A 230686-nucleotide genomic window follows, 5' to 3' on the forward strand; every position below is an offset into this window, starting at 1 on the left:
AGTCCGTTGGCGATGCTGTAAAGTTCATCGAATCCAAACAGGGCTAATCCTGTTTCAAAAAGCTAGGCACGCGGTGGGTCATTTGCGCTCGCCGCGCCTGTTTCCTTTTCAGCTGCATGCCTGTCGCAGAGAATGACACTTATGTCTTCCGGTACGACACAAAGGGCTGGCAGCGCCAATCTAATTAAAGTGCAGGAAATATGCGTCGAGTCGTTATCACAGGCATTGGCATGGTTAGCCCACTGGGCAGCAGTGCAGAAATCTCTTGGCAGCGAATTCTTGAAGGTAAGAGCGGTGCACGGCGCATCGAGGGCTTCGAAATTGAAGACCTTCAAACCAAAATCGCCTGTCAGGTACCACTTGGCGATGGAACCGATGGAACCTTCAATCCAGACGATTTCATGCTCCCAAAAGAACAGCGTAAAGTAGATGACTTCATCATTTATGCTGTCGCAGCTGCCGACCAGGCAATTGCAGATTCGGGATGGAATCCAGAAACCGAAGAAGAGCAGAACCGTTCCGGTACCCTGATTGGGTCTGGAATTGGCGGTCTTCAGGGTATCGCTGAAACAGCTATTATGATGGAAGAGAAGGGCCCGCGTCGTGTTAGCCCGTTCTTTATTCCTGGCCGCTTGATCAACCTTGCAAGCGGTTATGTGTCCATCAAGCACAAACTCAAAGGCCCGAACCACTCAGTGGTTACAGCTTGTTCCACTGGTGCGCACGCTATTGGCGATGCTGCCCGTCTGATCGCATTGGATGATGCAGACGTTATGGTTGCTGGCGGCACTGAGAGCACAATCTGTCGTTTGGGAATTGCCGGGTTTAACGCCTGTAAAGCACTGTCTACTGGCTACAACGATGAGCCTGAAAAAGGTTCTCGTCCCTACGATAAAGACCGTGATGGCTTTGTCATGGGCGACGGTTCTGGCGTTGTTGTTCTCGAAGAATACGAGCACGCTGTTGCGCGCGGTGCAAAAATCTACGCTGAAGTTGTTGGTTACGGTCTGTCCGGTGATGCATACCACATCACGGCACCGGCATCCGATGGCGACGGTGGGTACCGTTGTATGAAAGCCGCGCTGAAACGCGCTGGCATTTCTCTCGGTGATGTTGATTACGTCAACGCGCACGGCACCTCAACACCTCTGGGTGACGAGATTGAGCTGGGTGCAGTTGAGCGTTTGGCTGGTGATGATGCCGGGTCTTTGACCATGTCATCCACCAAATCTGCAACCGGCCACCTGTTGGGTGCCGCTGGCGCAGTAGAGGCAATCTTCACCGCTTTGGCGATCCGTGATCAGATTGCTCCACCAACGATCAACCTTGAAAATCCATCAGTTGAAACTGAGATTGACTTGGTCCCTAATAAAGCCAAGAAGATGGAGATTAATTATGCTCTGTCTAACTCATTTGGCTTTGGTGGCACAAACGCGTCTCTGGTTCTCAAAAAAGTCGAGTCATAACTCGCTTTCTTGATCAAGAAATAAAAGGGCCAGACTCCGCATGGCGGAATCTGGCCTTTTATATTGCGGCTCCCGAATGGGTTAGGCTCTGTAATGAGTATTTAAAGCGTATCTGCGAAAAGTGGGCATCGGTTTTCGCTAAGGATACGCTAGTAATGGAGTGCTGTAAGTGCTCCCGTATAGAGGGTTACAATGGCTCAATCGCCTGAAGACAACTCAAATGGGCCTCAAGATCAGTCCGATCTTCATATTCAGCCGGGTGGGCAATCTGCACCGCGGAGTCCAAGCCGTGCTATTCAGCCAGAAGCTGCACCACCACCTCCGCCGCGTTCCCGTCATGCACGCAATCCAGTCGTCATAACCATTAACTTTCTGCTTTCCATGGCTGTACTCGGTATTATCGTTGCCGGCGCTGCGCTTTATTGGGGGAAGGGCGAGTTTGACGCCACCGGTCCGCTGACAGAAGACAAAATCTTCATTGTCGCGAGTGGCATGAGTTTGCCGCAGATTGCTGCGAAGCTGGAAGACGAAGGCGTCATTACCAATTCACTCGTATTTGAAGCTGGCACCCGCCTGTTCAAAAATGAGAACAAGATCAAAGCAGGTGAGTACGAGTTCCCACTAGGCATCTCCATGAAGACCGTCATGGAAGATCTTGTCGGTGGCCGTGCTGTGTACCACTCCGTAACCTTCCCGGAAGGCTGGAGCAGTGCCCAGATCATCAACCGCCTGAATGCAAACAAGATCCTGACCGGTGAAATCTCTGCAATCCCAGCAGAAGGCTCATTGCTGCCAGAAACCTATACATTCACTCGCGGAACCACGAAGGCGCGCATTATCGAACAGATGGAAAAGGCGATGAATGATCACATCGCCCGTATCTGGGAAAAGCGCTCCCAGGGCTTGCCGATCGACACACCAGAACAACTCGTGATCCTTGCCTCTATCGTAGAGAAGGAAACGTCCAAAGTGGATGAGCATCCGCGCGTTGCCTCTGTCTTCGTTAATCGCCTGCGCAAGGGCATGCCGTTGCAGTCTGATCCAACGATACTTTACGGCTTGTTTGGTGGCGATGCCTGGACAAAAGATCGCTCTGCGATCACGCGCTCCATGCTGAAAGAAAAGAACCCTTACAACACCTACCAGATCAAAGCATTGCCTCCGGGACCAATCGGCAACCCGAGTGCTGCAGCTCTGGAAGCGGTCGCAAACCCTGCTCGCACAAAAGATCTCTACTTTGTAGCCGACGGAACTGGTGGCCATGCTTTCGCTGAAAGCTATAAGCAGCATCAGCGCAATGTAGCCAACTGGCGTAAGGTTGAAAAAGAGATCCGTGCCAGACAGGCTGCGGAAAAGAAAAAGAACTGATCTGCAAATCTTGCAGGACAAAATGAGAAAAACCTGCCCAGTTGAAACACCGGGCAGGTTTTTTGCTGAAAGCAAACATCTGCCTGAAAGATGCATACCGGTTTTCAGATTAGGTTAGGCGCAAAGGCCGGGGCAACGACATACCTCATGGGCATGGACCGATTTCACGGGTAAGCTCAGGGCCAGCAAATATTGAATGAGAACGCCAACGAACAGACGGTGTTCAGATGAGGAGTTTCAAGGGATGGCACTGGCGAGCATGACCGGCTTTGCGCGCGTGGAAAGCAGCTATGAAGAGACACGCTGGGTGTGGGAACTCCGTTCCGTCAATGGCAAAGGCATGGATGCACGCTTGCGCCTGCCTCAGGGGCTGGACGGAGTTGAAGCGGAAGTGCGCAAGCGCCTCGCTGCGAAGCTGAAACGCGGCAACGTCTCTGTAGGCCTGCAGATGCAACGTTCGCAGTCTGACACGGCGCTGGTTGTAAATGAAGACGCTCTTGAGCAAGTACTCAAAGCCATCTCCATTCTGCGGGACCGCCTGCCAGATGCGCCTGAGCCAACACTCGACGGTATTTTGGGCTATAAGGGCGTTTTGGAGTTTGAAGAAGCTGAAGAGAGCGAAGATGAAAAGAACGCTCAGATTGCGGCTCTTCTGTCATCCTTTGATGAAGCACTGAACGAGCTTGTCGAAATGCGCAGAAGCGAAGGCAACGCCATTGCCACTCTGCTGAAGGGCCAGGTCGATACCATTGAGGCATTGGCCCGGCAAGCTGAGGACCTGCCCTCCCGCAGCCCGGAGGCCATTCGCGCCCGCCTTGAAACTCAGGTCAACGAGCTGCTTCAGGCGAGCAGCCAGCTTGATCCTCAGCGCTTGCATCAGGAAGCAGCTGTTCTTGCCACCAAAGCAGACATCCGTGAAGAACTAGACCGACTTTACGCGCACGTGGAAGCTGTCGGTGACTTGCTCGTCAAAGGTGGGGCCATCGGACGTCGCCTCGATTTCCTGGCACAGGAATTTAACCGCGAAGCAAACACACTTTGTTCTAAATCCAACAGCGTAGAGCTGACAGCAATCGGGCTTGAACTGAAAACAGTGATCGACCAGCTTCGCGAACAAACTCAAAACATCGAGTGAAGCGGTGCTGCGAAAATCAGGGATCGGTTTTCGCAGCAGAACATGAAGACAAGAGTTTGAAGTGCAGATAAGCAAAAGAAGACAGAACCAATATGACCTCTAAAAAATCAGATGGGACAACCGTATCAGCTCAGGACATCGAAGAGGCGCGCCGCGGCTTTATGCTGGTGTTAGCTGCGCCCTCCGGAGCTGGGAAGGGAACGATCGCAAACAAACTGCTGGCTGATGACGACAAACTGGCGCTCTCTGTGTCAGCAACGACCCGTCAACGCCGCGCAGCCGAAGAGCACGGCGTTCATTACTACTTTCTCGAAACGGATGAGTTCGAACGCAAGATCAAAGCCAACGAACTTCTGGAATGGGCCAAGGTCCACGACAACTATTACGGCACTCCGCGTGAACCGGTTGATGCCAGCCTGAACGCAGGTAAGGACATCCTGTTTGATATTGATATCGCAGGCGTGCGCCAGCTGCAGGAACAAGCCGGAGAAGACGTTGTTGCCATCTTCGTTTTGCCGCCATCAATCGCAGAAATGCACGCCCGCCTGACAGGCCGTGGAGATGACGATGACGCAGCCATCAAACGCCGCATGAAGACAGCGATTGACGAGGTCTCCGGTTGGCAGGAGTTTGACTATATCATCGTAAATGATGACCTGGATAAAGCCGTTGCAACAGTGCAATCAATCATCGCAAGTGAACGTCTGAAACGGGTTCGCCTGCCAAAACTCTCCGGGAAGATGGAAGGTATGATTGCCGACCTGAAGTCCACCATTGCTGAATAATCAGACAAGAACAATGTAAAATCTTGTAAATTCAGAATGTTGACGTGGTTTTGTGATTCAAACTATTAGCTACTTGAATCAAATTATGAGCCAGATACAAGCAGGGCGTTATTTGCAAGAGCAGGTGCCCTGCAAAACAGCAGCCGTCGTGAGTGAATAGCCATTGACCAGCCAAGTACAGAGACGGGCTGAACTCGAGGACAAAGAGCGATGATCACACGACGTCAGGCGCTGAAAGGCGCTTTGTTTGGCGGGGCTGCTGTTGCTGGCGGCTTGGCTGGCGCCTCCAGCCTTTGGGCAGTTCCAAAACGGCATGACATGATTGCACGCAACATCGATCATCAATTGATGAGCGGTGCACCTGCAACAAAAAACATGTTCACCTTTGGGGATGCAATGCCACCAACCCTGCGCGTGAAGCAGGGGCAGCCGTTCCATAGCCGTCTCATTAACAAGCTGGAAGAGCCGACAACCATCCACTGGCACGGCATGCGCCTGCCCAATGATATGGACGGCGTAGCATTCCTGACCCAGCACTACGTGTACACCGACGATCATTTCGACTATCGCTTCACACCACACGATGCAGGTACATTCTGGTATCACCCGCACTGTAACTCGCTGGAACAACTGTCTTACGGCATGACTGGTTTGATGATCGTGGAAGAGGATGAAGATCCGGGGTTCGATCACGACATCCCAGTGAACCTACGCGACTTCCGCCTTGGCAGTGATGGTCAGTTCGTCAAACTGTTCCAGCCACGCAAATCCGCGCGAGCAGGGACATTTGGAACACTCCGCACGTCCAACTGGCAATCCGCGCCAGTTATGGATGTAAAAGCGGGCTCACTCGTCCGCCTGCGCCTGTGCGTTACTGATGTAACTCGCATTTACAAACTGTCCTTCCCACAAGGCACGGATGCAAAGGTCATCGCCATAGATGGCAATCCGGTTGAACCATTTGCAGTCAACAAGCTGGCATTGGGGCCGGGGCAGCGTGCGGACATCGCAATACGTATTCCAGATGGAGAAGGGGAGCAAATTGAGCTGACCAACTTCTCTTCATCCTCTCCATGGCCGGTGCTGTCACTGAGAGCGATCGGGCAATCCTTGAACCGCGACCTGCGTGAGATCAAACCGTTGCCAGCCAATCCGATCCCGCAGCCTGATCTGAAAAACGCGGAGTACATCCCGCTGGAGTTCTCGGCCACAGCAGAAAAACGACCAGCCAATCCAATCTGCGGAAGTCTGGGATTCTCATTCTGGGCGGTCAATAAAGAGGCATGGCAAGGCGCAGAGCGCGGCCCATTAGATCCGGTGCAAATTCTCAAGCGCGACAAGTCTTATGTGTTCGAGTTCATCAACCGAACCCCGCACACGCATCCGATCCATATCCACGGCATGACCTTTCAGCTCCTAAAGAGCAACAAACGCCAGCTCGCCCCATGGTGGACCGACACCGCGCTCGTGCTGCCAGACGAACGCGTACAAGTCGCCGTGCGCCCGGACTACGAAGGTGACTGGCTCATGCACTGCCACATCATAGAACACCAGGAAAGCGGCATGACCGCCTTCATGCGCGTGGAGTAAAATCACTTCTGCGAAGACACCGAAAAGCCTTGTGCTCGGATAAAATCTCAAGGCTTTATCAGGTTAGAAACTGAACGAGCTTGCTCTATTTCTTGTCAAAAGCATGTGCCAGGGCAATGAAGCCAGCCACATCGATCTCTTCTGCGCGGGCAGTTGGCTTGAGGCCGGCAGCTTCGATACGATCCTCCGCATCTGGCTTAAGGCCTTTTAAGCTTGCTCTGAGCATTTTACGGCGCTGACCAAAGGCATGAGCGGTTACTCGCTCTAACGCTTTCAAAGGGCACTCCAGAGGCTTCTCGCGCGGGTGTAGTTGCACAACAGCGGACGTCACCTTTGGTGGAGGGGTGAAAGCCTTTGGGTTCAGATCAAAAAGTATATCCGTATGACACCGCCAGTTTGCCAAAACGCCGAGGCGGCCATAGGCTTTATTGCCTGTTTCAGCAACAATGCGCTGTCCGACTTCTTTCTGGAACATCAATGTCAGAGAATCCCAGAACGGAGGCCACTCATCAGTTGTCAGCCACCCAAGCAGCAGTTGCGTACCCACATTGTAAGGCAGGTTAGCGATAATCTTGATCGAGCCGTCAGCAAGGTCAGCAGGATTGTACTTGAGGGCATCACCCTCAATCACTTCCAGCTTGCCATTGTAGTGCTCTGAAATCTGAGAAAGCACAGGCAAGCATCGCGTGTCTTTCTCAATCGCAACCACCTTCTTGGCACCAGCAGCAAGCAAGGCGCGTGTCAAACCACCGGGGCCTGGGCCAACTTCAACAACGGTGCAGTTGCTCAGATCCCCGGCACTGCGGGCGATGCGCGAGGTAAGGTTGAGGTCCAGAAGAAAATTCTGACCAAGGGATTTGCGGGCATCGAGCCCATGCTCTGCAATCACCTCACGCAGAGGTGGCAGATCATCAATTTGTGCCATTAAACGAGCTCAGGTTGTGCGAGGGCTGCTGCAAGGCGCAGGGAAGCCATCAAGCTGTTTGGAGAGGCCTTATTCGTTCCCGCAATGGAAAATGCGGTTCCGTGATCAGGTGATGTGCGCACATAGGGGAGGCCGAGTGTCACATTCACAGCTTCATCAAAGGCCAGAGTTTTGACAGGAATGAGCGCCTGATCATGATACATGGCTACAGCCACATCATAGGTATCCAGCGCTTCACTGTGGAACATGGTGTCAGCGGGCAAAGGACCACGAGCATCTATGCCTTCACTGCGCAGTTGGGCAATAGCTGGAGAAATTGTTTCGATCTCTTCCGTCCCCATAGCGCCACCTTCACCTGCATGAGGGTTGAGACCTGCAATCGCGATACGTGGTGAGGCAATGCCAAACCGTTCGATCATGTCTTTGTTGATGGCCCGGCAACGGTCGACGATGAGATCCTTCGTCACCAGCTTTGGTACGTCCACTATTGGAACATGGACCGTAAGCGGAACAGCCATCAGCTCAGGACCAGCCAACAACATGATTGGTTCCACGTCCTTGTCCCAGTAGGTTTTCGCCAGATCGCCAAGAAATTCGGTGTGACCCGGATGATGAAAACCAGCGTCATAAAGGATTTTCTTGGAGATAGGGTTGGTGACAACCGCTGAAGCCCTGCCATCCTTCACATGCCGTACCGCAGTCTCGATGGATTCGATGACAAGAGCAGCATTTGTGCCAGAAGGAGCGCCGGGACTAACCTGGACCGGGCCAGAGAGAGGAACCACCGGAAGAGCCTCATCAAAACAGTCACATGCGGCTTCTGGTTCCACCACTTTAATTGGGATTTTCAATCCGAGATGCTTTGCGCGGGCTTTGAGGAGCTCTGGATCGCATAGGACGTAGAACGGCTGAACAGCTTGTTCAAAGCGAACTTTCCACGTTTTAAGCGTAATATCAGGTCCAATACCTGCAGGCTCGCCCATTGTCAGGGCGAGCGCCAATTTCACTCTGCGCATAATAAAAAAACATCTCCTGCTGCTGATCAGGCGATCAACGCTGCTCGATTACAGCATTGGAGCGCAGGTCACGAAGGTAACGGCGAGAAAGCTGTTGCCCTTTTTTATTCCGCAACTCGCCCTCGATAGTGCTTCGCGCAGTCGCATCACTGTTGATTGTCTCTTTACCACAAAGAGCAATCATCTCAAATCCGGAGTCTACAGGGGTAGGCGCTGTGACGCGGCCGATAGAGATTTTATTCAGCTTTTGCACGAAGGCTGCTGGCAGATCAGTTTCAAGGCGTTTGCCGATTGGACGCACGATAACTTCATTCAAACCGGATGCAATGCGCGTTCCTTCTTCACAAGATGTGAAGCGGGCTCGAAGCTTCTTCATTTCAGTGACGCGTTTGTTTTTGAAGGACTTGCTGGACTTCTTAGGGACGACAAAAATGATGCGCTGCAGATCGTACTCAACGCTGGTTGCACCATTGTCATCTTTGTTTTCTTTGCCCTGAAGAGCAGCAATCACGTCTGACTCATTAATCCGAACGGTCGCGCGAAATCGCTGCATGACAACTTCAGACCAGGAAATTTCAGCACGAAGGCGATTTTTCAGTGTGCGAGGATTAACACCGCTTTGAGAAAGCGCTTGCTTGAATTGAGAAGGCGAGAGTTTAACGCGCTGTGCGATCGTTGCAAAAGCATCATCAACTTTCTTGTCAGCGATTGAAACTCCGACCCGCTTTGCCTCTTCAAGCTTCAGCGCTTCATCAATCAGCTCATCCTTAGCTTTCCTTTTGGCAACGCTGGACGGTGCCCGTGTGGTGAGCGTGATAAGCTTAGACCGCTGTTGCAGTTCATAACTGGTAATCGGACGGCCATTGACGACAGCAACGATTTTACTTGCGGCTTCCGCAGAAGTAAGCATCGGACCAAGTGGCGCCAGCATGCTGGCAGCGACAACAAGCGAAGCACAGAAGCGAGTAAGTTTCATTTTGTTAAGCTCTCCGTCCCAAAGGCGATTGCCCTCAATGGACGCTCCCTAGATAGCACTGGTGCATATTTGGCACAGCTTGACTCAAATTAGAAGGGTGCAGCCCGGAAAAATTTATTCAAACTAATAATAACAAATGTAGGCGACATTCTGTCATGCCTCTGGCTATTTCCTGTGCACAGCCAGAGGTTTAAGCTTATCTACTTACTCAATCATTTGGGGATGAGTCAGAAGTTGAGGTCGAAAGGCTGGTATCTCCAATGGTTCTGAGACCGAATCGGAAGAAGAAGATCCGCTCTACGGGCTCACCATTGTTCCGGCTTCTGTCCTCGCCGTACGAGAGTGAAGCGGAGAAACCTTCGTCGTCATAACCAAGACCAACAGTGTCCTGAACAATGTTCTCGTTGATCATGTCATAACGCAGTGAACCAAAGACACGCCAGTTTTCCTGCAAGTTCAGATTTAAGGCACCAACAAGCTCAGAGCGCTGTTCATCAATCCCAGCGTCTGGACGCTCCGCCAAATAGGCGTAGGATAGAACTGTCGAAGCTGGACCATAACGACCACTTGCGCTGACTTCTGCCCGTTCTACGCCAAAGTCATGTTCGCTAAAGCGTGCGTTCCCGCCAACTCGGAAACCAGTGTTGGTGTCGAAATAAAGGCTCGTCACATAGTCAGACCCTGCAGTCTGCAAGCCAGAGTCGCCTGTTGAATCGAGAATGCCTGGAACTGAATAGGAGTTCTGGCCGGCAAGCTGGAAGGAGCGACCAAATAAGCCGCTGATAAACGACCCTTTGTCAAACTGCAGCTTGTACTGCAAACCTAAGTTTGCACGAGTGCCACCCTCATTACGATCGAAGCCTGAGAATTTATCCCACTCAAACAGCGTGGAAGCGTCAAACACGATAGACTGTGCGTCTTCGTTTGGCAGTTCTCCAATTGCCGCCTCGTTCGGACGAACAATGATCTGTGCGATGGGCTCGATAACCTGATTGCCACCGTTAAATGTTGCAAGGAATGGATAACGGTATTCCAAACCAATCGCAGGCATACCTCGGAAGACAACAGACTCATCTGAAAGAGCTGTCACATTATTATCTGCACTTGCGAGAAAATACAGGTTGGTCTTTGCATAGGCAAACGGTGTGAACACCTGACCAATCGGATCGATAAGTGTGCGCTGCCAGGTCAGATTCGCGCTTAGACGAGTAAACGTTCCTTCCACACCACGAAAACGATTCTGGCCATTCACTGAGAACGCATCAGTCGTCTCACGTGTTAGACTTGTGAGGTTGCCATCGTAATTCAGTTGCCCACCAACAACAGATTTTTCGAAATAAATCGCGTTGTCTATAACAGGATGAACAAAAGGCTGCTTCTCTTGAAGGTCTGCATTGACTTGAGAAAACGGCCCAATCGGATTCATTGGCTGGGTTGGGCTTGGGTTGTCTTCCTGTGAAATCTGGAAGGCATATGCATTTGCATCAAAGAGATTGCGCTTTGTTTCGCCTTGCAAGTAAATGCGAGATACTTCTTGAGCGCTACCAAAACGAGCAAAGCCGTAATCTTGGCGGAATGCCCGGTCGGTTGCATAAGTAATGTCCCAGCCGGTTTGCCAACGTTGACTCAGATCGAAGCTTCCGTCTGTATTGACAATGAAGCGACCACGTACATCGCCGCTGGAGCCATTAAAGGCACTTGGGTCTGCCTGAGAGATCCCGCCAAGTGAAATATTGTAGGAACCAGTGTCAAACTGTTGCCGCCAATCCAGCTGGCCCAGTACACCCTGCTGCGTGAGCGGCGTGAGTGTCACGGTTAGATCGTATGTTGGCGAAAGGGACCAGTAATATGGAATCGCGGCACCAAAACCGAGGCGGTTCTTAGTGACGAAACGAGGCAGAAGGAACCCGGATTTGCGACCGACTGATGGGTCAGCAATTGAGAAGTAAGGGATCTTAGCGATCGTATTCCCGAACAGCTCAATGGAAGCACCCTCAAAATAGATGCGCTGCTTTTGCTGATTGTGGATGATCGTTGTTGACTTGATCCGCCACAACGGAGGCTTGGGAGCCTTCTTATAGACAGAATAAGTACCATTCCTCAGTGTAGTGATGTTGTCATTAGAGCGTTCAGCGCTCTCAGCAACGAAATGCGTAAACTGAGGAGTGTCAATCTGCAAAGCATTGACGAAGCCCTCAGAGAAATCATCACTCAAAGTCAGATTGTCTGCAAGAATGAGATTGCCATCAGGCTCTGTCATTTCCACATTGCCGTGCGCAGAAAACTTGCCGTCCTTACGATTGTAAGTCACACGATCTGCGAGCAATGTGTAGTTGTCAAAGTAGATCTCAACACTACCCGTCGCGATAATGACGTCATTGTCAAAATCATAGCGAAGCTCTTTAGCTTCAAGCAACATTGGTTGAGATGTGTCGACAGCCTGCTGAGCAGACTGTGAAAGGTCGATCTGCGCAACAGCAGGCGCGCTGAGGACCGCAAGGCCAGCGCCGCACAGCAGAGCAACTGCAGAGACAGTGCGAAGGTATTCTGGCGATACGCAGCCAGCACCAACTCGCTTGATTTTCTGTTTCAGGATCAAGGCCGAACCCATCAACCATCCTCCTGATTCAACAGAATTGTAAAACCCATAAGAACCCCAAATACGCCAGGTGCCCATGCTGCAACCGTTGTGGGAACGATTCCAGCACCGCCCAGATCCTTTGAGACTTCGGAAACGGCATAAAGCACGAAACCAGCAATAATGCCCCAAACGATCAAGCGGCCAATCCCCCCAAAACGCGATACACGCAGCGAAACAGCAGCAGCAATGACAATCATTGCCACAAGTAACAGGGGTTTGGCTAGAAGAGTCTGATATTGTAAAGAATACCTATACGCGGGTAGTCCAGCCCTTTGGGATAACTCAATAAAGCGTGGAAGACTCCAAAAACTAATAGATTCCGGCGAACCTATGCTCTCCTTGACCTCCGTCGGGGTCAAAAAAGTACTGACAGAGTAGTTCCCATAATGCTGTGGATCAGTGTCCACAGCATAGACAACAGCATCAGTTAGCCGCCACATGCCCTCAGCTAGAACAGCGCGCCGTGCTTCGATTCTCTCTGAGAACTGGCCTTGGCGATCAAAAGAGAAGATCGTGACACCATTGAGTGACGCGCCTTGCCCGCTAGTATGGCGTGCGTGAAGAACGGATTCACCATCAGTGCCATTCTGCCTGAGCCAAACCTCGCCAGATCCTTCCAGCAAATAAGTTTGCTCCACACTGAACAAGCCTTCGGCCACTTCATCGGACTTCTGCTGCAGATAAACCGCGCCAGGATTATAGCCAATCACAGCAGCAATGCCGATGAACAGGCCAGTCAGAAGAGCAGGGGCAGTAAACTGCCAGACCGAAATACCAGCTGCTCGTGCAACTACGAGTTCAAGGCTTCTGGAGAGCGTGACAAACGCCCAGATTGAGCCAAAAAGGACGGCAAACGGTATGACCTGTTCAAGCAGAAGTGGGACACGCAAGGCAGAGATTGCAGCAATGCGCAGAAGGGAGAAGCCCTCACGATCGCCACCACGACGAACAAGCTCAAGCACGTCAAACAATAAGATCAACACTGCGGCAAACAGAAAGAGGGCCAGAATCGACTTCAAAAACCGTTTGGATATGTAAAGATTAAGCGTTCTTCCGGTCATTACAGTCCTGCTGTCCCTTGGTTCTTGCGGCCTACCAATTTGGAGAACACACGACCAATGCCATTAAAGAGGCTTTGTGTTCCATCGACCAGACGCTGAACAAACCAAGGTCTTCTGTTCAGGCTAATGGACCACGCAGCAAGCGCAATTGCGATTATTGGGATTGCGTAGAGCAATGGGAACATATCTGGAGCTGAACTCACGATGAGCGTTGCGCCAAAACCTGCTGTTCTGAGCAGGGTCGCAACTGCGATTGTTGTTGTTATTGCAAGGCCTTGGTCCTGACGAGTGGTCTTGGGTGAACCCAGGAAAGCATAGATGATCAGGCCAAAGGCAATAGGGTAAAGCGGGACACTTAAACGGTCGTGGAATTCCACAACTAGCTTGTCCCAATGCTTTGCGGCGTAAGAATCATCAGGGCTTGCACTCAGCAATTCGAAGGTTGGACGCTCACTTGCCTTGAATGTTGGCTCCCGAGCTTCGGGAATCATAGAGGACAGATCGAAGCCATAACTCTCAAAGCTGACGATGGACATATCCTGCCCACCTTTCGGGCGGCGTTGGATCGTCCCATCAATCATGACAAGCAGTGTTTTGTCCGCAGCCTCGATAATTCGCCCAGTTTCAGCCGTGTAGGTAAATGAGGTCTCCGGATCGCGGGCATCATCCAGCAAAAGGCCTTCAAGGACCCCATCGCCGCTTCTGTTTCGGATGTGGAAGGTCAGATTCTCTTCAATCGGAATGAAACGCCCGGGCTTGATGATGTTGGCGACCAGATCAACACGCACACGTGTCAGCTCACTACGCAGTTCCGCCAAGCCTGTCGGGGACAGATACATGGACAGGAAGTACATCAGGGCCGTGATCGTAAGCGAAAATACCATGATCGGCCGAAGAACAAGCGACTTGGAAGCGCCCGAAGCGTTGATGACGATAAGCTCACTGTCGCGGGACATGCTGTTAAGCACGATTATAAACGCCAGCATCATTGCGAAGGGGGCAACGATCAGGATGAGGAAAGGCAGAGCCAGTGCTGTAATGTAACCAAACTGCAGAAGGGTCTGGCCTTTTGAAGTAACCAGATCCAGTTGGCGCAGCGCTTGGGTGGACCAGACGACGCCAGTCATGGCGGCCAGTGTCACAATAAAGGCGGTAAAGCTGCGTTTGACGATGTAGCGTTCAATAGTTTTCATTGTGCCGTGCAACAGAACCTTTTCTTGTTCGTTATGGGAGAGGCCAAGCCGCAAAATGATTCAAGTCCACTCAATAACACGGAATACGGCAGAAAGCCGGATCACCGGATCTTTTAATGAATAAACTCGCAAGTTTCTTCACATAGCCTTGAAACGGGACCATTATCGCGCCATGTTCTGCCATGAATTTTAAGAGTAGCTGGACCACGCGTCCGCCTGTGGTCGCTAGCATATTCTGCTAGAAATTGCCTATCGCAGGTCATCCCGAGGAAAGAAACGACATAATGACGCAATTCACATCCATTAAGATCGCGCAGTATTCTGATGCAACAGCACCCGTTCAGGTCGTCTTTGCAGGTGAAGAACTCAGCTTTGCAGCAGAAGCTGAGGGTGTGATGGGCTCTGCTGGAAAAACTGTTGAGCGCGCTGCAAAAACTGCTGATTTCACAGGTAAGAAGTCCGGCATCATGCACTTGCTCGCTCCAGAAGGTATGGATGCAGACCGTTTGATCGTTGCAGGCCTTGGCAAAGTTGACGATTTGAAAGAGCAGGACTGGGTTAATCTGGGCGGTGAAGTTGCGGGCAAATTGCTAGCGCTCAAAGCAGAAGGTGCAGAAGTGACCTTCCCAGCAGCAGCAACTGCTCAGCAGGCAGCAGATTTTGCGCAGGGCGCTTTGCTGCGTGGCTACAAGTTCGACACCTACCGCACTGTTAAGAAAGAAGCAGACGGCGACAAAGCCTGCGAAATCACGTTGAAGGTGCAGGATGCAGCAGCAGTGGCGCCACTCTGGGCAGAAGCTGAGGCTGTAGCAGAAGGCACACTTCTCGCACGTACTCTTGTTGATGAGCCTGCCAACACGCTTGGCCCGGTTGAGTTCGCTGCAAAAGCACAACAGCTCTCTGAATTCGGCGTGGAAGTTGAGATCCTTGACGAAGCCGAGATGCAGGAACTGGGCATGAATGCGCTACTGGCCGTTGGTCAGGGGTCTGTTCGTCCTTCCCGTTTGGCTATCATGAAATGGAATGGTGGCAAGGAAGGCGAAGCTCCAATCGCATTCGTTGGCAAAGGCGTTGTTTTTGATACAGGTGGTATCTCCCTGAAGCCGGGCGCTGGCATGGAAGACATGAAGGGCGACATGGGCGGCGCCGCAGCTGTCATCGGCCTCATGAAAGCTCTTGCTGGCCGTAAAGCTGCAGTCAACGCAATCTGCGTGCTGGGTCTGGTGGAAAATATGCCAGATGGCAACGCGATCCGTCCAGGCGACATCGTCAAAACCATGTCTGGGCAGACCGTTGAGATCCTCAACACCGATGCAGAAGGCCGCTTGGTGCTGGGTGATGCGCTTTGGTACACGCAAAGCCGTTTTGAACCGAAGTTCATGGTAGACTTGGCAACCCTGACGGGCGCTTGTCTGGTTGCTCTGGGTGGCCACCGCGCAGGTGTCTTCTCTGCTGATGATGAGCTGGCAGCGCAGATCTGCGAAGCTGGTGAAACCACTGCAGAAAAAATGTGGCGTCTTCCATTGGGTGATGAGTACGACAAGATGGTCGACACTCCAAATGCAGACATGCGCAACACCGGCGGCAGCCGTTGGGGTGGTGCAAGCACTGCAGCTGTTTATCTGCAGCGTCACACGAATGAGGCCAAGTGGGCACACATCGATGTGGCCGGCACTGCAATGGGCTCCAAGAAAAACGCAATCTCTCAGGGCTGGGCATCTGGCTTCGGCGTGCGCGCACTGAACCGCATGATCAAAGATCATTACGAAGGTTAAGCCCTGCATCAGGCAACAAAATGCCTGCGCTAAATTAAATGAAAAAAGGCCGGTCACAGAAGCTGTGGCTGGCCTTTTTTTGCTGCTCATCACTGAGACTACAGAGACTTCTCTATGACGGCAAAAAAAGAACCCCACTTCAAACTGAAGAGGGGCATTCTTGATTTTAAAAGAGTTCAATGCGCTAAGCGCTATATTCAAAGAAAATTTTATATTTGAAAGAATTAGTTGGCTTTCCAGTCAATCAGCAGGTCTGATAATGAGTACAGGAGCTGGAGGCTTCTGGAAGCATTGCACCCACTGCAGCAGTTACGCCAACAAGACCGGATACAAGAGCAAAAAACAATACAATACGCGCTGCCATTTGGTCGTTTCCTAAATATACAATGCCTGCGGTCCCACAACACCACAGAGATGAGAGCATTTCACCCTCCATAATTTGGCGTCGGTTTCGCTAAGCTTAACACCACACCGAAATTCCCCAGGAATGAGGTTAAGTCTAGCCCTATAAAGCGTCTGGGTTGGGTTTATCAACGATTCCTATGAATATCCCGATGTAATTGGGATCATTCACGACAATTTTTAGGATAAAATGTGGTCAATTGAGAAACACTGTGATTTGGGCTTTACATATTCCATGCGCAGCCTGATGCAGCATGCGACGCACGACGTATCGGGCTGCAGGACGCAAAAAGCCTGCCGGATAAACGGGAAACCAGAATATGAGTGAAGTGCTGTTCTACCAGCTCTCTAAATTTCCGCTGGAACGGGCCTTGCCCACTCTCCTTGAAAAGTGCTTGGAGAGAGAATGGGTTGTCACCATCCAGTTTGGAACGGAAGCACGGTGTGATGCCATTGATTCTTATCTCTGGACCTATTCTGACGATGGTTTCCTGCCTCATGGCACCAAAAAGGAAGGCCATCCGGAATTTCAGCCCATCTACCTGACAACGGAAAACGACAATCCCAATGAGGCAATTGTCCGCTTTCTTGTAGACCGCGCGCCTCTGCCAGATCCGGCGCAGTACAAGCGCGTCGTTTATATGTTTGACGGCAACGATCAGGATGCCTTGCAAGAAGCCCGGCAGCGTTGGCTGGAGGTCAAAAACGGCGACCATGAACTCACATACTGGGCGCAGACCGACAATGGCGGATGGGATCGCAAAGCATGACCACTGACGACATAGACCATCGAAAACAACTACGCGCGCGTCTGGATACATTGGAAGGCGCAAATGGTGGGGGCTGGGAAAACCGCAAAAGCTGGTTTGAGCAAGTCTACACCACTGCCGATGGCGACACCAACGAGATCCCGTGGGCCGAGCTGAAGCCAAAAGCGCCATTAGTGGAATGGCTGGAACACAACAAGGGTGAGGGGCGCACCGCGCTGGATGTGGGCTGCGGGCTGGGCGATAACGCCAATGCGCTTCTTGAGGCTGGTTGGAAAACCTCCGCCTTTGATGTAGCGCCCACAGCTATCGAATGGGCGCAAAAGCGCTTCCCATCTGGTGAAATCGAGTTCCGTTGTGCAGATCTGTTCAACCCGCCAGCAGATTGGGTTGGCAAGTTCGATCTGGTCTACGAATGCTTTACCCTGCAGGCCATCGGCATCGAAATGCGTGGTGATGTGGTCAAACCTCTCAAAAGCCTCGTCGCCCCCGGCGGCTCGCTGATCATCCTTGGGCGGTACTATGATGGCACCGGCGACCGCTCTGGCCCGCCATGGCCACTGACGGATGAAGAGATCGCAGAGTATTACGGTGATGGCTTCGAAGAGGCTTCAAGAACAACCTTCGTTCAACACAAAGACGATGGCCGCAACATCCCCCACATCTGGCTGGAGCTGAAACGCAAGGGTTAGAGCCGAGTGTCAGTAGAGAACAATCAAGCGCCTCACTTCGAGCACGGAGAGAGACGTTTTATCTTCAGGGGGCAGCATGAGGATTGCAATCACTGGAACCCACGGCAGCGGCAAAACAACACTCATAGAGGACTTCGCCGATCAACACCTGAACTATGAAGCCACTCAGGAGCCTTATTGGGACCTGGCAGAGCAGGGCGTTGCACTCTCAGATGAGCCCTCCATCGAAAGCTTCACAGAGCAGCTGAGCCACAACCTGAAAACGATCCTCACTTCCGGTGCAGAGCAAAACATAATCTTCGATCGCTGCCCGCTGGATTTCATGGCTTATTTGGAAGTGCTGAGTGAACAAGACGACGATGAATGGGAGCCGTCAGGTCAGCTCCTGAGGCAGATCGAACAAGCCCTCACCACACTGGACCTGATCATCTTCCTTCCGCTTATCTCACCTGATGAGATCACCACCACCATCGAATACCCCAAACTGCGGAAACAAACCGACACCCGTCTGAAGCAAATTCTTCGCGATGACACGCTCGGATTGCTGGATGTCCTGCCCGAAACGGTGGAGCTGACAGGTTCGAAAAGCGACCGAATGAAAGCCCTGTCAAAACTGGTTTCTAAGGCCTAACATGGTGTGAGCCGTTCACTTGAATCAGTTTGTGAAGCCGGTGAATCTGTATATTAGAAAATTAAGTTAACCGATTGTTATAACTAACTTATTGAATTGGAAGAGGCCTGATGACGCAACCGCTGGTGAAGCTTGGGCTGTTGGTGTGTTTGCCAATTCTCTTGCACACTTTCGTCCCTATGCAGGCTTGGTGGCCTGCGCTCAGATATTCAAGTTCCTACAAGCAAGATGCTCAAAAGCGCGCTGTTGAATTTGCAAAGCTCAGTCTCGAGGTTGCGGGCAAAGCGATCGTGGTTATGAACGAGCGCGACAAAAGCCATATCCTCAGCGAGCGCACACATTTAAAACTGCTTAAGTTGCAGGGCGACAGGCGCGAGCCATCTCTGGTCGCAATGCATTGCAAGGGAAGTGTCTGCACCAACCAGCCAAGTGACGCTTACTTCGCAACACTCATGTTAGTCTTGACTGCTTTGATCCTGGCCTTTGCCATGAAATTTGGGCTACGCCGGTCCTTCCCGTTGGGGGAAGCTACCGACATAGGTATGTCCGACAGGGATGCATAAGGCGCTCTACACGTAGCAATAAAAAACCCGGCACTGCTTCCAGTCCCGGGCATAACAATCTCTCGAAAGCGATAAGCCTAGCCGCCTGTCAGCTCTTCCAGTTCAGCGGACATCTTCAGCCAGTTCTCTTCGGTCTCTTCCAGCACCTTCACATAGGCGGCACGGCGGATGGCGTGTTGTTTTGCTTTGTCCGGTGCCTCGGTGTAGATGCGCGGATCAGCCAGCAGGGCATCTAGCTTTTTGATGTACTTCTGGTACTTGGAGATCTCTTTTTCCGCAGCTTCAATGTTCTTTTTCAGCGGTGCAGTTTTGGCACGGCGCTCAGCAGCTTCCTTACGGCGCGCCTGCGCATTCGCTTTCTCGCTGTCCTCCTCAACCGCGACTTTGGACTTGGAGCCACTGTCGCCCTTCAGGATCAGCTTGCGGTACTCCGCCATGTCGCCGTCGAAGTTTCTTACACCACCATCGGCAACCAGCCACAACCGGTCTGCACAGGCCTCTACCAGATGCCTGTCATGGCTGATGAGAATGACCGCACCGTCATAATCGTTGATCGCATGCACAAGGGCTTCGCGGCTGTCGATATCAAGGTGGTTGGTCGGCTCATCGAGGATAACAAGGTTCGGTCCGTGGAACGTGGCAAGGCCCAGCAGCAACCGGGCTTTCTCACCACCGGAAAGATCCTTGGCAGGGGTCAGCATCCGGTCTGTCGGCAAACCAAACCGGTCCACACGCGCGCGGATTTTGGATTCCAACGCACCCGGCATTAGCGGACGCACATGCTCAATCGGATTGCTCTCCGGCATCAGGTCATCCAGCTGATGCTGCGCAAAAAACGCAGTGCTCAGCTTGGTGGCCTTAGTCATATCACCAGACATCAATCCAAGGCGCCCGGCAATCAGCTTGGCGAAGGTCGATTTACCGTTACCATTGGCACCAAGAAGAGCAATGCGGTCGTCATGGTCAATGTTCAGCGTCAGGTTCTTCAGGATCACCGTGTCATCATAGCCAACAGAAGCCTGTTCCAGCTTGATGATCGGCGGAGAAAGCTTGGCCTCAGGCTGCGGAATGTGCAGCTCCAGTCCTGAACCTTCATCCAGCACGGAAATTGGCTGCATCTTCTCAAGCATCTTGATACGAGACTGCGCCTGTTTCGCTTTGGTAGCCTTCGCGCGGAAACGGTCAACGAAGCTTTGAATGTGCTTGCGTGCCTTTTCCTGCTTATCAGCCGCCTTCTTCTGCAGCAAAATGGTTTCACGGCGCTGACGGTCAAAACTGTCATAACCACCGCGATAGAAGGTGAGCTTACCACCATCCATATGCACAATGCTGTCGACCGCATTGTTCAAAAGGTCGCGATCATGGCTGATCAGAACAACCTGATACGGATAACGCGCAATGAAGTTCTCCAGCCACATCGTACCTTCAAGGTCGAGGTAGTTGGTCGGCTCATCAAGCAGCATCAGGTCTGGCTTGGAAAACAACAAGGCTGCAAGCGCAACACGCATACGCCAACCACCGGAGAAGTTGGCACACGGCTGCTGCTGTTCGTCATAAGAAAAGCCCAGTCCGCTCAGGATCGCAGAGGCCCGCGCTTCAGCGCTGTGGCTCTCAATATCGACAAGTCGCGTATGGATCTCCGCAATACGGTGCGCATCTTCAGCCGTTTCGGCCTCAGCCAAAAGAGCGGTGCGTTCCGTATCAGCCGCCAGAACCACTTCCAAAAGCGTTTCCTGCGTGCCCGGCGCTTCCTGAGCCACCTGACCCACACGCGCCTTTTGCGGCATGTGCACACTGCCGCTCTCAACGGACAGCTCACCGCACAGCAGCTTGAACAGCGTAGACTTGCCAACGCCGTTGCGCCCGACAAGACCGGTTTTCGCACCACTTGGAATAGTAACGGAGGCATTGTCGATCAAAAGACGCCCGGCAATGCGATATGTAAGATTAGAAACCTGAAGCATGCCACGCTGTTTGCCCCCTTAAGATACGCTTGGCAAGTCTTGATAGGAGGCGTGATCGAATAAATTTCTACAGATGCAGGCAAATCACAGGTTTCTGCGCATTTTTAGTAGCCGCTAGGCCTACCTCTTCCCATACCTGAATGCCTCCGCCAAAAAGTGCTCGACGGGATCACGTGGGTAAGTGCCATTTACAGGCACCCAGAGGCAGCGGTTGCTTTCAAAATTCAGCACATCGCCATAAAGGGTGCGCATGTCTGCAATGAGCGCTGTCTGGCAATGAACGAACAGCCCGACCCGATTGCCAAACTTGGGTTTCCAGTGAAGGCGCACCGTGGTGCCGCCATGCTTTGGCAAAGGGCGATAGGAAGGCTCACCCCACTTCAGCGTCTCTGTCAAAGAGGAGGGGCCATATAAGCGCTGGGCACAGTCCAGGATAAGCGAGCGCAGGTCCAGCAGACGGACGCGTTTGTCCTCAGGGTAAGCGGCAAATACCGCCGCGACGTCATCAGGCAAGGGCGCCTGAGCGGACTGTTTGCCGGGCTTTGTAACACGCTCCATAAATGCATCCCTGAAAAGATCATGATCAATACCAGATCATAATTGACCTCTTCAGGGAGAAACAAGAGCACACGCCTGATTATCAGGCGAAATCAGCTGCCTTTCGTCAGGCGGTAATCATGTCCTCTTCTTTTGCCATCCATTGCCCGGTCTCACGCTGGAAGTAGATCATGTCCAGCGCCGCAGGCGTCCGGCCCAGCTGGGTCAGCATGGCATGCACCTGTCCGCGGTGGTGGGTCTGGTGGTTGAAGAAGTGGAACAGCGCAGCGCCAAGGGGCTGCTGCATCACCAGTGGCTTGCGCACAGTGCGATAGATCATGGTGCGCAGGAAGTCTTTCTCCTGCATCTGATCAATCACCGAGCAGATACGATCGTCCAGCAGACGGCGCTTTTCCTGCAAGGTTGCAAGGTCGCCGGTCAACTGTTCGTCAAGGCTGTCAATCGGGTCGCCCTGGCCGGTAAAGCGGTAGAGCCAGACCTTATCTGCCACATACTGGTGATCCATGGTGCCATGAATGGAATTGAAATAAACGCCAAGATCACGGTGGTACTCTTCCGCAGTGATCTGGTCGCATTCCTGAAGCAATAGATCGTTAGCCCACTTGTTATAGGAGGCATACATTACAAATGCTGCTTTCATAGGGGTGTCCTCTTGCTATGTCTGTTGCAAGAACAATGCACGCCTTTGAACCTCTATAAATTGACCCATCTCAAACAAAACCAGCCGTAGGGGGAGACGTGTAGTCGCAACCCGAAAGACGTAGTTATCTATGCTGCGCCAGAACCTGTTGGAACCTCAACCCTTTTCGCCAAAAGCCTGCATTCGCGTCATCGTGTCCCTGGGAAAACCTCCCCTTAAAATCAAAGGGCCCATACGGAAGAGGCGGGAGGGGTGCCTCGGAGCAGGGCTGATAACAGCATTGCAACCGTCATCAATGAGTCATAATCGCCTGTTTTCTGCAGTTTTCACGCAGGACAACGTGGGAATACGGATATACCCTCTTGCTTTTTAAGGGAGAGTTTAAGTATATCTCGCGCGAACCTTTGTGGCGCTTTGTTAAGGCGCTACAGGAAAAAGATTTTTAATGAGAGCTGCCCTTCGGAAGCTCGTGACAAACTGCAGGTAATAACGATGGCGATTGAACGCACGTTTTCCATGATCAAGCCGGACGCAACCAAACGCAACCTGACCGGTGCTATCACCGCTAAGCTCGAAGAAGCTGGCCTCCGCGTTGTTGCATCCAAGCGCGTTTGGATGTCCCTGCGTGAAGCAGAAGGTTTCTATGCAGTACACAAAGAGCGTCCATTCTTTGGTGAACTGACAGAATTCATGTCTTCCGCTCCAACTATCGTTCAGGTTCTGGAAGGCGAAAACGCAATCGCGAAAAACCGTGAAGTCATGGGCGCTACCAACCCTGCAGATGCTGCTGAAGGCACCATCCGTAAGGAATTCGCTCTGTCCATCGGCGAAAACTCCGTACACGGTTCTGACGCTCCTGAAACAGCTGCTGAAGAAATCGCTTACTGGTTCTCCGGCACCGAAGTCGTAGGCTAATCTAGCTCATCGATTTCAGCTGTCTGCTGAATTCAAAAAAGGCCCGCTTGATGCTTGATTGCGTCAGGCGGGTCTTTTCTTGTCAAAAATTCCATCGTATCGTCAGGCAGTTCATAAAAGTTACTGGATAAACTCAGGTTTGCGCTGGGCACCCTTGCTTCGGACACAATTTTAAAATTAAGTCCGCGCGCACGTGGGAAAACGGAACGCGAGATAAATTCATGAATATTAATGCAAAATCGCTTCTTTTAGGGGCATCTCTGGCACTGGTAGCAAGCGCGGCAACCGCTCAGGACCATACCCGTCCTTATTTGAGCCTTGATGCTGCAGGCAAAGGCGTAAGCGCCTGTGTGGCTCTGGCAAAGGAAAACGGTTGGAACATGTCCATCGTTATTCTGGATCGGGGAGAGGATGTTGTGGCGTCTGCACGCATGGATGAGGCTCTGCCTGCCAGCTACAAAGGCGCAACGCTCAAAGCAAACACATCTTTGTCCTGGGGCATGCCAACAGAGCAGGTGAACGAGGTTCTGGAGAAGGCACCGGTCTTCAAACAGTTCCCGGGTATTCTTGGCATTGCAGGCGGCCTGCCAATCATTGTGGGTGAAAGTGCTCTGGTGGGCGGTATCGGTGTTGCGGGCAGCTCCATGGAAAATGACGCAGCCTGCGCAAAGGCAGCTGTAGAAGCCATGCGCTGATCTCAGCAAACCGAGTGAATTTAGCAAAGCCAGTTCCGTTTGTGCGGAGCTGGCTTTGTTTTTGCGCTATCTCTGTCTCAAAGGCACGAGGCCAGTCTCAGGAGTTACATCCACATTTGTGGGTGGTCCTGGCCCGACAGCTCAGGGGCCGCACCGGCTTTCACTTCTGCATACCATTCTGAGACCTGAAGGAAGACCGGGAAGACCTGCTTCAGATGCGTAACGTCAATGTCGCTGTCTGGAATGCGGATTTCGCCATAGGCTGAGGAATGGGCAACCTCAAGGCCAAAGGTCAGGTTGTAACCCGCCACATCCAGCGTATTGCTGTTTTGCAGCAGTTCCGTGAGAACACGGGTATCAGTTGGCAAGTCATTGAAGAGAATGCGGAGCACGCATGTTTCTGTGGTCTGATCAAAGCCGAATACCAGAGAGAAATTCTGATTAATTTCAAGCACGAGTTCGCCGTCGAGGTCATCCTCCAGCATCGGGCTTAAATCAATGCTTTCAAGGAATTCATTAGCGGCTGTTTGAAAGTTCGACACGGGTGCTCCTTTAAACGGGATGTTTGATTTGAACTCTGTCTAACAGAGACAATCAACCCACAGGCGTGCCAAAGGGCACATCACGCCTCTCAGCTTTCCATATGCTTTGTCTCAAGAACGCGCTCAAAGCGCCGCTAAAAGACAAAACTAAGGGAACTAGGCATGGGAATTCCGACGGTCGCGGCATCGACAACTGTCCAACCTATTGAAACTACATCTGTAAATCAGGCAAACACCAATACCGCTGAAAACACAGCCGTAAAATCAACTGAAGTGCGGAGCCAGGATGGTGGCCTGTTTAAAATTGTTGCATATGTCAGAGAAAAAATCTCAGGCTCTTCCCATCACAGCTTGGCAGCACGTGTAAACACGCCAGCAGAGGGCAGAGAGACCCAGAGCGTCCTCACCCGCATCAAGGCGTTCTTCACGGGCAGTTCACGTGCATCCCAAGCGGAAACCGCTCCGGCTGCAGCGGGTGCCACTAAACAGTTGGTGAACACAAAAACAGCTCAGTTTACCGAAAACAACAAGAGCCTTGCGACATCTGTCGAAAACATCAAGGAACGGGCCGAAACCCATGTAAGACCAGCCGCACACCACGCTGTTAAAGAATTGCTGAGTGCTGGTGTTTGTGGAAACGGTGATGTCTTCGAGATCAAAGCAGAAGTGGGCATCAACGAAGCGTTTGATCGGTTGGATGCAAAGATTGCAGAAAATCCTGATGATATCAAAGGTGTCGCCAAGGCTTCCAAAGCACTGAACAAAGACATCCAGAAGGAAGTCATCTCAGCTTACAAACTGGCAGCTTCTGCTGAGGGAACAACACTCTCCAAGAGTGATATCAAAACGCTGAAGAAAGAGTTTCAGCAGCACATGTCCGCTCACATAACCCAGTCATTGAACAAGACTGAGGCCAACTGGCAGACCACGACTGAGACCGTCAAGCTGGATGTGGCAACGCAAAGAGAACTGGGTGCCTCTGGCGATGCTGCACTGACAGAGCGCTCCTTCACAGCCACCACTACACCAGCAGCAAAACTGGAAGTTTTGGCAGGGGGCTATCAGGCCGATGAAAAACACGGCATCAGCTCAACGGCAACCTCTGAAACAGATCACGCGGTAAACCTGTGGGTCAGCGAGCTGAAAGGCGAAACCACCTCCTACGCAGCAGTCCGTCATGGCGTGAACTTCCCGTTCGGTGTCAAACATGATGCTGAGCTGGCCACAAAGGGCGCAGACACCCGAACCCAGGAAGTGGTAACAGCAGCAGCATCCACCAAAGCAGCTGACATTGTAGCATGGCGCACAGATCACCCGGGAGAGCCTTTCCCGCTGAAGATTGTTTCAACCTCACTGCTGACCGCAGCATCCAAGGCAAAGACCTATGAAACCGGCCAACAGGAAGCATGGGGCCGCGCACAGGGCGAGCAGACCATCACGGTCGACTTGCCGGGAGAAGGCATAACTGAAGTCAATGTAGAGGTCGAAGTGCTGCCGTTCAGCATGGGCGTCAACGGCTTTGCGAAACTGGGATTGTTCTCTGGCTCCATCGGCAAACATCTGGGGGATCGTCTCACTGGCTGGAAGTGGGCTGACAACCACAACGAACCGCTCATTGGTAAACTGGACGAAATGGTGGAGCAGGCTAAAGCCGATGCAATAGGGGCCAACGATCCAAGTAAAGTTGCCCGTCTTGAGAGTTATAGTACCCAGCTGCATGAGGCGGTCAATGATGGCAAGCAGCGCCGTTCCGCAGGCAATGCGTATGGTGTTGCCGTTCTGGTCAACCTGATTGCCAATGAAACCGGAGCTGTTCCTGCAATCAACTGCATGTCCGGCAAGGATCGTACAGGCTATCTGGATGCAGCTGTCAAAGCGCGTCTCATGGAAGTGGAAAGCCTGAATGCAGGTCGTCCGGAAAATGATAAGTCGATTGTGCCACAGATCTACGGCCAGCGCACAGAAGCGCAAAACGCTCTGATGAGCCTGTCCTCTGAGGTGATGGGCGGTAAGACCGTGCAAAAAGCATGCACCGGTGTGGCTGGTTATAAGGTTGGTGAAGGCGGAATGTTTAAAGTTCAGGCCAACCTGGATAACGTGCTCGACTCCAAAAGCCTGCTGGGCTTGTCTGCTGCCGTTAAGGCGTAGCCAACACCACACTTCAAAGCAAAAGCAACATCAAGAGCGGCCTCAGTGCCGCTCTTTTTTGTGGAGCAAAGAAAGAGATTTCCTGATCCATACAAGAAAGTGGAAGCTGAACACTGGACCTCATTATCTCTGGGGTATTGGGGAACGGACCGGCTGATCGCAAGGGGCTGCGACAATCTGTCATTATACCTTAGCCGGAGAGACAGGCACCAAAACGCGGCGAAATTGGCTACGGGTTTTTGCATAACAGTTTGATATGCATCAGTAATGTGTGGGTGAAGGAAGTGATATAATGCCAGAAACCAAAGGAAGACCCTTGGTAAAACTATGATTGATTAAAATTTCAATCAATATATATAGTGATCGCTATGGAAATGGAAAAAGCCCCCCGCGGTCGACCCCGTCGGTTGGATAAAGAAAAAATACTGGAGATCGCAAGTGTCCTGTTCTGGCAACAGGGCTATGAGGCGACTTCGATAAATGAGCTAGTCACTGCCATGGGTATTACACCACCAAGTCTGTATGCAGCGTATTCCTCCAAGGAGGAACTGTACCTGGCTGCAATCGACAGGTATTCGGCAAGCTATGGCCGGCAAATGCTGTCTGGCCTTGCTCTGCATTCCTGTGTTTATGAAGCAATCCGGACCGTTCTTTATGAATGTGTGGAGGTTTTCGTCGGTGGAGACCATCCTTCTGGTTGTATGATCGCTACCGGATTGGTCGAAAGTTCTAATGCTCAAGGCGCATTGGCACGTAAATTGGCTGATTTACGCCAGCAAACCATCAAGATCATCGCAGATAAGTTTAAAGCCTGTGAAACCCAGTTTGTCGAAGGAACTGACCTTCCGGCCCTTGCCAGCTTCTTTGGCGCCACAATTCAAGGCATGGCTGTTCAGGCAAGAGACGTTAACTGCCCGACAGAACTGCATAAAATCGCAGAACACAGTTTGAGCGTACTGCAGGCATCTCGTCGTTTCTGATAAAGGAAATGGCGCAAAAAATGCGTTATTAGGCGTGAATTGCTAATAAAATTACGCAATCACGCCTTTTTTATTTTGCAATATTACGCAAACTAAAGAATGTCATTTACATAATATATCAGAGTATCGTGAATGATACTGTTAAGGGTATTTCCCATGCACTCTTGAGTTTGTTGTTCCAAGCCTCCTGTCACCTATGCTTTTGGTATGAATTGCCCAACACCAAGGGAGGCTGACGATGGATAGTGATACCATTAACTTCACCGAGACGTTCCCACAGTCAATGCAGGAAGCACTCAAAGCATCCCTCAAAGTATTCTGGCGCCTCGGTGTGCACCGCACGTCCATTGATGATGTGTGCCGCCAGTCAGGTGTTTCCTATCATTTCCTCAATGAGAACTTTGAGAGTAAAGAACATCTCTATCGCACTGCAGTGATGTGGTACCTGGATCAGTATGGAAGACAGCTCCTGTCAGAGTTTGCGCTTCACTCCAATCCCACAGAAGCTCTGCGCGGTGCGCTCTATGAATGCATCGGACTGTTCTGCAACAAGCAGTGTGAGCACGCCAAGCTGTTGTCCTACGCTCTGGCTGCCGTCAACAACAGTGACCGGATCCTGATCTCGGAGCTGCTGTCTCTGCGCCGTAAGGTCTACGCCACCATCTTGATGAAGCTGAACAGCAACAAGACCCACTTGAAGGACACAGCAGACATACCCGTGCTGGCGCGCTTTTACATCACAACGCTCAGAGGTCTCGCCAGTCAGGCAGCAGACGGCATCCCAAGCGATGAGCTCTACCGCGTGGCAGATTTAAGTCTGGAGCTGCTGGAAGCCTACCGAAAATGAGTACGCCCAGCACATTTCGACCGAAGAGCCTGACAGAAATGAATATCTGTCAGGCTCTTTTTTTAGGTGAGGGTGCCTGTCAACTTTTGCCCCCCTTGAGTTGTATTTTTTCAAAAGGCTTTTTGAACTGAGGCTTTGGAGCAGGCAATCATGGCTCGTCTCAGCCTGCCGCTTTAATCTGGACACTCAATTGCCCTGATTGACTTTGTAACAGGCTTCTATTTCGCTGCGACAAACCATCGAAATCTTGCCACAATCGAAGACAGCAGACGTTAGGTCATACTCCTTTAGCAGAACAAAGAATCGATAAAATAAATCGTAATAATATAACGCCACAACAGTTGGTTACATCATTTTTCACTAAAGCTGAGGCAAACCGCTCCTCTTTGTTAAGGATAGATTTCGTTCGCCTGAGGGTAAGTTGCTGCATACGTAAATGGGCCTAAGATTGAATGCTCGTTCAATAAAGATACGGGAGATTTTCGATGCAAATCGAGACCGTTAAGACGAACCGACCGACCCCGATCAGTTTGACAAAAACCTTCGAAGCCTCCATCCACGAGTTCTCAGATTTTGGGGTGGAAGCAACGTCGCTTGGGCAAATCAGCACAGCGACGGGCGTTCCAACAGAGCGTTTATCCAAGACTTTTCATGACACGGCCAATCTGTTCTCGAATGTGGTCAAATGGTACCTGACCAGATACGAGCACCAGATCCTTTCCGGCTTTGCCATGCATTCCAACCCTGTCGAAGCCATCCGTATTGCCCTTTACGAATGCATTGAACTGTTTTGCGAAGATGACTGCCCACATGGCAGTTTGCTCTCTGTTGAGCTTATGGAGATTTCTGATACCGACGGCGTCATCGCCAAAGAAATGGCGCACCTCAAAGAGCAGGTCCACGGACGCATCTATCAAAAACTGGAGAACTGCAAACAGTGCTTCACCTCGGGTTTTAGACCCAATGAGCTTGCAGAGTTCTATACCGAAGTCATGGCGATCCTCATTAAGCAGGCTTGTGATGGGGTAGATCGCACCGACCTGTATAATCTCGCTGATGCCAGCCTTGAAAGATTGGAGAACCAGCCTGTCATACATTAGTGCATGTGAGCAAAAACGATCAGAACAAGCGGACTGGCAGCCCTCAGTGTCAGTCCGTTTTTTTGTGAAATAGAACGCTCAAATCCGGCACGAAATGAGGCTGCGAAAAGGCGAAATACTCAATTTGTCCGGATCTTGTCTATCAGGCCTTAATCGTAATTTTCCTAGCATTAATAATCAGTTGTTCTTTATCCATGGCCGCGTAATATGTACTTATGCCTATAAAGGATGAAATGCACGTGGAAACAATATCTCCGGACATAGAGGCCATGTTGGAAGCCTCGGTCAAAATGTTTTGGAAGCGCGGCTATGATGCCACTTCCCTAGATGATGTCGTGGACGCTATGGGCGTTCCTCATGAATTTGTAGAAGGGGCCTTTTCCAATAAGGAAGAACTCTATGCAGCAGCCACAAGGTGGTACCTGCAAAATTATGGCCGCAGGTTGCTTTCTGGCTTTGCCATGCATTCCAACTGCTGTGATGCCATTCGTGTCGCCCTTTACGAATGCGTCGATGTGCTCTGCGATAAAACAGAGTCAGACGGATGCCTTCTGTCATCTGGCTTACTGGAGATCTCCACCCAGGACAGTATTCTGACCAGAGAGATCACCGATCTGCGCAACACCATGGTAGGCGCGATTACGCGCAAACTCACCGATTGCAAAGAAAGCCTCAAGACCGGCACTGATATCGAAACACTCGCCCGCTTTTATGCCGCAACCCTGCAGGGACTGGCCAGTCAATGTAAGGATGGCGCCAAAAAAGAACAGCTCTATCGCGTGGTTGATATGAGCATGAAAGTTCTGGATTCCTACCGCATCAATTAAAAGGTTATCTTTATGTTCTCTGTCGATATGAGATTTGGAACATAGGGTGAACATAATGAATTTTGAGGCGTGCCAGGGCACTTCAAAAGATAACCCAATCGCGATCGTTTCTAATCCTTTACAGATGGTGAAAGTTATAGGCGCAGTAAGCCCTATGTCTTTGCAATGTTGTTTCCCATGTGACCAAAACAGCGTTGAGGAGACCCGCCGACACCATATACTCGCGGCTATGAGACCGTGCGATAAGATAGAAGGCGGAAACGTATCTCCTGAAGCGGAAAGGCTCTTCGACCAGTGCGTCAAAGTCTTTCTCCTCAAGGGCTACGAAACCTGCACTCTGGATGATATCGGTGAAGCAGCTGGATGCTCGGGAGACTGCGTGAAGGAACACTTCACGTCCAAGCAGGAACTCGCAGCTGCAGCCATGCGCTGGTACTACATCAAGTACAGCCGCCACATGCGCGCAGAAATGGCCATGCACCAGGACATCTATTCGGCCATGGAAGCGGTGTTGTTTGCCTTCATCGAAATCAGCTGCGATCAGGTCCATGCCAACAAAGGCCTGTTTGTCCGCACGTTCATTGACATTTCCAACGTTGATGAGTTCGTCAAAAACTCCTTCGAGGAACTGCAGGATGATTGGGAACATCAGGTTCTCGACAAGTTCAAGCAGTGCAAGCTGGAGCTCAAGGACGACGCCGACATCGAGGTGTTGGCACACTACTTCCTGACAGTGATTGAAGGCCTTTATGAGCTGATCAAATACGGAACCCCGTGTGATCTGATGTACAAGGTTGCGGTTGCGAGCCTCGGCGTTCTGGAAGCGCATATGAAGACCGGCCAGCCCAAGAAAAAGAAGGGCTCCAAGAAGAAATCAAAGTGAGTGCCACTGCCTTCTCACTGCCCATTGCCTTAGCTCTTTACAGAAGATGAAAGAAATCCACCAAGACGGGAGAGACCTCTTCTGTACTCATTTCCCATAGCTGGAAAACGAGATTGCTGCCCCCCACCCAAAACGTATACTGACGCCATGTCCTCATTAGATCCCATACGCGATGGTGAATTGTCACCTGAACTCGAAACCGCCTTAGATTCCTGCGTGAAGGTTTTTATGCTGCAAGGGTTCCAGCATTCCACATTGGAAGACCTTGCTGTTGCAAGCGGAAGCTCAAGAGACTTTATCGAGAAGCATTTTGCCACCAAAGAACAGTTTTGTGCAGCTGCCATGCACTGGTACTTCTCCAAATTCTATCGCCAGCTCCGCTCTGTGCTCGCGCTCCACTCAGAACTATACCCGGCAGTTGAAGCTGTGCTTTACGAGTTTATTGAACTCTCCCGAGAGCAATATGATGCTGGCACTGCCATGCGGTTCCATACCCTCATGGACATTGCTGAGCTGGATCCGGAATTGTCGGAGGAGCTGCGCAAGATGAAGCTCGAGGGCATGGAGCATTTCATCTACAAATTCACCCAGTGTAAAGGCGAGCTTCAAACCGATGATGAAGCCACATCACTGGCCAAGTTCTACGCAACGATCTTTGAGGGTCTCTCCATCATGGTACAGCACGGCATGTCCCATGAAGATCTTTACAAAATGGCAAATCTAAGCCTGGAAGTGCTGGCCAACCATTTGAAAAAAGGCATCAATTTCTGAGGCGTTTCTCCGCAGAATGATGACTGCTTCTCAGGTGAAGACACGCAAGACCTGAAAACTCAAAAACACAACGCATCAGGTTCAAATCCTTCCATTGCTTTTAAAGGTCTCTTTGCACTGCCACGGTTCTTCTTTGCAGACCTGACACTGCGCTCATATATTAGAATAGCGTTCTAACTTGAGATAGAGCGGTACTCTCGTCAGGGTTGGAATGGTGTTCTAGTGGCCAATGAAAACAACAGATATCAATCCATACTGGATGCGGCGCTGGAGCTGTTTTTAAAACAGGGCTACACAAGCACCTCGATTGCACAAATCCGCAATAAAAGCGGCGCGACGACCGGCAGCATCTATCACTTCTTCAAGGGAAAACCGGATATCGCCGTCGCGCTATGGGATCAGGCCGTCGCCGGTTGGACCAGAGAGACACGCAACACGCCTCAAACCGCTAGCGCTGAAGACACCATCAAAGCCTCCGTCAATGGCTTGCTGCGGTGGGGCAGTGCCAATCCTGATCTGTTTCGCCTCTTTGAGGAGCTGAAGGTCAAAGCCCAGACGGAAGATGAGTTCGAAACCATCAAGCAACAGATGGAGAACGTTCATTTGCAGGGAGAGGCGCTCTATGCCACCTGGCAAGTGCTGGGAGCTGTGAAACCCATCCCGTGGTCCGTTGCCTCTGCGCTCATCGTAGGCCCGGCCTACACGCTCTTAAGCACTGAGCGGGTTGTCTGTGATAAAGACAGGCAGTTTCTGGTGAAGATGGCATGGGAAGCGGTGAGGAAGTAAGAGACCCACTAAGATGCACTAAAACGACCCAAGCACCTTGATGATCTGCTCGCGGGTGTTGGGAGTAAAGTGCAGTGCCCGCCACCCCATATCCAACGCGGACATAATGTTCTCTTCCCGGTCATCAATCAAAAGCATCCGGTTGGCGGGAACCTTAAGGGCCTTGGTAACATGTATGAAAAACTCGGCGCTGGGCTTGGCCACCCCCATACGCCCGGAGGCAAACACCGTCTCCACGCGATCCTTGTAGCCCATCTGCTCTTCGATGTAGCGCGTACGCCGCGCCCCATTGTTGGTCGCAATCACCTGGCGGACATGGGTCTTGGTAAGCTTGCGCATCAAGGCCAGCAGATCAAAGTCCGGGTGGGCGTCCTTTTCAAACCAGTACAGCAGGAAATGATCAAGGTCGCCGGGATAGCCGGTCTTATCCGCCCAACGGGAGAGAAGGTCTCTGAGATCCTCATGCCCAACCAGAACCTCGTTAAAGTCATCCGTAAACATCTCCTGAGCAAAGGTGTGCCATGAGATGCCGAGATCCTCTTCAAACTGCTGCACCCAGATAAAGCGGTCATTGATAATGTTACGATTGAGAACCCCGTCAAAATCCCACGCAATTACGTCGATATCCTGCAACATGGACTGCCTCAAGCTTCAAACCATTCCCTATGAAAGACCAGAACAGGCACCTCTTGCAAGTATTAGGAAATATAGGAACACCGCAAAGACCGCGCAGGACCTCAAGAAATCGTCAATTCAAGAATTTTTTGCCTGTGCTTTCTTGACAATTTGAGTGTTACCCGCGATCTGTCTGTGCAACGAGAACAAGTCTAGAACACCAGTTTTATTGAGTACGCCACGCATGTCTAAGCCCGAAAAACCACAAAGGTTTGCCTCCGCATGTCCACACGATTGCCCGTCCACCTGCGCAATCGAGGTCGAAGTACATGCAGATGGGCGTGTAGGCCGTATTCATGGCACCCGTGACAACGATTATACCGCTGGCGTCATCTGCGCCAAGGTCGCTCGCTACTCCGAGCGCTTGCATCATCCGGACCGTTTGACCAAACCTTTGCGCCGCACAGGCCCGAAAGGCTCCGGCCTGTTCGAAGAGATCAGCTGGGAAGAGGCACTACAGGAAGTCTCAGAGAAATTCTTGGAGGCTGAGAAGAAACACGGCCCGCAAACCGTCTGGCCATACTTCTTCGCCGGCACCATGGGGCTTGTTCAGCGTGACAGCATCAACCGCCTGCGCAACGCCAAAAGTTATTCCGGCATGTACCAGACCTTCTGCACCAACATGGCGTGGACTGGCTACATCGCTGGCACCGGCAAGCTCGCTGGGCCGGACCCGCGCGAAATGGCGCTTGCCGACGCTGTGGTGATCTGGGGAACAAACCCGGTGGCGACGCAGGTCAACGTCATGACCCACGCCATCAAAGCCCGCAAGACCCGTAAAGCCAAGATTGTTGTCATCGACGTCTATAAGACCGAGACCATGAAACAGGCAGACATCGGCCTTGTCCTGAAACCGGGTTCCGACGCCGCACTCGCTTGCGCTGTCATGCACGTCCTGTTCCGCGATGGCTATGCCGACCGCGCTTACATGGAAAAGTACGCTGACGCACCTGCCGAACTGGAAGAGCACCTGAAGACCCGCAGCCCTGAGTGGGCCAGCGAGATCACAGGTCTTTCCGCAGAGCAGATCGAAGAACTCGCAAAGCTGGTTAGCGAAACAAAGAAAACTTACTTCCGCCTTGGCTACGGCTTCACCCGCCAGCGTAACGGCGTGGTCTCCATGCATGCCGCCAGCTGTATCGCGGTTGTTGGCGGTCACTACCAATATGAGGGCGGCGGCGCGTTTCATAACAACGGCGCCATCTACGGTCTCAACATGGCCATGGTCGAAGCCCACTCGCTCCACGACAGCTCCATCCGCAAACTCGACATGTCTCAGGTAGGCCGGGTTCTTACAGGCGACAGCGAAGCGCTCATGGACGGCCCGCCAGTCACCGCCATGCTGATCCAGAACACCAATCCGGTGTCAGTGGCTCCTGAGCAGACCCTCGTGAAAGAAGGCTTTGCCCGCGAAGACCTGTTCACCGTGGTCCACGAGCAGTTCATGACTGAAACGGCGCTTATGGCCGATATCGTTCTGCCTGCAACCCAGTTTCTGGAACATGACGACATCTACAAAGGCGGCGGACATCAGAACCTCCTGTTCGGTCCAAAACTGGTCAACGCCCCGGGCGAAGCCAAACCGAACCTTTATGTGCTGAACGAGCTGATTGAACGCCTCGGCGGTGAAGACCACGAAGCGCACAAGATGACCTCCCGCGAGCACATCGACTGGATGCTCAAAAACTCCAAATATCCGGGTGGCTTGAGCGAGCTGGAAGAAAACCGTTGGCTCGACTGTCAGCCAGACTTCGATGAGGCCCATTACATAAACGGCTTTGGCTATGAGGACGGCAAGTTCCGCTTCAAGCCAGACTGGGCGAAGGTGCCTGCACCAAACAACGGTCCAATGGGCCCATGGCAGCAAATGCCAGCCCTGCCGGATCATTGGGACATCAATGAGTTGCCGACCAGGGACTATCCGTTCCGCCTCGCCACATCACCGTCTCGCTCGTTCCTGAACTCTACGTTCAACGAGACCCCAAGCTCCGTGAAGAAGGAAGGCCGCCCAACAGTCATGCTGCACGCGGAAGACGCAGCCGCGCTGGGCATGGAGGAGGGCGACAAGGTCATCCTCTCCAATCATCGCGGCGAAGTCATCCTGCACGCCTCCGTGGGGGATCGTCCTCAAAAGGGCACGCTGATCGCAGAAGGCATCTGGCCCAATGCTGCACACGAAGGTGGCAACGGCATCAACACCCTCACTAGTGCCGACCAGACAGCTCCGTTCGGCGGCGCTGCCTTCCACGATATCCATGTGGCGGTGCGCAAAGCGTAAGGCAGATATCCTTGGTCTATTGAAGGGGACGATACCGCTCCTTCAATAGGCATGGACGACAAAAGTGATGATTTTCCTCAGTTCACAAAAATTGAACGCATATGTGAACAAAAAAGAGCCCTCATAGTACTAAGCGACACTCTTAACTTCGCCAGGAATCGTAAAGTAGTTCCACTTAGCGAGTTCTGATTGAATTTGATAACTCTGCGTCAAATTCATAATAATAAAGGGTGTGCAATGAGCGGATTAACTATTGGTAACTCTAGTAATTTTCACGGTGCTGTTGAAAATCTGGTAAATCAGGCTCGTGTCGAGCATGCGACCTCGTTAAATCTAAATACTGACGACTTGATCGTTTCTATTGGCAGTAAACAAGGCAATCCGCAGACAGGGGAACGGATTTACTCCGTTGTGGTTGACACGCCGCAGCACAAGCGTGGTTTGGGGGATAATCTTAAATCTGCAGCAAGTGCGTTGTCGCATGGCCGCCTTGCCAATGTGAAGCAATCTCTCTCCGACGCGACAAAAAACATCGGGAACCTCCTGGGACGGACTCAAAGTGCTCCGGAACAAGCGAAAGAAAACTGGGGCCCGTTTCTGGAACTTGCAGAGCAGACGATTGCAGACACAATAAAGCACGCCTCATCCGGGACCGAGCGTCTCGTTGATCTGAAAGCGATGATGGCCGGTATTCAAGCGAGCGTTTTTGACAGGACTGAGTTCAACGAGCACGACGGATCTCATCGCACACTGGGGGATGCCGCCAAAGTCGATATCCGCAGCTTGAAAGCCTTGGACGCTGCAGTCTCCAGTGCCCAGAGCCGAATATTGGGGTATGCAAGCAGCACCCGAAGCGCTGAGGGCTCTGGAGTGCAGCAATCGCCTCTTTACGATGTTCCACGCCAGCCACCACAACCTCTATACGATACTCCGCGCCCACAACCGCATCAGTACGATACCCCGCGGCCACAACACCCATACGATCATCTGGAGCCAAAGACGACAGTGGCGCCAACATATGCGCAGTTGAACACAGGGACTGTCTACCAGAACGTGGAAGCTCAGAACTTGGGTGAGAACACCGAAAGCTACTCCGCACGGCGTACTCTGGAAATCACGAATGGTAATTTGGGAACCAACTTCCAAAGCCTGGACGAACTAAATGATTTCCTGGAAGGGAAGGAAGCCTACATCGATGGCTATATGGCTCAAATGCAGACATCAGGCGAGTTCAAAACGTTTGAGTCATATTTCGCTCAGTTCAACAGGCCGGTCGCTCACGCATCCCAGCAGGTGACACCGCCAGTGGAACCAACGGTCACCTATGCAGATATGCAGATCGCACCTGATGAAGACGGTATCGAACAACCTGAAGTTCAGACCGAGCGGAGCACTGCGAGGCAATCTCAGTTTGTGAAACTGGATGACTTGGTGCTGCAAAAGGGTGAACTTCGGATCTGATAAGTCTCACAGGTGGTAGCGTAGGACCAACTCCGCTTTCAACGCAGAAAAAACGCAAATCGCGCAAACGAACGCACATAGTAACGCAAACGAAAAAAGGCCGGAGGCGGGAGCGCCTACGGCCTTTTTTGTGTCTCTTTATGAGAACCTTATCTCATTAACAAATAAGGCTTTTATCGTCCTGCTCAGCACCTTCAATCTTCACGCGAAAGCCATCAACGGAAGCTCTGCCACTGGCCACAGCCTCCAAGGCCTTCGGATAGATCTCATGCTCAACCGCCAGCACACGCGCTGCCAGGTCATCCGGGTTATCCCCGTCCAGAACGGGGACAGCTCCCTGCGCGATGATCGGACCCACATCCATTTCCGCTGTTACAAAATGCACAGTCGCCCCATGAATGCGAACGCCTTCCTTCAACGCTCGCTCATGCGTATGCAGACCCGGAAAGCTTGGTAAGAGAGCAGGGTGGATGTTGATCATCCGGCCTTGCCACTGGCTTACGAACCACGGTGTTAGCAAACGTAAAAAGCCAGCCAGAACAAGCAGGTCTATGTTGTGCTGTTCAAGCATCGCATTCAGATCACGCTCAAATGCCTCACGGTCCTTGCCATAAAGCTTGTGATCCAACGCAAAGGTGGCAAAACCTTCGTCAGCAGCGCGCTCCAGCCCCTTTGCGTCAGGTCGGTTGGACCCCACCACAACGATTTCCGCTGGATAATCAGGGGCTTTTGCTGCCTCAATAAGAGACAGCATGTTGGAGCCACGCCCTGAAATCAAAACACCTACGCGTTTTTTAGGCTGCGTGCTCATTTGGCAAAATCCAGCGAGCCGTCAAACACAACCTGCTCAGCTCCATCCTGCACAGCTTCCAGTTTGCCAAGTGTCACAACAGTTTCGCCTTCACGCTCAAGCACGTCGCGAACAGCATCTGCTTTGTCTGCCGCAACCGCGATCACCATGCCAACACCACAGTTGAAGGTACGCAGCATTTCAAACTGTTCAATGCCGCCAGCTTTTGAGAGCCAGCCAAACACAGCAGGAGAGGAAATAGCAGAAAGATCGATCCGTGCAGCAAGCCCGTCAGGCAGTACACGCGGCAGGTTTTCAGGAAGACCACCACCAGTGATATGCGCCAAGGCTTTGATGCCATTGGTTTCTTTAATCGCGGCCAGCAACGGCTTCACATAAATGCGGGTTGGCTCCATCAGCGCTTCGCCAAGCGTCTTGTCAGCATCAAACGGCGCTTTATCAGCCCATGTCAGGCCAGAAACCTCAACGATCTTGCGAACCAGAGAGAAGCCGTTGGAATGCACACCGGAGGAAGCCAGACCGAGAAGAACGTCGCCTTCGCCAATATCTTTGGACGGCAGCAGCGTTCCGCGCTCAGCCGCGCCAACGGAAAATCCAGCCAGATCATAATCACCAGCCGCGTACATGCCTGGCATTTCAGCCGTTTCACCACCGATCAGCGCGGCACCAGAGATTTTACAGCCCTCTGCAATCCCCGCCACAACATCGGTCGCCATATCCACGTCCAGCGCACCAGTGGCAAAATAATCAAGGAAGAACAGCGGCTCAGCACCTTGCACCACAAGGTCGTTCACACACATGGCAACCAGATCTATCCCCACACCGCTATGCACGTTGGTGTCGATCGCAATCTTTAGCTTGGTGCCCACGCCATCATTGGCCGCCACAAGAACAGGGTCTTTAAATCCAGCGCCTTTCAAATCAAAAAGACCGCCAAAGCCGCCAATGTCACTGTCAGCACCCGGGCGACGCGTTGCTTTAACCAGTGGGCTGATCCGTTTGACCAGTGCGTTCCCGGCGTCGATATCGACCCCCGCTTGTGAATAGGTAAGGCCGTTATTACCGTTCTGGTCCTGGCTCATGGATACTGCTCCGCATCATCAAGAGTATAGCGGCATGACCGCCTATCTAATTTGGCGGCATAAAAACAAAACTGTAGGGAATTGCAAGGCCGAAAGGGGAAGGAAACCACGCTGGTATCTCAGAAAAACGCACATCTGTGCAGAACCAGCTAAGCTTTTGCGAATTAATGGAGCTTTGAAAAACTCTTCATTCAGGAGAAACTTTTTCACCCCTCTCAAAGATGCTCCGAAATTAAGCGGGCGAAAAGGTGGAGTAGCTACTCTGGCAAACCTGATGCTGCGACTTGACGTAATCAACCTATGGAAACTACAACCATCTTAAATTTTAAAGATGCCTCTGTGAGCGACCGTGCTGCCGGATAACAGGCAAGCTGATGGGCTCCATGCCTCCACTTGGAGATAGTTTATGAGTACAAACAAACGGTTATTCTTCTGGTTGCTGGCTTTTACAGCCTTCATCCTGTTCTTATCGGTGTTTCAAAGCATCCTTCTACCGTTTGTCGCAGGTATGGCCTTGGCCTATCTTCTCGATCCAATTGCGGATTATCTGGAAACCCACGGGTTCGGGCGCATCTGGGCGACTGTCACGATCCTGCTGATATTCCTGATTGTTTTCACCGCAGCGCTGCTGATCCTCCTGCCAATTCTCGGCAAACAGCTGATCGCATTTCTGGAGTATCTGCCTGAACTGGCCGGAAATCTTGAAAATTTGCTGCGCGAAAGTCTTGGGCCACAAATGGACAGACTTGCAAACCTGTCAGGCCAAACCAACAAAATCGACTGGGGTGCCTTCGTCGGGCAGGCTGCAAACTTCGTTGGCGGGCTGCTGTCGTCCATCTGGAGCGGCGGGCAAGCTCTCATTTCTATCATCGGTCTGGCAGTTGTCACACCGGTTGTCGCTTTCTATCTGCTGCTCGACTGGGACAATATGATTGGACGCATCGACAGCTGGTTACCACGAGACTACCAGCAAACCATTCGCACACTGGCGAGTGATATGGATTCAGTCGTGGCCGGGTTCGTTCGCGGGCAGGTGATGATGTGCCTGATACTGGGCACGTTCTACGCTGTCGCACTGTTACTTGTTGGTCTCAAATTTGGCCTTCTGATCGGTCTTACCGCAGGCTTGATCAGCTTCATTCCTTATGTTGGCGCGATTGTCGGTTTTGGTCTGTCAATTGGTGTTGCTTTGGTCCAGTTCTGGCCTGATTATTTTATGATTGGAGCCGTGCTGGGCGTGTTTGTTGTTGGTCAGTTCCTGGAAGGAAACGTCCTTCAACCCAAACTTTTAGGTGGAAGTGTCGGTCTTCACCCTGTCTGGCTCATGTTTGCACTGTTCGCTTTTGGTTCTTTAATGGGATTTGTGGGGATGTTGATAGCAATTCCAGCTGCAGCAGTGGTTGGGGTACTAGCAAGATTTGCTCTCAGGCAATATCTTGCTAGTTCGCTATATGCAGGTCACTACAAAAATACCAATAAGACGGAAGGACTGGAATGACAGGATCGACAGGGCCACAACAATTGCCTTTGGTCTTGCCCCATGAGGAGGCTTTGGGGGTTGATGATTATCTGGTTTCAACGTCAAATCAGGCTGCATTCAATCTGATTACCAATTGGCCGGAGTGGCCATCTCCGATCGTGACCCTGCAAGGGCCGATCGGATCGGGTAAAACACATCTGGTCAACGCATGGCAGGAGCTCAGCGGAGCTCAGATCGTGGGCGGAGATGAACTGGAATTTCTCGACCTGACGGCATTGGCAGAAGCCGGGCCAGTCGCGGTGGAAGACCTGCATGCAGGTTTTGATGAAGCATCTTTGTTCCATCTGTTCAACGCAGTACGCCTGACCGGTGGCAACATGTTGATGACCACCCGTGAGTGGCCAAACACGTTTGACCTTAAAACCAAGGATCTGGCGTCCCGTTTTCGGGCGGCAACCCCGGTGCAGGTGGAAGAGCCGGACGACATGCTGCTCGCAATGGTCATGACCAAACATTTTTCAGATCGTCAGGTAACTGTTGACTCCAGTGTGATAGATTACCTCGTGATAAGAATTGAACGGTCACTGGATGCAGCACGCAACGTTGTAGACATGCTGGACAGACACGCATTGGCGAAGGGTCGAAAGATCTCCCGCGTCATGGCATCCAAAATTCTGGAGAGCATGGGCGAGTAGGAACCGAGGCGTATCTCCGAAAAGTGGTTGCCGGTTTTCGGCTCCAGATACGCTTGTAAATAATGCTGAGAGCTTGCTGCTGCACTGCAACATGCTCTAAGCTTTATTTTCCCGTCAAAAATGTATGGTCTAAATGACCAGAATCATACAACGGACAGCGCAATCGTCTGATATTCTAAGGGCGAGGTGCGCCCATACAGGTGACCCGGTCCACGGGCTGCGGAGGTACATGGAATGAATGAGTTTACGGAAATGAACGCTTTGGAAGACGAGACCACTGACACCGCAGATTTTGAGGTGAGTGCAGGGCTGGCTCTGATGCAAAAACCAGAGCGCTTTGTAAACCGTGAACTCTCGTGGTTGCAGTTCAACCGCCGTGTTCTGGAAGAATCCATGAACCCGAGCCATCCGCTTTTGGAGCGGCTCCGGTTCCTGTCCATCTCTGCCAACAACCTTGATGAGTTCTTCATGGTGCGTGTTGCTGGCCTGCGCGGTCAGCAGCGAGCGGATGTGACGACCATTTCTGATGATGGTCTGACCTCGACCGAACAGCTGGAGCAAATCTCTGTTGAGGTAAGCAAGCTTCAAAGTGAGCAGCAAGCCCGCTTCCGTCAACTGCGCTCTGAGCTGGCTGATGAAGGTATCTTCATCGTTGAAGCGCAGAACATGAGCCAGTCTGAAACGGATTGGCTGGAAGACTACTTCCTTCAGCATATTTTCCCGGTTCTGACCCCGTTGGCTATTGATCCGGCGCATCCTTTCCCGTTCATCCCAAATCTGGGCTTTTCGCTGATCCTGGATCTGCGTCCGGTGGATGGAGGCGCAGGTATGACTGCGCTGCTGCGTATGCCAAGCCAGATTGGCCGCTTTGTTGTCCTGCCAACACCGCGTGATGCCGGGCCAAAAGCAACTCGTTTCATTCCAATTGAGACGATCATCTCGTTGTTCATCGGCAATCTCTTCCCCGGATATGAAGTTTGCGGCAAAGGCGCGTTCCGCGTATTGCGCGACTCCGATCTGGAAATCGAGGAAGAAGCGGAAGACTTGGTGCGCGTTTTTGAAACCGCCCTAAAGCGCCGCCGCCGCGGGTCTGTGATCCGCATGGAAATCGAAGAAAGCACACCAGAAAGTCTGCGTGCCTTCGTTGCAAATGAGCTTGAAGTCACCGAAGAGGAAACCTTCCTCGCCAACGGCCTGCTGGCGCTGAATGATCTGTCTCAGGCTGTGAACGTCAAACGCGATGATCTCAAGTTCCCGCCATACACTCCGCGCTATCCGGAACGCATCCGCGAACACGGCGGGGATTGTTTTGCGGCTATCCAACAAAAAGATATCCTCATCCACCACCCCTACGAGAGCTTCGATGTTGTCGTTCAGTTCCTCCGCCAAGCCGCTCAGGACCCGGATGTCGTCGCAATCAAGCAAACGCTGTACCGCACATCCAACAATTCCCCGATCGTCAAAGCCCTTGCAGAAGCTGCTGAAGCTGGCAAATCTGTCACCGCGCTTGTCGAGCTCAAAGCTCGTTTTGACGAAGAAGCCAACATCCGTTGGGCGCGAGATCTGGAGCGCGCTGGAGTACAGGTCGTCTTCGGCTTCCTTGAGCTGAAAACTCATGCGAAAGTCTCCATGGTTGTCCGCCGAGAGCAGGGCGGTTTGAGAACCTACTGCCACTTCGGCACCGGCAATTATCACCCAATCACAGCACGCATCTATACCGATCTGTCCTACTTTACCGCAGAGCCTGCAATGGCGCGTGATGCTGCTAAGGTGTTCAATTACATCACAGGTTACGCAGAGCCGGGCGAGCTGGAGCGACTGGCCGTTTCTCCAATGAGCCTGCGCAAGCGCATCATTCAGCACACAGAAGAAGAGATTGCCCACACCAAGGCAGGCCGTCCGGGTCAGATCTGGATGAAGATGAACTCTCTTGTCGATCCAGGTGTCATTGATGCATTGTACCGGGCCAGTCAGGCAGGGGTACAAATTGATTTGGTCGTGCGTGGTATCTGTTGCCTGCGAGCAGGCGTGCCGGGGCTCTCTGACAACATCCGCGCGAAATCAATTGTGGGAAGATTTCTTGAGCACAGCCGTATCTTCTGCTTTGGCAATGGTCACGGGTTGCCCTCTGATGAAGCCCATGTCTATATCTCATCAGCGGATATGATGCCGCGCAATCTGGATCGTCGGGTCGAGACCCTTGTTCCTGTTAAAACGCCAACAGTACACAAGCAGATTCTTGATCAGATCATGGTTGCAAATCTAGAAGATAATCAACAAAGCTGGCGTCTGCTTCCAGACGGTAGTCATGAGCGCATTGTTGCAGAACCAGACGAAGATCCGTTCAACGCACACAAGTTCTTTATGACGAACCCATCTCTGTCTGGTCGTGGTAGCTCGCTACAGGGCGATAGCCCAAAACTTTTTGTAGAACGGCCAAATAGTGACAGATATCTCGACGAGTGATGAGCCTCGAGGACGATTTACAGACCCGGGACCAATAGCAATCATTGATATTGGTTCCAACTCTGTCCGTCTTGTAATTTATGAAAGACTGGCGCGTAACCCGACAGCGTTGTTCAATGAAAAAATCCTGGCAGGACTGGGGCGCGGCGTAGGCGCAACTGGTCGTCTGGGCGAAGAAAATGTTGCCACTGCACTACGTGCTTTGGTGCGGTTTCGCCGTGTTTGCGATCATGTGGGTGTCATCAAACTGCACATTCTGGCAACAGCAGCAGCTCGCGAAGCTGAAAATGGCGCCGAGTTCATTGCAAAAGTAGAAAACATCTGCCGGGCCAGCGTTCAGATCCTGTCTGGTCGTGATGAGGCATTCTATTCAGCAATGGGCGTTTTCTCTGGTTTCTGGCGGGCAGACGGCCTTGTCGGAGACTTGGGCGGCGGATCATTAGAGCTGGTCGACATCAGTGCGCACGGCATCGGTGACGGACGCACATTCCCGCTTGGCGGCATTCGGCTGCAGGAATCCTCAGAAAAAGATCTGGCACTGGCCAATGAGATCGCCCGTGAAGAGCTGGAAAAAGCCGACTGGCTGGGTAAGGCAAAAGACCGCAATTTTTATGCGATTGGCGGAACGTGGCGTTCACTTGGCCGTTTGCACTTGTATCAACAGGGCTATCCGCTGCATGTGATGCATGACTACACAGTGCCTGCTGAAGTCATGATTGATTTCTGCGAGCAGCTCATGCGGGATGACCTAAGCAACGAGCCAAGCATTCAGGTGATCTCAAAAGCGCGTCGTGGATTGCTGCCGTATGGTGCAACCGTGATGCGGCAGACCTTGTTGCATTGTCAGGCAGATCAGGTCGTCTTTTCTGCACTCGGCGTGCGGGAAGGGTACTTGTATGATCAGCTGGATGAAGACGGCAAAAAGCAAGATCCTTTGCTCACAGCAGCCCACGAGTTGGGTGTGCTGCGTGCCCGTGATCCCTCATATTCAGCCGAAGTGGTTGAGTGGAGCGAGCAGGCCATGCGTGTGGCTGGTGTGGACGAAAGCGAAGGCGAACGCCGCCTGCGCATCGCGGCCTGTCAGCTAACGGATATCGGCTGGCGTGCGCATCCGGACTACCGTGGTCAGCAATCACTGAACATTATTTCTAATGGCGGCTTTGTAGGTATTGATCATGCGGGTAGGGCATATCTGGCACTGACAGTGTTCTATCGCTACGAAGGCCTGATGGATGATGCGCTTTCGCCTGCCATTCGCAGTCTGAGTAATCCACGCCTCATGAAGCTGGCACGTATGCTTGGCGCGACGCTGCGTGTTGCAGCATTGATCAGCGCCTCCATGAATGGCGTGTTGCTCAAGAGCAAGCTGTCGCTGGTGAACGACAAACTCGTGCTGGCTCTCCCAGCAGAACTTGCGGACATGCAAGGGGATCGTTTGACCAAACGCCTGAACCAACTCGGACGCGTTATGGATCTGGAAGCCGAAGTCAGAGTGCTCTAGGAAATCTGAGATAGATGCAAGAAAGCCCCGACAAGTTTTGCCGGGGCTTTTCTTATTTATCAGTAAGTTATGATGAGTAGTGGATTCAAAATCTTAATCAGATTTTGGCTTGCTGTTCTTGTTGCCACCACGACGGCGAGAGCTGTTTTCAACACGCTCAACCGGTTCACCTTGTTCGCAAATGACGACCTGACGGCCATTAAAAGCAAGGCCGATTTCACCTTTTTTCAAGCGCAGAGCATCTTCACCAAAAAGCTCTCGGCGCCAGCCGGAAAGAGCCTGAACCTGCGCATCACCACTTGATGCAATCTTGTCCAGATCATCGACCGTCGCGATAACTTTTGGTGCCACACCAAAGCTTTCGCTCTTCATCTTCAAAAGCACCTTCAGCAAATCGACAGCCGCAGACGCTCCGTCCGGAGAAGGCCGTCCTTTTGGAACTTCTGGCAGATCGTCCTCAGAAATCTCCATAGCGCGTTTAACTGCGTTGAGAATGTCCTCGGCATGTCTGGAGCGCTCAAAGCCACGTGGGATTGTGCGCAAGTGCCCCAAAGCTTCAGATGTCTGAGGCTTCTGCGTTGCAACCTCAAAAATCGCATCATCTTTGATAACGCGGCTACGAGGAATGTCACGCTTTTGCGCTTCCTGTTCACGCCAGAAGGCCAGTTCCTTTAAAACAGCCAGATCGCGTGGTTTGCGGACGCGCAACTTCATGCGCTGCCAGGCCTTCGCAGGATCACTGCGGTAGGTGTCGATGGAAGACAGCGTTGCCATCTCATCTTCAACCCAGTGGTTGCGGCCCTTCTGTTCCAGTTGCTCTTTCAGGAACTGGTAGACGTCGCGCAAGTGGGTCACATCAGCCAGTGCATAAGCAAGCTGTTTGTTCGTCAATGGACGCCGGGACCAATCTGTAAACCGGGATGATTTGTCGATCCGCTCACCCGTCACTTTCGAAACCAGTTGGTCGTAGGAAACTGAATCCCCAAAGCCACAAACCATGGCTGCAACCTGACTGTCGAAGAGAGGTGAGGGCACAAAGCCACCCAGATGGTAGATTATTTCAATATCTTGCCGTGCAGCATGGAACACCTTCACGATGTCCGTATTGCGCATCAATGCAAAAAAAGGTTCAAGATCCAGATCTTCAGCCAGAGCATCAACCAACACAGCATTATCTGGATTGGCAATCTGAATGACGCAGAGTTTTGGCCAGAAGGTCGTTTCCCGCAAAAACTCGGTATCAACTGTTACGAAATCTGAATTAGCAAGCTTGGCACACGCTTGCGCAAGCTCTTCTGTAGTTGTGATCATCTTCATGGTGTCAAAGTCTATAGCGTAAGCGAACGGGCTTGTCCCTATCTAAGTTTCTCGTTTTCTCATCAAGTGGTTGTAAATGTCGATTTTTGCTCTCTACGAACCAAAGGGTCGCAGCCAGAGCCTCGCGAAAACCACGTAGGTAGAGGAAACTCGGGAAATGTCCGCAAGAAACAGCGCCAAAGTTACAGACTTACTTGACTTTAGGATGCTGACATGTCTTTTCCAGCCGGATGACCTTTTGACGAGGTCAACCAGTTTCTGAATTTTATGATTCACTAGATTACCACTGAGGACGCTATGCATCGTTATCGAAGCCATACCTGCGGAGAGCTGCGGGCGAATAATGTAGGTGAAACCACTCGCCTTTCTGGCTGGGTGCACCGTGTACGCGATCACGGCGGCCTGCTGTTCATCGACTTGCGTGACCATTACGGCCTTACGCAGTGTGTTGTTGATCCGGACTCCCCAGCATTTAAACTGGCTGAAACCGTACGTTCCGAATGGTGCATCCGCATCGATGGTGACATTAAGAAGCGCTCTGACGATACCGTCAACAAGGGCCTTGGTACCGGCGAGATCGAAATTTTCATCCGCGATATGGAAGTTTTGGGCGACTCTCAAGAGTTGCCGCTGCCAGTATTCGGTGAGTTGGAATACCCTGAAGATATTCGTTTGAAGTACCGTTTCCTCGACTTGCGTCGCGACACTCTGCACGCAAATCTGATGACACGGACCAAGATCATCAACTCCATGCGTCGTCGCATGAATGATGCTGAGTTCAACGAATTCCAGACACCAATTCTGACGGCTTCTTCTCCTGAAGGCGCACGCGATTTCTTGGTACCTTCCCGTATTCACCCTGGTAAGTTTTACGCGTTGCCACAGGCTCCTCAGCAGTTCAAACAGCTGCTTATGATGTCTGGCTTTGATAAATACTTCCAGATCGCACCTTGCTTCCGTGATGAAGATCCACGCGCTGACCGTCTGCCAGGCGAGTTCTACCAGCTCGACGTGGAAATGAGCTTTGTTACTCAGGAAGACGTGCTGACCACCATGGAACCAGTTATCCGTGGTGTGTTTGATGAATTCTCTGAAGGTAAGCCAGTTACCAAAGAATTCCCACGCATTCCTTACGCAGAGGCGATCCGCAAATACGGCTCCGATAAGCCGGATCTGCGTAACCCGATCGAAATGCAGGACGTGACTGAACACTTCGCAGGCTCCGGCTTTAAAGTGTTTGCACGTATGATCGAGAGCGATCCAAAGGTTCAGGTCTGGGCAATCCCAGCTCCAAAGGGCGGTTCCCGCGCATTCTGTGACCGCATGAACTCATGGGCACAGAGCGAAGGTCAGCCAGGTCTCGGTTACATCTTCTTCCGTAAAGAAGAAGATGCAATCGCCGGTGCTGGCCCAATTGCGAAAAACATTGGCGCAGAACGCACCGAAGCAGTCCGCACCCAGCTTGGACTGGATGAAGGCGATGCGGTGTTCTTCGCAGCTGGCGATCCTAAAAAGTTCGCAGACTTTGCTGGCAAAGCACGTACTCGTGCAGCTGAAGAGCTGAACCTGATCGACGAGGACCAGTTCGCACTGTGTTGGATTGTTGACTTCCCAATGTACGAATGGGACGAAGAAAACAAGAAAGTTGACTTCTGTCACAACCCATTCTCCATGCCGGAAGGTGGAATGGACGGCCTCAACAACGTTGAGCCTCTTGAACTGAACGCCTACCAGTACGACGTTGTCTGTAACGGTTATGAAATCGGCTCAGGCGCGATCCGTAACCATCAGGTCGAAGTCATGAAGAAAGCCTTCGAAATTGCTGGTTACGACGAAAGCCTGCTCGAAGAAAAATTCGGTGGCATGTTCCGCGCATTCCAGTACGGCGCGCCTCCACACGGCGGTATGGCTGCTGGCGTTGATCGTATCGTTATGCTGCTCGTTGGTGCAAAGAACCTACGTGAGGTGACCTTGTTCCCAATGAACCAGCAGGCACAGGATTTGATGATGGGTGCTCCGGGCGATGTGTTCCCGGCACAGCTGCGCGATCTTCATATCCGCCTGAACTTGCCAGAAGCATAAGAGCCGCTGGCAGAAAAGCAGGTATGGCGGTTCACGTCATAATGTTATAAATCTCATGGAAGGGCGGTCGTAGATCTACGGTCGCCTTTTCATCTTCTACCGGTAGCAAATTAAGTTGTCATACTTAATTTCGCTGGAAAAGCTGAGGGTTTTAGGTGTTCGACGCCATAAGCAAAAAGCTGTTTGCGGATGAAGAGGGCGCTCCCAGCCTTATTCGCCGCCTTCTCCGAGAAAATTTCGGGCAATACAAGTTCCAATACATGATTGCGTTTGGCTTCATGATTGTAGCTGCCGGTGCAGGTGCTGGCAGTGCAGCCATCATGAAAAACGTGATCAATCAGGTCTTTATCGACCGTGACATCACAATGGTCTACATCATCTCCGGCGCGGTGATGACCATCTTTCTGACCAAAGGTATAGCGACCTATGGTCAGACTGTTGTGCTGAGCAGGATCGGTAACTCGATTGTCGCCAAGCTCCAGCGTAACATGTTTGAAAAAGTGACCCGATTGGGCGTCAGATATTTCGACCACACGACATTTGGTGATCTGGCCACACGATTTGGCCACAACACAAGCGCTGCCAGAGGCGTTATGGACCTAATTATCCTGTCCGCTGGACGGGATGTTATGTCTGTGATCGGTCTGGTCACTGTCATGGTCTGGCAGAACCCGCTGCTCTCACTCATCTCTCTGGGCATCATGCCTCCAGCTGTCTATGCTGTTTCCAAGCTTGTTCGCCGTGTGAAGAAGATTGCCAAGAGCCAGTTTGTTTCTCAGACAATCATCCTTTCTCTGGTAAAAGAAATGGCTCTGGGCATTCGCGTCGTGAAGTCCTTCAACTATGAGGGAAACATGCATGCGGCGATGGACAGCGCGGTCTCTAGCGTCGAGCAACAGTCCAACAAGATTGCGAAGTTGACTGCCAGAACATCGCCATTGATGGAAACTCTGGGCGGTATCGCGATTGGGATTATTATCCTCTACGGCGGTTATAGCGTAATTGCCTTGGATCAGGATCCGGGAGCATTCTTTGCCTTCATCACGGCACTTTTGCTCGCATATGAGCCAATTAAACGCCTCGCTCGCTTTCAGGTTAATCTGAATACAAAGCTTGTTGGTGTGCGCCTGATGTATGAGCTTCTGGATATGCCAGAAGAAAATCAGAGAACCTTAGACAAGCCTGACATGAAGGTCACCAAAGGACGGATCGAGTTCAAACAAGTCGAGTTCGATTATGGTGAGACGAAAGCTCTGAATGGCCTGAGTATGGTCGCAAACTCAGGTGAAGTGACTGCCCTTGTTGGTGCATCTGGAGCGGGTAAATCAACAGTCTTCTCATTGATTGAGCGTTTCTATGAAATTGATGAGGGCGAAATTCTGATCGATGATCAGGACATTCGTGACTTCAACATGGAAAGTCTGCGTAGCAATATCGCAATCGTGACGCAGGATACGTTCCTGTTTGATCGTACGATCAGAGAGAACATCCTTATTGGCCGTCCTGGCGCCACGGATGAGGAAGTGATTGAGGCTGCAAAGAATGCGAACGCCCACGAGTTCATCGAGAAGATGGAAAAGGGCTATGACAGCAATGCAGGTGAGGGTGGTACACGCCTTTCCGGCGGTCAGCGTCAGCGCTTGGCGATTGCACGGGCAATGCTTTCTGACGCACCCATTCTATTGCTGGATGAAGCGACGTCTGCTTTGGATGCTGAGTCCGAAAACAAAGTACAAACCGCGCTTGCTCGGCTGATGAAGGGGCGTACCACACTCGTGATTGCGCACCGCCTTTCAACCGTTCGTGATGCGGATACCATCCATGTGTTGTCGCATGGCAAACTCTTAGAGAGCGGCACGCACGATCAGTTGTATGAGATGGATGGTTATTACAGACACCTGTGTGAACTCCAGTTCACCAATAGCAATCAAGTAACTCAAAAAGCGTCTCCGGATGCCTGATAAGGTCGACTAGAAGCGTCATCGAGTTTTTAGAAGGGCCCTTCCAGATTACAAAAAAGGCCGCTGTGATATCACCTATCACAGCGGCCTTTTTTATTTCATCCTGTTTGAGCTTACTCGGTGTAGCTCACAGTTGCGCCCAGCATCTCAGGGAGCTGTTGAGGTGCAAGAGCCGCAATCCCTCCAAGCTGCATGATTGGAACTGCTGTTTGCGGAGCAAGTGTCACGCGGATGTTGGTTGGCTTGGCAGCAAAGCTCTTAGCTGCTTTTGCCAGTTCCAGAGCAAATTCGGTTTCAGCCAGAGGTCCAGCCTGCTGGAGCGTGCCATCAATCATCATTGAAGCCAGCAATTCAGCAGGAAGACCTGCTTGCTCTGCCTGAGTTGCAAGAAGCTCACTGATAAGCGGAGAATCCATCACTTCGATCTGTGCGCCCTTGAAGGTTGCTAGAGCTACAACAGCTTCTGCCTCCTGTGGGTTCTCAAAGAGAGAGCGTGGAATTCCGCCAAGCTGAATGTCAGCGCGCAGTTTGATGCCGTTTTCAAGCTCAAACTCGAATTTTTCCAGCGTCAGATCCTGAGTATTCTCATCCCACGCAATCTTGAAGTCCTGTGTGAGGTTAACACGCTCAATGCCAAGACGATCAAGTACACCCAGAACCATCGGCTCTTGAAGGAGTGCAGCATCAAAGCTCAGACCACCAATGACTTCAGACAGGCTTGTCGGGATCGGCCCAATGTGATTACCCATCTCAATAGTAAGCTCACCAAGGGAGACTGGTGTTGGCAGATCTTTTGCCTGCATGTTTAGGCCAGCAAGAGAAATGCGTCCGATCGTTGGAATGGCCTTCATCGCAGCAGCAGGATCAGCTTCTGCCGCAAGAGTGCTCTCAACCATGGTACGCAGGCTAGGCCATGCAAGGTTCGCTAGCTCAAACGTTTCCAGATCGAACACCGCATCGTCGCCTTCGACCGCACCGTGCAGGCCTTCAAATTTTATCTGACCAAGACTGTTTGTTGTAAAGTCTGTGGTTGAGAAATGCTTCAGTGTTGCTTCAAAACTTGGTGCTTCGCTGTCTTTCATACGTGCGCGGATTGGATCCCACGCTTTGATGACCATGTCGTTTACGTCTGAATATGCGACGTAGTATGAGCCGAGCGCATCAAGCATGCCGAAAATCTGATCAACAGCCTCTTCTTCCTCTGGCTTGTCTTTGAGGCTCTCAAACGCAGCCAAAAGCTTGGCAGCATCACCACCTGACATGCGCACATCTTTGGTGGTAGATTCACCAGCACTCACTTCTAGAAAACCGAATGGTTCAGAGGCGCTGGCACCTTCAGTTTTTATTGTACTTGAGAAGCTTCCAACCCGGTACTCGCTCAGCAGCCTATCAGAAGGTGCCTTGGCCGCACCAAGAAGCGCCAGAAGCGGGCGTACGTCTTGATCTTTGACTGAAAAGTCGTTGTATACCGTTTCAGAAACCGTTGAGACCTCTCGGCCATCTGTCGTCATTGAAGTTGTTGTTTTATATTTAATTTCTTCAATTGAGGTCAAAGCCACAACACCATTTTCCGCGCCGGAGTAAACGCCGTTCTTAATGGTGTATGTCCCTGTAAGTGCATCCGCCATTGCCATATCAGCGACAACTTCAGCAAAGCTGCTGCGGTCATAAGAAACACTTGTTGCGGCGGCAAGCAACTGCTGAAACTCTTCTGCGGTAACACCATCTGACAGAACAGGCAGGTCAACCCAGTTCACAGAATAACCGGAAATGACATAATCTTTGGCGTCAGCAATAACTTTGATGACATCGTCGGAGGCTTGAGCCTCTGCAACATTTTTGAATTTCTCTGCTTTCTCAAAAAAGCCGAGCTCAAGCTGCATCTCATCGGTGGTTACGTTTTGGAAGCTGAAGGTGTCACCGTCACGTGAAGAGCCATCATAAATCGCCTTTGGCGTCTTGATGATGTAGTAGACGCCAAGGTTAGGCTTGTCTTCATCGAGGGAAAGAGTGAACATTCCTTCGATTTTATGATCAAGAATTTCGGTCTTTGATCCGTCTTCTACCGCCTTCGCATATGTTGCAGTTTCTGCGCCATTTGCAAGGAACCAGTCATTGTACTTATCAATGAGGTCTGATGCAGGACTGGAAAGAGCAGGCTGGGCGGATAAACCTAATACAGTGATTGAAACAGCAAAAAATCCCTGCCGTTTGAAATTTTGGAAAGGCATTAAATAAACCTTTTATGGCTAGTAGGAGGGTTCCCCGCTAGTTTACATTTGCTTGAAGGGCGATGCCAAGCAAAGAAATGATGGAAGCGGGGGAAATCGCAGATACCCCAAGAATTTGTGTTACGCTTATCGGTGCCTTAGGGGTAGCACTCAGCGTGATACTCTGCGGATTTTGCAAGAAACTATAAATCGCTTCCGTAAACTCCAGCTGCTTTGCGCGATCAGGAATTCGCGCAAACTGCTTTTCTGCTTTCTCCGTTAATTGCTGTGTATAGGCAGAGCGTGATTGTCCATGTCGGTGAGCTTGACGTTCAAGCATGTCATCCAGACTGCCTTCATCGACGAGTGAGAGATTGAAACTGGAGATGGCTGCGCTCTGTAATAAATCCAGCGCAATGACGTTATCCTTGGTGGCAAGCTCGGTGATCTGCTCAACAACTGTATCTGTGAGACCTTCCAGTTTTAGGGAGACCTGCACAGAGAAAAGATCTTTCAGCACAACAGCTGCACTCGGAATATTGACTTCGCCCGTGTCGCCATTCCACTCACCTTCAAAGTCGATATCTGCATCCACTTGAGTCAGGCCCAACTCATCAAGCATTTGCTGTTGTGGTGGTGCAAACATAGATCGGCTCAAAACGATATGAGCAACCTGAACACTGGCAATGATAGGGAAGCCGCCATTGTTGACGTCAAAGTCGATACTGACCCGCTCAATAGGCATAGATTGGCCCGTTGAACGATCCTGAAACAGCAGTCCCATAATCTCTGCAGTGGAATAGAGTGACATGGGAAGATTTGATGCTGGATTGCTTAGATCATTGGCATTGGGAAGATAAAGGTCCGTAATCGCGATCTTGTCTGCCGTGAAGTTGAAGTCTGGTTCGTCAACCTCGAACTTCGAAGCTGCAAATGCCCCGACAAAGATCCGCCCGTCACTTTCCACGGATGCCTGAGCCAGCGCCAGATCGCCAATCTTGAAACGCTTTGTCTGATCTACATTCGGATAACCCTCAATACCGCCAATAGAAAGCACGTCATTATCGACAGTAACCGGTCCTACATGCGTCAAGGTCAACCCGCGATCCTGAAGGTTCTGAAGAAAGGCCTTTGCGACAGCATTATCAGTATTGATCTGTGCTGATGCTGCAAGAGCAAGGCAGCTGCTGAAGAGGAGGGCAAAGAAGAATACCAGGAAGGCACGATGGCGACGTAACTCAGAACTGCGCATAGCTCGGCTCCAGATTGACCGCTAAGAGGTATTTGGGTGCTAAGCTGGCATATTGAGAGTTAGGGGCGCGTGTATATCACTGCAAAAAGTCAAACCACTCTGAGAGAAAACATGGTGGAAGCCTGCATTTCACAGCCATTTTGGAAAGCATCTGGGGATCGTTTAGGGTGTTTGGATGATTTTTACAGTTTTAAGTAAGCCTTAATCATAGAAATAGGTAGCCGTATTTTGCATTTTTAAGGTCGTGGTTGTGTCTCGCCATTATTTCGTATTTGTCCGCGCAATTTTGGTTGCTTTGGGATTGGCGCTCTTGCCATTGCTCATTGGCAATATGATCCTTGAGAACTTCGCGATGCACCAGGCGCGGAACGAAATGAACGCGATCGCAGATCGTTACATCTCAAGAAGCGAGGCCGCGATATCCGGTGCTGTAGAAATACTGCGCCAGATGCAGGTGAAAGGCCTGACATCCTGCACACGCCAAAATCAGGGTGAGTTTGAAAAGACTCTCTCAGAAAACGTCATCATAAACGCAATAGGGATCGTGGATCACCGCGGTGTGCCCATGTGTTACGTGCCGGCTCAGGTTCGCCGCGGTAACAGTATTCTCCCTGCACTCAAGCCAGATGCCCCGCGTGTTGGAATTGGTATGTCCTGGATGGAGTATCAGGGTATCCGCACGGCGCTGGTCTCCTGGAAACTTAGAAATGGCTGGCGTCTGGTTGCCAATATTTCTCCAACCGTACTCGCGATCGAACCGGGCCCAGATTATCTGCGCCATGCTTCTGAAATCGAAGTCCGGTTAGGGCGCGATCATGTCTGGGTCAATCCGACAAACAACAGCAACCTTCCTGTCATCATGGGCAGCAACTTCATCGAAGAGTTTGCAGCCTCAACGATCTACCCGATTAATGTGCGGATCCGAAGTGATCGCAATGCGGTCATGAGTCTGGTAGGCGAACTCAAGATCGTGGCTGTGATCGCCTGTTCAGGTATTGCTATTTTCTTGATCGCCTTGGGCGTCTGGCTTTCCTGGAAGCCTGAAAAAGATGCAGAAGACGACTTTGTCGCCTCCATCCGTAACAACGAGTTCATACCGTACTATCAGCCTGTCGTGGACATCGTAACTGGTGAGCTACAGGGCTGTGAAATGCTGATGAGATGGCAACTCCCCAACGGTAAAATGGTCTCTCCAGGTCAGTTCATGACCTACGCTGAAACATCGGGCCATATTTTCGAGATGACCCGAAGCATTATGCGCCAGTCCATTGATGATTTGGGAGAGCTCTATTCTCAGCATCCGGAACTGAAGCTCTCGGTCAACCTCTTCGCAGGCCATTTTAATGATCGATCCATTGTAGACGATCTGCTGGATATCTACGAAGACTCTCCAATTGCGCTCAATCAGGTGGTTATGGAGGTGACAGAGCGTCAGCCTCTTGAAGACATTGAACTGGCGAGAAAGATCATCGCAGAGCTACAAGCCCATGGCATTCGTGTCGCTCTTGATGATGTGGGAACAGGTCATGGCGGTCTGGCTTACTTGCAAAAACTGGGCATGGACATCGTCAAGATCGATAAGATGTTCATCGACCCACTAGGCAGCGAAGAGAATGCCTTCCGTCTGGTCGATGCCATAGCCGAACTCGCAGACACGATGAACATGGGTATCATCGCAGAGGGTGTAGAGAAGTATGAGCAAATTGTACTTCTGCGCGAGCTCGGAGTGTCTTCTGCGCAGGGGTACATCTTCTCCAAACCATTGCCAGCACGCAAATACCTTGAGTTTGCGGAGGATATCTTCACAGATAGACGTAATCCGGTGAAGGTGCTTGAAGAAAAGAAGCAAGCTTCTGATGAAGCGCTGGATCAGATCGTTTCTCAAAACGACGTCGACTAACCCAACCTACCTCTATTTCAACACAAGTCAGATCAATGCCCTCTGAAGGGCATAAATCATGCCGCCATGCGCATAACTTATCGCGCTTTGTTGAATAATATGAATATATTCCATAATTATATGTAACTCATGTCTGATAACCCGCTTCACCGCACTTTCTGACAGTCTTGGCTATCTCCCAAAAGCTCAGGAAAGGGAGGCGAAAGACAGTATTCTACGGAAAGAAGCAACTGGAAAAGAAATATTCACTCGCACGCAGTTTATTAGCTGCATGTGCCTCAGCACAGCCTTCAGCTTGGGTTAGCCTTTGCCAACCTCATTAATCGGAGCAAGGCGAACGATGAACCAGATCATAAAGGGTGCGGAATTGGAGAGCGCAGTTCCTGCAAATGTCTTTGTAGAAACAGTAACGGAAGTGACCCATTTCACGGACCGCCTTTTCCGGTTCAAAATCACGCGTCCTTCAAGCTTCAGATTCCGCTCTGGTGAATTTGTCATGATCGGTTTGATGATCGACGGAAAACCGCTCTTCCGTGCATACTCAATCGCCAGCCCTTCCTGGGATGAAGAGCTGGAGTTTTTCTCCATCAAAGTTCCAGATGGCCCATTGACCCAGCACCTGCAGAAAATCAAGGAAGGCGACCAAATCCTTCTGAAGAAGAAGTCCACCGGAACACTTGTGCTTGACGCTCTGTCTCCGGCAAAACGTCTTTATATGTTCTCCTCTGGAACCGGCATTGCTCCATTCGCCAGCCTGATCCGTGACCCAGAGACCTATGAGAAATTCGATGAGGTGATCCTGACCCACACCACTCGCGAAATCTCTGAGCTTCGCTACGGGGAAGAGCTTGTGGCCGACATCAGCAATGATCCGCTGATTGGTGAGGTCGCAACCGGTAAATTACATCTTTACAATTCTGTCACCCGCGAACGCTTTAAGCGGGAAGGGCGCATCACGCATCTAATTGAAAGTGGTAAGCTCTTTGACGATCTGTCAGTTCCAGTCTTAGACGTCGCAGAAGACCGGGCCATGATCTGCGGCTCCATGCACATGATTGCAGATACCAAGGCATTGCTGGAACAACGCGGTTTCACCGAGGGTGCCAACAACAATCCAGGTGATTTTGTTGTTGAACGTGCGTTCGTGGGCTAAACCACAGCGGAATATGTGATAGCTCATCTCTATTGCATTGGAGATGAGGTCACGTGGGCAAGAAAGTTTCATCTGAATATCTGCGCCGGGCAGCGCTGCATTATCTAAACAGATACAGTGCATCGGAAGACAGTCTGCGACGGGTTTTGAAGCGTAAAGTAGACAAACGGGCCAGAGAAGCAGATGAAGATCCCCATGAGTTCTATGAGCTGATTGAACCTGTGGTCACGTTTTGCCGTGATCACAAGTTTGTCGATGATCTTCAGTTTGCACAAAGCAAAATCAGATCGGCGACACTCAAAGGCAAGTCCAGCTCCCGAATAAAGCTGGAACTGAATGCCAAAGGTGTGTCTGGAGACGATATTCAGACAGCTTTTGACGACGAAAACCATGATGACCAACGCGCAGCAATTGCCTATGCCAAACGCAGGCGCCTTGGGCCGTGGCGGACAAAACCTAAAGAAGAGCGACGAGACAAAGAGCTCGGCAGTTTGATCCGCGCAGGCTTCCCCTTTTCGCTCGCTCAAAAGATCATTGATATGACCTTGGAAGAGGCTGAAGACATCATCTACGGGCCTGTTTCCTGAAGTTTTTCGTCAAATCCTCTGAAAAATCCTGAAAGCCTCTTGGGAGCGCAGCAATAATTCTTCTCTAGATTAGCACGATCTGCAATCAATCCAGCACTGTGCCTTTGGGAGAAAAGATGCCGGATTCAGATCTACGCGACACTTTCAGAAAATACGGTCTGCTCATCCCGGTGCTTGCGGGTCTATGCCTGTTGGTGAGCCCTCAGTTCTCAGTTGCCGACGACCTAACTCCAAAAGAAGAACCCTCTGACAAAACTGATGTCATAGTGACGCAGCAACAAGACGGAGGTGTTCACATCGATGAAATGCGTCAGTCAAAGTGTGCCGTCATGATTGATGACTTTGATGAATACCCAAGTGCAAGCGACTGGGATATTCACCGCATGAACAAGCCAGAAAACTTCCAGATTGAAAGCGATGTTGTGCGCGATGGTGGACACTCGCTGGCAATCACAGTGTTCGGCGATGATGAGTTGGACGCAGAGGGAAACCTGAAGAATGAACTTTGGGAGGCGCGTCAAAAGCGTTGTAATTTTGGCGATGAGGTTTGGTACTCATTCAGCTTTAAAATTGATGGAACCGTCTGGCCTGCCGGATCGACCCGCTGGGTGATTGGTCAATGGAAGGAAGACTCTGGCGGCAGCCCATTTCTGGCGCAACGGTTTGACAACGGCGTTTTTCACATCACTGTCCAGCACAATGACATTCGCAAACTAGTTGCGCAGGCAGAAGGCAGCTATCAGCAAGACTTTAAGGGGTTCTCGCAGGAGCTCCAGCAAATGCTGAGTTTGGATCGGCAAGGTTTTCGCAACAGAAATGATGCAAGCCGCACCTCAGACGAGTTCCTTGGCAGTGGCCTTTCAATTCCTGAGCTGAAAAAAGCGATTGAAGCACAGGACACCTCCAAGTTCCCATTTCTGGCGGACCCACAAACCTACTCAGATTATCCCGGCATTCAGATCGAACTCTCAGATGACCCGGTACTGCCGGATCCAACAACCGGATGGGTTGATATGCGATATCGCGTCAAAGGAAGTCGTGTCGGGCAGGGGATCATCGAGATTTGGGCCAACAACAGGTTCATCGCACGCGTTACTGGTTACATTGGTAATGATGAGTTTGCCGGTAAAACCCAATACTTCAAGTTCGGGCATTACCGGGATTATGATCGCGACGACTTACAGTCGACAGTGTATCTGGACCGCTTTCGCCGCGGCCCACACAGGTCTGATGTAGACTAGAACACGCCTTCAATCTGGCTGTTTTCATCAAGCCCGATGGTCTCTGCTGCCGGATGGCGCGGCAGGCCCGGCATCACCATAATATCGCCAGTCAGTGCCACAATAAATCCAGCCCCCGCGGAAAGTCGAACCGCACGCACATGGATGCTGTAGTCTGATGGCGCGCCAAGCAAGGCTGGATCGGTCGAGAAGGAATATGGTGTCTTGGCCATACATACTGAAAGGTGGCCGTAGCCTTGTTCCTCATAGGACTTGAGCTGATCTTTGACAGCCTGCTCACAGGTGACCTTTGAGGCGCCATAAATCTTTTTGCAAATCCGGCGTATCTTCTTCCAAAGAGCCAGATCATCTTCATAAAGATGTTTGAACTCTGACTGTGTCGTCTGGAGGATCTCAGAGACAGAGGTCGCCAGCTCCTCAGTGCCTGCTGAGCCATTGGCCCAATGTGTGCAGGGCACGGCTTTAACACCGAGCTTCTCCATACGCGACATGATCACGTCAATTTCCTGGTCTGTATCAGGGCCGTACCGATTGATCGCCACAATTACAGGAACGCCATAGCGCTTACAGTTTTTGACGTGTCGTTCCAGATTGCTCATGCCTTTTTCAAGTGCGGGGATGTTCTCTACTGTCAGATCATTCTTGGCAACTCCGCCATGCATTTTGAGTGCGCGAACCGTTGCCACAACAACAACGGCATTTGGTGTCAAACCAGCTTGACGGCATTTGATGTTGAAGAACTTTTCAGCGCCAAGATCAGCACCAAAACCAGCTTCCGTCACCACATAATCAGAAAGACGCAGCGCGGTCTTTGTCGCAATCACTGAGTTGCAGCCATGGGCGATATTGGCAAACGGACCGCCATGGATAAAGGCAGGGTTGTTCTCAAGTGTCTGAACCAGATTAGGTCGGAAGGCGTCTTTAAGCAGCGCAGTCATCGCGCCATCGGCTTTCAGATCCCGGCAGTAAATCGGTGTCTTATCTTTGCGATACCCAATCAACAGGCGGCCTAAACGCTCCTGAAGATCCTGCAGGCTTTCAGCAAGGCAAAGCACGGCCATCACTTCAGAAGCCACGGTGATGTCATAGCCAGACTCGCTCGGGAACCCGTTGCTGACGCCGCCAAGCCCAGTGGTAATGGAGCGCAATGAGCGGTCATTGATATCGACCACCCGGCGCCAGACAATCCGGCGCTGGTCAATATTCTCTGCATTGCCCCAATAGATTTGGTTGTCGATCATCGCAGAAAGCAGGTTATGCGCAGCAGTGATTGCATGCAGATCACCTGTAAAATGGAGATTGATATCCTCCATAGGCACCACCTGCGCGTAACCGCCACCCGCAGCTCCACCCTTCATGCCAAAGCATGGGCCTAACGAGGGTTCACGCAAGCAGATGGTTGTTTTCAGCCCGATGCGATTGAGCGCGTCGCCCAGGCCCACAGTTGTCGTAGTCTTGCCTTCTCCCGCTGGGGTTGGGGAAACAGCTGTCACAAGTATGAGTTTGCCATACGGATTGCTGCTCAGCTCTGGCATCTCATCCAGATTAACCTTGGCTTTAAACCGGCCATAAGGTTCAAGAGCGTCCTCCGGGATCTTCAGATTTTGAGCGATGCGCGCAATGGGTTTCATGTCTGCTGCGCGGGCAATTTCAATATCTTTCATGGAAAATCTCCAGATTAGAACGTGTAATCAAATGAGCCGGAGAGAGCGTCAAAAACGCAAATCAGGCAGGAACAGCAATGTAATCTCTACGTAGAATCTCTACCGAATGCACCTGCAAAGTTCAAGATTGAGGTAGGGCACTTGAAACTAACTTAGTTAACGGTGCTCATCTGTGTTTTGCTGAGATGTGAAATATTATTGCCTGAATAGCTGTTGGTCTGTTCTAAAATTCACCAGACTGCGCTTGCGCGGCAAATCCAAGAGCAGTAGAGCTGGTTGGCTTTTATAAACAAACTGCGCCGTGCCGTAGTTTCGTCGGTTAGGTCACCCCATGTTTTTATTTGAAGTTGCCGCGCTCGGTGCCGCTGCCACCTGGGCTATTGGTGGTCTCATTTCAGCAAAACCTGCAGCTCACCTTGGAGCCATTGGCTTCAACTGTGTGCGTATGTGGTTTGTTGTGGTGTTTCTGGGTATCTATGTCATTGCAACAGGCACATGGAACACGGTTGATTCAAGCCACGCCTCTCATATCTTTCTCTCGGGCTTTGTAGGCATCTTCATGGGGGACACTTTGTTGTTCCTCACGCTCAACCGTATGGGGCCGCGCCGCACAGCCATCCTGTTTTCCATGAACGCACCCATGTCAGCGCTTCTTGGTTGGCTGTTTCTGTCAGAGGAACTGTCATTTCAGGCACTTGTTGGTATCTCATTCGTTCTGGTCGGCGTTATCCTCGCCATTGCGTTTGGAAAGCGCAAAGACCAGCTTCATAAATGGGAGGCGATTAGAGGTCCTGTTGCCATTGGTGTCCTCTTTGGCACGTTGGCCGCACTTTCCCAATCAGTCGGGTCAATCATCATTCGTCCCGTTATGGAAAGTGGAGCAGATCCCGTCGCCATCTCGCTTATGCGCTGCACCATTGCAGCCTTTGGTTTGCTGGTGCTCTTTTACCTGCCGGGCCGTCCTTTCAGATTGGCGAACCCAATCAACAAAGAGATTGTCGCACTGGCCTCCTTGTCCGGCATGCTTGGCATGGGTATCGGCATGACGTTGATCCTCTATGCGCTGAGTGGCGGAGAGGTGGGCATCGTTTCTACCCTGTCTGCAACCACCCCAGCGATGATGCTGCCTGTCCTGTGGTGGCAAACCAAAGAGTTTCCTGCCATTGGGGCATGGATTGGTGCACTCCTCGTCATTCTCGGCTGTGCTTTGATTTTCATGAGTTAAACAGACGATATGCAACCATGCTGCCTAAGTACCACAAGCAGGTGCGACCTCAAGTGGCCGCACCGCAAGATCTGGTAGTGTGGCCGCATCAGCAATTTCTGTGAGTTTTGCAGGCAATTGGTCGAATTTTATCAAGTTCGCTATTCAGCCAGTTGACGAAAGCCCCTGAAATCTGATCAATAGCCGGGCATTTGGTATTTTTGTCGATTAGATAAAAATGAAAAGGGAACACGGTCCGATTGGAAAAGCCGTGGCTGCCCCCGCAACTGTAAGCGTAGAGTTGTTGCTCACACATGCCACTGACGCAGCTGTTTAAAGCAGTGTTGGGAAGGCGGAGCAACAGTAAGGACGCGCAAGCCAGGAGACCTGCCAGATGCAGTCACTCACCCACGGCACGGGGCGTGCTAAGGGGCGGTATTCCGTTCAGGTGACATTCACAGTGCGTCTGAGCGGTAATGAATCTGACTTTATTTCAAAAGGTTAGAACCAAGTTTCTTCAAAGACGCACAATGCAATCAACAGCATGGCATCCGTCATGGATGCTGTGAATGATGGACCAAACTCGTGCGTAACACATCTTGGATCGCAGCTAACCTCAAATCTGGTGTAGCTCTCTTAACTCTCTTAACTCTCTTAACTCTCTTCAGCTCAACACTTATCTCATCCGCAAACGAGACCGAGCTCGACGAAATCATCGTCATCGCCAACAGAACGGAAACCGAAGCCGGCAAAGTCGGCTCCACAACACATGTTGTGACCGAAGAAGACCTGAAAAACGACGGCGCTACATTTGTCTCTGAATACCTGACAAAACTCCCGGGAATTTCATTTTCGCAAAATGGTGGTGCGGGTAAGCAAAGCTCGCTGCGTATGCGCGGAATGAGCAATTATTACACCAAAGTTCTGGTAGATGGAATTGATATTTCCGATCCCAGCTCGCCACAGGTTGAAGCACGTTTGGAGCATATGTTGCTCAATGATGTGGAGCGTATTGAAATCCTCAAAGGATCTCAAAGCGCTCTCTACGGGGGGCAAGCCGTTGCTGGTGTAATTAACATCATCACGAAACGTGCTGAAGCTGGTACCGTAAACCATACTGCAACAATTGAAGGCGGTAGCTACGGCACCGTAAACGCTTCTTATGGGTTGAAAGCTGCCTCTGATCGGGCAGATATCGCTATTAATACGCAGCGTTTCCATACTGACGGATTTAGTGCTGTTTCCCCCAAGGGCCGCCCATCAGATGAAGATGGATATGAGAATAAGACATTTTCTGCAAAAGGCTCTGTTGATGTTACCGAAGAGCTAAACCTCTATTTTGCTGCGCGTGGCCTGCACGGCACAACCGAGTATGATGGGAGCACCTCACCAGCTGCAAACAACAAGGTTAAAGCCGAGCAATACTTTGGAAAAATTGGCGCGAATTACATCTGGCTTGATGAACGTATGACGACTGACGCGTCTATCCAGTTCTCTGATCTTACAAGAGAATATAGCAGCGGCTATACGGCAAAAGGTAACCGCGTTAAGTTCGAGCTGTTGAATGATCTTGATGTTAGCGACAGTTTCCGACTCAACTTTGGAGGAGATTGGAGCCGCGAAAAGGTGAAAGGTCAGACCAAGGACATCGAAGTCATTGGTGGCTTTCTACAAGCCCAATGGAATCCAACGGATCCACTGAATGTTAGTGGTGCTATCAGATTGGATCATCACAACGCCTATGGGTACTACCTGACCGGGCGAGGAACGATTTCTTATCAGGTTCTTGACGGTACTCGACTCCGTTCCAGTCTTGGAAACGGCTTCCGTGCTCCTTCATCCTACGAACTCTATGATAGCTATTCCGGCAATCCAAATTTTGAGCCAGAAACCAGTGTGAGTTATGATATCGGGGTGGATCAAAACCTGTTCAATGACAAACTCAAACTATCTGCTAGTTACTTTCATATCCTCACAGAGGATTTGATCATTAATGATCCTGTGACTTACAAGTATGAGCAAATCGACGGTCTGTCACGCAGCCAAGGGGCCGAACTTTCTGCAAACTGGGCTGCTCTGGATAATCTAAGCTTTAATGGCGCTTACACATACACTTGGGCGGTAGGGCCGGACAAAAAACGTTTACGCCGTGTGCCTCTGCACGACATAAACCTTGGTTTTACTTACAAACCATGGGAGCCTCTCGCGCTCAGTGTAAACGCTAATTATGTTTATGGTCTCAATGATCTGAACGATAGTAAAGAGCCAATTAAGCTCGACGACTTCGTTCTAGTCAACGCAAAAGCTGCCTACCAGTACACCGATAATCTGACGTTCCATGTCCGCGGTGAAAACTTGCTGGATCAGGATTATGAGCGGATCAAAGACTATCAGACACCGGGTCTTTCCGTTTACGCTGGTCTTACTGCCAGTTTCTGATTAAGTATGCCGCTCGGTGAAAGCTGAGCGGCAATCTTGCAGGGGATGGCTCTGCTCGGGCTGCCTTTCCATGTCTGTACGCCTCTCAAAAGGTCGAAATGCGAAATAAGATCAAAAAGATCATGCAAATGGCGTTTCTGATGGCTCTGGCATTCAGTCCTGTTGTTGCACGAGCGGACCAGAACGAGGCAGAGGCACCCAAGCGAGTTGTCTCTATGAACCTGTGCACCGACCAGTTTTCCATGCTGCTTGCAGGCAAAGAGCAACTTGTATCAGTCTCCAAACTAGCGTCTGACCCAACGCTCTCCGTCATGAGTGAAGAGGCAAAGGCCTATCCGGTCAATTTCGGTGGTGCAGAAGAAATCTACCTGATGAACCCTGATCTGGTGATCGCGGGGACATACACAAACCAAACCACAGTCCAGATGCTGCGTGGTCTCGGGATAACTGTGGTTCAGGTGCCGCCCGTTCGCACCATCTCAGACATCGCCAAAGAGCTACGACGTCTCGGTAAGGTATTGGGACGTGAGCAACAAGCTGAGACGCTTGCACGGCAGTTCACCTCTGAAATTCAGCAGTTTGTCGATGCTCAGCCAGCTGAACGAGCGCGGGCTGGGGTCTACTACGCCAATGGATACACGGCGGGAGATGGTAGTCTCGTCAATGAGTTGATCACCACCGCAGGCCTGCAGAACATTGCCAATAATCTGGGCCTGAAGGGCACGAGTAAACTGCCCTTGGAACTGCTGATACTTGAAGCCCCGCAGCTGCTTGTTGAGGGAACCCAGTTTTCAGATAAACCAGCACTGGCCTTTGAACTCCTTGCTCACCCGGCATTGAAGCGCACGCTCGGCAACAGTGGTCGTGTCATGGTCGAAGACAAGTACACCATTTGTGGCCTGCCGTTTGTGACGCAAGCTATTGGTAAACTAGCCAAACAAGCCACCAAACTAGGAGCGCAAGCCGAATGACCAAGCATCCGGATGCTCCGTTGATCACGGTTCTGTGCCTGATCGCAGCTATTCTGTTTGTGACCTCGCTCATGATCGGCGCTGCTGATTTGACATTCATGCAGCTGATTAAAGCAGCATTCGCCGCAGAAAAAACGCCCGTTTCTATCGTCTTTTGGGAGATCCGCGTGCCGCGCGCCCTTCTGGGCTTAATCACGGGCGCAACGCTAGGCCTGTCCGGTGCAGTATTGCAGGGCCTCCTGCGCAATCCCTTGGCGGAACCTGGTTTGATCGGCGTCAGCTCCTCCGCAAGTCTGGGCGCAGTCATTGCTATTTACACTGGGCTGACAATCACTATGCCTTTCGCACTGCCAGCGTTTGCATTGCTCGGTGCAGCGATTGCAGCAGTTTTGCTACCCATGCTGGCAGGTGGTAGAGGTCAGACATTGACTCTGATCCTTGCAGGCGTAGCGATCTCAAGCATCGCGACCGCACTCACCTCATTGGCGCTCAATCTGTCGCCAAACCCGTTCGCAGCCATGGAGATCGTCTTTTGGATGCTCGGCTCGCTGAACGACCGATCCATGCAGCATCTTTACATCATTGCGCCGTTCATCGTGATCGGCTGGGGCCTCTTGCTCATCACAGGCAAAGGCCTCAATGCGTTGTCTCTGGGTGAGGAAACCGCTCATACCATGGGCGTGTCTCTACCTCATCTGCGGTTTTGTGCAATTGCGGGAACAGCGGCCAGTGTTGGTGCTGTGACAGCTGTGACTGGAACAATCGGTTTCATCGGTCTGATTGTCCCTCATCTGCTACGTAAAATAGTGGGCGGAGAGCCGCAACGCCTTCTGCTGCCAAGTGCCATTGCAGGGGCTTGCTTGCTCACGCTTGCAGACATCACAGTGAAACTGTTCGGCCCACAATCCAACCTCAAGCTCGGAGTGCTGACGGCAATTGTCGGCGCGCCGTTTTTCCTTTGGCTGATCATTAAACAACGCAGGGCTTTGATCTGATGCTGCTTCAACTCAAAGACCTTTCTGTCAACTACGGTCCCAAGAACATCCTGTCCTCAATCAATCTGGAGATTGGTAAAGGTGAGATCGTCGGGTTGATCGGCCCCAATGGCTCAGGCAAATCCACGCTGATGAAAGCCATGGTCGGGCTAATCCCGTCTTATGGGGAGATCAGTTACGACAACCAGCTTCTCAAAAGCATCTCGGCCAAGCAGCTGTCCAAGCATGTTGCTTACATGGCGCAGGAGCGTGACGTGGCATGGGACTTGTCTGTAGAACGCATTCTGGCTTTGGGGTGTGAAGCAATCGGAGGCTCTGTAAGGACGCCCAAACACAAGGCGGAACTGGAAGAGACGATTGCAAGTTTGGGGCTGAAAGCAATCAGAAAAGCTTCAATCCTACAGGTGTCTGGTGGAGAGAAAGCACGTGCTCTGCTTGGCAGGGCCTTGATGCAAAAAACACCATTGATCATTGCGGATGAGCCAACGGCAGGGCTTGATCCGGAACACCAGCTGGAGCTGCAAGAGATTTTTCAAAAGCTGCAACAACAAGGCACGTCCATGCTTGTCAGCCTGCATGACTGGACATACGCAGCGCGCCTTTGCACGCGGCTCGCGATGTTAAAAGAAGGAAAGCTCGTCGCGTATGGCACGCCAAAAGAGGTGTTGACCGAAGAACGCGTGCAGGATGTTTATCGTGTCAAAGCCCATATTCTGCAAACAGAGCAGGGGCCTGTGATCACCCCCACAACACGTTTGTAAAAAGACCTTCGATTATTCGGGTGCAAGGCTCTTACGGAACATGCGATCAAGGTATGCCGCAGCCTCTTTAAAGCGGTCCTTGGACTTATTTGCCGGAAGCAACGTCTCCACCTGACTGTCAAAGTCAGCGTAATGCTGTGTCGTGGACCAGATTGAAAACAGCAGGTGGTACGGATCGGTCTCTGCGATCTTGCCTTCATTCATCCAGCCTTGAACAACGACTGTCTTCTCATCCACCAATGACTTCAAGGGGCCGGCAATCAGAGATTTGATGCGCGGAGCACCCTGCAAGATCTCGTTGGCGAACAAGCGGCTTTCCCGAGGGTAATCCCGCGCCATCTCCAGTTTGCGGCGTACATACGCGCAAATCTCTTCAATGGGTTCACCTTCAGGATTGAGCTGATGTAGCGGATCAAGCCAGATGTACAGCAACCGTTCAATCAGCTCTGCATGAATGGCGTCTTTGCTGTCGTAATAATAAAAAAGGTTTGGTTTGGACAAGCCAGCTTGCTGAGCGACCTGATCGATCGTAGATCCACGAAATCCATAGGTTGAGAACACATCCAACGCAGCTGCGAGGATCTTCTCAGTCTTTTCCATCTGAATTCGTGTTTTGCCTTTTGCTTCAGAAGCCTTAGCCATACTCTTTTCCAAATTGCTTAAGCACCGAACCTAAAAATACCCGCTCGGTATATGAGTAGGTTAGCACCTACGAAAACACAGTGCTCATATCAAGCTAAACACTAGTAGAAAAGTCGTGATGAGGCAGCTCACCCAATAATTGTTGTTTTTCTGCAATAAAGCGCATTCCCGAAAATTGGTTACGGTTTTCGGACAAGAATACGCGTAAAAATAAAGAGTTAAAGCTTGATGCGTGCATCCACATGAACACAGCCAGCTCTGGAAAGAGAAAGGCCGGGTTCATATGGAACCCGGCCTGTGTTTGCTTAGCTGACAGCTTCCGGTGTTTTTGCGTTGTCCGCGTTAAAGGCCGGAATGATCTTTTCGCCGTAATCTGCGATGATCTTCTCTTCATCACCACTGTCCAGATAGATGTTGAACTGAGTGATGCCCGCATCTTTCAGCTTGTTCAGCTTTTCAATGTGGTTTTCAGGTGGGCCGAGAACCGCAAAGCTTTCAACGATATCATCGGTAATAAAGTCGAGGAACGGATTGTCGCTCTGACCGTGCTTGGAGTAGTCATAACCACGACGGTTCTCAATGTAAGACGTCAGAGATGCAGGCACCTGATCGGTGTTTGATCCATACTTCTCAACAATGTCCGCCACGTGGTTGCCAACCATAGCAGGGAACCACTTGGTCTTCTCAATGCCTTCTTCCAGTGTGCCTGTATGAGCAGGAGCAGCTGCCATAATGCCGAAGTTACTCATGTCACGGCCAGCTTCCTCACCAGCAGCAACAGCCTGATCGCCAAGCCATTTGCAAATTCCTGGCTCCGCAATCTGAAGAATAAGACCATCGCCTACACGGCCTGCAGAACTCAGCGCCTTTGGTCCATAAGCCGCAACCCAGACAGGGAGCTCATAACCATCCGCCCATGGGAACTTCACTGGCTCAGGGCATTCACCGTACTGTGCTTCTTCACCACGGATCAGAGCTTTAACAGTGTGAGTGAACTCTTCCAGGCGCTTCAGCGGGGCAGGTTTTTTACCCATCACGCGCACAGCACTGTCGCCGCGGCCCAAACCAATATCAAAACGGCCGCCGGACTGTTTGGCAAGCGAACCAAACAAGCTGGCTGCATGAGACCAGTCACGGGTGTTCGGGTTGGTCACGCACGGTCCAAAACGCATGTTTTTGGTGTGTTCCATGCACATTGCCATAGCAACGAAGCTTTCACGCCACAGAATGTGACTGTCGTAGAACCAGCAATACTTGAAACCAGCATTTTCCGCCTGACGAACCAGTGCCTTAGCGCGCTCTGGTTCTACAAACCCCTTAAAGCAAATACCAAAATCCATGTGTGTCTCCTCCACAAATAGTAAGGTGTTGTTCAAAGCGTATCCTCGAAAAACGGCAGTTGGCTTTCGAAGAAGGATACGCCCGAAAAAGTCTTAGTGATCCGGTGCCCAGATGCGGATTCCTGCATGTGTAAACGGCACAGCTTTTGAAATGTTCTGACGAATGAGGATTGGAGTGATCGCCTCAATACAGCGTGCTGCTTTTGCATTGCCGCTATTGTAGGTTTTCACATCAAGCTTGTTCACCAGCTCCATCACCACCTTGCGGGCAGCAAGGCTGTCACCGCACACGAGGATGTCGCAGTTGATCGGCCAATCCAGATTGTTCAAAGTCGTGGCCGAAACATTGTGCAATGCGCCCACAACAGGAATGTCTGGCCCAAGCAAAGCTTGTGCAGCCTCAGTAGCAGAGCCTTCTGGCGGCATTTCGACGGTCTTCGGATCACCTGGCGCAAGCGGAACAACAATGTCGATCAGGATCTTGCCAGCAAGGTGCGGTTTCAGGGCATTTAACGTTGCGTCGTGCGCCGCATAAGGCACGGCAAGCATAACGCACTCACCAGCCGCGGCCACTGCATCCTCGTTCCCCATACCGTTGATCTGCGCAGAACCTTCTGGGAGCTTGGTCATCAACTCATCGGCAATTTCCTTGCCGCGAACTGCATCACGAGAGCCAAGCGCAACGGGAACGCCCGCACGTGCAAACCTGAGTGCAAGCCCCTGACCCTGTGGCCCGGTTCCTCCGATAATTGCTAATGTCATCGGAACATGTCCTCCTTCTTAGATCTTATTAAATCCTGTGCCGAACTCGCTTCCAGTGTCCAGTTCAGTCCGCGAAACAGCACAACAGGCGTCTGGCCTGCTTTGCTGATCACCAGACCGGAAGCCGCGGCCAACTCATCTGCAAAGGCAGGTTCGGTCACACTGAGCAAACGCCCATGTGCATCCGAATTGCCTTGTTCTTTGATTGTTGCGGGTACACCGGCAAGGCCCACCGCTACGTTCACTTGGCCAAGCCGCCAGGGCCGTCCAAAAGTATCCGTAATGGCAAAGCCGATCTCGGCGTTAAAGCGTTTGGAAAGCGCCGTCTGCATATGGGCAGCGCTGGCATCCGGGTCTTCAGGCAGCAAAATGAGCGTTTCATCTGTGCCGCTGTTGGATTCATCGACGGCCGCATTGGCGGAGATGAAGCCCAGACGGTGCTCACAGATCATCGTCCCTTCATTTTGCGTCGGACGCTTAAAATGGCGAACCACGCGGGTGCTTTCCCGCAAGATGATCTCAACCTTGCGTGGGTCTTTGTTCAACTCTTCCGCATAGGTCTGCGCCTCTTCACAAGGAGTGACATCTGACAGTCTTACAATGCGGCCTTCCGCCTTGGAAAAGATCTTATGCGCAGATGTTAGGACGTCTCCGTCTTGCAAAGAAAGCCCAGCTGCCTCAATGGCATCGCCCAAAATAGCAGCAAGATCATCACCGGGATTGATCTCTGGAATGTTCGGGATCGCGTGTAGAGAAAGTGTATGCATCAAACAGCTCTCCGGTCAGAACGGTTCTCAAGGAGCCGAGGCTGATGTGCGCTCAAATCTTCCATGTAATCGATATCTCTGGAAAAGGAGGAGGAGGGGGCGATCACGCAGTTCAAACCACGCTCTGCCGCCTGGGCCTGATGCTTCAGGAAGGATGAACTGCCATAGGTGAACGAAATGGCATCCGGCGGCGTTACAATCAGCACATTGGTGCCGTAGTCATGTGCCGGGCACAAAACCAGTGAATTCGGGGAACCAGCAAGCCCCAGAAGCCGCCCAAACTCACCAAAGTCAGGAGCTGCGATATCGGCAGGTAAAACGCAGAGTGTCTCGTAATCATGCGCTTTTGCCCAAAGAGCAGCAGTGGTCAGTGCGCAGTTCAGTCCATCTTCCTGTCCCTCTAAGATCAGGAGAAGGCGATGATCAGTCACGGTTCTTGCGATAGTCGTAGAACTGGTGACCACCGCGATGTCAAAGGGCGTGCTGCTGCGTGTCTGTGCGTCCTGCAGAAAGGCAATGGTCTGTGCAAACAAGTTCGCAGCCACGATGGCCCGTTCATTGGCATCAAGATCCGGTCCCAGACGCGACTTGGCTCTCGCAAAATCCTTTACCGGAACCACAACAAGCGTTTTAAGGGCGGTTTCCGTCATACGCTCAGCTCCCGAGCCTCTGATGCCTTTCCGCTGCCAACATCGGAAAGGGCAAGCAGCGACGCCGCCAGCCGTACTTTGTCATCGCGGGTCTTCATGAGGATCGTGTCCAATGAGGTACGCAGACCAAGGCCATTGATGGCAGTCACATGTTGCTCATCTGCATTATCAATCACAAAGCAATCCAGAAAATCCGCATAGATCTGAGCAACACCAAAGGCTGACGCTTCATAGCCAAGGGAAGATAGCATCCGGTCCGCAGGGCCTTTCACCACCCCCCCATTGATGATCGGTGAAACACCAATCTTGGGAGCCTTGGAGGCCTTTACTGCTTCCAGAATACCGGGAACTTTCAGGATTGGCAGAATACTCACGAGAGGGTTGCTTGGCGCGACCACAATTAAGTCTGCCTCCGCAAGTGCGTTCAGGGCTTCCTCGGTCGCATGTGCATCCTCGATATGATCGTAGTGCAGTTCCCGAACCTCAGGCGCACAGCGCTCTTTGACGAAGTATTCCTGAAAACTCAGCCAACCAGCCTCCGTTCTCACACGCGTTTGAACCATGTCGTCCGTTGGCAAAATCATCTCGCACTCAAGACCAAAGCTCTTGGCGATATCACGTGCAATATGCGTTGGGCGATCTCCCTGCCGACGCCTGTGTGTGCGGTAGATGTGCAGACCAAAATCACGGTCTCCCAGTGACATCCATGTATCGTCACCCAGTTTTGAGAGCGTGTCTAACGCGCGGTGGTTTTCATCCGCCACACCCCAACCTTGCTGGCGATCAATCACATCGGCCAGTGTGTAGGTGAGGGTATCAATGTCCGGCGAAACCCAGAGACCGTGGAAAGCCTCATCATCTGCAATGTTGCCGATGATGGAAAGTTCCACATTCTCCAGATGATACAGGCCCTCCGCCATTTTGGCGCCGCCGACCCCTCCGGCAATCAGAGTAACTTTGATAGGTGTGTTTGAGCTCATCCAGCACCTCCGATCGCTTGTACAGGCGCACCATCAGCCTCAGTCAGGAAGTTCAGCAGTCCGGAGTGTGCGCGGGCAACCAGAGGCGCCTGTTGTTCTGGCAATCCATCGGCAAAATCATTGATCACGCCATAAATGGTGTTGCGCTGAACAGGCTCTCTGTCTGCTTCCTGAATGACTTGGCACATTTCATAGGCTGTGATTTCCTGCCCATGAGCAGCGCCAGCAGAACGGGAGATGCTCTCATTCATCAAAGTGCCGCCCAGATCATTCACACCGCATTGCAAAAGATCAGAGGCAAACTCTGCACCAAGCTTGGTCCAGGAAACCTGAATGTTGTCGATCCAGCCATGCAGCATAATCCGCGAAACTGCATGCATCTTGCGTACTTCCAGATCAGTCGGGCCGGGGCGCACGTTTTTCGGATCCGCCGTATAAAGCGGGCTCTCGGAGTGCACGAAGCTCAGGGGCACCAGTTCGGTGAAGCCTCCGGTTTCCTTTTGAATATCGCGCAGCAAGGCAATGTGAGCTGCCCAATGCTCCGGTCCATCAATATGGCCGTACATGATCGTTGCGGTGGTTGGTATTCCAACCTCGTGGGCCGCTTTGATGATCTCCACCCACTTCTCAGTGCTCAGCTTGTTGCGGGTCAGCTGCTGGCGAATATCCGTATCCAGAATTTCAGCCGCTGTGCCGGGCAGGGAACCCAGTCCGCAATCCTTCAGGTCCTGAAGAAAGTCCGTGTAAGACTGCTTGGTCTTGGCTGCACCATACCAAACCTCAAACGGTGAAAACGCATGGATGTGCATGTCCGGCAGCGCTTTTTTGATCGCCAACACGAGCTCACGATAATAAGTGCCTTCCATTTTCGGGTGCAGTCCACCCTGAATGCAGACCTCAGTCGCTCCGCGGTCCCAGGCCTCTTGTGCCCGTGCAACAACTTGCTCAGGCACCAGCCATTCAGCACCCGGATCTTCGGTTCGCTTGGCAAACCCGCAGAACTTGCAGCCCATGTAACAGACATTGGTGAAGTTGATATTCCGGTTGACTACAAAACCAACTTTATCGCCATTGCTCCGCTGCCGAAGCGTATCCGCCACATAGGCAATAGCTGGAAAGTCCTCTGCAGAGGCACGAAACAGGCACTCACCTTCAGCTTGAGAAACCTCATTACCAGCCAGTGCCTTGCTCAGGATGTCACGAACTGAGGCGCTGACAGCGTGAAACCCTAGCGTATCATTCGTACGCTGCGGGAAACTATGAAGGGTCATAGGGAGCCTCCTGACTGAAGCGAGGCAGAGGAACCCATCTGTTCCCAAAGCCCTTGAGATTTTGAAAGCACAGCAGGGTCAACAAACTCGGTTTTATCGTGCAAGTAACTCGGATAGACGGTCAGGCGCTCTTCCAGTTTCTGCCCTGCCAACTGGGTCGAATGAGCAAGCTCATCAATCACCGGCCAGCGGTGCTGTGGGTTGATGAAATCAATGGTAACCGGCGAAATGCCACCCCAGTCGTTGATACCCGCACTCAGGTATTCCATATGTCGCTCACTCAGATTTGGCGGTGCCTGAAGACTGATTTCTGGTGAAAGGATCAGGCGTGCCACGGCCAGCGTGCGCAGCATGTCATCCAGCGAAGGTTCCGGATGGTTTTCCATTCCGATACCCGGCTTGCGCTGGAAATTCTGAATGATCACTTCCTGAATATGGCCGTGCCGAGCATGGCTTTCGTTGATGGCTTCCAGCGCTTCAATGCGCTCTTCCCACGTCTCACCAATGCCGATCAGCAATCCGGTGGTAAACGGGATCTTCTTTTGTCCAGCACGTTCCAGTGTACGCAGGCGCTGAACAGGCGCTTTGTCCGGACAGCCATAGTGCGGCTGGCCTTCTTTCATCAATCGGCGACTGGTTGTCTCCAGCATCATGCCCATGGAGGCGGCAAAGGGGCGCAGCTGGTCAATCTCTTCATCGCTCAGCGTACCCGCATTCACATGGGGCAGGAGAGTTGTTTCCCGCAGCGCCATCTCACAAGCATCCGCCAGATAGCTGACCATGGAACTGTAGCCAAGCGTTGCCAAAGCCGCTTTCGCCTGCTCGTAGCGCAGTTCGGGTTTCTCACCCAGACTGAACAGCAGTTCCTTACATCCGGTCTCTTCACCCTGACGCGCCGTACGCATCACTTGCTCCGGTGTCATGATGTTGGCTTCGGGCGAACTGGGGTGTTTGACAAATGTGCAATACGTACATGTATCTCGGCACATGTTTGTCAGTGGTACAAAAACTTTACGGGAGTAGGTGACAGTGTTGCCCCAATACTGAAGCTTTACTGTAGCAGCCTGTTGCATCAGATCCCGAAGATCTGAGCCTTGCACTTCCCCCAGGTATCGCGCTTGGTCAGCAGTCAGCATAATTTTTTACCTCTCGGTCAAAAAATATCTGCAACTAACAGTTAGTCAAGGGAGAATTATCTCTCGGCTAGAATAAATATGCTGCAATGCAAATAAAACAAGCAGTGTTAAGAGTCTGTTTCAGCAACGGAAAGCTTTATTTTGCAATGATTTTTGTAAAGGTGCTTTGCAATATTGAACTATCAAAATCTTATTTGTGCAAAATTTTAGCAGTACATGCATAAATATCCGCCTTTCCAGTGTGTTGTTTCCCTTGATAAGTAGATGGGGAAACTTTGATTCCGATGATTTAGAAAAAAACATCAAAAAAACTTAGTAAGCTGTGGAGTTTTCTTACCTGCAACGCGCTTATCTCGCAGTTTTGGGAGGGCCTCTAAGTGTTTTACCTATTGGAATATCAGGAGAAATTTTGAAGTCGGCTGGTGAAATTGATCCATTTTTGAAGGTGGGTTGACAGATAATTGACTGTTTGGTCCAATTTACCCAAAGTTTTGGGAGGGGAATATCCAAGATTTAAGCTGAACTAAGCTATTGTATGAGGGGGCCACCTCTGCATACGATACCTACTCTGTTCCAAATGGGAAAAATAACCCTGCGGGAAATCTAGTAGATTGAATTTTTGACATATTTTGCCTGCAGCCTGTTTATGTGCGGTTGCAATCCGTCCGTCCTGTCAAAAAAAGAGATACAGCTTGAATCCTGCGAAAGTCCTCATCGGTTTTATCAGTTTTATACTCCTTCGGGAGACCAGATAACTATGGCGAGCCCGTTGCGTTTTTAAAGAATAGAGCGCGGGTAAGTTGAATAAAACGACGTTGTAAAAGCGTTATCGGAGAGACTTATGAGTAAACTTGGCTCAAATCATCGTATTAATGGTGACAGACTGTGGCGTAGCCTTATGGATTTGGCCCAAATCGGACCCGGTGTTCGTGGCGGCAACAACAGGCAAACGCTTACAGACGAAGATGCCGAGGGCCGCAAGCTTTTCACCAGCTGGTGTAAGGCTGAAGGCATGTCAATGCACATCGATACCATGGGCAACATGTTTGCCCGGCTGGAAGGGGAAGATCCGAGCCTTGACCCGATCATGATCGGCTCTCATCTGGATACGCAGCCAACTGGTGGCAAGTATGATGGTGTGCTTGGTGTACTTGCAGGTCTGGAAGTAATCCGTTCCATTCGTGAGCGTGGCATCAAAACCAAACGCCCAATTGAAGTCGTCAACTGGACCAACGAAGAAGGCACCCGCTTTGCTCCAGCAATGCTGGCTTCTGGCGTGTTTGCTGGCATGCACACGCAGGATTGGGCCTATGACCGCGAAGACGCAGAAGGCAAGAAGTTTGGCGATGAACTGAAGCGCATCGGCTATGTAGGTGAGGAACCGGTAGGCGCCCGCAAACTCCACGCCATGTTTGAACTCCACATTGAGCAGGGACCAATCCTTGAAATTGAGGAAAAGGACATCGGTGTTGTCACCCACGGGCAGGGCCTCTGGTGGCTGCAGGTCACCCTCACAGGGAAAGATAGCCACACCGGCTCAACCCCAATGCCTATGCGCAAAAACGCAGGTCTCGGCATGGCGCGCATCACAGAGCTGGTGCACCAGATTGCAATGGAGAACCAGCCGGAAGCCGTTGGCGCCATTGGACATTGCGACGTCTATCCAAATAGCCGCAACGTGATTCCGGGTAAAACCGTCTTCACCATCGATTTCCGCTCCCCGCATCAGGACGTTCTGGATGGCATGAAAGCTAAACTGGAAGCTGAAGCACCGAAAATCGCAGAAGAACTTGGTCTGGGCATTGAAATCGAAGCCGTCGGTCACTTTGATCCGGTCACCTTCGATGAAGGCTGCGTTTCTGCCGTGCGCAATGCAGCAGAACGCCTGAGCTATTCCCATCGCGACATCATTTCCGGCGCAGGCCACGATGCTTGCTGGATCAACCGTGTAGCGCCAACAGCCATGATCATGTGCCCATGCGTGGATGGTTTGAGCCACAACGAAGACGAAGAGATTTCAAGAGAGTGGGCAACCGCAGGTGCTGACGTGCTGTTCCATGCAGTGCTTGAGTACGCGGAAATTGAGCAAGATACCACCGAGCCAGCCGAATAACCCATAGATTTGAAAGAGTTGAGGACTGCAATATGTCTAAAGTTATCAAAGGCGGCACGATTGTAACTGCCGATAGAACCTACAAGTCTGATGTGCTGGTTGACGGTGGCAAGATCATAGAAATCGGTGAGAACCTTTCCGGTGATGAAACGCTGGATGCCACTGGCTGTTATGTCATGCCGGGCGGGATTGACCCGCACGTGCATTTGGAAATGCCGTTCATGGGAACGCATTCTGCAGACAACTTCGAGATCGGAACAAGAGCTGGCCTTGCTGGCGGCACAACTATGGTGGTGGACTTCTGTCTGCCATCCCCCGGCCAGTCCATGATGGAAGCGCTTGCCATCTGGCAGCAGAAGTCCGGCGCAGCATGCTCGGATTACTCCTACCACATGGCTGTTACATGGTGGGGCGAGCAAGTCTTCAATGAGATGCAGGAAGTGGTGGATCGTGGCATCAACACCTTCAAGCACTTCATGGCCTACAAAGGCGCCTTGATGGTGGATGATGACGAAATGTTCGCATCCTTCCAGCGGTGTGCTGCCCTCGGCGCAATGCCACTTGTCCATGCTGAAAACGGTGATGTAGTCGCCACCATGCAGCAAAAACTGTTGGCAGAAGGTAACAACGGCCCGGAAGCGCATGCCTACTCCCGTCCGCCGGAAGTGGAGGGTGAGGCAGCCAACCGTGCAATCATGATTGCGGATATGGCTGGTGTGCCACTCTACATCGTGCATACAAGCTGTGAGCAGGCCCATGAAGCCATTCGCCGCGCCCGTCAAAAAGGCATGCGTGTGTATGGGGAGCCACTCATTCAGCACCTGACACTGGATGACAGTGAGTACGCCAACCCGAATTGGGACCACGCCGCACAGCGCGTCATGTCGCCTCCGTTCCGCAATAAACAGCATCAGGATAGCCTTTGGGCAGGCTTGCAGTCCGGCTCATTGCAGGTGGTCGCAACTGACCACTGCGCCTTCACATTGGAGCAGAAACGCTTTGGTGTTGGCGACTTTACCAAGATCCCGAACGGTACAGGCGGTTTGGAAGATCGCATGCCAATGCTCTGGTCAACCGGTGTGCGCACAGGCCGCCTGACCATGAACGAGTTCGTAGCTGTCACTTCCACCAATATCGCCAAGATCCTGAATATGTATCCTAAAAAAGGTGCAATTCTTGAAGGGGCGGATGCCGACATTGTTGTCTGGGATCCTAACCGCTCAAAAACAATCACTGCTGCAAATCAGCAGTCCTGCGTCGAATACAACGTGTTTGAAGGCAGGGAAGTGGTCGGTCTGCCACGCTTCACACTCACCCGCGGCAAAGTCGCGATTGAGGAAAGCACGGTTAAAACCGAACCAGGTCACGGTGAATTCGTTGGTCGCGAGCCAAATGCTCCGGTCGGCGCCGCTCTGTCCAAGTGGAAGGAAATCACAGCGCCGCGCAAAGTTGAGCGCCGGCCAGAATTGATGCCAGCAGGCGTATAAGCCGACATACAGAGCAAAAGGCGCATCTCCGAAAAGAGGGCACTGGCTTTCGTAACAAGATGCGCTCGAAAGCAACAATTTAGAGCATGTCGCGGAGCTGAAAAGCACTGCGATATGCCATCAGGTCCGCGTGGGGTACGCGGGCTGGTCATTAAACGCAGTAGTATTTTTAGAGGGGATCTGCTGCTTTTAATCTGAGGGGGAATTACTCGATGTCGGATTCAACTCTAGGCTCAACCGGGAATGTCGTCCCGGACGAGTTTGGTATTATCCATCAGGAACTCGTCGGAATCGACGGTGATCTTTACAACGAAGATCAGCTGCCAACCGCTGCAGTAGCTCGTACATGGAACTGGGTTTCCATCTCCGCGCTCTGGGTCGGTATGGTGGTCTGTATCCCAACGTATCTGCTCGCGTCCTATCTGATTGGCGCAGGCATGAGTTGGGATCAGGCGGTCATGACGATCCTGCTTGCCAACGCAATCGTTCTCATTCCAATGGTTCTGATCGGCCATGCAGGCACCAAGTACGGTATTCCGTTCCCGGTTCTGCTGCGCTCGTCCTTCGGTCCAGCTGGTGCAAAATTTCCAGCAGTCGCCCGTGGTATCGTGGCTTGTGGCTGGTTCGGTATTCAGACATGGGTTGGCGGTTCCGCGATCTACGTGATCCTGAACACGCTCATGAGTGGAGCGCTGACAGGTGACCCGCTCCCAATTCTGGGCATCAATGCAGGCCAGTTTGCCTGCTTCATGGCGTTTTGGGCGCTGCACCTGTACTTTATCAAAAACGGTACAGAATCCATCCGTTGGCTGGAAACTTATGCAGCACCATTCCTGCTCGCAATGGGTCTGGCACTGCTGGCATGGGCTTATGTCAATGCGGGTGGTTTCGGCGCGATGCTCTCCACTCCAAGCCAGTTTGCTGAAGGTCAGCCCAAAGAAGGCCAGTTCTGGTCCGTCTTCTGGCCAAGCCTTACAGGTATGGTCGGCTTCTGGGCAACCCTTGCACTGAACATTCCGGACTTTACGCGCTATGCAAAGAGCCAGAAAGACCAGTTCATGGGGCAGGCTGTTGGCCTTCCAATCCCAATGGCGTTGTTTGCGTTCATCGCCTCTGCGGTAACCTCCGCAACTGTGGTGATCTTCGGTGAGCCAATCTGGGATCCAATTGTACTTGCTGAGAAAATGGGCGGCATGAGCATTATCATCGCTCTGTTCGCACTCATCGTTGCAACGCTCACCACCAACCTGGCAGCAAACGTTGTGGCTCCGGCACATGGGTTCTCCAACCTGGCACCTAAGTCCATCAACCTGCGTACAGGTGGCTACATCACAGCAGCTATCGGTCTGGTGATGTTCCCATGGATCCTCGTGAACCACATCATTGGCTGGTTGATTGCATACTCTGCACTGCTGGGTCCAATCGCGGGAATTATGCTGGCAGACTACTACCTGCTGCGCAAAACCAAACTCAACGTGGAAGACCTGTTCAAGCACAACGGCATCTATTCCGGCTCAAACGGCTGGAACTGGGCAGGCGTGCTTGCGCTGATCATCGGTATCCTGCCAAACCTTCCAGGGTTCCTGGCAGGTGTAGGTCTTTCCGGTCCAGCCTCACCACTGTTCGCAACCATCTACACCTATGCATGGTTCGTTGGTCTGTTCGTGGCAGGTATCGCCTACCTAATTCTGGCGAAAATCCTGAACAAGTAACAGGCAAACACACACTAAATAACGAGAAGAAGGGGCGGCGTATCATGCGCCGCTTCTTCCTGTTTCAAAGGAAGAGAAAATGCCAAAAGCCTATTGGGTCGCTCACGTCACAGTCACAGATCCTGAGCCCTACAAGCTCTACGCAGACGGAGCTTCTGCTGCATTCAAAAAGTACAGTGCCAACGTTCTGGCCCGCGGCGGCAAGTTTGAGGATCTGGAAGGCACAAACCATCCCCGCAACGTGGTGATCGAGTTTGCCGACATGGAAACCGCAATGGCGTGTTACAACAGCGAAGAGTATCAGGCGGCCAAAAAGCATCGTGAAAACGCTGGCATTGCCAACATCATCATCGTGGAAGGCGCCTAACGCGCATCTGGATCGGATGAAACGAAAAAAGCCGCAGCGATCAAACTGCGGCTCTTTTTATGTCTTCTGGTGAAAACTTATTTCTCTCGCAATTCCCGGCGCAAAATCTTACCCACGGTCGATTTCGGAAGCTCTTCCAGAAACTCCACGTATTTCGGCACCTTATAAGCCGCCATCGCATTATGGCAGTAATCCTGCACGGCTTCTGGCGTAACGTCCTCGTTGTTGCGCACAACAAACGCTTTCACCGCTTCGCCAGTCCGCTCGTCAGAGGTACCTGCAACAGCCACTTCAACCACACCCTTGATCTCAGCTATCACAGCCTCGACCTCTGCAGGATAGACGTTGAAGCCAGACACAAGCACCATGTCTTTCTTGCGGTCAACGATCTTGAAGTTGTTGCGCTTGTCCATGATCGCAATGTCACCGGTACGGAAGAACCCGTCCGGCGTCATCACCGCAGCGGTTGCCTCCGGTTTGCGCCAGTATCCCTGCATGATTTGCGGCCCGCGTGCACAAAGCTCACCCGGCTGGCCAAGCGGAACTTCATTGTCCTCCGCATCCAGCAGTTTGATCTCAGTCTTTGGCATGGACTGGCCAACTGTCTCGGTAAACTCGGTGCTGTCAAACGGGTTCACAGAAAGGATGGGCGAGGTTTCACTCAGGCCATACCCTTCAATGATGTGGTGACCGGTAACCTGTTTCCACTTATCCGAAATTGCCCGCTGAATGGCTGATCCACCACCCATGGCAAATTTGTAGTTGCTGAAGTCCAGCTCATCAAAGCCCGGGGTATGCAGCAGGCCATTGAAAAGCGTGTTCACCCCGGTGATCACGCTGAACTTCCACTTCTTGAGTTCTTCAACAAACCCCGGCATATCGCGTGGATTGGTGATCAGCACATTGCGGGATCCCAACCAGTAAAATGACACGCAATTCACCATCAACGCGAAGATATGATAGAGCGGCAGCGCCGTAATCACGATCTCCTCACCAGCCCGCATAAACCCGTCTGTCGCCGCATCAAACTGTGCGATATTGGCAACCAGATTGCCATGGCTCAGCGCAGCGCCTTTAGAAAGGCCCGTGGTGCCGCCCGTATACTGCAGGTAAATCAGATCACTCGGATTAATCTGCGGCGGTGTAAAGTCCAGCTGCTCACCTTTTTCAAGAACATCTGAGACTGTCAGGCGGTCTGCAAACATCTCGTGTGGAGGCGGTGAGGGCATGTCCACCCCAGACGCATCACCTACATTCGCAATCACCACATTTTTGATTGGTGTATCCGCAACAACCTCTGCAAGCGTCGGGCTGGAGCCCGAGAAAATAAAGATCGTATCGGTGTCCGCATCGTTGAGCTGGTGCTTCAGCTCGCGCGGTGTGTACATAGGGTTGACGTTCACCTGCACCAGTCCGGCGCGCAATATGCCGAACATGATAACCGGAAACGCCAGAATATTTGGCAGCATAATGGCGACGCGGTCGCCTTTCTTCAGGCCCAGCTCATTCTGCAAATAGGCAGCAACTGCGCGAGACTTCTCATCAACGTCTTTAAATGTAAGTGACTGGCCAAAATTGGTGAAGGCGACATTGTCTGCAAATCGGCCATTGGCCTCTTCAAATATCTCGATCACAGACCTGTAACCGTTCACATCAATTGGCTTGGTGAATACAGTAGGTGTCCAGGTTGGAGCACTAAGTGTATCAGTCATAATTCCTCCCAAAATTAAAACCTATACGCGTATATTAGAATATTCTTTCAGCTTACGCTTTAGGAATATCGTTCATCATTCAATATCTTATGGATTTTTTCTTTTTCCTCTTCAAAATCCCTAGGAGGAGCAAGGCCAAGTGAGCCTATTGCTGCCATGAAAAGCATATCAACCATGGCCTGCGACCCAAAACGGGCAGGGCCGGCATTGCGAATGGCTTGATTGGCGGTGAACCCGGTAATGAGCTGAACCGTCTGACGCACCTGCATCTCCCAGTCCTCAAATGGAATCTGGTCCTTATAAGGGGCGCTGAGTTCAAGAATACGCTCTGCTGTCATGATGGTCAGCTGCTGGAAGCGCTTCCAGGTCTCAGGCTCCTTTGCTGAGATCTCATGAGCGGCGCGATACAGGCCAACATTCTCCTGCAGCAGTTTGTGATTCAGAGCTGTCACAAAGTAGATAGTACTCTCAAGCGAGCCGAGGGGATCCTGCAGATCCTGAATAAGGCGTTGAGCATGCTCCTCGTAAATCTCAAAAAGGCGCTCGAACAACATTTCCTTGTTCTTGAAGCGAAAGTAGAAATTACCCGTAGACGAACCCGCAAGTTGAACAATGTCTGAAACCCTCGCCCGCGCTACACCCTCTTTGGCAAAAATCGTTTTTGCAGCTTGCAGGAAATTCTGCTCCGCCTCATAGCCTCGTTTTTGTTTTGGCTTATAAGATTTCATTTTACACTCAAACTAGACGATAAGTTCTGTTTTTGATAATGATAATTGTGTTGCCAAACTATAACATCTCTTGGCTTGGGGCCACTGATAATAGCAGAATGCATGTGTGATTTGGGAACATATTGGGGGGACTATGAAATTACGCGAATTATTGCTGGGGGTGGCCTTTTCATTCACTGCATTTGTGGGCGTGGCACAGGCTGCCAAAGAGCTTAAAATTGCAACCAGTGCGCCTTTAGGTACTCCATGGGTCAACCATGTGGAGGCCATTGCGAGCAAAATATCGGCCAACTCAGACGGGGCAATAAGCGCGAAATTATTTCATGCAGGTCAACTCGGTACAGAACCGGTTATGGTCCAAAAAGCCATTCGCGGGCGGATCGATATTCTCGGCAGCTCCATGACGGCGTTTTCCACGGTTGTCCCGGAAATGGCTCTCATGGGTGTTCCGTTCCTGTGGGACAGCTATGCGCAAATTGATTGCGCAATGGACAAACACCTGACGCCTGTTTTTGAACCTCTCTTTGAGAAAAAGGGTTTCAAGTTCCTGCAATGGAATGAGCTGGGCTGGATTCATACCTTCGGCAAAAAACCATTTCTGGCTCCTGGTGATGTGAAAGGCGTGAAAGTGCGTGCAGCACCTGCCAAATACTCGGTCAACTTCTGGCAGGGTATGGGCGCAAACGGTGTCGTTCTGCCACTTGCCGAAACGCCGTCTGCACTGCAAACCGGCATGGTGGAAGGCGGAACACTGCCAGCCATGACCTACGTGGCCATGGGCATGGGCAAGATGGCTCCCCATCTCACACTCTCCGCGCACCTTCACCAGTCCGGAGCACTGGTCATGAGCATGCGCACTTGGAAAAAGTTGAGTAAGAACGAACAGGACAGCATCACAAACGCTCTGGTGCCTGTCCAGGGTCTTCGAGATGAAGTCCGCTCCATGGCAAAGGACATGCTCGCAGGTTTTCAGGAAAAGGGCGGGCACGTCCATAAGCTTTCAACCGAGCAACGCGAAGAATGGAAAACAGCTGTCCTGCCATTGCGTGAGCAACTGGTGAGCTCAATCGGCGGGCAGGCACAAGAAGTCTGGCCTAAGATTCTAGAGGCAAAGAAAGCCTGTGTGCTTTGATCCCATGACACCTGAAAGGAAGAGCCCACTACATTTTGAGGGCTCTTTTCAATTTGCATGAAGCGATTTTTCCAGCTGCTGTACCGATTTGAAGCGACACTTGCTGCTCTGGCCTACATCATCGTGGTGTTAGCCATGCTAGCGGATGTCGTTGCACGAGAGTTTTTTGATCTCTCATTGATGCACAGCAGCAAGATCGCGCTGTTTGCAGCCATTTTTGCTGGCATGCTGGGCCTTGGCCTTGCAACATCCACCGGCAACCACATCCGCCCCAAGATCACTGACCAGCTATTACCGGCAGTTTGGCAAAACCTTCTGCAGCGGCTGGGAGACGTCTTGAGCGGCGCTCTCTTCCTGCTCGCGGGTTATGTCTCGTTTGGGCTCGTGCAGTCCTCCTATGAAATCGGGTTCCTGGTGCCCGTGGTGGATTGGCCGCTCTGGTGGTTTCAGTCCATCATGCCCTACGCCTTCTGCTCCAACGCCCTCAGATATTTCGGCTTTGCGCTGTCGCCCTCTTTAAAACCAGAAGAGGCAGATGCGGCATGACCTATGCGCTCCTTCTCACACTCGCTGTTCTGGTGATGCTGATCTTGCGGCAGAACCTCATCGTAATCTTGATGGTGCTCGGCGGGGCAGTACAGCTTCTTTATAGCGATGGCGAGCTGATGTTCATGGCGGAGGACTTTTGGGCCGCGCTGGATCGCGAAGCGCTTCTGTCCATTCCCGTATTCTTGCTCTGCGGCTCCATCATGAGCCGCGGTGCCATTGCGGAGCGGCTCGTCACAGTCCTGAAAGCAATGACTGGATCTTTGTCAGGAGGTCTCGGCGTAGCAACAATCCTTTCCTGCGCTTTTTTTGCTGCAATCTCGGGCTCCTCCATGGTTACGCTGCTGGCGGTTGGGTCTGTACTTTACCCGGCACTGCGAGAGCAGGGGTACTCCACCAGTTATTCTCTGGGTGCGCTATCGAGTGCAGGCACACTCGGTGTCGTCATCCCGCCAAGCATTCCGATGATCATCTACGGTCTGGTCACAGAAACCTCGATCACTGACATGTTTCTGGCGGGCGTCATTCCAGGACTTTTACTCACCATCGCTTTGGCGATCTATTCAGCCTGGGCCAACAGAACGATCCCGCGCACAGGCTTTGACGTGAGCGCAGCAGGCAGTGCAATCACCAACGGAATTTGGTCCCTGCTTATGCCAGTCATTCTGCTTGGGGGCATTTACTCCGGATACTTCACAGCCACAGAAAGTGCTGCCATCGCCTTGGCCTATGCGCTCGTTGTCGAGCTGTTCATTTATAAAGAGCTCACACTGGCCCAGCTCTGGGATGCTGTCATTCACACAACCCAGATGCTCGGCGGCTTGCTCCCAATTCTTGCGATCGCCGCAACTTTGAACATGGTGCTGACCACTGAGCAAGTTCCAAGCCAACTGGCAGAATGGCTGTCCGCGCACGTGGACGAAAAATGGATGTTCCTGATCGGCCTCAACATCCTTCTGCTGATGGTTGGGTTCTTTATGGAAATCATCTCTGCACTGCTGATCATGGCGCCAATTCTGCTCCCCGTGGCAACAATCTACGGCATCAATCCAGTGCATCTGGGTGTGATCATGATCATCAATCTGGAGATTGGTCTGCTGACACCACCTGTCGGCATCAATCTCGTGGTTGCTTCCCAGGCGTTCAGGGAAAGCTTCTGGACTGTCACAAGGTCAGTCATTCCATTTGTCCTGATCATGCTCTGCGTGCTGCTGCTCGTTACCTTCCTGCCTGATCTCTCACTCTTTCTTGTAAGCTGAGGAACCCGTAAATGATTGAAAATATCTTCAAAATGACGGCAATCGAAGTTTCTCAAGCAATCCGTGACAAGCAGATCACATGCAGTGAGGTGATAGAGCAGCATCTGACGCGCATTGATGAAACCGCGCATCTGAATGCCATCACCACCCGCTTTGATGATCAGGCCCGTCAGGCAGCAGAGCAGGCAGACCAGGCGGTGCAGCGCGGTGAGCCGTTAGGTCCACTCCACGGCATTCCCGTCACCATCAAAGAAAACATCGATCAGGCTGGCGCCTCCACAAACAACGGTGTGAAAGCATTTGCGGGCCTGATTGCTAAGCAGGATGCTCCTCTTGTCCAGAGATTGAAACAGGCAGGAGCAATTCCGATTGGGCGCACAAACACACCAGAAATGTCATGGCGCTTTCATACGGACAACACTTTGTTCGGCCAGACCCTCAATCCGTGGAATGCGTCCCGAACACCGGGCGGTTCAAGCGGTGGAGCAGGGAGCTCACTGGCAGCTGGCGTTGGATACATCGCCCATGGGTCCGACCTCAGTGGTTCCATACGCCTGCCAGCCTTTTGCTGCGGTGTGCTCGGCTTGCGCCCCTCTCATGGGCGCATACCGTTTTATAATGCCACCGGAGCTGCAGAACGCCCAATCACCATCCAGTTGTCTTCGGCACAAGGACCACTCGCACGCTCGCTTGATGATCTCAAACTCGCTTACGATGTGATGAAAGGCCATTCCGATCTGGATACATGGTCACTGCCGGATATGGTTGAGGATAAGATCTTCCCAAACAGGGTCGCACTCATCACACCACCGGATGCAGACCCGAAAATCAATGAAGCTCTGAAGCAAGCAGGCGAGGTACTGGCGCAGCAGGGGTACAAGGTGGATAATACCAGCATTGATTTTATCGAAGAAGCCTACACACACTACACATCGCTTTTGATCACCGAAGTCGCACTCCAGAAGGAGAACGTGATCGACCGTTTTGGCTCAGAGCAACTACAGGCAATATTTGAGTACTACACGCAATTGGTACCGCCCATGGACTATCACAGCTATGCGCAGGCTTTGGCAGCAAGATCGCACTACCATCGCCTGATTGACCAATTTCAACGCAAATATCCCGTAATCCTTTCACCCGTTTGCACAAAAAACGCATTTGAGGCAGGTGCGGATATCAAATCCGTTGAGAGCCTTAATGAGATAGCAAAAACAAACACCTACCTCGGCTCTGTAAACTTTTTTGACCTTCCGGCCATGAGTATCCCCACTCATGATCACCATGATGGTATTCCAATCGGTATCCAGCTCATCGGCCCGCGTTGCGGCGAAGAATACCTCTTCAAAACGGCTAAAATTTTGGAGAATAACGGGTTTATCTCTTCTCGGCTTGCATCGGCCAAAGAGGCAATAGCGTAGCCAATACGTGCGATTTTGGAGTCAATAATACAAAACAGAGCCAGAATTGCCGTGGTTTCCGGAAATTTAGAATAGAAAACAGGAAGAAAAGAGAGGCGCTGATCCATAGTTTTTCATCAAAGGACAGCTCAGAGACGCCCGTCTCAAGGCTTTCCGGTTATCCCCTCAAGAACTATGCAATCTGAAGTGCTGGCGAGCTCTTCAGAAAATGGGAGAAAAGCATGGCCCGAAACCCCAAAATCACCTTTATTGGTGCCGGTTCCACCACGTTTATGAAGAACATCATCGGTGATATTCTGCAGCGTTCAGCGCTCTCCGGAGCACATGTCGCTCTGATGGATATCAACGAGGAACGCCTTGGTGAATCTGAGATTGTAGCGCGTAAACTGATTTCGACGCTGGGAGTGAGCGCAACAGTTTCAACGCACACCAATCAGATGGAAGCGCTTGATTCTACTGACTTTGTAGTCGTTGCTTTCCAGATTGGTGGCTTCGAGCCGTGCACGGTCACAGACTTCGAAATTCCCAAGAAATACGGCCTCCGCCAGACCATCGCCGACACTCTCGGTATCGGCGGCATCATGCGCGGCCTGCGCACCGTTCCACACCTCTGGAGCATCTGCGAAGATATACTCAAAGTATGCCCGGATGCGGTCATGCTTCAATACGTGAATCCAATGGCGATCAACACCTGGGCCATCGCGCAAAAGTACCCACAAATCAAACAGGTAGGCCTCTGCCATTCTGTTCAGGGCACTGTCAAAGAGCTGGCGCACGACCTTGATATCGATCCTGCAAAAATCCGCTTTAGATGTGCAGGCATCAATCACATGGCGTTCTATCAGTATCTGGAAGAGATCAAGGAAGACGGCACATTCGAGGATCTCACTCCAAGGCTGATCAAAGGCTACCGCGAAGGTCGCTATCCGAAACCATCCACATGGAACCCACGCTGTCAAAACGTAGTGCGCTACGAGATGTTAACCCGTCTTGGCCATTTCGTAACGGAGAGCTCAGAACATTTTGCTGAGTATGTTCCGTGGTTTATCAAACGTGATCGCCCGGACCTGCTGGAGAAGTTCTCCATCCCGCTCGACGAATACCCGGTCCGTTGTGTAGAGCAAATTGAACGCTGGAAGTCTCAGGTGGAAGACTACAAAAATGCAGAGAGCATTGAAGTAGAGCGCAGCCATGAATACGCCTCAACCATCATGAACTCCATCTGGACCGGTGAGCCAGCAGTTATTTACGGCAACGTACAAAACAAAGGCTACATCACCTCACTGCCACAGGATTGCGCGGTAGAAGTGCCGTGTCTTGTGGATCGCAACGGCATCCAGCCAACGTACATTGGAAAATTGCCAGCACAATTGGCTGCTCTGATGCGTACAAACATTGGCCCGCAGGAGCTGACCGTTGAGGCGCTCATGACGGAAAAGCGCGAGCATATCTATCACGCCGCAATGCTTGATCCGCACACCGCTGCGGAGTTGGATCTGGACCAAATCTGGGCCATGGTGGATGAGCTTTTAGGAACGCACAAAGACTGGTTGCCAGCCTGGACGCAGAAGCAAGTGCTTGAAACTGCATAGCAAGAGCGCTGCCAATTAGAAGAATGCGATGACATAAGCGGTTGCCTGAAACGAGGCTGCCGCTTATGTATATTCTGATATATCAAAGATGAGTGCCAAGCACTCCCTGGGGGAATAAATGTCTGGGAACGTTATTTTTCATGATCTGAAGGACGCAAGTGTATTCATCACTGGCGGCGGAGCAGGGATCGGCGCAAGCCTCACTGATGGCTTCATGCAACAGGGCGCTAAAGTCGCCTTTGTACAGCGCTCTGATGCTTCAGAATTTGCCGAGCAGATGAAGGAAAAGCACGGTGTCGCACCTTTGTTCATCAAGTGTGATGTCACCGATGTTGATGCTCTTCAGACCTCCATCAAACAGGCGGAAAAGGCCCATGGTCCGATTACCGTGCTGGTGAACAATGCTGCAAACGATACTCGCCACACCCTTGAAGAATTCACGGTAGATCAATGGGATGCATCTATGCACGTGAATTTGCGCCCTCATTTCTTTACCGCTCAGGCTGCCGCCGCAGGCATGAAAGCGGCTGGTGGTGGTTCCATCATCAACTTCTCATCCATCTCCTACATGATGGGCAACGCAGGCTATCCGGCTTATGAAACGTCCAAAGCAGCCATCACTGGTCTGACCAGAGCTTTGGCGCGTGAGTTGGGACCAGACAACATCCGCGTCAACGCTCTGATGCCGGGCTGGGTCCTCACACAGCGACAGAAAGACCTCTGGGCAACGCCGGAAGATCTGAAAGCCCATCTGGGTCGTCAGTGTCTGAAGGAGCATCTGGAACCGGACGATATTATTGATGCAACACTGTTTTTGGCATCCAAAGCCAGCCGTATGATGACCAGCCAAGCCCTTGTCATTGATGGTGGCGTTGTCGTGACAGGCTAAAGAAAAAGTAGCGGGTAGGCAGCTGCCCGCTATATCTTGCCAATGTTTCTGGCTTGTTTGCGAAACGCAGCTGGAGATGTGCTGAAGTGGTTTTGGAACGCCTCATAAAAGCTCGAAAGAGACCTGAACCCGGCATCCATAGCGATGGACAAGATCTTCATTTCAGACTCAGCAAGCAACATGCGTGCATGGGATAGCCGGACGCGCGTCAAATGTTCCTTGATCGGTAGCCCTACAATGCGCTTGAACAAAGTCATTGCATGGCTCGGCGATAAGCCAACACATTCAGCAACATCAGAGACAGAAATGTCCGAGGTGTGGTTCTCTGAAATGAACCGCAACATCTCTTCCACATGCAACATGGACTTTCCGCGACCAACCACCGTGCTGGACTGACGATAGTCATGATGCAGTGTGTTCCAACCGTCCAGCGCCAGACGCGTAAACCGCGACGAGATCTCACTCAGAACCAGTTTGCGCCAGTTGATGTCATCTCGTTTGAACTCGCTTGCCCAATGGCCAAAGCGCACCGCATCAATCGGGCAGGGCGCCTTGTTGCAAATCACATCTCCTGAAATGAGTGCATCAGTGATGCGTGTGGGCAAACCCCACTGCAATATTTGTGCAAAGGAGATGTAGAGATTGACCATATCGCCATCCCCGCGCACCCCAACAACACCGTGCGGCGCGGCGCCCCAGAAGCAAATCATGTAACCGGGGTGAACAGTCACATGACTTCCTGAGAAGGAATAGTCCATTTCACAGTTAATTAGGAAGTTCACTTCAATAGAGGCATGGTGATGATAAGGCCTTTTGGAGAATACGTGAGGCTTATGGCGCATAATCAGGAAATTATCTGTCGAGGGTATGACACTCTGATCCAGATATTGGCGATATATGTCATCGCTAATACTCAATTACACATCCTCCTCTTGCGTCAATATTTGAAAAGCCGAATGAATCGATATTAATACGAGAGTTCGGCTCTCAATATTCTCCCATGTGTATAGTATAGAGAAATACGCAGTTTAAAAGCATCTACGAAGAAAATCGGAATTTATGAATAGAAAGCCGGAGGAAAAGAGACGGCGCGGGTGGCCATGATGGTGTTGGGAGTAATGAAATGGGGGAGGAATTGATGTCTTCAACAAACCTTGTGTCTAAACTTTGCTTAGCAGCAGGTGTAAGTGCCTGTGCAATCGCGGCAAGTTCAGCACTGGCCGACAAAATGCCGGTTGAGCAGTCCATGTCCACATTGGAATATGATCTGCTGTCTCGCAGTGATTTGTGGACCTATCAGAAACTGGAGGGCTATAGCGAAGCCCCGTTCCTGAGTGAACTGGTCAAAGCTGGCAAGTTGCCACCTGTTGGCGAGCGACTACCAGCAGAGCCGCTGGTTATGTCAACCAAAGCCATGTCTGAGGGGATCGGCGTTTACGGCGGAGTATTCCGTCATGTCATCGGCGGTCGTCCGGAAGGCTGGAACTGGCTCGCTGGTCAGCATCAGGGCTGGGGCGGCATCAATATGGCCATTCAGGAATGTCTGGTACGCAACGGCCCGCTCTGGCAAGTAAAGGCAGAGGAGCAGTCCGGTCCGCTACCAAACCTAGCTAAAAGCTGGGAGTGGAGCGACGACAAAACCGAACTGACCATGCATCTGGTTGAAGGTATCAAATGGTCCGATGGTGATCCCTTTGATACAGAAGACATCAGCTTCTGGTGGGACGACAACGTTCAGGATGAGAACATTGCATCCCGTCTGCCAAAAGGTGGCCTTGGTGAGGGCACAACGCTTGAAGTGATTGATGCTTACACATTCAAGTTCACTTTCACCAAACCACAAGGCCCGGAAATTCTGAAATCTCTGGCCTATATTCAAGGCTGCCCCGGTCCCTCGCACACACTCAAAACGAAACATCCCAAATACAACAAGGATGCGAGTTACGAAGACTATCGCAATGCAATGCCTGCGGACGCAGTTCCACCAGTTGTTCTCGGAGGCTGGGTGCCAGTGCGCCACAAGGCAGATGAACTGGTGATCTTGCGCCGTAATCCGTTCTATTGGAAAACAGATGAAGCTGGCAATCAGCTGCCATACCTGAACGAGATGCACTTCAAATTGTCCACTTGGTCAGACCGTACAACGCAAGCTGTCGCCGGGACTGCTGATTTTTCCAATATGGAAAACCCAGGCAACTTCGTGGAAGCGCTCAAGCAGACACTGTCCGCAGACGCTCCGGTTAAAGCCAACTTTGGCCCACGTGTTCTCTCGTGGCGTCTGGAACTGAACTTCTCTGAAACAAACGGTGTTCAGGATGAAGTGGACGCTGAACTCCGCAAGTTCTTCCGGAAAAAAGACTTCCGCGTTGCTCTCAGTCATGCGCTTGATCGTCAGGCGATCGGCCAGTCAGTAGCGCGTGGTCCGTTCATGTATCCATATTCTGGTGGCTTCTCCAGCGGATCTCCCTATTACGATTACGACAGCACCGTCTACTACCCGTATGATCTGGCAAAAGCCAACGCCATGCTGGATGCTTTGGGCCTCAAAGACACCGATGGCAACGGCATTCGCAACATGCCAGGCTCAGGGTCTGATCTGGAAATCGACATGATGACAGATCGCAGACAGGTCACTGAGAAAAAACAAGCAGATGCCATCATTCTGATGCTGGCAGAAGCAGGCATTCGTGTGTTGATCCGCAACGTGGATACAATTGATACAGCGTCGAAGAACGGCGACTTCAACATGTTGATACGCCGGAAAGAATGGGCGCTTCCAACTCGTGAAACCTGTTTCCATCTGCCAATCGCAAACAGCTGTCCTGACCGGCATCTTCCTGGTTCAGATGGTACGCGAAACCTGATGGATTTTGAAATCGAGATGGTCGATGCCTATCAAACCATTCTGTCCACCTGGGATGCGGTTGAAGCAGCTGATGCAGCCAAAACCATCCAGCGTCTGTGGACTGAGAATGCCTACACCATTGGCACCGTTCAGGCTCCTGCTGCGCTTCTCGTCAACAAACGCATCAGGAACGCGCATCCGGGCACACCCGTCAACATGTTTGAATGGGCAGAAGATGGTGTTGTGCGCGAGCGCCTCTGGACACCAAAGGATCAGCAGTTGAAAGAACTCCTCCCAGGAACGATCGCTGAATATTAAGGCAGGAAAGGCGGGTCAATTCTGGCCCGCCTTCCAACGCAATAAGCAATAAATGCTCAATAGCTGGGAGGGCTAGATAAATGGGCTTGTTACGCTTTTTAGCGCAACGTGCAGCTGCAACACTGGTCTTGTTGGTCGGGATCTCCATTGTTTCCTTCGCGATCATACAAGCTGTTCCAGGTGACTATGTTGACATGTGGATGGCGACAACTGCCGCCCAAACCGGACAGTCACGTGCAGTTTTGGAACCTCAGGCGGAAATTTTACGCACACAGTTAGGGCTGGATCAGCCCGTTGTCGTGCAATACTGGCGATGGATTGTCGGCATCGTCACCGCTGGCAACTTCGGAGACTCGTTTTTCTTCTCCAAGCCGGTCACAGAAGTAATCGGTCTGCGTCTGCCGCGCACACTCGCTCTGGCCTTCACTGCCATGGTGCTGGCTCAGTTCATTGGCGGTGCGCTTGGTGTTTACGCAGCCATGAACCAGTACAAGCTCGGCGATACCATTTCGACAATTGTTGCCTTCCTTGGCATTGTTATTCCAAAATTCGTTATCTCGCTGATAATTCTGTATTATCTCGCCTTCGTCTGGCACTCTCCTTACATCGGAGCACTGCAATCACCTGAGTATCTTCTGCAGGACCACTGGTCACTCGATAAGCTCTGGGATTTCTTCAAACACGTCTGGCCAATCTTGCTCATCTCCATCTGGGCCGGGCAGGCTTATACCTTGCGCATGATGCGCGGCAACCTGCTGGATGTGATGAAATCTCAATACATCGAAACAGCTCGCGCCAAAGGCCTATCTCGCAGTCGCATCATCTTGGTGCATGCCATCCCCAATGCGTTGCACCCTGTCATCATGAACATCGGCAGCCGCTTTGAGTATATGGTCAAAGGTGAGATTGAGATCGCAATCGTTCTGGGCGTTCCAACCATTGGCCCGCTGATCCTCTCCTCAGTTGCCGAGCGCGACATGTATGTGGTCGCTGCAATTTTCATGCTTGTTGCCACCATCATGGTTGTCGGAAACCTGGTTGCAGATCTGCTGCTCGCTCTCATTGATCCGCGTGTCCGTCAAGCTGCTATGGAAGGAAATGCGTGATGACCCAGATCGACACCGACGCAATCGAACACGGCAGTGTAGACGCACAGCAACTGGCAGAAGATCGGCCTTCTATCTCTTATTGGGGCCTCGTCGTTCGCCGCTTCATCCGTAACAAGTACGGCATGGTAGGTTTCATCGCCTGTATGCTGATCTTCCTGACAGCGATCTTCGCGGGCTTCATCGCGCCGTATGGACCGCAAACTGCCAACCGGGCAGCGCTGTACTCACCACCGCAAACGCTCCATTTCTTCGCGCCTGATGGCAGCCTGACAACGCCGTATGTCACAGGCTTCAAAGAAGAAATGAACATGCAAACCTTTGAGATCACGTTTATTTCTGATTTTGATAAAATCTCGCATGTCGCTTTGTTCGTGGAAAGAGAACCCTGGAAGTTTCTGGGTCTCACCTTCACAACACATCTATTTGGCACAACAGATGGCAGCAAGTTCCATATCCTCGGCACTGACAATCTGGGCCGTGACGTCTACTCACGCATGATCTTTGGCACACGCATCACACTGCTCATGGCGCTCATGGTGATGGGATCTGCCTGCGTGATCGGGATCATTCTTGGAGTGAGTTCAGGATACTTCGGTGGCCTGTATGATCTTGTGGTCCAGCGAATGGTCGAGTTCATCAAGGCCTTCCCCGATCTCCCGCTTTATCTGGCTTTGGTCGCCTTGTTGCCGCGCCGTGCGGAGCCGGTCACGATCTTCATCATGTTCGCTTGCATCCTCGTCTTGCTCAGATGGGCAGATCTGTGCCGCGAGCTGCGCGGGAAGGTCTTTTCCATGCGCAATCTGGAATATGTTCGCGCAGCAGAAGCCGTTGGCGCCTCAAGTAGCCGTATCATTGGCGCACATATCGTTCCCAACACATCTTCGCACATCATTGTCTGGGCAACCTACCAGTTGCCCGAGATCATTCTTCTGGAGAGTTTCCTGTCGTTTTTGGGCGTGGGCATTCAGCAGCCGATGGTGTCCTGGGGCAGCATGCTCAACCAGATTCTCGACTTCCAGTCGTTTAGCGCTGCGCCGTGGATGATGGCTCCAGTCGGTATGATCATCATTTCCGTACTCGCCTTCAACGCCGCTGGCGATGGCCTTCGTGATGCAATGGATCCCTACAGCAATGCCTAGTATCGACCAAACCCAACACAAAGACCTGCTCACCATCCGCGATGTGGCCGTCACCTTCAAAACGGTGACCGGAACCGTGGAAGCGGTGAAAGGGGTGAGCTACGCGGTGGCAAAAGGCGAGACACTGGCTATTGTCGGGGAGTCCGGTTCCGGTAAATCTGTGACCGCCCGCGCAATCATGGGTATGCTCGCCGAGAATGCGACACTGGCTCAAGGCTCGATGATCCGTTTCGAGGATCGAGACCTGACGGCTATGAGTGAGTTGGAGCTGCAAAAGATCCGCGGCAATCGCATCTCAATGATCTTTCAGGAACCTCTGACAAGCCTCAATCCAGTGTACCGGATTGGGGATCAGATCATTGAGATGATCCGTTCACACCGCAAAATCTCCAAGGCTGACGCTAAAAAAGAAACGCTTCGGCTGTTGGGTGAGGTGAAGATCCCAGACCCTGAGGCCAGATTCAGCCAGTATCCGCATCAACTTTCCGGTGGTCAGCGCCAGCGTGTCATGATCGCGATGGCACTGGCAAACGAGCCGGACCTGCTCATTGCAGATGAACCCACCACCGCGCTGGACGTGACTGTCCAAGCTGAAATCCTCAAACTCATGCGAGAGCTGCAAGAGCGCCACCGCATGGCGATCATCCTCATCACACATGATCTGAATGTGGTGCGTCAGGTGAGTGACCGTGTCTGTGTGATGCGCGCAGGAAAGATTGTTGAAACCGGAAACACCAAAGAGGTCTTTGAGACACCATCCCATCCATACACCCGGCACTTGATTGAAAGTGAGCCATCCGGTGTGCCAGATAAACTGGAGGAGGGTCTCTACGAGCTGTTGGATGCAGATAAGGTCCGTGTCACGTTCACCTCAAAACATGGTGGCTTGTTCAGGCGGAAAACCAAAGAGCTGGTGGCCGTCAACGATATCTCGCTCAACATCAGGTCAGGCGAAACGCTTGGCATTGTTGGCGAGTCTGGTTCCGGAAAGTCCACATTGGGCATGTCCATCCTTCAGCTCTTAAAATCAGATTCTGGCACTATCACCTTTGATGGAAACAGGATCGACAACCTCACCAGAAAAGAGCTGAAGCCTCTTAGAACTGATCTGCAGGTTGTCTTTCAAGACCCGTTTTCCTCGCTTAATCCCCGCATGGTTGTGGGGGAGATTGTGGGTGAGGGCCTCAAGGTCAACGGCATCGGTGCAAGCCATAAGGAACGGCAGGTCATGGTGGCCGAAGCGCTGGATGCTGTGCAGATGCCACGCAGCACCATGGACCGCTTTCCCCATGAGTTCTCAGGTGGTCAGCGCCAGAGGATCGCTATCGCACGCTCCATCGTTTTAAAGCCGAAATTCATTCTGCTGGATGAGCCGACCTCTGCGTTGGACCTGTCCATTCAGGCGCAGATTATCGAGCTGCTGAAAGACCTGCGAGAGAAGCTGAAGCTGAGTTATCTCTTCATCAGTCATGATTTGAAGGTGGTGAAAGCACTCTGTCACAACGTTATGGTGATGCAGCATGGAAACGTTGTTGAAGCTGGCAATACGCTCGATGTTCTGCATCGGCCGCAGACAGAATACACACAGCGACTGGTCTCAGCGGCTTATCTGTAAATGTTCAAGATGGCGGCGATAACCGTCGCCATCAAGCTCTAGTGTGCAGCTTTCAGCCTTCTCAAGGCGTACCAAAGCACACCAACCACCAGCGGCACAGATGCGGCCATACCAACAGCCGGATCAAGCGGGGAGCCAACCGCCTTGGCACCTTTCAAAGCGTATCCGATCAGGCTGATGACGTAGTAAGAGATCGCAGCAATCGAAAGCCCTTCCACCGTCTGCTGCAATCGAAGTTGAAATTTTGCACGCTGATCCATCGACTTCAGTAAGTCTCGGTTTTGTCGTTCAAGCTCCACATCCACCCGGGCGCGCAACAGGCCGACAGCTCGTGTCAGCTTTCGCGAAAGGTTGGCTTGTCGCTCTTCAATAGCACGGCACGTCTGCATAGCTGGTGCGAGCCGGCGGTTGAGAAAACGCCCGATCATGTCGTAACCAGAAACGTTGCTCTCCCCAAGAGTGTCCAGGCGCCGCCCGACAATATCGGAATAGGCCCGTGTTGCTCCAAACCGGAAAAGGCTTTCCATCGCAGAAGCTTCCAGATCTGCCGCAAGAGAAGAAAGGTCTGCCAGCAGCTCCTCGTTATGCGCCAGAGAATGTGCTTCTGCATCTCCTGAATTGCGCAGTTGAGCGGTTATGCCCACGAGTTCCTGCTCAATGCGGCTTACAACGATCTGCTGCTTCCGCGCTTCATAAAGCCCCAACAAAGAGAGTGTTCTGTAGGTCTCCAGTTCCAGAACACGCCGCACGGTTGCTCCCAGTTCCAACGGAGACAGCCCATGATCCAGCAGCAGAAACGAAACAATACCATCATCACCGGCTTTGAAGTCAGTAACCAGCGTCGCACGTCCTTCAATGATTTGGGAAACACTCAGGCTTGCCAGATCAAACCCTTCAGACAGATCTCCAGCCTCGGGATGTTCCGCAGCTTTTATCGTAAGCTGAACGGCTGCAATCAGTTGCCCCGGAGGGGTGAGCTGGCCCTTGGCAAAGAGAGAAACATCTTGTGCGCGAAAGCTTGAGGGAAGAGGCTGTTCTACAGCATAGGTAGAAAACTCGCTGTGTTGCTCCCAGCGTAAAGAAGAGCCTTCAAACGCCTTATGGAGATAGTGCTCTGAGGCTTTTGAAGTGGTGCTCGTTTCCTCTGAGATAAAGCGAAGCACAGCTTGCTGCTCTGCTTGCTTGTTATCTTGTTCGACCATGAAGGCATATTGCAGAATTTGCCACTCCCCATGCATGGGGACGAAGGGCCGGGCATGAACTTCTGCAAGAATGGCCTGGCGCAGTGGATGTTCGGGAAGGTGCCATGCAGTGCACGGCTCTTCCAACATGTCATCAATCTTACCCAAAGCGTGCCCCTCATGGTCTTCAAGCCAGAAAGTCCAAGTGTGAAGCAGGCAACTCTGGTGATCTACATAAAAATACGTATTGCGCCGGATTGTCGCAGAAGGAGCCGGAGACGTTGCAATCAAGATGAAAACTAACTCGAATTCTTCCTGTTCAGCACAGCTAACCATAAGAATTGTAAAGTACACACTGCGCCCGAAACATCATCTTTTGAGGATTTGAAATGAAAACGCCACTTGTTGCGCTCCTGCTGGCCTGTTCCGCATCCTATGCTTCGGCAGAGACTGATTTCCCTCAAAAAAACAACAGATGGTTTGAGGCCGCAGAGACGGAGATTGAGAGCAAACTTGCTCAGCAGCCGATCACCAAACCGGCCAAAAACATCATTTTGATGATCGCGGATGGCAACGGCATCTCAACAAACTATGCAACGCGGGTCTTTCAGGGGCAGCAAAATGGATTGCTGGGCGAAGAAAATGTTCTGCCACAAGAGGCCTTTCCGCACAGCGCACTGGTCAAAACCTACAACGTGAACGCCCAAACGCCAGATTCTGCGGGAACCGGAACAGCATTCCATTCAGGCGTGAAGACCAAAGCCGGTGTCCTCGGGGTTGATGAAACACTGAATGTTGGTGACTGCTCGGCTGTCGAAAGCGCCAGTGTCGCAAGCATTGCAGAAGTGATGGCTGCAGAAGGCAAGGCGGTCGGCATCATCTCAACAGCAAGCCTCACGGACGCAACACCAGCCTCAGCCTATGCCCACGTCGCCAGCCGCAGGTTTGAAGACGATTCTGACGTGTCGGAGGGATGCGATGTGCCGGATATTGCTGCGCAGCTGCTTGAGCAGATCAAGAACGGCACCATTGATATCGCTTTCGGAGGAGGACAGCGCCATATGCTGCCTGAAACCAGAAAGACCATCGAGGGCACTGCTGGAAATCGCAAGGATAGACGCAACCTGATTGAGGAAGCCAAGGCGTTTGGCGTCTCTTATGCCTGGAATGAGGCCTCCTTCAATGATCTCGATCCGTCTGGAGATAAACCTGTCCTTGGCGTCTTCGCAGCAAATCATATGCAGTATGAGTATGACCGGAAAGATCAGCCCTCCCTGGCTGAAATGGTGAAATGGACCATCGAAGCGTTGCAGGATAATGAAAACGGCTTCTATCTCACGGTAGAAGGTGGTCGTGTCGATCACGCCAATCATGCCGGAAATCTCTATCGTGCCCTCACAGACGGTGTCGCATTTGCGGACGCTGTCGCCATGGCCAAAGAAATGACCAGCGATCAGGACACTCTGATCATCGTCACTGCGGACCATGCCCACACCTTGTCGTTCAACGGCTATTGCGGACGCGGTACGCCGATCAACGGGCTGTGCATGGGCATCGACAACAACGGCGTCAAACACACCAATGAAATGCACCTGATGCTGGACGGAAAACCATACTCTGTCGCCAGCTATCTCAATGGTCCCGGCTCAATTCTCACAGAAGAAAACAACTGGTTCGGCACGCGTTCAGTGTTGTCACAGGAAGAGGCAACAGACCCAGATTTCAAACAGCAATCCTTGCTTCCAACGCCCTCAGAAACCCATTCAGGAGAAGATGTTGCGGTTTATGCAAGAGGTCCATGGGCGCACTTGTTTGATGGCACAATCGAGCAGAATTACATCTTCAATGTCATGAACTACGCTGCAAACGCCAAAGACCGCTAGTATGATAAAATAGTGTTGTCGTGATGCTTGGTTATATCATGTAAGCGGCGATCGATAACCTCAGCCTGAGCCCGCGGAATTTTATCGGGGGTTCAGACCAGTTTTGCCTCGAAATGCACACTGACCTGACGTAGGTTTCGGGCTCATTTGATAACTGTGAGTTCCGATGATTGAGTTCGAAAAGAATTTGGAAGCGGCGCTGAAAGCGCACGATCAGAGTGATGATGCCAGCCATGATCTGTACCATGCACGCCGCGTAAAACTGGCAGCGCTGGACATCGCTCAGCGTCGCGGTGAGGGCGATGAAGAGGTGCTGATCGCAGCTGCCTACCTGCATGATCTGGTCAATGTTCCCAAGAACTCACCGGATCGCGCAAAGGCTTCCAAGCTGTCAGCAGACGCAGCTGAGCCAATCCTGATCGAGTTGGGTGTTTGTGCCGAGAACATCGAGAAAATCAAACACGCCATTGAAGCGCATAGCTTTTCTGCTGAAATCGAGCCGCAAACCATTGAGGCTAAAATCCTTCAGGACGCGGATCGCCTGGAATCCCTCGGGGCAATCGGTATTGCCCGCACCTTCTATATCGCCAAAACCATGAACTCCAACCTGTTCCATGGCGGCGACCTGTTCGCCAGCGACCGCGACCTCGACGACAAGACATTCGGCGTCGATCATTTCGCACTCAAACTGCTTAAACTGCACAAAACCATGCAGACCAAGGAAGGCCGTGAAGTCGCACGCGAACGCACCGACTACATGATCGGCTTCCTGAAGCAGCTGGCCGCAGAAACAGGTTTTACCTATCCGGAAGGCGATGACCTCTGGATCGAAGAGGAAGCACCGAAAGTCGCGTCCTGAGAACTCAGTCCTGATAGGATTTGAGAGCTGGGAATGTGATGTCCGGGTCCTGGATGGTCTGTTCAAACGGACCGTCCGGGTGCAACATCGTCTTCAGCAGATTTGCTCCCAGCAAAGCACCGGCCTGCCGAATATCCTCGCTGATATTGTCGATCTGTGAATCAATCTGATGCAGCGTTTGTGAACTTGATTTCACAACCGCATCAAAATCACGCCCGCGCTCTTTACCTGCCTGCCGGTACCCGTTCGCAATCGCAAGGAAAGAAGTCTCACCTGGGCAGATAAATCCATCCGGTGCATCACTTGTCCCGGCAATCGTCTGTGCCCATTCAAAAATCTCAGGCATATCTGAATCAAGGTTGATGCCCTCAGGAATGTAGCACTGCAAACCTTCTTGCCGAATAGCCCGCATATACCCGTAATTCAGATGCTGATGGAACGTAAAATGGTTGGGCGGTAGAATAACGCAAATCCTACGCCGCCCTTTTTGCATCAATCGCAAGACAGATTCGTAAGCGAACTTCTCGTTGTCATAATCCACATATGAGTGTTGATAGCCGAATTCAGTGCGTCCATGTGTGGTGAACGGAAAGCTGCGCTCCCTCAAAAAACGCACCCGCTCATCAAAAGGCCTCGTCCGCGAAAAGATGATTCCGTCAGCCAGCTTGTTGCGAACAATGTATTCAACAGGCTCAATCGGATCACCGCCAAGGAACTGTGGTGTCACATTAAGATGGTAGTCCGTACCAGCCAATGCATGAGCCACACCTGTGATCAGCGAGTTCCCAAACCCCAGAATCTCGTTATGGGGGTCAAGAATCAGTGAGATTACTTTAGTCTTTCCGGTGCGTAATCTTTGTGCCGCGCGGTCCGGAACATAGCCGATTTCTTCAGCAACTTTACTTACGCGCAGCCGGGTTGCCTGTGCAATCTTTTCATCACCCTGAAGTGCCCGCGAGACAGTTGTCACCGCAAGGCCGGTGATCTCCGCAATTGTCTTCTGCGTAGGTTTCGAGGTGGTATGAGTGGAGGAATTCGGCGGTTTTTGTGTCGACATGTGAAGCCAGTTACCTCCCGTAAATCAGTTAGATCTTCGTTATAACGATACAACAAAATAGGTGAGTATCATTTGATACAAAAAAGATCATTCAAGTCAATGGGTTCACTTTTTGCATTGACAGATCCGATATTTGTAACGTTATAAGTACTATGTTAGTCGTATTTTTGTGTAGAAATTTTAAGTTGTGATCGGGAGGCAACACATGCACAAACTACTAGTAAAAACCACATCGGCTCTGGCTCTGTTGGCAGCAACAGCTGCTCCATCTTTGGCAGCAGACGTGGAAGTCCTGCATTGGTGGACAGCAGGTGGCGAGGCAGCTGCGCTTAACGTTCTTAAGCAGGATCTGGAAACTCAGGGCATTGGCTGGGCGGATATGCCTGTAGCTGGCGGCGGCGGCGAAAGCGCAATGACTGTTTTGCGTGCACGCGTAACCGCTGGTAACGCGCCAACCGCAGTTCAGATGCTTGGTTTCGACATTCAGGACTGGGCAAAAGAAGGCGCTCTGGCAGACCTTAACGCTGTTGCAGCCAAAGAAGGCTGGGACGAAGTTGTACCTGCAGCACTTCAGCGCTTTGCAAAGTACGATGGCAAGTGGATTGCTGCGCCGGTAAACGTACACTCCACCAACTGGGTATGGGCAAACAAAGCAGTGCTGGATGCAAACGGCATTGCAACTCCAACCACTTGGGAAGAGTTCACCGCAGCGCTTGAGAAGCTGAAAGCAGCTGGCGTAACGCCGCTCGCACACGGCGGTCAGGCTTGGCAGGATGCAACTCTGTTTGATGCAATCGTCATGGCCACCGGTGGTGCAGACTTCTACAAAGCTGCCTTCATTGATCTGGACGAAGCTGCTCTTGGTTCCGACACCATGAAGGAAGCGTTTGATCGCATGTCTGTTCTGCGTGCAAACGTAGACGACAACTTCTCTGGTCGTGACTGGAACCTTGCAACTGCAATGGTCATCAACGGTGAAGCTGGCTTCCAGATGATGGGTGACTGGGCAAAAGGTGAGTTCCTCGGTGCTGGCAAAAAGCCAGGCGAAGACTTCCTCTGCTTCCGCTTCCCTGGCACTCAGGACAAGGTAACCTTCAACGCTGACCAGTTCGCTATGTTCGATCAGGGCGGTGAAGTGTCTAAAGAGCAGGCAGCTCTTGCAAGCGCAATCCTGTCTCCTGCCTTCCAGTCTGCATTCAACGTGGTGAAGGGCTCCGTTCCTGCACGCACAGACGTTTCCGACGAAGCGTTTGATGCATGTGCAAAACAGGGCATGAAAGATCTGGCTGCAGCTGCTGCAAGCGGCAACCTTTACGGTTCCATGGCACACGGTCACTCTGCACCAGCATCAGTTAAAAACGCCATTTATGACGTTGTAACAGCACACTTTAACGGTGAGTTCGATTCCGCTACCGCTGTTGATGAGCTGGTAGACGCTGTCTCCATCGCTAAGTAATTTTAAGTGGGGCCGACGATGTGTTGGCCCCATTTTTCCCAAAACAACATAGAATCTGGGGGCAGGGATCATGGTCGATCAGACCAACTCATCCGTTGCCATGGCCGCTGACTATGCGACGCCAACGGCAGTAAAACCGGACCTGCGGACAAGACTCCAAAATCTCATTCCCAAACTGGTGTTATCACCCTCGTTGGCTTTGATCTTGGTCTTTGTCTATGGATTTATCATTTTCTCCGTATACCTTTCCTTCACAGGAAGCCGTATTCTGCCAGTTTATGACTGGGTCGGACTGGAGAACTATGAAAAGCTGTTCCGGCTACGGCATTGGTCCATTGCCATCAAAAACCTTGGCATTTTTGCAGGTTTGTATATCGCAATCTGTACAGCCATCGGCTTGGGCCTTGCGATTTTTCTGGACCAGAAGATCCGCGGAGAAGGCTTCTTGCGTCCAATCTTCCTGTATCCGATGGCACTCAGCTTCATCGTAACGGGAACAGCATGGAAGTGGTTTCTCGATCCGGGCATCGGCCTTGAGCACACAATGCACTTGTGGGGCTGGGAGAGCTTCGAATTTAACTGGATCAAGGACCGTAACTTCGCCATCTATACGGTTGTGATTGCAGCTGTCTGGCAAACAAGTGGCTTCGTTATGGCCATGTTCCTGGCCGGACTGCGTGGCATCGACAACGAAATCCTGAAGGCCGCACAAATTGACGGGGCATCCAACTGGAACATGTATCGCCGGATCATTATCCCGCAACTGCGTCCAGCCTTCCTGTCTGCTTTCGTGATCCTGTCTCACCTTGCCATTAAGTCCTACGACCTTGTCGTGGCATTGACGGGCGGTGGACCGGGCAGAGCGACGGAAGTACCGGCAACCTTCATGTATTCCTACACCTTTACCCGCAACCAGATGGGCATTGGCGCCAGCTCCGCTGTTATCATGCTCATGACCATCGCTGCGATTATGGTTCCTTACCTTTATGCCGAACTGCGGGAGAAGAAATAATGTCCGTAGCCTCGACAGATAATGCCATCAGCACAGGTCGCATCACCCGTGCATTCATTTACCTGATGCTGATCCTGTTCGCGACATTCTACCTGCTGCCGTTTGGCATTATGGTACTCAACTCCGTTAAGCCTCTTTCAGAGATCACTGGCGGAAATATGATGTCACTGCCGCAGGTCTTCACGCTGGAACCCTGGTTTAAAGCCTGGAACAGCGCACAGATCGGCGTAGAACCTACAGGTCTGAAGCCGTACTTCTGGAACTCCCTCAAAATGGTGTTTCCGGCAGTTACGATTTCAACCGTATTGGGGGCTTTGAACGGCTACGTGCTGACCAAATGGCGCTTCAAGGGCGATACCATCCTGTTCGGTCTGATGCTGTTTGCCTGCTTCATTCCATTCCAGATCGTTTTGATCCCAATGGCGCGTGTGCTTGGCTTCCTCGGCATTGCAGGGTCAACGCCGGGTCTGGTGCTGGTACATGTGGTTTACGGCCTCGGCTTCACCACGCTGTACTTCAGGAACTATTATCAGGTGTTCCCGACAGAGCTGATCCGTGCAGCTCAGATTGATGGGGCAGGGTTCTTCCGCATCTTCTGGCGCATTATGCTGCCAAGTTCCGGTCCAATCATTGTTGTTTCTGTCATCTGGCAGTTCACCAACATCTGGAACGACTTCCTGTTCGGTGCCTCGTTTGCTGATCTGGATAGCCAGCCAATGACGGTTGCGCTGAACAACCTCGTCAGTTCGTCAACGGGCGTCAAAGAATATAACGTTCATTTTGCCGGAGCGATCCTCGCCGCATTGCCGACACTGCTCGTGTACATCGTGGCTGGCCGCTACTTCGTAAGAGGCCTGATGGCCGGATCGGTGAAGGGATAAGACCTATGAGCTTTCTGAAAATCAACAATGCGACCAAGTCTTACGGCTCAACCAAGGTGCTTCACAACATCGATATCGACGTGCAGGAAGGGGAATTCCTCGTGCTCGTCGGGCCGTCCGGTTGCGGAAAATCCACTCTGCTCAACATGATTGCCGGTCTGGAGGATATCACCTCCGGCACCATCGCCATCAAAGGGCAGACCATGAACGGGGTACACCCGTCCAAGCGCAACATCGCAATGGTGTTCCAGTCCTATGCTCTGTACCCGAACATGACGGTCGGTCAGAACATCACGTTCGGTCTGGAAATGCATGGCGTTGCCAAGCCAGCGCGTGAAAAGGCAATGAGCGACGTTGCCGAGATGCTGCAGATCAAACCGCTGTTGGATCGCAAGCCGGGCCAGCTCTCCGGCGGTCAGCGCCAGCGTGTGGCCATGGGCCGTGCATTGGTGCGTGATCCGGATGTGTTCCTGTTTGATGAGCCACTCTCCAACCTTGATGCGAAACTGCGCGTTGATATGCGCACGGAGATCAAGAAGCTGCACCAGAAGCTTGGAACAACCATTGTTTACGTGACCCACGATCAGATTGAGGCAATGACGCTGTCCACGCGCATTGCTGTCATGAACGGCGGGTACGTGCAGCAGTTGGGCACGCCAAAAGAGATCTATGACAACCCGGCAAACCTGTTTGTCGCCAGCTTCATGGGCTCTCCAAGCATGAACCTTGTTCCAGCTAAGGTTGTTGCCAACGGTGATGGCATCTTCGCCCAGCTTCCAACGGGCCTCAGTGATCAGGTGAACCTCAAGTTCTCCAATCCGACCGAAGCTTTGAAAGGCTTTGATCAGAAGGAAATCGTGCTGGGCATCCGTCCAGAAGCGATTACCGACCCTGAAGGGGCTGACCGCAAGGCAAACCACATCGAGCAGATCACAAACCGCGTCATCGTAACGGAGCCAGCTGGTTCTGATACCTACGTAATGTCATCTCTCGGCGGCAAAGACTGCAATGCACGCATGCGTGCGGATGCGCAGGTCGTTGCCGGGCAGGAAGTGCCATTCGCGATCAATATGGACAAAGCCATCCCGTTTGATCCTTCCTCAGAAATGCGCATCGCGTAAGTCTCAGGAATGCAGAATTCTGAAAGCCGGGGTGGAAACACTCCGGCTTTTTGCATCAGCGTTCCAGCTCTGCAATCTTCTCATCCATCAGAGCGTGCCATTCAGGCTGGGTGACCTCAACAATCTCATAGTTCCCCATGGCGACACTGCAAAAGATCACATCTACCGGCAGGTCCCGCAGGTTTTTCAGTGAGGTGACGAGCTCTTGCTTGTTGCCGCCATCACTGGACATGATCAGTGTTTTGAAACGACCATTGTCCAGATAGATCGTGTCACCGGTAAACAGATAATTCTTGCCAGTGGGTGAGGGGTAATAGAAGCAAAGGTTGTTGTCCGTATGCCCCGGAGTGTAAATCGCCTGAAATCCGTCAGAGCCCACAAATGGCCCTGAACCCCTTAAAAGCAAATCTGGCTGGACATCACCACTAAAGAACTTCTGAATGTTTTCATGTCCGATCAGCGTTGCACCAAGAACGAACTTCAGCTCGCTTAAACCCTCACTGATCTCGTGATTGTGCGTGAGATAATGCTCATTGACCCCACCTAACTCGCGCAACTGCGCCGCCTCATCCAAATTCTCAAAGGCTGAGACAAGGATGTTTCTGGATGGCGTTTTTAAAAAATATGCATGCGAGAGGAGCGTTCCGAACCGCTTTTCGAGCGGGACTTGCCACAGGTCCGCGTAAATAGTGTTCATCTGCCATTCCTTATTGGGTCTTGATTACTGTCATGATCTCTTCTAATTCCTCAAGTATTGTTGAGGTCAAGGCGAAAAATAGAGGAATGACAATGGTCTCCTTGCAAGGATTAACCGTCGGGCAGGTCGCAGAGCGCAGTGGCATTGCAGTCTCTGCTGTTCACTTCTATGAGGAAAAGGGGCTCATCAGCTCCTGGCGCAACAACGCAAACCATAGAAGATACTCCGCAGCTGTCCTGCGTAAGATCGCTGTGATCAAGGCCGCGCAAAAGCTGGGCGTGTCTCTTAAGGAAATCAAAGCGGCCATGGATCAACTGCCCAACGAGAAGAAGATCTCGGCAGCGGATTGGGCCAAACTTTCCACGTGGTGGCAGCAGGATCTCGACAACCGCATTGCAGAGCTTCAGGACCTGAGAGCAGGCCTTGATGAGTGCATCGGCTGCGGTTGCCTCTCCCTGACCAACTGCCATCTCCTTAATCCTGAAGACAAACTCGGCAGTGATGGAGCAGGCGCCCACTTACTCGGGTGGGGTCGGAAAATGCCGGTAGAAGAACACTGACTCAGCGGCATCAGACATGTGCAGTCTTGAGCTGAATCTGATTCAGAACTTTAACTGCATGAAACTACAGCAGGGCAGTCCCCACACTCATCCCGCCACAGACAAACAGTGTCTGCCCTGTGATGAAGCTGGACTTGGGATCAGCAAAGAACATAAAGGCATTGGTGATGTCCTCCACCGTGCCGATGCGGCCAACAGGAATGCCATCCGCCAGCTTTTGCTCCTGTTCACTGCCCTTAGGAATGATGCCCCAGAAGTTGTCTGTCTTCACCGGACCCGGCGCCACCACATTCACCGTAATCTGATGTTGCGCCAACTCCAGCGCCCACGTCCGCGCCATGCCAATCATACCAGCCTTTGAAGCGCTATAGGCCGTCCGTGTCTTTGCTCCCAAAGCAGCACGAGAACCGTTAAACAACACCCGTCCGAACTGCTTCGCCTTCATACTCGGCAAAAAGGCTTTGAGCAGTGTCAACGCTGATCCCAGATGAAGCTGGGCAAGTCCGGCAATATCCTCAGCCTCGGCATCCTCAATCAGGTTCGGGAAGATGAGCCCCGCATTGTGAATGAGATGCGTGACTTTATGTTCATCTGCAATCGCCTCAGCCGCAGCGCTCACTTGCGCCTGATCCAGCAAGTCAGTTTGATGAAAATGCAGCTTCGGGTGCTCAAACTCAGGCTCGCGGCGAGATAGGCAGATGACCGTATAACCAGCCTCCAGCATTTCATGAGCCAAAGCAGCCCCAATGCCCTTGTTGCCGCCTGTGATGACCGCTGTGAACTCCTCTGACATCAACGGCCTCCCTTCGGCACCAGCGCCAGAACGCGCAGCGGACTACCTGTCCCGTTTTTGATCTTCAACGGGGCACATAAGATCATGGCACCCGTGGCAGGCAACTGGTCCAGATTACACATGCATTGCAGGCCATACTTGCCAGCTCCGTGCAGATAAAAATGCGCCGGATAAGGCGGCGTATAATGCACACCTTGACCCGCATCCGTTCCTACAGTCTCAGTCCCAAACCCGCGAATACCGCGCTCCTCAATCAAAAACCGAATTGCGTCCGGTGTTGGTCCGGGTGAATGTGGCCCGTCATCGCGCATATTCAGATAAGCCGCACCACGGCGCTTGCTCCAGTCTGTGCGCATAAACACCCAGCTGTCCGCCGGAATGCACCCGTGTTCGGCTTCCCACGTAGCAATAATCTCCGGCGTCAGCTCAAAGTCATCATCCTGTGCAGACCCTTCAGAACAATCAATCACCACCACTGGCCCGACAAAGTGTTCAGGGGGAATGGAGTCCACCGTGTTGTTGGGTAAATCCCTGCCGGAAATCCAATGGATCGGCGCATCAAAGTGCGTGCCTGTGTGTTCAGAACAGGTGAAGGTGTTCCACTTCCACGCCGGACCGCGATGATCATAGGCGGAGATCTCTTCCATGCGAAAGCGCGCGCACTGCCCAAACTCGGGCGGCAGAACGATCACGGGAAAATCCGGATCAAGCGTATGCGTCAGGTCCACCACTTCCACATCACCGGAAAGCAAAGCAGAGCTCAGCAGCTCAACCGGGTTCGCCAGTTTCTCTTTCAAGGCTTCCATTGTCACAGTGCCTCCAGACTTGTCATTTCTTTTTCAAGCACCTTCGGGCTCTCCATGAACTTACGCCGGATGTCCTTGGCAATGTCACCCACATACACATCTTCCAGCCCTGCTTGCAGCGCCTTTACCAGTTCCCGCGCCAACGCACCCGCAGGCACCTTGGGCGGTGGCAAAGGCTGATGCCATTCATCCTCAGTCGGCCCGCAATGAACATTCACCACCCGCACACCAGAAGCCGCCATCTCCGCCCGCAAACATTGTGAGAGTGAATGCGCGGCTGCATTGGAGGCTGAAAAGCTGCCAAAGCCGGGGTTGCTCACCAGCGAGTAGACGGAGAGCACGTTCACCCACGCCACAGCACTGTTCACCCCATCCGCACTGCGTCCGGCCATGGCAGGGGCAAAGGCCTGTGCCAGCCGCATCATGCCGAAATAGTTGACCTGCATCTCATCCATAGCAAAGCCTACGTCCCCACGACCCTGAATGCCACCGGGCCGCACAAAACGGGCGTTATTGATCAGGATATCGACCTTGCCACCAAACTCGCCTGCAAGCTCCTGAACGGAGGAAGTGTCAGTCACATCTAAAGAAACCAACTCAACACCTTGAAGAGACTCAAGTTTGGCGCGGTCAGGGTAGGGGCGCCAACTCTCAGCCTCTCCAACAAACACCGCAGAAGCTCCAGCCTCCAGCAGGCTCTTTGCCAGCGCATACGCATTCGGATTGCGTGCATCCGTAATCAGAATGCGTCGGAACTTCGGATCACACGTCAATTCACGAAGCTGCATATCATCCTCCTGCAATTGAGCTTTTTCCATGGGCAACGCCAGCAAAACGCTTTGCCCGGATTTATCGAGCCGGTTGATCAGCTGCACCTCATCCCCCACTGCTACCTCACTGTGAAGGTGACACATAACAGAGGGGCCAATCTCAAGATGCACCGTCCCAAGCCGCCACGGTGCCCGCTCACGGAAATAAGTGTTGGTGCTCGTACGCACGGTAGATGTCGCAATCAGCTTTCCGCGTGAAGAAACATCCTGCCAAACGAGCCGATCAGACAGACAACAACTGCAAGCATCCCGCGCAGGGTATTGAACAGACCTACAATCCGGCTCTGCGCAGACCTGCAGCATAAATCGCCCCTCAGCGGCAGCTGCGGCCATAAATAGTGCAGAACGGCTACGATAATGAGAAGGCAATGTGGGTACGCGGGTGCGTACCTGCGGGTTCTTTTTGGGTGGTTTTTGAAGCGGTGTGACCATCAACGCGCCCCTTCCAAAATCGCCGCACTGGTGCACACGCCGCGGTCGTAGTTGATCACCCCAAAGCCGGAAACCAAAGCCCGCCTGGCATTCGCCACCTGCGTCGCCCCAGCCGTACCCGTTACCTGTCTGATCGCTTCTACCAAACCGATAAACCCGCCAGCAGCTCCGGCCTGACCAGCTGAAAGCTGTCCGCCGGAGGTGTTGTGCGGAAAGTCACCGGAAACCGTTAGGTCCTTATCCGCAATAAACCGAGCCGCTTCACCTTTTGCGCAAAAGCCCAGGTCCTCCAGTTGCATCATTACGATGACCGGATAATCATCATAGGTCTGCAACAGATCAACGTTTTCCGGCCCATAGCCCGCCATCCCGTAAAGCTCATCAATATCCATCTCCCATCCGCCGCGCATCTGGATTGGATCTTCAGCAAAAGCATTGTGCCGCTCAATGGTCGCGCTGATATGCGCATGCGGAATCCCAGAGGCGACCGCATCTTCTTCGCGCATCACCAAAAAAGCTTCAGCACCAGCAACAGGCATCACGCAGTCAAACAGGGTAATCGGATCACTGATCTCACGCCCTGCCAGATAAGCCTCCATGGTCAGTGGCTTCTTCATCACCGCATTCTCATTACGCAACGCATTGTCCCGCTGAGAAACGCAGATCCGGCCAAAATCTTCGCGGCCCACGCCAAACTCACGCATGTAATAGTCAGTCAGCAGCGCAAAACAGGCATTCGGCCCGCCAGCGCCATAAGGGTAAGAGGCATCCTGCGCAAACCGTGAAAAGCTGGAGAGCATACGCCGGAAACTGTCCACGTGGTTGGTATCCCCCGCAACGCAAGCCACCACAGAGGCATCCCCGCATTGCACCGCCCGCGCAGCCCGGCGTAGCGCGCTTGGGCCACTGGCGCCGCCCTGCGGAATATGATCCAGCCAACGCGGAACCAATCCCAGATGCTGAGTCAGGCCAACAGCCGTATCAGGAAACAGCGAGAAACTGGCGACAGAAAACCCGTCAATATCGCGCGGTGCAAGACCGGCAGATTTGATCGATTGCCGCAGCGCCTTGGCAATCCACCAATGCGCAGTCTTGGTAGAGTAACGCTCATAGGGTGTGCTGGCAGGGGCTGCCACAACAACCCCGTCATACCCCATGCGTTTGCGTGGCTTGATCATGAAACCAGCTGCCTCCGCTTCAAATGGATGGTGTCGAACGCCTCTGATGTTTCAAGCAGTTCAAGTGCCATCTGCTTTTGGGCTGCCCGCTGGATCTTCTGCGTGCCGGTCAGTTTTAGCGAGCTGCAAAACGCGATGTAGCCGGGCACCTTGTAATAAGCCATGCGCTCCAGTCCCCAGCGCACAATCGCTTCTGCGGCGTCCTTCGTTTGTTCGCCGCGCCAGACGATAGAGGCAAACACCTCATCCCCGCGAATGGCATCTGGCACTGGACAAACAGCAACCGCCTCAATGTCCGGATGTTGCATGAGAACAGACTCCACATCCACCGCAGCAATGTTCTCGCCGCTGCGCCGGATCACGTTCTTCTTGCGATCCACGAAGAAGAAATCACCATCCTCATCCCGCTTTACGATATCACCCGTATGAAACCAGTGGTCCTCCCAGGCCTCATTGGTGGCCGCTTCATCCTTGAAGTAATGCGAAAAGAACCCGACACGCGGATCATCGCCCTTGCGCCGCACCAGCAATTCACCGGGCTCGGTTCCTGTAACAGGCACACCGTCATCACCCATAATGCACACATCCATCTCAGGGCCAGGCTTACCAAGGCAGTTCATACCGCGCTTACGAGGCTCCTGGTTGGCCGCAATCACAGATCCAGCGCCTGTTTCCGTCATGGCCCATGCTTCCACCAGAGGAATACCAAAGCGCTCCTCAAACGGAACATGCAACTTGGCATCAATACCCGCCCCAAAGCCAAAGCGAACAGAATGGGCTTTGTCTTCCGGCGCTTCTGGTAGGCTCATCAGGATCGATGGCATAACGCCCAGATAATGCAGGCAGGTTGCACCACTATCCCGCACATTCTGCCACCAGGAACGCGGGTGGAAGCGGTCCAGAACAGTCAGACACCCACCCACAGCAATCATCGCCATGGCAGAATATGCCATCGCATTCATATGGAAGATGGGCAGCGGCGTAATCATCCGCTCGCCATCCTCATTCAGCGCACACGTGCCGCCTGCATTGGCGTACCAATGCCCCGCTTCCAGAAAGTAGCGATGAGCCAGCACACAGCCTTTCGGGCTCCCGGTGGTGCCAGAGGTATAGAGCATCGCCGCAGGGTCTTCTTGCGCAGGCGAATAAGTCTCATCCGAAGGCGTGCGCACAACGAGCAGGGCATCATCCAGTGTGGCACAGGCAAAACCTTGCCCGCTGTCACGCGCTGCCTGTTCCATATCCGCTTTGCGCTCACACGTTGAAATAGCCAGAACAGGCTCTGCATGTCTGCTGATGTATTCAAGCTCTGAGCTTTGCAGGTCAGGATTGATTGGCACGATTACCACGCCAAGAGCGTTGAGGGCCAGCCAGTGCAGAAAGAAGGCAGGGCGGTTTTCAAGCAGAACCAGAACACGGTCTCCAGCTTGAAGGCCAACTTGCCGATAGCGCGCCACCGCGCCTTGTGCCTGAGCCAATGCTTCTGCGTAGGAGGTCTCTCCAGCCTCGATGCCGTAAAGCTCGGCAGTCTCAGGCAACACATTCACAAACGGACGATCTGGCCACTTTTCAGCTGCATCACAAAACGCATCGAAAACAGATTTATGCTCAATCATTCAAACAACCTGTTTTCTCAAATGAACAGCTGGATGTTGCCAAAGGCAGCATCACAGTTGAGCAGATCAACCCGCTTCAGTTTAATTTTCAGCTCGTCCTCGACCATCTCAAAATGATGGTGCACGGTGGCTGCCAGCAAGAACTGGTCGTCGAGCCGCGTCTCCACATAATGAACGGCGGTACGGGTGATAAACTGGCCCGCTTTCGGATCAAAAGCCTCGATGCTTGGACGGTTCAAAACATGAGAGCAGCGGCTCTTGGGTTTTTGCGAAAAAGTGCGCAGGCCATTGAGGCGCTCAACACGAAGCTTTCGCAAGAATGCGTCCTCATACATAAGCGAGGTCATGTTTTTTGGATTGTCCTGCTGATAATCCAGCGGCATCCAGTAGTAGCTGTCAGAGCCCCAAAGCTCCAGCCACTCATCAAAGCGGCCTTCATCAATCACCCGGGCTTCATGGTAGACAAAGTCGATCAGGTCATCACGCGTCGGTAAGGTCACGAGCTTCGGCCTCCATGCTTGCAACAACAAACTTCTTCCAGGCATGGAACTGATTGCGCATCTGGCGTTCCGTCGTCCCGTTCTCAACGGCTTCTTCATCCAGGTCTTCGTCAGCATCATAAAGGCGCTGCACATTCACCCACTCAAGTTCTTGAGAATGCAGGCCTTCCTGCGCTCGCTCATACATCTCCAGATCATCGTGCCCAACAATGGAGGTTGGTGCGTTGATCAGGCGGTTGTACATGGCCGTGCGCTCAAGCAGCATGTCCGGTGCATCAACAAGGCGGAAGATATAGCTTTCAACCAGTGTCTTATTGGCGGCCAGTGGAATGAACACACGCAACTGCTGGATAGGGCCTTTGATCATGATGTTCGGAAAATAGACCGTGTTATGCCGGCTTTCACCCAAAATAGCCTTGGCACGTTCTTCGCCATAGGCCTCCACCATCATCTCCAGGTAACCCGGAATAGCAGAGTAATCCGAGTGAATGGAATGGTGCACACCTGTATGACCATGACCATTCGGCCAGGTGCGAATACCCATATCCTCAAAGAACTCATAGGGCGACATGAACGGCGCAATCACCTCCATCGCCATAGGCGTTTTGGTGTTCTCGTCCTTCTCTATGCTCTCCCAAATCTCAACCGCGGTGCCTGCAGAGCTTTCATGAGCAACCATCGGGTGACAGGTATCCGTCTGGTTATCAACCAGCATCTTCCAGTTACAATTGTGCATGTAGCGCAGCGGTGGGCCAGCCACCTCTAGCTTACCAACCGGAGAGCGGTCCACCATGTTGTCGAGAGAGGAGAGGGAGCCGCCGAAGTACTCCTCAAAGCTGATGCCCTCTTGCTTCATGCGCACAAAGATAAAGCCGCGATAGTTCTTCACCGCGCCCACAGGTGGCAGACCGCTTTGCCCAGCCTCGCTCTGTTCAAAACCGGTGTCTTTGTACCCCTTCTTCAGCGGAATCGCGAGCAGCTTGCCATTGGTGCGGAACGACCAGGCATGGTAAGGGCAGCGGAAAAACTTGCCCGTGTTGCCTGTACGATCAATGACGATCTTGGTGCCTTTATGCGGGCAGCGATTGTGCAGCACATACACCTCGCCATCCGTATGCCGTGCCAGCAAAATAGGCTGAGCAGCAACATCGGTCGCGAAATAATCGCCAGCATTGGGCACCTGACTTTCATGCCCCACATAAACCCATGTGGAGGCAAACAGATGCTTCATTTCTAAGGCAAACACTTCATCGTCGATATACAGATCACGATGAACCTCAGCGGGGCGCACAAGGTCTGCCACCGCCTGCGGATTATCTTTGTATTTCATGGTCATAAGCTCCCCTCCCAAAAAGCTTAGAGCGCATACTGACCGGAGCTAAAAATGCGTCCCTCCGGCAAATACGCGAAATTATCTTTTACAAATCCAGCACCAGTCGTTTGGACTTGGCACGCGATACGCAAATATGCATCACGTCACCAGCCGCTTTCTCATCATCACTCAGCACCACGTCCCGGTGGTCTGGTTCACCCTCAAGCACATCCACCTGACAAATCCCGCAGTCCCCGCGCTGGCAATCGTAAACAAGGTCCACGCCGCCGTCTTCCAGCACATCCACGATGGATTTATCCTGTGGCACCCAAAATACCTCGCCAGAGGATTTCACTTCCACCTCAAACCCGCCGCTGACATCATTGCCTGAAGACGCAGCGCTTGCAAACAGTTCAAAGTGGATTTGCTCCTTACCAAAGCCAGCAGACAGCGCCGTCTCGCGCACGGCTTCAATCATTCCCTTCGGGCCACATACATAGATATGGCTGCGAGTATCGAGCGTCGGAATGAGCGAGCTAAGATCCAAACAGCGCTCAGGATTGTCATCACTATGGATGTTCAATGCATCACCGCAGAGTTCTGCAAGCTCATCCCTGAATGCCATCCCCTCCAGCGTGCGGCCAGAGTAGTGCAGGGCATAGGCTTTGCCCGCGCGTTTCAACGCAGCAGCCATGCTGATGATCGGTGTCACACCAATGCCGCCTGCAATCAGAACAATCGGTCTGTCGTCTTCAATCAGCGGAAAATCGTTCTTTGGTAGGTCAACCTGAACAGCGTCGCCCACCCGCAAAGAATGCATGTAAGCCGAACCGCCACTTCCGTCTTGCTCCAAAAGTATACCGAGCATGTATCGCTGATTCTCGTAGGGTAAGTTTTCACCAAAATCGATCAGAGAATATTGACGAGAAGAACCATCCTTAAGTTGAACTGCGATATGTGCACCAGCTTCAAATTGCGGAAGCTGCGCATTATCTTCGGCTTTGAGAACAAACTGTTTGATTTTTGGGGCGGTCGTCCGAACCCCCTCAATAATAAGTGTTTTCATGCTTTTTGGCGTCCTCCCTCAGAGCCAAAACAAGGAGAGTCTCCTCTCGCATAAATGAGAAATATAATATGCGATATCATATAAAACAATGTCAATGCATGAACTGGAAATAGTTTCCATTTCATATTTGTGCTTGATTAACCCACGGTATGTGTGCACATTTTTCTCATTCATCCTGTATTCTCTGGGGAGGGAGAACATGAATAAGAAACTCAAGATATTTGCAGCTGCAACTATTACCGCGCTCTCTGTCAGCGCATCTGCCATGGCGCAGGAAACCGTATTGCGCATGTCCAGCTGGCTGCCGCCGGCACACCCGATCGTAAAAGGCATGATGGTGCCTTGGGCGGCCAAAGTGAAGGAAGTCACAGAGGGACGCGTCTCTGTGCAAATCCTCGACGCACCGCTCGGCCCGCCACCAGCCCACTTTGACCTCGCCGCAAACGGCATTGCTGATCTCACATACGGCGTGCACGGTTACACACCGGGCCGCTTTAAACTCACACAGATTGCGGAGCTGCCGTTCCTTGCAACGGACGCCACCAGCCTGTCCGTTGCCTACTGGCGTCTCTATGAAAGCACGCTGGCAAAAGCCAATGAGCACCGCGGTGCAAAGGTTCTGGGCGTCTTCACCCACGGTCCCGGCCTGCTTTACACAACCGACCGTGCCGTCTCACCTCTGAGCGAGCTGAAAGGCGCAAAGATCCGCGTCGCTGGCAGCATCACCAACCAGCTGGTTCAGGCTATGGACATGGTCGCCATTCAGGCACCAGCACCGCAATCCTATGAGATTCTGTCCGGCGGCATTGCTGACGGCATCGTGTTCCCGACTGAATCCATCCCGTTCTTCAAGCTGGATGGATTGCTCAGCAATGGTCTGCGCGTAGAAGGTGGTCTGTACAACGTCTCCTTCTTCTTCATCGCCAACAACGCCAAGTTCTCCAGCTTGTCAGAAGCGGATCAGAAAGCCATTGAGGCTATCTCTGGTGAAGCCTTCTCCCGTCTTGCGGGCGCCGCATGGAATGCTGCGGATGCATGGGGTCTGGAGCAGATGGAAGGTAAAGTGACCATTCACGATGCTACCGCAGAAGAGCGTGCTCAACTGGAAGAGGCCACCCGTCCAATGTTTGACGGTGTTGCCAAATCCTACGGCGAAAAAGGCATCGACTTTGAAGTTGCCATGGACATGCTCCAAAAAGAAGTTGCAGCGGTTGCCTCTGAAAAATGAGTGGGAATCTGGTTGATCTAGCAGCGCGCGCCCGACGAAAGCTTCGTTCGGGCGCCTCTGTGCTCTGCGGAATACTGCTTCTGGCGCTGGTCGCAGTAACGGTCATTGATGTGATTGGCCGTTACCTGTTTTCAAGCCCATTGCCCGGAGCGCCGGAATATACGGAACTGCTGCTCATGGCGGTGATTTTTACAGGCCTTCCTGCAGTGTGCCTGGATGATGGGCACATCACGGTAGACCTGTTCACCTCCAAGTTCAAAGGCGGAGTAGCCGCCCTGCAAATGTTCTTTTCACGCATGTTTGTGGCTGTGGTCCTGTCCGTTGTGGCCTGGGAACTTTGGCAACACGGAACGCAGCTTGCGAGCTATCAGGAAGTGACTGTGTATTTACGCATCCCTCTTGCTCCATTTGCAAAAGCAGCCGGTGTCATTTGTGCGTTTTGCGCATTCATCACATTCGTGCTTGCCGTTTTGAGAATTCCTAGAGGTGTTGGGGGCGGTTCCTGATGGAATGGTATCTGGGTCTTGCCATCCTGATGGCATTGATTTTTGTAGGCGTGCCAATTGCTTTTGCAATGGCTGCCGTTGGTTTTTTTGGAGTTGCGTCCATCATTGGATTGCCTCCTGCATTTCACCTTGTCGGACAGGTCTATTTTGACAGCGGTCGAAGTTACACCCTGTCGGTCGTGCCCTTGTTCCTGCTCATGGGCAATCTCATCGTCCAGTCTGGCATTGCCAGTGACATGTATACGGCGGCAAACGCCTGGCTGAGACACCGTAAGGGGGGGCTGGCCATGGCAACCATCGTTGCCTGTGGCGGCTTTTCCTCGGTTTGCGGGTCATCTCTGGCAACCACCGCAACCATGGCACGTGTGTCTCTGCCAGCCATGCGCCGGTTTGGGTATTCGGACCGCTTGGCAACATCTTCCATCGCAGCAGGCGGAACGCTGGGTATTTTGATCCCGCCCTCCGTCATTCTTGTCATCTACGGCATTCTCACACAGCAAAACATCGGCGCGCTGTTCCTGGCAGGCATCTTGCCGGGCCTCGTCGGCGTCATCGGCTATATGCTTGCCGTGCGCTTGTCGCTCTTCATGTTTAAGGAGGAGCTGGAAGTTCAGAGCAAACTGCCCCTGATCGAGCGGATCATCGCTCTGCGCGGTGTGTCGTGGGCATTGCTTTTGTTTGTCTGCGTGCTGGGAGGCATCTATCTCGGCGTCTTCACAGCCACGGAAGCGGCTGGCATCGGAGCAGGCGGAGCGCTGGTTCTGACCGCAATGCGGGGCAAACTAACCTATCGGGAGACACTCAACACTCTGTTCGAGACAGCCAAAACCACAGCTGTGATGTTCTTCATTCTGTTCGGGGCGCTCTATTTCCTGAACTACGTGAACATTTCCGGTCTGACGACGGACCTGCGCACATGGGTAAATGCCCTTGGCGTCGGACCCTATGCCATCATCACCATGATCGTGCTGATCTATCTGGTGCTGGGGTGCCTGCTGGAAAGCCTGTCCATGGTCACGCTCACAGTGCCGATTCTCTTTCCAATCGTCACAGGTCTTGGGTTTGACCCGATCTGGTTCGGTATCTTCGTCATTATCGTCACGGAAATGAGCTTCATCACGCCTCCAATCGGCATGAACGTGTTTGTTATGCGCTCAGTTGCGCCTGAGGTGCCGGTCGAAAAGATATTTGTCGGTGTAGTTCCATTTGTTGCTATGGATGTTGTGCGCTTGATCCTGCTAATTGCAGTTCCGGGACTCGCACTTATCATTCCGTACTCAATGTAGCGCGGCAAAAACAAAAGAAGAGGCTGGCCGGTGGACGCAGACCTGAATGAAATCGACACGCATGAGAAGGAAACCGGCTTTGTAGACGGGTACCTTTTGTATCTGCTGGCATCGGCAAGCCATCTGGCAAGCGGGCAGTTTCACGAAGAAATCCGGGGCGCAGGCGTACGCGTCCCGGAATGGCGCGTACTGGCGTGTCTTCGAGACAATGACGGCCAGATGGTCACTCAGTTGGCCCGCTTTGCTTTGATGGAGCAATCTCACCTCACCAAAACCATCGATCAGATGACAGAAAGAGGGCTGGTGACACGCCGCTCTGATGAAGCAGACCGCCGCCGCGTCCGCATCTTTTTAAGCGAGAAGGGCAGGGAACTCGCCGGCCAGCTCGTCACGCAAGCCAGTGCTCATGAAGAGCGGTTGATCCGTCAGCTTGGCATGAATGATATTACGCAGGTGAAAGGTTTTCTCTCTCGCATGATCGAGACTCTCGAAAACAATGAATGATCACATATTTACGCTATAATCTACAGGATTGCAGTTGATATAAATATGTAAATGCATATAATCATTTTCAAGCTCTACGAGAGAGGTGGGGCTTGTTCAAAAAAGAAAGAGTGCACCACATGAACGAGATTCTCGGTGATCAAGCTCCCGAAACTGAACAGGACGGACAACACTCAAAACCTGTATCCACGCCGAGAACTCTGGGTGAAGTCGGGCTGGGCCATTTTGCGCCCTATCTGATGAACCGGATCATGGGCAGATACAACGAGAGTCTGCGCGAAAAACTGAGCAGATCAGGGTTGTCGGTCGCCAAAATGAGAGCACTCGCTGTGTTGTCAGTCGTGGACGGGCTGATGATCAACGAACTCTCGGTTTATTCGGTGATCGAGCAATCGACTTTGAGCCGCACGCTGGACGCGATGGAAAAGGAAGGCCTGATCCACCGTAAAGCCAGCGAGCAGGACAACCGCGTGCGCCATATTTTTCTGACTGAGGCGGGACGGTCTGCCTTTGCTGAAATGTGGCCGCATATGCGCGATGAATACAGCACAATGTTCACTGGCGTCTCGCAAGCCGAGCATGACGCCTTTTTGGTGACGCTGCGCAAGGTGCTGGCAAACATACGAAAGCACGACTTCTAGGGCGCGTTTCTCTTCATTGAGTTCGCACCAACTGGATCTGTCATGCTTTCTGGGGAGAGAGTATGGCAGAAAGATCTTTTGTCAAAGAGGTCGAAAAACTTCGCGCAGGTGAGGGCGAAGTGTTCCGCGGTGAAGGCATTCTGGCCATCACCAAAGCGCTGCTGGAAAATGGCGTAGGCTATGTTGGCGGCTATCAGGGCTCGCCAATCAGTCACCTCATGGATGTTCTGGCTGATGCGCAGGATATTCTTGGCGAGCTTGGTGTGCACTTTGAAGCCAGCGCCAGCGAGGCTGCCGCCGCCGCCATGCTGGCCGCGTCTGTTCACTATCCCATTCGCGGCGCAGTCACCTTCAAGTCAACAGTCGGCACCAATGTTGCCTCTGACGCATTGGCAAACCTGTCGTCCGGTGGTGTCACCGGTGGTTCCCTTGTTATTGTCGGAGAAGACTACGGCGAAGGCTCTTCCATCATGCAGGAGCGCAGCCACGCCTTTGCAATGAAAAGCCAGATCTGGCTGCTCGATCCGCGTCCCAATCTGCCATCCATCGTCAAAGCTGTTGGTGATGGTTTTGAACTGTCAGAAGCCTCAAACACCCCCGTTATGCTTCAGGTGCGCATCCGCAGCTGTCATGTCCATGGTGAGTTCACCACCAAAGACAACCAGCGCCCATCCATGAGTGTGGCAGACGCGCTGGAGAACCCAAAGCGTGACCTGAACCGCATTGTCTTGCCACCAGCCTCCTTCCTCCATGAACAGGAGAAGGTAACAAAGCGCTTGCCTGCCGCGCTGGATTATATTCAAACGCATAAATTGAACGAGCTGTTCGGACCAGAAGGCCGCAATGTCGGGATTATCCTGCAAGGCGGTATGTATAACGGCGTCATCCGCGCATTACAGCGTTTGGGCCTTGCTGACATCAATGGCGAAACGCAAATCCCGCTTTACGTCATGAATGTAACCTATCCGCTTGTTCCAGCTGAAATCAACGAGTTCTGCCGCACCAAAGAGGCCGTACTGGTGGTGGAAGAAGGCTATCCTGATTATCTGGAGCAAGCCGTCGGCGCCATGTTGCAAAAGGAAGGCCTCACTACCAAACTGGAAGGGAAAGGACCATTCCCGGTAGCTGGTGAATATACTGGACAGGTGATGCTGGACAGCATCCAAACCTTCCTTGCAACCCACTGCGATGCGTTGCCCGGCAAAGGGCGCGCACCAAACACACCTGGAGCTCTGCCAGATATCAAAGAGCTGCAAGAGGTCGTTCCCATGCGCCCGCCCGGGTTCTGCGTGGGGTGTCCCGAACGCCCAATCTTCGCTGCCACCAAACTGGTGGAAGATGAACTTGGCCCGCATCACATAGCTTCCGATATCGGCTGCCACCTGTTCTCCATCATGCCACCCTTTGGCATTGGCTCCACCACCATGGGGTATGGATTAGGCCCGGCCTCAGCCTCTGCATTCAACACAACAGAAACGGATCGCAGGTCCATCTCGTTCATGGGAGATGGCGGCTTCTGGCACAATGGCCTGACCACCTCTATCGGCAACGCGGTCTTCAATCAAAATGACGGCGTGATCGTCATTGTCGACAATTACTATTCAGCGGCCACAGGCGGGCAGGACATCCTGTCCTCAAGGGCAAACAACAAAAGCAAGTCCACCAAACACCCGATCACCGAAGCGGTGAAAGGCGTCGGTGTCAAATGGGTCCGTCAGCTTGACCGCACCTATGACGTCACCCAGATGCAATCGGTCCTGAAAGAAGCGCTGACCACTGATGTCAAAGGACCGAAGGTCATCATCGCGTCCTCAGAATGCATGCTCAACAAACAGCGCCGCGAAAAGCCGATCATCAATCAGGCCGTGAAAGAGCAAAAGCGCGTCGTCAAAACCCGCTTTGGTGTTGATGAAGATGTCTGTACAGGGGACCACGCCTGTATGCGCTTATCTGGCTGCCCGTCGCTGACAGTCAAAGATCTGGATGACCCGCTGCGTGATGATCCCGTCGCCCACATCGACCAGAACTGCGTCGGTTGCGGCAATTGCGGGGAGGTTGCGGACGCCGCCATCCTCTGCCCATCCTTCTATCAGGCTGACACCATTCACAACCCAAGCAAAACCGAACGCTTCTTCAGTAAGATACGCGGTCGCATCATTTCTGCGCTGCAAAACTGGCGAGAGCGCCGATCTCTGATCATTGAGGAGGCATAAGTATGGATATCGACACTCAATGGCAGGCTTTGGGATCAGGCGAGGATGAAACCCGCACCATCATGAAAATTGCCATTTTCGCCGTTGGCGGGCAGGGTGGTGGTGTCCTCACAGACTGGATCGTCAACTTAGCTGAAGCCAACGGCTATAAAGCCCAGTCCACCTCTGTTGCAGGTGTCGCCCAGCGCACGGGCGCAACGATCTATTACGTTGAAATGGCACCAGACACTGGCAAAGCCCCCGTCTTCTCTCTCAGCCCAGCGCAAGGCGATGTCGACATCGTCATTTGCGCGGAGCTCATGGAAGCAGGACGCGCTGTTATCCGTGGTTTCGTGACTGCTGATAAAACCACGCTCATCGCCTCATCTCACCGCATTCTGGCGGTCTCGGAAAAGATCGTGCCGGGCAAAGGGGAGCAGGACAGTGATGTCGTCCTCTCTCGTCTCGGAAATGCCTCCCAAAAACTGGTCGCCTTCAATATGGAAGAGGTCGCTGCAGACAATGGCAGCGTGATCTCCTCCAGCCTGTTCGGCGCACTTGCCGGTTCCGGAGCACTTCCGTTTCTCAAAAGCACCTATGAAGACACCATCCGCAAAGGCGGTAAAGGCGTCAAAGCAAGTCTGGCCTCTTTCAATGCGAGCTTTGATCATGCCCAGTCATCAGCTGCTGCTGGAAGCGCTGGTACCAAACGACCAGAACAACCAAAGTCTGAGAAGGCACTCACAGTCCGCGGACCTGAGAAGAAACGCGCAGCCTGGCAACTGCTTTTGTCCCGCATTGAAGCGCTCCCCAGACAGGTTCACGAGATGGCGCTGGCAGGGCTGCGCAAGACCGTTGAGTTTCAGGATCTGGAATACGGTGAGGAGTATCTCAATCACCTCGAAATCGTGCTCGCAAGTGATACCGAAAATGGAAACTGGGAATTCACCAGAGTTGCGGCCAAGTATATCGCAAATGCTATGTGTTATGACGACACAATCCGTGTTGCCGACATAAAAACGCAAAAAACACGCTTGCAACGCGTTGAAAGGGAAATCGGGTTAGGAGCCGAAAATCAGCTGGAACTGACCGAATATCTCCACCCACGTATGGAGGAAATCTGCGGAACTCTGCCAGTTCGACTTGGTAAATGGGTCGAAGCCCGCCCTAAGGTGTTTAGCTGGCTGGATAGAAGGGTGAACAAAGGGCGACGCATAAGAACGCACTCCGTTCGAGGCTTCCTCAGCCTCTGGCTCATCAGCAGCCTGAAACCCTGGCGTCGCAGTTTTCTGCGCCATGAAATTGAGACAGAACATCTCCAAAACTGGCGGGATCTTGCGATAAAGACCGTGCATTCGGACTATGATCTTGCTGTTGAGATCCTCACTTGTCGCCGGCTCATCAAAGGATATTCGGACACACATAAACGCGGGCACTCCAAATTTGACCGGGTTCTTTCCTCTCTCACACTCCTGAAAGACAGAAAAGACGCCGCAGATTGGCTCAGACGTCTCAGAGAAGCCGCGCTTTTGGATGAAAAAGGCGAAGCTTTGGAAGGTGCAATGAAGACAATTCAAACCCTCTGATTGAAAACAGGGGGAAAGAATGTCGCATTTGAAATTTTTCCTCCGATTATAATTAATGTATGCATTTGTGTGCCTTAGCGAAAATACGGTGTTTTTCCGAGCGCACAAAATGCGCGTGCAAGGGGCATATTGTCATCATTTGAGGACAGGTGAACGCATTAGATTCAGGCATACACCTGAATGCAATTTTACTTATGCGAATTACTCAAATGACGCCAAAGTACCTCTAGGTCAGTGATATACGCTTGGGAAACAGTGTGTTGACTGCATATATTAGAATACGCGTATATTGCGTGAATTGCAGGTCTGACGAAGAGCCGAAGCTGATTAATAGGAGTTCGGTGAAAAATCCTATTTAATATAATTATTTACAGCGCCGCGGCAGATTGTTGCACGCGCACTGGGGTCTCACGCTATTAAACTGAAGTCGTATTCAGTATCGCTGCGTTATTATGGCGCGCAGGATGTGTATTAAAACGTATGGTCTTAAAATTTTAACATAAGTATATCAGGTCCCCGTCCTAGAGAGATTGGGAAATTCTCCTAGGCACATGAGTGGCACATGGGGAAATAAAAGAAATGTCAAGCATCAATGCGACCGAAGTCGAAGTCGCCCCGAAAGAAACGGTTAAATATACAAAAGAAGATCTTACCTGGTCTTTGTCCATGTTCGGTACCGCCGTCGGTGCCGGTGTTCTGTTTCTTCCAATCCGTGCAGGTCTTGAAGGCTTCTGGCCGCTGATCCTGATCGCAGCTCTCGTAGGTCCAATGACCTACTTCTCTCACCGCGCATTGGCTCGCTTTGTTCTTTCCTCCAAGAACAAAGACGCAGACATCACCGACGTGGTTGAAGAACACTTTGGTAAAGCAGCAGGCTTGCTGATTACCTTCTTCTATTTCTTCGCGATTTACCCAATCGTGTTGATCTACGGTAACGCGATTACCAACACCATCGACAGCTTCATCGTCAACCAGCTGGCAATGCCTGCGGTTCCTCGCTGGCTCCTCTCTGGTATTCTCGTTGCAATGATGATGGGCGTAATGATCCTTGGTCGCCGCCTGATGCTCGTCGCAACTGAGCTTCTGGTGTACCCACTGGTGATCATCCTGTTTGGTATGTCTGTATACCTGATCCCATCCTGGTCTTTTGAAGCCATGAGCTTCGACATGATCCCGGAAACCGGCACTTTGCTGACAGTGGTGTACCTCACCATTCCAATGCTTATCTTCTCCTTCAACCACAGCCCAGCCGTCTCCTCCATGGCTCTGGCTCAGCGTGAAGCACATGGCGATAATGCAGTTGCAAAGTCCGACATCATCTTGAAGCGCGCGTCTGTGATGCTCCTCGGCTTCGTTATGTTCTTCGTATTCAGCTGCGTTCTTGCACTGACACCTGAACAGCTGATGGAAGCAAAACAGCAGAACCTGCCAGTCCTGTCTTACCTTGCAAACGTGTTTGACAGTCCACTGATCTCCTTCATGGGTCCACTGGTTGCGTTCCTTGCAATTTTCTCTTCCTTCTTCGGTCACTACCTTGGCGCAAAAGAAGGTCTTGCAGGCATTGCTAAGAAAGCTGCTCCAAAAGCTGTCGAAGGCCTGGGTGAAAAGAAATTCAACACACTGCTCGTTGCATTCTTCTTCTTCTCCGTCTGGGGTGTTGCAATCATCAACCCATCCGTTCTTGGCATGATTGAAGGCCTAGGTGCTCCGTTCATCGCAGCAATCCTGTTCCTGATGCCGATGTACGCAATCAAAAAAGTCCCAAGCATGAAGAAGTACGACGGTGCGCTGTCCAACATCTTCATCACCATCATGGGAATTGTCGCAATCTCTGCGATCGTAAAAGGCCTCTTCTAAGAAGGCCAACTAGCAAAAATAAACCGGTGTCTTCGGACACCGGTTTTTCTCTCCCACTGAGGTTCACGTTATGTTCAGCGTTTTTGACATCTTCAAAATCGGTGTAGGTCCATCCAGCTCCCACACAGTCGGGCCTATGAAAGCGGCAAAGCAGTTCATTGATAGCCTGCGTGCTCAGGATAAACTGCGTGATGTGACGCGTATTGCAGTTGACATATACGGCTCTCTGTCTCTGACAGGCAAAGGCCACCACACAGACACAGCAATTATTATGGGGCTTGGTGGCAACTCTCCGGAAACCGTTGATATTGACAGCATTCCAGAGTTCATTCAGCGCGTAGAACAAACCGGACGCCTCCCGGTTGGCATGCATTGCCACGTGGTTGACTTTCCGAGTGATGCAATCACATTCAATCGTCCAGCACTTGAGTTGCACGAAAACGGCATGTCCATCCATGCCTTTGCAGGTGGAGAAAAGATCTTCTCCAAAACCTACTATTCCATCGGTGGTGGTTTCATCGTGGATGAAGAGAATTTCGGTAAGGCTTCAGAAAACGAAGTTTCGGTGCCTTATCCATACAAATACGCTTCAGAGTTGCTGGAGCATTGCCGCCAAAACGGTATGAGCATTTCCGCGCTTGTTCTGGAAAACGAAAAAGCATTCCGCAGTGAAACAGAACTGCGTGAGAGCTTTGGTCGTGTCTGGAATGTGATGCGCGATGGCATAGAGCGTGGCAGCAACACGGAAGGTCTGCTGGCAGGCCCGCTCAAAGTCCCACGCCGTGCAGCAGCGTTACGCCGTCAGCTGACGGCGACAGAGCGCAGCAGCAACGACCCGATGGCAACGGTTGATTGGGTCAACATGTTTGCACTGGCTATATCTGAAGAAAATGCAGCGGGTGGCCGCGTTGTAACAGCACCAACCAACGGTGCTGCAGGCATCATTCCTGCGGTTCTCGCGTACTATGACAAGTTTATCGAACGTCTTGAGCCTGAGCACTACACAAAGTTCTTCCTCGCCTCAGGCGCCATTGGAGCGCTGTATAAGACCAATGCATCCATCTCCGGTGCAGAAGTTGGCTGTCAGGGTGAGGTTGGTGTTGCGTGCTCCATGGCAGCTGCAGGTCTTGCAGAGCTGTTGGGCGCGAGCCCGGCTCAGGTCTGCATTGCAGCTGAAATTGGTATGGAGCACAATCTTGGTCTCACATGTGACCCTGTTCTCGGACAGGTTCAGGTGCCTTGCATCGAGCGCAACGCAATAGCCTCTGTCAAAGCAATCAACGCAACACGTATGGCTATGCGCCGAAACTCAGATCCATGTGTTTCTCTCGATAAAGTCATCGCGACCATGTACGAAACCGGCAAGGATATGCTGGCAAAATACAGAGAAACCTCACAGGGTGGTCTTGCGCTTAAAGTGGTGCCGGTCGCAGCAGAGTAAGCAGCAACCAATGTGTTTAAGATAAGAAAGCTGGCCTTTAGGTCAGCTTTTTTTGTTTTGCTCAGCCATTTTGCGGAAACACTTAAAACTGCAAGAACACTCGGAACGGGCCACTAACCCATGTTTGGTACTCCCAAAAGAAAAAGGGAGAAACCCATGAAATCCTTGCTACTGGGTGCAACGATCATCGGATTGGCCATGCCGACAGCCCTCGCTCAAGACAAGCCCGTCACGATCGTCAGTTACAACGTGCAAAATCTCTTTGACACCATTGATGATGAGAACAATCCACGAGATGACACCTACCTTTCCAAAGAAGCAAAAGAAGCCCGTGGTAAGGATCATGAAGACGCTTGTGAGAGCTATAATGATAAAGGGTCCCACTATTACAAACAATGCATTGAGCTGAACTGGGGCGAGGAAAGCTACAAGCAAAAATTGATGACACTGGGTGCTGTCATTCGTTCCTTCCCGGAAACGCCGGACATTCTGGTTTTACCTGAAACAGAAAACAAAAAGGTGCTTGATGATCTGGTCAACAAAGCACTGGCCGGTCTGGACTACACCTCAGTCATTCAGCTGGACACCTCCAACAATGAGCACAATCGCGGTATCGATGTTGGCGTCATCTCGCGTTTGCCGCTTAAGGGAGAGCCAGAGACAATTAAAGTGTTTGGCGAAGATGGCGACAATCCCCACGATTGCCAGCCAACGCGGGATATTGTGAAAGCTCAGTTTGAGATGCCAGACGGCGAAACAATGCACGTCTTCGGTGTTCATTTTCCATCTGGCGCGGCCTATCAATGCCGGAAAGATGCGATGGAAGTGCTGAACAAGGAACGCGCAAAGCTTCCTGATGACGCAAATGTGGTTGCTGCTGGTGATTTCAATTTCAATTGCACAGACATTCAAAATGGTGAGTTTCAGGCCCTGGCGAGAGAAGGGAACTGGAGTTATCCGCCTGAGATAGTCGGGTGTGCAGCCCCGGGCAGCGCATTTTACTACAAGGATCAGAGCTGGTCCTTCCTGGATATGATCTTGGTTTCCGGTGCATTGCGTCCGGATCAAGACAGCAACAGCACATGGTTTGCTGATCTGGGCAGCTTCCACACAGTTGTCACCCACCCGAGCCAGTACGCACAGGATGCAAGAAACAGAGTACGTCCCAAGCGATTTAATCCCGACAATAACCAGGGCGCCAGCGATCACTGGCCAGTCCTGATGCGGTTCCTGAAACGTTTCTGATAGCCGCTTACAACACTGCAAAAAAGAACCGGCCTGAATGTTCAGGCCGGTTCTTGCTGTTTAAGTTACGGGGTGGATCAGGTCTTATAGAGCTTCAAATCTGCCGTGATTTCACGGTGTACGAGCTCAATTTGCGCTGACATCGCATCAACAACGGCTTCCATCTCTGAATGACGTTGCCCTGCAGACCACTTCTCGATCTTGGGGTTTTCCGGCTTGTCTGTCACTGGAGAGTAGGCATCCAAAGCCTTCTTCAGGTTATCCAGCTCGGTATCAACCTGTGTGGCATAATCTAACACCGCTTTCATACCATCCGGTTTGCTCAGTTGCTCATCCCGCACTTCTGGGTACTTGAATGGGTCGCCATTACAAAGGTTATGCAGCTCCTTGATGGAACGATCAATGTTTGGTGTCAGACAACTGTCTCTGGCCATTCGTGGATAGGCCCGCGTGGTAGCTGCCTTCTTGAACAAGAACCAGGACTTCAGGGTCAGATCAGGCGTACAAGGATGCCAGTTCTCCACCTTTGGCACTCGGCGCAGCACAACAGGATCATCGCTGTAAAGCGTCTCAAAGTACCGCACAACTGCAGAACATACATCTGTGCTGGAAACCAGCACCTCCGGCGTCAAACCACTGTTCCGGCCAACCTGGCGGGCAATTGGGTCTTTTTCCTCCACAATTCCGTAGGCGAGCACACACTTGGCAAGCGTGGAATTGCCTGCGATTGCAGCACGTGCCGCTTTACGGTTTGCAGGGTCCATCCGCGCTTCCTGATACTTCTTCCAACCATAAATAATCTTCGCGCGGCCATAGGTCTTATAACCGAAATCAGATAGTGCACGGCCCATGTTCATACCTGCTGAGATGCCGGCTGAAGCCTGTGTTGCATCAGCCAAGCGCGCAATTTCAGCGGCAACACCAACAACGGAGAAGAAGGTGTTCAGCGTCTTCTGGCTCACCTGAATAGCAGCCTGTGTATGTCGCTCTTTGATTGCATGGTAATAGACCGAGTTACTTGCTTCAGCCATGTTGACGTTCTTGCGCCATTTCTCGACCTCAGCAGATTTTTTCGCCAACGCGATTGCATCCATGGTCAATTTTCTGATCGCTTCTGCAAGGCCTGTTGCTGGGAAGATCGTCGTGACAGCCTTCACACCACCACTTGCAATGGTCTCGATCATCTTGATCTTCATTTGAGAGGCTTTGATATCAGCAAGCAGAGTGTCGATGGCCTTCAAAGATTTCTCAACGGCCTTTTCATCATTCGGGTCATCAGGTGAGGAAGCTTCTGCAATAAGATCTTGCAGAGCCTTGTGCTCTTCATCTGCGCGCTTCTCGATTTCGTCCATGTAAGCTTTGCGCTCTTTAGGATCAGCAAGCTTTTCCTTCAGACTAGCAAGCGCATTGCCTGTTTTTTCTTCTTCGATCTTTTTCAGCGCAGCTGCTGTATTCTTCTTGACGATTTCGGCGTCTTTTTCATCGCGGTCTGGCTTCTTGAACTTATCGAGACCACCGGTCAGTAAAGCGTTGACATTTGCCATAATGTCTTCGTCAGAAAGAAGCTCCATGCTCTTCTCAACGCTCTGGACACCCGCACTTGGACCAGCAAGTTTCAGTTTATTCTCAAGAATTTGCTGCGGTGTCAGACCTTCAGTCTCAGCCTCGCCTTCTTTAGTCAACTCACCTTGATCTGGCTGGATCTTACCCGTAATGGCATCACCAATGGCATCAGAACCAGTAGCACTGGCGAGGTTTGCCAAGCCCCCAGTGAGGGCTTCTGCAAAGGCTTGATAGTCGCCATCAATCAACGCTTTTGTCGCTGTACCGGCATCAGTCGTTGCAATCATGGCAGCTTTAAGCGCTTCACCAACAATCTCGGGAGTGGTGGATTCCGTACCGCTCAACTGCGAGCCTGACGAAATTGCCGTAGAGAGGGAATCTGCAAGAGTCCCGATGATGGACATCACCGCTTCTTGCTTGGCGTCTTTGTCAGGAGCTTGTGTAGCCTGCAAAATTTTCTCTGAAACGCGTCCACCAGCCATTGCAACATCAATCAGGCCAGAAACACCTTCAAAGATATTGCCGTGGTCATCCTCGCCTTTGCGGTCAGACGCGGATTTGTCAAAAGCAGCGCCAGCAGAGAGAACTTTTTTGATCTCTTCACCAATCATCTCGCCAGCTTCGTTCGCAAAGCTCAGCTTATCTGCCGCTGTTTTGCCTTTCTGCTCTGAAAAGACAATACCTTTTTCCGCAGCTGCAAGACCGGTGTCGAGCAATGTAGTGGTTGCAGTAAACAATGCACGCTGTTCAGCCACCCAATTAGCGTCCTTTGAGAGATTTTCTCCCAGCGAGTTCAAGGCTGAATCAATATTGGTTACTTTCTGAAGCTGATCTCCATACTTCCCGGCATCTTTCGCTGCTTTGATGACATCCTCTGAGCTTGCATTCGCATCCATGCCAAGAGACTTGCGCAAATCGCCTGTTACCTGGCCTTTCTGGTTGTTCAGGACATCCTGTTTGGCAGAAATCTGGTCTTTGTCAGGCGCATCACCCGCAACTGTATTCAAATTGGCCAGAGTGATTGCATTGGATCCGATAGATGAGGCAAGCGTCACGACATCTCGTGCAAAACCGATGGCTTCTAATGTATTTTCGTGTTTGGAAGCGGTTTCGCTATGTTCATCGAGCTTTTGCTCATAGATTTTTGCACCGCCCTTGAACATCTTCTCAAACTGGCTGTAGCGGGAAGGGACCAGGTTTGATGGAATGATCCCTTCACGAACCAGCGGAGTCCAGAGTTCACGTGTGATGTCCTCTTCAGAAAACATCTCGTTGCCATCTTTATCTTTGGCCGCAATCATCTCGGCTTGTCGTGCCAGAATACGTTCAAAGGAAGCATTGAGCTTCTTCAAGGTCTCAGCATTAATTGCCCCGCTATCGGCGCGAATATCAGCGCGGGTGTCAATCTCTGTCTGCATATCCCCGGTCATCCAGGGCATCTTTGTACCCGAGCCAGGGAGCTTGAACCATTTTTCATTCCGCGCCAGCGTTACTTCAAAGTTCTGTGCCTCGCGGATGGTTTCTTTGTCTCCATCCAGCTTGGTCATAATGTCATTCAATCGTCCAGCTTTGGCTGCAACACGTTCGGCATTTTGTTCAAAATTGCCGGCGCCTTGTTGCGCTGTTTTGAGCCAATCGAGCTGTTTTCCGGTAAGGGGCATGACAAACTCCAACGTGTTCAGGAGAACGGGTTAAGAACTATAAGTCTTCACATCTGCTCTGGCATCGCGGAGGATCAACGTTGCTTGTGCTCGCAAAGAATCCGCGACTTCCATCATTTCGGTATGTAATCGGCCACCCGTCCAAGCCTGTGTCTTCTTGTCTTTTGGTTCAGCAGTGACTGGGCGATATCCCTTGAACTCCAGTTCAAGAGTCTCAAGATGCTTTTGAACATCCTGAGCGTAGGTCAGGATCTTTTCCTGCCAGTTATCTTCGGAAATCATGTCATCCCGAACAGAAGGGTAGTTGAACGGATCTCCACCACACAAGGTGTGCAGTGCCTTCAAAGCTTGCTCGATAGCTGGTGTCTTACAGCATTCTTTAGCCATCAAAGGATAGGCTTTCTTGGTCGCTGCACGTTTAAAGCTGAACCAGCTCTTGAGTGTCAGATCCGGTGTTCCAGGGTGCCAGTTTGCGACCTTCGGAACACGTCGTAAGACGACAGGATCTTCACTGTAAAGCGTCTCAAAGTACCGCACCACCGCAGCACAAACATCACTGTTTGATACCAAGACCTCGGGTGTCAAACCGCAGTTGCGGCCAACTTGCTGTGCGATAGGATCTCGTTCTTCAACAATGCCGTAGGCAAGCACACACTTGGCAAGTGTCGAGTTCCAAGCAATTGCCTCGCGGGCCTTCTTGCGGTTCTCTGGATTTTTGCGGGCATCAAGATACTTCCGCCATCCAAAAACGACCTTAGTGCGTCCGTAAGTTTTATAGCCAAAATCAGAGAGCGCCTGACCCATGCTCTTTGCAAGAGAAAGCCCCGTAGAGGCTTGCGTTGAATCTGCCAGGCGCGTGGCCTCTGTAGCCACGCCAATGATAGATAGGAAGGTATTGATTGTCTTCTGACTGACTTGAACCGCTGCCTGTGTATGACGCTCCTTACAAGCGTGGTAATAGGGCGAATTGGCGGTTTGTGCCATTTTCACGTTCCTGCGCCACTTTTCAACTTCAGCTGCTTTCTTACCAAGAGCAACTGCGTCAAACGCAAGTTTTCTGCAAGCCTCAACCATGCCCGTTGCCGGAACAACACGCACCAGAACCTGAACACCACCCTTAGCAATCTTTTCAATCAGCTTGTACTTCATTTCAGAGGCTTTGATGTCAGCAATCAGTCTTTCGACCGCTTCCATTGATTTCTGAAGAGCCTTCGTGTCTTCAGGATCAGGAGGAGGGGAAGCCTCCTCAATCAGGTTTTTCAGCGCTTTTGTTTCTGCTTCCACATCCGCTTCGAGTTTTTCCATAAACTCTTCGCGTTCTTTCTTGTTGGATTGCTTCTTCTTAAAGTCGGCAAGTGCGTCCCAGGATTTCTTCGCTTCCATCTTCTGAATGGCAGCATTCGTTCGCTTTACCGTTTCAGCATCCATCTTCTTCTTGTCATTTGCCTCACGGAAGGCATCTTGCATTTCACGCATATTATTCGTGATTTTGTGCAAGTATTGTGGATCTTGAAAACCATCAAGAAACGCCTCGCGCTCCGTTCGTTTAAACGTACAACCAGATCGTTCCAGCTTCCGATCCATAAGTTCACGGGCTGAGAGCTCACTAAGTTCTTCTTTTTCCTCATCAGTGTTGAGAGGAAGATCAGGCTTGGCCATTGCGGCGAGGGGGCCTGTGGTAGCAGAAGAAGCTAGCTGCATTAAACCTAGAACAAGGGATTCAGAAAAGGCTTTGTAATCCTTATCTTTGAGCGCTTTAACAGCAGTGCCGGTGTTGACACCTAAGACAAAAAAAGCCTTGATTGAAACACCAATCAGTTCGGTCTGGTCATTTTCATTTCCAGGACCAGGCGCAGGGTCACCGTAGGCATATGCTTTGCTTTCATCCTTGAGAGTCAGTGCAGAATCTTGTTTACCCGTATCGACATGGCCTTGAACGTCACCTGCTGCAAAAAAAGCCTCAGCAAGGGAGTCTGCGATAGACCCAGCAATTTGCAAAACTGCATTCTCTCGCTCTTTGTTCGTTTTTGCTTGCGTTGCTAAGGCAATCTTCCGCGCAATTTGGTTGGCTTCAATAGCGACACTCACAGCGCCTGCAGCATAAGAAATATTCTGGAGCGTATCCTTATCTGCAGCGCCTTCAAACTCTATCTGGTCTGTGGTTTGGTGCTCTTCTTGCTCGTAGGTTTTGCCTGTTGCTTCCAATGCAAGCTTAAGTTGGCCAGCAACGATATCAGCAGCGTCTTGGGCAAAGGCGAGTGTGTTTCTTGCGTTCTTTTGTCTCTCCGAAAACTGGATACCTTTTTCTGCCATGGCAAGACCGCCATCCAGCAACGACGTGGACATCGTCAGTAAAGCTTTTTCCTCTTCGAAAAGCTTGTTTTGCCCCATTAGCTGCTCAACGAGCTGTGATTGGGCTGCTTCTACATTCTGGTAGCTTTTGATCTCGCAACTATATTCACCACGTCGGGCAGCTTCTTCCAGCACCTCTGCATCCGAAGTGTTTGCACCCATTTTGAACTCAGTCCGAAGGTCTCCGGCAATCTGACCCTGCTTCCCCTTCAGAACCTGACGTTTGGCTGCAATTTCGCGTTTTTCTGCTAGTGAACGAGATTGGTCTTCAAAGTTGGCAATGGTCAGTGCGCTACTGCCAAGACTTCCGGCCAGTGAGACGACATCACGGGCAAACCCAATGGCTTCAAGCGTGTTCTCATACTTTGAAGCCGTTTCACTATGTTGCTCCAGCTTTCCCTCATAGATCTCAGAGGCACCCTGGAACATCTGCACAAATTGACTGTATTTATCCGGCACAATGTTGGAGGGAATGATCCCTTCGCGAACCAGCGGAGTCCAAAGTTCCCGGGTGATATCTGCATCACTGAAAAGCCGTGTCTTCTCATCCTTCTTCTTCGCCGCAATCATTTCTGCCTGCCGCTCGAGGATTTTGCCGAAAGCGGCATTGAGCGCATCAACATTTTCAGATTGAATGAGAGGCGTTTCAGAAGTCACGTCCGCGTAGGAATCTACCTCGGTTTTCATATCACCGGTCATAAAGTCCATTTTGCTTTTTTGCAGCTTGCGCTTAAAAACATTTGGACTTCGGGCGAGCTCAATTTGAAAATCCTGAGCTTGGTGAATAACCGACTTATCTGCATCCAATTTAGCTAAAATATTGGTCAGTTCTGCAGATTTCTTCTCTTCGTTTTCACTATCAGATTCGAAGTTCTCCACGCCGCCTTGGGCCTGTGAGAGCCAGTCAATTTGAGACGGAGTTAACGTCATGATAAACTCCAGTGTGGGATCGTTTTCGATCCTTCTTGTTGTATCTTAGCCACCAAGAGAGAGCAGCTTCACTTCCAGCTGAATCAACTCAGGACGCAGTATGTTCAGATCATTCGGCAGATCGCTGAAGGGGTGTCGCATATAGAGCTGAATAGCCTGACTGTTGTCCAGTTGCGCAATCAGTGGCCGCACTTGCCTTAGGGCATTTTCGCGGGCTTTCTTGCGCTCTTTCAGGTCTTTTGATTTGTCAGCAATAGCTGCAACTTGCTTTGGCAACTCTGCAAGGGCCAACGGTTGAGAAATGCACGACGAGAACTTTCGCAAAGCAGCGACATCCACCGCTTCTTCACCGGCATCCTGCTTGTCTTTCACTGCATTGACAAAAGAGCTGTCGATATACTGCTTGGCTTTGATCAGGCGTGCGATGCATTTATCAGAAAACGTTGAGATGTCTCTCGCAATGTCCTCTCTGAAGCCCGTAATTTCACCACGCATTGCATCCAGAGCACCTTCCAGCTCTTTCAGTTTAGCAAGGTTTTCTTTGTGCGTATGAGAAGCGTCAGACTGATCTTCCAGCTCCGCGATTTCCATGCGAAGTTCTTTCAAACGAGATGTATCAAACTTGCTGGGGTCAACGCGATCAACACCCTTGTAGTAAGCAAGGATACGCTTGATGGAGATATCTTTCGACGTCATCATATCCAGCTCATCTTTAAGCGGGCCGGATTTGGTGAGGAAGGCGTTCTTAGCTTCCTTCTGATCTTTCTGTCGGGCAACACCCTTCTTGTAATCGACTTCCAGTTTTTTGAAGTACTTCAGCTCTGCCTTACTGAAGCGATCTGCATCTGTGATTTTCTCGCCTCTCTTCTCCATCTCAGCAAGCTTGTGAAGATGGCTCAACTGGCCTTCCAGTTCGTGGACAAAACGGTCAACGCGGAAGATCAGGCGGTTCGCCAGATCAAGTGAATGGGCCAGTTCGTCATTTGTGGTTGCGTTGTAGGCAAGGTCTTTCGCTTGATCGAAAAAGACATCCAGATCACCATGATATTGCTTGATCTCATCTGGCGCGAATAGAGAACCAACCATCTTGGCAAGGCTGGGATCTGCTTTCCCCATTTGTGCGAGCAGTTTTGGGATCTCTGTAAACTGGTTCTCGATGATCTTAACTTTGGTGTCGAACAACTCTCGGTTTTTGACGGCCTTACGAACACCTTCTTCGAGTGGGTGTAATTGCTTGGCCTCCATTTCAGTGCATGAAGCCAGCGCTTTTTCGATGTTCATGGAGAGGGCTTCTTCTTCCAGTTCATCGATGTCATCCGTGAGGCGCAACCGTTCTTCGATGTAATAAGCACCTTCCTTGCCTTTCGAGATCTTGTCGATTTTCTCGCGTAGCTTATCTAGGTTTTTAGTCAGCTTTTTATAGGCACCGGGATCCTTTTGAATGCCGGAAAGGATGGCTTCAGCTTTCAGGAACTCCTCAACAGCTATATCTTCCACACCTGTCACACCGGATGCTTTCAACTCATCAAGAAAGTCAAATGTTTGAAGAAGACTGTCGATGGTTTTGCGCGGAATTTCCTTCGCATCTTTGGGGCGACGTGGAATTTGGATCATCACGTCCTGATTCAAGCCAGGGACATCTCCCGCACGCTTGATCGCACGACGTTCATCAGGTTTGGTGACCAGATTTCCCTGCTTGTCGTAAAGGACCAGTTTCTTCAAATCATCGCGGAAGCGCTCTGTACGCTCACCAAGTTGCGCCGCATCCCATCGCGCTTCTTTTCTCATGCTGTTCTTGTGTGCTGCGGAGGCCTTGAGAGAACTAAGCAAACTGCGAATGGTCGGGACCGTTCTTGAGGCGTCCGACATGTAATTATCAAGTGTGGTTTCAATGTCGCCAGCAGCGTCCGCAACACCGGAGTTGCGCAAACTTGTCGCCAGCTTTTGAATATGGTTCTTGAGCTGATCAAACTCCCCAACCGCAGCCATGGCCATCTCATTCTCATAAAGCAGGATTTCCCAGGCAGGATCGTCTTTGGGCACCTTCGCTGCTCTGACGTCCTTCAAGGTTTTTCCAAGGCGTGTTGCTGGTCCGGAAAATCCAATACCGGTCATCGATTTGATACCCTGACCAACTTCCATGACATATGGCTTCAACTCAGCCGGAACAGGAGGTTCTGCTGGTTTGCTCTTGGCCGCGGCTACAACGCCTTGCCAAAGCGTCTGCATATCATCAACGGTGGATTCGGCATCTATTAGGCTGTTATGTGCACCATCCGTATCTTTGGTTTTGATCTCCAAAGCAGCGGTTTGAATGAGCGCTTTCGCATTTTCATAGCTTTTGTCAAAAGCAATTGCTTCGCTTGGATAATTTTCAAAATCTTTTTTATGTCCATAAATAGAGTTGAGACGTTCCAGAAGCTGCTTACTCTGGCTTGCAAGCGCTGCCAGAGCATCTGCATCGGTGTCTTCATTCTCATGAACAAAATGGTCTTTAACGTCGGCTTTTAACTCAGAGAGTTGCGCGGTGACATCTTTGAGCTTTTCATCACTCTCTGCTTTTATGCGCTCAGCAGTTGCTTCTGTAACAGCCGCTTCAACTTTTTTGTCGTCTTCAGCTTTTGTCTTAGCTGTCGCCTGTGCAATCTCTTTCTCTTCTTTTTCTTTGATTGCTGCGGCTGTCTCACGCTCAGCCTCATCCTGTTCCTTAAAGGCCCAGCCGAGTGCTCTATAAACTGATTTCACCCACTCAAGTTGTTGGGGCGTTAGTTGATCGTCAGACATTCGAGGCTCCAATTGGTTTTATTATTATCGAGAACCACTAAACCTGTATTTTAGGTATTGAGCTCCTTAGGACAGGTGAAATTCTGAAGCAGCCTGGCTGAGAATGGATTGTTCACGCTGTTGGCCATGAGGTTGAAGGTGGCAAATCGATTTCCAAGCGTAAATCTCACCTTGTATTGATCGGGTAGCTCAGTTTTTGTCACGCTTGCCTTTTCCAATAAACGAAAGAGGGACCATGGTCCGCTGAGATTGATGGAGTTCGATTCTCCGGCAATCGCAGGGAAAAATGCGAGACTTGCAGCTGGTACACCTTCGCCAGGCCAATTCAACTCAATCGGGCGTGTTGGACCATGCGCATAGCTCACTGTTGTCCCATCCACGGTGAGGGCAACTCTGGTTGATCCGACGTCCAGATCCAAGGGTGTCATCGTGAATGCAACAGATGGTTTATCCCCCCCATTTGCGAAATATGCGTTGCGAATATTGTTAGCTTTTTCGAAGACTTCAAGGTTGTCTTTTGAGACATCAATCTTGGCGTTGTCGCTCTCTCTCCATTTCCACGGTGTGGAGGAGGTATCGACGAATGATTTGATGTTGGTATTGAAAAACGCTTCAATCTTGCCACCCGGTTTGAACAGGGTCGAAAAGTCGTCCAGCATCACCGAAGCTTGCTGACCATTTGCCACCGGATAGCGGCCAGAAAGAGCATTGCTGCACAAAGGTAAAACCTCTGAATCCCAGGCTGCATTGATGGCTTTTTGAGCATCGTTTACGGTAACTTGTGAGGAGAACTGAAGCATTTCCAGTATCCAGCTTTGCAGCGGCATAGGAACGTTAGGTGCTTCATCTTTCAGTGTTTTAACCGCATCACTCCCGCCGCCAAGAATATAGCTTAGGGCGTCTTGCTGAGTGTTGTTAGCCAATAAAATCCGGTTAAGTTCACGATAAAGATCAGTGACCTTCATCAACAAAGCGTCGAGTGGAGTGGTGCCACTCCCTGACCCTAACGTGAAACTATCAAGAGGCTCAAAGCGCGCCTGCACAGAAGTGCCCGGTGGAACCGGTTTCGGGCCACCTTCACTCGTCGGAACAGCTTCACCAAGCACTTCAACAAGCTGCTGCTGTCTCAGGTTGGTGGTCGCGCGGGCTTCTTCCTGCGCAATACGAGCTGCTCCGCCTGCAACGTTCTGAGCAACGCCGGTAGCACTGGATGGAGCTTCAGTCCGAGTAAGCTGTGTTTGCTCAGCCACTGAGACGAGAAGATTGCGGATAGGTGAATTGGGCCCGGAAGCGGTGTTAATGACATCTGTCGCCTGCGACAGGCTTGTGAACTTCACAATGCGCAGGTCAGCCAGCATCGCATCCCACATGCGCGCGTAGTCATCCAGATAAAGCCCTAAAACGCCACGTTCGATACGGGTGACAGTCTCTTCCTTGTTTTCCAACTGACCGTTTGGACCCAGCACCCAGCTTTCTCGAACGAAACTCTGAATGCTATCAACCAACTGAGGAAGGAACACACCACGGAAACCTTCATAAGTGTAAAGGCCAGGAATACCTTCGCTCAAAGGTTTGCCTGAAGATCGTGTGAAGACGCGAGTTACAGCAGATCCTGCAGCTTCGTCAGGACGCCACTCCGGAAGACTTTGAGCGGCTTGTCCTGCTTTGATAAAGGAATAAGCCAGCTCCGCGATTGGAGTTGCATTCAGAATCTCTCGAACCTGACTAACCAACTCTGTATTCACATCAATTCGCACCTTAAAGGGCTGGTCCAGCAACGCTGCAAGATGATTTGAAAGTTGGTCGCGCTCTGTTACTTGTCGAGGGTCACTGTAAAGGGACTGCCAATCAGTTTCTTCCCAACGCTGAATAACCTCCGGTTCCAGGGGACCTTTATCCGCCAGTTCCAGATAAATCCGCAAGGCTTCAAACAGGAATTCTGGATTGTCGATATTTGCAACCATTTGCTGCTCAAGGCGGAGCATCATGCGTGGTCGCAAATAGCGCTCCAGTCCGTTGTGATAAAGCGCATCCGCATCCTCTGAAACATTCGGAATCTGGTTAAGACCCCAACGCTCATTTTGAGGTGGTTTCTCCTGCTGATCCGCAAAGCCGCCTGGCAGGTCTCGAAGGTAGTTCAACAACGGCAACACAGATAGATAGTTGGCATCATTGACGCGTACAGCATCAATTCGGTCAGCAAATTTGGGGTATTCTTTCAAGTCAGCTTGGGCACGGTTGATGATGTTTTCCTGGTTCATCTCATAGCTGATGACCCAAACCGTTGTCAAAAATGCAAGAACGATCACACAAGCAGCAAAAGAGAGGCGCTTGCGGATCTTCTGTTTGCGCATCACTTGCTTGCTCTCGCCCGCAAGGTTGCCTTCGCCAAAAATCAGGTCAAAGAACAAGCGCTCCAGAAAATACGCGTGTTTCTCGTAGGGAGCAGAGGGAAGTGCCTGTCGGCCAATCCCATATGCATGCGCAATCGAGCCTGCAAGCAAGTCAACAGGTTGACCTTCCTGGGTTGCAGAGGTGAAATAAACCCCACGCAGAAAGCTGCGGTCCTCATAGCGATTGGGACGGAACATCTCGGTCAGGAAATCATTCAGCACGGTTCGCAGCGAGGCCATTTGTTGCGGGAAGCTGAAGATCAGACTTCTGTGCTGTATGTCCGTTTCTTTATTCAAATAGTCGTAGACGCGCGAATTGAGCTGCTCCATGAGTAACTCATATTCCTCATCAAAATGACTGATCGCATTCTCGGAGGATTTGCCGTCATCAACGGGGAAGGTCATACCCCAGGCTTGGTGTCGCTCATCTCGGCCAAGGACTTGGAAGTAGTCGGCAAAACCGGCGATCAAATCCAGCTTAGTGAACATGACATAGATGGGAAAGCGAAGGCCCAGTTGCTTCTCAGCTTCCTTGAAGCGTTGTTTGACCGTCCGCGCCATATCCAGACGCTGATCCGAGCGCATTGTTGCGAGCTTTGCAAGATTGATCGCAATGATCATGCCGTTCAGCGGCTGACGGCGGCGGTTCTTCTTAATCAATGAAAGCAGCGTGTTCCAGCCAGAAGCATCGATGACCTCATCTTGGTCCTGCATGGTATAACGGCCAGCGCTGTCAACGATGATCGCGTTGTTGCTGAACCAGTATTCGCATTCTGCAGTGGGCTCAATCGTCGCTGCATCCACTTTCTGGCCCAGTTTGTGAGCCAGTGGAAACTTCATTCCAGAACGTAAAAGAGCAGTGGTCTTGCCGGATTCCTCTGGCCCAATCATCAGATACCAGGGCAGCTGATAGATCACCTTGCGGCCCAGTTTACCATCGACACTTGCTGTTTTGAGAATGTTCAGACTCTTCTCAACCTTGCCAGAGACCAGCGCTGCTTCATTCTTCGCCAGCTCTTCAGGATCGACTTCAGGCTCTTCTTCTTCCTCTTCTTCTTCGTTCTTGGCTTCTGCTTCTCTTGCTCGCCGGGAAAGGCGTCCAATATTGATCGCGGCCCAGATCATCAAAAGGCCCATGACGATCAGCATACGAACGACAGCCATCGCAAAAGGTTTTGCGCCGAAGATCGATAGACTTGGGCCATAAATCCAGATGACCGCACACAAGATTAGTGTGATAAGGAGCGTAACAAACCAAAAAGGGAAAAAGCGTTTGAGTTTCTTCATTGCTGGCCTCCCTGGCCAGAAGGCGGAATAAGCGTAATATCAATGCGCCTGTTCTGAGCACGCCCTTCAGCTGTTGCATTGGTTGCAATTGGATCAGCTGATCCTCTGCCGATGGCTTTGACACGTGTCTTGTCTGTCAGTCTGACCTTGATGAGATCTGCAACTGTTTGAGCACGCGCCTTGGAAAGTGCAACATTGTTCGGATAACGGGCATTTCGAATTGGAATATTGTCTGAAAAGCCAACTACATTGATGGTACCAGGCTGCGTGTTCACTGCTTCAGCGACACGATTGACGACTGGAATAAAGCGGGCAGTGAGCGTATCTCTAGCAGTTGCAAACATGCCAGAACCTGTCAGGCGTATCACCACGTTGCCTTGCACATCCATCACGACGACAAGACCCTGCCGGATCTCAGGAGCAAGGAACCTGCTAACTTGCAGATAAGCAGGCAACGTGCTGTTACGAACGACTTGAGGTGAGGAAGGTGTTCCAGGTGCTGCCTGTTGTTGTGGCAAGTTCGGTAGAGCTGCTCGTGGCGGTGCAGGTTGGTGCGTCAGATCAATTGGGCTTGTGTTGATTAAAGACTCATACTGGAACGCAATGCGCTCACTTTTCTCTCCAAGCCAAAGCGCAAGCACAGCATAAATCAGCAAGGCGAGGAGTGCTGCTCCAAAGAAGATACCCCACACCGGAATAGACCACTTTAAAGGTCGATACGCATCTTCAACGCCTCTCCAGTGAGGTGAAAGGTCGGTTTCCTGATCTCCTCGCAGCGAGCGAATGAGGCGTGATATGCCATAACGCAGGCGCGACATCGTATTGCTGCCTTGCGGCATGATCCGCAAGCGACCTTCAAACCCCAAAGAAATACAAAGATACAATAATTCCAGAAGATCTTTATCACGACTTGGGTTGGCTTGCGTCTTTCTCAATAGATCATAAAATCGATCGCCACCGGACACGTCCTTGTGGAAGTTACTGACAAGGCTTTGCGTTGCCCAAATGCTGCGACTGCCCCAGGGAGTATTGAGAATTATGTCATCAAGGGTTGCACAAACCACATATCTGGCGATGCGAATGGTCTTAGAAGAAAGACCGTTTAACATAGCGTTGTGTTCGAAAGAGCGGATCTCGGAAATAACATGAGAGCGCAGGGCATTCACATCACGATGCTGAGCGTGATTTCGCAAGCGGGCAGCTAAGGCCAACAAACTGGAGGCTGCTTTGATAAGAGGATTATTCCCAAGTGGGACAAATTGAATATCGTCAGCGCCAAGGAACCAATAGCCTGCAGGCGTTTGTGCCGGAAGGTTGGTGCTACCGGCGTCAGGATGAACAGGATTGGGAGCATCAGTCGAGATGACAGTGTCGACTGAGTCCACCGAAAGGGCAGTGAAATCCTTCTTTGCCATAATCTCAACTCCTCAGTCCGTTAGCCGCTTATTGCTCTCTGATCGCCCAGAGTTCCATCACAAGTTTCGGGAAATCACCCGCGACATGCATCGCCAGACCGCCAGAAACACGGATTTCGTCCCAATGTGATGAGGCCGGATCCAGTTCGAAATATGCTGTGCCCGTGTGGTATGGGATCTGTCTTGGCGCGACTGGCAGTTGCTTCACTGCGATGCCGGCCAAAGCGGAATTCACAAAGTCTCGGATCTGTTCGACAGATCCAATCGTAATCTGCCCCGGGAAGTGTCGGTTGATCACTTCCGACGGCAGGTCAGCACTAACCGCAAGCACAAACCGAGCGGACTTGATCAGGCTGCGATCGAGCAGCATACCAACACGAACGCCGTACTTGCGCTCTTCCAGTGGTATAGGTACGGCAGTCTGTTCCAGAACAGCAGAAAGGTGCTGTCGCAAATGAGCAATCACAGGAGCGAATGTCTCTGTCAGGGCTTCGTGCCGATAAGGCTGAAGTGTTGAGGGGCGCCGTGCTGCCGCTGTAAATGTGGCAAGTTCACCAACCAGCTGGATCGAAATCCGATACAGCGCTTCAGGATGGAGCGAGGGTGTTTGCGCAAAGTGGGCGTAGAGTGGTTCATAGCGATTGACGGTCTGCAAAAGCAGAAAGTCTGAAATCTCTGCAACACCCTTACTGCCGGAGTTCGAAACACGCCCTGCAAGTGCATCTGCCCGGTGGCTCAGCATGCCCCAGATCTCGCGAATGTACCCATAAAGCACTGAAGAGGAATGAGAGGCGAGGCACGTGGAGATGTACTCGTCATCTAAAATAACTTGTTTATCTGCTCGCACTTCAATCACACGAGCGATAGGCAAGCAGATCCAGCCTTCCAGATCCTCAAAGTCGAACTTAAAAGAGAACCGTAGCCGACCAGTTTCCATCTGGACGCTGGCGTCACTGCCAGTTATTGCATCGCGCGCCTCGGATTCATGCACCACATAGCGTGCAGCTGTTTCCTGCACACCTGGATATTCATATTCATAGGCACCAGGTTGTCGAATGGGCAATGCAAGATAGACGACCGAGTTTTTTACGCTTTCAGGGACTGGAATAGACGCAGGAGCGTCACACTCCTGTGGCATCTTGAAAGGCGTGCCATCCGGCATCAGACCGCTGGCAAAATTGAGTGCAAACTGGCCCAGTTTGAGGGCTTCCTGATTGATTTTTAGCTCTGTGTGGCCCCAGGGGTGAGGGCGAATGCTCGAGATAGTGTCACTGACCAGCTGTTCCAGATAGCGATCATGCTGCTGAAAGTGCTGCGGCTGTAGAAACAGACCTTCTGACCAGACAACTTTGTTATGAGTGGTCATTAATAGAACCATCCTTCTTTTACTGTCTTGTCGGGCTGCAAAGTAATTTCAAGCTTACTCAAATACGCAATGAGGCTCGATGGCTGATTGTTTGGAACCATAATCACCGAACTCCATGTTCCTGTATCCACTTTCCGAAAGGCACCGAGCACAGCGACAAATGCCACACTGGGGTCAACCTTGACTGCTACCTTCATGATCTTGTCGGGAGCTATGAAAACTTCCTTCATAGCAAGCAGGTTTTTGCCCAGAACCTGGTCTCCTTTTTCAAACAAAGTGAAAAAGTCATGAGTTTTAAACTCGGCATCAGACGTAAGGTAAAAGATCTTCACCTGAACAGGCGTCGACATCCCATCTGCGTTTTGGTTCAACTCCTTGTCCGCGATGACTGTCGTCGTGATCATGACAGGCATCGGCATCTCGGCGGAGCAGGAGGCCAGACCGATACTCAAAAGCAAAATGTACGCAATGCGTTTGATGTGGCTAATCGTCATTTGGTTTACGAGCTTTGTTCTGAATGTCTTTTTTCGGAGCTACATCCCAGTCCTCAGGAATGGTCTGGTGATGCGTTCTGGGCAATTTAAATGAATCGGATTCCATGCGGTTGTGATCCCACGCACTTGCACCTTCTTCGCTTGAGATGCCGCTTTCACTTTCAAACGGTACTGAGCTGGAATATTTGTATCCTTCAAATCCATAACTAACTGGCGAAATAGGCTCTTTCCCAGCGCTGGCAGGGTAGGAGTCCAGTGTTTCAGTCGCTTTTCTGAGAATAGATTCTGGAGACTCCAGTGGGTCATTGAGAACCTCGGAAAGTTCGTCTTCAGGGGTAACGATCTGGTCATCGACCCAGTCGTCATCCTCCATGTCGAGTTCTTTAGGAAGAAGATTTGCAAGTGGATCAGGGTTCTCAGGTTCTGCAAGAAAGTCATCCACTTTCAGACGGGCATCAGCATCTTCTGGCAACATTTGTGCGCTGATGTAATAGTTTCCGACCCTGATAACATCACCATCCTGAAGGCCACAGGCCTCACCGTTGGGAACTGGTTCGTCCCAATCATTAACAAAGGTTCCATTGGAGCTGGTATCGACGACGCGGTAGGCCCCGTCGTTCCACTCAACGACACAATGACGGCGCGAAAGCTGGTTTGCAGGATCGGGAAGAATCCAATCCGCACTGCTTCCACGTCCAATGACGCAGCGTTCCTGTCGCAGTATGCGCGTGCATTTTCCTGTGTCGACCAACTCATGCCCCTTGGTCAAAATGAGTACTAAAACCATGCTCGTGTTATCAGTCATATCCTCAGCCCCCGATTAAAACTGTGGGCCAGCCAAGGATGATGGTGCCGCCGTGAGCAGTGACATCCAGCATACGCGCCGCCGGCAATCCGGCGATCAAAGTGGTGACACTGCCTTTCATAATTGTATCTGGAGGCCCAACACACACGCACATGTCAGTCATGCGCGCCGCTGGTAAGTTTCCGATCAAAACCGTCGGTGCTCCAAGAGATATCGGGCCTCCAACGTGAGGAACGATACCGGTCACCATTGGACAGACGTGCATGTCTGTCATGCGTGCTGCTGGGAAACTCATAGGGCCTCTATTTCATTATCTGCGAGTGCTCGTCCCAACTTGTAAGCTTTGACTAAGAACTCTTCAGGGTCCTCCACGTTACTGTCGTATACAGACAAAACTATAGATGACCCTACAGCAATACTAGTTAGGTTTTCTGGGGGAGGTGCAGGGTCAAATTCGGGAGATCCCATACTACCGCCACTCCAACCAGCCGCTGCCGCGGCAAGAGTAGCGGCGCTTTTATATCCTCCGTCATCAGCAATTTTCATTGCTGCACGGCGCAGGTCTTCTTCAGGTTTACGGACCCAGTCTTCGGCGGCTTTCAGCGCTATTTCGTCTTCATCGGGCGGTTGACTGCCTTCCGGAAAGGTAGCTCTACTGACTTGACTGGCCCACCACACTGCGCGTGGTTTACTCAGGGCGTGAGCGAGAACCTTAATGGCGTCAGACATGAGCTCCGCTTCTGCCAAGGTATCCACAACTTCGATAGAAGGTTTCTGCCCCTCTATCAGTGGCACTGCCTTATCTCCAAGTTCTAAAGGTCTCTTTTCCAGTAGATCCTTGTAGGAGTTGAGGAGCAGTGTAGTATTTGTCACGCTATTTTCCATAATGCGCCTCAGTTAATCTTGACGAGAGCACCTTGTACCGTCGTGATGCCAGCGCCTTTTAAGGTGGTCAATGTCCCGTCAACGGTCGCCTGAACATCACCCTTTACGGTCACCATCAAGCCTTTCAACTCTGCCTGAGCGGCTTCAAGTTTGAGTGAGCTGGGGCCAGCGGTAAGGGTGATGGACATGGGATCCATTTTAATCGAGCTGCCACCACAGGTGAGCTCAATGGCTTGAGTTCCGGAGACCTTCACAGATCCTGCAGATGCGTCTACTTTCACATCGCCGGTTTGCGAGGTCACACCGATGTCTTTCATGGCTTCAACAGTCTGCGCACCTTGCTTCATAGAGATGCTCTGGTCGCCGCTCTCAACTGTAATGGTATGGTTGCCGGATTTGACTGAGAGGGCATCGTCTTTTTCGACGGTTGTGGTTCGGCCACCGGTCTTGATGGTGTAGGTCTCGTCACCCTGATCAACCGTCAGACTGCGATTGTTATAGACCTCGATTGTCTGGTCACCATCTTCTTGCTTGTCGAAACCAATCTTGACGGTTTCATTGTTTTTTACGGTGCGCTCATAGTCCTTCTCAGCCGTGAGCTGAACGAGTTCCTCGTCTTTCTTGTCTTCAAACAAGAACTCGTTGTTCCCGCCGCCTTCCTTGGATGTCTCACTCTTAAGCGTAGACTTTGTGGCTTCACCGGGCAGGTCATAAGGAACAGTCTGCTCTCCATTGTAAACACTGCCCACAACAATAGGTCGGTCGGGATCACCATCTAAGAAATCAACGAGGACTTCCTGCCCAACACGGGGAATGTGGAGACCACCCCAACCTTTACCAGCCCACATTTGCGCTACACGCACCCAGCAAGAAGATTTGTCATCGTTCTGTCCGTCACGATCCCAATGGAACTGCACCTTGATCCGGCCATACTCATCGGTCCAGATCTCTTCACCATCCGCGCCAGTAACAACTGCGGACTGCAACCCGTTCATATTAGGCCAGGGTGTAGTAGAGGCTTTACGATATTGAACGCTGGAATCGACCGCCTCAATCTCATAGGTGATTGCGTCATAAAATTCCTGCTCTTCATCGCGCGCAAACTCGATTGAGACCTCACAGATCGCCTTCGTGATCAGGTATTCTTTTTCCTGACTTGGGTCGTCTGAAAACTGATCCAATTTGAAAAGGTATCCGGGTCGCAATCCACGGACGTTGCCGCGCGCATATACCTTGGCGTAAGCCGCACTGGCTTCTTCAACACGCACCTTGGCTCGCTTTTCACCTACACTGACTTCCTCGTAATGGCCGGGATACATGTAACGTGTGCGGCCAGAAAGTTGGTGGGACTTCTTTTCGCTAGCATTAGCTTTCAGATCACTCGTGGGCTTAGTGAAATCATAGTCATTGATTTCAACTTCATCCGTCTGGATCTCTTCATTGTGTCGCCAATCCCAAAAGTGATCAGCTCCGCGACGGAAATGGTCTTCCTCAGAATAGAAGGGAAGGCTGGACTCGCCTTTGATGTCTTCATGAGCGCTATAGGAATCTGCCAATACCATCGTGTGTTGGCCATCCTCATGCTCAAAGTAATAATAGATCCCTTCCTGCTCCATCAGGCGGCAGATAAAGTTAAAATCGGTTTCTTGAAACTGCGCGCAATAGGGCCGAGGATCATAACTGTCACTCAGCTTGTTTTTGAAGTCGGTAAAACCTGCTTCCTGAAAGACTTCCTTCAAGATATCTGGCGTCGACTTTTCCTGAAAAATCCGGCAGTTGCTGGTAAGGGTCAAAAACCAAAGCCACGGGCGTACAATAAGCCGGTAAGTTGAATAGCCATGATCTTGTCCCGTATAGATGGCTTTGGTTACAAACCCATTCAGATACTGGTCAGAAGACAGGCTTGTGCCGGACACTTTTTTCATTTCAAGCGTAAGCGTCTGCCCAAGCATCTTATCAAGGCTCAGGTCATGCTCGAATGATCGGCAATCTACGACCATTTCGTAGAGCTCACTCATTTCGCTGGTCATCTTCATCTTCCAAAGGTGGAAGCTGTCATCTCCACCATCGAAGCTGATCGTGAACAGCCGATTTTCAGTTACTTTGCTCGCACACATTCCAGGACCTGCCTATTTCTAAAACGTTTCTCGTTCGGTCTCAGGCGTTGAAGCTGTCTGAGGTCAGTTTGCGATTGTCTCGTTCCATCCGTTCAACGATGCTGGGATTGAGGATCCAGGGCATGGAGCCCCCGGTATTCTCCCAATTCACGAGAACCTCATCCCAGGTTTTGACGGATTTGATGAGCACGGGGAAGCTGAGTGGCTCTTTGCCAAACAGAATCTGGTCAAGATAAGCGGCGCCGCGAACAAGATAATAGTTGCCGCCGTACTCCATGACGTAAATCTCAGGTACTTCTTCTATCTCAATGAGTTCGGCCATTTGAAACTCCATTATCAATTGTTACAGATCAGCAAGCAGTGCTTCGAGTTCCGGATCCATACCCTCTTCATCCGCTTCTTCCTCATCGTCTGCTGAAAGATCGGCTAGGAGGTTGTCCAACTCTGTTGTGTCATGGACAGGCGCAGGCGGGGCAGCTGCTGCGGCTGGCGCAGGTGCTGGTGCCTCTTCAACTTCGTCTTCTTCATCCTCTGCTGCTTCAGGTTCACTCACCTGAGGTTCTGGCGGATCAGCCTCAATTCTGAAGATGGTTTCGGGTGTTTTCTTAGGATCAATGATGGTCTCGACAACAACAGCACCCTTTGTTGCCTGAATGCCTGGGGTTAAGCCGTCGCCACCACTGATGCTGACACGCGCACCAGCACTTGGGCTTGGTGTCTCGGCAGCTTTGGTCACTGCAATCTGATCGCACCAGCGTCCAGAAATCGTGTCACCGGCCAGACCATTAAGAGAGGCAATGCGAACTTCGGGCTGCCCCTTCATAGAGACAATGGGCATCCAGCTCTGTCTCATTAGTGGCTCGACGCTGCGATGACTGATCATGCGATCAGTACAGGGTAAGGCAACCTGATCACCATACTGGTCGTGAACGTAGTGGAAGGGCATTTCGTTGAGTGTCAGGATCGATCCTGGCTTCATGCCGCCGCCATTGGTTTCATAGTCTTTTGCAAGCACAAGACCAATCAGGGCTGCAGGGTTGCCCCACAACATGGCTTTCAGGCCAACTTGCTCGTCAAACTCTTCAAAGCTGAATGCATCAATAGGGTCGGTCTTTGCGCCATAAGGCATTCGAAGCATGAAGCGTGGCAAGCTCAGGCCAATGTAATTGCTTTCTGGCATGGCACGCAGACTCTGCCACGTCTTTTCGGTAATCTTAGGAAGCTCAGCAAATTTTCTGGTGGCATTGTTGCGGTCCAGGGATGTCAGGAAAGGTGCATGCGCATGCGCACAGATCTTTGACATACGCCCCAGAAGCTCTGCGTGAGGTGGCGTCATGTCGAATGTGTAAAGGCCAACAATAGCACTCGGCGTGCCAACACCTTCATCCTGCAACGCATTTTCTACGAACAGACGATACAAACCTGTTTCTTCAAGCTTGTTGGTGGCGCTGAGGTCTCTTGCAAAATCTTCCGCAGAAATGTCATAGAGCGTTATCTTGAGTGCCGTTGAGGTCTCAATTCGACGTGACAACATATCAATTACGCGCCAAACGCTCTCCAGAGACTGGAAGTCAGCGTTTTGAAGGATTTTACGCAGTGTTGTGGTCATCACAGTCTCGACGATCTCAAGGTAATCATCGAGCTGTGGGTTGTCGGCTGGAGTAATGTGGGGCGAGACAATCTTACCAATCAGATCTGTAAAGTCGTCGGCCTCTTCATGTTCTTCAACGGGGCGATCAATGAGAGCTGAAAAGTCACTCAGCTTCTTGTCAACTGGAATGACTGATCCACGCGAGTTGCGCTGTGAGACAGGCTTTTCGCCTTTGTTTTCCAGCCACTCATCAATGGTTGCTGCCGCATTGCTGAATGTCCCGGGGTTTTTGAGGGAGGAACGCAGAGCCTTCAGCTCATCAAATATCTCGAATTCATCGATTATTTCGTCAGGATGGAAGTCTTCAATGCAGCTCGGTTCAAACCGAATGACTTTTTCATCACCAGCAAGGTCAAGTTCAATGTTGATCTTGAAACGGGCAGGGAGATCTTCTGCAGTATCGACATCAACATTATGCCCCTTGAGCACAGCAAGCTCATCAGCATTGTAAAGAGCCATACGGTTGGCACGACCAGAAAAATCACCGATCACAGCAAGATGGAATGGACTATCCAGCGTGATGTTGAGCTTTGGGGCTTCACATGTGACCTCGCCAAAATCTGGCTCAAAAACACTTGCAGATGCACCTTCAGCGGTTTCACCTTCTGTGGGAGCATCACTTTCCTCTATGATGTCATTGAGCAGTGCGTCAAGATCATCGTCCTTGTCAGAGTCACTCATCAGAATCTCTCTTATTGGTTTCTATCTGGTCCTCAAGACGTTCGAGGGTTTTGATTACCTGTAACTGCGCAGCTTCCAATTGAGCGGCGATTGCACGGTTTTCTGCGGATACGAGGAGGCGAAGGCGTTCGACGTCTTCACTGTGTTCTTCCTGATAGATGCCCTGCATGGAGCTGACGATCAGACCGATAAACAGGTTGAGCACCGCAAATGCAGTCAGGAAGATAAAGGGTATGAAAAGAGCCCAGGCATAGGGATAGATCTTCATTACGGGACGCACGATCCCCATGGACCAGCTCTCCAGTGTCATGATCTGGAACAGCGAGTACAAGGATCGGCCAATGTCCCCGAACCAGTCCGGGAAACTTGCGCCGAACAAGCCAGTCGCCATCACCGCAAACACATAATAAATCAGCGCCAGAACGATCATCACGGAGAACATGCCGGGAAGCGCGTCCAACAGTGCCTGCATCACTTGCCGGTATTGTGGCAGGAAGGACAGGACACGCATGGCCCGCATAACCCGAAGGGCACGCAAAACGCTGAGATAACCCGACTGTGGGAGCAGTGAGAAGCTAACCACTGAAATGTCGAAGATGTTCCACCAGCTTTTGAAAAAACGCGTGCCAAAAGCCATGATTTTCAGAACAAATTCCAAGATAAAAAGTCCGATAATCACATCATCAAAAATGATCTGACCATCTCCGGTCAAGCGTCGCACGGAGGGAGACGTTGCCAGACCCAGGCTGATGGCGTTGACAACAATCAAGATGAGAAAGGTGTACTGAAAGGCATCAGAACGAACAATACGGCGCAAAGTAAGACGCCACGCAGGAATGCGTGTCGACCGTCTCCTCGCCGATTGTTTAACTTTCTGCATCGTTGGACTCCTCGTCACTTGGAAAAGTAGTTCCGACGTGTTTTGTTTCAGTTAGTTTCTGTGGTAAAAAAAGTAATAAGCCTATGTTTTGATTTTGCTTTCAGATTTATCTGAATGGTCTGTGAAGGGCCTATTTCTTCTTGTGCTTATCTTTTTTAGCCACAGGTGACTTCTTGAACTTGTAGTCAAATGCATCACCATCAGTCAGAACCTTGAGTTCTGTGATCTTCTTGTCTTCACTCATGTTCTTAAGGAACTCTGTACTGATATCCGGGAGAAGGGTGTTGGTCAGGATGGCATCGATCATACGACCACCACTCTCAATTTCCGCACACCTGCTCTCAATCAAAGCAACAACTGAGTCATCCCAAGTAAACGTCACATTGTGGTTTTCAAGGATACGATCACCAATTCGGCCAAGTTGCAGATTGATAATCTTATGAATGACAGGAGAGCTTAGCGGGTAGTAAGGCACGGTTACAAGCCGGCCCAAAAGGGCTGCCGGAAAGGCCTTCAGGAGTGGGGGTCTTAAAGCCTTGGCAATTCCCTCTGGATCCGGTGTCAGATCTTCGTCTGCGCACATATCTAAAATGAGGTCACTGCCTACATTGGCGGTCAGCAGGATCAAAGTGTTCTTGAAGTTGATCTTCCGGCCTTCGCCGTCCTCCATCATGCCCTTGTCGAAGACCTGAAAGAAGAGTTCGTGCACATCAGGGTGGGCTTTCTCAACCTCATCCAGCAACACAATGCTGTAAGGTCTGCGGCGCACAGCTTCCGTCAAAACGCCGCCTTCACCGTAGCCTACATAACCTGGAGGAGAGCCCTTGAGCGTGGAGACTGTATGGGACTCCTGAAACTCACTCATATTGATGGTGATAAGGTTCTGCTCACCGCCATAAAGGGTCTCTGCAAGCGCTAAGGCTGTCTCGGTTTTACCAACACCACTTGGTCCAACCAGAAGGAACACACCAATTGGGCGACTTGGATTATCAAGATTGGCACGGGAGGTTTTTACACGGCGAGCGATCACCTCCATGGCGTGATCCTGACCGATGATCCGTTTCCTCAGGATATCGCTCAGATGCAACACAGTCTTAATCTCATTAGAGACCATGCGCCCGGTTGGGATACCCGTCCAGTCAGAAACAATCGTTGCGACAGCTTGGCTATCTACTTCAGGAAGAATGAGGGGATGCTCACCTTGAAGTTCGGTCAGTTCCTCAAGTTTCTGATCCAGCTCTTTCTTGATTGGAGCCGTATCTGCATTCTCATCTCCATTGGTCTGGCGGAACACCTCACGCAGCTTGAGAATTTCTGTGACAAGTGATTGCTCTTTCAGCCATTCTGCTTCAAGAGCCTCGCGTTCTTTCTCAAGCTCTGCAAGCTTCTTGTGCACGTCAGTTAGCTTGTCTCCAACATCAAACCCGGACTGCGCTTCTCGTTCAAGGATATCTCGCTCCGTCTCAATCATAACGAGACGCTTACGGCAGTCGTCTACCGCGGCTGGGGTCGCATGCTGTGAAAGAGCAACCCGGGCACACGCTGTATCAATCAGGCTGATTGCCTTATCTGGTAGCTGCCGTGCCGGAATAAAACGCATCGACAAATGTACGGCAGCCTCAAGCGCTTCATCTAGAATCTGGACCTGATGATGCTCTTCAAGCATCGCAGCCACACCGCGCATGATAGCAACGGCTTTATCCGGATCAGGTTCTTCAACCAAAATGTTCTGGAAGCGGCGAGCAAGGGCAGGATCCTTCTCAATGTGCTTCTTGTATTCAGACCATGTTGTTGCGGCGATCGTCCGAAGCTCACCACGGGCAAGGGCTGGCTTCAAGAGGTTGGCTGCATCACCGGTTCCCGCAGCACCGCCTGCACCGATGAGCGTGTGAGCTTCATCAATGAACAAGATGATCGGTTGCACAGAGGAGCGCACCGCATCCAGTATCTTGCGAAGGCGATCTTCAAATTCGCCCTTTACGCCAGCACCAGCCTGCAATAACCCGACATCAAGCAACAGAACGCGCACATCTTTGATGGATGGGGGAACGTCGCCCTCTGCTATGCGGATTGCTAAACCTTCGACCACTGCCGTTTTACCAACACCCGCTTCACCAGTCAGGATCGGATTGTTTTGACGTCGGCGCATCAGCGTATCGATGATCTGACGAATTTCTTCTTCACGGCCAATAACCGGATCCAGCTGTCCAGCTTTTGCCTTTGCCGTGATGTCTGTGCAGTAGGCGTCTAACGCTTCATCAGCGGATTTCAGACCCGGAGTGGTGGCTTTCTGCTCGCCAGCATCAAGTTGCGTTCCATCTTTGGCTTTTCCCTCTTCAGGAGAGCCTTCTGTGATCTTTTTGTATCGTGTCGCAACATCATCAGCTGATATGTTCTCAAACAGACGCGAAATGCCAAAGAGCGTATTGCGAAGGCCCGGTGTTTTTAGGATGCCAATCAGAAGGTAACCGCTGCGGATGGCATTATCACCAAACATCAAAGTGGCATAAACCCAACCGCGTTCAACGGCCTCTTCCACGTGCTGAGACAGATCGCTGACTGAACTGGCTCCTCGGGGCAACTTGTCCAAGGCCTTAGTGAGATCACTTGCGAGCCGGGCTTCATCGATCTCTGCATCCCGCAAGATGCGGTGCAGATCTGAATCTTGACCGCTCAACAACTGCTGGAACCAGTGCTCCAACTCCACATAGGGATTGCCGCGCATCTTACAAAAGGTCGTAGCGCTGTCGATTGCCTGATAGCAGGTCGGATTCAATTTACCGAAGAGGGACGCTCGTTTGATATCACTCATGGGAACTCCTAGGCAGCCTTCGCACGATTGTTGTTGTGAACAGATGCTTTTGATTTTTCAGTGACTTGACGTGGGCGCAAATTGAGATCTCGAACCGGGTCGCCTTGTTTTTTAGGAGACAACCAGGTGGTCCATCCCAGCTTTCCATATTGACCAAGCCGGGTAGTCGGCACCTGATTGCGCTTAAGGACAAGAGCTACGTCCCACTCCAGCTCATCGCCGCAATAGGCTCTGACGGCTGAAAGCAAACGCGGCATGGAAACACCATCAGGAAGCAGACCTTCATAGTCACGTAAGCTCAGAGGACCGAACGCCACACGGAACTTTGTGTCGCTGGACCAAACACGCCCTCCCAGTGCAGCTCCAACACCGAGAAGCCCGGCATTGCGAAAGCCGTTGAGGGCAGTCACTTGATTTTTGGGAAGATACAGCCACTCGCCGATGAACTCTTCCAGAGCGACGGGAAGGTTGAAGTAACAGCTCAAAATAGCCAGCAACCCATCAGCTCCGCGGGTTTGCAAGGCGAGACGGCCAGCGAAGTGGTACTTCACCACATCCGGCAAATCATCACGATGCCGAAATTCAGTCGGTCCAAACCCCGCGAGTGCTCCGGTATAGATCGAATACCGGTCTTGTTCGGGGCGATCAAAGCTGAACGCGGGCTCCCCCGTAATCGCCGCGCGGTAAAATAAGCTCAGGATACGGTGGTGAAAGACATCCGCGAATGCACGCATAGTGGTGTCGCGGTGTTGATGTTCCCGCTTAAAGGCATACTCAGTCAGATGAAGCGGCATTGGACCGTTGGGTCCAAATAACCCTAAAAACCGGCTGGTTAACCGGCTGGGTTTTGTTCCAACACCTTGCTTGAATGCTGTGATCGTTGAGGCTTCAAACTGCAAATGAGGTTCATGAGAAAATCGAACAGGGTCATCCTGACAGCGCCGTGATGTTCCGATCCGAGGCATATCCGGGTTAGAACACTCAATAAGCCGCACCAAAGGCAAAAATTCGTAACTGAGGTAATCTTTCTCAGCCGAGCGCAAACGCTGCTTCCACCGAGCTTCAGGCGTTACGTCTGCCTTAACCGGTACGGGCAGAGTGCCTTGCCCATCGCGAGGCTTGGGTGGACCAGAAGATCCAGGAGGAGGTGGTGTTTGCGAGCCGGTCATAGTCTGTGACGCCTCCCGATCTGGCAGGGCCAGCGCATAACTTCACCGCGTACGTTGGATCTGATCACCGTCTCGGTGAAGCTGTTGATCGAAACGTAACGGGCAAAGAACTCATTGAGCACAGCACCAAGCAAGAACACACCCGTGCCTTCAAAGGCGGCTTCATCAAGCGTAATATTGAGCTCAAGTCCGCGCGCCACGGATGAAAGGCCTTGTCCAGGGAGGCGGCGAACAGCTCGTGTGGAGTTGATTGAGCGTACGCCGTCGATCTGTTGTGTTGTGGAACTGTCACCCAGTGGTGCATACAAATGTAGGATGGAACGCAGTGCTTGCGCACCATCAGTATCGTTGTTGTCTGCAATGCTGAGGTAATTCAGTGAGAGATGATTGATGAAACGCCATGCGGTCTCACCAAAGATGTTCGAAGGACGTGGCCGACTAGGACCATCAATGCATTTGACCGCTTCAACAGGCCCACCTTCTGGAAGGGAGAAATCCGACTTTCCCGCACCAATCGGCATCATCAATGGCAGATCCCGGTTTGTACAAAGCGCGCGGATGCCCAGCTGGTTGAGTGCCAGATTATAGGGGGCATCTTTCGCATCTACGAGACTGACAAAAATTTCGGTGCCAAGATAATTACTCCGCCCACCTGTCATCTGGCGTTTGGCCGTCGCAAGCCGCTGTTTGCGATTTACCGTGTAATAGGCGCCTTCACTTTGTAAGTCTTGTGTACTTGATAGGCTGTAGAATGGCTTGAAGATCTGCGGGGCATCGCCTTGCGAGCTGAACCCTTCAACCTCTTGTAACTGATAAATCTCGTAGTCGAGCGGTTTCGATCTGTCTGGCACCACATGATGATCGCTGCGCTTATCGTTGATATGCAAACGGTCAAGGCGCGTTGAGAACAGGTTGATTGCGGGCGTGCAGAACAATGAGATGTTGGCGCGATCAACAGCACGTTCCAGATCTTTGTCAATTCGATCAAAGAGCAGGAAGATATCCATTTCATCCGTCTCGCATTGACGAACGGCAGGTTGCAGATTGGTCAGTTCAACAAACAGGAAACGATGCGGAAATGCGAAGTACTCCTGCAACAGACGGTACCCGCTGAAGGATTGTGGACCATAAGGAAGAAGCGCATCTTCGTCTCCATACCCACGCGTATTCACGATCTCGGAGGAAAGGCTGATTTCCCAGGGAGTAGGCAAACTTGTTGGACGGATCGAAACGCCAGTGCAATTGCCAATGATTTGCTCATAAAGCTTCACCGGTTGCGAGCCTCCACCGCGCAGATACAGCGGCAGTTCGTCCAGTGCGAGCTCATTAAACGGGATGTTGCCAACCGTTTTCAGTCGAATACGAAGTCCAGCTTTTGCTCCATTTTTCACTTCAACTTTCTGAGCGGCCAGTTCACTTGGGCTCGCCAGATAATCGATGGCCTCTATCGTAATTGGCCAAAGGGTTGTTTCATGGGCAGTGTTATAGATGCAAGGCGTCGCTCCGCGGGCACTCTTGCGGCTGCGTAACTGCGTTCCGCGAGGGATCACATACCCGTCCTTCAGGGAGCCTTGCGTCATATCCGGCTCTAAACTTGCGATAAGCATGGATGGAACTGGCGCCAGAAAGTGAGGATACACCATTTCAAGAAGGTGCTGCGTAAACTGAGGGAATTGAGCGTCCAGCTTGTATTGAACACGCGCAGTCAGGAATGCAAAGCCTTCCAGAAGACGTTCAACGTACGGGTCTGCACAGTCAAAACCGCTCAACCCAAGGCGTCCGGCGACTTTGGGGTAAGCCTCTGCAAATTCAGAGGCACTTTCGCGAATATGCTGTAATTCTCTGTTGTAATACGGAAGCAGCCAAGGCTTCATGTCAAGAACCTCGCTGGCGCGGTTTAGCTATTTGCACCGCATGCACATCAAGGTCGAACTCAGTGCGCAGGTACAAGGCTTGTGGCAAAGGTTGGGACCACAACTGCCCTTCAATCTGGAAGTCCAGACGATTGGAGCGGCGTGGCTTATTAGGTTCAACGATAGAAACCAAAAGACTATCTGCGATAAGGCGAGGCTCGAAATGTACGATTGCCTCATGCAAGATGTCTTCAATCTCTTCAGCACTTTTGCTTGTCATCGCGCCTAGGTCTGGAATTCCAAAATTTAAGACGGAGGACTGGACTTCGGGATAGGGTGTCAAATCAATGTCTGATGCCAGGCGGGTTGTGTTAAAAAGCCACTCCAAATCACGTTGAATGGAATACCGAAGATTAACCGAACTGGTGACACGGGCTTCACGAGGCTCCACCTGCTGAAACGGGTTGTCATCTGTAAGACGATCCAACAAAGACGGGACCAACCGATCAGCAAGAGGGCGTTCAGCCATGGCCTCCCTCCGTTGAAGATGCGGCATCATCTGCGCCCGTTACGGGGCCGATGTCCTTATGAATATCCAGTTCAGTGTCGAAGTTGATCGCTCGCACCTCAAGCAGAGGGATCTCTGCGCTTTCATGCGCAAACATACGTTGCCCGATCGGTCTGTCTTCGTTCCACGTAGTTAAACGGGAAAGCTTGAGGTTTGGGTCGTCTGAATGAACAGTCTCAACGTAACGTGTTGGAATGAAACCATTTGCAGGACCACCATTGACCCAAAGAAGGTTCACAGGTGTCCAGCACATGTCACGCAGATCACGAGGCTCTGGAATTCTGATGGATTTGATTGCGGAGTACGGAACCCAGTAATAGGCGTTGCTCATCATAAGCTCAAGAACGGGGCCAAGCCGCGGGTCGGCATCTGCCAGCCACTCGAACTTTTCACCATTGATGGTTCCGGAAATAGCGTCTGCTTCTTCAAAGGCTTTATCCCGAAGCTCAATTGCCGCTTGTTCGTTCTTCTCACTATCGAACTTGAGGGCTTGAACCAGGAAAGAAAGCCATTCTTTGGGTTCGCCAAAGAGCAGGGGCGTCTTGTCACCTGAAAAGACTTCTTCGCGCAATTGCTCCATATCCAGCAAGCGGGAATAAGTCTCCACCATAGGCACGGCACTTTCATCAAACTGCCGGATGATTGGAAGTTGTTTTTTGGCTTTGAGCCAGTCTCCATTGACGCAATAGAGCTGGAAAAGGAGGATGCGTTCTTTGACGTCCTCAGGTTTTTTTCGCACTTGCTCCTGAGTGATCTTGAGCGCTTCTTGTAAATTACCTGTGGCTAGATGTTCCTTCGCAGGCATACGGGATCACTCCAGACTATTGCGATGAGGAAGGTTTGCCGGGGAAGCCCCGGCAAACAGATAAGGTAGGAAAAATACTCGATTATTTGACGACGAGGTCGCGAGTATTCTTGATGCGGCTCCACTTTTCGGTAAGTGTCTTGCCCATCGCACCAGTGGTATCCATCATGGTGTAATCAATCTGAACAGCACCGTATTCCATCTGGATGGATTCTTTACACTCTTCGTCGTTACCTTCCCAACTGATTTCCTTGATGGCAACCAGCTTCATTGTGAAGGTAAGGAAGATCACACCAGCCTTACCGGATGCACCACCTGAACGGCGAAGCAAAAGTGTCACGGTCTCGTAAATACCACCGTTACAACAAGCAAGGAAAAGGCCTGGCGAACCGCGGTCACTTTTCTTTTCAATCTGGAATTCTTTAAACTTCACGCGACCAGCGCCAGAACCGCCACGCATGGAACCGATGTCCATAGTGTTTTCAGCACCCATGCTGAAAGTGGCGATTTCGAAGGCCTTTTTTTTGGCCATTTCGTCATCTTGTGTTTCGCCTTCAATGGCGATAGCACCGGCACCGGGCCCCTCGAAGATTACATATGCATCAATTGACATGACGCTTGCTCCACTTTTTGTTGCTTACGTTGTTGAGGCACTAAACGGCTTGCCGCATGAGGCGTAGTGCCGATTAACAGCGTTTTGGATGGGTTGATAAAAAACGCTGCCGTCTTCCGCGTCAGCCTGAGGTTTATCCTCCCTTGGCTGACGGAAGCTTTGAAACCAGTCGCAAGGAAACCGTCAGACCTTCTAACTGGTAATGAGGACGCAGGAAGAACTTCGCGCTGTAGTAGCCTGGGTTTGAATCGTCGGCTTCGACGACCACTTCGGCTGACGCCAAAGGCTTTTCCGCCTTTGTCTGCTCACTGGAGCCAGCAGGATCGCCATCTACGTAACGCATGATCCAATCTTGCAGCCAGTTCTGAAGATCCTGACGTTCCTTGAACGAGCCAATCTTGTCTCGAACAATACATTTTAGATAGTGAGCGAACCGACAACTTGCAAATAAGTAAGGTAACCTAGCTGCAAGGTTCGCATTTGCTGTCGCATCAGGGTCCGTATACTCTGCTGGTTTCTGCAAAGACTGTGCGCCAATGAACGCGGCTAAGTCTGAATTCTTGCGGTGTAACAATGGCATCATGCCATTTTTTGCAAGTTCAGCTTCACGGCGGTCAGTGATAGCAATCTCAGTTGGACACTTCATGTCCACGCCGCCGTCATCCGTTGGGAACGTATGTGAGGGTAGACCTTCAACAGCGCCACCAGATTCAACACCTCTGATGCGGGAGCACCAGCCGTACATCTTGAATGAGCGGGTGATATTGGTTGCCATTGCAAAAGCAGAGTTGGACCAGACGTACTTTGAGGAGGAGGCACCTGATGTGTCCTCTTCAAAATCAAACTCATCCACTGGCTCAGTAAGCGGGCCATAAGGCAACCGGGCCAGAAAACGCGGCATTGCAAGACCGATATAACGGGAATCTTCAGATTCTCGTAGTGATCGCCATGCGGCATATTCTGGTGTCTGGAAGATTTTGGTGAGATCGCGGGGGTTTGAGAGTTCTTGCCAGGATTCCATTTGGAAGAGGCTAGGGCTTGCACCTGCAATGAACGGAGCATGAGCCGCCGCGGCGATCTCTGCCATTTCGTTCAAAAGTGCCACGTCTGGTGGCGTATGGTCGAAGTAGTAATCACCAATCAGCACACCATAAGGCTCACCACCGAACTGGCCGTATTCTTCTTCGTAGATTTTCTTGAAGACCGGGCTCTGATCCCAAGCCGTACCCTTGTATTTTTTCAGGGTCTTACTCAGTTCCTTCTTGGAGATATTCATCACCCGGATCTTCAGCATTTCGTCAGTCTCAGTATTATTGACGAGATAATGAAGTCCGCGCCAGGTACCTTCCAGGCTCTGGAAATCTTCGTGGTGAAGGATCGTTTGAATTTGCTCGGAAAGCTTGCGGTCAAGTTCGGCAACGATTGACTCGATTGACTTCAGCGTATCGTCTGAAATCAGCGTCGTGTTTGCCAAAGCCTGCTCAGCCAGTGTTGCCACTGCACCTTCTACGGCTTCTTTTGCGCTGTCTGACTTGGGTTTAAATTCTTGAGTGAGGAGAGATTCAAAGTTATTGGGATCAATAGCTTCAACCTGTGCCTCTTCGGCTTCGACTTCCGGTTGTTTTTCAGCTTCAGCCATTATTTTCGTCCTTCTCTTCAGCAGCAGCATCACCTTCCTTCGGTGTGGCAGCTAGTGTTTGCAAAAGGGCAGGATCATTCAAAACCTTACCTATCAACTCCTCGGCACCGGACTTGCCGTCCATATAGGTCATCAGGTTTGCAAGTTGAGTACGGGCTTCCAGCAAGGTACGCAAAGCGTCTACTTTGCGGGCAACGGCTGCTGGAGAAAAGTCGTCCATACTCTCGAAGGTCAAATCAACACTGAGATTGCCTTCGCCTGTGAGGGTGTTGGGAACCCGGAATGCCACACGTGGCTTCATCGACTTCATGCGTTCATCGAAGTTGTCGACGTCGATCTCAAGGGCTTTACGATCCCCTACAGGAGGAAGTGGATCTTCGGGCTTGCCAGAAAGATCAGCCATCACGCCAGCCACGAAAGGCAGCTGGATGGTCTTCTCTGCACCGTACAATTCAACATCGTACTCAATTTGCACTCGAGGGGCTCTGTTCCTCGCTATAAATTTCTGACTACTTTGTTTTGCCATGTGATCGGGTTCCCGGTACTTTTGTTCTTATTCAGACCTGGGTTATTCGATTGAACCAGAATGCTCGTCATCGTCGTCGGGGCGTACCCCTCTGATATTCAAAACTTGTGCTTCCCCATCTGGAGCGAGGTCCTTGATGATGGAATAAAAGTCGAGATCAACAAGACGTCGGGCCCGACCCAGTAGAAGTGGAACCGGACTTGAAGGTTCGCTACGCTTGTAATACGCACAAACTTCATCAAGAGCCCTTAACACGTCAGTTCGGTTTATAACTGTTCCGGTAAAACTTGCGCTTTTCTTGCCTGTTCGGGCTTTAACTGGTCCATCTTCCTCAGAGTCAGGTTCTCCATCTTCCTCCTCCTCTTCCTCTTCGATTTCCAGTGCTGGAGCCAATAAAAACTGCGCTTGACGCAACTCTCGCAGCAGGTCGTCAAGGATCAGGCCACCGTGCTGCGCGAAAAAATCCCGGATATGCTCGGATGTTTTGATCGCGGTTTCGATTGCATTAACGACCTCTGCAATGTTTTCGCGATCAGTCTCTCTGAGAGCTGCGTCATAAGAGGCAATGTCCGGCCTATCACGACCATCAGGCAGTTCAGTCTCCCCGCGGGCAATAGCGATCTCGTTGAGAGACCATGCCCCGAAGATACGAGACTGAACCAAAGCGGCATTTCTGATCAAAGCAAGCGTTGTGCGTCTGTCGTTGAGAGCGGAAAGGACATTCGCACGCATGATCGGGTCATGCCCCTCTGCGGGATCAAGTTCTGGATGTAGCGTATCCCAGAAGGAATCCAGCATTTGTGCAATGAAATCCATGCCTTTGGCGAAGCCTGGATACCCTTCAATTGCAATTAGAGATTGTGCGTGAATGATGGCAACGCGAAGATCGTAGGTCCGTGTAAGCAGTTGGGTGGAGAGGCGCAGCGCCTCCTTCCAGTCAGGCTCTTCCCCTTTGATAATGGCTTCCCCGATCTGGTGATCTTGGGTGCCACTGGCAGCAGTCTCCATCGTCAGGAAGTCAGGATCGTATTCAAGATCCGGCCCACAAGGTGCATTCTCCTCAATAGGTTGAAGGGAAGCCGTTGGATCCATTCGAAATCTATCCCGCTCTGCTACTGCTTATTGGGACTGGAAGTCCGATCACTACCAAGTATTTGCGCATAGGATTGGTAGAGGTTGCCAAATGAGTGGGGCGACCACTCGAGATGGGCCTATAATATTCCGCAAGATCATTTCATTGTGTGTACAGTATAAGAGGAACTGGTAATATCGTTATTAACTCGTTGACTTGATAGGGAAAAGTATATCTGCAACCAGAACACTCTGACAGATATAAGGATATTGTGTTGGAACCTGCAAAGAACACATCAACAAGCACTGTCAGGTTTTACAAGTGCCTGTCGACAAAACGCATGTTGGCAGAGAAGACGCTCATCTCATCATCTGCTCCGCAGCAACTTTTTTTTAGAGAAGCAAAAGCCCTGCAGCGCCTGTCAGGCACCATTGCGCCCAAGTTTGTAGAGCTGAAAGCCGAAGACGGAAACATCAAGTTAGTGATGGAGTTGGTGGAAGGCCAAACACTTGCCGACAGGATGAGTAAGGCGTTGCTGTCCTCAAAAGAATGTGTCCAACTCTGTAAACAATTGGTTCTGACGATCAATCATCTCCATAACGCAGGGATTGCTCACCTGGATCTCGCCCCCAACAACATCATGCTAAGCAACCAGAGAGAGCATGACTTAGTCATTCTGGATTTTGCTTATTGTGCCTTTGCTGACGAACTGCCGTTTATAAGACCCCGTAGCAGTTTTACTGGTCATTTGAACTATGCCGCACCAGAACAACTCGGGTTAGGCACGGATCAAATCACAGAGAAAGCAGACCTGTTTGCGCTCGGCTTGATTATACGCGAGATGTTTGGATATCGGGATCATATCAAGGACACATATGAAGCTGCCATTGCGTTTCGGCAGAGCAATTCCGACCTCAAAAAATTACCGCCAGACTGGCGGCAAATGGTTACTCAACTGCTGAAATTTGTGCCTGAAGAACGCGTTAGAATATTAACGCACAGCGACTACAGCACCTAGTCGTGGGCTTGATGTTAAGAGCTGCGGAGAGGGCGTAGGCAAGCCCAATGGCAGCCTCCGTTCGGGCAAATAAACCCGCATTGAGGCGTGCGGATGCTCGAAGTGATGCGCGTGCAGATGCCCTCATGGAAATGCGGTTCGCATTGCGAAGCCAGTCAGCCTGACCAATGTTCAGGTCAAGATCACTTAGATCCACTTTAGCTGTCGGCAGTTTCAGGTTCAGCTGTGGTAGTAATCTGGAAAAGAGGCTTAGCTTTGCAGTAATGCGGGCCCAGGCTTTGACGTTTCCTGAAAACAGGCTTTCGCCAAAGGCCAGCTGTAAAAGACCAATAATGTTCAGAGCGGCCAAAATTTTGAATGCTGCTTTCAGGTCGAACTTAAAGCCAAGGTTCCAGTTGCCAAAGTCAGCCAACATCTTAGCAAGAGCCTTCAGATCAGCCTGAGCGTTCATATTCAAATTCTGCTTCAGACCCAGATCAACGAGCCCAAGCAAAGGCAGATTGATTTTTGCCTTCGGGAGAATGAGATTTAGCTTGCCAAGATTGAGATTAAACGGGTTCAGTCCGAGCCCCTTAATCTGAAGGATGAGTTGCGCGGCAAGCCCCAATTTCGCAAGGATATGGCCGGGAAGGGAACCAAGCTTCAGCGCAAGAGGGAGTGCGAACTTCGCTGAGGTTTGCGCAAGCTTTTTCAGTTTTAGCTTGGCAGCGGGAAGTGTCGCAGACTCTGTCACCCGAAGAGCCAGGTCGGCAGCTGCAGTCAGGCGATGATTGATGCTGGCGTTCAACGCTAAAAGTTGCGCAAGGCTCAGGAAGTTGAACGGACGAAACCGCATGAACAGATGGGGGGATGTGACACGAAGGGAAGGCCCTTTGATGCGCGGCAAAGCCGTCGCTTCTCCTGCCTTCAACACAAGAGGAACAAGCAGGTTGAGGTTGATGTCGGGAATGATATCTGGACAAAAACAGAAGCAAGGCAATACGGGGTGCTCCTTCGGCTTGTTCCCGAAAACAAAGGTCGCCCCATGCTACAAAGACCGCAGCATGGGGCGTTTAGATCAGATAGAAATCTTCTGTTCGATATCTTTCAGCGCAGCTTCAATCGGCTTCTTGATTGAAACTGTTACACCGAGTGGATTTTTCTCGAGCAAGTTGATCAGTGTATCTGAGGCCATATGCTTGTTGAGCGTTGTGATACTTGCAGAGAGCTTTTTCGCAACAGCAACTTTCTGCTTTGGATCAGCTGCGCCCCAGTCTTTCAGATCACCGAGCACCGCATCCAGATTCCCTTGCAGGACACTGGCTGCACCAGTCAATGCTTGAGAGGGACCCTTGGCCTGAATGAGCCGCATCCGTGGGTCTGAATGTGCTTTCAACTTGGCAAGGAGACTACCAATTTCTGTTTCAACATTTGCACGCTGAACCTGAAACTCTTTGATCGCGGCAAAGACCTCTTTCTGGTCGACCTTCTCTGGTGTTGGAGCCTGCGCCAACAGAGCAAGCATCGCTTTCACACCTGATTGCGTACCGGGATCGTCCAGCGCATTGACGGAGGCTTCAACCGCTGCAAGTTGCTGCCTCAGCTTGCCATCATATTCCTCATCCTTGCCGAGAGCTTTCTCAACTTTATGGGTGAGTGCAGCCAGGATCGACGTCAGCTTGTCACGCAGTATTTCTTCTTGTGCTGCGTCTTCCGCGGCAGCTGCTGCGGCATCTTCAGCAGATGTGTCCTCGTCGTCTTCAGTGTCTTCCAGACTTTCGCCACTGGCAGCCAGTTCTTCATCAGTAAAGGCTTCATCACTGCCGGTGTCTGAAACTTCATCAGTCTCATGAGAGAACGTATCCAACATATGATCTGGAGTCTCTGCACCTTCTTCCTCTGCGTGATCAGAGTGAACGGTGTTGCCCTCTTCATCTTTTACATGGATCTTGAAGTTCAGCTTTTGGCTGATTAGGAACTTACGCATCATCTTGATAAGCCCTTGGGTAGGTGGCTTACCAACGCATTCGATGGTCATTTCCTTACTTTTAATGGTCACAACCCCACACATGCTCTTGGGGTTCTGGGTCTCTTTCTTCACCGCGACCAAAAGCATCTTTGGCTTTTTCCGCGGGTGAATCATCAAAGCGTCGTCTTCCTTTGGATTCTTGTTTGGCGAATACGCAAAGTTGACTTCTTGCTTACGTGCCTTCTGAATGCCTGCTTTTAGCTGTTGTAGTTCTTTGGGGTCCATTGGGTAACCTCGACGTTTGATCTTCCGACTACTTACTAAACTTCCTTTTATGTACTTTACATAAAACAGGTCTCGACGGTTTTAAATAAAGAGTACTGTCTGGGCGCACGTCATCAGTGTTGAGCGTTTCAAAATCAAACATGGTACACAATCGCGCGATCACTTTAATTCCAAGGAAGGTGACGTAGCTGGCGCCCGTACACATTCTCGGGCCCAAACCAAAGGGGAAATAGCTCCCAAGTGTTGCTTTCGCTTCTCCGCGCGAAAATCGATCAGGATCGAACATATCTGGATTTTCCCAGAATGAACGGTGGCGATGAACAACCCATGGACTGATGATTACCATGGATTCCTTAGGGATTAGAGTGTCCCCAAGTGTCGTGTCTTCACGGGCAACGCGGGAAAGATAAAGCACGGGTGGATAAAGACGCAGGACCTCTTTAAAGACGTCACGCGTAAAACGCAGGCGGGGCAGGTGCTCATAAGAGATACGGCCACAAGCTGTCACCAGCTGCACTTCTGTTCGGATGCGCTCAACAATTTCGGGGCATTGCGCAAGAATATAGACAGACCAACACAGCGCTGCAGATGTTGTTTCGTGGCTGGAGAGGAAAATGCTCGCGACCTGGTCAACAAGTTGTGATTTCGTAAAACGCTTGCCGGTCGATGGAACACGAGCATCCTGAAACACTTGAAAGAAGTTTTGAGAGTTCGGAGGCTTGTTATGCATGTGCTCGTCAATGATTTGCGAAATGACAGCACGCACGTCTTCTGCGGTCTTCAAGGCAGCTTCCGTAAACACCGGCTGTGATCGACCGGTAAAGCGCTTCAGATCCAACGCTGTCCCAGCAACTTCCTCCTCATATTTCATTATGGAGTCGAAACATTGGTGCTCCAGCTGGATCTCAATGGGCTTTGAGAACACACAGCGGAAATTAACATCGGCAACCAGAAAGTTGATCTCTTCAGCCAGTTTGACGGTTTGACCAGTCTCAGCGTGTTGCTGAAAACGCTCAACAAAGGAGCTGAGTGCTTCTTGCAGATAGCCAAACGAGATACGGACACTGGTGTTGGAGAAAATAGGCGCAACCATTTCATGCTGGTCTTGCCAGTCAACACCTTCTGCAGAAACCAGACCATTATGCAGGATCGGCTTCAACAGCTCTGCAATTCCGCCACCTTTTGGGAAAATCGCTTGTTGCTCTTCCAGGACTCTAGACAGCAACTTGGGCTCATTTACGAGGAATTTACGCGGGTCATCATCGTCAAACTGAAAAATCGCGCACTCGTACAGCTCCTTTGGGATGACACCAAGAGGGTCAGAGCTCAAATAATTACTGAAGTTTCTCCAGCCTTCTGCGGCTTCTCCCGGATAGGGTGCTGGCGGACGATATAATGAAATCTTGTTTTCCATTATCTACATTCATGTTGCGGCGGAAATTGGAATACTTCCGCACATTTCCCAACATCATCAGCGCAAGCCGATAGGAGAAGTAGGTGAGAACCCATGCGCAATAGTGCTTTGCGGGAATATAGAACAGCCCTCTTAGAGATTTGCTTTCGGGACGCCGCAAATTTTGTTTGATTGCTAATCAAGAGAAAACACTCTGAGTAACCAATGGTTTTGGTCTCATCAGACACAGCGGTAAAAGTAAGCGCCATAGGGCTTTAGGCCTGATGTGATGACAATAGAAAGCAAGGCAAAGCCACTAAAAGATGGCTGCAGAAAACGTCTTCTAACCTTACTTGAATCTAAAAGAGATCCCCTAAGGGAAGGTGTTGGCGTGTTATGACTTGGAAAAAGACGAGTTTGGAATGCCCGTACTGTTGCGCAGGATCAAGCGGCACCCAAGCTCCACGCGGCGCGCGCTGCGCTCGCCATCAGGCAGGGTTAAAGCTTCTTCCAGCAGATTCAGCGCGACGTGACCGATCTCTTCCATGGGAACGTGGATGGTAGAGAGGGAAGGGCTGGACAGTTCGCCAAACAATGCATTGTCAAAGCCCATTATTGAAACATCGTTGGGGACGGAGTAGCCGTGGGTCTGTAGGGCTTTCATCGCACCAAGCGCAACGTTGTCTGCTGAGCAAAAGAACGCGGAGTACGGAGAGGGACCATTGTGTTCGCTCAGCCATTTGCTGAAGTTGGTCTCCACCACATCCTGTTGATAGTCGCCAACATCGATAATGTCGGAGACAGGAACGTCGAGCCCTGCTTGTCGGAAGGCATCCAGAAACCCTTCAGTCCGTTGTTTCGCAACCCGCCGATTGCCCCAGGTGAGCAGCGCAATCTTTTTATGGCCCAGCTCCAGCAGGTGATCAGTCGCCAGCTTTGCCCCAAAACGGTTGCTGGGGGCAACAGTATCCACTCTCATCGACTGATCCTGCCCACTCAGAATAACGGAGGCAGACGGTAGTTTGTAGAGCATATCGATGAGACATTGCCTGTCATCCTGCATGACTGCGATGCCTTGGGGGCGATGTTTTGCAACGGCCTCTACAATATTGTCCGGATTGATTTCATTTTCTTCCTCGATCTGAGGAATGAGGCGAATACCACGGCTTTGGCATTCTTTCCTGAAGGCGTTCAGCATAGTCCAGGCCACAAAGTTGCGATCAGACTTAGGGAAGGCTTTCTTGGTGCCAACCAGCAGCACTGTAGAGAGCAGGGAGATAGAGGCTTTGCGTCTCCGCTTGGCGAGGTAACCGGTTTCACGCGCGATGCCTAACACACGTTCCTGCACTTCACTGCCGATGGGAGCGGAAGCGTTTAAAACGTGGGAAACAGTGCTGATTGAGACGTTTGCAAGCTTTGCGATCTGCTTGATACCCGTTGCCACGCGACTTCCACCATTCATCAATAGGACAGGCAATTATTGAATGAAAAACTTTTCATGTGCAACGCCTACGTGCGTGCTGCTGTGTATCACTGAGAGGAACTGATCGTTGAATATTACTTATCCAATACGCATTTGATACTCAAATAATTTTGCAGTCGTATTCGTGATTATGATCTAAGGTGATGAATAAATTTAAGAAAATCTGCATTGCTCAACTTGTGGTGGCAAATGAGCCAGATTGAGTGATGACCTTCAAGTAAGTTGAAGAACTAATCATGAAAAAGTTTTCATAAAGGCGCCTTGTTGTCAAGCGGGGCTCCTGTCATCTTTGCCGGGTAACTGATTGTCAACAAGGTCATATTCGGGCTGCCAGGTGCAGTGGGGTGGGCTTGTTGCATTAATAGAAGTAATGCGTTTTGGCGGGGAGGATCTGGCAAAACGTGTTGGGGGAGAATTTGATGAAGAGCGTTACACTCACGTCGATTGCTGCTTTGACGCTGCCGTTTCTGGCCGCTAATGGCTGGGCCTATAACGAGGCGCCCATGCTCAAGCAGTTGGTTGAAGCCGGTCAATTGCCACCGGTTGAAGAGCGTTTGCCGAAAAATCCACGCGTCATTCCTGTCTACGACAGTATCGGCACCTATGGTGGTGTCCTGAAGCGCGCGTTCAAAGGCCCGAGCGACCGTTGGGGACCAACCAAGCTCATGGAAGAGCGTGTGGTTGAAACCTACATGGATGGAGACAAGAACCTGTCTCTGGTTCCAGGCTGGATCGGCGAATACTTTGCAAGTGAGGACGCTCGTGAGTTCACCTTCACAATCCGCGAAGGTCTGCGCTGGTCTGACGGCGCTCCCGTCACCATCCGCGATGTGCGGTTCTGGTATGAAGACGTCTTCCTCAACGAAGATCTGATGCCCTCCATCAAGGCGCTGTACACCTCCAACGGCGTGCCAATGAAGCTGTCTTTTTCTGATGATCACACCTTCACTGTTTCCTTTGAAAAGCCATACCCGCTATTCCTGACCGTTCTGGCCAAGGAAAGCACGGGCCGTCCGGGTCTGGATCGCCCTGGCTTCATCGAGCCCTTCCACTACCTCAAAGACTATCACCCAGCCTACGCTGATCCTGCCAAGCTGGAGGCAACCATTGCCAAGTATGGCGCCAAGAAATGGACAGATCTTTGGGATTCCAAAGGCCAAATTCAGGCGTGGTGGTTCAACCCGAATATGCCGGTTCTCACCGCATGGCGCGTGAAAACACCGCCGCCATCCGACACCGTGGTCATGGAACGCAACCCTTATTACTACGGCGTGGATGCAGAAGGAAACCAGCTTCCTTACATCGACCAGATTGAACACCGCCTGTTCCAGGACCCGCAAGCCATCAACTTCATGGCGATTCAGGGCGAGATTGACCTCCAAAACCGCCACATCAACGTGGCTGACTTCACATTGCTGAAGGAAAACGAGGCCAAGGGCGACTACACCATTGAAAAATGGACCAAGGCGCTGACATGGTCGATCATTCCGAACCTCAACTCCAAAGATGAGGTCAAGCAGGCTCTGTTCGAAGACATCCGCTTCCGCGAAGCACTAAACATCTCAGTTGACCGCGAAACGATCAACGAACTGGCGTTCTCCGGTTTGGGTGAGGCGCGTCAGGCTTCGCCGATCTCCGGTTCTCCATTCTACGACGAGGAAGCTGAAGCGCGTTGGACAGAGTATGACCCGGACAAAGCCGCAGAGCTTCTGGATGCAATCGGCCTGACCGAGCAAGATGGGGATGGCTATCGTCTGATGTCTGATGGTCGTCGTCTCAGCCTCGTGCTGGAAACCCGCTGGGACATTCAGGGCGAACTGCTCGAAGTGGTCCGTACCTACTGGCAGGATGTTGGCATTGAAGTTCTGGTGCGTATTATCGATCGCACGCTCTACCAGCAGCACGTTGATACGGCGGACTTCGATATGGTCCTCGACACGTTTGATCGTTCCTCCGTCATTACAGCTGACCCGCTTCGGTTCCTTGGTCGCTATGGCTTTGCACAGAGCTACTTCAACTGGTGGAGCACCAACGGTAAGGCCGGTGAAGAGCCGCCGAAAGATCATCCGATCAGAGAAGTCTGGAAAGCATGGGAAAGCGCCCAGACTGCACATAGCCTTGAAGAAGCAAATGTCTATGCGCAGCAGATGGTGACCTTGCACAAACAATACGGCTGGCATGTGGGGCTCGTTGGTGAAACGCCTGCAATCTACGTGCGCAAAAACAGCCTGAAAAACTTCCCTGCGGGGTTCGTCCACGACGACGCTTTACGCGGCGTTGGCCTCGCATATCCGCAGCAGCTCTATTTCTCCCAAGATTAACCTGCCTTGCGGTTGAACTGGTGGCGGCGATCCCGATGCCGCCGCCAGTTCACAACTTCAATGCGTCCTTACAAGTACAATAAAACGGAAAAGGGATATGGCAGGTTATATTGCGCATCGCCTACTGTGGTCGATCCCGACATTGATCGTTATCACGATTGCCACATTCGTTATCATTCAGCTTCCACCGGGTGATTATGTAACAGCATACATTGCAGAACTGGTAGAAACTGGGGAAGTTATTGATGCGGAAACAGCTGCTCACATTCGTCATGAGTTTGGTTTAGACCGTCCAATGTACGAGCAGTTCCTCACATGGATCGGCGGAATCCTGCTTCATGGTGACTTCGGGCTGTCTCTCGACTGGAAACTCCCGGTATCTGAGCTGATCTGGGATCGTATCGGTCTCACGCTGCTGATCTCCATGCTCTCATTGTTGATGACATGGGCGATCGCTATTCCAATCGGCGTATATTCCGCCACGCGTCAGTATTCATTCCTCGACCATCTGTTCACCGTTCTTGGCTTCCTCGGACGTGGTATTCCAGATTTCCTACTCGCCTTGGTGCTGATGTGGATGGGCTTCCTCTACTTCAACTTCCACGTTGGCGGTCTGTTCTCGCCAGCCTACGAAAATGCACCGTGGTCCTTTGCCAAATTCGGTGACCTTCTCTCTCACCTCTGGGTGCCTGTTCTCGTACTCTCCACGGGGGGTGCAGCTGGTCTGTTGCGCATCATGCGCGCCAATATGCTGGAAGAGTTGGGCAAGCCGTATGTTGAGACCGCCTATGCACAAGGCTTAAGCGAACGACAGGTCGTCTGGCGCTACCCGGTGCGTGTTGCACTCAACCCGTTCATTTCCACCGTAGGCTGGGCATTACCTGCACTCATTTCTGGCGATGTCATCACAGCAGTGGTGCTGAACCTCCCGACAACCGGCCCACTGCTTCTGCGCTCTTTGCAGAACCAGGACATGTATCTGGCTGGTGGCTTCATTCTCATACTGAGCGTCTTCACCATCATCGGCACGTTGCTTTCAGACATCCTGCTGGTGCTGACCGATCCACGCATTCGTCATTCGTGAGGGCACTATGTCAGAGCAAACTTTAAATGATACTGCTGTTGAACCTGCAGTCGAGGTGAAGGAGAACTCCTCCTACACCGCCAAGCCACTGACCCTGATGTGGTGGCGTTTCAAAAAACATAAACTAGCCCTCTGGTCTCTGGGCGTGATCATCCTGCTTTATCTGGTTGCTGCTTTCGCTGGCTTTCTGGCGCCGTATGATCCGTTCAAACACAATAGACTTCATCCGTTCGTTCCACCGCAGTCCATCCACCTGTTTAGTGAAGATGGGACATTTCAGGGCCCATTCGTTTATGGCCTGAAACGTCAGCGTGACCCAGAAACCGCGCGTCTGTCTTTTGAGGAAGATACCAGCAAGATCAATCGCATTCGGTTCTTCGTCGAAGGTGACAAATACAAGTTCTGGGGTCTCGTCCCAACCAAACTGCGCTTGTTCGGCGTCGAAGGTCGTCGCAACCGGATCTACATCCTTGGAACAGACAAACTTGGTCGTGACCTGTTCTCTCGTCTGGTCTACGGCGCTCGTGTCACGCTCTCCGTTGGTTTGATCGGTGTGTTCTTCTCCTTCGTGATCGGCATTACACTCGGCAGTCTGGCCGGTCTCATCGGCGGAACAATTGATACCGTCATCCAGCGTATGGCCGAACTCGTCCGCTCCATTCCAACCATCCCGCTCTGGCTCGGTTTGGCAGCTGCTCTTCCGGTGAACTGGGATCCGATCCTCGTTTACTTGCTCATCACGGTCATTCTGGCACTAATCGGCTGGACCAATCTGGCACGTGTCGTGCGTGGCCACTTCATGACCATCCGCAATCAGGATTTCGTGCTGGCAGCTCGTCTGTCTGGTGCCTCCAAAACCCGCATCGTGACCCGTCACATGCTGCCATCCATGACGTCCTATGTGATCGCAGCAATCTCATTGGCAATCCCGGAGATGATCCTCGGTGAGACAGCACTCAGCTTCCTTGGTCTGGGTTTGCGTCCTCCGGTCATCAGTTGGGGCGTGCTGCTACAGGATGCTCAGAACCTGCGCTCAATCGCTCTGGCTCCGTGGCTCCTCATTCCTGGCGTGGCGATTGTTGTGACAATCCTTGCTTTCAACTTCCTCGGCGATGGCTTGCGTGACGCTGCCGATCCCTATCAGAAATAAGGAGAACGGATCATGCAGGATGAAACCATTCTCGAAATCAAAGATCTCAACATTTGCTTTGAAATGCGTGAGGGGACCGTCAATGCCGTTAATGGCGTCAACTTTTCGGTTAAACCAGGTGAAGTACTCGGCATCGTAGGTGAAAGTGGCAGCGGTAAGTCCCTGAGCGCACGCTCCATCATGAACCTGTTGCCCCGCAACGCAACAGTCACCAATGGTTCCGTAAAGTTCCGCAAGAGCGACGGCGAAGTTGTCGATATCCTTGCTGAAAAGCGAGAAAGCCGGAAGATGCGTGAACTGCGCGGTGGTCACGTGGGTATGATTTTTCAGGAGCCTATGACAGCTCTCAGCCCGGTGCATTCCATCGGCAAACAGATCATGACCACGCTAAGCCTGCATACGGGCCTTTCTAAAAAGGCGCAGGTGGAACGGGCAGCAGATCTGCTGGCTATGGTGCAAATGCCAAAGCCTATGGAAATGCTGAAAAATTACCCACATCAGCTCTCTGGCGGCATGCGTCAGCGTGCCATGATCGCCATGGCACTTTCCTGTAACCCAAGCCTGTTGCTGGCTGATGAGCCCACAACCGCGCTGGATGTGACCACAGAAGCGCAGATCCTCGACCTCATCATGTCCTTGCAGGACGAGTTGAACATGGCGGTGATCTTCATCACCCATAACTTCGGTGTGGTGGCAGAAATCGCAGATCGTGTCTCGGTTATGTATCTGGGCAACGCGGTGGAAACGGCAGCTGTAGATGACATTTTCTACAATCCAAAGCACCCGTACACCCGTGCATTGCTGCAATCCATCCCGCGTCTGGATGGGCAAAAACATCGCCGTCTGCAAACAATCGAAGGCATCGTGCCTGATCCGTTCAACCTGCCAACAGGCTGCGTGTTCCACACGCGCTGCGCTGAAAAGATGGCAGGCAAATGCACCAGCCAGATCCCTGAGCTGACGTATTTTGAAAACGATCAGATGGCGCGCTGCCATCTCCATCAGGCATAAGGGCGAACTCCCATGACAAACATTCATGTACCTGATGATGCGCTGATCAGTGTTGAAAAACTGCAGATGCACTTCCCGATTAAAAAGGGATTTCTGGGCAGAGAGCAGGGCGCAGTCAAAGCCGTAGATGACGTGTCTTTTTACATCAGAAAAGGCGAAACTCTGGGTATCGTGGGTGAAAGTGGCTCTGGCAAATCCACCACCGCACGTGCTTTGCTGCGAGCTTATGAACCGACCGGCGGGAAAATTCGCTTCAAAGACCCAGATGGTGTCTGGCATGACCTGACGCACAAGTCCGAAGCTGAAATGCGCAAGTTGCGCCAGCACATGCAGATGATCTTTCAGGATCCTTATGCATCACTCAACCCACGTATGACGCTGCTGCAACTGGTCAGCGAACCGCTCGTCAACATCGGCGTCACCAACAAGAGCGAACTGGAAGACCGCGTTGCGGATCTGTTGAGCAAAGTGGGCCTGCGCCCTGAGAACATGAGCCGCTATCCGCACGCATTCAGTGGTGGTCAGCGCCAACGCATCGGCATTGCTCGCGCATTGGCATTGAACCCGACCTTCATCGCAGCTGATGAATCCGTATCAGCACTGGATGTGTCCATCGCCGCGCAGACCATCAACCTGCTTCAGGACCTGCAAGAGCAGATGGGGCTGACCTATCTCTTCATCACCCATGACCTGAGCATGGTGGAACACATCAGTGATCGTATCGGCGTGATGTATGCTGGGCGTTTGGTTGAGGTGGCAGACACAGCCAGCTTCTTTGAACAGCCGCTGCATCCATACTCAGAAGCACTGCTGGCCGCTATCCCAATCCCGGATCCTAATCGAGCCCGTGCCAAGAAGCGCGGTCTTGTCAAAGGGGAGGTAGCCGATCCGGCGAACCTGCCAGTGGGCTGTGCGTTTGCCAGCCGGTGTCCGCATGCATCTGAGCTTTGCCACATGTCCAATCCGGAATTGACTGAAACAGCAGGTGGTCGGTTCGTCCGCTGCCATCACTCTGCTGACCTGAAGCTACAAGGGGCCAACTATGACCAATAAAAACGGAAGCCTCATTGCCTTGAGGCAGGGTCTTCAGGAAACCGATGAACTCAACCTTGCGCGTAAATTTGCACCAGTGCTGCGACTGGACAGATCAGAACCATGGCGCCCGACCGCTATTGGGTTCACGGTTTTTTTGGAGGCAGGCAAGTCTCCAAGTAGCAAGTTTGAGATTGCGCCTAAAGCTGACCGCGTCATCGAATACGCGATCTTCTGGGACTATGACATTCAGCATCTTTACGATCTGGAGCACATCTGGGTTCATCTCGATGTAGACGATCAGGTTGTCGCCGTTGAAGCATCTCAGCACGGCAAGCGCGTTGAAATGAAGAACGGTGATGCGCTGCCAATTGAAAATGGCCGCGTCACGCTTTGGGCAGAACCAGGCAAACACGCCCACTTTGCATCCCGTGATGCCATGAAGGAACGCGAAGCTCACACCCGTTACGAGTGCTCGTTGGGGGCGGGGTTACATGGTGTTCATATGGGGAATCCATTCTCGCAAGAGTTTGGTGAGGTCACTCCATATGAACACCGCCTCGCACGCCTGCAAATGCAGCGTTTGATGATGGAACCATCCTACGGCGAAACTCTGCGCTGGGATTGTGCTGAAGGCGATCTGGTGCCATGGGCTCGTGCGGAAAGCTGGATCCCTGAGCGGGTGAAGCACCTCATCAACGATCTGCGCAAAACCCTTCCGCATTTCAAAGCCATCTTTCTGGATTGTGGTGACACGCTCATCGATGAAGGCACTGAGATTAAAAAGGAAGGCAGTGATGTTGCCTACGGTGCTGAGCTCCTGCCACATGCCCGTGAAGCGCTGAACACGCTGGTTGCCCGCGGCTACCGCCTTGCTCTCGTGGCTGACGGCCCACGCGCAACCTTTGAGAACATTCTGGGGCAGCACGACCTGTGGGGTCATTTCGAAAGCCACACCATTTCAGGTGATGTGGGTGTTCTGAAGCCAGATTACAGAATGTTTGAGTGCGCCATATCTTCACTCGGGCTGAGCGAAACAGATGCAGGCAGTATCGTCATGGTTGGCAACAACCTCGAACGTGACATCAAAGGTGCGAACGGAGCAGGTCACAAGAGCATCTTCCATAAATGGACGCAGCGCCGCAATGTGATGCCGACAGATGCCAGTGAAGAGCCAACCCGTACCATTGCATCGCTTCACGAGCTGGTCAGTTGTATCGAGCAAATCGAGCTTTCGCTTACCTGAAGTCCTTTAAAAGATACCCCATTTACAAGGAGTGGTTTTGTGCCAAAAACACAATTCCCCTGGCAGATCAAAAAGGGTGAGCCTTTAAGCTATTGGGAGGTCTCTGGGCTGACGGAGACACCCTTTGCTGGCGAGGCAGATACTCTGCCCGACAAGGTGAACTACACCTACATCAACGGTTTTACCGATGTCGGCGACCTCCCATGCCGCATTGCCTTCTGGAATGACATGAAGGGCAGGGATGTTCCGTGTCCGCATGATGCCCAACTGGCTGAAACTCGCATCCAGCCGTCACAGTCTGTGTTGGAATTCAGTGGCTTCTGGTTCTGCCCAACCCATCTGCAACGCGTTTTGCGCTGTGTGGTGAACGCACCAGCTACAGGGAACTATCAGTTCCGCGTCCGCACAGCCGGCGGTGTACGTGTTTGGGTGAACGGTGAACCCGGTTTTGCATTCGAGCCTCTGGTTCGCAATAAACCGCAGGAAAGCCTAGAAACGCTTGCTCTGTCCAAAGGTGCCAATGAAATCATCGTGCATCTGGAAGACATTGCCGAGCGCGATACCGTTTATTCTCTCGAGCTCCTCTATGAGGGTTCAGAGGAAACTGACGCTGATCTGCAAGTCGGCCTAAGCGCTACATACGATGCGGAGGTCCTGAAAACAGCTGAAGCGTTTATCTCCAGCGTCCAGCCAGACAAACTCTACTACTCCGAAGGACATGTGGAACTGCAGTTTGAGGGCTCTTTGCCAGAAGACGCTCAGATCCACGTTGAAACCCTGCCATTGCTGAAGCCAACGCTGGCGGGCAGTATGGGCACCTACACCTTGCCCAAAGGCGCAAATCGTCTGGTCGGTCCACGTGTCGATGATCTGGCTCCGGCCACCAACCTCGTGCGGGTCACCTTGTTCACCCAAGGCCTTGGTATTGCTCGGGAAGTGGGCGTTGTCTGTCTGAAGGATCTGGAAAAAGGCACAGGCTCAACACTGGAAGAGCGCCGTAAGGAGCTCTTAACAGCCAGTGCACAGACTGGCGAAAGCCATCTCTCCCATACCTTGGCAAAACTACATATGGGTATAGATCTGGAAACAGCCGAGAAGCTGCTTCTTGAAGCGCTAAGCAAGATTTCCCGCCGCGAAGATTGCGCCGACTTTGCGTTCCTACCGCTACTCTGGATCTGGAAAGATCACGCATGGACAAAGTTCTCAGAGCAAACCTGGCGCCGTGTCCGCTCTACAATCCTCGGCTTCCGCTATTGGTTTGATGAACCGGGCAACGATGCCATGTGGTTCTGGAGTGAAAACCACACGCTCTGCTTCCATGCCTCCCAGTACCTTGCTGGAACCATGTTCCCGGAAGATCTCTTCCTCTGCTCTGGCAGACAAGGCCAGCATCAAAAGCAGGTTGGCTATGAGCGGCTGTTGAAGTGGTTTGAAACCGTGGAACGGGACGGACTGGCAGAGTGGAACTCCATTCCATACTACCCGATCGACTTTATCGGCCTGACAGCGCTGTATCATCTGGCACCGGATGCTGACATCCGTGATCGCTCCAAAGCGCTCATGGACTCTATATTTCAAATGATGGCCCTGCACACTCAAACTGGTCTGCCTGCTGGCACCATGGGACGGTGTTACGACAAGGATATCTTCGCAGGCCCGGCAAGTGAACTGGCAACACTCTGCCATTTTGCATGGGGCAACGGCTTCGTGTCCTCCGGCAACTTCGCCTCAACGCTGGTTGCGCTCAGCGACTATGCACCGCCGGAAGAAACCAACGCATATGCATCAGTTCCTGAAGGACGTGCTCTGGAAACCAGCTACACGCAGGGTCATGAGCACGCAGGTAAGCTTAAGCTTTATAAAACTGCGGACGCACAGCTTTCCACCGTCGTAGACCACAAAACCGGGCAACACGGCCACCAGCAGCATGTGCAGGATGTCATGCTTGCAGGCAATCCATACGCTCGGTTCTGGATCAACCATCCAGGTGAAACTCAGGTCTGGGGCAGCGGGCGACCTTCTTACTGGTCCGGCAACGGAACGCTTCCGCGTGCGGATCAAACGGGCCCAGTGGGCCTGATGATTTTCAATGCCGCCGAAAACGAGACTGACTTCACCCATCTCTATGCGCCTCTGCACATCTGCGATGAACATGAACTCACTGGCAACTGGCTCTTTGCTCGCGTCAAAGACGGTTTCACCGCCTTCTACACCGCAAATGGCATGGAGCCACTGCAAACCGGCTGCTTTGCCGGTGTTGAGTTCCGCAGTTCAGGGCGCCGCAATGCATGGGTGACCGTAACAGGTTCAGCTCAAACCGAAACCTTCGCAGAGTTCAAGGTACGTCTGCTCGCCTGTAACATCAGCTGGAATGCAGAAACATTGTCCCTGAGCGCTGCGATCAAGGGGCAGGGCAACCTCTCGCTCAATTGGGAAGGCGAGTTGCGCGTCAACGGCAAGCAAAGTGTCTTCGAAAACCTCAGCCCGGTTCCACGCATCGGTCTGAAACGGCTTGATCAGTCCAGCTTAACTCAGGAGGAAGCTCATGTTTGAGACATCCAGGCTTGAAGACGCTCTGGCTCTGACAGCAGATGGCTTCCGCAGTCTGAAGGGCATCAACGATACCCCGTCAGAACTCGACAATGACGGCTCCATTCACTTTGATGAATGGGATTGGGAAGTCGGTGTGGGTCTCTACGGCTTTTACAAGCAGGCTTGCAAGACCGGCGATGAGCGCATGAAGCGCAACCTCGCCAACTGGTATGACATGCAGATCGCCCGCGGCCTGCCACCGCGCCAGATCAACTCCACAGCCCCCATGCTCTGCCTTGCTTTGTTGGCTCGTGAAACCAACAACCAGCGGTGGAAGCAGATCGTGACCGATTGGGCTGAGTGGTTGATCAACGATATGCCCAAAACCGTTGATGACGGCTTCCAGCATCTGGTCAAGGAGCGCGAGAATGACGGTCAGCTCTGGGATGATACGCTGTTCATGGCAGGTCTGTTCATGGGGGTGGCTGGCGATTGGCTGAACCGCCCGGATTGGGTGGAAGAAGCCTACTACCAGTTTCTTGTCCATGGTCGGTACCTGTCAGATCCGGTGAGCGGCCTCTGGTATCATGGCTGGACCTTCCTGGGGAACCACAACTACGCGCAAGCTTTCTGGGCCCGCGGCAATGCGTGGATCACCATCGCAGTGCCGGAACTGTTTGAGCTGGTCGGTGAACGCTATGGTCCGGCAGTTCGCCAGATTAAAGCGCTCTACCGCCGTCAGGTGGAAGCCTTGCTTCCTCTCCAGTTGGAAGATGGCATGTGGCCAACTCTGTTGGATCAGCCAGACTCTCCACCAGAAACTTCCGCCACCGCAGGCTTTGCTTACGGTCTGCTGCGGGGCGTGAGAACAGGCATCCTGCCGGAAACCTACTTGCAACCCGCACTCAAGGCCGCGGCTGCGGTTCTGCAGCGGATTGATGCAGCTGGGATCGTGCAGGAAGTCTCTGATGGCACGGCCATGGGGCATGATTTTGAGTTCTATCGGAACATTCCGAACACTCCCACACCATACGGGCAGGCACTGGCAAGCCTTCTTTTGATTGAACTTCTTGCCGCTGAGGAATTATTGCAAGATGTCGCTTAATACACACCATGTCACTGTCTCAGACGGCGAAAAAGACATAACGCAGGCCGTCCAGCAAGCAATTGATGCAGTTCACGCAGCTGGCGGTGGTCAGGTCGTGCTGCCAAGAGGGCAGTGGGTCTCAAAAGCGCTGAAACTCAAGTCTTTTGTTGACTTGCACCTGCCAAACGGTTGTGAACTTTCCTGCTCCACCAACTATGCAGACTATGAAGCAGGCCAAGTCTCTGTCATCGCAGAGGATTCTGATCGCGCCTTCATCACAGCGCGCGATCAGCAAGGCATCTCTATTTCCGGCAGCGGGTTCATTCATGGCCACAGTGCAAAATGGTGTGGTCGTGAAGGTCTCTTTGAAGGCACGTTCTGGCCCAAGATGCTACGCCCGCGTATCGTCGTCTTCGAAAACTGCAAAGACATCAGTCTGACTGGCATTTCCATTGTTGAAGCGCCCATGTGGACCATCCACCTGATCGCCTGTCATCAGGTAAAGGCAGAAGGTCTGCGCATTCTCAATGATATGCGTATGCCAAACACCGATGGCATCAACTTCGACAGTTGCACCGATGCGACCATCTTCAACTGCGTGATCCGCGCAGCCGATGATGCGGTTTGCGTAAAAACCTGCCGCAAAGAAGATGAAAGCCTCAACGGTCCGGCAGAACGGATCATCGTCAGCAACTCCATCCTCTCCTCAAAGTCTTGCGCGCTAAAGATCGGCACGGAAACCTATCAGGATGTGCGGGATGTGCTGTTCACTACGTGCACAATCACCGAATCCAACCGTGCCTTTGGCATCTTCTCCCGCGATGGCGGAGATATCGAGCGCATCCGCTTCTCCAACTGCACAGTGCAATGCGAGCAAACGCCAGACGGGTTCTGGGGCAGCGGAGAGGCGATCACCATTAACGCCTTGCCGCGTATTGCAGGCGATGTGCCGGGTTATGTGCGCGATGTATCTGCTGATGGCATCACGGGCCGTGCGCAAGGGGCGATTAACATTGTCGGTCACGAAACCCAGAAGATCGAGAGTGTTTCGCTCAGCAACATCCAGCTCACACTGGAAACCGGCAAGTTCTCGGATTCTTACTATCTCGACCTGCGCCCAAGCCCGCACGATGTGAACCTGCTCGATAATCCCGAGCAAGGCCGCCGCAACGCATGGGTCAAAAACGAGGCAGGGCAAGTCCTCGGCCTTGAGCCCTATCCGAACGGATTGCCGGGCCTCTGGCTGGATCATGCCAACAACGTCCGTTGCAACGATGTTGTGATCCACAGACCCGCACCGCTGCCGAAAGGCTGGTCGACGGAAGAGGCGGAACTCGGCCATGTCACCAACGTTTGCTTCAGCAAACCTGCAAGTTCTCACAGTGTTGTTTAGGAATAGGACATATGCTGAAACAGTTTGATTTGAATGGAAAAACCGCAATTGTAACCGGCTGTGATACAGGCCTCGGTCAGGCCATGGCCGTTGGTCTGGCAAAGGCGGGCTGTGATGTGGTCGGCGTCAACGTGGTCGAGCCAAAAGAGTCAGTGGATTTGATGGCGGAAACAGGTCGCAAGTTCTTCGATCTGCGTGCCGACCTGAGTAACAAGGAAGCGCTGCCGGGCATCGTTGCTGATGCTGTTGCAGCCACTGGACAGGTTGATATTCTCGTCAACAACGCAGGCATCATCCGCCGCGAAGAGGCTCTGGACTTCTCAGAAGACGACTGGGATGCGGTGATGAACCTCAACATCCGCTCACTCTTCTTCCTCTCTCAGCTGGTTGCAAAGCAGTTCGTGAAACAGGGCAACGGCGGCAAAATCATCAATGTTGCCTCCATGCTTTCCTATCAGGGCGGCATTCGCGTGCCATCCTACACCGCCTCCAAGAGCGCTGTTCTGGGCCTGACCCGTGCATTGGCAAATGAGTGGGCGAAACACGGCATCAACGTCAACGCGATTGCTCCCGGTTACATGGCAACAAACAACACCGCAGCGCTCCGGGCGGATGCTGATCGTAATCAGGCCATTCTGGAACGCATTCCGGCGGAGCGCTGGGGCGAACCGGCGGATGTTGCAGGACCATGCGTCTTTCTCGCGTCTGAGGCAGCCTCATATGTCAACGGCTTCACCATTGCTGTCGATGGCGGCTGGCTCGCCCGCTAACTGAAATACAAAGCCAAATGCAAATAACGCGCAGTTGAAAAATTGAGCGACTGGAAAAGTGCGCTCAATTGTCGAATTTTAGGAGAACACCATGGAAGTAAGACAAGCAATTCACAGCGACCACGCTAAAACATTGGATACAGAAGGCTTGCGCCGTGAGTTCCTCATTGAAAGCATATTTGCTGCCGATGAAATCACCATGACCTACAGCCACGTAGACCGCATCATAGTAGGTGGTGTGATGCCGGTGAACACAGAAGTCGTCTTGGCGGCAGACTACGGCAAGAAGCTGGGCGTTTCCTACTTTTTGGAACGCCGCGAAATCGGCTTCATCAACGTGGGTGGCCCGGCTGTCATCACAGTAGATGGTGAAACCTACGAAGCCGCACAGGAAGAAGCGCTTTACATTGGTATGGGCGCAAAAGATGTGTCTTTCAAAAGCATCGATAAGCTGAACCCGGCCAAGCTCTATTACAACTGCGCCCCGGCTCATAAAACCTATCCAAACAAGAAGGTCACACTGGCAGAAGCCTCTCCGGTCACTCTGGGCGATGCTGAAAACTGCAATGAGCGTACGATCAACAAGCACTTCGTGCCGGATGTACTCCCAACCTGTCAGCTGCTCATGGGCATGACCAAACTGCATCAGGGTTCCATCTGGAACACCATGCCAGCGCATACCCATGATCGTCGTATGGAAGTATATTTCTACTTCAACATGAAGGAGGATGCCGCTGTGGTGCATATGATGGGGGAACCGCAGGAAACCCGTCACTTGTTCGTTCACAACGAGCAGGCAGTGATCTCCCCAAGCTGGTCCATTCATAGCGGTGTCGGCACCCAGTCCTACACCTTCATTTGGGGTATGACCGGTGAAAATCAGGAGTTCACCGACATGGACCACATCGCAGTTCCTGATCTGAAATAAACAACTGCAATCGTTGAAATGCCACAAGCCTCGCTCTGAAAAGGAGCGGGGCTTTTTGCTTGCCTGAAGGATGTTCGGTTCAATATCCCCAAGATCTAAGTATGGAAAAATAGGCGCAAATTGTCTCAGTTGTCGGGCAGGCTCTTGCTTTTAGCGTGCTTCAGGCGGGCAGAGTGCATCCGCAATAAAGCCATATAACCTCTGATATTTTTGCGCTTAACCCTTGTGGATCAGGTCAGACGCTCTTTCAGTATGCCTGAATTAAACTGGAGGAATTCCAGAAAATGACTCGCGCAAACGTTTGCGCAAACGGTTGCGTAACTCATGCGCGCCTGCTAACGTCTCTTCAATCGAGACAACGCGGAGGAACTGCTGCAATGAAGAAGGGCGTACTTTTAAACGCTCCGGTCTCTAGCATTATCTCTCATATGGGCCATGGGGATGGTCTGTGTGTTGGAGACGCCGGGCTCCCAATTTCCAAGGATGTCGAGCGCATCGACCTTGCCATTACAAAGGGTTTGCCAGGCATGCTGGAAACGGCAAGCGCGATCACAGCTGAGATGCAGGTAGAGCGGGTTGTCATTGCTGAAGAGCTGATTGAACACCAGCCAGCTTATCACTTGCGCCTGCGTTCACTCATTGCCGAAATCGCAAAGTGTCAGGGCAACAGCGTAGAGACCACAACTGTCTCTCATGAGGAATTCAAGGCATTAACTGGTAAATGCCGGGCGGTGGTGCGCACGGGAGAATGCACGCCCTACGCCAATGTGATTTTTTATTCAGGCGTAACGTTCTGAGGGAAATCTGAGATAATTCGGGCTTTGGGAGAGGACACCCAGTGACAACCCTTCTTGAACTTCAGGGAATTGAAAAATCCTTCTCCGGGATCAACGTGCTCAAATCCGTTGATCTGACGATCCGGGCTGGGCGCGTTGTGGCGCTGGCCGGTGAAAACGGAGCTGGTAAATCAACCCTGATGAAAATTATATCGGGCATCTATCAGCGCGATGCAGGCACGGTGACCTACAAGGGCAAAAAGGTCAGGTTCACCACGGCACGTCAGTCCATGGATGCCGGAATTGGTATTATCCACCAAGAGCTTAATCTGCTGCCTGAACTGTCCGTTGCCGAGAACATCTATCTGGGCCGGGAACCCACCAAACTGGGTAAAATCCAGTGGGATGTGATCGAGCGGGAAAGCAAAAAATACCTCGCTCAGTTGAAACAGGATATCGATCCTAAAACGCCACTGGGCAAGCTCTCCATCGCGCAGCAGCAAATGGTCGAGATCGCCAAAGCGCTCTCGCTGAACGCTGAAGTGATCATCATGGATGAGCCAACAGACGCGCTCACCGATATTGAGACAGCAATCCTGTTTGAAGTCGTAGACGAGCTGCGGGCGCAAGGCAAAGGTCTCGTGTTCATCTCACACCGTTTGGGCGAAATATTCCAGATGTGTGATGACATCGCCATCCTGCGCGATGGTGAGATGGTCCATCAGGGGCCAGTCTCCGAGATCACTGAGGACGACCTGATCCGCCACATGGTGGGCCGGGAACTTTCCGATCAGTATCCGTTTGTCCCAGCCGCTCCAGGTGATGTGCGTATCGAGGTTGAGAAACTGACTGCGCATGGCGCAAAAGAAGTCTCCTTCACAGCCAATGCTGGCGAAGTTGTCGGGTTCGCAGGCCTTGTTGGCGCAGGGCGAACAGAACTTGCCAAGGCAATCTTTGGCGCAAACCCAATCGACAGCGGCACAGTTAAGATCGACGGCAAAGAGATCCGCCTTAAATCACCACAGGATGGTGTCAAAGCGCAGATTGGCTACGTCACTGAAGACCGCAAGCAGGAAGGTCTCGTCCAGTCACAGGAGTTGAGCACCAACATGTCCCTCACAGGGCTGGACCGGTTCTGCAATGTGCTCGGGTTCGTCAACAAAGCCTCTGAAGCCGTCACCATCAGCGAGTACATCGAAGCGTTCGCCATCAAGACCAGAGATGCAAACACCATCATCTCCAATCTGTCCGGCGGCAACCAGCAGAAAGTCTCCATCGCCAAGTCATTGGTGCCGGAACCTAAGGTCCTCATTCTTGATGAGCCCACGCGCGGCGTGGATGTAGGCGCAAAACGCGAAATCTACACGCTCATCAACAAGCTGAAGGCAGAGGGTCTTTGCATCCTGCTGATCTCCTCCGACATGCCAGAGCTTTTGGGTATCTCTGATCGCATCCACGTCTTGTCCAGCGGCAAGTTGACCGGATCGTTCTCACGAGCCGAAGCCACTCAAGAAAATATTATGCGCTGCGCCGTTGCTGGCCAAACGAACGGGTAAAACAGATGAAGCTCAACGACTTTATCAGTGAAAATAAGTCTCTGATTGGCCTGATCATCCTGATGGCCGCAGTGTCCTTCGCCAATGCCAACTTCCTTGGCATCGACAACATGCTCAACATCCTGCGTCAGACCTCGATCAACGCAGTCATCGCCATGGGCATGACCTTTGTGATCCTGACGGCGGGCATCGATCTGGCCGTCGGCTCTATTCTGGCCTTCGCTGGTGCCATCTGCGCAAGCCTCATTGGCATGGATACACCGCTCATCATCGCACTGATCGCCACCATTATGGTTGGCGCGGGCCTTGGTGCAACAAGTGGCGTGATTATCAGCTACTTCAACGTTCAGCCGTTCATCGCAACACTGGTTGGCATGACCATGATCCGCGGCGCGACGCTGGTTTATACGCAAGGCCGCCCAATCTCTACGGGTTACTTTGATGTGGCTGAAAGCTTCTACCAGTTCGGCGGCGGCTACATTCTTGGCATTCCGAACCCGGTGATCCTGATGGTGGTCATCTTCGCGCTCTGCTGGTTCGTTCTCAGCCAGACCCGTTTCGGTCGTTACGTTTACGCCATTGGCGGCAATGAAAACGTGGCTCGTCTGTCCGGTATCAATGTCAAAAAAGTCAAAATTCTTGTCTACGCCCTCAGCGGAGCGCTCGCCGCACTGGCAGGCATCATCCTGACAGCCCGCCTTGAATCTGCTCAGCCGACTGCCGGTCTGGGATACGAGCTCGATGCAATCGCAGCCGTGGTTCTCGGCGGCACAAGCCTTGCTGGCGGTAAGGGGCGGATCTTTGGCACCATCATTGGTGCCCTCATCATCGGTGTATTGAATAACGCACTGAATATTATGGATGTTTCATCCTACTACCAGATGATCGCGAAAGGTGCGGTTATCCTTCTGGCGGTTGTCGTCGACAGCCGTGGCAAATCAAACGCGTGAGCAATCAAACTGAACCTCGGGAGGTTTCTATGAAAAAACTAGTAAGTTTGGCAGCAGGTGCTGCTCTTCTTCTCGGCTCCACAGCAGTATCAATGGCACAGGACACACTGGCTCTGGTCGTGTCCACCCTGAACAACCCGTTCTTTGTGACCTTGAAAGAAGGTGCTGAAGCACGCGCAAATGAGCTCGGCTACAAGATTGTTGTTCTCGACAGCCAGAACGATCCTGCAAAAGAACTGGCAAACGTGGAAGATGTGCTGAGCAAGAACGTTTCGATCCTGCTCATCAACCCAACTGACTCTGACGCTGTTTCCAGCTCCATCCGCGCTGCAAACCGCAAAAACGTACCAGTGGTCACTCTGGACCGTGGTGCAGCACGCGGCACTGTGGAATCCCACGTGGCATCTGACAACATCCTCGGCGGCGAAATGGCTGGTGAGCTGATCGTTGAAACCCTGCGTGGCAGCGGTAAGATTGTTGAGCTGGAAGGTGTTCCAGGTACTTCTGCTGCGCGTGACCGCGGCACAGGCTTCAAAAAAGCAATGCACGGCGCTTCTGGCATCGAGCTTGTTGCTGTGCAGCCAGCAGACTTCGACCGCACCAAAGGCCTGAACGTGATGGAAAACATCCTGCAGGCACAGCCAGAAATCAACGCTGTTTTCGCACATAACGATGAAATGGCTCTGGGCGCAATCAAGGCAATTGAAGCGGCAAACCGCGACATCCTTGTTGTTGGCTTTGATGGTACTGATGACGGCGTAAAAGCTGTTGAAGAAGGTACAATGCTGGCAACTGTTGCGCAGCAAGCTGGCATGATCGGTTCCATCGGCGTCGACACTGCGGACAAAGTCCTCAAAGGTGAAAAAGTTGATGCGTATACCCCAGTTGCGCTGAAGCTTGTTACCAAGTAAGTGCAAGTAATCTGAATAAGATCGGGTTTGGCGTAAGCGCCAGGCCCGACCCTTAAAACCGGAGCGGAAATGGTCAGTATCAAGGATGTTGCACAAGCTGCGGGGGTATCCGCATCTACAGTGTCTCACGTGATCAATGAGACGCGCTACGTTGCACCCCTGACCAAACAAAAAGTCGAGGAAGTTATTCAGGCTCTCGGCTTCCAGCCAAGCATGATGGCGCGCGCGCTCAAGGTAAAGCGCACCAACATCATCGGCATGCTGGTTTCAAGCAGTTCCAACCCTTTCTTCGCAGACGTGGTACGCGGTGTGGAAGAGGGGTGCTACCAACACAATTTCAGTCTCATCCTGTGCAATTCAGGTCATCAGTCCGACAGGCAGTTGGCAAACCTCAACACCTTGCTTCAGCGCCGCATTGATGCCCTCATGGTGATGACCACCAAGACAGACCCGGCGCTGTACCAGCAGATCAGCAAGCTCGGCAAACTGCCCAAAGCCATTCTGGATTCCGCCCCGCACCCAAACGCCTGCACTTTGCAGGATGACTCCGTACTGGGCGGCAGATTGGCTACAGAACACCTGATCAAGCGCGGCTTGACCAAAATCGGCTGTCTTATGGGGCCGGAAGACCATCCCCGTTCTATTGAACGCTACAAAGGCTTTGAAAATGCCATGAACGCTGCCGGGTTGCCGGTAGAAAGCAAGTGGCAAGCCGCAGGCCTTCTCACCGCATCCAGCGGGTATGAGGGCATGAAGCAGATATTGGACGCCGATAGCCAGCCCGAAGCCATCTTTGCCTTCAACGATTTGATGGCAATGGGGGCGTACCGCGCCATTCACGAACGTGGCCTGCGCATTCCAGAGGATATCTCCGTCATCGGCTACGATGATGTCGAGTATGCCTCCTACATGGCGCCAGCGCTCACAACCATCAAACAGCCCAGCTTTGAGCTTGGGTTGAGCGCTGCAGAAGCGCTGATCAATCATCTGGAAGAAAAGACAGAGATGCCGCCAATCATACAATTGGTGCCTGAACTGATCGTCCGCAGCTCTGTTGTTAACTAGGAAGTATTCATGTCCATCGTCATTGTCGGTTCCATCAATGTTGATATCACAACCCGTTCTGACCGGTTGCCACAGCCGGGCGAAACGCTGCATGGACACAGCTACGCTATCAACCTGGGCGGCAAAGGCTGCAATCAGGCCGTTGCAGCATCAAAGCTGGGTGGTGATGCACAACTGGTAGGCCGCATCGGTAAAGACGGGTTTGGCGACATCGCAGCCCAGCACCTGAAAGACATGGGCGTCTCAACCGAACATGTGCATTTGGATGAAAACCACGGCACCGGCATCGCGGTGATCGGTGTGGACGCAAATTCCGAAAACAGCATCACCGTGATTGGTGGCGCAAATCTTGCCGTTGACGAAAGCGATCTGAAACGCACGTCAGATGTGCTGAAGAACGCTAAAATCATGCTGATGCAGCTGGAAATTCCGGTCGCAACGTGCCTGAGCGCCGCTAAAAAAGTCCGCGCCTCAGGCGGTAAAGTGATCTTCGATCCAGCGCCTGCACCCGTCGATGGTCTGCCGGAAGGTTTCCTGCAAAACGTAGACGTTGTAACGCCGAACGAGACAGAAACCGAAATCCTCACAGGCTTCCGCCCATCCAATGCAGAAGAAGCAGCCCATGCTGCAAACCTGTTGCGCGAACAGGGTGTTGCAGCTGCTGTCGTGAAACTGGGCGCACGCGGCGTTTACTTCAAGGATGAGACAAGTGAAGGCTTTGTCGAGCCATTCAAGGTGAATGCGATCGACACTGTGGCAGCAGGAGATTGCTTCAACGGTGGTCTGGCGTATGCGCTGGACAGCGGCAAAACGTTGGCTGAAGCAGTCCGTTTCGCAGCAGCGTGCGGCGCTCTCTCCACCACCAAACATGGTGCAGCCACATCCGCGCCAACACTGGCTGAAGTCGAAGCTCTGATGGGTGCATAGAGCGCGTTCCATTTGATTGAATTCAATCAAATGACAAGAATTCGCTATGCTCTAAGGCCTTTCAGAAAAGCAAAGTTGGGGTTGGCAGCCTTTTCACAACCCCAACTGAGTACATCCTAAACAGGTATTTAGCCGCGACCGCGATAGGTCGGCACGCCCTGTTCTGGAATCCAGACGCCTTTTGGCTCTTCACCGGTCTGGTAGAACACATCAATCGGAATACCACCGCGCGGATACCAATAACCGCCAATGCGCAGCCAGATCGGGTTTAACGTGTCAACAAGACGCTTACCGATGGACACAGTGCAATCTTCGTGGAACGCACCGTGGTTGCGGAAGGATGTCAGGAACAGTTTCAAAGATTTGCTCTCAACCAACCACTGGTCCGGCACATAATCAATCACCAGATGAGCAAAATCCGGCTGGTTGGTGATCGGGCACAGGGAGGTGAACTCTGGCGCTGTAAAGCGAATTGCATAAGGCGTGCCCTGCTGTGGGTTTGGAACCCGTTCCAGAACCGCTTCTTCAGGGGACTGCGGCTGAACAGTATCACCGCCCAGCATGGTCAGATTTTTATAGATATCGTCTTTGCTCATTGTTCTCTCGAATTCTTCGTTCTCATGCATTTCCGTCATCAAAGGCTGATCATCAACTTGCCGGAATATGCCTTAAACACCGCGCTTGTTGCCCCACAGCAGCACATGCAGCTGCGGCAGAATGCGTGGCTTGAACCATTGGTCGGAAACAGTTTTGTCCACCAGCCAGTGCATGCGATCCATGATGCCGTCCATGTCGATGGTTGCGTCATCATCCTCGGGTGGAGGAGGGGTATGGTTCCCCGGTTGCAGGTACATCGGCAGATAAGGGTAGCGCTCACCAACGTCCTTGGCCCAGTCGTAATCGACATCATCAAACACAACCACTTTGATCACACAGGTGGCCGAGTTGAGGGCTGCATCCAGACAGGCATCGAACTTGTCCCAATTGACAGTTTCGCCAGAGGAAGGCGGCTTCGGGCTCAGCACCAGCGTGTCCAGATCTGCAAACCAGTCCCGTGCAACTGATCCCTGCGTCTCGATTGCGAATTTGTAACCCTTCGCTTTACCGAGTGAGATTACTTGCGAAAAATCCTGAATAGCAGGGTTGCCGCCAGAAAGGGAAACTGTGATCGGTTGATGACCGGACAGTTCCTCAATCTTGTGCCAGACGTCCGCACTGTCCATCTGGTCCCAGGTATGACGATAGGCGCTGTCCACCGCATGCAATGTATCACACCAGCTGCAACGATAATCACAGCCGCCAGCGCGTACAAACACGGTCGGTTCACCAATCAAAGCACCTTCGCCCTGAATGGTTGGCCCGAAGATCTCACTGATACTGAGTTTACTCATGGTCGGTATTCCGCCCATGTTTTCGGCGTTTCACTCACACGCACAGCGCAGGTCTCCACCCAGTGCCCTTTGCAGAACTCATAGATGGTCTTGGCGAGAAACTCAGAGGTAACCTGATCGTGTCCGAACACCTCATTGAGGTGACGGTGATCCAGCTCATCATCAATGAAACGCTTGAGTGGCTTCAGTTCAGTGAAGTCCACCACAAAGCCATGTTCATCCAGATCCTTGCTGGCAAGTTCAATCACCACAATGTAGTTGTGGCCATGCAGGCGCGCACAGGGATGTCCCTCCGGCATTTCGCAGAGTTGATGCGACGCCGAGAAGTGAAATTCCTTGGTGATTTTGTACATTATGGTTCCGCTCGTTCCACCACGGATTTCCAGTAGTCGGGATCCGCGTATTCTGTTGGGTCCTCAACACCTGCCAGATCAAAGGCTTCTCGCCGTTCGACACAGGTGCCGCACCGCCCGCAATGTTTCTCTCCGCCTTTGTAGCAGGACCACGTGTCCTCAAACGGCACGTTGATCCGGGCACCTTCTTCAACGATGGCACCTTTGGAGATTTCTACAAATGGCGTGTAAAGGCTCACATTGGCATAGCCGTCCAGAGCCAGCTTCTGCATGGCTTCAAAGCTTTTGATAAAGCCAGGGCGACAGTCCGGGTAGATGAAATGATCACCCCCATGAACCGCCGCAGCCACAGCATCGGCCTGCTGAGCAGCCGCAATGCCAAAGCCGATAGACAGCATGATTGCGTTTCGGTTGGGAACCACAGTGACCTTCATGTTCTCTTCGGCATAATGGCCATCGGGAACATCAACATCATCGGTTAGAGCGGAGCCACTTAAATGCGCTCCTATCTGGCTCATGTCCAGAATATGATGTGGCACACCAAGCTGCTTTGCAGCATGCGCTGCATAGTCCAGCTCTTTTTTGTGCCGTTGGCCATAGTCAAAAGAGACGAGGCCGAGCAATTCGTTTTCACGCGCAACCTTGTAGGCAAGCGTGACCGAATCCAATCCGCCTGAGCAGATTACGATAGTCTTCATAAGGTTTAGTCCTTGTTTTCGCTGTTGCCGGGTAGGCTGCGACCGGCACTCATTGCTGAGCAAATCGGTAACTACCAGACTAAAACCTCAAGGAAAAGGACTATTTCACCCTCTGCATACATCTCATGGATAACCTGCTGAGTATAAATGCAAATCACACTTTAGAGTTGCGTGTAATGTGCCCTGCGACCACATGCGGTGCCGCAGGGTTCGTATGCATCAGGACGCGAGGGTCAACAGTTTAACTTCAAGCTGCACCAGAACGGGTCTCAGGACGTTGATGTCATTGTCCAAACCGAACGGATGTCGCCTGTAAAGCTTGATCGCCTTGTCGCTGTCGAGCCGTGCCAGCAAGGGCCGCACAAGGCGTAACGCCTCTTCGCGGGCCTTTTTGCGCTCTGTCAGTGATTTCTTGCTGTCACCAATGACCTGCGCATACGTTCGCAGTTCACCTGGTATGATTGGCTTTGATACACAGGTGGTGAACCGCTTCAAACTGCCCGTATTGACGTAATCTTCGCCAGCTTCTTGCTGGCTGGCAACACCGGTGATGAAGTCGCCTTCAGCAAACGCCTTTGCAGATTCCATACGGGTGATGGCTTTCTCTGCGGCTTTGACAACATCCTTGGCGATGTCTTCTCTAAAGCCTGTCAGCTCGCCGCGCATGGCATCATACATGCCCTTCAGCTCTTTCAGCCGGTCCATGTTTTCATCATAAGAGGAGTTTACTGCGCATTCCTGTTCAAGCAGCTTTACCTCTGTCAGTAGATCTTTGAAACGGGTCGGATCGAAAGTGGCCTCGTCAATACGGGGGAAGCCCTTCAAAAGTGCCTTCGCACCTTTCCAGCTCTTGGACTTCGCGGTGAGCATTTCCAGCTCATCCTTCATAGGGCCAGAGGTTTCATTGAATTTGCCCTTGGCAACCTTGCGGTCAATCTCAAGCTGAACACCATTTTTGTAGTCTTCTTCGATTTTCTCAAAGAACTCATCCCGCTCAGGGGTGGTGGCAGGTCCATCCACATCCTCGCCAAGCAGCGCTACACGAGCTCTTAGCTCTTCAACATACTTGTCCGCTTTAATCTTGACGGTATTCACCTGTGATATGGCCTCTTTCACATCATCAACAGTGTCTGCGTTATGCGCGGTGACCTTGGCTTGCTTCAGTTCCAGTTCCAGCTCACCGTGATAGACTTTCTCCTGCTTGGGCTGCCAGATCTTCTTGAATCTCATGGCAAGTTCAGGGCGGGCTTTGCCCAGCCTGGCAAGCAAACCTGGAATTTCCTTGAATATCTTCTCGATCGGGCCCAGTTTCATCTCGAAGACCTGTCTGAAGGCAATTGCTTCATCGAGCTGTCTCAGGAGTGGATGAAATCGTGTGCCTTCCAACTTGTTGCACCGACCAAGCGCCTTGTTGATGTTCATATCCGGCGCTTGTTCGCGTAAGAGACGGATATCCTCTTCAAGGTTCATCTTGGCTTCAACGTAATAAATCGCTTTCTTGCCGGATTTGGTGGTTGCAACTTTATCAAGCATCTTCTGCGTGCGTGTTTGAAGGTCATCATATCCGGTTGGATTGGAGTTGATGCCTTCCAGAATGTCTTCTGTCTTGATAAACTCTTCAAGTGCAATGGCTTCCATACCTGTCACACCCGATAACCGCATTTCATCCAAAAACTCAAAAGATTCCAAAAGCTTGTTAATCGTTGCACGGGGAACAGCCTTAACATCCTTGCCGCCGGGTCGCTTCGGCATTGTTGCCATGACATCTTTATCCAGCCCTTCAGTATCAACAGCGCGAGCACGGGCTTCAGTCTTGCTTTCTTTGGTAACCACCTGATGGTCTGCATCAAACACGACAAACTTCTCAAGTTGTTTTCGATAGGCCTGGGTGCGTACATCCAGATTTTTCTCGGCCCATTCCTCTTGTTTGATCCACCTTTCACGGCGTTCAGCCTTAGCCTTGAGACTCGCGATAACGCGCAGGGTTGATGAAAGGTCGCGGGAACTTTCACTTTGATAGTCACGGAGTTCTTCAAGCGTATCTGATGCAGCAGTTGTTGGCTGCGCCATGGTCATGCTTTCGCACAGGGTCTCAATATATTTGGCCGAGCTGCGCAGTTCCGGCAGAGCTTTTTTACAGGCCTCCGCATCAGACATAAGCTCTGTCCAGCGCGCATCGGATGGCCGTGACACCGCATCCTGATACTGGTTCATTTCAATGAGCAAGCTTGTTCCCAATCCAGTATAACCAGCGTCCTGCAAATTGAAGATGATCTCCTTCACCTTCTTAACATCCTGACCAATCAGAACCTGATCTTCGTTACTGACATAGGTTGCTGGATGCACTTGGGCATCTCGAAGAAGGTTTTTCATGTCTTTGAGCTTGCGTTCCATCTCGGACAGAGTCACTTCGCAAGCGGCAAAGTTGTAAACGCCGCTTTGAATATAGGCTTTGTCTATAAGCATCCCAACCAGCTCATTCGCGGTTGTGAAAGCCAGCTTCTCAGCTTCCAGACCCTTAAAGACCTGAACTTCCAGAAAAAGTTCTTCCTTCTGCAATTTGAAAGCTGCGATCTGATCGATGATCACCTTACTCAGCGACATGTCAGGTGAATCTGGCATGTCGATCGCTTCCATGGGATTGGATTCGAGTAAGGTCATCTCATTTTTAAGTTCGAAGAAACGTTCACTATCCTCAAATGCCAATGTAGAAGCAGCATCGTGTCGTAACTCCTGCTCAGCCTGACGACGGTCATCTTCATCCATTCGGGCTGTTGCCTGTGCAAGCTCTTCCCGTTCCCGTTCCCGTTCTGCTTCATAAACTTCGCCAAATGCATCTGCCCAGGTTGGAAGCATTTCGCCCCATAGCTTATAGATTTGCTGAGCCCAGGTTTCCTCGCTCTGGTTCATTTGGTCTTCTGCAGGAATAGGACTGGTGTCAGTGCCAGTATCGGTATTTTGATTTCCGGGCATCGGAGGTTCACTCACCTTAATTATGAGAGGTACTCAAACAGGAAAACCAGCGGGCAGACGCACATGGCATCTCCGCAAGGCTCCACTCCAACAAGTCGTCGCGCACACGCGCACCAGTTTGTTATGACGGACCCAGATGAAATATGCGTTGTGATAAATGGTTCGGTTTTCTCTTATTCTTGATCTATTTCTGCAACGCATAGCAACAATGGGGAACGGCAAACACCACGCCAGACTTTCTTAGGACAACAGCGTATAATCTGAGCACCATCCAAGCCTGCGTGAGAAGGAATGCCCTCATGAAAGCAATGGTTCTGACCGAAATTGGAAAGCCACTTGTCTTGCAGGAACGTGCTGCGCCACCAACACCGCGCTCTGGCGAAATCCTGATTGAGGTTGAAGCCTGCGCAGTTTGCCGGACAGACCTTCACGTCGTGGATGGCGACCTGACGAAACCAAAGCTCCCGCTCATTCCCGGTCATGAAATTGTCGGCAGGGTGCGTGCCTGCGGAGCAGGTGTTGATGACCTCACAATCGGCACGAGAGTAGGCATTCCATGGCTTGGACATACATGCGGCTGTTGTTCATTTTGTCAAAGCCATCAGGAAAATCTCTGCGATCATCCCATATTCACGGGCTATACACGCGATGGCGGCTTTGCAACGCACACCATTGCAGATCGTCACTTTGCGTTTGAGTTGGACGACAAAGCCGATCCCGTATCCCTTGCTCCACTTCTGTGTGCCGGATTGATTGGTTGGCGCTCTTTAAAGAAGGCTGGCAAAGGCAAAAAGATAGGCATCTACGGCTTTGGCGCCGCTGCTCACATCATCGCGCAAGTCTGCATTTGGCAAGGCCGCGATGTCTATGCCTTCACCAGATCAGGCGACACGCAGGCGCAGAACTTCGCAAGAGAGCTTGGAGCCACTTGGGCAGGCAGCTCTGAAGACCAGCCGCCCGAAAAACTCGATGCGGCGATCATTTTCGCCCCCGTGGGGCCACTTGTTCCAACAGCGCTGTGCGCTCTGCGCAAAGGTGGGCGCGTGGTGTGCGGCGGCATTCATATGAGCGACATCCCGCAAATGCCCTATGCATTGTTGTGGGAGGAGCGGGAGGTTGTTTCCGTTGCCAACCTGACCCGCGAAGACGGGCTGGAGTTCTTTCCCCTCGCCAAAAAAGCAGGCGTGCAAACTCACTGCATTCCCTACAAACTGGAACAGGCCAATCAGGCACTGGAAGATTTACGCAAGGGACGGCTATCCGGCGCAGCTGTCCTCGTGCCGTAACACGAAGAACAACTGCGTCTGGTTAAATCAAACAGGATCAAGCTTGGTGCCCGCCAGCATAACCGCTGCGTTTTGCGGCGGACCAGCCTTTCAAGCTACCCTCTGCCGGTTTGAAGATCTCGACAAGAAGCGGATAGCACGGCGTATTGTCATCAGAGTGACTGCTGCCGCAATCACCACCCGGACAGGTAGAAAGCGCGCCCAGAAGATCGATCTCCGCAAAGAGCTCAATAAAATCACCCGGACGAACAGGGCTGGCTTTCATAAAGTACTGGTGAGTATCGCGGGTAAAGCCCGTGCACATGAAAACATTCATCACATCATGCACATGAGGCTCAGCGCCATCTAACGAAAGACCCTTTGCATCTGCCAGTGCACGGGTCAGGTTGGAGTGGCAACAATGGTTGTAGTCCACGTTCTTGAGCATGTGGTTGGTGTAAGGGTCGCAGCGTGTACCAATCACATCATGCACACCTGCGCCATCATCATCCCAGCCGTACCAGTCCAGCGTATCTTGCGTAATCGTTGCCATAGGACGCAGATAAGGCATGGTGCTCCATAGTCTGTCCCCAGTCGAAAGGTGAGAGGCGTGCAGCTGGCGGGTCTTGCCGCTGAAAAACCGTTCATTAAGGTCATTGGGATTCCACAAGTTGAGATCACCAACCTGCGGGCCTTCAACGCTCACAATCCGGAAGAAGTGGCCAGCAGGCACCTTGAAATGACCGCCATCACGAGGTGGCACCACAACTTCGTCGATCTTCTCCAGGCTCTCCTTTGCCTGCTGATAAAGCTCAGCGTTATAGGCAGGCAAATGATCTACTTCGTAACAAACAATAGGAGACTTGGAGCGACGATCTTCGGAAGGAGCAGGGATGTCGGTCGTAATCGAGCGGGAGGCGATTTTTGTCATGAGCCAATGATCCTAAAAAGAGCAGAATTATTGGTTCTGATTGAACCCTCCAAATCTCAATTAATATATTGATTTAATTTCACTGATCCCTTCAGTCCCAGCACCTTTCGAAGGCACCATGAAGCCAGACAACTAAACCTTGCACATGGCTTGAAGGAGCGGATCGCCGCACAGGCATGCAATGCAGCGATCCTCATGTTGGCCAAGCTCTACTTGGCCGGGGCGAACTTGCCGGAATGCCGGTTAACTTGCTGAAGCAGAAACTTAAACAGTTTTCTGAAACCAAGGCCGGAGCGCATCTGGAATTCTTCATAATGAAACAAGCGCATTGGGTACTTCAGGGCTTTCAGATCCCGTATCAATGCTTTGCGCATAACTTCTGGACCACAAAACGCAATTGGCATCACATCAAAGAATTTTCCCTGCAGGATTTTCAGCAACCGCGCGTCGATGTACTCGCCCATGTCAGACTCAAAGTACTGTACATGAAGGTTCGGCAGACGGCTTTGCAGCGCGTCCAGCTCCTCCTCAAACGGGTTCTCCAACCGGTTACGGACGCCATAGTAAAGATAGAACTGTCCGGTCTCATCACCCCTCAAAGTCTGCGCCCACGACAGCAAAGGTGTGATCCCGACACCACCCGCAATCCAGATCTGGTCCCGATTGGAAGCAATTGGGCGGAACCCGCCATATCCCTTGCTGATTTGAGCTTTTGTGCCGACTTGGAGCTCGTGCACACGAGATGTGTAATCGCCCAGCGCAGAAATGCAGAACCGCAGTCTTCCGTCTTCGCGCGGCGCAGATGCAATCGTGTAAGGATGTACTTCGCCCATGCCCTCCTGATCAAAGGAAAGGTAAGCAAACTGACCGGCATCATGAGAAATAGGCTTGCCTTCGGGTTTCAGTGTCACACTGGTGATGCGCCCGTAAATCTGAACATCTTCTACCTCATAGGTCTTTGTGCGCCCGGCCATGCCTTTGTAAGTCAGGTACAAGAAGGACGCGACACCGGCAAAACAGAAGAAGGCGACGTAAAGACCAAGCGGATCACTCCAAGAGAACACGTTGGGGATCATCAGGAAATGCGCAGCAGCAAGGGCGAAGAAAATACCGATCAAACGGTGGGTCCAGCGCCAGATATTATAGGGGATGAAGGTCGCCAGAGAACCAAGGCCGAGGATTAAAATACCATTATACCCGATCTCGCCCAGCTCTTTCGCCAGTCCATCCGTATCGCCGCTTGAAAGCGCATCTGCATCAATGCTTTCATGCAGGAAAGCAGCAGCAATCGCGAAAATAGCCAGCCATTTATGCAAGACATATACGCGGTCCAGCGGGCCAAACAGAGCCTCAACGCCTTTCATCCGTGTGGCCATCACCTGAACCAGCCCCATGAAGATCAGTGAGACCATGCCAAAATACTGGCTCAGCAAAGCACCTGAGTCTGCTTGACTGCCAAACTGGGAGAAAATCAAAAGGGGGACTAGGATGCTGGCGATAATGAAGGTCAGGCCAATCGGTTTCATTCCGGTACGCTCATCTGAGTTAACGATGCGCACTCAGATGAAACTCTGGCTATGAAAGGTGAGTGACACCGTTGGGGGGCATCGCACACCATTCATAATCAGATCACCCCAAATGAAGCTACAGATGCAGCCTCGGAGTAGGTTTCTATCTGAGTGCTTCCCCTAAATTCACTTGGAAGCTGAAACCTACCTGAAGTTTACGACACTACTTTTTCAGTTTGAGCATAAAACAGGCTCCGCCCAGTCGCTCACTCTTGCCAAGGGATATCTCGATCCCATTGCGACGACACAGAGTTTGCGTAATAGACAGACCAAGGCCTGCACCTGAACTTGATTGCCCCGGCATGCGGAAGAACCGCTCAAACACCTTCTCACGGTATTTCTCAGGCACACCCGGTCCGCTGTCTTCAACACTCAGTTGAATATGATCGTCACCGCGCTCAAGAACCACGATCACCTCACCATCAGACGGTGTATGCCGGATTGCATTGCCAATCAGATTACCAAGCACAGCGCCCAGATCTTCCGGATCAACAACAGCTGCCACATGTTCTGATTGAAGCAGTTGCAGCTCCACATTTTTATCAAGTGCCGCATGGGCCTGTTGTGCAAGGCTTTCCTGAAGAACAGGCAGCAAGTCGTGCTCTGTTATCTCTTTGTGGGCATCCTGACCTGCACGGGCATGTTCCAAAAGCTTGGCGGCCAGATGTGTGGCCCGGTCAACACCTTCAATGATGTTGTCAAACCGCAGCCGTGTCGCATCATCCAGCGCGTCCCGCTCAATCACCTGACATTGGGCCTTCACCACGGTCAGCGGTGTTCTGATCTCATGCGCCGCATCATCAATAAACCGCTGCTCGCGGGCAAGGTAGTCTTCAATCTTGTCAAACAACATGTTCAGGGAGTTTACAATCGGCACAAGCTCATCTGCCTGCTTCTCCGTTGTCAGCTTGCCAAGACTCTCAGGCTCCCGAGTTTGCAGTGTCTCAGAAAGAGTGGTGAGCGGACGTAACCCGCGTTTGACGATGAAAACCGTTGCGATGATGGAAAACACCAGCACCAGCCCCAAAGGGATGGAAACCGTGGCAACAGTCTGGTCGGCCAGCTCAATGGCTTCATCAAACACAACACCGATGATGTATTGCCTGTCAGTCTTTTGGCCCGGAAAATTCCAGATCACCCAGCTGTCGCCCTCATGCTCAATTTCCTGAGCACCCGGCCTCAGATACTGGGGTAGCTGTACTTGGTCGGATGACTTATATAAATCGTTGCCGTCTCCATCACGGATGATCACGAAGTAATCATTAAGTTCATGATGATCATCCAGATGCTTGGGAGAAATGGTATCCCCCTCCAGCTGTGCAATCGCGCTGACAAGCTGAAAGGCTTGCGCATCATGGGTCTCGTAAAGCTCTTCCTCTGTCATAGTGTAGACAATGGCGGAAAAGACGCCCCAGACCACAAACAGCAGCGGGATCAGAAAGATGAGGATGCGGCTGCGGATGGAGGAAAGTTTCATGCCGGTACGTCCTCATCAACAATATAGCCTACGCCGCGGATGGTCCGGATTAGTTTGGACGTAGTCTTCCTGCGGATCTGCGAGACATAAACCTCAAGCACATTGCTCTCCGCATTCTCTTCCCAGCCATAAAGCTTTTCCATGAGATCAGACTTGGAAACCACACGGCCCCGCCGCTCCAACAAAATGGTCAACAGGCGGAAGGCGAGGGGCTGCAGCACCACCTCAACCCCGTCGTAGCAGGCTTTTTTCTGGTCCAGATCCAGCGTCAACGCCCCATGCTGCAACAACATACGCGTACGCCCAACAGAGCGCCGCACCAGCGCACGGCAGCGGGCCAGAAGCTCTTCCATGTCAAACGGCTTGGTCAGATAATCATCTGCACCCAGATTAAGCCCATCAATCCGGTTCTTGGTGGTCTCCCGCGCAGACAGGATCAGGATAGGCACATCCGCCTTGTCATCACGAACGGCCCGTAAAAACTCCAGACCATCCTGACCGGGCAACCCCAGATCCAGAATAACCAGGTCGAACTCTCCGGTTCTCAGAGCGTCTTCTGCCAAAAGACCATCATCGACCCAGTCCACTATAAATTCATGCCGCTCTAGAAAAGCCTTGATCGCATCCGCAATCAGCCGCTCATCCTCAACCAACAATACGCGCATGTGTTCCTTCCACTAGGGCGAAGTATACCCAATATTTGCATCAACTCTTTCACATCTACAAAGAACATGAAACTGAATTGTGCCTGAAGAAATCGCATAAGCGGTTACAATTGACGGATAATTGGTAGCTCGCCATATGGTTGGTCAAGGCGGCCCAATCGACACGCTCAAAGCGGCCTTGGCGCAAAACACCTCACAGATGAAAGTTTTGATGCTGCGCGGTGGGCGCCCGCAGATTGTAGAAACGGCATCCGTTGTGAAGTCCCCCCAACCACTGCGATAGGCCTGCGCATAATCGCGAGAGATGCCCGCAATCCACTCATCCCAACCCGCACCAACAATACCATCATACACATCCTGCGGCATGACAGGCACATAGGTGATGGTACGCTTGAGTTCTGGGCTGAGTGCCGACGCAACATCAAAATAGGAAAGGCTCTTTGCTCCCGTTACTTCATAGATGTTGCCGTTGAAATGATCACTCAGCACGCATTTTGCGGCGCACTCAGCCACATCGCGTGTGTCTACCATCCCCATCCGGGCATCACCCATGCCAAAGAAGAAGCTGCTGTGTTCTGCTATGGTTTGCGTTGCCAGAAACATGTTCTGCATAAAAAGGTTAGGCCGCAGGATTGCATACTCCATCCCGGAGCGAACAAGCTCATCCTCGGTTGCTGCATGCAACACAGTGTTCGCCGTTGGCCCGGTAGCACCTGCCTTGATGGCCGAAACGCGAACCACTTTGCGCACACCGCTCTCCAATGCCGCATGAAGCACAGCAGAAGCCTGTTGTGCTGCCTGTGGGTTGGCCGAAGTGATCAGTACCAGTGTGTCAATGCCCGCCATCGCCTCAGAGAGAGAAGGCAGATCAGAAAAATCTCCCCGAACCGCCTCAGCACCGAGGGATGAAACCAGCCGTGCATTTTCCGCACTGCGCACCAAAGCACGCACATGCCACGGTGTTTGCTTTAATTCTCTGAGGAGATGCAGACCGATTGTCCCGTTGGCTCCGGTGACCAAAATACGCTTGTTCATGACGAAGCCTCCGTCCACACCGCAAGTTCGTTCCCGTTGGGATCTGCAAAATGAAACCGCTGCCCGCCAGGGAACGAATAGATGTCCTGCAAGATCGCCGCACCAGCTGCACGGACGGCCTTTATCGTGCCCTCAAGATCCGCCGCATAAAGCACCACCAAAACACCGGGAGCCTGAACCGCTGTTCCACTTTCTCCATTAAAACCGCCTTCCACACCGGCACCGGAAAAGCTGATGTAGCTTGGCCCCCAGTCTTCAAAGACCCAGCCAAACACAGAGCTGTAGAAACTCTTGGTCTCTTCATTTTTCAGCAGAGGAAATTCGATGTAGTTGATGGATTTATCCTGGTTTCCCATCCCGCGTTCCTTTCATGTTTTGATTGGAACGCATTCTACTATTCTTCTTGATGTGGTAATATTGCTTGAAGTGGAAATGATAATTCCAAATATGGGAATATGATGCAGGACCTGAATGCAATCGCGATATTTGCTGAAGTTGCCAAAGCAGGCAGCTTTTCCGGAGCTGCCAAGGTGTTGCGCCTGCCGCTCTCAACCGTCAGCCGAAAGGTGGCGGATCTGGAAGCGCAGATGGGCGCAAAACTGCTGGAACGCACGACGCGGCGCATGCGCCTGACGGAAATCGGCGACCAGTTCTATCAAGCCTGCCTACCGGGATTGGAAGCCTTCAAAACAGCAGATCGCGTGGTGGAACAGAGCCAGTCAGCTGTGTCGGGAGACCTGAAGGTCACCGTGCCACCCAATCTGGCCGAAGCTCTCTTCATTCCCGTTATCGGGCAGTTTCGCCTGCAATACCCGCAGGTACGCATCCACATGATCGTATCAGAGCGCAATCTGGACTTTATCGAGGATGATGTTGATCTGTCTTTCCGCGTCGGTCCAAAACCAGATTCCGGACTGACACTCACAAAGCTCGCCGCCTACCGCCACGTTCTGGTCGCTTCTCCTTCTTACATCGCAGAGCAGGGAACTCCGCAGCGCCCTGAAGACCTGATGCAACACGCCCTGATCGGCTTCGGGTTCTGGCAAAAGCCGGAAATCAGCTGGCAACTGAGCAGGAAAAGCGAAGAGCGGACCATTCGCTTTGCACCAGACATCGCCATCAACGACTACTCAGCGCTTCAATCTGCGATTAAGTCCGGCTTGGGAATAGGGGAGCTGCCATCCATTCTCTGTCAGGACGCGTTGAAAAGGCGCAGTCTGGTGGAGGTGCTGCCGGAGTGGAGGTTCCCTGAAATAGACCTGCACGCCATGCACACTGGTAAGCAAAATCAGTCCCGGCTTACACGCCTGTTTCTGGAAACCTGCGTGAGCATGATCCGCCCGAAACTCCGCCAGTTTGCGTGAGAGCTTCAATAAGACCCGTAACGCACCAGCTGGCTGAAGGCCTCGATGATTTCTTCGACGCTTTCCTCGACGGGCTTTTCAAAGGTGTCGACCACAAGGCGGTGCTTTTTCCACGGCTCATAGCGTCGCCGCTGTACATCCTCCCAGCTGGGCAGAGACATAGCGGAAATATCGTTGTGTCTGGTCTCAACACGTGTCTTGTGCTCAGCCTCATCAGAGCAGATCACCTCAATGTTGAGCGCTTTCACCCTAGCGCCAAGCGCCGCTTCCAGCCAGATGTTACGGGTGATCTCAATCGGATTCACCGCATCCGCAATCACATTGTTGCCCAGCAGCAAGTTGTCTTTGGCAACGGCTGCTGCTGCAACATAACCGGCATCTTCTGCTGGTGAAATCGCAAGAACGGAGGTCTTGAGGGCAGCCTCAAGTGAATCAATACGTAAATGAACGGCTTGCAGGCGCGGAGAAAGGGCCTTTGCCAAGGTCGTTTTACCAACACCAGGCAATCCCGAAAGAACAAATAGAATAGCCATGCCGGGCTCTTACCAGCCCAAGGTTTCATGAAGCTTTCTTCATGAGAGGCTAAATTAGAGCGCCCTTAAGCAATCCCACGCACTTCCATCGGCGTCTTGCCCGTCCAGCTGTGAAACGCGCGAAAGAACGAACCGGTATCCTTGTAGCCAAGCAGATAGGAGATTTCCGGAATGCTCAGATCACTGCGCACCAGATAGTGTTGGGAAAGTTCGGCGCGGGTCTCGCTCAAAATGTCCTGAAAACTCTTACCTTCTTCCTTCAGCTTACGCTGCAAGGTCCGCTTGCTGGCATTCAGGTTCTGGCTGATCACGTCAATTGTGTTCTGGCCCGCTGGCAGGCTTTCCAGCAACGCATTCTTCACCCGGCGGGACATTTCATCAGAACTGCCCGTGCTCTGCAATTTCTGGCGCAGCCCGTCTTCAAACGTATCCCACATGCCTTCCATCTGTGTGATCAGCGGACGAGTGGCATCCTGCAGCGAAAGGGTGATGTGCGCCACCGGAGCAGGCGTTGCCTTCACCCCGCATTCCGCTTCAACAGCAGACCAGTCCAGATCCCCAACAGGGCCTCCCACACTGAGCGGCACAATCTGCTCTCCGGTAAAGGTGCGGCTGCAATTGGTGAAGTAGACAATCTCGAACTGAGCCAGAATTTCAGGAAACGGTTCCGTCGGATCGCTGGAGGTAAACAAGATGGACACCGTGCTGTCCGTACGCTCAACTTCCAGCCGGATGGGCGCAATCAAGGGTTTGAACAGCGCAAGACGCTTCACGCCTTCCTCAATGTTTGGACTGCAGGAAAACGCAAAGGCGTGTGGAACAAAACTGCCTTGCTTGATGGTGTGTCCAAGTTTGATTGCCAGATCGTTGCCGCCATATTCCTGATGCAGCGCATGCCAGATGGCAAAATACTGCGCCTGTGTGATGCCCTTGGCTGCCGGACCCAGCTGCTCAATGGAAACTCCGGCACGGCGCATCACCCGGTCAACAGACAGGTCAAGGTATTGAATGATTTGCGCCATCATGGCGGCGCCTGGGTAAAGATGTGCGTGTTTCGTCATGCTCGGCTCGGTCTCATTGGTCTTGCCACTCTTTCATCTCGAATTTTTGCTAGGTGTGCCAGTACCAATTTACATAGTGGCGCGATATGGCAGTACTTTGGCGCGATTTGCCACTGAAAGCGAGAGAGGCGAGTGCTAGGGATAACTACAGATCATCTGTTTCAGGCTCAAAAAGCAGAATAGCGCATTCCGCATACAACACTGCCCCATTCAAACAGTGCCTGAGATTATTGCTGACCCAGCCAACCGCTACGGATCAAAAAAGGGATTTTTTTTGATGGCAATTTCTTTAAAGCTGAACGGCCAGACGCATAAGGTCGACGCCGAACCAGGAACCCCGCTTCTTTGGGTGATCCGCGATGAACTCAAGCTCACCGGAACAAAATTCGGGTGTGGTGTCGCCTCATGCGGGGCGTGCACTGTTCATCTGGATGGCGAGCCGGTCCGCTCCTGCCAAACGTTTATTGAAGATGTGGAAGATTCTGAGATCACCACAATTGAAGGCCTGAAGTCCACGCCGGCACAAGCTGTGCAACAGGCATGGACAGAGCTGGACGTGGTCCAGTGTGGTTATTGTCAGTCCGGCCAGATCATGTCTGCCGTTGGCTTGCTCTCTGAAAACGCAAAGCCGACACTGGAAGAAATTGACGATTACATGGACGGCAACGCCTGCCGATGCGCCACCTACCAGCGCATTCGTTCCGCAATCGTACGTGCATCAGAAATTATGGAGGCTTGATATGAGCGTGTTGTCCTCTCGTCGTGGCTTCCTCAAAGGGGCAGCAGCCTCTGCTGCCGCCGTTCTTGTTATTGGTGTGGCCCCATCCGGCTCTATGGCCGCTGCAAATGCTGCAGACACCACCATGCTCAATCCGTTTGTAAAGATTGCAGCAGATGGCACCGTGACTGCGATCGTCAAACATTTTGAAAAAGGGCAGGGTCCGGCAACCGGCCTCACCACACTCATTGCAGAAGAGCTGGGCGTCAGCATGGATGCGATAGAGTATGAGTTCGCCCCATCCAATCCAAAACTTTACAACAACACGGCATTCGGACCTATCCAGGGTACCGGCGGCTCCACCGCCATGTTCAACAGCTTCAAGCAGTATCGTCAGGCAGGCGCTGCAGCCCGTGAAGTGCTTTTGCAAGCCGCATCACTGGCTTGGGATGTGCCCGCCGCTCAGCTCAAGCTGGAAGATGGCGTGATCTCAGGCGGTGGCAACAAAGCGCCAATCGGTGAGTTTGTAGCAGCTGCGAGCAAGCTGACAGCCCCTGAAAACCCGCGCCTGAAAGATCCATCCGAGTTCAAGTTGATCGGCAATGCCAGTGTGCGCCGCAAGGACACACCGCCTAAGATCAACGGCACCGCCAAATACGCGATGGACATCCAGCTTGATAATCAGATGGTCGTCACCATCAAACGGGCCACCCGCAAAGGTGCAACTGTCACGTCCTTTGACGACAGCGCCGCAAAGGATGTCAAAGGCTTCATCCGTGCAGCCACACTGCCCAACAAAGCTGGCGTTGCGGTTTACGCAGAAAACACATGGGCCTCTCTTCAGGCTCGTGAAGCTCTGGAAGTCACCTGGGACAATTCAGCAGCTGAAAGCCGCAGTTCTGAAGACGTCTACAAAGAGCTGATGGCTGCGCTCAACACAGCGCCGGAATACAACCTGACCAAAAACGATCAGGCCGAGATTGCAGGTGCGATTGAAAACGCAGACAAGGTGGTGGAAGAGACCTTCTACTTCCCACTGCTCGCACATGCGCCAATGGAACCGCTCACCTGCACCATTGAGGCGACAGAAGATGGCGGCGTGATCCTGCATGACGGCTGTCAGATGCCAACCTCACCACATGCAGCGATTGCGCAAATCCTTCAGGTGCCAATGGACAAGGTGCAGGTCAACACCATGTTCGCTGGCGGCTCGTTCGGTCGCCGTGCAACACCAACGGTAGACTATCAGGTGGAAGCAGCGCTTTCCTTTGTGATGACGGATCGCCGCCGCCCGGTCAAACTGGTGTGGTCTCGCGAAGATGACATCACTGGTGGCTACTACCGCCCGGCATTTGCGCACAAAGTTCGTGTTGGTCTTGATGCAGATGGCAACATCGCTGGTTGGGATCACCGCGTTGCAGGTCAATCCATCTCCAAGGGCACCCCGTTTGAGGCGTTCTCGGTTCATGATGGGGTCGATCATCTTTCCGTAGAAGGCGTCACCCCGACGCAGTACTCCATTCCGGGCATGTTTGCGGGTCTGACGGACATCAAACCAGCCACAACCGTTTTGTGGTGGCGCTCCGTTGGTCACACCCACACCGCCTACGTCATGGAAGCCATGATGGACGCCGTTGCAACAGCAGCGGGTCGTGATCCGGTTGAATTCCGTCTGGCACATCTGGCAGGCGATACGCCAGATCAAAAACGACTGACGGGTGTTCTCAAACTGGCCGCTGAAAAAAGCAACTGGGGCAAAGGCGCTGAGGGTCGCTCTCAAGGCGTCGCGGTCCACAAATCCTTTGGCAGCTATGTTGCCGAAGTTGTCGAGATTTCAGGTGATGCAGAAAACGGGGTGAAGATCGAAAAAGTCACCTGCGCCGTTGATTGCGGCATCCCGGTCAATCCGGATGTGATCAAGGCACAGATGGAAGGCGGCATCGGCTACGGCCTTGGCCACGCCATGCGCGATGAGATCACGCTGGAGAACGGTGAAGTTATCCAACAAAACTTCCCGGACTACGAACCGCTCCGCATTGGAGATATCGGCGAGATTGAAACGCACATTGTCCTCTCCATGGAAGCCCCAACAGGCGTCGGCGAACCGGGCACACCACCATCCGCTCCAGCACTGGCAAATGCCATTGCAGCGAAAGGGCCACGTGTAACCGAACTCCCAATGACCAAGGCAGGCGTCACCTTCGCCTAAACTGATATGGCAGAGCAAAAGGCAGGCTGAATATCCATCAGCCTGCCTTTTGTGCGTTTTACAAAAAAACGCAGCTTACACGAAAAAAACGCAAACCAACGCACAAAAACACGATCATTTTTCAGCTCACAACTTATTTGGTGTGTAAGACGCACTAACGCTCTGTTTTTTATAAGTAAAATCAAATCTATTCTGATCTGTGAAGCGAAAACCGCTTCTTACAGATGAAACCTTTTCAGCTCACTTTGTGAACCTTCAATTGTCGCAAATTGAAGCCTGCCTGTACCCTATGTTCCCCTTAAAAGCGCGGAGCAGTGCTCCCGAATTCTGTCTTTATCCCCTTTGATGGAATGGGCTTGGGAGCTGAGCAATGGATTTCCTGCAACAAACCTGCAAAAGCCTTTATCTGGCTCCAAACTCTGGCGACAACGCCGGTGGTTTTGCGTTTGTTGTCAGCAAGGTAGCCACCAGAAGAGCCAAACTCCCCAAGCGCATTTCACTCAAAGACGCGCTCACCAGCAAAACCTATTCAGGCTCCTTCATCTACTGCCCGGATCCACTTGAATGTGGAGGCAAAGAGAGCAGTCAACAGGACCTGGTATCTGGCCTGCATGCCTACTTGCAAAGCATGAATGTACTGCGCGGTTTCATGTGGCTTCCCAGAGACTTAACGCCGCTTCCAGTCCCTCGTGACTACACCGGCCAACGCCCGGCCTTCTTCTCCATTAATGCAGCGGGAACAGTGACAACCAGCAGTCTGTCCTACCTTCTGGCACCCGAACTCACCATCGAGTTCTATTCAAGCGCTTACATTGGTGTTTCTGAAGATGAAGAGAACCTGCAACTCTCGGAATCTGCCATCCAGTTGGGAGGATATCTCAGCCCGGATACGGGGTCGGTGAGCAAGGCAGACATCCGCTGCTCCGGCCCGGATCGCGGTGCCATTGTGTTTGATGCCGAGTTCGAGCGCGGCGCTCTTCATGATCAATGGAATCTGGGTTTTCAATGGGTTACGAAAGATGCGGAGACCAAAACCGGCGTTAATGGCCAACGCTTCGCCTTGGGCACAGGTGATGATGGCAGCCGTAATCCTCTGCCTATGACGCTCATTGTGGATGTCACCGATGCGCTGAACATCTACCCGACGCACAATCGAACAGATCCCAACCGCTGCGCCTTCTATTTTCGCGCCGAAGAGGAAAGCGGGCAGGGACCACCCCTGAACAGCTTCTACCGGACCACCTACGGCGCTCCCGTTGTTTTACAGAGTATCACCGCTGACAGCCATGTGAGTGATGCACAGCCAGCAGGCATTATCCTCACCCCGAGCTACGAGAATGCCTCATCACTTCATAGCTTTATCGCCAGTCCTGTTGGTGATTTCCTCGTCTGTGCACCTGTCGCACACGACGATACAAAAGCCCGCTTCATGTGCGGACTGGGCGGCACAGAGTTTCTGGAAGTCCCTGGCGCTGCAGAACACGCGCTCTCTGAGGGAGCACGGCTGCGGTTTATACCCGATCAGCCTGCCTACGCACCGGTTTTCCCGTTGCCTTTGTCGTCTCCCGTTGGACGCCCTGCACCCAAAGGAGCCCCACTCAAAGGCAACTACAAAACGTCGTATGTACAGGTGTTCCCGCCAGATAAGACCGCAGAAAAGAGTGAGACATCCATCACCTATGTGGCGCAACCCCACGGCAGCGCACTGCACGGCTATGATGATGAAATCTGGCAGGAAAACAAGGAGTTGCTGGGCACTGTCAGTCCGGTCTACACACTGCCGCCAATGGAAGATCAGGCCTTCCCCATGTTCCCCTACGCCGGTACAGATGAGGGTGACCCGAGTTATTCTCAGTGTGATGTCGCCCTGTTTGAAAAAAGCATCCTTGCGCCAACCCGCCGCAAGGTGATCGCATCTCTGACCAACGCTCAATCCAACGCCAGAGAGGCTAAGGCGCAAACAGGAGAGGGGGATGCAACTCTGACAACCCCTCTGGGCGTGATCGCCACGTTGCAATCACCCACAGACGCCAGTCACTGGAAGGAAGTCAAGCTCGCTCAAATCAAAGTACCAACACCTTCCGACTTTGCCTTCAAAGACTTATCCCCCAAGCTCATTGAGGCCTTCCAGACCAATCAGCTGTTTTTGGTCGCTGCAAACCCATCAGAATTAGGTGAAGCAGGCTCAACCTTCCTCAACACACTGAATATCGAAGACTGGCAGATCGAAGCCGACGTCGGCAATTCACCAGATTTCGGCGACTACGCCAACATATTGATTATTAAAGGAATACGCGGCCCACTCTACGACCCGAAGGGCAGTGAAAAAGACAACCTCATCTCCAATCCGCAAAAATGGACCCAAAAAGAAACCTTCGCCGCTCCAACAACCAAGCGCCAAAACACACCAGACAAAGCCCAGCTGGTCAACGTTTCCTCATGGCTTCAGGATTACTTCAAAGCAGCCTATGAAAACCCCGCAACAGAGTACTTCGAAAGCTTCAACCAGACTGCCGCTGATCCTAACTGGACCGGCGTACTTATGCTACGCGCGCGTATCAAATCACCACCCGAGCAATTGGCTGGGATTGTGGCCGGTGTGCGCGATCCGGCAAAGTTTTATGCCCACCATCTCGCCATCCGCATCAATCAGATCAAGGCAGGTGCAAGTGGTGAAAAAATCGAAATAAAGAAGCAAAGCTCGGTCTATGGGCTGATTTACTATGAAGACAGTGACCTCATTGTACCAAAGGGAGCAACGAGCCCGGAGCCAGTTGTGCCCTCTGCAACGCGCACATATGATTTCATCCTGCTCTCGCTCAAAGTGCTTTTTGAGAACTCGGCAATAAAGAAGTTCTCCTCCTTCGCACAGCTCTCCATGACCAGGATTTTTGGCAGTGAGACCGTCAGTTCAAAGCCCGTTTTACCGGCAAGCCAACCACAGCCCAAAGGCAGCCAGTACAAGTCGTTGATTATGAAAGCGAGTTATCAGGACAACAACAACCACCCGTCCTACACCATGGCTGCAACCCATCCCTATCTGTTCACGTTCGACAACAACATCCTGGAGCAAACAGAGTTCACATCCGCGCGAATGAACACCATCTCCAAACACGAAAAAACGCAGGAAAATCAAACAGAACCACTCATCCGCTTCGCCTTCACCGGCTTCCTCGATTTCGCGATCCTCAGCGCAGGCAAGAACAAGCCGGTTGACTTATTCTCCTTTGGCAATGAGCCAGACCAGCAAACCAGCCAGAATGGACTGGCCTTCAACGAGCTCGGCCTGCAAATGAGCTTTGCACAAACGAATGCCTATGAAAGCCAGAAGATCACTTGGGACAGCGCTCAGCTGACATTCGACAGCAAAAACAGCACGCCCCGCAGCGGCAGCCTGGTCGCCACTATGCCATTGCAATTGAAAGGGTTTGTCAGCTCCGACAGCGCAGATAAAACGCCAGCTTCCATGGGATACTTGGATGTTGTGACCAGCGTCCGCCAGCAAGGCCTGTCAGACACATGGAACGGCCTCAAGTTCGAAGTCAGCCTCGGCACCGCCGGAGACCTCGCAGGCAAACTGGGCCTCACCGCTGATTTGCTGCTGGCATGGTCACCAGACTCCACGGGCGAAACCTACAAATCCAAGACTGCCATCCATATGCCGGGCTCCTCCAACGGTGCCTCGCTCATCAGCCTGCAGAACGTGCTTTCCATGTCCTACGGCCCGATCCAGCTGCTCTACACGGAAAATCCCAATAGCAAAGAAGCTGATACCGGCAAGCAATACATGTTTGTTCTCAATGAGATCGCCATCAAATTTCTGGGGCTGGCCAAGATCCCGCCAAGCGGCGCCACATCGTTCTATCTGTTCTCAGACCCAGATGAGAGCAACGAGGGCTCGGCCAAAACCACAGGTCTGGCCTGGTACGCGGTCTACAACAACGAGCCCGCCGACAGCAAATAAATCATTCCTTCAATCAGCACTGGTGCAGCAAGATGAACGAGCACAGTCCAATCGAACCACTCGAGCGCGTAGCCACGCCAGACGAAGAGAGCCTGTCCTCAGAGCTTGCCAATCTGGTGCAAATGTTCGCCTCTGCTGCACAGGATATGAATGCGACGCTCTCCAGCCACAACCTTGGACGGCTCATAGATTTTCTGCGTGGTAAAAAACTGCGCTACTTCCTCTCTCAAGACCAAAGGTCAGGCAGTGCCGCCAACACCATCAACCTCCTAAAGCGAATGATTTCCCTTGGATTTCAGGTAGATGTGGACCTGATTTACGACAGTGGCCAAAAAACGCTCCTGCAGGAACTGGCGCAGCTGTTACCCGGCTTTGACCCGACCACCCGCGCATCAATGACGCTGGACGGCGTTACAATCACCTTTCACGCCTATCAGGAAACCACCGTTGGCGAGATAACCCACCGTTCCGTACCGGGTCTGTCTGGCACGATGCCGCTATGTCTATGTGGTGGCGGTAACATTCCCAACATCGACAACACCAGCATCGCGACAGCTGTGAAATGCAGCTATTTTGTTTTGCTCCAGCCCTATCTCTGGACAGCAGAAAACTGCTCACAGGCCGAAAAGACCTGCTCCGCCAACTCCATGGTGGTGCTACCGGGTCTCAAGCAGACCATAAATCTTGATGATCAGCTGGTCCTGCAAGGCCCACAGTTTGCCTATCGCAGTTTCAAGCAGGACCTAAGCCCAAAGCTCAACTGGGCGAACCTGAGGACGATCCCAGAGGTCAACACCAAGGCACTGAGCGCAGCGCAGAACATCAGCAATGCTGTTGGAAAATCCAGCCAGTCCGGCATCGAGTTCTTTCCGGTTGCGAGCCTGCCAAGTTCATCGACAGACAAAGCATCGCTTGTCGGCAATGCAGAAGGGATTGCTTTTGAGCTCATCGCCGCATCCGCACTTCTGCAAAAGCAAAAAGGCTTTACCAAAAAGCCGGTTGTCATCGCTGTTCTGGATGATCTGAGCAATTCCACATGGCAAACACTTGCGCGATATTTTCCCCAAAAGAACGCGGCGAAGCAGGGTGCAAGCACGTCTCGTGATGAGCTGACAAAGAACATCAACGCTTACTGCAAGAACCAGCAAGTGTTCCGAAATACCTCTGGCTCAGGTACTGGTATTTACCTGAATAAAGACCTGTCTGGCTCTGCGGGGGCTACTTTCCTCAGCAAACTGAAATCGGGTGCAACGGTTGTCACCACCTTGTCTGATCTGCCGCCAGACGCGATTGACTATTTGTATGGCGCAGCCACATTGCCAAGCGTTCTGGAAGGCACTCAAAGCGCCAATCTGGCTGTAAACCTGGGTAAGCCGTTCTTCAAACTCGGCAATTTCACGTCCAACCCTTATCCAAGCACATTTGGAAACGGCAAGGGCAAAGCCGCCAGCAGCACAACACCAACCACCGCAACGCTTTTAGATACCTCAAAAAACCAGATTGCTCTCGGAACATCCGCGTTTCAGGAGGGCTACAAAGCAACCATGCCGCCCAATGAACTGGCGCAAATCATATCGAATATGATGACCCAGTTTCGCTCAGAAAAGGGCGAGTACTTCGAGTATTTTGACGGCCTCAAACAGTATTACACCGCACCTCAAAACGATAAGCTCTTACAAGCGCTTGGATTTTTAGCGGCCAGATTTGCTCTTGTTTCAGTCGCAAGTGGCGTCTCCGACAGTATTTTCTCTGATCTGCAAACACTGCAAACCTCGCTGACGGAAAACACAAAAAATGGGATTCTCGCTCTGATCCCCAATGTGCTGAAAGAGGGGCCGTTTCACACCTTCCTGCAAACAGTACTGGGCTCAGGTGGACTGACAATCGGCTCAGCAAAAAGCCCTGTGACGATCAACCCGGTCTACACCTCAAAAAAGCTCAGCAAGATCATCGTACAGGGAAAGACCTCGGATTTCCTAGGCACAGAACTGGAAGTCACACTTACCGTCTCCAGCACAGGACGATCGAGTAAAAATCATAGCAATTACAAAGTCCAACTCCAAATCTCATTGGAAAAGCTTGAGCTACCAGGTGTCGAATGGTTCGCGCTAGACGACACAGGTCTGTCCGTTGAATTTTCCAGCAATGGTGCGCGGCTCACAGGCGGTGTGCAAACCTCCATTGAGGTCGGCGACACGCTCATTCCATTCCACATGGATTTCCCAAGCTCTGCCAAAAACAAGATGGTGGTGCAGGGGGCATTTGCAGAGGAGGTAGCCCCGTCACTGAACTCCATATTCACGCTCATCGGCGGGATGAACTTTGCAAACTCGATCCCCTCAGAATTTGCCGACCTGAACGAGCTAAATGTGGATGGTCTGCGCTTCAACTATGACCAAAAAAACAAGAGAATAGACAGTTTTCAGGTTTCTCTGAAAGACAGCAAGGAATGGGATCTGTTTGGTGGATTGAACCTGAAGAACCTGAGTTTTGAGATCACCGCTTCACAGCCAACCGGCAAACGTCAGATAAGCTGGGTGGCCTCCACAGATGCTGTGATCGGTTCAAGCAGTAACCCAGCAATTCTCGATCTTTCTGCCACCTATCCGCAAACCACAGTAACGGCAACACTTAGCCCGGATGGGGCAAACCTGCCTGTCTCGGACTTCGTGAATGCATTGCTGCCGAGCGGCTATCACCTTGACGTTGATGCCGATATTGCAAACCTGTCACTGGAATATTCTCCCGGACAGAACAAGAATAGCAGCTCCTATTCCGTTGAGGCTGGCGTAAATTTGAAAGGCTGGCAAATCACCTTGCCACCTGCAAAGTTCGAGCTCAACGACATCTACATCCAAGTCAAAGGCGTTGGAACCAACTCGGTAGGCTCCATCAAAGCCTCTACAACGCTGTTTGATGGTCTGCCAAATGTTCAGCCCGTCCCCGTTAATGTGACAGCCACATTTAACACGCAAAATCATCTCTGGACGTTTACCGGAGAGCAGGGTGATACGCCTATCAAGGTCAGCCAGATCATTGATGCCTATTTCGGCAGTAACTGGGCACCGGGTGCTATCGATGTAGACCTCACAGATCTGAATGTAACCTTCTCAACGGGCAACGGAACATCCGCGGCCAGTTATGAGTTTGGGGGAACAGTGAGCCTCAACAAAGACGTGAGGCCAAAATGGCTCCCGGATGTGACCTTCACGGCAAAAATCGGAGATACGGGGGGAAGTGAGCTTCTGTTACCTGGCAGCCAAGCGCGCATTCCGGTGCTTGATGACCGCGAAGAGATTGTCTTCATTGAACCAGCCAAATCATTGACCCGTTATGAAACCGCAAAAGAAAACGGCAAATACGCATTGCTGACAGCTGATGTGCTTTGGGAGAACATCGAGCTCACCGTATTTTATCAGTACGAAAAACCCGCATCTCATTTCGGTATCACATGGGGTCTGTTTTCGGCTGAGGTATTGGCTGATCAATGTGCAACGATCAGGTTTACAGATACCACCACACTTGGTGCCATGGTCGAAACCTTTGTGGAATGGATGACCGGAACAAAGTTTGGGCTCGCCGCGCCATTTGACCTGTTAAATGATGTCAAACTTTCTGATTTTGAACTCAAATGGGACTTTAACACCGGAAGCGTTGAATTTGATGTGAAAATTGGTCCTATCGACCTTTTAATCGCCTCAGTGACCGGCATTTCGCTCACGTATAAAAAGAAATCAGGTGTTCTCGTGCAGCTGAAAGGTGATTTTCCCTGGCTGTCTGATAGCGAACTGGAAGCAACAAAGCTGCCGCCATGGCGAGCTGATCAACCCTCCACAACACCTAGCCCCGGCGGTGCTGGCAACAAGTATCTTGACCTGCGTTTACTCGCTGGCGGGCAGCATGTCGACGTCAAAGGCTTGCAAGACGTCACCACCGTGCAGCAAGCTGTCGATATTCTGGGAGACCTTCACAAACCCTCAGCGAAGAAGGTGCCCGACATCGGCTTTGCTGGTGACATCAACTGGCTGTTTGCAACGGACTTCGGTGTTCTGAGGATCGATTCCAGCAAAGAACTAGGGCAGGAACATCAAGGCGACCTTGAAAGCACCGGTGCCAAGTACACATTCACCTTGCAAGTGGTTCTGACGGACCCAAGTCTTTACGCACTGCGCATCGCCTGCAATGGTAAAGCGGCTAAAGTCTTCTCCGGTCTGGATTTTCAGGTCATCTACAAAAAAGTCTCACCGGGCCTTGGTAAGTTTTCAGCCTCCATCGAACTGCCGGAAATCATGCGCCGCATTGATGTTGGGGCCGTGACAATCACACTGCCCACATTCGGTATTGAGGTCTACACCAACGGTGACTTCCAGATTGATGTCGGCTTCCCCTGGAACAATAATTTCTCGCATTCTTTCTCAGTTGAGGCCATTGTACCGCCGGGTATTCCGGTAAAAGGCGGAGGAGGGTTCTACTTTGGCAAGTTGCCTGCCGCTTCTGTCAAAGGGCTGCCAGTCTCCACAAAAGGCTTCTTCAACCCCAATCTGGTCTTCGGCTTCGGTGCCCAGTTGGGGCTCGGCAAGTCCGTTGATATGGGCATTCTCAAAGCGGGCTTCAGCCTCACCGCCTTCGGAATTTTGCAAGGCATTTTAGCAAAGTGGAATGCCTATGAAGATCAGCACTCAGGCAGCAGCGATGCTCTGTCACTGCAGGGCGAATATTTCTTCTCCCTCACAGGCACCTTTGGCATCATTGGTAAACTGTATGGCACCATAGATTTTGCTATTATCAAGGCTTCGGTCAATATCAGGATCGAAGTAAGCGCACAGATCAAGCTTGCCTCATACGAGCCGATCCCCCTCACAATTTCAGCTAAGGTGGATGTCCGCGCCTCTGCGAAGATTGATCTTGGCCTGTTCACCATCAAAGTGAGCTTCAGCTTCTCTGCACACGTTCATACCACCTTCAAACTAGGAGCTCTCCAGGATCCGAGTAAAGCTCCCTGGCTTGATAGTTCGGAAGCCTACGAAGGCTTGCTTGCTGCACCATTAGCGGACCGCCTCGCGCTCTACAGCCGCTTGCCAATGCTGACGGGAGCCTATGAGGCAGCTCCAGTAGAGTTCAACTGGGCAAACCTGCAACCTGCTGCGGATCCCTCTCAAAACCCGCTGGAGATCCATCTGGGCTACGGCTTGACCCTGGCAAAGGATGAGAACTGGTCGTCTTCTGAAAAAAACCGAGCGCCACAGTTGCCGTGTTACGTCGCCAACCTGTTCATTTCAGCACCAGCAACTCCGGAAGATGCGGAGCTTTATGAGAAGGCCGCAGGGCAGCAAACAGACACTGCATTCGAGGCTCTGGCCAAGATGGTAACCCGCTGGCTTGTGGCCGCGACCATGGGTGATGAAAACCCCAGTGCAGACCAGGTTGATAACCACGTAATCAGCGCGATTGAGATCAACGCCATACTGAACAGGCTGGGTGAGTTGGAAGGCTCGTCAGAGGCACTAACCCAGCAGGACATCACCACGTTCCTGCAGCAACAGTTCATGCTCGATATTGCTTTGCCGTCCCGTTCAGGAGAGGCGCAGGCGACCTATTTCCCCATGTTGCCATCACTCAGCATCGCGCTGGAACAAGACAGCAAAACATCGCTCTCCTATACTTTTGCAGACTACAATTCCATAACCACCGAGTACCTGGAAGACTTAACAGTTTACTTTAACCAGCTCAGTGTTCAGGTGGAAAAAGAGAGTGGGAAATCTCCCTCTGAGATTGATGGAGGTGGCAGTAAAACATCAATAGCATCATATATATATGAAAACTATTTCATGCTGATTATGAAGCAGATGATGCAAAACCTCCTGAGCGGTCTACGCGACTTCAATTATCCGCTCCCAGCTGGAAAAACACCCAGTTACATTGTGAGTTGGGTCAACAGCCAAGGTGCATTCTCCGGAGCAGACTTTACCCTCGCAGACCTCTTCAAAGCCAACAACAACCACCCTTTGACAGCAGGCCTCAACGTCACAATTCCGACTGCACCGCTTGTGATCCCTGCGAACAGTTCCTTCCAAAAATTAGCCAGCAACAACCCATATAATGCGCCTGTCGAAGCCTTTGACCTCATGAGTAAAAACAAGACAGTCGCAGGCCTTTTGCGCAGTGGTGCTCAGATTGATTACACCGCATCAGATGGAACTCATAAGAAGCACACAGTCTCTGGCGGGCAAACATTAAATGCAGTCGCATCAGCTCTTGGAATTACAATCGATGAATTGACCAGCAGCAGTGCTGTGCAAGCCCAGCAGGACCTTCTGGTTGTCGGCTCTACGTTGCAGATGCCAGCGTTCACGCAAAAGACAACGGACACAGATACCCTCTCATCCATCGCGCAAAAGTTTGACGCTGATGTTGAAGCGCTGGCAATCACCGCAAACGGAGAACTCACCGATCTGTTTGCAGGCGCCACTGGCTCCAATGCAGGCTCCATCGCAGGCTCAGATGCTGGCAGTCTGAGCATCGTGCATCTGCCTCAGTTCCCCGTTGGAGAGCTCATCAAGGAAGTGCAGCGTACGGGTGGCATCACCCACCTGTCAGGCATGGCCTCACGCTATTATTTCCACGGTATGCGTCTGCCAACGGATGGCATCACACCACTTGTAGAGGGCATCTGGGTTGAAAAGGATGAGGCTGGAAAGCTCAGTCTGCCGAATGAGGCTGGCCTGTTCGCTCTGTCCGGTCAGCAGCTCGCCATCCCAACGCCGCTAACAAGCAGTCTCTCCTTACTGCTGAGCAAGCCAAAGGATGCAGATTGGATCACACTTGGAAATGACCAAACCACCCTGAAATACGAGGTGGATGTACCGTCAGACAATGAGGCGACTGCAAGCAAGGACTATCAACGCATTGAAGCCGTCAACACCTACGGGCAGACAGAGTACCTGTCAGCTGGACCAGAGGAACTTTCACTCCTTGCAAAGGTTGAGCAGCAACCAAACGCTTTCCCAATCCCGCACTTTATCAATTGGCAAAGTGCAGAGCCAATCAACGTTCCCACAAACGACCCTCAAAAGCCATCCAACACCCAATATCTGCGTTTGTGGACGCTTTCTGCAGCACTAACGGCACTTGGTGCCAACAGCGCGCAAAACAGCGCTGTTGTGCCTCCTCAGCTCCTTGTTGAACAAGTGTCGATGGATGCTGCAACTGGAAAGGCCATCAAAACCCCGCTGACGAACTATGGCTGGGCATCAACAATTGAGTTCTCCATCAAGAAACTGCCAGCTCAAACATCGAGCGCTCCAGCGGCGGAAGCCAAAGCGGCGCCAGATGCGGCCTTGAAAACAACCTATGAGCTGAATGGGGTGAGTTCGGCTGGCGTTGTCATTCTGGAGCGATTGCTGCAAAGCCTGCCTGAGGATCATAGCTTTGCGTCTCTCACGCTCGGTTACAGCAAAGGCTCACAAAGCAGCGGTACACATTTTGTGGGTGAGGGCGGAAGCAATGTCACATTCGGCTTGTCGCAAACCAACCTCTCCACGGTGACCAATCCAACCGGAGAGCTGTTGTCTGAGGCGGCAAAAGAAAGCCAGAGCCCGACGCTTCTTAACACGCCCATGTCACTGGTCAAACTGCTTTGGGAAGCTGGCATCACCAACTCGGGCGGCTTCTATCTCTATTACACCGCTGATGACGGGCAGACTGGATTGCCGCCAGATATCTTTAACGAAAAGGGCGAGGCGACGCTGTCTCTGGTCATCATCCATGAAGATCAGGAGTACATGCACGCCTACGTCAACGGGCTCGCAACTGCACAGCCAATCGCAGGCTCAGGTACATCATTGACGGCCGCTGCCAAAGGCGAGTTGGTGGAGCACACGACCACTGACGATGATACACTGGCAAGTATTGCGCTGCGCTATCACTCCAACCTCAACTCACTCATCGCCAACACTCTGACTTCTGATCAGGAAACATCAGCGAGCGGCAAAATCCAGCTTATACCGGGCAAAACCATCAGCATCGAGCAGGGTACCTATCGGGTTCCACAAAGCGGTGATGTATCCTTCGCAAGTATCGCCTTGCGCTTTGGGACAAGCGTTGAAGAGCTAAAGCAGGTAAACCCGCGTCTGACTGGCGAAACAGTTCCAGCAGGCGCACCAATACGGTTGCCTGTGATTGAACTGACAATTGGCTCCAAGACTTTGAGCAATGATTTGTCGAGCTGCACATGCCTGTCAGATATTGCGGATTACTTCGGCACAGAGCCCATCGTTGTTGCCAGTGCGAACGCAGAGATGGAGCAACTGCTCGTCACCGGTCAAACACTCACTCTGCGTGCTGGCCCGCTAACTGTTCAACCCGGAGAACATCCCGGCGTTCAGGCGCTAAATGCACAACGTGAGCAGGCGCCGGAGATACCCAAGGGTGGAACAGGAGATGATTACGCGACGGCCTTGCTCCTCAACAATTACAGCCTGCTGGCCTATAAGATTCTGGGAAATCAGGACTTCAGACCAAGCAACATGGGCCTGCCCATTGGTGCCTCAGGCAAGTCTTCCTCGCCCAATGAGGGAAAGATCCGATACGTTCTGGAAGCGTCGGCCGGCGATGCGGAAATGTATCATGGCGTAATATCGTATCTCAGCCTTGTAAAAACCGAAAACGCCTCAGAAGCCATGACACTCAACCCGTACAGTGCCAACGGATTGGTCCTGCAAACTCAACTCGGCTGGAACGACTATTACGGCAATACGATCCTATCAACACTGGACGAGCCCACAAAGTCCGCAGGAAAGTTGAACAGAAAACCGGCGCTTCAGGGCTACACAGATCAGATCATCCCGCTCTCTCAGTGGCCCTCGACCTCAGCAAACTGGACAGTGCAGCCTGAGGGTAGCGCCGAAACGACCCCGGAAAACTTCACGATCCTCATCATCTTCAGCTTTGATAGTGGACCCTTCTTCCCGCAAAAAGGCCAAAATCCGGAGATCGCACAGCAAAGAGCGCACTCAGCACTGGTTATCGTTGAAGATATGCTGGCCCAGTTTAATGACCCCAACGGTTTTGCAATAGAGGTCAACTCGACACTCTCGCTCAACACCTATCAGCTCTCAGCGCACGAACTTGAGCAGCTGGTCGGCTGGTGGCAAGACATCGAGCAATTCCTGATCAAGCAAAGCAACCCGGAAGAAACTGATACTATTGAAACAATTCCGCCGCTCTCATTGTCTGTAACTGTGCCAATAAGCAGCCTCAATCAAGAACCAATCATTGAGCTCACAACACAGCTTGTCTTCAAACGAACCCACGGCATAGCAGTCGGTGATTATGCAGCCGATCCGTTGACACGATCTGTTGCCAACACCATAGCAATCAGAACCACCGTCAGTGCCCCGAAACCTAAAAAAAGTGACGCAGACTCCGAAAACCCAAAGAAGCCAAAGCCAGACATTCTGGCAGAGTTTGCGCAATGTGTAGCGCAGACTATCCATGGTCTGGACTTCACAATGATGGTCGCCTCCGGCATCAACCGATATGCGCCAACCGCTGGCGTATCTTCCAATGCAACCTGGGGCGTTCGTATCGGCACAAAGCAGGGAGATCCAATCTCCTTCCACATCACAGATGAAAGCCAGCCAGAAATATACGCACCGCTTCCGGTCAGTAACACGCTGATCTCTCGCAGTGCCTCGGTTTATCCCTATGCCGGACTGGATGATTTTGACGCAAGTACAGGAAAGTTCACAGGCAGTCCGGTTCAAAGCACCTTCTCGAATGTAGAGATGGACGTTTGGCTGAAGCAGTACTTTGAGTTTTTTGACGCGCTGCTGTCTCCCAAATACTCCTCCTCACTCCTGTTCATCGACAAACTCGCAGCCAACAAACCGCAGAGTATCTCCTGCACCGGTGAGAGCCCTGCAGTTGTAAGCGGCTTTATGGAGGCATTGACGGAGCAAAAGAAGAGCCTTGCGCAGATCACGGCACGCATGCTGGCACCCATCTATCAGGACGGCACCAGTACGCGGCTAACCTCCGCACAAGAGACCTTCAAACAAACGCTGCTGGAGGAGCTTTCCAATCTCTACACAACACAGGCTGTCCTTTCGTTCGGGGCGGACATAACCGCCAACATTCCGCTGACAGGCGATGAAGAAACTCCGCAGCTTTATGGCAACATCAACCTGAATAGCGTGGCAGACTGCCCTCCGGATGCACAGGAGGACGCGCAGGAGCCAACACCCGCAAAATCCCTTTCAAGCCTCTTCTCGCTCACGTCTGCCAAACTGAAATTGCAGGATGGCGCAGAGCAACCGCTCACCTTCCTGCTTCAGGCCTCAGAAAAACTGGGAGAGACAACGGAATGCCTCTCTCTGGATCTGAGCTATAAAGTCACATCTCTCGAGCATCAGCTCAGCCCGGTTCAGGGAATAGTCGACTATAAAGCCTCAAGCTGGCTCTCTCCGATCCAGGCGGAAGGCACTCCGGTTCTTGAAAAGCCGCTTGGGTCTTTCAAAGTGCCCATCCTGCTGCGCAGTTTCCCGGAAACGCCGCGCATGGTCTCTCAAGCGGGCCCTGCCTATGACAAGAAGGCTAAGAAACTCTCCCAGATCACCAAATGGAACTACGAGTACACTTACGGCCTGAACTTCCATTACCTTCAGGATAAGGCCCATGGGCAAATCCAATTCAACCTCAAAGACAAACCGCAAGGTGAACTCACCGGTTTCATGGATGCCTTTGCCGAACTTGCGCAGTTCATCACCATCCAGAACAACCTCACCACGACGCTGGACCAGTATGTTCCAATCATAAACGCTGGTAATCAGTCAACTGATGCCATCGAGAAGGCGGCGCAAGCTCTGGCTGTGATCATCAAGGTCAACGAGGCCATAATCTGCAAAGCAAACGCCAGCAGCAGCCTTGCGATGTTTGCGGCGACCTCACAAAAAGAGGGCAGCGAAACAGTCAGTTTCAGCATTCTGGAGGAAAATCAGGACTATAGCACTCCAACGGAGCAAACATCACAGCGCTGGGTCGTCAAACTGATACTGGAGGATTGCAATCCGCCTGCAGGACTAACCGGAGATCCTGTGGTCGAAATCCCGGATTGGATAAGCCATCTGGATAGCAGTGCTTGTGTCGAGGGTAAGCAGATCTACACCTACTATTACACCCAGAAAACGAAGAGCAAGCAGACCTATCTGACACAGGATATTGCACAGCCCTTGAGTGATCGTCAGGTCGTCATGACGGGCATGCAGGTGCTCGCGCGGCAAGATGCGTTGGCTTCCATGTACATGATCCGCAACAGCTACATCCACGGCAAAATCACAGATGGCTTCGTGTTCAGAACGCCGACGGCCACCTTTAAAAATCCGTTCCACCCAACATTGTCCAGCTTTCAATCACTCAACATCGCATACCTCGGCAACCCCACAAATGAGCCTTATCAGCGGAGCCTGAAGGAGCATCTTGAACATCTCTTCTACCTGCTGTTTCATGGTGAATATGCTGGCGACATTACGCTGCAGCTTAATATCGGCTACAGCTATCATCTTGTGCAAGGCCTCACAGAAGAGCCAATCGATCTGCCAATCGCTCTTATGCCGCCAACCCCCGTCACCATCCAGAACAACGGCGAACCTGAGGGCGATATCCTTGAAAACCTTGCCAACTCAATCACGGTGTGGGCACTGGCGCATAAACCATCCTGCAATGCAGCTCAGCTGAATATTGCCATGAACATCATGTCCAATCTGACGGAAAACCCCATGCCCTTGCTCAACCTGCAAAACCTCTACCTGTGCACCGATGACATCATTCCACCTCTGCCATCTTATGAAAGCGAAACAGAAGGGGTGTGAGACACTCAGATAAATCCGGGAAAGGCGTGCCGATGCGCCACTGAGTGTGCCATGCTGGCAAGAGTGATGATATCAAACACAGGTCGATTGATCCGCGCTTGTAGCTGATGCGCATATGGCGGCAGATCAGTGCATTCCAAAACCACTGCACCGATATCCGGTGATCGCTCAATCATGTCATCTGCCGCAGCAAACAGCTCTTCTGTCACCTTGCCAAGGTCCATCTGTGTGCGTTCACCGCGTAAGATCACCGCGGAAAACTCAGGGGCCTCATCCAGCCCCTGAACCACAATCGGCACATGGGCAGCACCCACACCTTCCAGATGCTTGTCTGTCAAAGAGGCTGCGGACGCTGTGATGACTCCAACGGGTGCATTGGTCATGTGGTAGGCAAGGGGAACCTGTATGAGCGAAGACACGAAAACTGGAACAGAAACGGCTGCTGCGATCTCCTTTTGAAAGATCGCCAGAAAACCGCAGGACCCGGTGATTGCGTGCACACCTTGATCTTCAAGACGCTTGGCGGCGCTGAGGATCGGCTCAAGCAACTCAGGGGAGGGATCAGCTAGCAGTTTCTGAACCGTCAATCCATGCAGGATCTCGTAGGTCGTTGTAAACGGCAGGCTCGACGGGTTCTTGATGTGACCAGGAGGTTTCGGGAAATAGCTTTCCAGCGAAAGAACGCCGATTGAAACGCCGCAAATGTTCTGGCCACCAGGATGAATGGTCATGCGAAATCCTTTAGTACCGTGTCACGTGATAGGGGGTCATATTGATGTTGGGGGTGGTGCCGGTCACCAGATCGGCAACCAATCTTCCAGTTTTTGGGGCCATCATCAGGCCGTAATGACTGTGTCCAAACGCGCCAATCAAATCCGGAAATCCGTCAACTTCGCCAATGCAAGGCAAACTGTCGGGCAAGCTGGGGCGTTGTCCGGACCATGTGCTGATGTCACCCATCCGCAAGTCTGGCAGCAGCTTGCTGGCAAGCTCCACCAAACCATCCAGCCGTTTCTGGTTGATCGGTGCATCAAGCCCGGCAAACTCAGCCGTTCCGGCAACCCGAATGGCGCTCTCCATGGTGGAGGCGACAAACTTCATGTCCATATCCATGATGGAATGCGTGAGGGCAACACCGGGATTGCTGAAGGACACATGGTAGCCACGTTCAGCCTCCATCGGTACCTTGACCCCAAGTGGTTTCAGCAGCTTGGCAGACCAGACGCCCATGGAAAGCACCAGTTTCGGTGCAAAATGCGCGCCTGTCTCCGTCACATATCTCCAGCCGCCGCCGTCTCTTGGTGTGATGGAGTGCACCTCTGCTTGCTCAATGGTTCCGCCCATCTGGCGTAGCTTGTCGGCAAGCACTTCACCGATTTTACCGGGAGAGACAGCCCGTGCCTGTCCCTTGATGAGAACGGCGGCCTCAAACTCATGGGTTAAAGCAGGTTCCAGATCTCGTAAGGCCGCAGCGCCAATCTCTTCAATCTCAGCCCCCACAGCGCGGCGCATGGCATAATCCGGGCCGTCCAGATCAATCTGGGAAGCATCTCGAAATGCATGTACATACCAGCTGTCTTGCAGCAGATTGTCGTGTCCCGTACCGGAAAGGTGATGGCGGTAAAGCTCAATGCAGTCATGATTGAGGGCATGCATGGCATCGCCAATCGGCTGAATGCGCTCCTGTCGTCCCTCATAGAGAAAACGCAGTCCCCATGTGGCGACACGGGGCAGGTAACTGGGCTTGATCGTCACCGGACCTTGCGGATCCATCAGCCAGCCGGGCACCTTCTTCCAAAGACCCGGCATGGATTGCGGCACCACGGACCACGGTGAGATAATCCCCGCATTGCCAGCAGAGGTGGCCTGACCGGGAGCATCCCGGTCAACCATGTGCACGCGCAAGCCTTTCTCAGCCAGAGACAGAGCACAGCAAATGCCAACCAACCCCGCACCAAGCACAGTGACATCAGGTACTAAAGCTTCTGTCATTGTGTCGCCGCCTGCAAATTGCGTTGGCTGGAAACCTGCTGGAACAAGACAGGCGCGATGATGAGAATTGCAGCCAGATCAGACCCCAGACTTGGAGCAACCAGCATCAATCCGCCAATAGCCATCAGCACACGCCACAGACCGTTGAGCGGAGCCATGAAGTAACCGGAAACGGCTGTTGCAATAGCAAACACACCCAGCGCACAGGTCAGCGTGACCTGCAAGAACGAGACGAGAGTGAAGTACTCCGGCAAAACAATCAGCATGGTTGGTGCATAGACGAACACCATCGGCACCATGAGTTTGCCAAGCCCCAAGGTAAAGGCACTCACACCAGTCCTGAACGGGTTCGCCCCTGCAATGCCCGCCGCAGCATAGGCCGAGGCGCAAACCGGCGGAGTGATCTCGGAGATGACGCCGTAATAAAGCACGAACATATGCGTTGCCAAAGCGGGCACACCCAGTTGTGCCAGCGCCGGTTGAGCCACCGCGACAAGCATGATGTAAAGCGCTGTTGTCGGCAGACCAGCCCCCATCAAAATACAGGCAATAGCGATCAGAACCAATGACAGGAACTGCTGAATGGAGGCTTGCCCGAACACTTCCAGAGAGGTCCAGTCAAGCAGCGGAGCTAGTGAGGCCGCCATATCCGCAGCGCCATTGGTGACCATAAAGCCAAGACGGAAGCCAACACCGGTCGTGTTGATCACACCGACCACGATGCCAACAGCAGCAGAGGCAGCGCCCACGGCCAGCGCATATTGAACACCCACATGGCAGCTGTCGAACAGGTCTTTAAAGCTCTGCCGTTCATTGCGGTGCAAACAGCCCAGCAAGGTCAGCGCGCCAAGCACCCCGGCCATCGTTGGCGAAAATCCTTCACCGGAATATGGCGAGGCCTTCCAGAAAATGAAACCCAGCAAGGCAAGTGGCACAGCCAGAGACAGCGGCTTATCGATGGCACAAAAGCCAACAACAACACAAAGCGAAATGCCAATAAACGCAGCCATGTTGGGCGAGTAGCCAGAAAACAGCACCACGAGCAGTCCGATCAGCGGCAGTACCGTAAACCAGCCCTCACGCCAGACCTGCACAAACTGCGGGATCTGGTCCTTAGGGTAGGCTTCCAGCCCAAGGCGTTTTGCGGTGAAGTGCACGATGGACATGACGCCGATATAGTGCATCAGGGCAGGCACAATCGCTGCAATCACGATGGTGGTGTAAGGCACTTCCAGATATTCGGCCATCAGGAAGCTCGCAGCCCCCATGATCGGCGGAGTTATCTGTCCGCCCGCACTGGCCGCTGCTTCAACACCGCCTGCAAAGTGCCCCGGATACCCAAGCTTCTTCATGTTGGGAATGGTCAGCGAACCGGTGGAAACCGTGTTGGCGATGGAAGAGCCAGAAATAGTGCCAAAGAAGGCGGAGGAGACAACGGAAACCTTCGCAGGTCCGCCCGTATAGCGTCCAGCTAGGATCATCGCATTATCAACGAAGAACTGCCCAAGCCCCATGCGCTGCGCCACAACACCAAACAGCACGAAGTGAAACACAACAGTTGAAACGACCCAGAGTGTAACGCCAAAAATGCCTTCAAACGGGAAGTACATGTTGTTGACGAACTGCCGCCAGTCCACGCCCGGATGCTTTAGGATCTGGATTGGAATATACGGCCCCAAAAGCGCATAGCCGATGAAGACCAGAATGATCAGCGGCAGCACGATACCAATGGTCCGGCGCGCGATCTCCAGCACAGTTAAAATGATGATGGTGCCGAAGAAGATATCCGGTCCGGCTGGGTTGCCTTGTCGCAAGGCCTGCTCAGAAACCTGGATGCCAAAAAGGTCAAACCCGCGCCAGCTGAACCACAGATACAGCGATCCCATCATCGCCAGTATCATGATCACCCAGTCAAGGAGCGGCACATTGCCAAAGCTCAGGAACTTACCGGGCGTATTGGCCAAGGCACGATCAGATTTGAGAAAGGGAAACGCCAGAAAAATGAAGAAATACAACCCGGCCAGATGGATGCCCATGTGAACATAATCAACCGGCGTGCCAAACCCGGCGGTCCAGAAGTGATAGAGCGCATAGGCAATGGTCGCCCAATAAACCACTTTTGTCAGGATTGGCCCGTTGTCACGGGTATGGAGAGCGGAGTCATACTTTTTCTCCAGCTCTTCCAGAGCCTTGTTATCAAGGTGCGATTGTAGGGGCATGGAACCCTCCCGGGTCTGGGGTGCGTCATGCGGTGGTAAGAGCGTGTTGGGCTATCTCATCCCAACACCAACAGCTGCGCAAACAAAAGCATGCGGCAAGGCTGAACCACCGGTGGCGACAGAAGGCAGCGGAAGAACACTCCCGCTGCCGTTTTAAGTCAGACTGTGATTAATCGAGCAGACCAACTTCTTTGTAGTAACGCTCAGCACCCGGGTGCAGCGGCACGCCAATTCCATCAATGCCATCAAGTGCGCTTTTCATGGTGATGACCTTGCCCTTTGGATGTCCGTTATCCAGCAGTTTACGAGCGGTCTTGGACCAAAGCGCCTTGGTGATCTCGTAGACCAGTTCCTCATCAATATTAGCATTGGTCACAAACATGCCGCTCACTGCCACCGTGTTGGTGTCATGCGTTACGCCCGGATAAGTGCCAGCAGGGATAGTGGAAGGAATGTAGTAGGGAACAGTTTTGTTCGCCTGAGCAACTTCTGCCTCAGTGAAGGAATAGAGATCCATGCCCTTGGTGTTATCCAGCTGGATCATGGCAGCAACCGGGGTTCCCGCAGCATAGAAGTAAGCATCCAGCTGACCATCAGCTGTCCGCTCAGCACTTTGAGAGTTGTTGAGCTCTGCCTCATCAATATTGTCACGATTGACGCCGTGATCACCGAGAATGAGCTCAACAGCAATCTGCGTTCCAGAACCTGCCTGCGCAATACCTACCCGCTTGCCTTTCAAGTCCGCAAGATTGTCCAGCTCACCACCCTTTGGCAAAACAAGATGCAGATCTTCCGGGTAAAGGTTTGCAATCACACGAAGGTCTGGTTTGGCATTGCCCTCATACTTGCCAGAGCCGTGATAGGCAAAATGAAGTGTCGCAGCACCGGTCAGGCCCGCTTCCATCTGGCCCGCCTGAATAGCGTTCACATTGTGTGCTGATGCGTTGGTTGACTGCGCGATCGCCACCAGATTTGGAACACCACAGTTGCCGCCCTGATCACACGGACGAGAGCCTGGTGGGTTGGAAATTGCGTTGGCAATGATCCCGCCAATCGGGAAGTAGGTTCCGCCAGCACCTCCCGTACCAATGCGGAAAAATTTGATGTCCTGCGCAACCGCTGCACCACTGATCATCGTGCAAGCAAGCGCAATCCCGGCGCATTTACTGAATAATCCCATGAGTGTCCCCCCTCTAATAAATTCAGATAAGCCCAATTCAAGGTGATAGGTATTTATAATTATTGGCCTCATGGTGGTTAGCCTTATTCATAAAAGCAAATTCGAAATATTATGGTTATGATAGATTTTGTTTATATATTGAGGTGCCCATGAACCTGCAGCAACTGGCGGTTTTCCGCGAAATTATGAAAACCGGATCAGTCAGCCGCGCTGCACGAAACCTTCATCGCACCCAGCCCGCCGTCAGCGCATCGCTCAAAGCACTGGAAGATGATTTGGGAATGCCGCTCTTTGTGCGTGAAGGCCGCCGACTGATTCCTGTCCCAGAATCCCATTATTTGCTCTCGGAGGCGTCTAGCATTCTGGATCGTCTGAAGACGGTTGAGCAGAACCTCAGCAACATGCGCGATCAGGTGCAAGGCTCGTTGAGTATCGTTGCCATGCCCGGTCCATCCTCCTACCTGCTGCCAGAGTTCATCAGCAACTTCATCGAGGATAAACCGCAGGTGAAGGTCACTTTGGCAACGCGCAGTTCCCCGCAAATCCTCAATCTGATCGCCGCACAAAGCTTTGACATCGGCTTTTGTGATGCAGCTGTAGGCACGGAGCAGGATGTCCTATCTCACAACACCACAATCCCATGTACCTGCCTGTGCGCTGTCCCGAAAACATCAGCACTGGCAAACAAGAAGGTGATTCATGCGAAGGATCTGGACGGTGTGCCCATGGGCGTGCTCCAGCCCAGTCACTCCACCTTTGAGGCCACCAAAGCCGCGTTCCAATCCAGTGATGCGCATTTTGATATCCGCATCGATACCCAATACTTCCTGCCACTGTTCCATTTCGTCGAAGCAGGGCAGATCTGTGCAGTTGTCGATGCTTTGAGTGCGGTCAGCTATCAGCGCAGCCGCGGGGATGCCTCTAAAATCGTGTTCCTGCCCTTCGAGCCAACAGTGCCCTTCGGCTATTCAATCCTCGTGCCGCACCAGCGTCCACTGTCCCGATTGGCAAGCTCTTTCGTCTCCTCCTGGCAAAACTGGGTGGAACAAACCATCAATCAGCCAATCAGATAGCAAAGAGCAGCTACAGTTAGCGCTCCAACAAGGACCACGCAGGCAAACCGATCTACTTTTGCCTCAAACACTCATATCGGCTGGAAGGGCGTAATGGACGAGGTTTGCCAGAAAGAAAACGAGACTGCAGAACGGGTCTATCACCAGCCTGTCTCTCCCTGGGCATTGGAAAATCTGCCCGGCGATCCCATGATGTGGATCCTGATCGTCAGCGAAATCCTCGTGTTCGGCGGAGCGCTGTGGGCCTTCGCTGGCAATGAGCTGCTCAATCCGGAGATTTACCGCGAGGCACGAACGCACCTCAATGTGCCTCTTGCCACCTTGAACACAATCATCCTGCTCACCTCAGGCTTGTTTGCTGCCATCGCGGTGCGCTTTGCCAAAATCAAAGAGATTGTGAAGACAAGATTGGCATTGCTGGGGGCAGGAAGCCTTGGCGTCGTGTTCATCGCACTCAAGATTTACGAGTACAAGGAAAAGCTAGCCCTTGGCCTCAATGTTGAGACCAACACATTCTATACGCTTTATTATCTGGTCACTGGGTTTCACTTGGCCCACGTGATCTTTGGCCTGATCATACTCAGCATAATCGCCCTGTGGCCCACCGAGGATAATATGGAATCGGGCACAGCCTTCTGGCATATGGTTGATCTGATCTGGGTGATCATTTTCCCCATTTTCTATCTCATGGGGCAGGGGCTGTAATCATGGACACCAACAAAACGACCTTTAAGAGCATCCAGATGAACGATCTACTCAAAGCCTGGGTAGTCTTGGTTGCACTCACACTGCTCGGCTACGGCCTCAGCTTGTTCAGCAGCGAATTGCTTGTCTATGTGGGTCCGCTGATCATCGCTGTGCTGATCCTGTTTAAGGCGCG

The 230686-nt window shown here is 51.9% G+C and carries 180 protein-coding genes and 1 riboswitch (2 of these 181 running past the window's edge); of the genes, 97 read left to right on the plus strand and 83 right to left on the minus strand.

Going from position 1 to position 230686, the window contains the following annotated elements; translation table 11 throughout:
- The 6 genes from PsW64_RS20405 to PsW64_RS20430 all read left to right on the plus strand — a co-directional run.
- A protein-coding gene (locus PsW64_RS20405) for an acyl carrier protein (protein WP_008551920.1) crosses the window boundary here: on the plus strand, positions 1 to 47 show its 3' portion. The gene continues 190 nt to the left of window position 1, outside the view; the window shows 47 of its 237 coding nt (coding positions 191-237); the start codon falls outside the window, past its left edge; the stop codon is at positions 45 to 47.
- A gap of 153 nt (positions 48 to 200) precedes the next feature.
- Positions 201 to 1466 carry a beta-ketoacyl-ACP synthase II gene (gene fabF / locus PsW64_RS20410; protein ID WP_057460955.1) on the plus strand — a complete coding sequence of 422 codons (1266 nt, stop codon included), beginning with the start codon at positions 201 to 203 and terminating at the stop codon, positions 1464 to 1466.
- Positions 1467 to 1658: 192 nt separating this feature from the next.
- Positions 1659 to 2834 (plus strand): endolytic transglycosylase MltG, encoded by a 1176-nt coding sequence (mltG, locus tag PsW64_RS20415; protein ID WP_063304762.1) that lies wholly within the window; start codon positions 1659 to 1661, stop codon positions 2832 to 2834.
- A gap of 244 nt (positions 2835 to 3078) precedes the next feature.
- On the plus strand, positions 3079 to 3969 hold the full coding sequence (locus tag PsW64_RS20420) for a YicC/YloC family endoribonuclease (protein ID WP_063304763.1): 891 nt from the start codon (positions 3079 to 3081) through the stop codon (positions 3967 to 3969).
- A 92-nt stretch (positions 3970 to 4061) separates the two neighbouring features.
- On the plus strand, positions 4062 to 4754 hold the full coding sequence (gene gmk, locus PsW64_RS20425; protein ID WP_063296518.1) for a guanylate kinase: 693 nt from the start codon (positions 4062 to 4064) through the stop codon (positions 4752 to 4754).
- 210 nt (positions 4755 to 4964) lie between these two features.
- A complete protein-coding gene (locus PsW64_RS20430) occupies positions 4965 to 6344 on the plus strand; it encodes a multicopper oxidase family protein (protein ID WP_063304764.1) in 1380 nt (459 codons plus the stop codon).
- Between the two features lie 85 nt (positions 6345 to 6429).
- Here PsW64_RS20430 and rsmA read toward each other — a convergent pair whose 3' ends face one another.
- The 6 genes from rsmA to lptF all read right to left on the minus strand — a co-directional run bounded on the left by rsmA (position 6430) and on the right by lptF (position 14156).
- Positions 6430 to 7269 (minus strand): 16S rRNA (adenine(1518)-N(6)/adenine(1519)-N(6))-dimethyltransferase RsmA, encoded by an 840-nt coding sequence (gene rsmA, locus PsW64_RS20435; protein ID WP_063304765.1) that lies wholly within the window; start codon positions 7267 to 7269, stop codon positions 6430 to 6432.
- Positions 7269 to 8285, minus strand: coding sequence for a 4-hydroxythreonine-4-phosphate dehydrogenase PdxA (gene pdxA / locus PsW64_RS20440; protein WP_063304766.1), 1017 nt, complete (start codon positions 8283 to 8285; stop codon positions 7269 to 7271). Before pdxA ends, rsmA begins: the two co-directional genes overlap by 1 nt.
- Before the next feature lie 34 nt (positions 8286 to 8319).
- Entirely contained in the window at positions 8320 to 9261 is a 942-nt protein-coding gene (locus tag PsW64_RS20445) for a SurA N-terminal domain-containing protein (protein ID WP_063291857.1), read from the minus strand.
- A gap of 208 nt (positions 9262 to 9469) precedes the next feature.
- Positions 9470 to 11872, minus strand: coding sequence for an LPS-assembly protein LptD (locus PsW64_RS20450; protein WP_063304767.1), 2403 nt, complete (start codon positions 11870 to 11872; stop codon positions 9470 to 9472).
- Positions 11872 to 12963, minus strand: a complete 1092-nt coding sequence (gene lptG, locus PsW64_RS20455) for an LPS export ABC transporter permease LptG (RefSeq protein WP_063304768.1) — start codon at positions 12961 to 12963, stop codon at positions 11872 to 11874. Before lptG ends, PsW64_RS20450 begins: the two co-directional genes overlap by 1 nt.
- Positions 12963 to 14156: an LPS export ABC transporter permease LptF gene (gene lptF, locus PsW64_RS20460; protein ID WP_208980903.1), complete on the minus strand. Its 1194-nt coding sequence runs from the start codon at positions 14154 to 14156 to the stop codon at positions 12963 to 12965. Before lptF ends, lptG begins: the two co-directional genes overlap by 1 nt.
- 284 nt (positions 14157 to 14440) lie before the next feature.
- Here lptF and PsW64_RS20465 point away from each other — a divergent pair, with 284 nt between their 5' ends.
- The 5 genes from PsW64_RS20465 to PsW64_RS20485 all read left to right on the plus strand — a co-directional run bounded on the left by PsW64_RS20465 (position 14441) and on the right by PsW64_RS20485 (position 18986).
- On the plus strand, positions 14441 to 15931 hold the full coding sequence (locus tag PsW64_RS20465; protein ID WP_063299400.1) for a leucyl aminopeptidase: 1491 nt from the start codon (positions 14441 to 14443) through the stop codon (positions 15929 to 15931).
- Positions 15932 to 16653: 722 nt separating this feature from the next.
- Positions 16654 to 17103: a DNA polymerase III subunit chi gene (locus PsW64_RS20470; RefSeq protein WP_063288455.1), complete on the plus strand. Its 450-nt coding sequence runs from the start codon at positions 16654 to 16656 to the stop codon at positions 17101 to 17103.
- Entirely contained in the window at positions 17100 to 17792 is a 693-nt protein-coding gene (locus PsW64_RS20475; protein WP_063304770.1) for a class I SAM-dependent methyltransferase, read from the plus strand. Before PsW64_RS20470 ends, PsW64_RS20475 begins: the two co-directional genes overlap by 4 nt.
- A 76-nt stretch (positions 17793 to 17868) precedes the next feature.
- A complete protein-coding gene (locus PsW64_RS20480) occupies positions 17869 to 18423 on the plus strand; it encodes an ATP/GTP-binding protein (protein ID WP_063304771.1) in 555 nt (184 codons plus the stop codon).
- Between the two features lie 110 nt (positions 18424 to 18533).
- The gene (locus tag PsW64_RS20485; protein WP_063291864.1) at positions 18534 to 18986 is read left to right on the plus strand and encodes a hypothetical protein; all 453 of its coding nucleotides are present in this window, start codon (positions 18534 to 18536) and stop codon (positions 18984 to 18986) included.
- A 77-nt stretch (positions 18987 to 19063) separates the two neighbouring features.
- Here PsW64_RS20485 and PsW64_RS20490 read toward each other — a convergent pair whose 3' ends face one another.
- The 3 genes from PsW64_RS20490 to PsW64_RS20500 form a co-directional block, all read right to left on the minus strand.
- On the minus strand, positions 19064 to 20950 hold the full coding sequence (locus PsW64_RS20490) for an ABC-F family ATP-binding cassette domain-containing protein (RefSeq protein WP_057465405.1): 1887 nt from the start codon (positions 20948 to 20950) through the stop codon (positions 19064 to 19066).
- Between the two features lie 120 nt (positions 20951 to 21070).
- Positions 21071 to 21508 (minus strand): DUF1801 domain-containing protein, encoded by a 438-nt coding sequence (locus PsW64_RS20495; RefSeq protein WP_063304772.1) that lies wholly within the window; start codon positions 21506 to 21508, stop codon positions 21071 to 21073.
- A gap of 106 nt (positions 21509 to 21614) precedes the next feature.
- Positions 21615 to 22148 (minus strand): DinB family protein, encoded by a 534-nt coding sequence (locus tag PsW64_RS20500; protein WP_057465351.1) that lies wholly within the window; start codon positions 22146 to 22148, stop codon positions 21615 to 21617.
- 492 nt (positions 22149 to 22640) lie between these two features.
- Between PsW64_RS20500 and ndk the strand changes: the two genes are divergently transcribed.
- Both ndk and PsW64_RS20510 read left to right on the plus strand, forming a co-directional pair.
- On the plus strand, positions 22641 to 23063 hold the full coding sequence (ndk, locus tag PsW64_RS20505) for a nucleoside-diphosphate kinase (RefSeq protein WP_057465350.1): 423 nt from the start codon (positions 22641 to 22643) through the stop codon (positions 23061 to 23063).
- A gap of 221 nt (positions 23064 to 23284) precedes the next feature.
- Positions 23285 to 23758 (plus strand): GlcG/HbpS family heme-binding protein, encoded by a 474-nt coding sequence (locus PsW64_RS20510; protein ID WP_057465349.1) that lies wholly within the window; start codon positions 23285 to 23287, stop codon positions 23756 to 23758.
- Positions 23759 to 23862: 104 nt separating this feature from the next.
- Here PsW64_RS20510 and PsW64_RS20515 read toward each other — a convergent pair whose 3' ends face one another.
- Positions 23863 to 24300 carry a hypothetical protein gene (locus PsW64_RS20515; RefSeq protein WP_057465348.1) on the minus strand — a complete coding sequence of 146 codons (438 nt, stop codon included), beginning with the start codon at positions 24298 to 24300 and terminating at the stop codon, positions 23863 to 23865.
- 162 nt (positions 24301 to 24462) lie between these two features.
- Here PsW64_RS20515 and PsW64_RS20520 point away from each other — a divergent pair, with 162 nt between their 5' ends.
- The 8 genes from PsW64_RS20520 to PsW64_RS20555 all read left to right on the plus strand — a co-directional run bounded on the left by PsW64_RS20520 (position 24463) and on the right by PsW64_RS20555 (position 32642).
- Positions 24463 to 26448 carry an inositol phosphate phosphatase SopB gene (locus PsW64_RS20520; protein WP_063304773.1) on the plus strand — a complete coding sequence of 662 codons (1986 nt, stop codon included), beginning with the start codon at positions 24463 to 24465 and terminating at the stop codon, positions 26446 to 26448.
- 368 nt (positions 26449 to 26816) lie between these two features.
- A complete protein-coding gene (locus PsW64_RS20525) occupies positions 26817 to 27428 on the plus strand; it encodes a TetR/AcrR family transcriptional regulator (RefSeq protein WP_208980904.1) in 612 nt (203 codons plus the stop codon).
- A gap of 238 nt (positions 27429 to 27666) precedes the next feature.
- Positions 27667 to 28275: a TetR/AcrR family transcriptional regulator gene (locus PsW64_RS20530; RefSeq protein WP_063291870.1), complete on the plus strand. Its 609-nt coding sequence runs from the start codon at positions 27667 to 27669 to the stop codon at positions 28273 to 28275.
- A 485-nt stretch (positions 28276 to 28760) separates the two neighbouring features.
- Complete coding sequence (locus PsW64_RS20535) at positions 28761 to 29375, plus strand: TetR/AcrR family transcriptional regulator (RefSeq protein WP_063304774.1); 615 nt, start codon at positions 28761 to 28763, stop codon at positions 29373 to 29375.
- Between the two features lie 233 nt (positions 29376 to 29608).
- A complete protein-coding gene (locus tag PsW64_RS20540; protein ID WP_244272075.1) occupies positions 29609 to 30202 on the plus strand; it encodes a TetR/AcrR family transcriptional regulator in 594 nt (197 codons plus the stop codon).
- Positions 30203 to 30431: 229 nt separating this feature from the next.
- Positions 30432 to 31085, plus strand: coding sequence for a TetR/AcrR family transcriptional regulator (locus PsW64_RS20545; RefSeq protein ID WP_063304775.1), 654 nt, complete (start codon positions 30432 to 30434; stop codon positions 31083 to 31085).
- A 228-nt stretch (positions 31086 to 31313) separates the two neighbouring features.
- Positions 31314 to 31856, plus strand: a complete 543-nt coding sequence (locus PsW64_RS20550) for a TetR/AcrR family transcriptional regulator (RefSeq protein ID WP_063288464.1) — start codon at positions 31314 to 31316, stop codon at positions 31854 to 31856.
- Positions 31857 to 32078: 222 nt separating this feature from the next.
- Complete coding sequence (locus PsW64_RS20555; RefSeq protein ID WP_057465341.1) at positions 32079 to 32642, plus strand: TetR/AcrR family transcriptional regulator; 564 nt, start codon at positions 32079 to 32081, stop codon at positions 32640 to 32642.
- An 18-nt stretch (positions 32643 to 32660) separates the two neighbouring features.
- Here PsW64_RS20555 and PsW64_RS20560 read toward each other — a convergent pair whose 3' ends face one another.
- Positions 32661 to 33278, minus strand: a complete 618-nt coding sequence (locus tag PsW64_RS20560; RefSeq protein ID WP_063288465.1) for an HAD family hydrolase — start codon at positions 33276 to 33278, stop codon at positions 32661 to 32663.
- Positions 33279 to 33501: 223 nt separating this feature from the next.
- Between PsW64_RS20560 and PsW64_RS20565 the strand changes: the two genes are divergently transcribed.
- A complete protein-coding gene (locus PsW64_RS20565; RefSeq protein ID WP_063304776.1) occupies positions 33502 to 35595 on the plus strand; it encodes a molybdopterin-containing oxidoreductase family protein in 2094 nt (697 codons plus the stop codon).
- A 237-nt stretch (positions 35596 to 35832) separates the two neighbouring features.
- The gene (locus PsW64_RS20570) at positions 35833 to 37056 is read left to right on the plus strand and encodes a hypothetical protein (protein ID WP_063304777.1); all 1224 of its coding nucleotides are present in this window, start codon (positions 35833 to 35835) and stop codon (positions 37054 to 37056) included.
- A 157-nt stretch (positions 37057 to 37213) separates the two neighbouring features.
- On the opposite strand, the gene purN is transcribed toward PsW64_RS20570, so the two are convergent.
- Positions 37214 to 37867, minus strand: a complete 654-nt coding sequence (gene purN, locus PsW64_RS20575) for a phosphoribosylglycinamide formyltransferase (RefSeq protein WP_063291874.1) — start codon at positions 37865 to 37867, stop codon at positions 37214 to 37216.
- The gene (purM, locus tag PsW64_RS20580) at positions 37864 to 38949 is read right to left on the minus strand and encodes a phosphoribosylformylglycinamidine cyclo-ligase (protein WP_063304778.1); all 1086 of its coding nucleotides are present in this window, start codon (positions 38947 to 38949) and stop codon (positions 37864 to 37866) included. Before purM ends, purN begins: the two co-directional genes overlap by 4 nt.
- 406 nt (positions 38950 to 39355) lie before the next feature.
- Here purM and PsW64_RS20585 point away from each other — a divergent pair, with 406 nt between their 5' ends.
- From PsW64_RS20585 to PsW64_RS20600, 4 genes are all read left to right on the plus strand, one after another.
- A complete protein-coding gene (locus PsW64_RS20585) occupies positions 39356 to 40447 on the plus strand; it encodes an AI-2E family transporter (protein ID WP_063304779.1) in 1092 nt (363 codons plus the stop codon).
- Positions 40444 to 41124 carry a DnaA ATPase domain-containing protein gene (locus PsW64_RS20590; RefSeq protein ID WP_063296560.1) on the plus strand — a complete coding sequence of 227 codons (681 nt, stop codon included), beginning with the start codon at positions 40444 to 40446 and terminating at the stop codon, positions 41122 to 41124. Before PsW64_RS20585 ends, PsW64_RS20590 begins: the two co-directional genes overlap by 4 nt.
- Positions 41125 to 41376: 252 nt before the next feature.
- Complete coding sequence (locus PsW64_RS20595; protein WP_208980945.1) at positions 41377 to 43590, plus strand: RNA degradosome polyphosphate kinase; 2214 nt, start codon at positions 41377 to 41379, stop codon at positions 43588 to 43590.
- A complete protein-coding gene (locus PsW64_RS20600) occupies positions 43568 to 45091 on the plus strand; it encodes a Ppx/GppA phosphatase family protein (RefSeq protein WP_082831171.1) in 1524 nt (507 codons plus the stop codon). Before PsW64_RS20595 ends, PsW64_RS20600 begins: the two co-directional genes overlap by 23 nt.
- Before the next feature lie 93 nt (positions 45092 to 45184).
- On the opposite strand, the gene rnd is transcribed toward PsW64_RS20600, so the two are convergent.
- Complete coding sequence (gene rnd, locus PsW64_RS20605; protein ID WP_063304780.1) at positions 45185 to 46408, minus strand: ribonuclease D; 1224 nt, start codon at positions 46406 to 46408, stop codon at positions 45185 to 45187.
- 297 nt (positions 46409 to 46705) lie between these two features.
- Here rnd and aspS point away from each other — a divergent pair, with 297 nt between their 5' ends.
- Positions 46706 to 48490: an aspartate--tRNA ligase gene (aspS, locus tag PsW64_RS20610; protein WP_063299566.1), complete on the plus strand. Its 1785-nt coding sequence runs from the start codon at positions 46706 to 46708 to the stop codon at positions 48488 to 48490.
- Between the two features lie 155 nt (positions 48491 to 48645).
- Positions 48646 to 50451, plus strand: a complete 1806-nt coding sequence (locus tag PsW64_RS20615) for an ABC transporter ATP-binding protein (RefSeq protein ID WP_063304781.1) — start codon at positions 48646 to 48648, stop codon at positions 50449 to 50451.
- A gap of 113 nt (positions 50452 to 50564) precedes the next feature.
- On the opposite strand, the gene PsW64_RS20620 is transcribed toward PsW64_RS20615, so the two are convergent.
- On the minus strand, positions 50565 to 52682 hold the full coding sequence (locus PsW64_RS20620) for a hypothetical protein (protein ID WP_063304782.1): 2118 nt from the start codon (positions 52680 to 52682) through the stop codon (positions 50565 to 50567).
- A gap of 37 nt (positions 52683 to 52719) precedes the next feature.
- On the minus strand, positions 52720 to 53913 hold the full coding sequence (locus tag PsW64_RS20625) for a hypothetical protein (protein WP_063304783.1): 1194 nt from the start codon (positions 53911 to 53913) through the stop codon (positions 52720 to 52722).
- 250 nt (positions 53914 to 54163) lie between these two features.
- On the opposite strand from PsW64_RS20625, the gene PsW64_RS20630 reads away from it, so the two are divergent.
- The 4 genes from PsW64_RS20630 to PsW64_RS20645 all read left to right on the plus strand — a co-directional run bounded on the left by PsW64_RS20630 (position 54164) and on the right by PsW64_RS20645 (position 58794).
- Positions 54164 to 55813: an EAL domain-containing protein gene (locus tag PsW64_RS20630; protein ID WP_063304784.1), complete on the plus strand. Its 1650-nt coding sequence runs from the start codon at positions 54164 to 54166 to the stop codon at positions 55811 to 55813.
- Positions 55814 to 56153: 340 nt separating this feature from the next.
- The gene (locus PsW64_RS20635) at positions 56154 to 56966 is read left to right on the plus strand and encodes a ferredoxin--NADP reductase (protein ID WP_063304785.1); all 813 of its coding nucleotides are present in this window, start codon (positions 56154 to 56156) and stop codon (positions 56964 to 56966) included.
- Positions 56967 to 57019: 53 nt separating this feature from the next.
- Positions 57020 to 57553, plus strand: coding sequence for a regulatory protein RecX (locus tag PsW64_RS20640; protein WP_063304786.1), 534 nt, complete (start codon positions 57020 to 57022; stop codon positions 57551 to 57553).
- A gap of 116 nt (positions 57554 to 57669) precedes the next feature.
- Entirely contained in the window at positions 57670 to 58794 is a 1125-nt protein-coding gene (locus PsW64_RS20645) for a heparin lyase I family protein (RefSeq protein ID WP_063304787.1), read from the plus strand.
- On the opposite strand, the gene PsW64_RS20650 is transcribed toward PsW64_RS20645, so the two are convergent.
- Positions 58791 to 60458, minus strand: a complete 1668-nt coding sequence (locus tag PsW64_RS20650; protein WP_063304788.1) for a formate--tetrahydrofolate ligase — start codon at positions 60456 to 60458, stop codon at positions 58791 to 58793. The two genes, PsW64_RS20645 and PsW64_RS20650, sit on opposite strands and share 4 nt — an antisense overlap.
- Before the next feature lie 331 nt (positions 60459 to 60789).
- Here PsW64_RS20650 and PsW64_RS20655 point away from each other — a divergent pair, with 331 nt between their 5' ends.
- From PsW64_RS20655 to PsW64_RS20675, 5 genes are all read left to right on the plus strand, one after another.
- Complete coding sequence (locus PsW64_RS20655; protein ID WP_063304789.1) at positions 60790 to 61683, plus strand: DMT family transporter; 894 nt, start codon at positions 60790 to 60792, stop codon at positions 61681 to 61683.
- A 175-nt stretch (positions 61684 to 61858) separates the two neighbouring features.
- Positions 61859 to 62071: riboswitch (cobalamin riboswitch) on the plus strand.
- Between the two features lie 176 nt (positions 62072 to 62247).
- Positions 62248 to 64101 (plus strand): TonB-dependent receptor plug domain-containing protein, encoded by a 1854-nt coding sequence (locus PsW64_RS20660; protein ID WP_063304790.1) that lies wholly within the window; start codon positions 62248 to 62250, stop codon positions 64099 to 64101.
- A 98-nt stretch (positions 64102 to 64199) separates the two neighbouring features.
- Positions 64200 to 65072, plus strand: coding sequence for an ABC transporter substrate-binding protein (locus PsW64_RS20665; protein WP_063304791.1), 873 nt, complete (start codon positions 64200 to 64202; stop codon positions 65070 to 65072).
- Complete coding sequence (locus tag PsW64_RS20670; RefSeq protein WP_063304792.1) at positions 65069 to 66067, plus strand: FecCD family ABC transporter permease; 999 nt, start codon at positions 65069 to 65071, stop codon at positions 66065 to 66067. Before PsW64_RS20665 ends, PsW64_RS20670 begins: the two co-directional genes overlap by 4 nt.
- Positions 66067 to 66828 (plus strand): ABC transporter ATP-binding protein, encoded by a 762-nt coding sequence (locus PsW64_RS20675; RefSeq protein ID WP_063304793.1) that lies wholly within the window; start codon positions 66067 to 66069, stop codon positions 66826 to 66828. Before PsW64_RS20670 ends, PsW64_RS20675 begins: the two co-directional genes overlap by 1 nt.
- A 12-nt stretch (positions 66829 to 66840) precedes the next feature.
- Here the strand turns inward: PsW64_RS20675 and PsW64_RS20680 are convergent, their stop codons facing one another.
- The 8 genes from PsW64_RS20680 to cofG form a co-directional block, all read right to left on the minus strand.
- Positions 66841 to 67470: a TetR family transcriptional regulator C-terminal domain-containing protein gene (locus PsW64_RS20680; protein WP_063304794.1), complete on the minus strand. Its 630-nt coding sequence runs from the start codon at positions 67468 to 67470 to the stop codon at positions 66841 to 66843.
- A gap of 305 nt (positions 67471 to 67775) precedes the next feature.
- On the minus strand, positions 67776 to 68810 hold the full coding sequence (locus PsW64_RS20685) for a TIGR03842 family LLM class F420-dependent oxidoreductase (RefSeq protein ID WP_063296576.1): 1035 nt from the start codon (positions 68808 to 68810) through the stop codon (positions 67776 to 67778).
- A gap of 93 nt (positions 68811 to 68903) precedes the next feature.
- The gene (gene npdG, locus PsW64_RS20690; RefSeq protein ID WP_063288488.1) at positions 68904 to 69572 is read right to left on the minus strand and encodes an NADPH-dependent F420 reductase; all 669 of its coding nucleotides are present in this window, start codon (positions 69570 to 69572) and stop codon (positions 68904 to 68906) included.
- A complete protein-coding gene (gene cofE, locus PsW64_RS20695) occupies positions 69569 to 70339 on the minus strand; it encodes a coenzyme F420-0:L-glutamate ligase (protein ID WP_063304795.1) in 771 nt (256 codons plus the stop codon). Before cofE ends, npdG begins: the two co-directional genes overlap by 4 nt.
- Positions 70339 to 70989 (minus strand): 2-phospho-L-lactate guanylyltransferase, encoded by a 651-nt coding sequence (gene cofC / locus PsW64_RS20700; RefSeq protein WP_063304796.1) that lies wholly within the window; start codon positions 70987 to 70989, stop codon positions 70339 to 70341. Before cofC ends, cofE begins: the two co-directional genes overlap by 1 nt.
- A complete protein-coding gene (cofD, locus tag PsW64_RS20705) occupies positions 70986 to 71969 on the minus strand; it encodes a 2-phospho-L-lactate transferase (protein ID WP_063304797.1) in 984 nt (327 codons plus the stop codon). The genes cofC and cofD overlap by 4 nt, the downstream gene beginning before the upstream one ends.
- Entirely contained in the window at positions 71966 to 73240 is a 1275-nt protein-coding gene (cofH, locus tag PsW64_RS20710) for a 5-amino-6-(D-ribitylamino)uracil--L-tyrosine 4-hydroxyphenyl transferase CofH (RefSeq protein WP_063288492.1), read from the minus strand. Before cofH ends, cofD begins: the two co-directional genes overlap by 4 nt.
- Positions 73237 to 74376, minus strand: coding sequence for a 7,8-didemethyl-8-hydroxy-5-deazariboflavin synthase CofG (cofG, locus tag PsW64_RS20715; protein WP_193757832.1), 1140 nt, complete (start codon positions 74374 to 74376; stop codon positions 73237 to 73239). The genes cofH and cofG overlap by 4 nt, the downstream gene beginning before the upstream one ends.
- Positions 74377 to 75217: 841 nt before the next feature.
- On the opposite strand from cofG, the gene PsW64_RS20720 reads away from it, so the two are divergent.
- The 4 genes from PsW64_RS20720 (at position 75218) to PsW64_RS20735 (ending at position 80055) form a co-directional block, all read left to right on the plus strand.
- Positions 75218 to 76489 (plus strand): Zn-dependent hydrolase, encoded by a 1272-nt coding sequence (locus tag PsW64_RS20720; RefSeq protein WP_063288493.1) that lies wholly within the window; start codon positions 75218 to 75220, stop codon positions 76487 to 76489.
- Between the two features lie 32 nt (positions 76490 to 76521).
- Complete coding sequence (hydA, locus tag PsW64_RS20725) at positions 76522 to 77976, plus strand: dihydropyrimidinase (RefSeq protein WP_057465314.1); 1455 nt, start codon at positions 76522 to 76524, stop codon at positions 77974 to 77976.
- A 212-nt stretch (positions 77977 to 78188) separates the two neighbouring features.
- Positions 78189 to 79688, plus strand: a complete 1500-nt coding sequence (locus tag PsW64_RS20730) for an NCS1 family nucleobase:cation symporter-1 (protein ID WP_063304798.1) — start codon at positions 78189 to 78191, stop codon at positions 79686 to 79688.
- Positions 79689 to 79767: 79 nt separating this feature from the next.
- Complete coding sequence (locus tag PsW64_RS20735; RefSeq protein WP_057465313.1) at positions 79768 to 80055, plus strand: DUF1330 domain-containing protein; 288 nt, start codon at positions 79768 to 79770, stop codon at positions 80053 to 80055.
- A gap of 77 nt (positions 80056 to 80132) precedes the next feature.
- Here the strand turns inward: PsW64_RS20735 and PsW64_RS20740 are convergent, their stop codons facing one another.
- On the minus strand, positions 80133 to 81767 hold the full coding sequence (locus PsW64_RS20740) for an AMP-binding protein (protein WP_063304799.1): 1635 nt from the start codon (positions 81765 to 81767) through the stop codon (positions 80133 to 80135).
- 59 nt (positions 81768 to 81826) lie between these two features.
- The gene (locus PsW64_RS20745) at positions 81827 to 82495 is read right to left on the minus strand and encodes a TetR/AcrR family transcriptional regulator (protein WP_063304800.1); all 669 of its coding nucleotides are present in this window, start codon (positions 82493 to 82495) and stop codon (positions 81827 to 81829) included.
- Positions 82496 to 82628: 133 nt separating this feature from the next.
- On the opposite strand from PsW64_RS20745, the gene dctP reads away from it, so the two are divergent.
- The 6 genes from dctP (at position 82629) to PsW64_RS20775 (ending at position 89331) form a co-directional block, all read left to right on the plus strand.
- A complete protein-coding gene (gene dctP / locus PsW64_RS20750) occupies positions 82629 to 83627 on the plus strand; it encodes a TRAP transporter substrate-binding protein DctP (protein ID WP_063304801.1) in 999 nt (332 codons plus the stop codon).
- 57 nt (positions 83628 to 83684) lie between these two features.
- Positions 83685 to 84173 (plus strand): TRAP transporter small permease, encoded by a 489-nt coding sequence (locus tag PsW64_RS20755; RefSeq protein WP_057465310.1) that lies wholly within the window; start codon positions 83685 to 83687, stop codon positions 84171 to 84173.
- Complete coding sequence (locus PsW64_RS20760; RefSeq protein ID WP_063304802.1) at positions 84170 to 85432, plus strand: TRAP transporter large permease; 1263 nt, start codon at positions 84170 to 84172, stop codon at positions 85430 to 85432. The genes PsW64_RS20755 and PsW64_RS20760 overlap by 4 nt, the downstream gene beginning before the upstream one ends.
- Positions 85433 to 85443: 11 nt before the next feature.
- Positions 85444 to 86850 (plus strand): amidase, encoded by a 1407-nt coding sequence (locus PsW64_RS20765; protein WP_063304803.1) that lies wholly within the window; start codon positions 85444 to 85446, stop codon positions 86848 to 86850.
- Positions 86851 to 87071: 221 nt separating this feature from the next.
- On the plus strand, positions 87072 to 88442 hold the full coding sequence (melA, locus tag PsW64_RS20770) for an alpha-glucosidase/alpha-galactosidase (RefSeq protein WP_063304804.1): 1371 nt from the start codon (positions 87072 to 87074) through the stop codon (positions 88440 to 88442).
- Between the two features lie 118 nt (positions 88443 to 88560).
- A complete protein-coding gene (locus tag PsW64_RS20775; RefSeq protein ID WP_063304805.1) occupies positions 88561 to 89331 on the plus strand; it encodes an SDR family NAD(P)-dependent oxidoreductase in 771 nt (256 codons plus the stop codon).
- A 29-nt stretch (positions 89332 to 89360) separates the two neighbouring features.
- Here PsW64_RS20775 and PsW64_RS20780 read toward each other — a convergent pair whose 3' ends face one another.
- The gene (locus PsW64_RS20780; protein WP_208980905.1) at positions 89361 to 90248 is read right to left on the minus strand and encodes a helix-turn-helix domain-containing protein; all 888 of its coding nucleotides are present in this window, start codon (positions 90246 to 90248) and stop codon (positions 89361 to 89363) included.
- A gap of 221 nt (positions 90249 to 90469) precedes the next feature.
- Here PsW64_RS20780 and PsW64_RS20785 point away from each other — a divergent pair, with 221 nt between their 5' ends.
- The 4 genes from PsW64_RS20785 (at position 90470) to PsW64_RS20800 (ending at position 96357) form a co-directional block, all read left to right on the plus strand.
- Positions 90470 to 92494 carry an ABC transporter substrate-binding protein gene (locus PsW64_RS20785; protein WP_082831185.1) on the plus strand — a complete coding sequence of 675 codons (2025 nt, stop codon included), beginning with the start codon at positions 90470 to 90472 and terminating at the stop codon, positions 92492 to 92494.
- A gap of 80 nt (positions 92495 to 92574) precedes the next feature.
- Positions 92575 to 93600, plus strand: coding sequence for an ABC transporter permease (locus tag PsW64_RS20790; RefSeq protein ID WP_063288505.1), 1026 nt, complete (start codon positions 92575 to 92577; stop codon positions 93598 to 93600).
- Positions 93600 to 94742 (plus strand): ABC transporter permease, encoded by a 1143-nt coding sequence (locus PsW64_RS20795; RefSeq protein WP_063304807.1) that lies wholly within the window; start codon positions 93600 to 93602, stop codon positions 94740 to 94742. The genes PsW64_RS20790 and PsW64_RS20795 overlap by 1 nt, the downstream gene beginning before the upstream one ends.
- A complete protein-coding gene (locus PsW64_RS20800; protein ID WP_063305002.1) occupies positions 94735 to 96357 on the plus strand; it encodes an ABC transporter ATP-binding protein in 1623 nt (540 codons plus the stop codon). The genes PsW64_RS20795 and PsW64_RS20800 overlap by 8 nt, the downstream gene beginning before the upstream one ends.
- 38 nt (positions 96358 to 96395) lie before the next feature.
- Here the strand turns inward: PsW64_RS20800 and PsW64_RS20805 are convergent, their stop codons facing one another.
- Complete coding sequence (locus tag PsW64_RS20805; protein WP_063305003.1) at positions 96396 to 97706, minus strand: DUF3422 family protein; 1311 nt, start codon at positions 97704 to 97706, stop codon at positions 96396 to 96398.
- 221 nt (positions 97707 to 97927) lie between these two features.
- On the opposite strand from PsW64_RS20805, the gene PsW64_RS20810 reads away from it, so the two are divergent.
- On the plus strand, positions 97928 to 99421 hold the full coding sequence (locus tag PsW64_RS20810; protein ID WP_063304808.1) for an alkaline phosphatase: 1494 nt from the start codon (positions 97928 to 97930) through the stop codon (positions 99419 to 99421).
- Positions 99422 to 99587: 166 nt separating this feature from the next.
- The gene (locus PsW64_RS20815) at positions 99588 to 100280 is read left to right on the plus strand and encodes an HD domain-containing protein (protein WP_063304809.1); all 693 of its coding nucleotides are present in this window, start codon (positions 99588 to 99590) and stop codon (positions 100278 to 100280) included.
- Between the two features lie 4 nt (positions 100281 to 100284).
- On the opposite strand, the gene PsW64_RS20820 is transcribed toward PsW64_RS20815, so the two are convergent.
- The gene (locus tag PsW64_RS20820) at positions 100285 to 101337 is read right to left on the minus strand and encodes a LacI family transcriptional regulator (RefSeq protein ID WP_063304810.1); all 1053 of its coding nucleotides are present in this window, start codon (positions 101335 to 101337) and stop codon (positions 100285 to 100287) included.
- Between the two features lie 205 nt (positions 101338 to 101542).
- Between PsW64_RS20820 and PsW64_RS20825 the strand changes: the two genes are divergently transcribed.
- The 4 genes from PsW64_RS20825 to PsW64_RS20840 all read left to right on the plus strand — a co-directional run bounded on the left by PsW64_RS20825 (position 101543) and on the right by PsW64_RS20840 (position 105807).
- A complete protein-coding gene (locus tag PsW64_RS20825; protein ID WP_057465291.1) occupies positions 101543 to 102793 on the plus strand; it encodes an ABC transporter substrate-binding protein in 1251 nt (416 codons plus the stop codon).
- Positions 102794 to 102893: 100 nt separating this feature from the next.
- On the plus strand, positions 102894 to 103805 hold the full coding sequence (locus tag PsW64_RS20830) for a carbohydrate ABC transporter permease (protein WP_063296620.1): 912 nt from the start codon (positions 102894 to 102896) through the stop codon (positions 103803 to 103805).
- Positions 103805 to 104686 carry a carbohydrate ABC transporter permease gene (locus tag PsW64_RS20835; protein WP_057465290.1) on the plus strand — a complete coding sequence of 294 codons (882 nt, stop codon included), beginning with the start codon at positions 103805 to 103807 and terminating at the stop codon, positions 104684 to 104686. The genes PsW64_RS20830 and PsW64_RS20835 overlap by 1 nt, the downstream gene beginning before the upstream one ends.
- Before the next feature lie 5 nt (positions 104687 to 104691).
- Positions 104692 to 105807: an ABC transporter ATP-binding protein gene (locus tag PsW64_RS20840; RefSeq protein ID WP_063304811.1), complete on the plus strand. Its 1116-nt coding sequence runs from the start codon at positions 104692 to 104694 to the stop codon at positions 105805 to 105807.
- 55 nt (positions 105808 to 105862) lie between these two features.
- On the opposite strand, the gene PsW64_RS20845 is transcribed toward PsW64_RS20840, so the two are convergent.
- Positions 105863 to 106504: an MBL fold metallo-hydrolase gene (locus PsW64_RS20845; protein WP_063304812.1), complete on the minus strand. Its 642-nt coding sequence runs from the start codon at positions 106502 to 106504 to the stop codon at positions 105863 to 105865.
- Positions 106505 to 106596: 92 nt separating this feature from the next.
- On the opposite strand from PsW64_RS20845, the gene soxR reads away from it, so the two are divergent.
- Positions 106597 to 107064 (plus strand): redox-sensitive transcriptional activator SoxR, encoded by a 468-nt coding sequence (soxR, locus tag PsW64_RS20850; RefSeq protein ID WP_063304813.1) that lies wholly within the window; start codon positions 106597 to 106599, stop codon positions 107062 to 107064.
- Between the two features lie 64 nt (positions 107065 to 107128).
- Here soxR and PsW64_RS20855 read toward each other — a convergent pair whose 3' ends face one another.
- The 8 genes from PsW64_RS20855 to PsW64_RS20890 all read right to left on the minus strand — a co-directional run bounded on the left by PsW64_RS20855 (position 107129) and on the right by PsW64_RS20890 (position 115597).
- Complete coding sequence (locus tag PsW64_RS20855; RefSeq protein ID WP_063304814.1) at positions 107129 to 107857, minus strand: SDR family NAD(P)-dependent oxidoreductase; 729 nt, start codon at positions 107855 to 107857, stop codon at positions 107129 to 107131.
- Positions 107857 to 108663, minus strand: coding sequence for a cyclase family protein (locus PsW64_RS20860; protein WP_063304815.1), 807 nt, complete (start codon positions 108661 to 108663; stop codon positions 107857 to 107859). Before PsW64_RS20860 ends, PsW64_RS20855 begins: the two co-directional genes overlap by 1 nt.
- A gap of 2 nt (positions 108664 to 108665) precedes the next feature.
- Positions 108666 to 109925 carry an SDR family NAD(P)-dependent oxidoreductase gene (locus PsW64_RS20865; protein ID WP_063304816.1) on the minus strand — a complete coding sequence of 420 codons (1260 nt, stop codon included), beginning with the start codon at positions 109923 to 109925 and terminating at the stop codon, positions 108666 to 108668.
- A complete protein-coding gene (locus PsW64_RS20870) occupies positions 109925 to 111103 on the minus strand; it encodes a thiolase family protein (RefSeq protein WP_063304817.1) in 1179 nt (392 codons plus the stop codon). Before PsW64_RS20870 ends, PsW64_RS20865 begins: the two co-directional genes overlap by 1 nt.
- A complete protein-coding gene (locus tag PsW64_RS20875) occupies positions 111100 to 112719 on the minus strand; it encodes an AMP-binding protein (protein WP_063304818.1) in 1620 nt (539 codons plus the stop codon). Before PsW64_RS20875 ends, PsW64_RS20870 begins: the two co-directional genes overlap by 4 nt.
- Positions 112720 to 112736: 17 nt before the next feature.
- A complete protein-coding gene (locus PsW64_RS20880; RefSeq protein WP_063288520.1) occupies positions 112737 to 113219 on the minus strand; it encodes an aromatic-ring-hydroxylating dioxygenase subunit beta in 483 nt (160 codons plus the stop codon).
- Positions 113200 to 114555 carry an aromatic ring-hydroxylating dioxygenase subunit alpha gene (locus tag PsW64_RS20885; protein ID WP_063304819.1) on the minus strand — a complete coding sequence of 452 codons (1356 nt, stop codon included), beginning with the start codon at positions 114553 to 114555 and terminating at the stop codon, positions 113200 to 113202. Before PsW64_RS20885 ends, PsW64_RS20880 begins: the two co-directional genes overlap by 20 nt.
- Before the next feature lie 82 nt (positions 114556 to 114637).
- Positions 114638 to 115597 carry a PDR/VanB family oxidoreductase gene (locus PsW64_RS20890; RefSeq protein WP_063304820.1) on the minus strand — a complete coding sequence of 320 codons (960 nt, stop codon included), beginning with the start codon at positions 115595 to 115597 and terminating at the stop codon, positions 114638 to 114640.
- Between the two features lie 199 nt (positions 115598 to 115796).
- Here PsW64_RS20890 and PsW64_RS20895 point away from each other — a divergent pair, with 199 nt between their 5' ends.
- The 10 genes from PsW64_RS20895 (at position 115797) to PsW64_RS20940 (ending at position 128083) form a co-directional block, all read left to right on the plus strand.
- Positions 115797 to 116825 carry a TRAP transporter substrate-binding protein gene (locus PsW64_RS20895; RefSeq protein WP_063304821.1) on the plus strand — a complete coding sequence of 343 codons (1029 nt, stop codon included), beginning with the start codon at positions 115797 to 115799 and terminating at the stop codon, positions 116823 to 116825.
- A complete protein-coding gene (locus tag PsW64_RS20900; protein ID WP_063288523.1) occupies positions 116822 to 117331 on the plus strand; it encodes a TRAP transporter small permease in 510 nt (169 codons plus the stop codon). Before PsW64_RS20895 ends, PsW64_RS20900 begins: the two co-directional genes overlap by 4 nt.
- Positions 117331 to 118617 (plus strand): TRAP transporter large permease, encoded by a 1287-nt coding sequence (locus PsW64_RS20905; protein WP_063288524.1) that lies wholly within the window; start codon positions 117331 to 117333, stop codon positions 118615 to 118617. The genes PsW64_RS20900 and PsW64_RS20905 overlap by 1 nt, the downstream gene beginning before the upstream one ends.
- 30 nt (positions 118618 to 118647) lie before the next feature.
- Positions 118648 to 119121, plus strand: coding sequence for a MarR family winged helix-turn-helix transcriptional regulator (locus PsW64_RS20910; RefSeq protein WP_063288525.1), 474 nt, complete (start codon positions 118648 to 118650; stop codon positions 119119 to 119121).
- A 119-nt stretch (positions 119122 to 119240) separates the two neighbouring features.
- On the plus strand, positions 119241 to 119762 hold the full coding sequence (locus PsW64_RS20915; protein WP_082597107.1) for a MarR family winged helix-turn-helix transcriptional regulator: 522 nt from the start codon (positions 119241 to 119243) through the stop codon (positions 119760 to 119762).
- A 62-nt stretch (positions 119763 to 119824) separates the two neighbouring features.
- A complete protein-coding gene (locus tag PsW64_RS20920; RefSeq protein ID WP_063304822.1) occupies positions 119825 to 121975 on the plus strand; it encodes a thiamine pyrophosphate-dependent enzyme in 2151 nt (716 codons plus the stop codon).
- A 2-nt stretch (positions 121976 to 121977) separates the two neighbouring features.
- On the plus strand, positions 121978 to 123540 hold the full coding sequence (locus tag PsW64_RS20925; protein ID WP_063304823.1) for an indolepyruvate oxidoreductase subunit beta family protein: 1563 nt from the start codon (positions 121978 to 121980) through the stop codon (positions 123538 to 123540).
- Between the two features lie 579 nt (positions 123541 to 124119).
- Positions 124120 to 125397 (plus strand): aromatic amino acid transport family protein, encoded by a 1278-nt coding sequence (locus tag PsW64_RS20930; RefSeq protein ID WP_057465273.1) that lies wholly within the window; start codon positions 124120 to 124122, stop codon positions 125395 to 125397.
- A 70-nt stretch (positions 125398 to 125467) separates the two neighbouring features.
- A complete protein-coding gene (locus tag PsW64_RS20935; RefSeq protein ID WP_057465272.1) occupies positions 125468 to 126838 on the plus strand; it encodes an L-serine ammonia-lyase in 1371 nt (456 codons plus the stop codon).
- A gap of 156 nt (positions 126839 to 126994) precedes the next feature.
- Positions 126995 to 128083: an endonuclease/exonuclease/phosphatase family protein gene (locus PsW64_RS20940; RefSeq protein ID WP_063304824.1), complete on the plus strand. Its 1089-nt coding sequence runs from the start codon at positions 126995 to 126997 to the stop codon at positions 128081 to 128083.
- A gap of 77 nt (positions 128084 to 128160) precedes the next feature.
- On the opposite strand, the gene PsW64_RS20945 is transcribed toward PsW64_RS20940, so the two are convergent.
- The 23 genes from PsW64_RS20945 to tssA form a co-directional block, all read right to left on the minus strand.
- Positions 128161 to 131307, minus strand: a complete 3147-nt coding sequence (locus PsW64_RS20945; protein ID WP_063305004.1) for a hypothetical protein — start codon at positions 131305 to 131307, stop codon at positions 128161 to 128163.
- Positions 131308 to 131337: 30 nt separating this feature from the next.
- The gene (locus PsW64_RS20950) at positions 131338 to 134589 is read right to left on the minus strand and encodes a hypothetical protein (protein WP_063304825.1); all 3252 of its coding nucleotides are present in this window, start codon (positions 134587 to 134589) and stop codon (positions 131338 to 131340) included.
- 45 nt (positions 134590 to 134634) lie between these two features.
- The gene (locus PsW64_RS20955) at positions 134635 to 137373 is read right to left on the minus strand and encodes a hypothetical protein (RefSeq protein WP_063291934.1); all 2739 of its coding nucleotides are present in this window, start codon (positions 137371 to 137373) and stop codon (positions 134635 to 134637) included.
- Positions 137374 to 137423: 50 nt separating this feature from the next.
- Positions 137424 to 141053, minus strand: coding sequence for a type VI secretion system membrane subunit TssM (tssM, locus tag PsW64_RS20960; protein ID WP_063291935.1), 3630 nt, complete (start codon positions 141051 to 141053; stop codon positions 137424 to 137426).
- Positions 141050 to 142468, minus strand: a complete 1419-nt coding sequence (gene icmH / locus PsW64_RS20965) for a type IVB secretion system protein IcmH/DotU (protein ID WP_063304826.1) — start codon at positions 142466 to 142468, stop codon at positions 141050 to 141052. The genes tssM and icmH overlap by 4 nt, the downstream gene beginning before the upstream one ends.
- A gap of 28 nt (positions 142469 to 142496) precedes the next feature.
- Entirely contained in the window at positions 142497 to 143834 is a 1338-nt protein-coding gene (gene tssK / locus PsW64_RS20970) for a type VI secretion system baseplate subunit TssK (RefSeq protein WP_063291937.1), read from the minus strand.
- Complete coding sequence (gene tssJ, locus PsW64_RS20975) at positions 143834 to 144328, minus strand: type VI secretion system lipoprotein TssJ (RefSeq protein WP_082597106.1); 495 nt, start codon at positions 144326 to 144328, stop codon at positions 143834 to 143836. The genes tssK and tssJ overlap by 1 nt, the downstream gene beginning before the upstream one ends.
- Positions 144318 to 145133, minus strand: coding sequence for a type VI secretion system-associated FHA domain protein (locus tag PsW64_RS20980; protein WP_208980908.1), 816 nt, complete (start codon positions 145131 to 145133; stop codon positions 144318 to 144320). Before PsW64_RS20980 ends, tssJ begins: the two co-directional genes overlap by 11 nt.
- A 4-nt stretch (positions 145134 to 145137) precedes the next feature.
- On the minus strand, positions 145138 to 145428 hold the full coding sequence (locus PsW64_RS20985) for a PAAR domain-containing protein (RefSeq protein WP_057465268.1): 291 nt from the start codon (positions 145426 to 145428) through the stop codon (positions 145138 to 145140).
- Positions 145425 to 146006: a DUF6931 family protein gene (locus tag PsW64_RS20990; protein WP_208980909.1), complete on the minus strand. Its 582-nt coding sequence runs from the start codon at positions 146004 to 146006 to the stop codon at positions 145425 to 145427. The genes PsW64_RS20985 and PsW64_RS20990 overlap by 4 nt, the downstream gene beginning before the upstream one ends.
- A gap of 20 nt (positions 146007 to 146026) precedes the next feature.
- Positions 146027 to 148135, minus strand: a complete 2109-nt coding sequence (locus PsW64_RS20995; protein ID WP_063304828.1) for a type VI secretion system Vgr family protein — start codon at positions 148133 to 148135, stop codon at positions 146027 to 146029.
- A gap of 40 nt (positions 148136 to 148175) precedes the next feature.
- Complete coding sequence (locus tag PsW64_RS21000; RefSeq protein ID WP_063291939.1) at positions 148176 to 148457, minus strand: hypothetical protein; 282 nt, start codon at positions 148455 to 148457, stop codon at positions 148176 to 148178.
- 21 nt (positions 148458 to 148478) lie between these two features.
- Positions 148479 to 150467, minus strand: coding sequence for a type VI secretion system contractile sheath domain-containing protein (locus PsW64_RS21005; protein WP_063304829.1), 1989 nt, complete (start codon positions 150465 to 150467; stop codon positions 148479 to 148481).
- Positions 150460 to 151347, minus strand: coding sequence for an ion transporter (locus PsW64_RS21010; protein WP_057465263.1), 888 nt, complete (start codon positions 151345 to 151347; stop codon positions 150460 to 150462). The genes PsW64_RS21005 and PsW64_RS21010 overlap by 8 nt, the downstream gene beginning before the upstream one ends.
- A 130-nt stretch (positions 151348 to 151477) precedes the next feature.
- Complete coding sequence (tssH, locus tag PsW64_RS21015; RefSeq protein WP_063304830.1) at positions 151478 to 154159, minus strand: type VI secretion system ATPase TssH; 2682 nt, start codon at positions 154157 to 154159, stop codon at positions 151478 to 151480.
- A gap of 8 nt (positions 154160 to 154167) precedes the next feature.
- The gene (gene tssG, locus PsW64_RS21020; RefSeq protein ID WP_063304831.1) at positions 154168 to 155328 is read right to left on the minus strand and encodes a type VI secretion system baseplate subunit TssG; all 1161 of its coding nucleotides are present in this window, start codon (positions 155326 to 155328) and stop codon (positions 154168 to 154170) included.
- The gene (gene tssF / locus PsW64_RS21025; RefSeq protein ID WP_063291943.1) at positions 155325 to 157202 is read right to left on the minus strand and encodes a type VI secretion system baseplate subunit TssF; all 1878 of its coding nucleotides are present in this window, start codon (positions 157200 to 157202) and stop codon (positions 155325 to 155327) included. Before tssF ends, tssG begins: the two co-directional genes overlap by 4 nt.
- A 1-nt stretch (position 157203) precedes the next feature.
- Positions 157204 to 157710, minus strand: coding sequence for a type VI secretion system baseplate subunit TssE (gene tssE, locus PsW64_RS21030; RefSeq protein WP_063291944.1), 507 nt, complete (start codon positions 157708 to 157710; stop codon positions 157204 to 157206).
- A complete protein-coding gene (locus PsW64_RS21035) occupies positions 157703 to 158554 on the minus strand; it encodes a type VI secretion system accessory protein TagJ (RefSeq protein WP_057465258.1) in 852 nt (283 codons plus the stop codon). Before PsW64_RS21035 ends, tssE begins: the two co-directional genes overlap by 8 nt.
- 82 nt (positions 158555 to 158636) lie before the next feature.
- Positions 158637 to 159167, minus strand: a complete 531-nt coding sequence (locus PsW64_RS21040; RefSeq protein ID WP_057465257.1) for a type VI secretion system tube protein Hcp — start codon at positions 159165 to 159167, stop codon at positions 158637 to 158639.
- 133 nt (positions 159168 to 159300) lie between these two features.
- Positions 159301 to 160806, minus strand: coding sequence for a type VI secretion system contractile sheath large subunit (gene tssC, locus PsW64_RS21045; protein WP_057465256.1), 1506 nt, complete (start codon positions 160804 to 160806; stop codon positions 159301 to 159303).
- On the minus strand, positions 160799 to 161332 hold the full coding sequence (gene tssB, locus PsW64_RS21050) for a type VI secretion system contractile sheath small subunit (protein ID WP_057465255.1): 534 nt from the start codon (positions 161330 to 161332) through the stop codon (positions 160799 to 160801). Before tssB ends, tssC begins: the two co-directional genes overlap by 8 nt.
- A 42-nt stretch (positions 161333 to 161374) precedes the next feature.
- Entirely contained in the window at positions 161375 to 162424 is a 1050-nt protein-coding gene (tssA, locus tag PsW64_RS21055; RefSeq protein WP_057465254.1) for a type VI secretion system protein TssA, read from the minus strand.
- A 254-nt stretch (positions 162425 to 162678) separates the two neighbouring features.
- On the opposite strand from tssA, the gene PsW64_RS21060 reads away from it, so the two are divergent.
- The gene (locus tag PsW64_RS21060) at positions 162679 to 163422 is read left to right on the plus strand and encodes a protein kinase domain-containing protein (RefSeq protein WP_153042401.1); all 744 of its coding nucleotides are present in this window, start codon (positions 162679 to 162681) and stop codon (positions 163420 to 163422) included.
- Here the strand turns inward: PsW64_RS21060 and PsW64_RS21065 are convergent.
- The 4 genes from PsW64_RS21065 to PsW64_RS21085 all read right to left on the minus strand — a co-directional run bounded on the left by PsW64_RS21065 (position 163388) and on the right by PsW64_RS21085 (position 168492).
- Positions 163388 to 164401 carry a hypothetical protein gene (locus PsW64_RS21065; protein WP_208980910.1) on the minus strand — a complete coding sequence of 338 codons (1014 nt, stop codon included), beginning with the start codon at positions 164399 to 164401 and terminating at the stop codon, positions 163388 to 163390. The two genes, PsW64_RS21060 and PsW64_RS21065, sit on opposite strands and share 35 nt — an antisense overlap.
- Before the next feature lie 78 nt (positions 164402 to 164479).
- Entirely contained in the window at positions 164480 to 165655 is a 1176-nt protein-coding gene (locus PsW64_RS21070) for a hypothetical protein (protein WP_063304833.1), read from the minus strand.
- A gap of 28 nt (positions 165656 to 165683) precedes the next feature.
- The gene (locus PsW64_RS21075) at positions 165684 to 167069 is read right to left on the minus strand and encodes a cytochrome P450 (protein ID WP_057465251.1); all 1386 of its coding nucleotides are present in this window, start codon (positions 167067 to 167069) and stop codon (positions 165684 to 165686) included.
- Between the two features lie 373 nt (positions 167070 to 167442).
- Entirely contained in the window at positions 167443 to 168492 is a 1050-nt protein-coding gene (locus PsW64_RS21085) for a LacI family DNA-binding transcriptional regulator (RefSeq protein WP_208980911.1), read from the minus strand.
- Positions 168493 to 168950: 458 nt separating this feature from the next.
- Here PsW64_RS21085 and PsW64_RS21090 point away from each other — a divergent pair, with 458 nt between their 5' ends.
- The 17 genes from PsW64_RS21090 to rbsK all read left to right on the plus strand — a co-directional run bounded on the left by PsW64_RS21090 (position 168951) and on the right by rbsK (position 189270).
- The gene (locus PsW64_RS21090; protein WP_063304835.1) at positions 168951 to 170852 is read left to right on the plus strand and encodes an ABC transporter substrate-binding protein; all 1902 of its coding nucleotides are present in this window, start codon (positions 168951 to 168953) and stop codon (positions 170850 to 170852) included.
- Between the two features lie 97 nt (positions 170853 to 170949).
- Positions 170950 to 171936: an ABC transporter permease gene (locus PsW64_RS21095; RefSeq protein WP_063288544.1), complete on the plus strand. Its 987-nt coding sequence runs from the start codon at positions 170950 to 170952 to the stop codon at positions 171934 to 171936.
- A gap of 7 nt (positions 171937 to 171943) precedes the next feature.
- A complete protein-coding gene (locus tag PsW64_RS21100; protein WP_063304836.1) occupies positions 171944 to 173086 on the plus strand; it encodes an ABC transporter permease in 1143 nt (380 codons plus the stop codon).
- Positions 173087 to 173098: 12 nt separating this feature from the next.
- Positions 173099 to 174097 carry an ABC transporter ATP-binding protein gene (locus PsW64_RS21105; protein ID WP_063304837.1) on the plus strand — a complete coding sequence of 333 codons (999 nt, stop codon included), beginning with the start codon at positions 173099 to 173101 and terminating at the stop codon, positions 174095 to 174097.
- A gap of 12 nt (positions 174098 to 174109) precedes the next feature.
- On the plus strand, positions 174110 to 175150 hold the full coding sequence (locus PsW64_RS21110) for an ABC transporter ATP-binding protein (protein ID WP_063304838.1): 1041 nt from the start codon (positions 174110 to 174112) through the stop codon (positions 175148 to 175150).
- Positions 175140 to 176375, plus strand: a complete 1236-nt coding sequence (locus PsW64_RS21115; RefSeq protein ID WP_063304839.1) for an HAD family hydrolase — start codon at positions 175140 to 175142, stop codon at positions 176373 to 176375. The genes PsW64_RS21110 and PsW64_RS21115 overlap by 11 nt, the downstream gene beginning before the upstream one ends.
- A 39-nt stretch (positions 176376 to 176414) precedes the next feature.
- Complete coding sequence (locus tag PsW64_RS21120; RefSeq protein ID WP_063304840.1) at positions 176415 to 178928, plus strand: hypothetical protein; 2514 nt, start codon at positions 176415 to 176417, stop codon at positions 178926 to 178928.
- Positions 178921 to 180012 (plus strand): beta-galactosidase BglB, encoded by a 1092-nt coding sequence (gene bglB, locus PsW64_RS21125; protein ID WP_057465243.1) that lies wholly within the window; start codon positions 178921 to 178923, stop codon positions 180010 to 180012. Before PsW64_RS21120 ends, bglB begins: the two co-directional genes overlap by 8 nt.
- Complete coding sequence (locus PsW64_RS21130) at positions 180002 to 181387, plus strand: glycoside hydrolase family 28 protein (protein ID WP_063304841.1); 1386 nt, start codon at positions 180002 to 180004, stop codon at positions 181385 to 181387. The genes bglB and PsW64_RS21130 overlap by 11 nt, the downstream gene beginning before the upstream one ends.
- A gap of 11 nt (positions 181388 to 181398) precedes the next feature.
- Positions 181399 to 182157: a 2-dehydro-3-deoxy-D-gluconate 5-dehydrogenase KduD gene (kduD, locus tag PsW64_RS21135; protein ID WP_063304842.1), complete on the plus strand. Its 759-nt coding sequence runs from the start codon at positions 181399 to 181401 to the stop codon at positions 182155 to 182157.
- A 91-nt stretch (positions 182158 to 182248) separates the two neighbouring features.
- A complete protein-coding gene (gene kduI / locus PsW64_RS21140; protein ID WP_063304843.1) occupies positions 182249 to 183085 on the plus strand; it encodes a 5-dehydro-4-deoxy-D-glucuronate isomerase in 837 nt (278 codons plus the stop codon).
- Between the two features lie 377 nt (positions 183086 to 183462).
- The gene (gene rbsD / locus PsW64_RS21145) at positions 183463 to 183882 is read left to right on the plus strand and encodes a D-ribose pyranase (protein ID WP_063288553.1); all 420 of its coding nucleotides are present in this window, start codon (positions 183463 to 183465) and stop codon (positions 183880 to 183882) included.
- A 41-nt stretch (positions 183883 to 183923) separates the two neighbouring features.
- Positions 183924 to 185417 (plus strand): sugar ABC transporter ATP-binding protein, encoded by a 1494-nt coding sequence (locus PsW64_RS21150; protein WP_063288554.1) that lies wholly within the window; start codon positions 183924 to 183926, stop codon positions 185415 to 185417.
- Between the two features lie 5 nt (positions 185418 to 185422).
- Positions 185423 to 186367, plus strand: coding sequence for a ribose ABC transporter permease (rbsC, locus tag PsW64_RS21155; protein ID WP_057465239.1), 945 nt, complete (start codon positions 185423 to 185425; stop codon positions 186365 to 186367).
- 29 nt (positions 186368 to 186396) lie between these two features.
- Positions 186397 to 187278 (plus strand): ribose ABC transporter substrate-binding protein RbsB, encoded by an 882-nt coding sequence (gene rbsB / locus PsW64_RS21160; protein ID WP_063304844.1) that lies wholly within the window; start codon positions 186397 to 186399, stop codon positions 187276 to 187278.
- A gap of 69 nt (positions 187279 to 187347) precedes the next feature.
- Positions 187348 to 188343, plus strand: a complete 996-nt coding sequence (locus tag PsW64_RS21165; protein WP_063304845.1) for a LacI family DNA-binding transcriptional regulator — start codon at positions 187348 to 187350, stop codon at positions 188341 to 188343.
- Between the two features lie 9 nt (positions 188344 to 188352).
- On the plus strand, positions 188353 to 189270 hold the full coding sequence (gene rbsK / locus PsW64_RS21170; RefSeq protein ID WP_063304846.1) for a ribokinase: 918 nt from the start codon (positions 188353 to 188355) through the stop codon (positions 189268 to 189270).
- 128 nt (positions 189271 to 189398) lie between these two features.
- Here rbsK and queF read toward each other — a convergent pair whose 3' ends face one another.
- The 5 genes from queF to PsW64_RS21195 all read right to left on the minus strand — a co-directional run bounded on the left by queF (position 189399) and on the right by PsW64_RS21195 (position 194685).
- On the minus strand, positions 189399 to 189866 hold the full coding sequence (gene queF, locus PsW64_RS21175; protein ID WP_063305006.1) for a preQ(1) synthase: 468 nt from the start codon (positions 189864 to 189866) through the stop codon (positions 189399 to 189401).
- A gap of 72 nt (positions 189867 to 189938) precedes the next feature.
- Positions 189939 to 190679 carry a 7-carboxy-7-deazaguanine synthase QueE gene (queE, locus tag PsW64_RS21180; RefSeq protein ID WP_057465234.1) on the minus strand — a complete coding sequence of 247 codons (741 nt, stop codon included), beginning with the start codon at positions 190677 to 190679 and terminating at the stop codon, positions 189939 to 189941.
- The gene (gene queD, locus PsW64_RS21185; RefSeq protein WP_057465233.1) at positions 190658 to 191014 is read right to left on the minus strand and encodes a 6-carboxytetrahydropterin synthase QueD; all 357 of its coding nucleotides are present in this window, start codon (positions 191012 to 191014) and stop codon (positions 190658 to 190660) included. Before queD ends, queE begins: the two co-directional genes overlap by 22 nt.
- Entirely contained in the window at positions 191014 to 191712 is a 699-nt protein-coding gene (gene queC / locus PsW64_RS21190) for a 7-cyano-7-deazaguanine synthase QueC (protein WP_063288558.1), read from the minus strand. The genes queD and queC overlap by 1 nt, the downstream gene beginning before the upstream one ends.
- A gap of 219 nt (positions 191713 to 191931) precedes the next feature.
- Positions 191932 to 194685 (minus strand): hypothetical protein, encoded by a 2754-nt coding sequence (locus PsW64_RS21195; protein ID WP_063304847.1) that lies wholly within the window; start codon positions 194683 to 194685, stop codon positions 191932 to 191934.
- 299 nt (positions 194686 to 194984) lie between these two features.
- Between PsW64_RS21195 and PsW64_RS21200 the strand changes: the two genes are divergently transcribed.
- A complete protein-coding gene (locus PsW64_RS21200; protein WP_063304848.1) occupies positions 194985 to 195971 on the plus strand; it encodes a zinc-dependent alcohol dehydrogenase family protein in 987 nt (328 codons plus the stop codon).
- 37 nt (positions 195972 to 196008) lie between these two features.
- On the opposite strand, the gene PsW64_RS21205 is transcribed toward PsW64_RS21200, so the two are convergent.
- From PsW64_RS21205 to PsW64_RS21230, 6 genes are all read right to left on the minus strand, one after another.
- The gene (locus PsW64_RS21205) at positions 196009 to 196881 is read right to left on the minus strand and encodes an urea carboxylase-associated family protein (RefSeq protein ID WP_063304849.1); all 873 of its coding nucleotides are present in this window, start codon (positions 196879 to 196881) and stop codon (positions 196009 to 196011) included.
- A gap of 209 nt (positions 196882 to 197090) precedes the next feature.
- Positions 197091 to 198407 (minus strand): ferredoxin reductase family protein, encoded by a 1317-nt coding sequence (locus PsW64_RS21210; RefSeq protein WP_063304850.1) that lies wholly within the window; start codon positions 198405 to 198407, stop codon positions 197091 to 197093.
- A gap of 205 nt (positions 198408 to 198612) precedes the next feature.
- Positions 198613 to 199926 carry an ATP-binding protein gene (locus PsW64_RS21215; protein ID WP_063304851.1) on the minus strand — a complete coding sequence of 438 codons (1314 nt, stop codon included), beginning with the start codon at positions 199924 to 199926 and terminating at the stop codon, positions 198613 to 198615.
- The gene (locus tag PsW64_RS21220; protein WP_063291969.1) at positions 199923 to 200591 is read right to left on the minus strand and encodes a response regulator transcription factor; all 669 of its coding nucleotides are present in this window, start codon (positions 200589 to 200591) and stop codon (positions 199923 to 199925) included. The genes PsW64_RS21215 and PsW64_RS21220 overlap by 4 nt, the downstream gene beginning before the upstream one ends.
- A gap of 144 nt (positions 200592 to 200735) precedes the next feature.
- On the minus strand, positions 200736 to 201626 hold the full coding sequence (locus PsW64_RS21225) for an SDR family oxidoreductase (protein ID WP_063304852.1): 891 nt from the start codon (positions 201624 to 201626) through the stop codon (positions 200736 to 200738).
- Positions 201623 to 201982, minus strand: coding sequence for a VOC family protein (locus PsW64_RS21230; protein WP_063304853.1), 360 nt, complete (start codon positions 201980 to 201982; stop codon positions 201623 to 201625). The genes PsW64_RS21225 and PsW64_RS21230 overlap by 4 nt, the downstream gene beginning before the upstream one ends.
- A gap of 102 nt (positions 201983 to 202084) precedes the next feature.
- Between PsW64_RS21230 and PsW64_RS21235 the strand changes: the two genes are divergently transcribed.
- Positions 202085 to 202990 (plus strand): LysR family transcriptional regulator, encoded by a 906-nt coding sequence (locus tag PsW64_RS21235; protein ID WP_063304854.1) that lies wholly within the window; start codon positions 202085 to 202087, stop codon positions 202988 to 202990.
- A gap of 5 nt (positions 202991 to 202995) precedes the next feature.
- Here PsW64_RS21235 and PsW64_RS21240 read toward each other — a convergent pair whose 3' ends face one another.
- Together PsW64_RS21240 and PsW64_RS21245 are read right to left on the minus strand one after the other, a co-directional pair.
- Complete coding sequence (locus tag PsW64_RS21240; RefSeq protein ID WP_063304855.1) at positions 202996 to 203523, minus strand: AAA family ATPase; 528 nt, start codon at positions 203521 to 203523, stop codon at positions 202996 to 202998.
- A gap of 65 nt (positions 203524 to 203588) precedes the next feature.
- Positions 203589 to 204584, minus strand: coding sequence for an AraC family transcriptional regulator (locus PsW64_RS21245; RefSeq protein WP_057465223.1), 996 nt, complete (start codon positions 204582 to 204584; stop codon positions 203589 to 203591).
- Between the two features lie 277 nt (positions 204585 to 204861).
- Here PsW64_RS21245 and PsW64_RS21250 point away from each other — a divergent pair, with 277 nt between their 5' ends.
- The 4 genes from PsW64_RS21250 (at position 204862) to PsW64_RS21265 (ending at position 223342) form a co-directional block, all read left to right on the plus strand.
- On the plus strand, positions 204862 to 205323 hold the full coding sequence (locus tag PsW64_RS21250; RefSeq protein ID WP_057465391.1) for a (2Fe-2S)-binding protein: 462 nt from the start codon (positions 204862 to 204864) through the stop codon (positions 205321 to 205323).
- A 1-nt stretch (position 205324) separates the two neighbouring features.
- Positions 205325 to 207511, plus strand: coding sequence for a xanthine dehydrogenase family protein molybdopterin-binding subunit (locus PsW64_RS21255; protein ID WP_063304856.1), 2187 nt, complete (start codon positions 205325 to 205327; stop codon positions 207509 to 207511).
- 370 nt (positions 207512 to 207881) lie between these two features.
- A complete protein-coding gene (locus tag PsW64_RS21260) occupies positions 207882 to 211475 on the plus strand; it encodes a hypothetical protein (protein WP_063304857.1) in 3594 nt (1197 codons plus the stop codon).
- 32 nt (positions 211476 to 211507) lie between these two features.
- Positions 211508 to 223342 (plus strand): LysM peptidoglycan-binding domain-containing protein, encoded by an 11835-nt coding sequence (locus PsW64_RS21265; RefSeq protein ID WP_063304858.1) that lies wholly within the window; start codon positions 211508 to 211510, stop codon positions 223340 to 223342.
- A 5-nt stretch (positions 223343 to 223347) separates the two neighbouring features.
- On the opposite strand, the gene PsW64_RS21270 is transcribed toward PsW64_RS21265, so the two are convergent.
- The 3 genes from PsW64_RS21270 to PsW64_RS21280 are packed head-to-tail and all read right to left on the minus strand — an operon-like array spanning position 223348 to position 227553.
- The gene (locus PsW64_RS21270; protein WP_063304859.1) at positions 223348 to 224073 is read right to left on the minus strand and encodes an aspartate/glutamate racemase family protein; all 726 of its coding nucleotides are present in this window, start codon (positions 224071 to 224073) and stop codon (positions 223348 to 223350) included.
- A 10-nt stretch (positions 224074 to 224083) separates the two neighbouring features.
- Positions 224084 to 225334: an NAD(P)/FAD-dependent oxidoreductase gene (locus PsW64_RS21275; protein WP_063304860.1), complete on the minus strand. Its 1251-nt coding sequence runs from the start codon at positions 225332 to 225334 to the stop codon at positions 224084 to 224086.
- Complete coding sequence (locus PsW64_RS21280) at positions 225331 to 227553, minus strand: TRAP transporter permease (protein ID WP_063296805.1); 2223 nt, start codon at positions 227551 to 227553, stop codon at positions 225331 to 225333. The genes PsW64_RS21275 and PsW64_RS21280 overlap by 4 nt, the downstream gene beginning before the upstream one ends.
- On the opposite strand from PsW64_RS21280, the gene PsW64_RS27680 reads away from it, so the two are divergent.
- Positions 227552 to 227710, plus strand: coding sequence for a hypothetical protein (locus tag PsW64_RS27680; RefSeq protein WP_193757833.1), 159 nt, complete (start codon positions 227552 to 227554; stop codon positions 227708 to 227710). The genes PsW64_RS21280 and PsW64_RS27680 overlap by 2 nt on opposite strands.
- A gap of 12 nt (positions 227711 to 227722) precedes the next feature.
- On the opposite strand, the gene PsW64_RS21285 is transcribed toward PsW64_RS27680, so the two are convergent.
- Positions 227723 to 228733, minus strand: a complete 1011-nt coding sequence (locus PsW64_RS21285) for a TAXI family TRAP transporter solute-binding subunit (RefSeq protein WP_063291981.1) — start codon at positions 228731 to 228733, stop codon at positions 227723 to 227725.
- Between the two features lie 149 nt (positions 228734 to 228882).
- On the opposite strand from PsW64_RS21285, the gene PsW64_RS21290 reads away from it, so the two are divergent.
- The 3 genes from PsW64_RS21290 to PsW64_RS21300 form a co-directional block, all read left to right on the plus strand.
- Entirely contained in the window at positions 228883 to 229806 is a 924-nt protein-coding gene (locus PsW64_RS21290; protein WP_063304861.1) for a LysR family transcriptional regulator, read from the plus strand.
- A 93-nt stretch (positions 229807 to 229899) separates the two neighbouring features.
- Positions 229900 to 230511, plus strand: a complete 612-nt coding sequence (locus PsW64_RS21295; protein WP_063304862.1) for a cytochrome c oxidase subunit 3 — start codon at positions 229900 to 229902, stop codon at positions 230509 to 230511.
- A gap of 2 nt (positions 230512 to 230513) precedes the next feature.
- On the plus strand, positions 230514 to 230686 hold the 5' portion of the coding sequence (locus PsW64_RS21300; protein WP_063304863.1) for a hypothetical protein. The gene runs 133 nt beyond the window's last position; only the first 173 of its 306 coding nucleotides appear in the window; its start codon is at positions 230514 to 230516; the stop codon falls past the right edge of the window.

Source organism: Pseudovibrio sp. W64 (assembly GCF_001623145.1).
GTDB lineage: Bacteria > Pseudomonadota > Alphaproteobacteria > Rhizobiales > Stappiaceae > Pseudovibrio.

Coding starts and splice junctions, on each gene's coding strand:
- PsW64_RS20785 (WP_082831185.1), top strand. CDS start 90,470: ATGTCTTCAACAAACCTTGTGTCTAAACTTTGCTTAGCAGCAGGTGTA.
- PsW64_RS20665 (WP_063304791.1), top strand. CDS start 64,200: ATGCGAAATAAGATCAAAAAGATCATGCAAATGGCGTTTCTGATGGCT.
- PsW64_RS20625 (WP_063304783.1), bottom strand. CDS start 53,913: ATGCGCAGTTCTGAGTTACGTCGCCATCGTGCCTTCCTGGTATTCTTC.
- PsW64_RS20445 (WP_063291857.1), bottom strand. CDS start 9,261: ATGAAACTTACTCGCTTCTGTGCTTCGCTTGTTGTCGCTGCCAGCATG.
- PsW64_RS20500 (WP_057465351.1), bottom strand. CDS start 22,148: ATGAAAGCAGCATTTGTAATGTATGCCTCCTATAACAAGTGGGCTAAC.
- PsW64_RS20535 (WP_063304774.1), top strand. CDS start 28,761: ATGCAAATCGAGACCGTTAAGACGAACCGACCGACCCCGATCAGTTTG.
- PsW64_RS20790 (WP_063288505.1), top strand. CDS start 92,575: ATGGGCTTGTTACGCTTTTTAGCGCAACGTGCAGCTGCAACACTGGTC.
- queF (WP_063305006.1), bottom strand. CDS start 189,866: ATGAGCAAAGACGATATCTATAAAAATCTGACCATGCTGGGCGGTGAT.
- PsW64_RS21290 (WP_063304861.1), top strand. CDS start 228,883: ATGAACCTGCAGCAACTGGCGGTTTTCCGCGAAATTATGAAAACCGGA.
- tssC (WP_057465256.1), bottom strand. CDS start 160,806: ATGGCTGAAGCTGAAAAACAACCGGAAGTCGAAGCCGAAGAGGCACAG.
- PsW64_RS20825 (WP_057465291.1), top strand. CDS start 101,543: ATGCACAAACTACTAGTAAAAACCACATCGGCTCTGGCTCTGTTGGCA.
- PsW64_RS21040 (WP_057465257.1), bottom strand. CDS start 159,167: ATGTCAATTGATGCATATGTAATCTTCGAGGGGCCCGGTGCCGGTGCT.
- PsW64_RS20635 (WP_063304785.1), top strand. CDS start 56,154: ATGAACCAGATCATAAAGGGTGCGGAATTGGAGAGCGCAGTTCCTGCA.
- PsW64_RS20645 (WP_063304787.1), top strand. CDS start 57,670: ATGCCGGATTCAGATCTACGCGACACTTTCAGAAAATACGGTCTGCTC.
- rsmA (WP_063304765.1), bottom strand. CDS start 7,269: ATGGCACAAATTGATGATCTGCCACCTCTGCGTGAGGTGATTGCAGAG.
- ndk (WP_057465350.1), top strand. CDS start 22,641: ATGGCGATTGAACGCACGTTTTCCATGATCAAGCCGGACGCAACCAAA.
- PsW64_RS20650 (WP_063304788.1), bottom strand. CDS start 60,458: ATGAAAGATATTGAAATTGCCCGCGCAGCAGACATGAAACCCATTGCG.
- PsW64_RS20510 (WP_057465349.1), top strand. CDS start 23,285: ATGAATATTAATGCAAAATCGCTTCTTTTAGGGGCATCTCTGGCACTG.
- PsW64_RS21240 (WP_063304855.1), bottom strand. CDS start 203,523: ATGGCTATTCTATTTGTTCTTTCGGGATTGCCTGGTGTTGGTAAAACG.
- PsW64_RS20530 (WP_063291870.1), top strand. CDS start 27,667: ATGGATAGTGATACCATTAACTTCACCGAGACGTTCCCACAGTCAATG.
- PsW64_RS20420 (WP_063304763.1), top strand. CDS start 3,079: ATGGCACTGGCGAGCATGACCGGCTTTGCGCGCGTGGAAAGCAGCTAT.
- PsW64_RS20590 (WP_063296560.1), top strand. CDS start 40,444: ATGACAGGATCGACAGGGCCACAACAATTGCCTTTGGTCTTGCCCCAT.
- tssM (WP_063291935.1), bottom strand. CDS start 141,053: ATGAAGAAACTCAAACGCTTTTTCCCTTTTTGGTTTGTTACGCTCCTT.
- pdxA (WP_063304766.1), bottom strand. CDS start 8,285: ATGCGCAGAGTGAAATTGGCGCTCGCCCTGACAATGGGCGAGCCTGCA.
- purN (WP_063291874.1), bottom strand. CDS start 37,867: ATGAGCACGCAGCCTAAAAAACGCGTAGGTGTTTTGATTTCAGGGCGT.
- PsW64_RS20520 (WP_063304773.1), top strand. CDS start 24,463: ATGGGAATTCCGACGGTCGCGGCATCGACAACTGTCCAACCTATTGAA.
- PsW64_RS21235 (WP_063304854.1), top strand. CDS start 202,085: ATGCAGGACCTGAATGCAATCGCGATATTTGCTGAAGTTGCCAAAGCA.
- PsW64_RS20980 (WP_208980908.1), bottom strand. CDS start 145,133: ATGACTGATAACACGAGCATGGTTTTAGTACTCATTTTGACCAAGGGG.
- PsW64_RS20855 (WP_063304814.1), bottom strand. CDS start 107,857: ATGTCAGAGGAGTTCACAGCGGTCATCACAGGCGGCAACAAGGGCATT.
- PsW64_RS20900 (WP_063288523.1), top strand. CDS start 116,822: ATGAGTGGGAATCTGGTTGATCTAGCAGCGCGCGCCCGACGAAAGCTT.
- PsW64_RS21215 (WP_063304851.1), bottom strand. CDS start 199,926: ATGAAACTTTCCTCCATCCGCAGCCGCATCCTCATCTTTCTGATCCCG.
- PsW64_RS20470 (WP_063288455.1), top strand. CDS start 16,654: ATGAGTGAAGTGCTGTTCTACCAGCTCTCTAAATTTCCGCTGGAACGG.
- PsW64_RS21200 (WP_063304848.1), top strand. CDS start 194,985: ATGAAAGCAATGGTTCTGACCGAAATTGGAAAGCCACTTGTCTTGCAG.
- queC (WP_063288558.1), bottom strand. CDS start 191,712: ATGAAGACTATCGTAATCTGCTCAGGCGGATTGGATTCGGTCACGCTT.
- PsW64_RS20820 (WP_063304810.1), bottom strand. CDS start 101,337: ATGTCGACACAAAAACCGCCGAATTCCTCCACTCATACCACCTCGAAA.
- PsW64_RS27680 (WP_193757833.1), top strand. CDS start 227,552: ATGGAACCCTCCCGGGTCTGGGGTGCGTCATGCGGTGGTAAGAGCGTG.
- PsW64_RS21260 (WP_063304857.1), top strand. CDS start 207,882: ATGGATTTCCTGCAACAAACCTGCAAAAGCCTTTATCTGGCTCCAAAC.
- PsW64_RS21275 (WP_063304860.1), bottom strand. CDS start 225,334: ATGACAGAAGCTTTAGTACCTGATGTCACTGTGCTTGGTGCGGGGTTG.
- PsW64_RS20835 (WP_057465290.1), top strand. CDS start 103,805: ATGTCCGTAGCCTCGACAGATAATGCCATCAGCACAGGTCGCATCACC.
- PsW64_RS20675 (WP_063304793.1), top strand. CDS start 66,067: ATGCTGCTTCAACTCAAAGACCTTTCTGTCAACTACGGTCCCAAGAAC.
- PsW64_RS20465 (WP_063299400.1), top strand. CDS start 14,441: ATGACGCAATTCACATCCATTAAGATCGCGCAGTATTCTGATGCAACA.
- bglB (WP_057465243.1), top strand. CDS start 178,921: ATGTTTGAGACATCCAGGCTTGAAGACGCTCTGGCTCTGACAGCAGAT.
- PsW64_RS21280 (WP_063296805.1), bottom strand. CDS start 227,553: ATGCCCCTACAATCGCACCTTGATAACAAGGCTCTGGAAGAGCTGGAG.
- rbsB (WP_063304844.1), top strand. CDS start 186,397: ATGAAAAAACTAGTAAGTTTGGCAGCAGGTGCTGCTCTTCTTCTCGGC.
- PsW64_RS20840 (WP_063304811.1), top strand. CDS start 104,692: ATGAGCTTTCTGAAAATCAACAATGCGACCAAGTCTTACGGCTCAACC.
- PsW64_RS21010 (WP_057465263.1), bottom strand. CDS start 151,347: ATGCAGAAAGTTAAACAATCGGCGAGGAGACGGTCGACACGCATTCCT.
- rnd (WP_063304780.1), bottom strand. CDS start 46,408: ATGAAGATGATCACAACTACAGAAGAGCTTGCGCAAGCGTGTGCCAAG.
- PsW64_RS20945 (WP_063305004.1), bottom strand. CDS start 131,307: ATGCCCCTTACCGGAAAACAGCTCGATTGGCTCAAAACAGCGCAACAA.
- queE (WP_057465234.1), bottom strand. CDS start 190,679: ATGGGCGGAATACCGACCATGAGTAAACTCAGTATCAGTGAGATCTTC.
- PsW64_RS20735 (WP_057465313.1), top strand. CDS start 79,768: ATGCCAAAAGCCTATTGGGTCGCTCACGTCACAGTCACAGATCCTGAG.
- tssK (WP_063291937.1), bottom strand. CDS start 143,834: ATGACCACTCATAACAAAGTTGTCTGGTCAGAAGGTCTGTTTCTACAG.
- PsW64_RS20895 (WP_063304821.1), top strand. CDS start 115,797: ATGAATAAGAAACTCAAGATATTTGCAGCTGCAACTATTACCGCGCTC.
- PsW64_RS20905 (WP_063288524.1), top strand. CDS start 117,331: ATGGAATGGTATCTGGGTCTTGCCATCCTGATGGCATTGATTTTTGTA.
- PsW64_RS20550 (WP_063288464.1), top strand. CDS start 31,314: ATGCTGCAAGGGTTCCAGCATTCCACATTGGAAGACCTTGCTGTTGCA.
- tssE (WP_063291944.1), bottom strand. CDS start 157,710: ATGGCTGAACGCCCTCTTGCTGATCGGTTGGTCCCGTCTTTGTTGGAT.
- PsW64_RS21230 (WP_063304853.1), bottom strand. CDS start 201,982: ATGGGAAACCAGGATAAATCCATCAACTACATCGAATTTCCTCTGCTG.
- PsW64_RS21250 (WP_057465391.1), top strand. CDS start 204,862: ATGGCAATTTCTTTAAAGCTGAACGGCCAGACGCATAAGGTCGACGCC.
- PsW64_RS21070 (WP_063304833.1), bottom strand. CDS start 165,655: ATGGACCCCAAAGAACTACAACAGCTAAAAGCAGGCATTCAGAAGGCA.
- aspS (WP_063299566.1), top strand. CDS start 46,706: ATGCATCGTTATCGAAGCCATACCTGCGGAGAGCTGCGGGCGAATAAT.
- PsW64_RS20490 (WP_057465405.1), bottom strand. CDS start 20,950: ATGCTTCAGGTTTCTAATCTTACATATCGCATTGCCGGGCGTCTTTTG.
- PsW64_RS20775 (WP_063304805.1), top strand. CDS start 88,561: ATGTCTGGGAACGTTATTTTTCATGATCTGAAGGACGCAAGTGTATTC.
- PsW64_RS20620 (WP_063304782.1), bottom strand. CDS start 52,682: ATGCCTTTCCAAAATTTCAAACGGCAGGGATTTTTTGCTGTTTCAATC.
- PsW64_RS21220 (WP_063291969.1), bottom strand. CDS start 200,591: ATGCGCGTATTGTTGGTTGAGGATGAGCGGCTGATTGCGGATGCGATC.
- PsW64_RS21115 (WP_063304839.1), top strand. CDS start 175,140: ATGACCAATAAAAACGGAAGCCTCATTGCCTTGAGGCAGGGTCTTCAG.
- rbsD (WP_063288553.1), top strand. CDS start 183,463: ATGAAGAAGGGCGTACTTTTAAACGCTCCGGTCTCTAGCATTATCTCT.
- PsW64_RS21110 (WP_063304838.1), top strand. CDS start 174,110: ATGACAAACATTCATGTACCTGATGATGCGCTGATCAGTGTTGAAAAA.
- PsW64_RS20485 (WP_063291864.1), top strand. CDS start 18,534: ATGACGCAACCGCTGGTGAAGCTTGGGCTGTTGGTGTGTTTGCCAATT.
- PsW64_RS20915 (WP_082597107.1), top strand. CDS start 119,241: ATGAACGAGATTCTCGGTGATCAAGCTCCCGAAACTGAACAGGACGGA.
- PsW64_RS20720 (WP_063288493.1), top strand. CDS start 75,218: ATGAGTAAACTTGGCTCAAATCATCGTATTAATGGTGACAGACTGTGG.
- PsW64_RS21165 (WP_063304845.1), top strand. CDS start 187,348: ATGGTCAGTATCAAGGATGTTGCACAAGCTGCGGGGGTATCCGCATCT.
- PsW64_RS20885 (WP_063304819.1), bottom strand. CDS start 114,555: ATGACCATGAAATACAAAGATAATCCGCAGGCGGTGGCAGACCTTGTG.
- PsW64_RS21285 (WP_063291981.1), bottom strand. CDS start 228,733: ATGGGATTATTCAGTAAATGCGCCGGGATTGCGCTTGCTTGCACGATG.
- tssH (WP_063304830.1), bottom strand. CDS start 154,159: ATGAGTGATATCAAACGAGCGTCCCTCTTCGGTAAATTGAATCCGACC.
- PsW64_RS20730 (WP_063304798.1), top strand. CDS start 78,189: ATGTCGGATTCAACTCTAGGCTCAACCGGGAATGTCGTCCCGGACGAG.
- PsW64_RS20815 (WP_063304809.1), top strand. CDS start 99,588: ATGATTGAGTTCGAAAAGAATTTGGAAGCGGCGCTGAAAGCGCACGAT.
- PsW64_RS20760 (WP_063304802.1), top strand. CDS start 84,170: ATGACCTATGCGCTCCTTCTCACACTCGCTGTTCTGGTGATGCTGATC.
- PsW64_RS20985 (WP_057465268.1), bottom strand. CDS start 145,428: ATGAGTTTCCCAGCAGCACGCATGACAGACATGCACGTCTGTCCAATG.
- PsW64_RS21090 (WP_063304835.1), top strand. CDS start 168,951: ATGAAGAGCGTTACACTCACGTCGATTGCTGCTTTGACGCTGCCGTTT.
- PsW64_RS20545 (WP_063304775.1), top strand. CDS start 30,432: ATGAGACCGTGCGATAAGATAGAAGGCGGAAACGTATCTCCTGAAGCG.
- PsW64_RS20925 (WP_063304823.1), top strand. CDS start 121,978: ATGGATATCGACACTCAATGGCAGGCTTTGGGATCAGGCGAGGATGAA.
- PsW64_RS20860 (WP_063304815.1), bottom strand. CDS start 108,663: ATGGAAGCCTTGAAAGAGAAACTGGCGAACCCGGTTGAGCTGCTGAGC.
- PsW64_RS20570 (WP_063304777.1), top strand. CDS start 35,833: ATGAGCGGATTAACTATTGGTAACTCTAGTAATTTTCACGGTGCTGTT.
- kduI (WP_063304843.1), top strand. CDS start 182,249: ATGGAAGTAAGACAAGCAATTCACAGCGACCACGCTAAAACATTGGAT.
- PsW64_RS21205 (WP_063304849.1), bottom strand. CDS start 196,881: ATGACAAAAATCGCCTCCCGCTCGATTACGACCGACATCCCTGCTCCT.
- cofE (WP_063304795.1), bottom strand. CDS start 70,339: ATGCATACACTTTCTCTACACGCGATCCCGAACATTCCAGAGATCAAT.
- tssB (WP_057465255.1), bottom strand. CDS start 161,332: ATGGCAAAACAAAGTAGTCAGAAATTTATAGCGAGGAACAGAGCCCCT.
- lptF (WP_208980903.1), bottom strand. CDS start 14,156: ATGAAAACTATTGAACGCTACATCGTCAAACGCAGCTTTACCGCCTTT.
- PsW64_RS20595 (WP_208980945.1), top strand. CDS start 41,377: ATGAACGCTTTGGAAGACGAGACCACTGACACCGCAGATTTTGAGGTG.
- rbsK (WP_063304846.1), top strand. CDS start 188,353: ATGTCCATCGTCATTGTCGGTTCCATCAATGTTGATATCACAACCCGT.
- mltG (WP_063304762.1), top strand. CDS start 1,659: ATGGCTCAATCGCCTGAAGACAACTCAAATGGGCCTCAAGATCAGTCC.
- PsW64_RS20495 (WP_063304772.1), bottom strand. CDS start 21,508: ATGGAGCGTGTTACAAAGCCCGGCAAACAGTCCGCTCAGGCGCCCTTG.
- PsW64_RS20585 (WP_063304779.1), top strand. CDS start 39,356: ATGAGTACAAACAAACGGTTATTCTTCTGGTTGCTGGCTTTTACAGCC.
- PsW64_RS20745 (WP_063304800.1), bottom strand. CDS start 82,495: ATGAAATCTTATAAGCCAAAACAAAAACGAGGCTATGAGGCGGAGCAG.
- PsW64_RS20940 (WP_063304824.1), top strand. CDS start 126,995: ATGAAATCCTTGCTACTGGGTGCAACGATCATCGGATTGGCCATGCCG.
- icmH (WP_063304826.1), bottom strand. CDS start 142,468: ATGGCAAAGAAGGATTTCACTGCCCTTTCGGTGGACTCAGTCGACACT.
- PsW64_RS20995 (WP_063304828.1), bottom strand. CDS start 148,135: ATGTGTGCGAGCAAAGTAACTGAAAATCGGCTGTTCACGATCAGCTTC.
- cofH (WP_063288492.1), bottom strand. CDS start 73,240: ATGACCCTTCATAGTTTCCCGCAGCGTACGAATGATACGCTAGGGTTT.
- PsW64_RS21255 (WP_063304856.1), top strand. CDS start 205,325: ATGAGCGTGTTGTCCTCTCGTCGTGGCTTCCTCAAAGGGGCAGCAGCC.
- PsW64_RS20870 (WP_063304817.1), bottom strand. CDS start 111,103: ATGATCAAGCCACGCAAACGCATGGGGTATGACGGGGTTGTTGTGGCA.
- PsW64_RS20865 (WP_063304816.1), bottom strand. CDS start 109,925: ATGGTCACACCGCTTCAAAAACCACCCAAAAAGAACCCGCAGGTACGC.
- PsW64_RS20890 (WP_063304820.1), bottom strand. CDS start 115,597: ATGAAAACACTTATTATTGAGGGGGTTCGGACGACCGCCCCAAAAATC.
- PsW64_RS20685 (WP_063296576.1), bottom strand. CDS start 68,810: ATGGATTTTGGTATTTGCTTTAAGGGGTTTGTAGAACCAGAGCGCGCT.
- cofD (WP_063304797.1), bottom strand. CDS start 71,969: ATGAGCTCAAACACACCTATCAAAGTTACTCTGATTGCCGGAGGGGTC.
- cofC (WP_063304796.1), bottom strand. CDS start 70,989: ATGACGGAAACCGCCCTTAAAACGCTTGTTGTGGTTCCGGTAAAGGAT.
- PsW64_RS20450 (WP_063304767.1), bottom strand. CDS start 11,872: ATGGGTTCGGCCTTGATCCTGAAACAGAAAATCAAGCGAGTTGGTGCT.
- tssA (WP_057465254.1), bottom strand. CDS start 162,424: ATGGATCCAACGGCTTCCCTTCAACCTATTGAGGAGAATGCACCTTGT.
- PsW64_RS20740 (WP_063304799.1), bottom strand. CDS start 81,767: ATGACTGATACACTTAGTGCTCCAACCTGGACACCTACTGTATTCACC.
- PsW64_RS21005 (WP_063304829.1), bottom strand. CDS start 150,467: ATGAGTGACTCTGACAAGGACGATGATCTTGACGCACTGCTCAATGAC.
- PsW64_RS20525 (WP_208980904.1), top strand. CDS start 26,817: ATGGAAATGGAAAAAGCCCCCCGCGGTCGACCCCGTCGGTTGGATAAA.
- PsW64_RS21000 (WP_063291939.1), bottom strand. CDS start 148,457: ATGGCCGAACTCATTGAGATAGAAGAAGTACCTGAGATTTACGTCATG.
- lptG (WP_063304768.1), bottom strand. CDS start 12,963: ATGACCGGAAGAACGCTTAATCTTTACATATCCAAACGGTTTTTGAAG.
- soxR (WP_063304813.1), top strand. CDS start 106,597: ATGGTCTCCTTGCAAGGATTAACCGTCGGGCAGGTCGCAGAGCGCAGT.
- PsW64_RS21035 (WP_057465258.1), bottom strand. CDS start 158,554: ATGCCTGCGAAGGAACATCTAGCCACAGGTAATTTACAAGAAGCGCTC.
- PsW64_RS21195 (WP_063304847.1), bottom strand. CDS start 194,685: ATGCCCGGAAATCAAAATACCGATACTGGCACTGACACCAGTCCTATT.
- PsW64_RS20830 (WP_063296620.1), top strand. CDS start 102,894: ATGGCCGCTGACTATGCGACGCCAACGGCAGTAAAACCGGACCTGCGG.
- melA (WP_063304804.1), top strand. CDS start 87,072: ATGGCCCGAAACCCCAAAATCACCTTTATTGGTGCCGGTTCCACCACG.
- PsW64_RS20670 (WP_063304792.1), top strand. CDS start 65,069: ATGACCAAGCATCCGGATGCTCCGTTGATCACGGTTCTGTGCCTGATC.
- PsW64_RS20680 (WP_063304794.1), bottom strand. CDS start 67,470: ATGGCTAAGGCTTCTGAAGCAAAAGGCAAAACACGAATTCAGATGGAA.
- PsW64_RS20810 (WP_063304808.1), top strand. CDS start 97,928: ATGAAAACGCCACTTGTTGCGCTCCTGCTGGCCTGTTCCGCATCCTAT.
- PsW64_RS21100 (WP_063304836.1), top strand. CDS start 171,944: ATGTCAGAGCAAACTTTAAATGATACTGCTGTTGAACCTGCAGTCGAG.
- PsW64_RS20930 (WP_057465273.1), top strand. CDS start 124,120: ATGTCAAGCATCAATGCGACCGAAGTCGAAGTCGCCCCGAAAGAAACG.
- PsW64_RS20935 (WP_057465272.1), top strand. CDS start 125,468: ATGTTCAGCGTTTTTGACATCTTCAAAATCGGTGTAGGTCCATCCAGC.
- dctP (WP_063304801.1), top strand. CDS start 82,629: ATGAAATTACGCGAATTATTGCTGGGGGTGGCCTTTTCATTCACTGCA.
- hydA (WP_057465314.1), top strand. CDS start 76,522: ATGTCTAAAGTTATCAAAGGCGGCACGATTGTAACTGCCGATAGAACC.
- PsW64_RS20845 (WP_063304812.1), bottom strand. CDS start 106,504: ATGAACACTATTTACGCGGACCTGTGGCAAGTCCCGCTCGAAAAGCGG.
- PsW64_RS20795 (WP_063304807.1), top strand. CDS start 93,600: ATGACCCAGATCGACACCGACGCAATCGAACACGGCAGTGTAGACGCA.
- PsW64_RS20765 (WP_063304803.1), top strand. CDS start 85,444: ATGATTGAAAATATCTTCAAAATGACGGCAATCGAAGTTTCTCAAGCA.
- PsW64_RS21095 (WP_063288544.1), top strand. CDS start 170,950: ATGGCAGGTTATATTGCGCATCGCCTACTGTGGTCGATCCCGACATTG.
- tssF (WP_063291943.1), bottom strand. CDS start 157,202: ATGAAGCCTTGGCTGCTTCCGTATTACAACAGAGAATTACAGCATATT.
- PsW64_RS21245 (WP_057465223.1), bottom strand. CDS start 204,584: ATGACGAAACACGCACATCTTTACCCAGGCGCCGCCATGATGGCGCAA.
- PsW64_RS20800 (WP_063305002.1), top strand. CDS start 94,735: ATGCCTAGTATCGACCAAACCCAACACAAAGACCTGCTCACCATCCGC.
- PsW64_RS21105 (WP_063304837.1), top strand. CDS start 173,099: ATGCAGGATGAAACCATTCTCGAAATCAAAGATCTCAACATTTGCTTT.
- PsW64_RS20565 (WP_063304776.1), top strand. CDS start 33,502: ATGTCTAAGCCCGAAAAACCACAAAGGTTTGCCTCCGCATGTCCACAC.
- npdG (WP_063288488.1), bottom strand. CDS start 69,572: ATGACATTAGCAATTATCGGAGGAACCGGGCCACAGGGTCAGGGGCTT.
- PsW64_RS21265 (WP_063304858.1), top strand. CDS start 211,508: ATGAACGAGCACAGTCCAATCGAACCACTCGAGCGCGTAGCCACGCCA.
- purM (WP_063304778.1), bottom strand. CDS start 38,949: ATGAGCCAGGACCAGAACGGTAATAACGGCCTTACCTATTCACAAGCG.
- PsW64_RS20655 (WP_063304789.1), top strand. CDS start 60,790: ATGTTTTTATTTGAAGTTGCCGCGCTCGGTGCCGCTGCCACCTGGGCT.
- PsW64_RS21295 (WP_063304862.1), top strand. CDS start 229,900: ATGGACGAGGTTTGCCAGAAAGAAAACGAGACTGCAGAACGGGTCTAT.
- PsW64_RS20430 (WP_063304764.1), top strand. CDS start 4,965: ATGATCACACGACGTCAGGCGCTGAAAGGCGCTTTGTTTGGCGGGGCT.
- rbsC (WP_057465239.1), top strand. CDS start 185,423: ATGAAGCTCAACGACTTTATCAGTGAAAATAAGTCTCTGATTGGCCTG.
- PsW64_RS20755 (WP_057465310.1), top strand. CDS start 83,685: ATGAAGCGATTTTTCCAGCTGCTGTACCGATTTGAAGCGACACTTGCT.
- PsW64_RS21130 (WP_063304841.1), top strand. CDS start 180,002: ATGTCGCTTAATACACACCATGTCACTGTCTCAGACGGCGAAAAAGAC.
- PsW64_RS21225 (WP_063304852.1), bottom strand. CDS start 201,626: ATGAACAAGCGTATTTTGGTCACCGGAGCCAACGGGACAATCGGTCTG.
- PsW64_RS20955 (WP_063291934.1), bottom strand. CDS start 137,373: ATGTCTGACGATCAACTAACGCCCCAACAACTTGAGTGGGTGAAATCA.
- PsW64_RS20480 (WP_063304771.1), top strand. CDS start 17,869: ATGAGGATTGCAATCACTGGAACCCACGGCAGCGGCAAAACAACACTC.
- PsW64_RS21075 (WP_057465251.1), bottom strand. CDS start 167,069: ATGGAAAACAAGATTTCATTATATCGTCCGCCAGCACCCTATCCGGGA.
- PsW64_RS20950 (WP_063304825.1), bottom strand. CDS start 134,589: ATGACGTTAACTCCGTCTCAAATTGACTGGCTCTCACAGGCCCAAGGC.
- PsW64_RS20540 (WP_244272075.1), top strand. CDS start 29,609: ATGCACGTGGAAACAATATCTCCGGACATAGAGGCCATGTTGGAAGCC.
- tssJ (WP_082597106.1), bottom strand. CDS start 144,328: ATGACGATTAGCCACATCAAACGCATTGCGTACATTTTGCTTTTGAGT.
- PsW64_RS21210 (WP_063304850.1), bottom strand. CDS start 198,407: ATGAAACCGATTGGCCTGACCTTCATTATCGCCAGCATCCTAGTCCCC.
- PsW64_RS21270 (WP_063304859.1), bottom strand. CDS start 224,073: ATGACCATTCATCCTGGTGGCCAGAACATTTGCGGCGTTTCAATCGGC.
- gmk (WP_063296518.1), top strand. CDS start 4,062: ATGACCTCTAAAAAATCAGATGGGACAACCGTATCAGCTCAGGACATC.
- cofG (WP_193757832.1), bottom strand. CDS start 74,376: ATGCTGACTGCTGACCAAGCGCGATACCTGGGGGAAGTGCAAGGCTCA.
- queD (WP_057465233.1), bottom strand. CDS start 191,014: ATGTACAAAATCACCAAGGAATTTCACTTCTCGGCGTCGCATCAACTC.
- kduD (WP_063304842.1), top strand. CDS start 181,399: ATGCTGAAACAGTTTGATTTGAATGGAAAAACCGCAATTGTAACCGGC.
- PsW64_RS20920 (WP_063304822.1), top strand. CDS start 119,825: ATGGCAGAAAGATCTTTTGTCAAAGAGGTCGAAAAACTTCGCGCAGGT.
- PsW64_RS20560 (WP_063288465.1), bottom strand. CDS start 33,278: ATGTTGCAGGATATCGACGTAATTGCGTGGGATTTTGACGGGGTTCTC.
- PsW64_RS20875 (WP_063304818.1), bottom strand. CDS start 112,719: ATGATTGAGCATAAATCTGTTTTCGATGCGTTTTGTGATGCAGCTGAA.
- fabF (WP_057460955.1), top strand. CDS start 201: ATGCGTCGAGTCGTTATCACAGGCATTGGCATGGTTAGCCCACTGGGC.
- PsW64_RS20475 (WP_063304770.1), top strand. CDS start 17,100: ATGACCACTGACGACATAGACCATCGAAAACAACTACGCGCGCGTCTG.
- tssG (WP_063304831.1), bottom strand. CDS start 155,328: ATGACCGGCTCGCAAACACCACCTCCTCCTGGATCTTCTGGTCCACCC.